This is a genomic window from Actinoplanes sp. NPDC051343, from assembly GCF_044455125.1.
Lineage (GTDB): Bacteria > Actinomycetota > Actinomycetes > Mycobacteriales > Micromonosporaceae > Actinoplanes.
In genome coordinates, this window is sequence record NZ_JBITEL010000001.1 from 1308481 (window position 1) to 1488820 (window position 180340).

At 71.4% G+C, this 180340-nt stretch carries 147 protein-coding genes, 6 pseudogenes and 1 riboswitch (1 of these 154 cut by a window edge); of the genes and pseudogenes, 77 read left to right on the forward strand and 76 right to left on the reverse strand.

Annotated elements, in window-relative coordinates; translation table 11 throughout:
- Window positions 1-217 carry the 3' portion of a DUF397 domain-containing protein gene (locus tag ACIA5C_RS05870; protein ID WP_396051658.1) on the forward strand. It extends 29 nt beyond the left edge of the window, so 217 of the gene's 246 nt are visible here — the last part of the coding sequence; its start codon lies off the left edge, out of view; the stop codon is at window positions 215-217.
- On the opposite strand, the pseudogene ACIA5C_RS05875 reads toward ACIA5C_RS05870, so the two are convergent.
- Together ACIA5C_RS05875 and ACIA5C_RS05880 are read right to left on the reverse strand one after the other, a co-directional pair.
- Window positions 214-1184, reverse strand: a pseudogene (locus tag ACIA5C_RS05875) (IS481 family transposase). The gene ACIA5C_RS05870 and the pseudogene ACIA5C_RS05875 overlap by 4 nt on opposite strands.
- Window positions 1185-1289: 105 nt before the next feature.
- Window positions 1290-3566 (reverse strand): HelD family protein, encoded by a 2277-nt coding sequence (locus tag ACIA5C_RS05880; RefSeq protein ID WP_396051659.1) that lies wholly within the window; start codon window positions 3564-3566, stop codon window positions 1290-1292.
- A gap of 265 nt (window positions 3567-3831) precedes the next feature.
- On the opposite strand from ACIA5C_RS05880, the gene ACIA5C_RS05885 reads away from it, so the two are divergent.
- Complete coding sequence (locus ACIA5C_RS05885) at window positions 3832-4350, forward strand: hypothetical protein (protein ID WP_396051661.1); 519 nt, start codon at window positions 3832-3834, stop codon at window positions 4348-4350.
- Between the two features lie 44 nt (window positions 4351-4394).
- On the opposite strand, the gene ACIA5C_RS05890 is transcribed toward ACIA5C_RS05885, so the two are convergent.
- On the reverse strand, window positions 4395-5258 hold the full coding sequence (locus ACIA5C_RS05890; RefSeq protein WP_396051662.1) for a sigma-70 family RNA polymerase sigma factor: 864 nt from the start codon (window positions 5256-5258) through the stop codon (window positions 4395-4397).
- Window positions 5259-5425: 167 nt separating this feature from the next.
- Here ACIA5C_RS05890 and ACIA5C_RS05895 point away from each other — a divergent pair.
- The 6 genes and pseudogenes from ACIA5C_RS05895 to ACIA5C_RS05920 all read left to right on the forward strand — a co-directional run.
- Window positions 5426-6587, forward strand: a pseudogene (locus tag ACIA5C_RS05895) (DEAD/DEAH box helicase); the annotation flags it as partial.
- Window positions 6588-7145: 558 nt separating this feature from the next.
- On the forward strand, window positions 7146-8999 hold the full coding sequence (locus tag ACIA5C_RS05900) for a hypothetical protein (protein WP_396051664.1): 1854 nt from the start codon (window positions 7146-7148) through the stop codon (window positions 8997-8999).
- On the forward strand, window positions 8992-10518 hold the full coding sequence (locus ACIA5C_RS05905) for an ABC transporter substrate-binding protein (protein ID WP_396051667.1): 1527 nt from the start codon (window positions 8992-8994) through the stop codon (window positions 10516-10518). Before ACIA5C_RS05900 ends, ACIA5C_RS05905 begins: the two co-directional genes overlap by 8 nt.
- A 144-nt stretch (window positions 10519-10662) precedes the next feature.
- Window positions 10663-11205, forward strand: a complete 543-nt coding sequence (locus ACIA5C_RS05910) for a MauE/DoxX family redox-associated membrane protein (RefSeq protein ID WP_396051669.1) — start codon at window positions 10663-10665, stop codon at window positions 11203-11205.
- Window positions 11205-12989 carry an ABC transporter ATP-binding protein gene (locus tag ACIA5C_RS05915; protein ID WP_396051670.1) on the forward strand — a complete coding sequence of 595 codons (1785 nt, stop codon included), beginning with the start codon at window positions 11205-11207 and terminating at the stop codon, window positions 12987-12989. Before ACIA5C_RS05910 ends, ACIA5C_RS05915 begins: the two co-directional genes overlap by 1 nt.
- Window positions 12986-13888 carry a BTAD domain-containing putative transcriptional regulator gene (locus tag ACIA5C_RS05920; RefSeq protein WP_396051672.1) on the forward strand — a complete coding sequence of 301 codons (903 nt, stop codon included), beginning with the start codon at window positions 12986-12988 and terminating at the stop codon, window positions 13886-13888. The genes ACIA5C_RS05915 and ACIA5C_RS05920 overlap by 4 nt, the downstream gene beginning before the upstream one ends.
- Here ACIA5C_RS05920 and ACIA5C_RS05925 read toward each other — a convergent pair.
- Window positions 13837-14244, reverse strand: a complete 408-nt coding sequence (locus ACIA5C_RS05925; protein WP_396051674.1) for a S26 family signal peptidase — start codon at window positions 14242-14244, stop codon at window positions 13837-13839. The genes ACIA5C_RS05920 and ACIA5C_RS05925 overlap by 52 nt on opposite strands.
- Window positions 14245-14390: 146 nt before the next feature.
- Between ACIA5C_RS05925 and ACIA5C_RS05930 the strand changes: the two genes are divergently transcribed.
- Together ACIA5C_RS05930 and ACIA5C_RS05935 are read left to right on the forward strand one after the other, a co-directional pair.
- Entirely contained in the window at window positions 14391-14579 is a 189-nt protein-coding gene (locus ACIA5C_RS05930; protein ID WP_396051676.1) for a hypothetical protein, read from the forward strand.
- A 60-nt stretch (window positions 14580-14639) separates the two neighbouring features.
- Entirely contained in the window at window positions 14640-15179 is a 540-nt protein-coding gene (locus tag ACIA5C_RS05935; RefSeq protein WP_396051678.1) for a hypothetical protein, read from the forward strand.
- On the opposite strand, the gene ACIA5C_RS05940 is transcribed toward ACIA5C_RS05935, so the two are convergent.
- Entirely contained in the window at window positions 15176-15802 is a 627-nt protein-coding gene (locus tag ACIA5C_RS05940) for a hypothetical protein (protein WP_396052042.1), read from the reverse strand. The genes ACIA5C_RS05935 and ACIA5C_RS05940 overlap by 4 nt on opposite strands.
- A 17-nt stretch (window positions 15803-15819) precedes the next feature.
- Between ACIA5C_RS05940 and ACIA5C_RS05945 the strand changes: the two genes are divergently transcribed.
- Window positions 15820-15996: a hypothetical protein gene (locus ACIA5C_RS05945; protein ID WP_396051679.1), complete on the forward strand. Its 177-nt coding sequence runs from the start codon at window positions 15820-15822 to the stop codon at window positions 15994-15996.
- Here the strand turns inward: ACIA5C_RS05945 and ACIA5C_RS05950 are convergent.
- The 3 genes from ACIA5C_RS05950 to ACIA5C_RS05960 all read right to left on the reverse strand — a co-directional run bounded on the left by ACIA5C_RS05950 (window position 15970) and on the right by ACIA5C_RS05960 (window position 18708).
- Complete coding sequence (locus ACIA5C_RS05950) at window positions 15970-17004, reverse strand: App1 family protein (protein WP_396051682.1); 1035 nt, start codon at window positions 17002-17004, stop codon at window positions 15970-15972. The two genes, ACIA5C_RS05945 and ACIA5C_RS05950, sit on opposite strands and share 27 nt — an antisense overlap.
- A 117-nt stretch (window positions 17005-17121) precedes the next feature.
- Complete coding sequence (locus ACIA5C_RS05955) at window positions 17122-17739, reverse strand: hypothetical protein (protein ID WP_396051685.1); 618 nt, start codon at window positions 17737-17739, stop codon at window positions 17122-17124.
- A gap of 702 nt (window positions 17740-18441) precedes the next feature.
- Window positions 18442-18708: a hypothetical protein gene (locus ACIA5C_RS05960; protein ID WP_396051688.1), complete on the reverse strand. Its 267-nt coding sequence runs from the start codon at window positions 18706-18708 to the stop codon at window positions 18442-18444.
- Window positions 18709-18881: 173 nt separating this feature from the next.
- On the opposite strand from ACIA5C_RS05960, the gene ACIA5C_RS05965 reads away from it, so the two are divergent.
- From ACIA5C_RS05965 to ACIA5C_RS06000, 8 genes are all read left to right on the forward strand, one after another.
- On the forward strand, window positions 18882-19730 hold the full coding sequence (locus ACIA5C_RS05965) for an NAD-dependent protein deacetylase (protein WP_396052044.1): 849 nt from the start codon (window positions 18882-18884) through the stop codon (window positions 19728-19730).
- A gap of 166 nt (window positions 19731-19896) precedes the next feature.
- Complete coding sequence (locus ACIA5C_RS05970) at window positions 19897-20925, forward strand: LacI family DNA-binding transcriptional regulator (protein ID WP_396051691.1); 1029 nt, start codon at window positions 19897-19899, stop codon at window positions 20923-20925.
- Window positions 20926-21052: 127 nt separating this feature from the next.
- Entirely contained in the window at window positions 21053-22741 is a 1689-nt protein-coding gene (locus ACIA5C_RS05975; RefSeq protein ID WP_396051692.1) for an ABC transporter substrate-binding protein, read from the forward strand.
- A gap of 97 nt (window positions 22742-22838) precedes the next feature.
- Complete coding sequence (locus tag ACIA5C_RS05980; RefSeq protein WP_396051695.1) at window positions 22839-23930, forward strand: ABC transporter ATP-binding protein; 1092 nt, start codon at window positions 22839-22841, stop codon at window positions 23928-23930.
- Window positions 23927-24907, forward strand: a complete 981-nt coding sequence (locus tag ACIA5C_RS05985; protein ID WP_396051696.1) for an ABC transporter permease — start codon at window positions 23927-23929, stop codon at window positions 24905-24907. The genes ACIA5C_RS05980 and ACIA5C_RS05985 overlap by 4 nt, the downstream gene beginning before the upstream one ends.
- A gap of 3 nt (window positions 24908-24910) precedes the next feature.
- Window positions 24911-25966, forward strand: coding sequence for an ABC transporter permease (locus tag ACIA5C_RS05990; RefSeq protein ID WP_396051698.1), 1056 nt, complete (start codon window positions 24911-24913; stop codon window positions 25964-25966).
- Window positions 25959-26966 (forward strand): ABC transporter ATP-binding protein, encoded by a 1008-nt coding sequence (locus tag ACIA5C_RS05995; RefSeq protein ID WP_396051700.1) that lies wholly within the window; start codon window positions 25959-25961, stop codon window positions 26964-26966. Before ACIA5C_RS05990 ends, ACIA5C_RS05995 begins: the two co-directional genes overlap by 8 nt.
- A 67-nt stretch (window positions 26967-27033) precedes the next feature.
- Complete coding sequence (locus ACIA5C_RS06000) at window positions 27034-28428, forward strand: GH1 family beta-glucosidase (RefSeq protein ID WP_396051702.1); 1395 nt, start codon at window positions 27034-27036, stop codon at window positions 28426-28428.
- Between the two features lie 2 nt (window positions 28429-28430).
- On the opposite strand, the gene ACIA5C_RS06005 is transcribed toward ACIA5C_RS06000, so the two are convergent.
- Complete coding sequence (locus ACIA5C_RS06005) at window positions 28431-29642, reverse strand: ROK family protein (RefSeq protein ID WP_396051705.1); 1212 nt, start codon at window positions 29640-29642, stop codon at window positions 28431-28433.
- Between the two features lie 99 nt (window positions 29643-29741).
- Between ACIA5C_RS06005 and ACIA5C_RS06010 the strand changes: the two genes are divergently transcribed.
- Both ACIA5C_RS06010 and ACIA5C_RS06015 read left to right on the forward strand, forming a co-directional pair.
- Entirely contained in the window at window positions 29742-30569 is an 828-nt protein-coding gene (locus tag ACIA5C_RS06010; protein ID WP_396051708.1) for a class I SAM-dependent methyltransferase, read from the forward strand.
- Window positions 30570-30625: 56 nt separating this feature from the next.
- Window positions 30626-30835, forward strand: coding sequence for a hypothetical protein (locus ACIA5C_RS06015; protein WP_396051711.1), 210 nt, complete (start codon window positions 30626-30628; stop codon window positions 30833-30835).
- 122 nt (window positions 30836-30957) lie between these two features.
- On the opposite strand, the gene ACIA5C_RS06020 is transcribed toward ACIA5C_RS06015, so the two are convergent.
- Window positions 30958-31824: a PRC and DUF2382 domain-containing protein gene (locus tag ACIA5C_RS06020; protein WP_396051714.1), complete on the reverse strand. Its 867-nt coding sequence runs from the start codon at window positions 31822-31824 to the stop codon at window positions 30958-30960.
- 166 nt (window positions 31825-31990) lie between these two features.
- A complete protein-coding gene (locus ACIA5C_RS06025; protein ID WP_396051716.1) occupies window positions 31991-32866 on the reverse strand; it encodes an aminoglycoside phosphotransferase family protein in 876 nt (291 codons plus the stop codon).
- A gap of 29 nt (window positions 32867-32895) precedes the next feature.
- Between ACIA5C_RS06025 and ACIA5C_RS06030 the strand changes: the two genes are divergently transcribed.
- Together ACIA5C_RS06030 and ACIA5C_RS06035 are read left to right on the forward strand one after the other, a co-directional pair.
- Entirely contained in the window at window positions 32896-33678 is a 783-nt protein-coding gene (locus ACIA5C_RS06030) for a metallophosphoesterase family protein (protein WP_396051719.1), read from the forward strand.
- A gap of 59 nt (window positions 33679-33737) precedes the next feature.
- A complete protein-coding gene (locus tag ACIA5C_RS06035; RefSeq protein WP_396051720.1) occupies window positions 33738-34964 on the forward strand; it encodes an FAD-binding oxidoreductase in 1227 nt (408 codons plus the stop codon).
- Here ACIA5C_RS06035 and ACIA5C_RS06040 read toward each other — a convergent pair.
- The 7 genes and pseudogenes from ACIA5C_RS06040 to ACIA5C_RS06070 form a co-directional block, all read right to left on the reverse strand.
- Entirely contained in the window at window positions 34940-35932 is a 993-nt protein-coding gene (locus ACIA5C_RS06040; protein WP_396051722.1) for a molybdopterin-dependent oxidoreductase, read from the reverse strand. The two genes, ACIA5C_RS06035 and ACIA5C_RS06040, sit on opposite strands and share 25 nt — an antisense overlap.
- 763 nt (window positions 35933-36695) lie before the next feature.
- Complete coding sequence (locus tag ACIA5C_RS06045; RefSeq protein WP_396052045.1) at window positions 36696-39410, reverse strand: DNA topoisomerase (ATP-hydrolyzing); 2715 nt, start codon at window positions 39408-39410, stop codon at window positions 36696-36698.
- An 18-nt stretch (window positions 39411-39428) separates the two neighbouring features.
- A pseudogene (locus tag ACIA5C_RS06050) lies at window positions 39429-40244 on the reverse strand (LAGLIDADG family homing endonuclease); the annotation flags it as partial.
- Between the two features lie 6 nt (window positions 40245-40250).
- Window positions 40251-40511 (reverse strand): annotated as a pseudogene (locus ACIA5C_RS06055) (DNA gyrase subunit A); the annotation flags it as partial.
- A 15-nt stretch (window positions 40512-40526) separates the two neighbouring features.
- A complete protein-coding gene (locus tag ACIA5C_RS06060) occupies window positions 40527-42578 on the reverse strand; it encodes a type IIA DNA topoisomerase subunit B (RefSeq protein WP_396051724.1) in 2052 nt (683 codons plus the stop codon).
- A gap of 123 nt (window positions 42579-42701) precedes the next feature.
- Window positions 42702-47864 (reverse strand): diguanylate cyclase, encoded by a 5163-nt coding sequence (locus ACIA5C_RS06065; RefSeq protein ID WP_396051725.1) that lies wholly within the window; start codon window positions 47862-47864, stop codon window positions 42702-42704.
- Between the two features lie 6 nt (window positions 47865-47870).
- Window positions 47871-48503: an adenylate/guanylate cyclase domain-containing protein gene (locus tag ACIA5C_RS06070; protein WP_396051727.1), complete on the reverse strand. Its 633-nt coding sequence runs from the start codon at window positions 48501-48503 to the stop codon at window positions 47871-47873.
- Window positions 48504-48679: 176 nt separating this feature from the next.
- On the opposite strand from ACIA5C_RS06070, the gene ACIA5C_RS06075 reads away from it, so the two are divergent.
- Window positions 48680-51517 (forward strand): AAA family ATPase, encoded by a 2838-nt coding sequence (locus ACIA5C_RS06075; protein ID WP_396051729.1) that lies wholly within the window; start codon window positions 48680-48682, stop codon window positions 51515-51517.
- Window positions 51518-51681: 164 nt separating this feature from the next.
- Window positions 51682-52452, forward strand: coding sequence for a DUF5995 family protein (locus ACIA5C_RS06080; RefSeq protein ID WP_396051731.1), 771 nt, complete (start codon window positions 51682-51684; stop codon window positions 52450-52452).
- Window positions 52453-52528: 76 nt separating this feature from the next.
- Here the strand turns inward: ACIA5C_RS06080 and ACIA5C_RS06085 are convergent, their stop codons facing one another.
- From ACIA5C_RS06085 to ACIA5C_RS06115, 7 genes are all read right to left on the reverse strand, one after another.
- Entirely contained in the window at window positions 52529-53092 is a 564-nt protein-coding gene (locus ACIA5C_RS06085; RefSeq protein ID WP_396051733.1) for a hypothetical protein, read from the reverse strand.
- Window positions 53093-53126: 34 nt separating this feature from the next.
- A complete protein-coding gene (locus tag ACIA5C_RS06090; RefSeq protein ID WP_396051734.1) occupies window positions 53127-54482 on the reverse strand; it encodes a sensor histidine kinase in 1356 nt (451 codons plus the stop codon).
- Window positions 54475-55161, reverse strand: a complete 687-nt coding sequence (locus ACIA5C_RS06095; protein WP_396051736.1) for a response regulator transcription factor — start codon at window positions 55159-55161, stop codon at window positions 54475-54477. The genes ACIA5C_RS06090 and ACIA5C_RS06095 overlap by 8 nt, the downstream gene beginning before the upstream one ends.
- 29 nt (window positions 55162-55190) lie before the next feature.
- Window positions 55191-56396: an RNA polymerase sigma factor gene (locus ACIA5C_RS06100; RefSeq protein WP_396051738.1), complete on the reverse strand. Its 1206-nt coding sequence runs from the start codon at window positions 56394-56396 to the stop codon at window positions 55191-55193.
- The gene (locus ACIA5C_RS06105; protein ID WP_396051740.1) at window positions 56396-56755 is read right to left on the reverse strand and encodes a YciI family protein; all 360 of its coding nucleotides are present in this window, start codon (window positions 56753-56755) and stop codon (window positions 56396-56398) included. Before ACIA5C_RS06105 ends, ACIA5C_RS06100 begins: the two co-directional genes overlap by 1 nt.
- An 82-nt stretch (window positions 56756-56837) precedes the next feature.
- A complete protein-coding gene (locus ACIA5C_RS06110) occupies window positions 56838-57020 on the reverse strand; it encodes a hypothetical protein (RefSeq protein ID WP_396051742.1) in 183 nt (60 codons plus the stop codon).
- A 288-nt stretch (window positions 57021-57308) separates the two neighbouring features.
- Window positions 57309-58688 (reverse strand): GH1 family beta-glucosidase, encoded by a 1380-nt coding sequence (locus ACIA5C_RS06115; protein ID WP_396051745.1) that lies wholly within the window; start codon window positions 58686-58688, stop codon window positions 57309-57311.
- Window positions 58689-58960: 272 nt separating this feature from the next.
- Here ACIA5C_RS06115 and ACIA5C_RS06120 point away from each other — a divergent pair, with 272 nt between their 5' ends.
- The 3 genes from ACIA5C_RS06120 (at window position 58961) to ACIA5C_RS06130 (ending at window position 63687) form a co-directional block, all read left to right on the forward strand.
- Window positions 58961-62404, forward strand: coding sequence for a discoidin domain-containing protein (locus ACIA5C_RS06120; protein WP_396051747.1), 3444 nt, complete (start codon window positions 58961-58963; stop codon window positions 62402-62404).
- Between the two features lie 113 nt (window positions 62405-62517).
- Entirely contained in the window at window positions 62518-62871 is a 354-nt protein-coding gene (locus ACIA5C_RS06125; protein ID WP_396051750.1) for a VOC family protein, read from the forward strand.
- A gap of 24 nt (window positions 62872-62895) precedes the next feature.
- Complete coding sequence (locus ACIA5C_RS06130) at window positions 62896-63687, forward strand: endonuclease/exonuclease/phosphatase family protein (protein WP_396051751.1); 792 nt, start codon at window positions 62896-62898, stop codon at window positions 63685-63687.
- Here ACIA5C_RS06130 and ACIA5C_RS06135 read toward each other — a convergent pair whose 3' ends face one another.
- Window positions 63688-64338 carry a TetR/AcrR family transcriptional regulator gene (locus ACIA5C_RS06135; protein WP_396051754.1) on the reverse strand — a complete coding sequence of 217 codons (651 nt, stop codon included), beginning with the start codon at window positions 64336-64338 and terminating at the stop codon, window positions 63688-63690.
- 78 nt (window positions 64339-64416) lie between these two features.
- Here ACIA5C_RS06135 and ACIA5C_RS06140 point away from each other — a divergent pair, with 78 nt between their 5' ends.
- From ACIA5C_RS06140 to ACIA5C_RS06150, 3 genes are all read left to right on the forward strand, one after another.
- Window positions 64417-65391, forward strand: coding sequence for an SDR family oxidoreductase (locus ACIA5C_RS06140; RefSeq protein ID WP_396051756.1), 975 nt, complete (start codon window positions 64417-64419; stop codon window positions 65389-65391).
- Between the two features lie 487 nt (window positions 65392-65878).
- On the forward strand, window positions 65879-66190 hold the full coding sequence (locus ACIA5C_RS06145) for a hypothetical protein (RefSeq protein WP_396051757.1): 312 nt from the start codon (window positions 65879-65881) through the stop codon (window positions 66188-66190).
- A gap of 148 nt (window positions 66191-66338) precedes the next feature.
- Window positions 66339-66920 carry a DUF305 domain-containing protein gene (locus ACIA5C_RS06150; protein WP_396051759.1) on the forward strand — a complete coding sequence of 194 codons (582 nt, stop codon included), beginning with the start codon at window positions 66339-66341 and terminating at the stop codon, window positions 66918-66920.
- 36 nt (window positions 66921-66956) lie between these two features.
- Here ACIA5C_RS06150 and ACIA5C_RS06155 read toward each other — a convergent pair whose 3' ends face one another.
- Window positions 66957-68360, reverse strand: coding sequence for a DUF1996 domain-containing protein (locus ACIA5C_RS06155; RefSeq protein ID WP_396051761.1), 1404 nt, complete (start codon window positions 68358-68360; stop codon window positions 66957-66959).
- 186 nt (window positions 68361-68546) lie between these two features.
- On the opposite strand from ACIA5C_RS06155, the gene ACIA5C_RS06160 reads away from it, so the two are divergent.
- A complete protein-coding gene (locus ACIA5C_RS06160) occupies window positions 68547-69581 on the forward strand; it encodes a LacI family DNA-binding transcriptional regulator (protein ID WP_396051763.1) in 1035 nt (344 codons plus the stop codon).
- A gap of 102 nt (window positions 69582-69683) precedes the next feature.
- On the opposite strand, the gene ACIA5C_RS06165 is transcribed toward ACIA5C_RS06160, so the two are convergent.
- On the reverse strand, window positions 69684-70445 hold the full coding sequence (locus ACIA5C_RS06165) for a hypothetical protein (RefSeq protein WP_396051764.1): 762 nt from the start codon (window positions 70443-70445) through the stop codon (window positions 69684-69686).
- Between the two features lie 87 nt (window positions 70446-70532).
- On the opposite strand from ACIA5C_RS06165, the gene ACIA5C_RS06170 reads away from it, so the two are divergent.
- A complete protein-coding gene (locus ACIA5C_RS06170) occupies window positions 70533-71537 on the forward strand; it encodes a glutathione S-transferase family protein (protein WP_396051767.1) in 1005 nt (334 codons plus the stop codon).
- Between the two features lie 155 nt (window positions 71538-71692).
- Here ACIA5C_RS06170 and ACIA5C_RS06175 read toward each other — a convergent pair whose 3' ends face one another.
- Complete coding sequence (locus tag ACIA5C_RS06175; RefSeq protein ID WP_396051769.1) at window positions 71693-72271, reverse strand: MarR family winged helix-turn-helix transcriptional regulator; 579 nt, start codon at window positions 72269-72271, stop codon at window positions 71693-71695.
- 106 nt (window positions 72272-72377) lie between these two features.
- Between ACIA5C_RS06175 and ACIA5C_RS06180 the strand changes: the two are divergent.
- Window positions 72378-73187 (forward strand): annotated as a pseudogene (locus tag ACIA5C_RS06180) (EamA family transporter); the annotation flags it as partial.
- Between the two features lie 27 nt (window positions 73188-73214).
- Here the strand turns inward: ACIA5C_RS06180 and ACIA5C_RS06185 are convergent.
- Complete coding sequence (locus tag ACIA5C_RS06185) at window positions 73215-73859, reverse strand: NAD-dependent epimerase/dehydratase family protein (protein ID WP_396052047.1); 645 nt, start codon at window positions 73857-73859, stop codon at window positions 73215-73217.
- A 343-nt stretch (window positions 73860-74202) separates the two neighbouring features.
- Here ACIA5C_RS06185 and ACIA5C_RS06190 point away from each other — a divergent pair, with 343 nt between their 5' ends.
- The 7 genes from ACIA5C_RS06190 to ACIA5C_RS06220 all read left to right on the forward strand — a co-directional run bounded on the left by ACIA5C_RS06190 (window position 74203) and on the right by ACIA5C_RS06220 (window position 84543).
- Window positions 74203-76995, forward strand: a complete 2793-nt coding sequence (locus ACIA5C_RS06190) for a DUF5691 domain-containing protein (protein ID WP_396051771.1) — start codon at window positions 74203-74205, stop codon at window positions 76993-76995.
- A gap of 148 nt (window positions 76996-77143) precedes the next feature.
- A complete protein-coding gene (locus ACIA5C_RS06195; protein ID WP_396051773.1) occupies window positions 77144-78205 on the forward strand; it encodes an AAA family ATPase in 1062 nt (353 codons plus the stop codon).
- Window positions 78198-80675 carry a DUF5682 family protein gene (locus tag ACIA5C_RS06200; protein ID WP_396051774.1) on the forward strand — a complete coding sequence of 826 codons (2478 nt, stop codon included), beginning with the start codon at window positions 78198-78200 and terminating at the stop codon, window positions 80673-80675. The genes ACIA5C_RS06195 and ACIA5C_RS06200 overlap by 8 nt, the downstream gene beginning before the upstream one ends.
- Entirely contained in the window at window positions 80672-81886 is a 1215-nt protein-coding gene (locus ACIA5C_RS06205) for a VWA domain-containing protein (RefSeq protein ID WP_396051777.1), read from the forward strand. The genes ACIA5C_RS06200 and ACIA5C_RS06205 overlap by 4 nt, the downstream gene beginning before the upstream one ends.
- 33 nt (window positions 81887-81919) lie before the next feature.
- Complete coding sequence (locus ACIA5C_RS06210) at window positions 81920-82717, forward strand: class I SAM-dependent methyltransferase (protein ID WP_396051780.1); 798 nt, start codon at window positions 81920-81922, stop codon at window positions 82715-82717.
- Between the two features lie 63 nt (window positions 82718-82780).
- The gene (locus ACIA5C_RS06215) at window positions 82781-83221 is read left to right on the forward strand and encodes a nitroreductase family deazaflavin-dependent oxidoreductase (protein ID WP_396051783.1); all 441 of its coding nucleotides are present in this window, start codon (window positions 82781-82783) and stop codon (window positions 83219-83221) included.
- Window positions 83222-83391: 170 nt separating this feature from the next.
- Window positions 83392-84543, forward strand: coding sequence for a DUF5925 domain-containing protein (locus ACIA5C_RS06220; RefSeq protein WP_396051785.1), 1152 nt, complete (start codon window positions 83392-83394; stop codon window positions 84541-84543).
- 2 nt (window positions 84544-84545) lie between these two features.
- Here ACIA5C_RS06220 and ACIA5C_RS06225 read toward each other — a convergent pair whose 3' ends face one another.
- The 3 genes from ACIA5C_RS06225 to ACIA5C_RS06235 all read right to left on the reverse strand — a co-directional run bounded on the left by ACIA5C_RS06225 (window position 84546) and on the right by ACIA5C_RS06235 (window position 86874).
- Complete coding sequence (locus ACIA5C_RS06225; protein ID WP_396051787.1) at window positions 84546-85949, reverse strand: multicopper oxidase family protein; 1404 nt, start codon at window positions 85947-85949, stop codon at window positions 84546-84548.
- 2 nt (window positions 85950-85951) lie between these two features.
- Window positions 85952-86374 carry a hypothetical protein gene (locus ACIA5C_RS06230; protein ID WP_396051790.1) on the reverse strand — a complete coding sequence of 141 codons (423 nt, stop codon included), beginning with the start codon at window positions 86372-86374 and terminating at the stop codon, window positions 85952-85954.
- A gap of 209 nt (window positions 86375-86583) precedes the next feature.
- Complete coding sequence (locus ACIA5C_RS06235; protein ID WP_396051791.1) at window positions 86584-86874, reverse strand: DUF1540 domain-containing protein; 291 nt, start codon at window positions 86872-86874, stop codon at window positions 86584-86586.
- 179 nt (window positions 86875-87053) lie between these two features.
- On the opposite strand from ACIA5C_RS06235, the gene ACIA5C_RS06240 reads away from it, so the two are divergent.
- Window positions 87054-87677: an NAD(P)-dependent oxidoreductase gene (locus ACIA5C_RS06240; RefSeq protein WP_396051794.1), complete on the forward strand. Its 624-nt coding sequence runs from the start codon at window positions 87054-87056 to the stop codon at window positions 87675-87677.
- Window positions 87678-87926: 249 nt separating this feature from the next.
- Here ACIA5C_RS06240 and ACIA5C_RS06245 read toward each other — a convergent pair whose 3' ends face one another.
- From ACIA5C_RS06245 to ACIA5C_RS06260, 4 genes are read right to left on the reverse strand one after another with little or no spacing between them, the layout of a single operon-like run.
- Window positions 87927-89132, reverse strand: a complete 1206-nt coding sequence (locus tag ACIA5C_RS06245; protein WP_396051797.1) for an adenylosuccinate synthetase — start codon at window positions 89130-89132, stop codon at window positions 87927-87929.
- The gene (locus tag ACIA5C_RS06250; RefSeq protein ID WP_396051800.1) at window positions 89129-90085 is read right to left on the reverse strand and encodes a hypothetical protein; all 957 of its coding nucleotides are present in this window, start codon (window positions 90083-90085) and stop codon (window positions 89129-89131) included. Before ACIA5C_RS06250 ends, ACIA5C_RS06245 begins: the two co-directional genes overlap by 4 nt.
- A gap of 1 nt (window position 90086) precedes the next feature.
- Complete coding sequence (locus tag ACIA5C_RS06255) at window positions 90087-91025, reverse strand: molecular chaperone DnaJ (RefSeq protein WP_396051802.1); 939 nt, start codon at window positions 91023-91025, stop codon at window positions 90087-90089.
- Window positions 91022-91774 (reverse strand): NUDIX hydrolase, encoded by a 753-nt coding sequence (locus ACIA5C_RS06260; protein ID WP_396051803.1) that lies wholly within the window; start codon window positions 91772-91774, stop codon window positions 91022-91024. The genes ACIA5C_RS06255 and ACIA5C_RS06260 overlap by 4 nt, the downstream gene beginning before the upstream one ends.
- 95 nt (window positions 91775-91869) lie before the next feature.
- Between ACIA5C_RS06260 and ACIA5C_RS06265 the strand changes: the two genes are divergently transcribed.
- The 3 genes from ACIA5C_RS06265 to ACIA5C_RS06275 all read left to right on the forward strand — a co-directional run bounded on the left by ACIA5C_RS06265 (window position 91870) and on the right by ACIA5C_RS06275 (window position 97673).
- A complete protein-coding gene (locus tag ACIA5C_RS06265) occupies window positions 91870-92913 on the forward strand; it encodes a glycoside hydrolase family 26 protein (RefSeq protein ID WP_396051806.1) in 1044 nt (347 codons plus the stop codon).
- Between the two features lie 152 nt (window positions 92914-93065).
- Window positions 93066-95648, forward strand: a complete 2583-nt coding sequence (locus tag ACIA5C_RS06270; protein WP_396051809.1) for a beta strand repeat-containing protein — start codon at window positions 93066-93068, stop codon at window positions 95646-95648.
- 222 nt (window positions 95649-95870) lie between these two features.
- Window positions 95871-97673 carry an IPT/TIG domain-containing protein gene (locus ACIA5C_RS06275; protein WP_396051811.1) on the forward strand — a complete coding sequence of 601 codons (1803 nt, stop codon included), beginning with the start codon at window positions 95871-95873 and terminating at the stop codon, window positions 97671-97673.
- A gap of 69 nt (window positions 97674-97742) precedes the next feature.
- Here ACIA5C_RS06275 and ACIA5C_RS06280 read toward each other — a convergent pair whose 3' ends face one another.
- Both ACIA5C_RS06280 and ACIA5C_RS06285 read right to left on the reverse strand, forming a co-directional pair.
- Window positions 97743-98384: a hypothetical protein gene (locus ACIA5C_RS06280; RefSeq protein ID WP_396051813.1), complete on the reverse strand. Its 642-nt coding sequence runs from the start codon at window positions 98382-98384 to the stop codon at window positions 97743-97745.
- A 149-nt stretch (window positions 98385-98533) separates the two neighbouring features.
- Complete coding sequence (locus tag ACIA5C_RS06285; protein ID WP_396051816.1) at window positions 98534-99262, reverse strand: hypothetical protein; 729 nt, start codon at window positions 99260-99262, stop codon at window positions 98534-98536.
- A gap of 218 nt (window positions 99263-99480) precedes the next feature.
- On the opposite strand from ACIA5C_RS06285, the gene ACIA5C_RS06290 reads away from it, so the two are divergent.
- Both ACIA5C_RS06290 and ACIA5C_RS06295 read left to right on the forward strand, forming a co-directional pair.
- Window positions 99481-101106, forward strand: a complete 1626-nt coding sequence (locus ACIA5C_RS06290) for a S8 family serine peptidase (protein ID WP_396051819.1) — start codon at window positions 99481-99483, stop codon at window positions 101104-101106.
- 86 nt (window positions 101107-101192) lie between these two features.
- Entirely contained in the window at window positions 101193-103088 is a 1896-nt protein-coding gene (locus ACIA5C_RS06295; RefSeq protein WP_396051822.1) for a S8 family peptidase, read from the forward strand.
- 185 nt (window positions 103089-103273) lie between these two features.
- Here the strand turns inward: ACIA5C_RS06295 and ACIA5C_RS06300 are convergent, their stop codons facing one another.
- Window positions 103274-104038 (reverse strand): hypothetical protein, encoded by a 765-nt coding sequence (locus tag ACIA5C_RS06300; protein ID WP_396051825.1) that lies wholly within the window; start codon window positions 104036-104038, stop codon window positions 103274-103276.
- A gap of 129 nt (window positions 104039-104167) precedes the next feature.
- Between ACIA5C_RS06300 and ACIA5C_RS06305 the strand changes: the two genes are divergently transcribed.
- From ACIA5C_RS06305 to ACIA5C_RS06325, 5 genes are read left to right on the forward strand one after another with little or no spacing between them, the layout of a single operon-like run.
- Window positions 104168-106105, forward strand: coding sequence for a S8 family serine peptidase (locus ACIA5C_RS06305; RefSeq protein ID WP_396051828.1), 1938 nt, complete (start codon window positions 104168-104170; stop codon window positions 106103-106105).
- 34 nt (window positions 106106-106139) lie between these two features.
- The gene (locus tag ACIA5C_RS06310) at window positions 106140-106976 is read left to right on the forward strand and encodes a patatin-like phospholipase family protein (RefSeq protein ID WP_396051830.1); all 837 of its coding nucleotides are present in this window, start codon (window positions 106140-106142) and stop codon (window positions 106974-106976) included.
- 25 nt (window positions 106977-107001) lie between these two features.
- On the forward strand, window positions 107002-107601 hold the full coding sequence (locus ACIA5C_RS06315) for a sulfite oxidase-like oxidoreductase (protein ID WP_396051831.1): 600 nt from the start codon (window positions 107002-107004) through the stop codon (window positions 107599-107601).
- Complete coding sequence (locus ACIA5C_RS06320) at window positions 107571-108341, forward strand: ferredoxin reductase (RefSeq protein WP_396051833.1); 771 nt, start codon at window positions 107571-107573, stop codon at window positions 108339-108341. The genes ACIA5C_RS06315 and ACIA5C_RS06320 overlap by 31 nt, the downstream gene beginning before the upstream one ends.
- On the forward strand, window positions 108338-108604 hold the full coding sequence (locus ACIA5C_RS06325; protein WP_396051836.1) for a DUF6510 family protein: 267 nt from the start codon (window positions 108338-108340) through the stop codon (window positions 108602-108604). The genes ACIA5C_RS06320 and ACIA5C_RS06325 overlap by 4 nt, the downstream gene beginning before the upstream one ends.
- Here the strand turns inward: ACIA5C_RS06325 and ACIA5C_RS06330 are convergent.
- Window positions 108594-108968, reverse strand: a complete 375-nt coding sequence (locus tag ACIA5C_RS06330; protein WP_396051839.1) for a hypothetical protein — start codon at window positions 108966-108968, stop codon at window positions 108594-108596. The two genes, ACIA5C_RS06325 and ACIA5C_RS06330, sit on opposite strands and share 11 nt — an antisense overlap.
- A gap of 241 nt (window positions 108969-109209) precedes the next feature.
- On the opposite strand from ACIA5C_RS06330, the gene ACIA5C_RS06335 reads away from it, so the two are divergent.
- Window positions 109210-109953, forward strand: coding sequence for an SGNH/GDSL hydrolase family protein (locus ACIA5C_RS06335; RefSeq protein ID WP_396051841.1), 744 nt, complete (start codon window positions 109210-109212; stop codon window positions 109951-109953).
- Here the strand turns inward: ACIA5C_RS06335 and ACIA5C_RS06340 are convergent.
- Together ACIA5C_RS06340 and ACIA5C_RS06345 are read right to left on the reverse strand one after the other, a co-directional pair.
- Window positions 109950-110612 (reverse strand): response regulator, encoded by a 663-nt coding sequence (locus ACIA5C_RS06340; RefSeq protein WP_396051844.1) that lies wholly within the window; start codon window positions 110610-110612, stop codon window positions 109950-109952. The genes ACIA5C_RS06335 and ACIA5C_RS06340 overlap by 4 nt on opposite strands.
- The gene (locus ACIA5C_RS06345; RefSeq protein ID WP_396051847.1) at window positions 110609-112198 is read right to left on the reverse strand and encodes an ATP-binding protein; all 1590 of its coding nucleotides are present in this window, start codon (window positions 112196-112198) and stop codon (window positions 110609-110611) included. The genes ACIA5C_RS06340 and ACIA5C_RS06345 overlap by 4 nt, the downstream gene beginning before the upstream one ends.
- 166 nt (window positions 112199-112364) lie before the next feature.
- On the opposite strand from ACIA5C_RS06345, the gene ACIA5C_RS06350 reads away from it, so the two are divergent.
- The 5 genes from ACIA5C_RS06350 to ACIA5C_RS06370 all read left to right on the forward strand — a co-directional run bounded on the left by ACIA5C_RS06350 (window position 112365) and on the right by ACIA5C_RS06370 (window position 117589).
- Window positions 112365-113162: an ABC transporter ATP-binding protein gene (locus ACIA5C_RS06350; RefSeq protein WP_396051849.1), complete on the forward strand. Its 798-nt coding sequence runs from the start codon at window positions 112365-112367 to the stop codon at window positions 113160-113162.
- Window positions 113152-113946, forward strand: coding sequence for an ABC transporter permease (locus ACIA5C_RS06355; protein WP_396051851.1), 795 nt, complete (start codon window positions 113152-113154; stop codon window positions 113944-113946). The genes ACIA5C_RS06350 and ACIA5C_RS06355 overlap by 11 nt, the downstream gene beginning before the upstream one ends.
- Window positions 113939-114964: an ABC transporter substrate-binding protein gene (locus ACIA5C_RS06360; RefSeq protein WP_396051853.1), complete on the forward strand. Its 1026-nt coding sequence runs from the start codon at window positions 113939-113941 to the stop codon at window positions 114962-114964. The genes ACIA5C_RS06355 and ACIA5C_RS06360 overlap by 8 nt, the downstream gene beginning before the upstream one ends.
- A gap of 54 nt (window positions 114965-115018) precedes the next feature.
- Window positions 115019-115291 carry a PLDc N-terminal domain-containing protein gene (locus tag ACIA5C_RS06365; protein WP_396051854.1) on the forward strand — a complete coding sequence of 91 codons (273 nt, stop codon included), beginning with the start codon at window positions 115019-115021 and terminating at the stop codon, window positions 115289-115291.
- A gap of 84 nt (window positions 115292-115375) precedes the next feature.
- Window positions 115376-117589 carry a carbohydrate-binding protein gene (locus tag ACIA5C_RS06370; protein ID WP_396051856.1) on the forward strand — a complete coding sequence of 738 codons (2214 nt, stop codon included), beginning with the start codon at window positions 115376-115378 and terminating at the stop codon, window positions 117587-117589.
- A gap of 37 nt (window positions 117590-117626) precedes the next feature.
- Here ACIA5C_RS06370 and ACIA5C_RS06375 read toward each other — a convergent pair whose 3' ends face one another.
- The gene (locus ACIA5C_RS06375) at window positions 117627-118445 is read right to left on the reverse strand and encodes an alpha/beta fold hydrolase (RefSeq protein ID WP_396051858.1); all 819 of its coding nucleotides are present in this window, start codon (window positions 118443-118445) and stop codon (window positions 117627-117629) included.
- A 33-nt stretch (window positions 118446-118478) separates the two neighbouring features.
- Here ACIA5C_RS06375 and ACIA5C_RS06380 point away from each other — a divergent pair, with 33 nt between their 5' ends.
- The 10 genes from ACIA5C_RS06380 (at window position 118479) to aroA (ending at window position 127642) form a co-directional block, all read left to right on the forward strand.
- Window positions 118479-119195 carry a TetR/AcrR family transcriptional regulator gene (locus ACIA5C_RS06380; RefSeq protein ID WP_396051859.1) on the forward strand — a complete coding sequence of 239 codons (717 nt, stop codon included), beginning with the start codon at window positions 118479-118481 and terminating at the stop codon, window positions 119193-119195.
- A gap of 149 nt (window positions 119196-119344) precedes the next feature.
- Window positions 119345-120634 (forward strand): YcaO-like family protein, encoded by a 1290-nt coding sequence (locus tag ACIA5C_RS06385; RefSeq protein ID WP_396051861.1) that lies wholly within the window; start codon window positions 119345-119347, stop codon window positions 120632-120634.
- Between the two features lie 29 nt (window positions 120635-120663).
- Window positions 120664-121293: a TOMM precursor leader peptide-binding protein gene (locus ACIA5C_RS06390; protein WP_396051862.1), complete on the forward strand. Its 630-nt coding sequence runs from the start codon at window positions 120664-120666 to the stop codon at window positions 121291-121293.
- Window positions 121290-122933, forward strand: coding sequence for a nitroreductase family protein (locus ACIA5C_RS06395; protein ID WP_396051864.1), 1644 nt, complete (start codon window positions 121290-121292; stop codon window positions 122931-122933). Before ACIA5C_RS06390 ends, ACIA5C_RS06395 begins: the two co-directional genes overlap by 4 nt.
- A complete protein-coding gene (locus tag ACIA5C_RS06400; RefSeq protein ID WP_396051866.1) occupies window positions 122930-123643 on the forward strand; it encodes a nitroreductase family protein in 714 nt (237 codons plus the stop codon). Before ACIA5C_RS06395 ends, ACIA5C_RS06400 begins: the two co-directional genes overlap by 4 nt.
- A gap of 80 nt (window positions 123644-123723) precedes the next feature.
- A complete protein-coding gene (locus ACIA5C_RS06405; protein WP_396051868.1) occupies window positions 123724-124104 on the forward strand; it encodes a hypothetical protein in 381 nt (126 codons plus the stop codon).
- A gap of 76 nt (window positions 124105-124180) precedes the next feature.
- Window positions 124181-125299 (forward strand): hypothetical protein, encoded by a 1119-nt coding sequence (locus ACIA5C_RS06410; protein WP_396051870.1) that lies wholly within the window; start codon window positions 124181-124183, stop codon window positions 125297-125299.
- Window positions 125300-125643: 344 nt separating this feature from the next.
- On the forward strand, window positions 125644-125928 hold the full coding sequence (locus ACIA5C_RS06415) for a type II toxin-antitoxin system Phd/YefM family antitoxin (RefSeq protein ID WP_396051872.1): 285 nt from the start codon (window positions 125644-125646) through the stop codon (window positions 125926-125928).
- 3 nt (window positions 125929-125931) lie between these two features.
- Window positions 125932-126315 (forward strand): PIN domain-containing protein, encoded by a 384-nt coding sequence (locus tag ACIA5C_RS06420; protein ID WP_396052048.1) that lies wholly within the window; start codon window positions 125932-125934, stop codon window positions 126313-126315.
- 100 nt (window positions 126316-126415) lie between these two features.
- On the forward strand, window positions 126416-127642 hold the full coding sequence (gene aroA / locus ACIA5C_RS06425) for a 3-phosphoshikimate 1-carboxyvinyltransferase (RefSeq protein WP_396052050.1): 1227 nt from the start codon (window positions 126416-126418) through the stop codon (window positions 127640-127642).
- Here the strand turns inward: aroA and ACIA5C_RS06430 are convergent.
- From ACIA5C_RS06430 to ACIA5C_RS06445, 4 genes are all read right to left on the reverse strand, one after another.
- Window positions 127639-129090 carry a gamma-glutamyltransferase family protein gene (locus ACIA5C_RS06430; RefSeq protein WP_396051874.1) on the reverse strand — a complete coding sequence of 484 codons (1452 nt, stop codon included), beginning with the start codon at window positions 129088-129090 and terminating at the stop codon, window positions 127639-127641. The genes aroA and ACIA5C_RS06430 overlap by 4 nt on opposite strands.
- 186 nt (window positions 129091-129276) lie before the next feature.
- On the reverse strand, window positions 129277-130365 hold the full coding sequence (locus ACIA5C_RS06435) for a glycoside hydrolase family 11 protein (RefSeq protein ID WP_396051876.1): 1089 nt from the start codon (window positions 130363-130365) through the stop codon (window positions 129277-129279).
- A gap of 130 nt (window positions 130366-130495) precedes the next feature.
- Entirely contained in the window at window positions 130496-131686 is a 1191-nt protein-coding gene (gene tuf / locus ACIA5C_RS06440; protein ID WP_396051878.1) for an elongation factor Tu, read from the reverse strand.
- A 242-nt stretch (window positions 131687-131928) separates the two neighbouring features.
- On the reverse strand, window positions 131929-132678 hold the full coding sequence (locus ACIA5C_RS06445) for a L,D-transpeptidase family protein (RefSeq protein WP_396051880.1): 750 nt from the start codon (window positions 132676-132678) through the stop codon (window positions 131929-131931).
- 50 nt (window positions 132679-132728) lie between these two features.
- Here ACIA5C_RS06445 and ACIA5C_RS06450 point away from each other — a divergent pair, with 50 nt between their 5' ends.
- A complete protein-coding gene (locus ACIA5C_RS06450; protein WP_396051882.1) occupies window positions 132729-133898 on the forward strand; it encodes an MFS transporter in 1170 nt (389 codons plus the stop codon).
- On the opposite strand, the gene ACIA5C_RS06455 is transcribed toward ACIA5C_RS06450, so the two are convergent.
- Window positions 133888-135600, reverse strand: a complete 1713-nt coding sequence (locus tag ACIA5C_RS06455) for a protein kinase (protein ID WP_396051884.1) — start codon at window positions 135598-135600, stop codon at window positions 133888-133890. The genes ACIA5C_RS06450 and ACIA5C_RS06455 overlap by 11 nt on opposite strands.
- Window positions 135601-135844: 244 nt before the next feature.
- On the opposite strand from ACIA5C_RS06455, the gene ACIA5C_RS06460 reads away from it, so the two are divergent.
- Window positions 135845-137860 (forward strand): response regulator, encoded by a 2016-nt coding sequence (locus ACIA5C_RS06460; protein ID WP_396051886.1) that lies wholly within the window; start codon window positions 135845-135847, stop codon window positions 137858-137860.
- A 50-nt stretch (window positions 137861-137910) separates the two neighbouring features.
- Here ACIA5C_RS06460 and ACIA5C_RS06465 read toward each other — a convergent pair whose 3' ends face one another.
- Window positions 137911-138723 (reverse strand): C40 family peptidase, encoded by an 813-nt coding sequence (locus ACIA5C_RS06465; protein WP_396051888.1) that lies wholly within the window; start codon window positions 138721-138723, stop codon window positions 137911-137913.
- A gap of 6 nt (window positions 138724-138729) precedes the next feature.
- Window positions 138730-138867: riboswitch (cyclic di-AMP (ydaO/yuaA leader) on the reverse strand.
- A 457-nt stretch (window positions 138868-139324) separates the two neighbouring features.
- Here ACIA5C_RS06465 and ACIA5C_RS06470 point away from each other — a divergent pair.
- The 4 genes from ACIA5C_RS06470 (at window position 139325) to ACIA5C_RS06485 (ending at window position 143330) form a co-directional block, all read left to right on the forward strand.
- A complete protein-coding gene (locus ACIA5C_RS06470) occupies window positions 139325-140545 on the forward strand; it encodes a MurT ligase domain-containing protein (protein ID WP_396052052.1) in 1221 nt (406 codons plus the stop codon).
- The gene (locus ACIA5C_RS06475; protein WP_396051890.1) at window positions 140535-141245 is read left to right on the forward strand and encodes a type 1 glutamine amidotransferase; all 711 of its coding nucleotides are present in this window, start codon (window positions 140535-140537) and stop codon (window positions 141243-141245) included. Before ACIA5C_RS06470 ends, ACIA5C_RS06475 begins: the two co-directional genes overlap by 11 nt.
- 45 nt (window positions 141246-141290) lie before the next feature.
- On the forward strand, window positions 141291-142010 hold the full coding sequence (locus ACIA5C_RS06480; RefSeq protein WP_396051892.1) for a TVP38/TMEM64 family protein: 720 nt from the start codon (window positions 141291-141293) through the stop codon (window positions 142008-142010).
- A gap of 267 nt (window positions 142011-142277) precedes the next feature.
- Window positions 142278-143330, forward strand: a complete 1053-nt coding sequence (locus ACIA5C_RS06485) for an adenosine deaminase (protein ID WP_396051894.1) — start codon at window positions 142278-142280, stop codon at window positions 143328-143330.
- Between the two features lie 95 nt (window positions 143331-143425).
- On the opposite strand, the gene ACIA5C_RS06490 is transcribed toward ACIA5C_RS06485, so the two are convergent.
- The 3 genes from ACIA5C_RS06490 to ACIA5C_RS06500 form a co-directional block, all read right to left on the reverse strand.
- Window positions 143426-144079, reverse strand: a complete 654-nt coding sequence (locus tag ACIA5C_RS06490) for a DUF6882 domain-containing protein (RefSeq protein ID WP_396051896.1) — start codon at window positions 144077-144079, stop codon at window positions 143426-143428.
- A gap of 33 nt (window positions 144080-144112) precedes the next feature.
- Entirely contained in the window at window positions 144113-146923 is a 2811-nt protein-coding gene (gene leuS, locus ACIA5C_RS06495) for a leucine--tRNA ligase (RefSeq protein ID WP_396051898.1), read from the reverse strand.
- A gap of 172 nt (window positions 146924-147095) precedes the next feature.
- Window positions 147096-149879, reverse strand: a complete 2784-nt coding sequence (locus ACIA5C_RS06500) for a M36 family metallopeptidase (RefSeq protein ID WP_396051900.1) — start codon at window positions 149877-149879, stop codon at window positions 147096-147098.
- Between the two features lie 276 nt (window positions 149880-150155).
- Between ACIA5C_RS06500 and ACIA5C_RS06505 the strand changes: the two genes are divergently transcribed.
- Genes ACIA5C_RS06505 through ACIA5C_RS06515 form a run of 3 tightly spaced genes read left to right on the forward strand, consistent with a single transcriptional unit; the run spans window position 150156 to window position 154940 of the window.
- Entirely contained in the window at window positions 150156-151199 is a 1044-nt protein-coding gene (locus ACIA5C_RS06505) for an AAA family ATPase (RefSeq protein ID WP_396051901.1), read from the forward strand.
- 1 nt (window position 151200) lies between these two features.
- Window positions 151201-152499, forward strand: a complete 1299-nt coding sequence (locus ACIA5C_RS06510; protein WP_396051903.1) for a DUF58 domain-containing protein — start codon at window positions 151201-151203, stop codon at window positions 152497-152499.
- Window positions 152496-154940 carry a DUF3488 and DUF4129 domain-containing transglutaminase family protein gene (locus ACIA5C_RS06515; protein ID WP_396051905.1) on the forward strand — a complete coding sequence of 815 codons (2445 nt, stop codon included), beginning with the start codon at window positions 152496-152498 and terminating at the stop codon, window positions 154938-154940. The genes ACIA5C_RS06510 and ACIA5C_RS06515 overlap by 4 nt, the downstream gene beginning before the upstream one ends.
- On the opposite strand, the gene ACIA5C_RS06520 is transcribed toward ACIA5C_RS06515, so the two are convergent.
- The 23 genes and pseudogenes from ACIA5C_RS06520 to ACIA5C_RS06630 all read right to left on the reverse strand — a co-directional run bounded on the left by ACIA5C_RS06520 (window position 154937) and on the right by ACIA5C_RS06630 (window position 179972).
- Window positions 154937-155773, reverse strand: a complete 837-nt coding sequence (locus ACIA5C_RS06520) for a DUF402 domain-containing protein (protein WP_396051907.1) — start codon at window positions 155771-155773, stop codon at window positions 154937-154939. The genes ACIA5C_RS06515 and ACIA5C_RS06520 overlap by 4 nt on opposite strands.
- Window positions 155774-156287: 514 nt before the next feature.
- Complete coding sequence (locus ACIA5C_RS06525) at window positions 156288-156659, reverse strand: hypothetical protein (RefSeq protein ID WP_396051909.1); 372 nt, start codon at window positions 156657-156659, stop codon at window positions 156288-156290.
- Window positions 156660-157264: 605 nt separating this feature from the next.
- A complete protein-coding gene (locus ACIA5C_RS06530) occupies window positions 157265-157651 on the reverse strand; it encodes a DUF3040 domain-containing protein (protein WP_396051911.1) in 387 nt (128 codons plus the stop codon).
- A 104-nt stretch (window positions 157652-157755) separates the two neighbouring features.
- Window positions 157756-159051 (reverse strand): DNA polymerase IV, encoded by a 1296-nt coding sequence (gene dinB, locus ACIA5C_RS06535; protein WP_396051913.1) that lies wholly within the window; start codon window positions 159049-159051, stop codon window positions 157756-157758.
- Between the two features lie 9 nt (window positions 159052-159060).
- Entirely contained in the window at window positions 159061-159651 is a 591-nt protein-coding gene (locus ACIA5C_RS06540; protein ID WP_396051915.1) for a dihydrofolate reductase family protein, read from the reverse strand.
- Window positions 159652-159688: 37 nt separating this feature from the next.
- Complete coding sequence (locus tag ACIA5C_RS06545) at window positions 159689-160864, reverse strand: alkaline phosphatase family protein (RefSeq protein WP_396051917.1); 1176 nt, start codon at window positions 160862-160864, stop codon at window positions 159689-159691.
- Window positions 160861-161598: a methyltransferase domain-containing protein gene (locus ACIA5C_RS06550; RefSeq protein WP_396051919.1), complete on the reverse strand. Its 738-nt coding sequence runs from the start codon at window positions 161596-161598 to the stop codon at window positions 160861-160863. Before ACIA5C_RS06550 ends, ACIA5C_RS06545 begins: the two co-directional genes overlap by 4 nt.
- A 31-nt stretch (window positions 161599-161629) precedes the next feature.
- On the reverse strand, window positions 161630-161965 hold the full coding sequence (locus ACIA5C_RS06555; RefSeq protein ID WP_396051921.1) for an SSI family serine proteinase inhibitor: 336 nt from the start codon (window positions 161963-161965) through the stop codon (window positions 161630-161632).
- Window positions 161966-162001: 36 nt separating this feature from the next.
- A complete protein-coding gene (locus ACIA5C_RS06560; protein ID WP_396051923.1) occupies window positions 162002-165397 on the reverse strand; it encodes an error-prone DNA polymerase in 3396 nt (1131 codons plus the stop codon).
- A 14-nt stretch (window positions 165398-165411) separates the two neighbouring features.
- A complete protein-coding gene (locus tag ACIA5C_RS06565) occupies window positions 165412-167223 on the reverse strand; it encodes a DNA polymerase Y family protein (RefSeq protein WP_396051924.1) in 1812 nt (603 codons plus the stop codon).
- Window positions 167224-167408: 185 nt separating this feature from the next.
- Window positions 167409-168173 (reverse strand): annotated as a pseudogene (locus ACIA5C_RS06570) (hypothetical protein); the annotation flags it as partial.
- Window positions 168174-168623: 450 nt separating this feature from the next.
- Window positions 168624-169124, reverse strand: a complete 501-nt coding sequence (locus ACIA5C_RS06575) for an SAV_6107 family HEPN domain-containing protein (RefSeq protein WP_396051925.1) — start codon at window positions 169122-169124, stop codon at window positions 168624-168626.
- 391 nt (window positions 169125-169515) lie between these two features.
- Window positions 169516-170421, reverse strand: coding sequence for a MarR family winged helix-turn-helix transcriptional regulator (locus ACIA5C_RS06580; protein WP_396051927.1), 906 nt, complete (start codon window positions 170419-170421; stop codon window positions 169516-169518).
- A 28-nt stretch (window positions 170422-170449) separates the two neighbouring features.
- Window positions 170450-170842 (reverse strand): response regulator, encoded by a 393-nt coding sequence (locus tag ACIA5C_RS06585; RefSeq protein ID WP_396051929.1) that lies wholly within the window; start codon window positions 170840-170842, stop codon window positions 170450-170452.
- 53 nt (window positions 170843-170895) lie between these two features.
- Window positions 170896-172494 carry a phytoene desaturase family protein gene (locus ACIA5C_RS06590; protein WP_396051931.1) on the reverse strand — a complete coding sequence of 533 codons (1599 nt, stop codon included), beginning with the start codon at window positions 172492-172494 and terminating at the stop codon, window positions 170896-170898.
- Window positions 172491-173570 (reverse strand): glycosyltransferase, encoded by a 1080-nt coding sequence (locus tag ACIA5C_RS06595; RefSeq protein WP_396051933.1) that lies wholly within the window; start codon window positions 173568-173570, stop codon window positions 172491-172493. Before ACIA5C_RS06595 ends, ACIA5C_RS06590 begins: the two co-directional genes overlap by 4 nt.
- A complete protein-coding gene (locus tag ACIA5C_RS06600) occupies window positions 173567-174304 on the reverse strand; it encodes a carotenoid biosynthesis protein (protein WP_396051935.1) in 738 nt (245 codons plus the stop codon). Before ACIA5C_RS06600 ends, ACIA5C_RS06595 begins: the two co-directional genes overlap by 4 nt.
- The gene (locus ACIA5C_RS06605; protein ID WP_396051937.1) at window positions 174304-174882 is read right to left on the reverse strand and encodes a GNAT family N-acetyltransferase; all 579 of its coding nucleotides are present in this window, start codon (window positions 174880-174882) and stop codon (window positions 174304-174306) included. Before ACIA5C_RS06605 ends, ACIA5C_RS06600 begins: the two co-directional genes overlap by 1 nt.
- Window positions 174879-175553 (reverse strand): monooxygenase, encoded by a 675-nt coding sequence (locus ACIA5C_RS06610; protein ID WP_396051939.1) that lies wholly within the window; start codon window positions 175551-175553, stop codon window positions 174879-174881. Before ACIA5C_RS06610 ends, ACIA5C_RS06605 begins: the two co-directional genes overlap by 4 nt.
- 64 nt (window positions 175554-175617) lie before the next feature.
- Complete coding sequence (locus ACIA5C_RS06615) at window positions 175618-176634, reverse strand: aldo/keto reductase (protein WP_396051941.1); 1017 nt, start codon at window positions 176632-176634, stop codon at window positions 175618-175620.
- Window positions 176631-177449, reverse strand: a complete 819-nt coding sequence (locus tag ACIA5C_RS06620) for an SDR family NAD(P)-dependent oxidoreductase (RefSeq protein WP_396051942.1) — start codon at window positions 177447-177449, stop codon at window positions 176631-176633. Before ACIA5C_RS06620 ends, ACIA5C_RS06615 begins: the two co-directional genes overlap by 4 nt.
- 18 nt (window positions 177450-177467) lie before the next feature.
- Window positions 177468-179156, reverse strand: coding sequence for a hypothetical protein (locus ACIA5C_RS06625; RefSeq protein ID WP_396051944.1), 1689 nt, complete (start codon window positions 179154-179156; stop codon window positions 177468-177470).
- Between the two features lie 147 nt (window positions 179157-179303).
- Window positions 179304-179972: a class I SAM-dependent methyltransferase gene (locus ACIA5C_RS06630; RefSeq protein ID WP_396052054.1), complete on the reverse strand. Its 669-nt coding sequence runs from the start codon at window positions 179970-179972 to the stop codon at window positions 179304-179306.
- Between the last annotated feature and the right edge of the window lie 368 nt (window positions 179973-180340).

Consider the following 180340-nt stretch of genomic DNA (forward strand, 5'->3'; position numbering starts at 1 on the left):
GACCACCGGACGCTCCTCCGGCACCGGCCAGTGCGTCGAAGTAGCGATCGAACTGCCGGCCATGCCCGGCCACGTCGCCGTGCGCGACTCCAAGGACCGCGACCGCGCGGCCCTGGTCTTCACCGACGCCGAGTGGGCGGCCCACCTGGCCAGCGTCCGCGACGGGCTCTACGACAAACAGCCGCAGCGCCCGTCGCCGACCCTGTCGACCAGCTAGGTGTAGTGAGCAGGACCGTTGTTGACACGGCTGATGGGTGGCTGGTCTCCGAGCGCGGTGTGGGTTCGATGGTGATTGTATTCGTGGAGCCAGCCGGGGAGGGCGTCGGCGCGGTCCTGGCTGTTGGTGAAGGGTCGGGAGTAGATCCATTCGTCGGACATGGTGCGGTTGAAGCGTTCGGCTTTGCCGTTGGTCTGAGGCCGGTAGGAGCGGGTGAATCGGGCTTGGGCGCCGAGTGCGGTCAGGGCTTGTTTCCAGGCCCGGCCGCGGCGGTAGGCCATCGCGTTGTCGGTCATCACGCGTTCGATGGCGGGGATGCCCAGGGCCGCGAAGTGTTCGGCGGCGCGGTGCAGGAACCCGGCGCAGGTATCGGCTTTCTCGTCGGGGTGAATCTCGGCGTAGGCGAGCCTGGAGTGGTGTCGATGGCGGCGTGGACGTATTCGTAGCCGACTCTGGTGCCGGCGCGGGCGGCGAGGTTCTGGATGCTGCCGCGGCCGTGGACGCGCCAGCCGCCGCCTTCGCGTAGCCGGCCGATTTTCTTGACGTCGACGTGGATCAGTTCGCCGGGCCGGTCGCGTTCGTAACGGCGGATCAGCTGGCCGGTAGGACGGTCGAGCCAGGCGAGACGGTGCAGTCCATGGCGGGTCAGTACGGCGTGGATCGTGGAGGCGGGCAGGCCGAGCAGTGGTGCCAGACGGCGCGGGCCGCGTTTGGTTCTGGTTCGTAGTTCGCAGACGAGGGCTTCGAGTTCAGGGCTGGTCTTGCCGGGCAGCCGATGAGCTGTGCTGGGCCGGTCGGTCAGCCCGGCGTCGCCTTCGGCGCGCCAGCGGGTCAGCCACTTGTAGCCGGTCGCGCGGGACACGCCTAGTTCTTCGACGACGTGGGCTACCGGTCGGCCGTCGCCGACGACACGCTGGATGAGCAGCCGTCGGCCGTGCAGGGTCAGCCGGGCATTACGGTGGGCCATAGAGACCTCCGGTCAGGGTGAAAGCGTCGCAACTTCCACCTCGCCGGAGGTCTTCTCATTGATCAAGCCGCCACGCCGTGTCAACAACGCTCATGGTCACTACAGCTAGGCGGCCAGGGCGGACAGCACCTTGGGCAGATCTGCCGTGTGCAGCACGCCCAGACGCTGGGTGGCCCGGGTGACCGCCACGTACAGGTCGGACAGTCCGCGCGGGCTCTCGGCGATGATCTGGTCGGGTTCGACCACCACGACGGAGTCGAACTCGAGGCCCTTGGCCTGCCGGACGGTCATCAGGACGATCTGGTTGAGCAGGTCGGGCTGTTCCCCCACGGCCGCACCGGGAACCGCCTCGACCAGGGCCCGGCCCAGTTCGGCCTCGCGCGCCTCGGGCACGAGGACCCCGACACGGCCCTCGCCCGCTTCGGCGGCCTCCAGGCGTACGGCCGCAATTATCTCCGCGGGAAGCGCGACCGGCGGCACCCGCAGCGACCACGGCGCGACGCCGGCCGAACGGACCGACCGCGGCGGCTGGAGGGCCGGGTCGACCGCGGCCAGCACGTCCGCCGCGACCGCCATGACCTCGGCCGGTGTGCGGTAGTTGACCGTCAGCTCGACCAGGCGCCAGCGCTGACCGACGTACGGCTCGAAGACCGCGTCCCAGGTGGTCGTGCCGGAGAGCTCCGACGTCTGCGCGACGTCGCCGACCGCCGTCATCGAGCGGCTCGGGCAGCGGCGCATGAGCAGGCGCCAGGCGAGCGGGGAGAGTTCCTGCGCCTCGTCGACGATGACGTGGCCGAAGACCCAGGTGCGGTCGGTGGCGGCGCGTTCCGCGGCGGTGCGGGTGTCGATCACCTCGTGGCGTTCGACGAAGGCGCTGGCGTCGACCACGTCGGTCGCCGAGAGGATCTCCTCTTCCTGGTCCTCGAAGTCGAGCGAGCGGGAGCCCTCGACGATCTCGAGGACGCCCTCGGCGTATTCGATGGCCTCGCGGCGTTCCCGCGCGACCTCGCGGGCCCGGATGGTGTCGTCGACGCCCAGGAGTTCGGCCAGTTCGTCGAGCAGGGGTACGTCGGCCGGGGTCCAGCGGGCGTCGTGCGGGCGCAGCAGGAGGTCCCGATCCTCGTCGCTCAGGAGGCCGGCGGTGGCGCTTTCCAGGCGTTCACGGTGACCGAACAGGTCGCGCAGCACCTGCCGCGGCGTCAGCACCGGCCAGAAGTCGAAGAGCGCCATCTGGACGTCGATGTCCTCGCGCAGCTCGCGCCGGGTCTCGGCCAGGTCGGCCTCGGAGAGCAGGTTTTCGCCGCCGAGCGGGTCGGCGCCGATGCGCTCGGCGATCTCCAGCGACAGGGCGTGGATGGCCTCGGTGACGAAGATCGAGCGGGCCACGTTGTGCGGCCGGCCGGACCGCCGGGCCACCGCCCGGGCGTCCTCGAGCACTGCGCGCTCGATGCGCAGCGGGTAGCCGTCGTGGTCCACCTCGGCGAACGTCTCCGGCACGGTCTGACGGTCGGCGACCGCCTTGGCCAGCACGTCGAGCATGACGGTGCCGCCTTTGAGGGCGGCGGCGGCGCCGGATTCGGCGGCCCGTGCCCGTACGCCGGGGAACATGTCGCCCAGCGTGGCCAGCAACACACCGGTCTCGGCGAGCGACGGCAGCACCTGTGAGATGTAGCGCAGGAACGTCGGGTTGGGCCCGAGGATCAGCACGCCCTGCTTGGTGAGCTGCTGGCGGTAGGTGTAGAGCAGGTAGGCCGCCCGGTGCAGCGCGACCGCGGTCTTGCCGGTGCCCGGGCCGCCCTGCACGACCATCACCCCGGGCAGGCCGGCCCGGATCACCTCGTCCTGCTCGGCCTGGATGGTTTCGACGATGTCGCGCATCCGGCCGGTGCGGTTGGCGGTGAGCGCGGAGAGCAGCGCGGCCTCGCCGGTGACGTCTTCCCGGTGTCCGTTCTGCGGGGTCGAGAGATCGAGCACCTCGTCGTCGATGCCTGTGAGTTTCCGGCCGCGCGTGCGCAGGTGCCGGCGGCGGGTGACGCCGTCCGGTGAGACCGCGGTGGCCAGATAGAACGCCCGTGCGGCGGGCGCCCGCCAGTCGACCAGAAGTGGATCGCGATCGGCGTCCTCGGCGAACAGGCCGATGCGGCCGATGTAACGCGGATTGTCGGCCTGGAAGTCGAGGCGGCCGAAACAGAGCGCGTTTTCCACCGCATTCATCTGGGCGAGTTGCTCGGCATAGTGATGGCGGGTGGCCTCGCGCTGGGTGCGGCCCTGCGGGGTGCCGCCGCTCTCCAGCAGAATCGCGCGCAGGCGGTCATCGGCCTGCGCCCGCAACTGATCGAGACGCTCGTAGAGGGTGGTCAGGTACGCCTGTTCGGAACGCATGTCGGCATCCCGCGTCTCCGTGGCGGAGCTTGACAAAGCCACTCCCCTTTGTGTTAAACTCCCGCTGATTTAGGCAGCCCAGTTGGCGTCGACAGCCAATCTTGGCTGTCTTTTTTATTTCCCGGGCAATCAGCCAGATTAGCGCATCGACCGGCGTACCCAAACCCGTGCCGGTCAGGTTACGGCTCACCGGTTTTCTGTCCGCAATCCGTCAACTTCCCCGGCGAGCCGTTACGCGCGACGGCCCATCGACATTAGTCCGGACATGACCCACATCCACCCGTTCCGACGTATCGCCGCGGCGGCCCTCATCGCCGTCGCCGCCCTGGGCGTGACCTCCGCCTGCACCAAGGACGACGCCCCGGCCGGGAACGCCGCGGCCGCCGCGGGCACCGGCCCCGAGCCGAAGACCATCGACGGCGCCAAGGCCGCCGCGCAGACCGTCTTCGATCGCTTCTCCGGAGGCGACTTCGCCGGCGCGTGGGACATGTACACCACGGCCGGCAAGGCGGCGATCAGCCAGGCCGACTACGTCAAGCTGAACCAGGCCTGCTCCCGCAAGGGGCTGGCGATCCAGCTGAGCAGCGCCCGCATGGACGGCACGGACAAGGCGATCGTGATCGCCAAGCAGCTGGTCGCGACCCAGTCCTACACGATGGTCTACGAGAACAACGCCTGGAAACTGCAGCCGGCTCCGGAGGGCCTCGCCCTCTACAAGCTCGGTGCGGTCAAGGCGATCGCGGCCCAGAAGAAGGCCGGCACCTGCGCCGGTTCCGGCGCCTGAGGACGTACGCGTGTGCCCGCCGCGGTGCTGCGGCGGGCCTTCCCTCAAGCCGCTACGGGCAGTCCGTCCGGGCCGGTCATCGCGAGGCGGGTCCGCAGCGAGCCGCGCTCCCCGATCTGCTCGTAGTAGGCCGCACGCCGCCGGGCGACGCAGCCCTCCTTGACCGGGCTCTGGGCGGCCAGCGCCGGGTCGAGATGGGCGTTCAGGCCGTCCTTGAGCAGACCCAGCGCCTCGGCCCGCAACTGTGATACTCGCGACTCGGTGACACCGAGGTCGGCCGCGATCCGGGCCATCGGCCGCTCGTCGAAGAAGTAGCCCTGCACCACCACGCGCAGCCGCTCCGGCAGCGCGTCGATCGCGTGCCGCAGGTAGCCCAGCCGCTCCCGCCGGATGAGCATCTCCTCCGGGCCGGCACTCGGCTCGGTCACGACGTCCTCGGCCCCGGCGGTGGCGAACCCCTGAAGACTGAACACGACCGCCCGCTGCACGTCGTCGTCGGCCGACTCGATGTCCTCGGTGCTGCAGCCCAGCCGGTCGGCGACCTCCTGCAGGGTCGGGGTGCGGCCGAGCTCGGCGGTCAGCTCCTGGCGGGCCGCGTCGGTACGCCGGGCCCGCTGCCGCACCGAGCGGCTGGCCCAGTCGAGGCCGCGCAACTCGTCGAGCAGGGCACCGCGGACCCGGGCGGCGGCGAACCGGGCGAACGGCACGCCCCGCTCGTCGTCGAAGCCGCGGGCCGCGCCGACCAGGGCGGCGTATCCGGCCGACATCAGGTCGTCGCGGTTGACGTGCGCCGGGACCCGGGCCAGCATCTCGCGGACCAGATGCCCGACCAGCGGCATATGCTTCTGGACGACGTCCTCGCGACGGCGGTTGGCGTCAAGCGGATTGGCGTCAAGTGCACCGCTCATGTGGGGGTTCTCCTCGGCTACCGGCCGGCAGGGGGATACCAGCGCTGAGAAGAACGGTCAATCACGCTGAGTGCTATTCGGGTCGCTGTCGGGTGCGAAACGGTTGCTTTCGCCGAACCCACGTACAATCGATCGTTCGTGCAAGAAATCTTGGGAGTCCCCACTACATGAGCACCTTCTCCGAGCTCGGCGTGCCCGAGGCCCTCACCACGGCACTCACGGAGCTCGGCATCACCACCCCGTTCCCGATCCAGGCGGCCACGCTGCCCGACTCGCTGGCCGGACGCGACGTGCTGGGCCGCGGTCGCACCGGTTCCGGCAAGACGTACGCCTTCGTGCTGCCCCTCCTCGCGCGGCTCGCCGCCGCCGGCCGGCCGCGCAAGCCGGGCCGGCCGCGGGCGCTGATCCTGGCGCCGACCCGCGAGCTGGCCACCCAGATCGACGCCACCATGGCGCCGCTGGCCGCCAAGCTCGGGTTGCGCACGCTCACCGTCTTCGGCGGCGTCGGGCCGACCCCGCAGATCCGTGGCCTCCGGGCCGGGGTCGATGTCCTCGTCGCGTGCCCGGGCCGGCTCGACGACCACCTCCGCAACGGCCACGCGTCCCTCGACGCGGTCGAGATCACCGTGCTCGACGAGGCCGACCACATGGCCGACCTCGGCTTCCTGCCGGTCGTCCGCCGCCTGATGGACCAGACGCCGTCCAACGGCCAGCGCATGCTGTTCTCGGCGACCCTCGACAACGGTGTCGACGTGCTGGTCAAGCGCTTCATGCACAAGCCGGTCACGCATTCGGTCGACTCGGCCACCGAGGCACCGGTCGAGATGTCGCACCACGTGCTGCACGTGCGCGCCGACGACCGCTTCCCGGTGCTGGTCGACCTGCTGGCCGCACCCGGCCGTTCGGTCGTCTTCACCCGCACCAAGCGGCGGGCCAAGGTGCTGACCCGCCAGCTCATCCAGGCCGGCGTCCCGGCGGTCGAACTGCACGGCAACCTCGCGCAGAACGCCCGCAACCGCAACATGGCCGCCTTCTCCGACGGCACGGCGGGCACGCTGGTCGCCACCGACATCGCGGCCCGCGGCATCCACGTCGACGACGTGGCCCTGGTCATCCACGCCGACCCGCCGGTCGAGCACAAGGCGTACCTGCACCGCTCGGGCCGCACGGCCCGGGCCGGCGCGGCCGGCACGGTGGTCACCCTGATGACTGACGATCAGCAGGCGGAGGTACGCGACCTGACCCGGCGCGCCGGCGTACGCCCGACGACCCGCCGCACCCGCCCCGGCGACCCGCTGCTGGCCGAACTGGCCCCGGGTGAGCGCACGTTCGTGGCCCCGTCGGCCGCGTCGAGCTCCACCGGCCGTGACTCCGACGGTGCCGGCGGTTCGTCGACCGGCCGTTCCGGTGGTGGGCGCTCCCGGTCCGGTGGCTCCACGCCGGCCGGCGTGTCCTCGGACCACGCCGGCGACGCGTCGGCCGGACGGTCGGGTCGTGGCCGTGGTCGTGGCGGCCGCCCGGCGGCCGCCGGCGGCGAGCAGCACGCGCCCGGTGGCCGCTCCGCCCGGACGCGGTCCGATCAGCGCGGCACCGGTCGCGCCGAGCCGTCCGGCGCGAGTCGCGGCGGCACCGCCCAGGGCGCCGGCCAGTCGCGCGGACGCCGCAGCGGGTCGACCCCGGTGCACACCAGCGAGACGCGGTCGGGGTCCGGTTCCAACGGCGCCCGCCCGTCGTCGTCCGGTGGTGCCGCCGCGTTCTCGGCCGGCACCCGCGCCGGCCGCCGCGGCAACCGCTGACCGGCGGGGCAGGCGCCCCAACGGGTGAGCGGTCCGAAGGACGGACTTGTTGGGCGACGGATAGGGAACACGGGGCCGACATCATGGCCCCGTGTCCTCCACAGGCGACCGTGACGAGATCACCGCCCGGATCCTCCGGGCGGTCCGGTGGCCGCCCGCGCAACCGGCGTTTCCCGTCTTTCTGGTCGGCGGGCCGGTCGGCAGCGGCCGGACCACCCTGCTGCGGGACCTCAACCGCCTGACCGGAAAGGTGCACAGCGCCTTCGTGTCGAGCGCCGACCCGCAGGTCGGCTCGCCCACCGAGATCATGTCGGTCCTGGTGTGGCAGCTCATGAAACGCCAGACCGGCGTCGGTGACCTGCGCTTCGCCCGGTTCCTGCTGGGGCGTTTCGCCATCGCGCACCTGGCCGGCATCGACGATCGGGCGCAAGCCGGCGCCCGGATGAGCGTCCTGCTGCGTGAGCTGCGCCGCGGCCGGCTGCCGGACAACGTGACGGCCTTCGCCCGGCGTTCCATCGACCTCGCCGTCAAGGCCGCCGCACCGGCCGCACCGGAGGGCCTCGGCGAACAACTGCTGTCGCTGGTGCACGCCGGCTTCGGCCGCCTGCGGCTGCGCGCCGAGCCCTGGTGGCGTACCGACGGCAACTCGGCCTCGGCGTGCGACGCGCTGGTCGGGCTCAGCGGCGAGGCCCACTCCAAGGACCCGGGCGAGCGGCGCGGAGCGGACGTACGGCTTCTGAAGGCCCTTCTCGCCGACCTCGCCGACGACTACCGGCCGCTGCGCCGGGACGTGATCCGGGGCGGTCCGCGGCAGGCCGGGGTCGCCTGCGTCGCGCTGATCGACGACGCCGACCGGGGCGGCGGGGCGGCGTTCCTCGAGCTCCTGATCTCGGCGCGGAGGGCACCGGGGCACGTGCGCGACCCACTCCTCGTCGTCGCGTCGACCGGCCGCCCGCTGCTCGGCGCCACCTTCCGGAAGACCGGTCAGCCCCCGCGCAGCGGATGGCACCTGCCGATCGAGCCGCTACGCCTGAACGGCCTCCCGTTCACCCGCCCGCACGCGCTGCCCGCGCGGGTGAGCGCCGGGCACGCCGGCGGATTCGACCTGCTGAACCGGGACCCCGGCGCGGTACGCCGGCTGCTCGGCGCCGGCCAGGCCCTGCGGGACGAGTTGCTCGACGCCATCCCCGCCGACATCCGCGAGCCGCTCATCACCTGCTCGGCGGCGCACGAACTCACGCCCACCACGGAGGCCGCCGCGCTCGGTGCCGGCGCGGACCGGCAGCCCGGCCCGGTCATCGCCGCGGTCCTCGACTCACTCTGGGCGGTCCCCGACATCGCGCCGGTACGGCTGCACCCGTGGCTGCGTACGCTCCTGCTGCTCTCGCTGCGGCACCGGCCCGAGTCGCATCCCGACAGCTGGGCCCGGGTACACCAGCGCCTGTCCGGCCACTTCCGGCTGGCCCGGGACCACGACGGTGTCTTCTACCACCATCTCGCCCTGGCCGGTTGCGAGAAGCGGCTCGGCCTTCCGGACCACCGGCACCTGCTCTTCGTCAGCCGCCACCTGCGGCGGGCCGCCGAACGCCGGCCCGATCCCGCCGAACGACAGCCCGGTCCCGCCGAGACCGCCCGGCGCTGGCTCGACTGCCTCGACGCCGTGTGCCGGGCGCCGAACGCCGTCGCGGCGGACACCGCACCGGCGGAGAAGGACGTCCTGGACGGTTTCCCGGAGGAGCCCGTGACCGGCGACATCGCCCGGCTCGTCGTCGGCGAGTGGCTGCGATCGGATCCGCTGGGCGGCGATCCGGCGTGGCGGCTGCGCTACTCGGGGCGGCGGTACGGGGAGCTCGCGGTGGCCCTCCACGCGTCCCGCCCGGCCCTCGCCGACGCGCTCTACTCCCGCGCCGACGAACTGCAGAAGAAGGCGGACGGACTTGACTGACGGCCACGTGCTTTCCCCGATCGAGCCGGTCGGCCCCAGCCGCATCCCCCGGATCGCGCTCTGCGTGGTGCTGGCGCTCGCCGTGCTGACCGGCGTAGCCGTCTGGGTCATCCACGAGATCGGGCAGCCGGACTCCTGCGGCGCCGGTGTCGTCAAGGTCGGCGGCTCGGACGAGTGTGTCGGCGTCTCGGACGGAAGTTACCGTTTCGTCCTCGGCGACGCCACGATCGACGGAGACCTCGGACGCCTGGAGGATCTGATCGCCAAGCAGAACGCCTCGATCGGCAAAGCACGACACGTCACGATCGCGTACGCGTTGCCGATGCCCTGGAACGACCTCGGAACGCTGACCAGGATCAGCGTGCTGCACCAGCTGGCCGGCGCCTGGGCCGCGCAGTCCGCCGCCAACGCGGGCCCGGCCCCGCTCAAGGTCCGCCTCTTGATCGCTAACTTCGGCCACGACGGCGTCGGCTGGCAGCAGGTGCTCACCGGCCTGACCACGGCCGGCGACCCGGCCGACGTGGTGGTCGGACTGGGGCAGAGCATCCGGAACACGTACCAGCTCGCCGGCGGGCTCGCGAACGCCGGGCGGCCCATGGTCGGCGCGATGATCACCGCCGACGACCTCAACGGGCACACCTTCCCGAACCTCTATCGCGTCGGCCCGACGAACACCCAGCAGATCGCGGCCGCCATCGCCTACCTCCAGGGCGCCTTCGACGAATCCGCCCTCGACCGGGTCAACGGCGTCTACGTGATCGCGTCCGGCACGCCCCAGGACAACTACGTCGTCAACCTCACCAAGGCGTTCAAGCAATCCGTGCCGCACGCGGTGACGCTGACCTACGACGGGCAGGCACCGGGCTGGAGCCAGGCCCTGGACACGTTCGCCGCCTCGATGTGCGGCGCGCATCCGAGCGCCGTCTATGTCGCCGCGCGGGCCGCGCAGCTGCAGTACTTCGTCGAGCAGGTCGGCGCACACTGCGACTCGCGTATGCCGCTGACCGTCCTCAGCGGCGACGACGCCGCGGCGCTGGTCAACAGCGCGGACGTCGCGTTCACCAGGCCGTTGCGCGAGAGCGCGCTAACGATGGTCTACACCGCCATCGGATATCCCGGGGCATCGACCGGCAGCCGGCCGCCACGGTTGACCGAGCTCAGGGGCCGGCTCGACCCGGTCAACATCGCCACCGACCTCACCGACGGCAGCGCGATGTCCGCCTTCGACGCCGTCGAGCTGGCGGTCGGCGCCGCCACCTTCGTCATCAGCGCACTTCCGCCCGGGACGTCGGGTGGCAACCTGTTCAACGGGTTCGCCCAATTCAACCGGGCCAACCCGTTCTGCGGCGCCACCGGCCCGGTCGCGCTGGTGACCGACGACAGCCCGCGGCGCGGGGACGCCTTCGAGAAACCGATCCCGGTTCTGCGCCTCCTGCCCGGCAGGGCGACCTCACTGAAGCTGCTCTACACCCCTACCGACGACCCGCCGCCCGTCTGCCGCGGCGGCCCGGCTTCTTGATCTTCGGTCCACGATCGATCGACGTTTGTCGATCGCCGTTCCGGTACCGCACACGGGTTGACATGGCCCTTCCGATGAACGAATCATCGGGAAGCGTTCTCGCTGACTGCACGGAACGGGGGCTTGTGCAGTGCTTGCTTTGCCATGTCCACAGCAAAGTTCCGGCTCATGATCCGGGCCTATCTCGGCACCGTCGCCGCTCTCGTGATCGCCGGAGTCTTTCTCGTCTCGGCCGCCGGCAAAATCCGTAACCCGGGGGCCTACCGCGGCTTCCGCACCTCGGTGACCGACCTCACCGGCCTGCCGCCCGGCCCGGCCCGGCTGACCGCCCCGGCGGTCATCGGCGCCGAACTGCTCGTCGTCGCGCTGGTCGCGATCCGCAGCGTCACCGCGCCGATCCTGGCGCTGCTGCTGCTGACCGCCTTCACCGTCGTGCTCGGCCGCGCCCGGACCCGCGCCACCGACCGGCCGTGCAACTGCTTCTTCGCCTCGACCAGCCCGGTCGGCACCCGGCACGTGGTGCGCAACATCGTCCTCATGCTGGTCGGCGCGGCCGCCCTGGCGCTACGCACGATGCCGCTCGCGCCCGGCGGCTGGGCGATGGCCGCCCTGGCCGCCGGGCCGCTGGTCGCGGTCGTCGTCTACTGGGACACCCTGGCCGATCTCTTCACCCCGATGGCCGCCTGATGGCGGTCGCCCGAGCGGTCGCCGACTATGTGCGGGCCGCACCCGGAATCGCCACGCTCCGACTGGGCACGGCGCTGGTCGCGGGGATCGCCCCGGCCGCGGTCGCCTGGCTCACCAAGGTCGTGCTCGACCGGCTCACCGCGGACGACGGGCGGCCGATCGCCGTACCGCTGGTGGCGCTCGCCCTGCTGGGCGCCGCGATCGCCATCGCCGGGCACGCCGTGCACTACGCCACCGGCGAGATGGGCCGGAGGGTGAGCGCCCGGAGCCTGGTGCGGCTCTTCGGCGCGGTGTGCGCGCCGGTCGGCATCGCCGAACTCGAGGACCCGGCCTTCCACGACCGGCTGCGGCTGGCCCAGCAGGCGGCCGGGGGCGGGATCGCCCAGCTCGCCGAGTCGGTGGTCGACGCCGGACAGTCGGTGGTCGCGCTGGCCGGGTTCCTGATCGCCCTGCAGACCATCTCGCCGCTGACGACGCTGCTGGTGGTGGGCTCGGCCGTACCGATCCTGGCCGCCCAATGGCGGCTGGCCCGGCAGCAGACCGAGAACCAGGCCGAGATGAGCCCGATGCTGCGGCGGCAGGTCTTCTACACGACGCTGATGCTCAACCCCCGGGCGGCAGGCGAGATCCGGCTCTTCGGGCTGGGTGATCTGTTCCGCGGGCGGATGCTGTCCGAGCTGCGGGCGGCCCAGCGCGGGCAGCACCGGGTCGACCGGACCACGCTGCGGGTCGACGCCGCGCTCTCGATCCTGACCGCGGCGGTCTCCGGGGCCGCCCTGCTGGTGCTCGCCGCCCGGATCCGGGCCGGGCAGGCCGGGGTGGGCGACCTCGCGGTGCTGATCGCGGCGCTGGCCGGCGTGCAGGGCGCGCTCGCCACGACGGTCGGCCGGCTCACCGGGCTGGGACCGCTGCGCGCCCTCTACGACGACTACACGGCGGTGGCCGGCGGCCCGCCCGCCCCGGCCGGCCAGGAACCGGCACTCGCCCCGCTGCGCCACGGGATCGAGTTCCACGACGTGTGGTTCCGCTACCACCCCGACCACGACTGGGTGCTGCGCGGCGTCGACCTGCGCATCCCGGCCGGTGAGTCGGTGGCGCTGGTCGGGCTCAACGGGGCCGGGAAGTCCACTCTGGTCAAGCTGCTGTGCCGCCTCTACGAGCCCGATCGCGGCCGCATCACCTTCGACGGCGTCGACCTGCGCGACCTCGGACCGCAGGCCTACCGCCGCCGGATCGGCGTGCTGTTCCAGGACTTCATGACGTACGAGCTGACAGTCACCGAGAACATCGGCGTCGGCGACGTGGCGGCGCTCGAATCCAGCGCGAAGATCACGGAGGCCGCCGAGCTGGCCGGCATCCACGAGCGGATCGCCGCCCTGCCGGCCGGCTACGACACGATGCTCAGCCGGATGTTCGCCGGCCACGACGGAGCGGGCGCGCAGCTCTCGGGCGGCCAATGGCAGCGCCTCGCGCTGGCCCGGGCGCTGCTGCGCCGCGACGCCGACCTGCTCATCCTCGACGAGCCGTCGTCCGGCTTGGACGCGGCCGCCGAACGCGAGATCCACGCCCGGCTGACCGAGATGCGGCACGGCAGCGCAAGCCTGCTGATCTCGCATCGCCTCTCGGCCGTCCGCGACGCCAACCAGATCGTGGTGCTGCGCGACGGCGTCGTGGCGGAACGCGGCGACCACGACACGCTGATGGGCCGGGGCGGCGACTACGCCCGGCTGTTCCGCTCGCAGGCCGACGGATACCAACTGACAGGTGGCGGTGACGACCGATGAGCGACTCGATCACGTTCGGGCTCAACGTGCTCGGCCCGATGGAGGTGAGCGTCGGCGGGCGGCCGGTGGTCATCGGCGCGCAGCAGACCCGTACGGTGCTGGCCGTGCTGACGATCGGGGCCGGCTCCGTCGTGCCGGTCAGCCGCCTCGTCGACGCCCTGTGGCCGGAACGGCCGCCCCGCACGGCGGTGCTCAAGGTACAGGGCCACATCTCGGCGCTGCGCAAGCTGTTCCGGCTCGCCGCGGGCGAGCCCGCGGCCGCCGCGCTGATCACCCGGCAGCCGGGCTATCAGCTCGACGGCGCGACCGTACGCAGCGACGTGCACGACTTCACCGAGCTGGTCGACCGGGCGTCCGCGGCCGACAACCCGCACGACGCGGCCGGGCTGCTCGGCCGGGCGCTGCGCCGCTGGCGGGGCCCCGCCTTCGCCGACATCCCGGCCGGCGAGGTACGCCGCCACGCCGAGCGGCTCGACCAGCTGCGGATGCTGGTCGCCGAGGACAAGGCGGCACTCGAGCTGCGCCGCGGCCGCCCGCTGGCCGTCCTCGAGGACCTCGGCCCGGTGGTCGACGCAGACCCGCTTCGCGAGCGGGCCCGGGAGCTGCTGATCCGGGCCTACCTGGGACTCGGCCAGCGGCACGCGGCGCTCGCCTGCTACGAGGCGGGCCGGGTGCAGCTGCGCAAGGAGCTGGGCATCAACCCGTGCTCGGCCCTGCAGCGACTGGCCGCCGGCATCCGCGACGGCGACCCGGCCCAGCCCGGCCATCCCGCTCGGCCTGGCCATCCCGCTCAGCCCGCTCAGCCCGGCCCGGCGAGCACCCGTCCGGCGAAGCCGGGCGATCCGGCTCAGCCCAGCTTGCGCAGCACCCGGCCGGTCAGCCGGGCCGCCGGGAGGTAGCCCCACTCCCTCGAGTCCACGCTGGTCACCCCGTCACCGAGCACGACCAGGCGCCCGGGCGGCACCACCTGGCCGGTCCGTGCGCCGACCGCGCCCAGCACCGAAACCGGCACGAGGTCGCCGGGCACCGCCGCCACCCGCTTGACCACCTGACCGGCATGGCCTCGGCGACCGCCGGTGAACACCACCACGTCACCGGCCGACACGGAAGCGGCCCCGCGTGCCACCAGCAGCCGGTCCCCCGGGCGGTAGGCCGGCACCATGCTGTCGCCGACCACCGTGACCACCATGAGGCGCCGCCGCAACGCGACCAGCGCGGTCGCGACGAGCCCGGCAACAACCGCGACCAGAGTCATGGCTGCATCATGGCCCCGCGGGGCCGGGCCCTCAACGGCGCCGGGAGCGCCGCGGTAGCGGGCGGGTAAGGCGACGGCAACCCGGCCCGGCACTCTGTCGCCGCAGGCCGGGGGACGGTCCCGGCCCCGTTGGTGAGGAGTACCAAATGAAGGCGATCCTTTCGCTGGGCGACCGCATGCTGTCGGCCCTGCTGCCGAAGTCGTCCGCCGACGCGCTGTCCTGCAGCCAGTGCTCGGTCAGCACCTACCTGCTCGGGGAGCCGGGCTGCCAGTGGTACTGCACCCGGACCTGTCCCAAGGGTTCCGGCTGCGCCAGCAAGAGCTACTGCTGCTGACCCCGTCAAAGGTGCCCGCGCGCGAGCGCGGGCACCGAACCCGAGCGAAAAGAGCGGAACATGTCGTACCTCGCAGCGACCGTCGTCATCCTGGCCGTGATCTGCGTCCTCAACCTGATTCTGACCGTCGCCGTGATCCGGCGGCTGCGCGAGCACACCACGATCCTCGAGCAGGCCCGGCGGCCGGCCGACCTGCTGACCGTCGGCACCAGCGTGGCCGGCGTCGAGGCCACCGCGATCGACGGCGCCGCGGTCGACGACGAGTGGCTGCGCGAGGGCCGCAAGCTGATCGCGCTGATGTCCTCCACCTGCTCGCACTGCCTCGACGAGCTGGGCAACGCGGCCGACTTCGCCCGCGCGATGCCGGGCGGGCCGGCCAGCGTGCTCGCCGTCGTGTCGGGCCTCGACGGGCACGGCACCGAGCTGGTCGACGGGCTGCGCGGCGTCGCCACCGTGGTACACGAGCCGGAGGACGGCCCGGCCACGACCGCGTTCAGCGCCTCGGCCTTCCCCGCCTTCTATCTGGTCGTGGACGGCCAGATCAGGAACGCCGGACACCGGGTGGCCGACCTGCGGGCACCGGCCGGAGCGGCCGCTTAAACCGAGACGTCGACCGCGATCTCGTCGCTGAGCGTGAAACCGGCGCACAGGTCGAGTTCGTCGCCGCTCCAGAAGCGCCCGGGGTCGTACCAGTTGGGCTTGCGGCCCCGCGGCAGCAGGCCCATCTCCTCGTACGTCAGCGCCACGACCTCGGCGCAGTAGGCGGTTTCCAGCGCGATGGACGAACGCCGCAGCGACGGGAACCGGCCGCGCACCCAGCGCGAGGCGAGCTGGGCCGAGGACGGGAACGGGGTGCCGTCGAGGCGGGCCACTGTCCTCAGCGCCTTGTCCTCCATGGCCTTGGTGGCGCCGGGGTCGAGCTGGCGCAACCAGCCCCGCTGGCCGTAGCGGTGACCCCAGACCGCGACCGCGTCCCGCAGGTCGTGCAGCTGGACGCCGCGCTGGAAGGTGCCGGACCAGAGGTCGGGCAGCGACTTGCCGAGCTCGGCGTGCCACATCAGGGGCGGCATGTCCTCGATGACCAGCGACATGCCGACGTGGTTGACCGGGCTGTTGGTCAGGGTCTGGATGGCCCGGTCGGGCCCGGACCGGCCGCGGAAGATCCAGATGTCACCCGTGCGCGTCAGGTCGATGGCCTGATCGAGGCTGATGGCGGTCACGATGTGTCTATCCTCAAGCGATGCGTTGGTGGAAGGTTGTGGGACTGGCCGGGTTGGCAGGCGTCGCGGCGACCGGGGTGGTGGTCGCGCGGGCCGAGCGCAAGCGGCGAGCGTATACGTCCGACGAGGTGCGGGAACGACTGCACCAGCGGCTGTCGGAGAGCACGGGCTCAGACGACATCGGAGTCACGGAGTAGGGACCAGAGGCCGGCACCGTCGGGCGCCGAGAACCAGGTCTTGCCGCCCGAGCCGACCGCCTCGGGGTTGCCGGCCGGGCCGGGGATGGCACCGGCCAGCACGGCCTGGGTCGGCGAGAGCCGGCGGATCGCCACGGCGGCCACATTTTCCGGGTGCGCGTGCGCGAACTCGGAGTAGATCTCCTGGTCGTGCTGTCCGTCGTCGCCGATCAGCAGCCAGCGGACGTGCGGGAACTCGCCGGCCAGCCGGCGCAGCGTGGTGCGCTTGTGCTCCTGGCCGCTGCGGAACCAGCGGTCCGGGGTGGGACCCCAGTCGGTCAGCAGCAGCGGGCCGGCCGGGTAGAGGTGCCGGGAGAGGAACCGGCTGAGCGTGGGCGCCACGTTCCACGCGCCGGTCGACAGGTAGAACACCGGGGCGCCGGAGTTGGCGGTGACGAGGCGCTCGTAGAGCACGGCCATGCCGGGGACGGCCATGCGGGCGTGCTCGTCGAGCACGAACGTGTTCCAGGCGGCGAGCAGCGGCCGGGGCAGCGCGGTCACCATCACCGTGTCGTCGATGTCGGAGATGACGCCGAAGCGGCAGGCCGGGTCGATCACCCGGATCGGGGCCTCGACCGGAGCCGCGCCGTCGGCGGTCAGCCGCACACTCCCCCAGCCCGGCTCGAGGTCGCCCTTGACCACGCAGTCGACGTAACCACTGCGGTCGGTGCGGGTCTCGGTGAGCTGGTCGCCCATCTGGATGCGGACGACCTCGTCGTGCACGGGTGAGCTGGTGAAGCTGCGCCAGCCGCGCACCTTGTCCAGGCTTCGGCCGAAGGTGGCCGGCCGGGTGAGCACGACCCGGGCCATGACCCGGGCCCAGCCGGGAGACCCGTAGCCGGTGTAGGCGGTGATGACCGGCTGCCAGCCGCGGTTGCGCAACCGGCGCACGACGATCTCGTGGACGGCATCCTCGATGCGCGCGGCCCGGTGCAACCGGGCCGCGGGCGATTGTGAAGCACGCGCCACGCGGTCTTCCTGCCCTTCTGCTCGTTACCCGGTTACGGTACCTGCCCGGTACGACAGCCGCGCGCGAACGCACGATCGACCAGGTGGGCGGCCCTGCCCGAAATCCACTGTGGAATGTCAGGCGGCCACCGGCAGCTCCCCGGTCGTCCACGGCTCGGCCCACCAGAATTCGCTCGCCACCGGTTGCTCGGCGGTGGTGCGCCCGAACGCGGCCGCCGCCTCGGCCCGCAGCGCGCGCAGGGCCTCGGCCGCGGTCTCGGCCTCCTGCCAGGCGGCCCGCTCCCGCCGCTGCGCCTTCTGGTAGTTGGCGAACGCATTTTCCCGGATCGCGTTGCGCAGCAGGGATTCCTGCACCGCCGGGTGCAGACGCGGGTTCCAGCCGCGATGCGCGTAGACGTCGTTGAGCTGGGCGATCGAGAGCTCCCGCTGCCGGCAGGCGACGGTCGCGGTGTGATGGAGGTAGCGCTCACGGTCGGCGTTGTCGCCCAGCTTGCGGCGCCGGCTCATCAGCGGGAACGCGGTGGCGGCCCAGGTGCGGCGGGCGGCCGCGTCGGCCTCCTGGTAGGCCGCCCAGGCGGCGTCGAGTTCGCGCTCGGCGGCCTCCCAGCCGGCCCGGCCACGGGCCGCGGTGGCCGCCGCACGCTCGGCGGCCACGGCGACCTCACCGGCGAAGCGCAGGTCATCCGCGACCGAGCGGACAGCCAGACCACCATCGACACGGCGGACGCCCCGCACCCGGCCACCGCCGGACCGGCCACCGCCGGACCGCCCAACGCCGGACCGCCCAACGCCGGACCGCCCAACGCCAGACCGCCCGACGCCAGACCGCCCGACGCCAGACCGCCCGACGCCAGACCGCCCGACGCCAGACCGCCCGACGCCAGACCGCCCGACGCCAGGCCCGGCCGCGTCCGACCCGGCGGCGTCTGACCCGGCGGCGTCTGACCCGGCTGCGCCAGACCCGGCTGCGCCAGATCCGGCGACAGCAGACTCGGCGCCAGCAGACCGGCCAGCAGCAAACAGCCGGTCGGCAAGGAACCGGCCAGCAGCAGACCGGGCGGCAGCAGACCGGGCGGCAGCAGACCGGGCGGCAGCAGACCGGGCGGCAGCAGACCGGGCGGCGGTGGGCCCGTCGGCAGTGGGCTGGTCGGCGGTCGGGGCCGCGGTGGCGCGGGGCCTGGCCATCAGTGCGACGGCGAGGGCCACGGCGAGCAGCATCAGGGCCCAGAGGCTGATGGCGATCGGGATGGAGATGAGGAAGCTGTGCATGCTGGTTCCCACGGGACGACACCTCACTGACAGACGCGATCTTGGAGGGTGATTGCGCTGGTCGTGCGGCTTACGCACGGCGTGGCGGAGGCTTTTCCCGTACGGGGTGAGCCCTCACCGCCACACGGCGGCTCCTCGCGCGCGAGGCCGCCGGCACCGGGCTGGACGTCAGGCGAGGGGTGGGGCGCGCTCCGCGCGTACGCGAAGGGCGAAGCCCGCGATCAGCAGCAAGGTGGCCGCCGCGCTGATGAGCAGCGGGGTTTCGACCGGCGGAAGAGCCGGAAGCACGGGGGCCGACTGGGCTGCCGGCTGGGCTGCCGGCTGAGCCGCTGTGTGGGCGGGCGCCGCCGGAGAGGTCGCCACGGCGGCCGCGGGCGCCGCCGGGAGGGCGGGCGCGGGCGGCGTGACGTGGACCGTGAAAGCGAGCGTAAGCATCGCCAAACCGGTCAGGAAGCGCAGAAGACGCCGGCCGTCCCAAAACCGGGGAAGCACACGCGTCACTGCCGTCACATGGACCAACCTACCGTTTCGGGCGGAAACCCGCACGTCCGCCGCGGGATTACGACCCCCTCGTTCGGGCGAGGGACGATGGAAGCGTGGACCTTCAGATGGTGGGGCAGGTGGCCGAGCTCGGCGGGTGGATCGCCGAGGGCGGCGTGGTGGTGCTGAGCGGCGCGGGGTTGTCCACGGATTCCGGCATTCCCGACTATCGCGGGCCGTCGGGTTCGGCGCGGCGCGGCACTCCGATGACCTACCAGACGTTCACCGGCGACGACGTGGCCCGGCAGCGCTACTGGGCGCGCAGCCACCTCGGCTGGCGCAACATCGGCGACGCCCGGCCCAACGACGGTCATCGCGCGGTCGCCGATCTGCAGCGGCTCGGCCTGGTCGACGGCATCATCACGCAGAACGTCGACGGCCTGCACCAGGCGGCGGGCGCGCACGGCGTGGTCGAGCTGCACGGCAACCTGGCCCGCATCGCCTGCCTGCACTGCGGTGAGCTGACCGGGCGCACCGAGATGGCGGCCCGGCTGGACGCCGCCAACCCGGCCTTCGCGGGCGTCGCGACCGCCATCAACCCGGACGGCGACGCCGAGCTCGACGACGCCGGGCTGGACGGCTTCCGGGTGGTCGACTGCCTGGGGTGCGGCGGTCTCCTCAAGCCGGACGTCGTCTACTTCGGAGAGACGGTTCCGATCGACCGGGTCGAGCGCAGTTTCGCCCTGGTCGGGAGCGCGCGCACGTTGCTGGTGCTGGGTTCCTCGCTGACCGTCATGTCGGGGCGGCGGTTCGTGCTGCGGGCCGCCAAGCTCGGCATCCGGGTCGCGATCGTCAATCGTGGAGTGACACGCGGCGAGCCGTACGCGGGGATCGTCGTCGATGCCCCATTGGGCATTGTGCTGCCTCATCTGGCCCGCGAGGCGACTTCGGGTTCACCCGAGAAAATCCGTATTTAAGAGGCGGCCCGGCCGCGCGGTTACCGTCCTGAAACCTAAATGAAGACTCCTACACATTGACGTGACCCGCTTCACTGTCGTTAACTGCCGGAACCGCTTCCGAAACCGGTTCCGAAATCCCGGCGAAACGAGTCGGTGACACCAGGCAGGCAACCCAGGAGGACACGTGCCAATCACCATCGCCGATGTGGCGGCCCGGGCCAAGGTCAGCAAGACGACCGTGTCCCGCGTCCTCAACGGCAAGGGTGAGCTGGACCAATCCACCGCGGCCCGGGTGCGGGCGGTCATCGATGAACTCGGCTACGTGCCCAGTTCCCGGGCCGTCGGCCTCGCCCGCGGGCGCACCCGGGTGGTCGGCATGCTGGTGCCCTCGCTCACCTGGCCGTGGATGGCCGAACTGTTGCAGGGCGCGGTCGACGTCCTCGAAACCGAGCGCTACGGCCTCCTCCTGTTCACCTGCAACCGGGGTGAGGAGTCGATGCGCCAGTTCGGCGCCCAGGTCTCGGCCAAGTCGTTCGACGGCCTGCTGGTGATCGAGCCGGAGGGCACCCTCGACTACATCACCACCCTGCACGCCCGCGGGCTGCCGGTGGTGCTCATCGACGACCGCGACCAGATCTCGGATCAGATCCAGATCCCGAGCGTCGGCACCACCAACCACACCGGAGCCGGCGCCGCGGCCACCCACCTGCTCGAGATCGGCCGCACCAGGCCGCTCGTGATCGCCGGGCCGGAGCGCTTCGGCTGCACCGTCCAGCGGCTGGACGGTTTCGCGGCCGCGTTCGCCGCCGCCGGCCACCCGATCCCGTCCGAGCGCCTGTGCACCGGTGACTTCACCGTCGAGTGCGGCGTGGCCGGCGTACAGGAAGCGCTGGACGCCGGGATCGAGTTCGACGCGGTCTTCGCCCACAACGACCTCTCCGCGATCGGCGCCATGCAGGGCCTGCTCGACCGGGGCAAGCGCATCCCGCAGGACGTCGCGGTCGTCGGCTTCGACGACATACCCACGGCGGCACACACCCAGCCGTCACTGTCGACTGTCCACCAACCGGCAAGAGAGATGGGTGAGGCGGCGGCCCGCACCCTGCTCGCACATTTCGAGGGCACACCCCTGCCCAACCGCCCGACCGTCATTCCGGCGAGCTTCGTCGTCCGGGGATCCACGGTCGCGGGTCCGCACAGCACCACCTCCTGAATCCGACCGACACCCACGCAACACGGCGAAATCCCGGAACCGGCCACCCCGCCGGCGCCGCGATGACGCACGCCCTTCTCGGGCACCCCTCTCACCCGATTCCGCTACATTCGAGGAGAAAATTCCGATGCAACGCAGGAAACTGTTCGCGGTCGCCGCCGCGGGCATGCTCGTCGCGGGCGGCCTGGCCGCGTGCGGCGACTCCCCTAACGCACAGAACGCCAAGTCGAGCTCCGGCGGCCGGGATTACCTCACCATCGGCATGCCGAACGGCAACCAGACGGAGAACAACAACCCGTTCGCCACCACCTCCTCAGCCGGCGCGATGGCGTACCAGTGGCTGATCTACGAGCCGCTGCAGCAGTTCAACCCGGTCAAGCCGGCCGACCCGATGACGCCGTGGCTGGCCACCTCGGTGAAGTGGGCGTCCGACTACAAGTCGGTCGACATCACGGTGCGCGACAACGCGAAGTGGCAGGACGGCCAGGCGCTGACCGGCGACGACGTGGCATACACATTCAACCTGCTCAAGAGCAAGCCCGACCTGAACCAGAACGTGATCCCGTTCGACCAGGTCACGGCGACCGGCAACAACGTGCACGCGACCTTCACGTCGTCGCAGTTCGTCAACCAGAACAAGATCATCGCGCAGATCCCGATTGTGCCCAAGCACATCTGGTCGACCATCGCCGACCCGGTCAAGGACACCAACGCCAAGCCGGTCGGCAGCGGCCCGTACGTCCTGAAGTCGTTCACCCAGGCCGGTGCCACGCTCGACCTGCGTACCGACGGCGGCTACTGGCAGAACCTGCCCAAGGTCAAGGAGGTCCGGGCGGTCTCCTACTCCGGTAACGACACCCAGGGCACCGCGCTGGCCAACGACGAGTCGGAGTGGAGCTTCGTCTTCATCCCGAACGTGCAGCAGGTCTTCGAGGCCAAGGACCCGGCCCACCACAAGGTCTGGGCCCCCGGCGTCCTCGGCATCCACGGCCTCTGGCTCAACACCACCAAGAAGCCGTTCGACGACCCGAAGCTGCGCCAGGCCATGAACATGGTCATCAACCGGGCGGACATCTTCAACCAGGCCGAGTCCGGCTACTTCCACCCGCAGATCGACAGCGTGACCGGCCTGCCGAACGGCGCCGGCGACGCGTACATCGCGCCTGAGTACAAGGGTAAGAAGCTGACCGTCGACGTGGCGGGCGCCAAGACCCTGCTGCAGGGCGCCGGCTACAAGCTCAACGGCAACAAGCTGACCGACCCGTCGGGCAAGCCGGTCACGATCAAGCTGACCGACCCGGCCCCGTGGTCCGACTACCAGACCACGCTCGAGCTGATCAAGGACAACCTGTCGCAGATCGGCATCGCGGCCACCGTCGAGAAGCCCAACCAGGACGCGTGGGACGCCGACACCCAGAAGGGTGACTTCGACGCGATGATGCACTGGACGAACAGCGGCGCGACGCCGTACGACATCTACCAGACCATCATGGACGGTGCCCTGCTCAAGCCGGTCGGCACCGCGTCGAAGAACGGCAACTACGGCCGCTTCAACAGCCCCGAGGCGACCGCCGCGCTCAAGGCGTACCAGAACGCGGCCAGCGACGCCGACCGCACCACGGCGCTGAACACCCTCGAGAAGATCTTCGTCGAGCAGGTCCCGATCCTCCCGGTCGGCTCCGACAACGTCGGCATGGCCTTCAACGACAAGTACTGGACCGGATGGCCGTCGGACTCCGACCCGTACTCGGGTGGCCAGCCGACCCAGCCGTACGAGCTGCAGATCGTTCTCAAGCTCCAGCCCGCCAAGTCCTGACCGCCTGACCGGGCCGGTCCCCGCGCGGCGTGCCGTGCGGGGACCGGTCAACAGCGGTATCCGGATGCCCCTCGTTTTCCACAAAGGAACACCGATCATGACGTCGACCCAGGACGCGAAGGCACCGGCCGGCGAGGTTGTGCTCGAGGCGATCGGCCTGACCAAGCACTTCCCCGTCCGCCGGACGCTGCGCGGACTCTTCTCCCAACAGCAGAACGCGGTGCACGCCGTCGATGATGTGCACCTGACCCTGCGGCGCGGCCAGGTGGTCGCCCTGGTCGGCGAGTCCGGCTCGGGCAAGTCCACCATGGCCCGGCTGCTCGCCCAGCTTTATCCCCGCACGGGCGGCGACATCCGCCTGCACGGGAAGACCACCCACGTCCGGCCGGGGCGTCAGTTTCGCACGTACGCGGCCCGGGTGCAGATGATTTTCCAGGATCCGTTCGCGTCCCTGAACCCGGTGCACACCATCCGGTACCACCTCACCCGCGCGCTGAAGATCCACCACCACGCGGGCAGCACCGCCGAGGACCTCGAGAGCGCGCTGCACGACCTGCTCGGCCGGGTCAGTCTCACGCCGCCCGAACGCTACCTGGACAAGTTCCCGCACGAGCTCTCCGGCGGTCAGCGGCAGCGCGTCGCGATTGCCCGGTCGCTGGCCGCGGAACCCGAGGCCCTGCTGGCCGACGAGCCGGTGTCCATGCTGGACGTCTCGATCCGGCTCGGCGTGCTCAACCTGCTGCGCGACCTCAAGGAGCGCCTCAACCTGGCAATCCTGTACATCACCCACGACATCGCGTCGGCCCGCTACTTCGCCGACGAGACGATGGTGATGTACGCCGGCCGCATGGTCGAGGGCGGCGACAGCGAGACCGTCACGCAGTCGCCCGCACACCCGTACACCCGGCTGCTGATCGACTCGGCGCCCGACCCGGACCGCCTGACCGGCGTGGGCGGCTCGGTCGAGGACCAGGGCACCGGCGAGCCGCCGAGCCTGATCCACCCGCCGGCCGGCTGCCGGTTCCATCCGCGCTGCCCGATGGCGATGGCGCGCTGCACCACCGATCTGCCGGAGAAGATCGAGATCGGCGACGCACCCGGCCACTGGGCCGCGTGCTGGCTCTTCGACGAGGCCACCGTCGCCGCCGAAACCCCCGGTTCGGCCGCGGTCAAGGGGGCGTCGGTATGAAGTACTTCCTCCAGCGCATCGCGTTCTACCTGTTCACGCTGTGGGCCGCGATCACCCTGAACTTCTTCATTCCGCGCCTGGCGCCCGGCGATCCGGTGGACGCCCTGATCGCCAAGCGGCAGGGGCAGATCAGCACCCAGGCAATCCAGTCGTTGTACGCCCTGTTCGGCCTCGACAAGCACGAGAGCCTGTGGACCCAGTACATCCACTACTGGCAGCAGCTGTTCCACGGCGACCTCGGGCTGTCGTTCACCTTCTTCCCGGCACCGGTCTCGCAGATCATCGGCCAGGCGCTGCCCTGGACGGTGATGCTGGTCGGCATCACCACGGTGATCAGCTTCCTGCTCGGCACCGGGCTGGGCGTGCTGGTCGGCTGGCGGCGCGGCTCGTGGGCCGACGGCCTGCTGCCGGTCACCACGTTCTTCTCGTCGGTGCCCTACTTCTGGCTCGGGATCATCGCGATCTACCTGCTGGCCGGTCCGGGCAGCTTCTTCCCCTCGTCCGGCGGCTTCGACTCCAACCTGGTGCCCGCCTGGGACGGCTACTTCATCCCGAGCGCGATCCGGCACAGCCTGCTGCCCGCGCTCACCATCCTGATCTCCTCGGTCAGCGGCTGGATCCTCAGCATGCGCAACATGATGATCACGGTCTCCTCGGAGGACTACATCACCGTCGCGCACGCCAAGGGCCTGTCCGGCCGGCGGGTGGCGATGAGCTACGCGGCGCGCAACGCGCTGCTGCCCAGCGTCTCCGGCTTCGCGCTGTCGCTCGGCTTCATCGTCGGCGGCACCCTGCTGGTGGAGATCGTCTTCTCGTACCCCGGTCTCGGGTTCACCCTGCTGGAAGGCCTGCAGTCCAAGGACTATCCGCTGATGCAGGGCATCTTCCTGGTGATCACGCTGGCCGTGCTGGTGGCCAACCTGCTGGCCGACATCGCGTACCTGCTCCTCGACCCGCGTACCCGTAAGGAGGGCTGAGCGATGACGATTCCCACCTCGAGCATCGAGCAGGTCATCCCCAGCCAGGGCTCGATGGCCCAGCCGGAGGCGGCCAAACCGGCCAAGCGGCGCCGGTTCAGCTTCCTGCGCAACCCGAAGGCCGCGACCGGCCTGGTCCTGCTCGGCATCTACGTGCTGTTCTCGATCATCGGGCCGTGGGTGGCGCCGTACGACCCGGACGCGCGCGGCAACGAGCTGGTGAAGGGCCCGTCCGCGCACCATCTGCTCGGCACCACCCACCTCGGCCAGGACGTCTTCAGCCAGCTGCTGGTCGGCACCCGCAGCGTCGTCTACGTCGGCTTCCTGGCCGGCATCGTGGCGACCGTGCTGTCGGTGCTGATCGGCGTGACCTCCGGCTACATCGGCGGCAAGACCGACGACGGCCTGTCCGCGCTGAGCAACGTCTTCCTGGTCATCCCGGCCATCCCGCTGATGATCATCATCACCTCGATCCTCAGCAACGTCAGCGACACCCTGATCGCGTTGATCATCGGCCTCACCTCGTGGTCGTGGAACGCCCGGGTGCTGCGGGCGCAGACGCTCTCGCTGCGCCGGCGCGACTACGTCGAGGCGGCCCGGGCGACCGGCGAGAAGACCTGGCGCATCATCATCTTCGAGCTGCTGCCCAACCTGACCGCAGTGATCGCGGCCGGCTTCGTCGGCACGGTGCTGTTCGCCGTCCTCTCCGAGATCACGCTCGCCTTCATCGGCGTCGTCAACAACGGCTGGAACTGGGGCACCATCCTCTTCTGGGCCCAGGGCCAGCAGGCTCTCGGCCAGAAGGCGTGGTGGTGGTTCGTCCCCGCCGGCCTGGCGATCGCGTTCCTCGGCACCTCGCTGTCGCTGATCAACTTCGGCATCGACGAGTTCGTCAGCCCCCGCCTGCGCAGCGCCGGCAAGACCAAGGTCAAGACGGTCTCGGGCCGGACGGTGCGGATGCGGATCGGCTTCACGCCGGTGCTGTCGTCCACCCCGACACCCAAGATCAACCCGGACGGCGCCACGCCGGTGGCACGGGAGGTCCCCAACAATGCCTGAACCCGTACTCGAGATCCGCAAGCTCAACGTCGACTACGGTCTCGGCGACCGGGCCGTCCGCGCGGTCCGCGACGTCAGCCTGACCCTGCACCGCGGCGAGGTGCTCGGCCTGGCCGGCGAGAGCGGCTCGGGCAAGTCGACCCTCGCCTACGGCCTGACCCGGCTGCTCGCTCCTCCGGGTGTGATCACCGGTGGCGAGGTCATCTACCACCCCGACAAGGGCTCGCCCTACGACGTGCTCGGGCTCTCCGACCGGGCACTGCGGCAGTTCCGGTGGGCCGAGACGGCGATCGTGTTCCAGGGCGCGATGAACTCGCTCAACCCGGTCCACAAGATCTCCACCCAGCTGACCGACGTGCTGAAGGCCCACGAGCCGGAGATGAGTGCGCACAGCCGCGACGCCCGGGCCCGCGAGATGCTGAAGCTGGTCGGCATCTCGGCCGACCGGATGGACGCCTACCCGCACCAGTTGTCGGGCGGCATGCGGCAGCGCGTCATGATCGGCATGGCGCTGATCCTGCAGCCCCAGGTGGTCATCATGGACGAGCCGACGACCGCGCTCGACGTGGTGATGCAGCGGCAGATCCTGGGCCAGCTGATCGAACTGCGGGAACGGCTCGGCTTCTCGGTCGTCTTCATCACCCACGACCTGTCGCTGCTGGTCGAGTTCTCCAACCGGATCGCGATCATGTACGGCGGCCGGATCGTCGAGGAGGCCCCGGCGTCCACTCTCTACCGGGATGCGCTGCACCCGTACTCGAAGGGTCTGCTCAACTCGTTCCCGGCGCTGCGCGGCCATCGCCGCGAGCTGGCCGGCATCCCGGGCTCCCCGCCCGACCTCGCCGGCATGCCGAGCGGCTGCTCGTTCCACCCCCGCTGCCCGAAGGCCTTCGAGCCGTGCGACGACCGGATCCCGGTGCTCGGCCGCCCGGACACCCCGGACGGCGCGACCCGGTCGGTGGCCTGCTGGCTGCACCCGGCGCAGCAGCCCGTCGGTTGACGTCCCCCGGGGCCGGCTCCCTCAAGAAGGGCCGGCCCCGCCCCCAATCCCCGCTCACTGGAGAGTCATGAACCCCACCGCCCGCTTTGCCCCATCTGTCGCCGAGGTCGACTTCCCTCCGGCCTTCACCTGGGGCGTCGCGACGTCCTCCTACCAGATCGAAGGCGCGGTCGCCGAGGACGGGCGCACGCCGTCCATCTGGGACACCTTCTGCCGGGTGCCCGGAGCCGTCGCGAACGGCGACCACGGCGACGTCGCCTGCGACCACTACCACCGGATGCCGCAGGACGTGGCGCTGATCAAGAGTCTGGGCGTGGACGCGTACCGGTTCTCGGTGGCCTGGCCCCGGGTGCAGCCCGGCGGCCGCGGCCCGGCCAACCCGGCCGGCCTGGCCTTCTACGACCGGCTGGTCGACGAACTACTGGCCGCCGACGTCGACCCGTGGGTCACGCTGTACCACTGGGACCTGCCGCAGGAACTGGAGGACGCGGGCGGCTGGCCGGCCCGCGACACGGCGTACCGGTTCGCCGACTACGCGATGCTGGTCTTCGACAAGCTGCAGGACCGGGTCGACACGTTCAGCACGCTCAACGAGCCGTGGTGCTCGGCGTGGCTCGGCTACCAGGTCGGCGTGCACGCACCCGGGCGGCGCGACCACGACGCGGCGATCAACGCCGTGCACCACCTGCTGCTCGGGCACGGCCTGGCCACGCAGGCGATGCGGGCGGCGGAGACGCGCCCGCACACGTACGGGATCACGCTGAACATGGGCACCGCCGACCCCGCCTCGGACAGCGCGGCCGACCGGGACGCCGCCCGCCGGGCCGACGGCATGGGCACCCGCATCTACCTCGACCCGCTGCGCTACGGCCGCTACCCGGCCGACATCGTGGCCGACCTGGCCGAGCGCGGATCGGCGTTCCCGGTCCAGGAGGGCGACCTCGACATCATCTCGACGCCCTTCGAGTGGCTGGGCGTAAACTTCTACTTCGGGCAGAACTTCGCCGGCACCGACGAGCAGGGACGCACCCACGACGACAACGGCGAGCCGGTGGTGCGCTCGGTCCTGCCGGACACCCCGCGCACGGCGATGGACTGGCCGATCACCCCGGAACGGTTCACCCAGCTGCTGGTCCGGCTGCACCGCGACTACCCCGGCCTGCCGCTGGTGATCACCGAGAACGGTGCCGCGTTCGCCGACGAGGTGGCGGCCGACGGCACCGTACGCGACGACGACCGCACCGAATATCTCGCCACCCACCTGGCGGCGGTCGCCGACGCGCGGGCGCAGGGCGCGGACGTGCGGGGCTACTTCGCGTGGTCGCTGCTCGACAACTTCGAGTGGGCGTACGGCTATGCCAAGCGCTTCGGGATCGTGCACGTCGACTACGACACGCAGACGCGGACGCCGAAGCAGAGCGCCCTCTGGCTGCGCGACACGATCGCCCGCATCCGGGCCTAGTCTTATCGCCTTGCCGCGGGCGGCTTGCGGATCAGCAGGATCTCTTCCTCCTGCGGGGCCGGCAGGCCGCCCTCGGCGAGCAGCCGGGCGATCGGCAGGGTCGCGGCGCCCATCGCCACGGCCTCCGGGCCGAGCAGGCACGCTTCGATGGTGGTCTGGGCGTACGGGCGGCGCAGCGCGTGCGCGGCCGCCGCGGCCCGGATCTCGGGCAGGAACCGCTCGGCCAGGGGCAGCCCGGCCCCGCCGCCGATCGCGATGCGCTCGGGGCTGAACAGGTTGATCAGGTCGGCGATGCCGGCGCCCAGGTAGCCGCAGGTCTGCGCGAAGACCTCGGCCACTTTCTCGCTGTGAGGCTTGTCCGCGAGCGCCGTCTGGAGGTCATATTCCTCCCCGGCGACGCCGGCCAGTCGCCTGTTGATCGAGTCGGCGCCGACGTACGCCTCGAGACAACCCCGCGCCCCGCACCGGCACAGATCGCCGTCGTAGACGAGCGTGGTGTGGCCCCACTCGCCGGCGTTGCTGTTCGCCCCGCGATAGCTGTGACCGTCCATGACGACGGCCGCGCCCACGCCCGTACCGATGAGAATGATGACCGCATGGCGCGCGCCGCGCCCGGCGCCGAACCACATCTCCGCCTGGCCGACGGTCTTGGCACCGTTCTCGACGAAGACCGGCACCGAGGTGCCACCGGCCAGCACGTCGCCGAGCGGAACCGCGTCCCAGCCGGTGACCTGCGAATAGACCACGCCCTGATCGACCACGCCGGGCACGCCGACGCCGTAGCCGAGGACGTTCTCGGGCGCGACCCCGGCCTCCTCGATCACCGCCGAGAGGCCGGTCAGCAGCTGGCGGGCGACCTGGTCGGGATCGTCGTCGTGCTGGTATTTGGCGGCGGCCAGGCGGTTCATGGCCAGGTCGTAGAGCTCGACCACGATGCGGGTCTCGCCGACGTCGGCGCCCACCACGTACCGGAAATCGGGCCGCACCTGCAGGAGCACCCGCGGGCGCCCGCCGTCGGAACCGACCAGGCCCGCCTCCTCGACCAGCCCCTCGTCGATCATCTCGCCGATCAGGTTGCTGACGCTGGCCTGGCTGAGCGCGGTGGTGGCGCCGAGTTGCTGACGGCTCTGGCGGCCGCCGTGGAAGAGGTCGGTGAGCAGGCTGGACCGGTTGGCCCGGCGCACGTCCCGCACCGTTGTCCGCCTGGTCTCCAAGCCACTGCACCCCGTCTCCGCTCGACTGCTGTCCCATCTAACGCCATCGGTCGGAAAATCCGTAGGCGGGCGCGTACGCGCGGGCGATATCGTGCCCGCGTGACCGACTATCTGGACGTCAACCGCACCAACTGGGACGAGCGGGCGGCCGTGCATGCGGTCTCCCCGGAGTACGGGCTGTCGCGCTTCGCCGGCGACCCGGCGTTCCTGAGCGATACGGTGCGCTTCGACCGGCCGCGCCTCGGGTCGCTCGACGGGCAGCGGGTGGTCCACCTGCAGTGCCATCTCGGTCACGACACGCTGTCGCTGGCCCGGCTGGGTGCGTCGGCCGTCGTCGGCCTCGATTTTTCGGCACCGGTCCTCGACCAGGCGCGGCGGTTCGTCGCCTCCGCCTCATCCGGGGAGAAGGTCCGATTTGTCGAGTCAGATGTCTATCGCGCCCGGGAGGTGCTCGACGGCGACTTCGACGTGGTCTACACCGGCGTCGGCGCCCTCAACTGGCTCCCCGACATCAAACGCTGGGCGCGGACCGTCCGCTCACTGCTCCGGCCGGGCGGCCGCCTGCACCTCCGCGAGGGCCACCCGGTGCTGTGGTCCCTCGACTACGACCGCGAGGACGACCTGCTCGCGCTGGACACGGCCTACTTCGAGCAGAAGGATGCGCTCGTCATCGACGAGCCCTACACCTATGTGACCACCGACCACCAGTTCCAGGCGACTGTCACCCACGAGTGGAACCACGGCATCGGCGAGATCGTCACCGCGCTCCTCGAGGCCGGCCTGACCGTCACCACGCTGATCGAGCACCGGTCCGTCCCGTGGAACGCCCTCCCCGGCCACATGCGCGAACTCGAGGGCGGCGAGTGGCAACTCGTCGACCGCCCCGAACGCCTGCCCCACAGCTACACCTTGCAGGCCGTCGTTTAGAGATCGACGCCATCGGGGTATTCGCGGGCACATTCCTCACGACCTAGGAGAACCCGATGCGCGGCACTTCGATCGGCGGCCTGATCATTCTCCTGTGGCTGATCATCGGCGGCGTAGCCGCCTATGAACGCGGCTACTTCAAGGACAACGGCGACGCCAGCTGCGCCAAGGCCGGCACGGTCGTGGTCACGGTCATCGCCGGCCCGCTCAACTGGCTCGGCGTCAACCCCAAGATCAAGTGCGCGGTCCCCGCGCCGAGCAAATAACACACTCGTTTCTCGTACGCTCGTGACCGGCCCCGCGGACCGGCCGGCAACGCGGCGCGGGCGAAGGGTGCCGTGCCTCATTCCGGGAGGCACGGCATCCTTCTCGTACCCCTGACCTTCGCTCAGTCCAGCGCGCGACGGCCGTCCTCGTCCGGCAGGTCGGCCTCGACCCGCTCCTTGCGCACCTCGCCACCGACCGTCTGCTGATCGGTCACGGTTTCCTTGCCCAGACGGACCCGCTCGACCGGTACGGCCTCGGTCTCGACCACGGGCCGCTCCGCGTGCAGGGTCACCTCGTGCTCGGACTCGGTGATGGCCGGCCCGTCGTAGGCCGCGCCACGGTTGGCGTCGGTGATCGGCTCGCGCTCGAGGCGGACCTCTTCGCGCTGGACCGGCACGTCGACCTGCTGCTGCTCGGTCACGACGTACTTCCGCAGGCGGGCCCGGCCGACCTGCTCACGCTGCTTGTCGACGTTGAGCCGCTCCTCGGAACGGGTCATTCCGTCGCTCGCGCCGGCCGTGGTGTCCCGGTCGTAGCCGTTCTCCTGCCCGGTGTTGCCGGCGTAACCGGCCTCCGTGCCGGTGGAGCCGGCGTATCCCGCCTCCGTGCCGGTCGCGCCGGCGTATCCGGTGTCACTCGTCGTGCCGGCGTCGTAATCACGGGAGCTGTCCGCGGAGTTCAGGCCGTAGTGCTGGTACAGCCGGTCGACGCCGTCGGTGTCCAGCGGCTCGTCGTCGGAGGCGTCGACGTTCGGCGCGTCCTTGACCTTGGCCTTGTCGTAGGGCACGACCACGTGGTCGTCCCGCAGCTCGGCGTCGTTCAGCGGCACCAGGGACTCGTTCATGCCGAACAGTCCGGTGCGGACACTGGCCCAGCCGGGGCGGCCGGCGCCGTCGTCCCAGATCTGACCCACGGTCCCGATCTTGTTGCCGTCACGGTCGTGCAGTTCCCGCCCGGACAGCCGGTGGATGTGCTCGGTACCGATCATGAGGGGTGCTCCTTTCGTTCGGTACGCCGCCCACTACCCGCCCCGGTCGCCGCTATGCCGACAAGGACCGTGAGTTCACATGAATGAGCGTCACGGGTTACCGGTGAGCCGGAATGGGTGATCGTCCAAACGGGGAACCACAATTTCTTGGAAACGCCCGGCTCGGTCAGGCGAAGACGCGGGTCAGTCGCTCGCAGCGCACCGGATCCTCGGTCAGCCCGTGCGACAGGCACCAGAGCCAGTAGTCGATCGCCCGGAACACCACCCAGTCCCGCGCCCGGGCCGCGTCCAGCCGGGCCGCGGAGACCGCGATGTCGAAGCCGGCGCGGATGTCCGGCAGCTCGTCGAGCCGGGTCCACAGCATCCGGCCCAGGTCGTAGGCGATATCCCCGCGCAGCAGCACCGGATCGACCGTCAGCCACTCCTCGCGCGTGCCCCGCAGCACCTGACCCGAATGCAGGTCACCGTCGACCGCCAGGTGGCCGTCCGACTCGGCCAGGCGGGCGGCCGCGTCGAGCGCGAGCGACAGGAACGCCTTGTCGAACGGCCGCCCGAGCCGCTCCCAGTCCGACGGCAGGGCGGCCGCCCGCGTCGCGACGATCTCGGCCGTACTCGGCACCGAGGAAGGCGCGGGCACCGCCAGGCGGCGCATCATCGCGCCGAGCACGGCCAACGCCTCCCCGATCGGCAGCGCCCGCAGCGAACCGTCCATCGCGAGGCGTTCCAGCAACATCGCTCCGGCCGCCGGGTCGGCGGCCTCCAGGCGTACGGTGCCCCGGCCGTCCCAGAACCGCAGCGCCGCAACCTGATCGGTGACCTCCTGCCCCGGCGGCGTCAGCCGCAGGGCGAGGCACTGGTCGCCGCGCCGGACCGGAAACACCAGAGCGTTCGAGCCGTGCTGCGGCTCGCCGTCGAGCCGCAGGTCCCAGCGCCGGCAGATCGCCGCCGCGGTGTCCGGGAGTGCGGCCAGCCAATCGGCACCCTCGTGCCACCAGCGCGGCATGTCGAGGAACGCCTGCGGGACGACGATGCGCGGCTCCATGCCCCCAACTCTGGCCTACTGTGCATGGGATGGACACGGTCGCCGTCATCGCCGACGTGCACGGGGTGCTGCCCGTGCTCGAACAAGTTCTCGCCCAGCCCGAGGTCAAGCGGGCCGACCGCATCGTCGTCTGCGGCGACCACGCGTCGGGGCCGCAGCCGGCGCCGGTGCTCGACCTGCTGACCAGCCTCGACAACGTCGTGCTGGTGCGCGGCAACGCCGACCGTGAACTGGTCGCGATCCGCCGGGGCGAGCCGTCGCCCTACGAGATCGACGTCTGGGCGGCCGCCCAGCTGACCGCGGACCATCTGCGGCTGCTCGAGGGCCTGCCGCATCCGGTGTTCCTGGAGGTCGACGGCTTCGGGCCGGTGGTGTTCTGCCACGGCACCCCGCGCGACGACGAGGAGGTGGTCCTGGTCGACACGCGGCTCGCCAAGTGGGCCGAGGTCTTCGCCGACCTGGCCGACGAGGTGCGGACGGTGGTCTGCGGGCACACCCACATGCCGTTCGTGCGGCTCGTCGACCGCCGGACGGTCGTCAACCCGGGCAGCATCGGCATGCCGTACGGCGGCGCGGGCGGCCACTGGGCCCTGCTGCGGGCCGGCGAGGTCTCGCTGCGCCGGGTCGACATCGACGTCGACGCCGCGGTGGCGAGCGTGGTTGCCGGCTCGGCCTACCCGGACGTGCAGGCGTGGGCCGACGAGTACGTGCGGTCGCAGGGCAGCGACGCCGAGGCGCTGGCCGCCTTCGGCCCCCGCGACGGACGGGACGCGGTGGACGACGGCGGAAAGATGTCGGACCCGGCTGCTTGAATGGGGCCCACTCAACCGAGGGTGGGAGGCGCGCTGTGGTTCTGTCACGCTTTGCGGCGGTGCGGCCATTTGCCGTACGCCGGTGTGCCGCAACCGACGACATAGCCGAAGCGCTTTCCGCGGCGCGAGCCGCCGCCCAGCCGGTGGCCGTACGCAGTGGAGGCCACTGCTTCGCCGGACGCTCCACCACCACCGGCGTAGTGATCGACGTGAGCCCGATGTCGGGCGTCGAGGTCGACGGCGACCGGGCGGTGATCGGTGCGGGAACCCGGCTGGCCGAGGTCTACGCCCGGCTGGCGGCGCACGGCCGCACGATCGCGGCCGGGTGCGGCCCGACCGTCGGCATCTCGGGGCTGACGCTCGGCGGCGGGCTCGGCATTCTCGGCCGGCGATACGGGCTGACGTGCGACCAACTGCTGGCCGCGACCATGGTCCGGGCCGACGGCCGCGCCGTCGAGGCCGACGACGACCTGCTGTGGATGCTGCGCGGCGGCGGCGCTCCGGGGGTGGTGACGTCGCTGACCTTCCGGACGGTTCCGGCGCCCGACTCGACGGCGTTCCGGCTGACCTTCCCCGCCACGTCCGCCGCCGACGTCCTCGACGCCTGGCAGGCCTGCCTGCCCGACCTGGACGACGCGGTGGCCCCGAGCCTCGTCACCACCGCCCCGGCCGCCTCCGGCCCGGGCGTCCCCGATCTGATCGTGACCGTCTTCGGTGCCGCACCCGGGGGCGCTGCCGTCGACGACCTGATCCGCCGGCTCGGCGTCCGGCCGGTGTCCGACGATCGGCGCCGCGGCACCCACCTGGCGACCAAGCAGTGGCTCTCCGGGGGCGACGACACCCCCGACCCGCGCTGGGCCTACCTCCACTCCGAATACTTCCGCGAGCCTCTTCCCGCCTGGCCCCTGATCGAACGCCTGCTCGCGGACCGCCTACCGGGTGAGGAACGCGAGCTGGACTTCTCCCCGTGGGGCGGCGGCTACAACCGGATCGCCGCCGACGCCACGGCGTTCCCGCACCGCGATGCCCGGTTCCTCCTCAAGCAGACCGCCACCGTTGCGCCCGCCGACCGGCCCGGGCCCTGGCTCGACGAGTCCTACGCGCTGACCCACCCGTACGGCACGGGCGGCGCCTACCCCAACTTCCCCGACCCGGCCCTGCCGCCCGACGAGCCGTACTACCTGACCAACACCCCGCGCCGGGCCCGCATCCGGGCGCACTACGACCCCGCGGGGCTCGTCGCTCAAGTAACGCCGGCATCTCAGCTCAGCGGGAAGAACGACTGAGCCCAGGGCGGCCGGTCGGACGGCTGGATCGAGGTGACCCACTTGACCCACCAGAAGCCGCGGCGGCCCGGGGCGACGATGCGGGCCGGGAAGCCGTGGCCGTACGACAGCGGGAACCCACCCACGTGGGTGACCAGCCAGACATCGTCGAGGGTGTCGGCGCCGAACCACCGCGCGTACCCGGTCCTCGACCTGACCTCGACGCTCCGACCCGGGGTGACCCCGACGGAGGCGAGCACCGCACTCAGCCGGACGCCGTGCCATTGCTGACGGCTGTACCAGCCGCTGGTGCAATCGAGGACCGCCTCGAACGTCTCGCGCGGCAGGGCAAGGACGGCGTCGAGGTCAAGCTCCGCTTTCCCCACCCCCAGGCGGTACGCGGTGGGATCGACCTCCTGAATGCCATCGTTGAACCACGACGTGACCTCGAGTTCCGCCTTCGGCACCGACCCGGTGAAGCGCCGGTTGGTGGCCGCCCAGGTGTCCCAGGCCGCGGTCGCCACCGCCGCGCCCCCGCCGAGCACGGCCAGCCGGAGAAGGGCCCGGCGGTCGGCGTCCCCGCGGCGAGGCCGGACCGCATGGAACAGGAAGTGGGCGACCAGCACGACCACGGCCCCGACAGCCGAGCCGACGTGGATCTGCATGAGGGTGAGCGGCCCGACGAACTCGGCCCGCCCGGTCGAGTGCAGCAGCCCGCTGCCGACGGCGACCAGCACGAAGAACGCGAGGCCCAGCGACAGCCCCTTGACCGGCCAGGGGCGTCGCTTCTTACCGAGCCCCCGCCGCGCGACGACGAACTTCCACGGGGTGAGCAGCAGAATCGCCAGCGCCGCGGCGGCATAGATCTGGATCAGGTCGAGCGGCCAGCCGACCCCGACAGTGTTAGCCGCGATGCCGGTAAGCACCCCGGCAAGCAGCAGCAGCCCGAGCACCAGGTCAACCCGCCGCCCACCCTGCCGCAACCGCATGGCCGAAACGCTAGCGCGGCGCGCTCAAGTGCCGGGGGCCACCGAGGTCGGCGAGGTCGGCGAGGTCGGCGGCGCGGAACACGGCGCCCTTTCTCCGGGGTCGTCGCGGGCGGCGGCGGATTTCTTCGAGAGTTTCCATGCCGCCTCGGCCGACCGGGTCTGCCGCGCGCTGACGGTCGCTCTCGGCGACTCTCACCCGACGAGCCGATGGTCCGGGCTTTCATCCGGTCGCATCAGGTGGCAACGGTCGACAATCCCGGCGGCTGGGTTCCGGGTCGGGCTCAACTGGGCCACCTCATGGCGGCGCAAGCTGCGACGGGGCGCAGCCTGCCGGGAACCGGGCGCCGCCTGCCGGGAACCGGGCGCCGCCTGCCGGCCGTGCCCCCGCCGAACCCGACGGCACCCAGGCGGTCGCCGCGCTGACCCGGCCAGGTGATTGCCTGCGGCCCGAGTTCGCGGCACCAGATGCGGGATGCGAGCGACCGCGACCCGGATCAGCTGGCCGGCGACGGGCGGCGAGACCTGCTCGGCCAATGTCGAAGATGCGGGCGAGGACGTCCCGACGCCGGACCTGCCCGCCGATACCGATCGGAGCGCGCTGGTCAGCGGCCTCGACTGGCCGGGCGACGAGACCGCCCGCTACGCCTGCGGCGACCCGGCCGGCCCAGCGCGGCTGCTGCCCCGCGTCCGGCTGGAGGAACGGGCGGGCCGCTCGTGGAACAAGCGCGGCCCGCCCGGCGGGAACAGGTGCGGCCTCAAGTGGTCAGCCGCGTTCGATCAGGTGGCCGATGATCTGGGGGGCCATCATGACCGCGGTGCCGGAGCCGTCCCGGCGGGTGTCGGGCTCGGGGAGCTCGACCGGGTCGCCGGTGGTGGTGGCGCCGACCGGGCGGGGTCCGACCCAGGCCAGCGTCAGCTGGGTCTCGCCCTTCAGGAAGCGCTGCACCCGCACGCCGCCGGTGGCGCGGCCCTTCGCCGGGTAGGACGCGAACGGGGTCAGCTTGACCTGGGTGCCGGTCGAGGTGACGACCATGGGCTCGCCGTGGGTGTCGTCGGCCGTGTTGACCACGTTGAACGTGAGGACCTCCGCGTCGGGGGTCAGGTTGATGCCGGCCATGCCGCCGCCCTTCAGGCCCTGCGGACGCACCAGCTTGGCCGGGAAGCGGAGCAGCGACGCGTCGGACGTGACGAAGGCCAGCGCCTCGGTGCCGGCCGCGGTCAGCCACGTCGCCTGGAGGACCTCGTCACCGTCCTTCAGCGTGATGACCTCGAACTCGTCGGAGCGGACCGGCCACTCGGGCGCGCACACCTTGACCACACCGTGGCGGGTGCCCATCGCGAGGCCGGGCGAGTCGCCGGGCGTGAGCGGGGCCAGGCCGACCACCTTCTCCCCCGGTTCGAGCGGCACCAGTTCGGACGCCGACATGCCGCCGCGGACCGACACCGTGCCGATCTGCTCGGGCAGGACGGGCAGGGGCAGCACGTCGGTCTTGAACGCGCGGCCGCGGCTGGTGACGAGCAGGATGCGCCCGCGAGCCGTGGAGTGGATCGTCGCGCGTACGGCGTCGTGCTTGACCCGCCCGGAGCGTCGCCGCGCCTCGGTGGCCTCCTCGCTCTCGGCCGCGGTGCGGGCGATGAGCCCGGTGGCCGAGAGAATGACCTGGCAGGGGTCATCGGCCACCTCGAGCGGGCCGGCCGGCGCGGACGCGGCCAGCACCTCCTTGAGGTCGCCGTCGATCAGCGTGGTGCGCCGCGCGCCGTCGAAATCGGCGGTGACCGACGCCAGCTCGTCCGAGACGACCTGCTCCAGGACGTCTCGGTTGTCGAGGATGCGGCTGAGCGCGGCGATCTCGTCCCGGAGGCGGGACTGCTCCTCCTCCAGCTCGATGCGGTCGAAGCGGGTCAGCCGGCGCAGCGGGGTGTCGAGGATGTAGTTGGCCTGGATCTCGGACAGCGAGAACTCGGCCATCAACGCCGTCCGGGCCGCCGCCGCGTCGTCGCTGCCCCGGATGATCGCGACCACCCGGTCGATGTCGATCAGGGCGATGAGCAGGCCGTCGACCAGGTGCAACCGGTCCTGCCGCTTCGACCGCCGGTATTCGGTACGCCGCGTGACCACGTCGTAGCGGTGCTGGACGAACACCTCGAGCAGCGCCTTGAGCCCGAGCGTCTGCGGCTGCCCGTCGACCAGCACCAGGTTGTTGATGCCGAACGAGGTCTCGAGCGGGGTCAGGCGGTAGAGGTCGGCGAGCAGCGCCTGCGGGTTGACGCCGACCTTGCACTCGATGACCAGGCGGGTGCCGTGCTCGCGGTCGGTCAGGTCCTTGACGTCGGCGATGCCCACGAGGCGGGCCGCCTGCCGCTGGCCACGCTTCGGCCCGGTTGTGATCATCTTACCCTTCACCTCGTCGGTGATGGCCTCGATGATCTTCTCGGTGCCGACGCCGTACGGAAGCTCGGTGACCGTGATCGCCTGGCGTCCCCGGCCGCCCTCCAGCAGGCCGGTCTGCGCGCGGGCCCGCATGCGCACCACGCCCCGGCCGGTCTCGTAGGCCCGCCGCACCTCGTCGAGCCCGAGCAGCTGACCGCCGGTCGGCAGGTCGGGCCCGGGCACGAAGCGCATCAGCTCGTCGAGGTCGGCCTCGGGGTTGGTGATCAGGTGCCGCGCGGCCGCGACCACCTCGCCCAGGTTGTGCGGGATCATGTTGGTCGCCATGCCGACCGCGATGCCCGACGTGCCGTTGACCAGCAGGTTGGGGAACGCCGCCGGCAGCACCTTGGGCTCGAGGTCGGAGCCGTCGTAGGTCGGCTTGAAGTCGACCGTGCCCTCGCCCAGCTCGCCGACCAGCAGCATCGCCTCGTTCGACATGCGGGCTTCGGTGTAACGGCTGGCGGCCGGTCCATCGTCTGGGCTACCAAAATTTCCATGCCCGTCGATGAGTGGAGCGTTCAACGAGAAGTCCTGTGCCAGCCGCACCATGGCGTCGTAAATGGCCACGTCGCCGTGCGGATGGTATTTACCCATGCAGTTGTGCACGACGCTGCCCTCGGCGACGAAGGCATGCTCGTCGGTGCCGACCTGAATGTCGAAGGTGGTGTCGTCCGGAAGCTCCTCCACCGATTCGACCCCGAGGAACGAGAACCCGGAGAGGGCCGCAAGACGAGGGCCGAGCGGCGAACCGATCCGGTCGAGCTTCTCGATCCAGCCCTCACGCTCGGCCATCGTCAGCGGGAAGCCTCGTTCGGCGAGCGACACGCCATGGCGATCCTTGCCGTAGCGAACGTCGACGGCCGACCGGAAGGTCCTTCCATCAGCACCACGGAACCAGCCGCCGCCGAGGTGCGCCTCGCTGAACGCCTCGAAGAGAGCCTTTCCCGGAAGCCGGTCGCTGCCCTGTTTCTTTCCGTACTGGTACTTGATGTCGAGGATGGCGCGCAGACCGTCCTGCTTGAGGCCGATCTTGACGAACGGCAGCATGGCCGAGGCCAGCGCGCGGGCGTCCTCGCCGGAGAACGACAGCCCGAACAACGGCTTGTGACCCGAGGTCCGGCCGCTGGTCCAGTAGTGCCCCGTGATCCCGAGGTCGGCGAGAATCGCGTAGAGCTGGCCGAGCAGCTTCCGGCTGGTGCTGACCAGAACGACTTCGCGGCGCGTCTTCCGGACGTATCCGTCGCCGTCGAAGAAGCCGGCCAGGAAGGGCAGCCACGCCCGGCGGTCGGCCAGCACGTCGGCGGGCACGCTCTTCTGATCACTGAGAGGTGATCCGGCCTCGAGAAGCCCCTCATGCCGCGCGAAGGTCAGAATGTGCTGATCTCGGTGGGTCGGCTTGGCCCGCTCCCGCTTGCCGCGCGAGACGTTCAACCCGGCCTCGATGGCCCACCCGTGCGCGAAGTCCAGCGGCTCGACGTCACACATGTGAATGCGGACTCGTCCATCCGCGGCACGCGCGCGGTCGACGGCGAACCCTTCCGCCACGATCAATCCGCGTACGTAGGCATAGGGATTACCCTCGCCCGGTTCTACGGTGACCGGGCGGCCCGGACTTGCCGTGACGACCAACCGACCCGGCAGGTCCTTGGCGTCGACCCACTCGGTGCGGTAGTCGTCGGTGACGACCCGGAACCTCTGGCCCGGTGTCACGGTCATCGTGTGCCCATTGGTCCAGGTGACCTTGATGAGTGACGAGACGGGGTTCTCATACACGGCCGTCACCGGCACGACGTGGCCGTCCGGATCGTGGACCAGGTCGCCGACGTCGAAGCCCTCGACCGGTCGGAGCCCCTCGGGTGTCGAGACGAGAGTTCCCCGCACGAAGCAGTCGCCGACGACGCGGGCCGACTTGACGTACGGGCGGTCGGGGCGGTGGCCCTGCTCGTACATCGACCAGAGGATGCGCCGGTGGACGGGCTTGAGGCCGTCGCGGGCGTCGGGCAGGGCGCGGGAGTGGATGACCGAGTAGGCGTACTCCAGGTAGGAGTCTTCCACCTCGGTGGACAGCGGGTTGTCGATGACCCGGGCGCCGGCCTGGTCGAAGGCGGACAGGTCGACGCGCTGGGATTCGTTCTTGCGGCGTGCCATGGAAAACAGGACCTCTCAGGCGTCGATCGTCTCTTGGTCGATGCGGCCGGACGACTCGATCAACCAGTTCTTACGCGGTTCGACCCGCTCGCCCATCAGCAGTTCGAGCGTCGCCTCGGCGCGCTCGGCGTCGTCCAGCGTGATGCGCCGGACGGTGCGGGTGGCCGGGTTCATCGTGGTGTCCCACAACTCGTCGGCGTCCATCTCGCCGAGGCCCTTGAACCGGGGCACCGGCCGCTGCACGCTCTTGCCGCCGCGCTCGATGCGCGCGACCGTCGACTCCATCTCCTGCTGGGTGTAGGTGAAGACGGTGTCGCCGTTGCGGCCCTTGGTGACCACTTTGTGCAGGGGCGGCATCGCGGCGAAGAGCCGGCCGTCCTCGATCACCGGGCGCATGTACTTCGCGAACAGGGTGATCAGCAGGGTGCGGATGTGGGAGCCGTCGACGTCGGCGTCCGCCATGATCATGACGCGGCCGTAGCGCATCGACGCCATGTCGAACGTGCGGCCCGAGCCGGCCCCCAGCACCTGCACGATCGCCGAGCACTCGGCGTTGTCGAGCACCTGCTGGAGCGACGCCTTCTGGACGTTGAGGATCTTGCCGCGGATCGGCAGCAGCGCCTGGTATTCCGAGCTGCGGGCCATCCGGGCGGTGCCGAGCGCGCTGTCACCCTCGACGATGTAGAGCTCGCTGCGGGCGATGCCGGTGGCCCGGCAGTCGACCAGTTTGGGCGGCATCGACGCGCCCTCGAGCGCGGTCTTGCGGCGGGCCGCGTCCTTCTGCTGCTTCTGCGTGAGGCGCACGCGGGCGGCGTCGACGATCTTCTGCAGGACGGTGCGCGCCTCGGCCTTGGTCTTGCGGCCGTCCACGAACTCCTTGAGGTGGGCCTCGACCAGGTTCTGCACCACCCGGGTGACGCCGGCCGTGGAGAGTTCGTCCTTGGTCTGCGAGGTGAACTGCGGCTCGGGCACCCGCACGTGGATGACCGCGGTCATGCCCTCGAGGAAGTCGTCGAGGACCGGCACGTCCTCCTTGGGTTTGAGCAGGCCGCGCGTGTTGCGGACGGCGTCGGCCAGGGCGCGTACGAGCGCGCGCTCGAAGCCCTTGCGGTGGGTGCCGCCGTGCACGTTGCGGATCGTGTTGGTGAAGCATTCGACGGTGCGCTCGTAGCCGGTGCCCCAGCGGAACGCGACCTCGATCTCGGCCCGGCGCTCGACGTTGGACTGCATCACGCCGTTGGCGTCGGCGGCGTTCTCCTTGTAGGTGCCCTCGCCGGTGACCAGCAGGATGCCCGAGACCGGCTTGTCACCCGACGGGGTGAGGAACTCGACCATGTCGCTGAGACCGTGCGGGAAGTGGAACGTCTCGGTGACCGGTTCCTCGGCTGTCTCGTCGCGCAGCGTGTAGGCCACGCCCGGCACCAGGAACGCCGTGTTGCGGAGCTTGGCCCGCACGATGTCGACGTCGAGCCGGGCGCCCGTCTCGAAGTAGCGCGCGTCGTACCAGTACCGGATCGAGGTGCCGGTGGACTCGCCGCGCTTCATCTTGCGGACGACCTGAAGGCCGGACTCGGGCGTGAACGAGGCACCGGGCCCGTCGCCGGCGAAGACGCCCGGCACGCCGCGCTGGAAGGAAAGTGAGTGAACCTTGCCGGCGCGGCGGACGGTCACGTCGAACCGCAGCGACAGAGCGTTGACCGCCGAGGCGCCGACACCGTGCAGACCACCCGACGTCTTGTAGCCCGAACCACCGAACTTGCCGCCGGCGTGCAGCCGGGTCAGCACCAGTTCGACGCCGTTGAGCCCGGACTTCGAGTTGACGTCGGTCGGGATGCCCCGGCCGTCGTCGTCGATCTGCACCGACCCGTCCGCATGGAGGATCACCGAGACCGCCGTCGCGTGCCCGCCGACTCCCTCATCGGTCGAGTTGTCGATGATCTCGTTGGCCAGGTGGTTGACGCCTCGGCTGTCGGTCGAACCGATGTACATGCCGGGGCGCTTGCGGACGGCGTCCAGCCCTTCCAGGTGCGTGAGGTCGTCAGCCCCGTACAGGATTTCCGCGGTCACAGGGTTGCACTCCCGAATCAGCCATGGTGGTCAAGACGCGGCGAGCCTACCGGCCCGGTCCGACACTTCCGGTGAGCCGAGCCGTGCGCGGCCGCCGGAGCCGTCGGACAAACCCCGCAAAAGTTACGGCTGGTGAGCCACGACACGGTTCCGGCCGCCCTGCTTGGCGGCGTAAAGACCGGCATCGGCCCGCCCCAGAAGAGTATCCGGAGTCTCCTCGGAACCTCGGCGCACGGCGACCCCGACGCTGATGGTCACGGTCACCGGGCCGCTCCGGGTGGGGATCGGCTCGTCGGCCACGGCCGCCCGCAAGGCCTCGCCTGCGGCATCGGCCGAGGTGGAGACCCCGGGCAACAGCAGGGCGAATTCCTCACCGCCGTACCGGCCCACGATCCCGGACGTACGCGATACCAGCCGCTCCACCACACCGCGGATCACGTCGTCGCCCACCTGGTGGCCGTACGAGTCGTTGATCTTCTTGAAGTAGTCGATGTCGATCATCAACGCGGCGAGCGGCTCGGACGACGAGAACGCCGAGCGGGCGAGCTCGAAGAACCGCCGCCGGTTGGCCACCCCGGTCAGGCTGTCGGTCGTCGCCATCTCGTTGACCTGCGTGAACAGCCGCGCGTTCTCGTAGGCGACCATCGCCTGCGACCCCAGGGCCGCCACCACGCCGAGGTCGGCGTCGGTCCACGCGCCGGCCGTGTCCGCCGCCAGCACCAGCACCCCGGCCGGCCCGTCGCGGGTCTCCAGCGGCATGACCAGCCAGCTCCCGGCATCGCCGGGGTGCAGCAGGCGGGTCCACGACCCACCGCCGAGCCGTGGCGAGTGGATGCCGAGCAGCGAGCCGAGGGCGGGCGTCATCGGAAGGGTCAGTCCGTCCACCACGGAAACCGACGAATCCCCCACCGCACCGAGCAGCACCCACCCATGATCGCCGCCGGGCGAGGAGAGCGAGAACGACAGGAGCTCCCGCAGCACGGTCGACGGGTCGAGGACCTTGCTGAACCGGGCCATCGCCGCCCGCAAGGTCTCGGCCAGGTCGCGCTGCCGGTTGGCGGTCGCCACCGCCACCTCGAGCTGGGCCGCCCGCGCGGTCTCCAGCGCCACCGCGATGTGGTGGGTCACCGCGGCCAGCAGGTCCACGTCGTCGACCGTGAACACGCCCGCGGCCACCCGGCTGTCCAGATAGACCACGCCGAGCAGGCGCTCGTCGAGCAGCAGCGGCGCGGCCAGGATGCTGCGCAGGCCGAACGTGACCACGCTGCGGGCACCCATCGCCTCGCCCTCGTCGGTGCCGGTCACGACCAGCGGCTCGCGCGAGGCGCGCACCCGGTGCACGACGGTCGCGCTGTAGCCGGCCAGCTCACCCAGATCGGAGCCGCTCGCGTCGCGTCCCGCGTACGGGGCGAGCGTCTCGGTGGCCGGGTCGACCAGGAACAGCACCCCCCGCTCGGCGCCGAGCAGCCGGATCGTCTCGTCGAGCGCGATCCGGGTCAGCTTGACCGGGTCGAGGATCCGCGACGCGGCCAGGGTGACCTGTTCGAGGGCGGCCGAGCGCCGGTCCCGGCCACGGCCGGCGGCACCCGGCTGGGCCATCGCACCGGCGTTGTCCAGGCCGAACTCGGCCGCCACCCGGCGCGCGCGGGGAAGCCAGCCGTGTTCCTGGGCGATGGTCAGGGCGAGCCGGGCCTGCCGGCCCGCCTCGCCAGTCACCCCCAGATCGGTCAGGCAGCGGGCGGTGAGCAGCGCCTTCTCGTACGCGGGAGCCGGCGCGTCGAGCCGGCGCAGCACCTTCTCGGCCGCGGCCAGTTTCTCCAGGGCCTTCTCGGGTGCCCCCTCGACGTACGCCAGGAAAGCGGAAGCGATCGCCGCATGCCCTTGCACAACGGTCCGCCGCGCGAGCTTGCGAAGCGTGGCGATGGCCCGCCGGGCCGCCGCGATCTCGGAGGCCCGTTCCTCGCCGGTGACCCGGCGCCCCCGCTCGAGGCGACCGTACGCGAGCCAGACGAAGTAGGCACCCTGGGTCGGGAGCAGGTCGAACCAGCGCAGCCCGAGCTCGTCGTAGCTCGCCGTCAGCTGTTCGAACGTGGCGCCGAGGTCGTCCCGCTCGTATGCGCCCTGCATGCGCGCCACCAGCAGGTCCATCCGCTCGTGCACGGCCGGCGTCGCGCCGTCGCCGAACCGCTCGACCAGCGACGCCGCCTCCCCGGCCCGGCCTTGAAGGGCCAGCAGGAACGCGTCGACCGCCACCACCGAGCTGCGGTTGTCGTGCCCGCCCCGCTGAAGGAAGTGGCGCCGGCGCCCGGCCAGCCGCTCGGCCGCCCCGGTGTCGCCGCGCAGCACCTGGTCCCACATCACCGTCGCGTACGCGTCGAGCGCCAGCCCGGTGTCGATCAGGTCCCGCCGCTCGGCCAGGAGCTCGGCCAGCTGCTCGCCGTCGTCGCTGCCCGCGGCGTGCTTGCCAACCCCGTCCATCCATTCGATCCAGGTCAGCGCCGCCTGGTCGCCTAGCGCGGTCGCTTCCCCGGCCGCGTTGCGCACCATCCGGTCGGCCAGGCCGTGCAGCCCGACCACCCGCAGCGGCACGGCGACCGAGGCCAGGCTGCGCACCCGCTGCGGGTGCGGCCCGAGCCGGTTGACCGGCCACGCCTGCAGCACCGCGAACAGCAGCGAATAGACCGGCCGCAGGGCTCGGACCGCACCCGAGCCGGCGTAGTAGTACAGCGCGCTCTGCGTCTGCAGGACGTCGCGGGTGTGGCCCTCGGCGGTGCCGCGGCCCAGCCCGGTGGCCCGCACGGCGAGGCCGGCGGCGCCGATCGCCATCGTCTTGGCCAGCCGGCGGGCCCGCCCGGACGGCAGCGGCCGGCCGAGCGCGGCCAGCCCCTGTACGGCGGTGTCGTAGAGCTCGGCGCCCAGGCCGGCGCTCTCCAGCACCTCGGCGATGAGTCGATAGACGTACGCCCGCGGGTAGCGGCCGACGGTCCGCTCGAGGGCCCGGTGCAGCGCGTCGAGCGCCTCGCCGAAGCGGCCGCTGCGGTGGTAGGCGACGCCGAGCAGCCGGTCGAAGCCGGGGTCGAGCGGGATGCCGTACCCGGCGGCCACGTCGCGCGCCTTCTCGAGGTAGGCGACCGCGGTCTGCGGGGCGTACTCGGCGACCGCCCGTTCGCCGGCCGCCCGCGCCGCCCGCACGAGCCGGGCCGGGTCGTGCCCCGGCTCGCCGGCCAGGCAGTGCTCGACCAGGGCATATTCGTCGACCGGCTCGGTGCAGCCGGTCATCAGCCCGGCGATCAGGTCGTGCACCCGCCGCAGTTCGGCGGCGGGCAGGGTGGCCAGGAACGACTCGCGCATGCTGTCGTGGCGGAAGACGTAGCGGTCGTCGCCGGCCGCCTCGACCAGCCCGATCCGGGCCGCCTCGGCCAGCACGTCGAGCACCCGGCGCTCGGGCGTGCCCGCGGCGCGGGCGATCAGCCGGGCCGGGAACTTCGCGCCGGCGATCGCGGCGGTCCGCAGTACGTGCTGGGCCTGAAGGTCGAGCCGGCCGGCCCGGCGCAGCATCAGCTGGGCGGCGTCCTCGGGCAGGGCCAGCTCGCGCAGCCCGGCCTCGTCCGGACGCCAGGCGCCCCAGAACGGCCGGAGCAGCCCGTTGTCGAACATCGCCCAGGCGTACTCGATCACGGTGAACGGGTTGCCGCCGCTGAGCATGGCGACCCGGGCCGCGGTGGTCGTGTCGAACCGCAGGCCCGGTGCGAACGCGTGCAGCAGGTCGTCGACCGCGGTCGGGGGCAGCGGGCTGAGCGCGATGTCGGTGCCGAGGCCGTCGACCGGGCCCGGGACGGCGTCCGGCGCCGTGATCACGACCAGCAGCGGGACCCCGGTCAGACCGGCGGCCAGCCGTGACAGCACCCGCCCGGTGGTCTCGTCGAAGAACTGGGCGTCGTCCAGGTGCAGCAGGACGGGACCCGTCCTGGCCAGGCCGGTCAGCAACCCGGCGACCGCGGCGGCGAACTGCTCCCGGCTGACCGCGTCGGCCGCCTGCGGCGAGCCCTGCCCTCCGGCGATGGCCGGGGAAAGCTGCTGCAGGAGTGCGGCTCCGGTTCCGGCCGCTTCCCGTACGCGGGTGACCGCCGGCTCGCCGCTACGCAGGTATTCCTCGATCGCGGCCCGGATGCCGGCCAGCGGCCGGTGGTCGCCCGCGATCGCGGCGCCGCGCAGCACGGCACCGCCGGCCGCCTCGGCGTGGCCGGCCAGCTCGACCGCGAGCCGGGTCTTGCCGCTGCCGCTGCCGCCGCGCAGCACGACGAGGCCGCCGTCGCCGCGGGCGGCCGAGTCCCAGCGGGCCCGCAGCCGGGCCAGCTCGTCGTCCCGGCCGGTCAACGGGATCTCGGCGACGGCGGCCGGGCGGTCGTCGGCGCCCAGGGCGAAGCCTCCGGTGCCGGCCGCCAGCCGGTGCAGGTCGGCGAGCAGGCCGGGTGCGCTCTGGTAGCGGTCGTCGGGGTCCTTGGCCAGCAGTTTGCGGACGATGGCGGCGAAGGTCGCGCTCAGCTCGGGGGCGGCCTCGCGCGGGTCCGGCACCGGCGCCACCGCGTGCTGGCGGAGCAGCTCGCCGACGTCGGCCGCGGCGTAGGGCGGCCGCCCGGTCACGCACTCGAAGAGCACGACGCCCAGGGCGTACAGGTCGGAGCGGGCGTCGACCGGGCGGTTGAGCATGCCGGACTGCTCCGGCGGGCTGTAGATCAGGGTGCCGGCGATGCCCCGGTCAGCCGCGGCCGGATCGGACCCACCGGACCCGCCACCGATCAGCCGGGTGGCCAGCCCGAAGTCGACCAGCCGGCCCCCGCCCGACGGCGTGACCAGGATGTTCTCCGGCTTGACGTCCCGGTGCACGAGGTTGACCCGGTGCGCGGCGCCGAGCGCCGAGGCCAGGTCGGAGGCGAGCCGGCCCGCCGCCGCCTCGGCGAACCGGCCCGCGGCGATCCGGCTGTCGAGCCGATCGCCCGGGATGAAGTCCATGACCATGTACGGGTTGCCGTCGACGGTCGTGCCCGACGCGTACACCCGGGGCAGGCCCGGGTCGTCGGCGCGGGCCAGGAGCGCGGCCTGGCGGTGGAAGTCGCGGACCGCGTCGGCGTGGCGGCCGCCGCCTGCGCGCATCACTTTCACCGCGTAGTCGGCTCCGCCCCGGCGGGCGTGGTAGACGACCGCCTGGTCACCCCGGCCGAGCTCGCCCAGCACTTCGAGCCCGGCGTCTTCGCCGAGTTCGAGGGTGCTGGGGGGTGCGACCACGCAGCACTATTCGGCCCCCGCCCCGCAAAGTTGAAGCTTCATGCCGACCCTTTCCCGGAGCGGCTCCAGCGCCCGGAAGAGGTCCAGCGGATAGGGCTTGCCGGCCACCCGCACCGGTGGCATCTCCTGGTAGGCGATCAGGTGGTGGGTGACCTCGCGGGTCGCCGGGCACACCACCACCGTGTCGTGCGGCGCGTACGCCTGGAGCCGCGACGCCGTGGCGACCACGCTCCCGCAGACCATGCCGTAGCCGTAGTCGCGGGTGGCGGCCAGGTCGACGATCACGTCGCCGGTCGCCAGGCCGACCCGGGTGCGGACAGCGAACCTGCCGGCCAGGAGTTGCCCCCTCAACGCCTCCTGAACCGACAGGCCCACCCGTACCGCCGAGGCGGCCGCTTCCGGCCCGAAGCCGTCATCCGAGGTTCCGAAGACCGCCATGACCGCGTCACCCACGTACTTCTCGACGACACCCCCGCCGTCGCGAATCACCCGCGAGACGATCGCGAAGTAGTCACGCTGCAACGCGCGGACCTCCCCGCAGTCGAGGTCGTCGACCAGCGAGGTGAAGCCCACGATGTCGACGAAGAGGACGGTCACCGTCTGCCGCCGCTCCTGCTCGGCCAAGGCCATTGCGGTCATCCTGCACGCTCCCCCAGATCACGGCTTTGCCAAGGGAAGACGGTGCCAGGCGCGTTCCAGAGACGGATCTGCAGAACGACGTATCTCTGACAGGGCGGACGCCGGTCAATTTTGTGACGAAGAAAGGTCCGAACCGACGAGAACGTGGTAGGTCGATTCGGTTTAGGCTGCCCTTCATGGTCCGCGTGGGGGATGACGGGCCGCTTGTCGGACGCACCGGCACGCTGGCCGCAGTCCAGTCCGACCTTCGCAACGTCGGTCCGGGTGGAACCGCCGCGGTGTTCGTCACCGGGGAAAGCGGCGTCGGCAAGAGCCGGCTGCTGCGGGAAACCGCCGACGCGTTGCGAGGGACGGGCTTCGCCGTGCTGTCCGGAACCTGCCTGGACATCGGCGACGCCTCCCCGCTCCATCCGGTTCTCCAGGCGCTACGCCAGTTCCAATCGGGGCAAGCCGGCCACAGTGGTCCCGCCGTGGCCGCCGCGGACCCGGGCGCCCTGCTCGAGCGGGTCTCCCAGGACCTCCGCGACGCGGCCGGCGACCGGCGCCTGCTGCTCGTCCTCGACGACCTGCAGTGGGCCGACCGCTCCACCCGCCAGCTGCTGCTCTACCTGCTGGCCGGCCTCGGCGACGTGAAGCTGTCGGTGCTGGCCGCGGTCCGGGCCGAGGCCCTGCACGGCGCCCACCCGCTGCGCCGCGTCCTCGCCGAGCTGCGGCGCCTGCGGTCGGTACGCGTCGTCGAGCTGGCGCCGCTCGACCGCGAGCAGACGGTCGAGCTGGTCACCGCGATCGCCGGCGAGCAGGCCGAGCCGGAGGACGCCGATCGGGTCTACAAGCGTTCCGGCGGCAACCCGTTCGTGGCCGAGGAGCTGGCCCGCGACCTGCGCGACGGTCGCGTCGAGCTCTCCGACACGCTGCGCGAGATCTTCCTGGCTCGCGTCGACGAGCTCTCCCCGACCGCCCACGCGGTCGTGCACGCGCTGGCCGCCGGCGTCGAACCGGTCGACCACGCGGTGCTGGCCGGGGTGGTCCGGGTGCCCGAGCCCGACCTGCTCGAGGCGGTCCGGGCCGCGGTCGCCCTGCGCTGGGTGGCCAGCGACCGCGACGGCTACCGCCTGCGCCACCGGCTGGTCTCCGAGATCCTCGAGGCCGAGGTGCTGCCGGCCGAGCATTCCGCCCTGCACCGGCGGTACGCCGAGGCCCTGGAAGCCCTGGAAGCGGCCGGTGCCGGCACCGACCACGCCCGGCTGGCCCACCACTGGCAGAAGGCCGGCGAACCCGCCCGCGCGCTGCCCTCGGTCGTCGCCGCCGCGCGTGGCGCCGAGCAGCTCTACGGCTTCACCGAGGCCCACCGCTACTGGACGCTCGCGCTCGATCTGACCACCGAGGACGCTCCGGAACGGACGGAGCTGCTGGCCCACGCCGCCGAGTCGGCCCACCAGTGCGGCGAGCACCTGCGCGCGCTGTCCCGGCTCGAGGAACTGGCCGGCCGCCCGGACGCCCCCGGCCAGTGCGACCTGCACCTGCGCCGGGCCCGCTACCTGGCGGCGGCCGGCCGTTCGGCGACCGCCGAGGTCGAATACGAGCGCGCCCTCTCGGCCCCCGACTGCACGCCCCGCCAGCGCGCCTCGGCGGCCGCCTACCTGGCCGAACTACTGCTCCACCTGGGCCGGTACGCCGACGCCGGCGCCCGGGCCCGCGAGGCGCTCGACCTGGCCGAGGCCGGCGGCTCGACCAGCGACCTCGTGCGCGCGAGCGCCGCGCTCGGTTTCAGCTCGGCGTTCCGCGAGGACACCGACGCCGGCCTCTCGGTGGTCCGGCACGCGGTCGAGATCGCCGAGCGCTCCGGCCGGCCCGACGACCTCGGCGTGGCCTACCTGCACCTGGCCGAGCTGCTCACCGGCCCGCTCAACAACATCGAGGAGGGCGTGCTGGTCGCCCGCCGCGGCGCCGAGCGGCTGGCCAAGCTGGGCGTCGGCCGCAGCTATCAGACGCGCCTGCTGGCGATCGCCGGCAACGGCCTGTTCCGGGTCGGCCAGTGGACCGAGGCCGAGGCGGTGATCGAGACCGGGATGGGGCACCGCCCGTCCGGCGCCGACGCGGTCGAACTGCTGCTCGCCCGCTGCCGTCTCCTGGTCGGCTTCGGCGACCTCGACGCCGCCCAGAACGACCTCGACGCGGTCGCGACCGTGCTGGCCGGCGGCGGCGCCCGGCACGTGCTGCCGATGCTGACCCTGCGCTCCGGCCTGGCCATGTGGCAGGGCCGGCACGCCGACGCCCGGGCCGCCGCCCAGCGCGGCCTCACCGAGACCCGCTCCGACGACCTGGTGCTGCTCGGCGTGCTGGCCTGGCACGGGCTGCGCGCCGAGGCCGAGGCGCACGTGGCCGGCGCGCCGACCGACCCGGCCGCGATCCGGCGCCTGTCCATGGTCGTCGAGCGCATCAAGGCCGGCTTCGCGGACGCCGGGCCGAAGGTCCGCTCGATCCTCGACGGCTACCTCAACCTGTGTGCGGCCGAGCTCAACCGCATCGGCGACCGCCACGATCCCGAGCCGTGGGCCCGGGCGGCGCAGGTCTGGGACCGCATGCAGCAGCCCTACCCGCTGGCGTACGCCCGGTTGCGGCAGGGCGAGGCGGCCCTGCAGCGCCGGGTGAAGCGGCCCGCCGCGGTGACCGCGCTGCGCGAGGCCTACGGCATCGCGACCACCATGGGCGCCCGCCCGTTCACGGCCGAGATCGTCAGCATCGCCCGCAAGTTCCGGGTCACCCTGGCCGACGACGCCGACACCGTGCAGATGCCGGCGCCGGGCCCCGAACCCGACGATGAGCTGGGCGTTCTCACCCAGCGCGAGCGCGAGGTGCTGGCCGCGGTGGCCGAGGGCCTGACCAACCGTGAGATCGGCGAGCGGCTGTTCATCAGCGAGCGCACGGTCGGCGTCCACGTCGGTCACATATTCGACAAGCTCCAGGTGCGCACCCGCGTGCAGGCGAGCCGGGTCTACCTCACTGCGGCGTGACCTTTTCGTTACCTACGTAGCGCGTATACGTAGTTCTACCGATCCCCCGTACGTAAGACAGTGCCAGGCTTGCCTGCACGGGGGAGCACCGCCCGGTGGCGACACTGGTCGCCGGGCGGTGCTGGGGGCCCTCCGCGACGAGAAGTAAGCCCGTGGAGGATCCGATGAATCAGTCGGTCTGGGGCCCGGTGCAGCAGGACATGCATCACCTGCTCACCCGACACCCCGACGACGTACCCGCCGTGGTGGAGCAGCTCACCGAGCTGCAACGCATTCTTGACCGCGTGCCACCGCTGCTGCACGACAACCCACTGTCCGACTTCAACCGGCTCTACCTTCAGATCACCGAGGGCGTCCTGGAACGGCTCTACGCCGGCCGGTTCGCCGACCCGGCGTTCCTCTCCCGGTTGGACGTCGAGTTCGCGGCGCGCTACTTCGACGCGCTGCGCGCCTGGAGCGACGCGAGCCCGCGCTGCCCGCAGGTGTGGGCCGGGCTGTTCCGCCGGATCCCCGACCCGGGGCACCACCCGCTGCCGGCCGCCGGCGCCGGCATCAACGCACACGTCAACTTCGACCTGCCGTTCGCGCTGGTGACCACGTTCGACCATCTGGGCACCGACCCGATCGACGACGGCGATCAGCACCACGACTACCTGCAGATCAACGCGATCTTCGCGGCGGCGGTGCCGGGCCTGAGCACCGGCTACCTCGACCGGTGGCAGGTGCTGATCGACACGATGAGCGGCACGCTCGACGACTGGTGGCAGGGCGACGCCGAGACATACACGCGCAACGTTGCCTGGCGCAACGCGCAGAAACTGTGGTCGATGCGGCACGACATGGCGGCCACCGACCGGGAGCGCGCCCACCTCGACCGCATCTCGGCCGACCTGGGCCGGTTGCTCCTCTCCCCCTTGGGAGCGTTCCTGCAGTAGTGACTTTGCCGGGGGCAAAACGGTGGCCCGCATCGGGGGAGGGAGATGCGGGCCACCGTTTCTACTGCTGGTTCTGCTACTTGATGGCGATCAGCCGGGCGTTGTCCGCCGAGCCGTCCTTGGTGCCCGCCACCCCGACCTGCTCGCCGGTCTTCAGGGCCGAGGTCCCGGCCTTCTTCTTGTCCTGCACGACGGTCGCCTTGGCGGCCAGCGTCCAGGTCAGCGTGTAGCCGTCGGTCGACTTGACGGTGAGGCCGGTGCCGCTCACCGCGGTGATCGAGCCGCGCTGCACGACGATCGTCTTCGCACCGTCCTTGCCCTGCACCGTGACCTCGCCGTGCAGGGTGTTCTTGCGCAGATATTTGCGGATCACCTTGCGCCGCAGCTCGCGCTTGCCCGCCTGCGACTTCCCATCGGCCGAGGCCGAGGCCGAGGCCGAGGGCGAGGCCGTCGGGTCGGGGGTGTCCGACAGCCCGGTGTCGAAGCCGACCTGGGCCAGCGCGACCGCCTCGTCGGCCAGGTCGTTGCCGGCTCCGGCGAGGCCGCTCGGCGAGCCGGCCCCGGCACCGCAGCCGGCCAGGCCCAGCACACCGGCCAGGCCGAGGGTGGGAAGGATCAGCGCCATCCGAGTACGAGTCATGCGGCAATCCTGCGGCCGTTCCGCCAACCTGCGGTCAGCGCGACGTTCGGGTTGTGTAAGGAAGCTCGACCGTGAACATCGCCCCGCCCTCCGGGGCGTGCCCGGCGGTGATCCGGCCACCGAGCCGGGTGACCAGCCGGGCCGCCAGGGCCAGGCCGAGCCCGCTGCCCACCTTGCGGATGCCCCGGTAGCGCCGGTTGAGCGCACCCCGCTCGAACGCCACCGCGAGATCGTCGTCGGTGAAGCCGGGACCGCCGTCGCGCACCTCGATGATCCCCGCGTACTCCCCCGCCCGCGCCGCCAGCACCAGCGGTGCCCCGGCCGGGACGACCCGCAGCGCGTTCTCGCACAGCCCGTCGATCACCTGGCGGATCCGGCCCGGGTCGGTGCCGACCAGGATCGGATGGCCGGGCACCTCCACCCGCAGCACCGGCCCGTCCGGGCCGCAACGCGCCGCCCACGCCTCGCCCGCCGCCCGGATAAGCTCGGCCAGATCGACACCGACCACGTCGAGCGGCAGGTCGGCCGCCTCGAGCCGGGACAGCACCAGCAGGTCGGAGATCAGCCGGTCCAGGCGTTCCGCCTCGGCCAGCATCGTCGCGCCCGCCTTCCCGGCCCCGTCCGCCCCGACCACACCGTCGGCCAGCGCCTCGGCGTAGCCGCGGATGGTCGACAGCGGGGTGCGCAACTCGTGCGAGACCGACAGCAGGAAGTCGCGCTCGCGGCCCTCGCTGATCTGCAGGGCGGCCGCCAGCTGGTTGAACGCGTCGGCCAGATCAGCCGATTCGGCCGAACCGCGGCGCGAGATGCGTACGGAACGATCGCCGGCGGCCAGCCGGCCCGCCGCACCCGCCGCGAGTTTGATCGGCCGCGCGATGAAGCGGGCCAGCACCGCCCCGGCCAGCACCCCGCCGAGCAGACCGGCCAGCAGCGCGATCCAGACGCTGCTCAGCACCTTGGCCGCGGTGCCGTCGCCGACCGCCCGGGTCAGCACGACGCCGTTGTTTATTCCCGACAGCGGGCGCCCGACGATGAACGACGGCCGCCCGGCGACCGGCGCCCGCGTGTTGACCAGCGTGCCGCTCGCGACCCGCTGGACGATCGCCGGCGGCAACCCGGGGCGGTCGACCTTGCCGCGCCGGATCAGATAGATCTCGATCTTGTCCTGGCGGAGCGACTTGGCGATCTGCTCGCGGGCCGGCTGCTTCTCGTCGGCCAGCAGCTCGACCGCCAGCGCGCTCTTCTCGACCAGCTCGGCCCGGCCCTGCATGTTGGCCGCCCGGACCGCGACCGGCACCGCGACCAGCGCCGTGATGATCACCGAGACGACCGCGGTGGCCGCCGTGACCAGCACCACCCGGCCGGTCAGGGTGCGGAAGAAGTTACGCATCGGCGGTGTAGCCGACCCCGCGCACGGTGCGGATCAGCGACGCGGCGCCACCCAGCTTGGCCCGCACCTGGGCCACGTGGACATCGACCGTACGCGTCCCGGCGTGCGACGCGTACCCCCAGACGCCGGCCAGCAGCTCCTCCCGGGTGAAGACCCGCCCCGGCCGGCCCAGCAGGTGGCCGAGCAGGTCGAACTCGGTCGGGGTGAGCGCGAGCAGCCGGCCGTCCACGGTGACCTGCCGGCGGCCCGGGTCGAGGGTGACCGGCCCGAGCGTGCGCACCCGGCCCTCCTGCGGACCGGCGGCCCGGCGCAGCAGCGCCTTGACCCGGGTGACCAGCTCGCGCGGGCTGAACGGCTTGGTGACGTAGTCGTCAGCGCCCATCTCCAGCCCGATGATGCGGTCGACCTCGTCGTCCCGGGCGGTCAGGAAGATCACCGGCGTCCAGTCGCCGTCCTCGCGCATCCGGCGGACGATCTCGGTGCCCTCCATGCCGGGCAGCGCGATGTCGAGGATGCACGCGACCGGGCGTACGCGCCGGGCCGCGGCCAGTCCGGCCGTGCCGTCGTGTTCGACGTGCACGCCGAAACCGTCCCGGCTCAGGTACATCCGGACCAGATCGGCGATCGGGCGCTCGTCCTCGACCACGAGGACCAGGCCCTTGCTGGGTGCCTCGGTCACGGCTCCATCATGCCCGGCCGGGCGCCCGATCAGTGTTCGGGCAACGTAAGGGCCTTGTGCTGCAGGTAGCGCTGTTCGGGGACGCTGGTGGTCAGCCGGGCCGCCTTCCGGTACGCCGCGTTCGCCTCGGCGTGGAAGCCGGCCTGCTCCAGGAGGTGGGCCCGGACCGCCTCGACCCGGTGGTTGCCGGCCATCCGCTCGTCGCCCTCCAGCTCGCCGAGCACCGCCAGCCCGGCGAGCGGGCCGCTGGTGCGGGCGACCGCGACCGCCTTGTTGAGCGTGAGCACCGGGCTGGGCGAGATCTTCTCCAGCACCTGGTAGAGCGCGAGGATCTGCGGCCAGTCGGTCTCGGCGTCGGACGCCGCCTCGTCGTGCAGGGCCGCGATCGCCGCCTGCAACTGGTAGGTCCCGATCGGCCCCCGCCCGAGGCTGGTCGAGACCAGCTGAAGCCCTTCGGCGATGTACGCCTTGTTCCACCGGTTCCGGTCCTGCCGGTCGAGCGGCACAAGATCACCCTCGCTGTCCGTGCGCGCCGCCCGCCGCGCATCGGTGAGCAGCATCAACGCGAGCAGGCCCCCGCACTCGGTGTCCTTCGGCGCGGCGGCCCGCAGCATCCGGGCCAGCCGGATCGCCTCGCCGGTCAGCTCGGCCCGCTGCAGCTGGGTACCGCCGCTCGCGGTGTAGCCCTCGTTGAAGATCAGGTAGAGCACCTGCCGGACGACCCTGAGCCGCTCGGCCCGCTCCCCGGCCGGCGGCGGCTCGAACCCCAGCCCGGACCTGCGGATCGTCTGCTTGGCCCGGCTGATCCGCTGCGCCATCGTCGCCTCGGGAACCAGGAACGCGGCCGCGATCTCGGCCGTGGTGAGACCGCCGACCGCCCGCAGCGTGAGCGCGAGCTGAGACGGCGGCGACAGCGACGGGTGCGCACAGAGGAAGAGCAGAGTCAGGGTGTCGTCGGTGTCCGGCACCTCGGCCGGCTGTTCCTGCCCGGCGTCGGCCTCCCGGCGCCGCCGCGCGCTGTCACTGCGGAACTCGTCGATCAGCCGGCGGTTGGCCACGCTCGCCAGCCATCCGCGCGGGTTGTCCGGAACGCCGTCGTGCGGCCACTGGGTCGCGGCCGCCAGCAGCGCCTCCTGAACGGCGTCCTCGGCCGCGTCGAACTGGCCCCACCGCCTGACGAGCCCCGCGAGGACCTGCGGCGCGAGCTCCCGCAGCAGGCCCTCGACCCGGACCATCACACCTCCGGCGGCCCGGCCGGCACCTGCCGCAGCTCGACCCGCCGCGCCCAGACCACGACCTTGCCCGCCAGCTCGACCGCCCGCGCCTCATCGGCCACGTCGAAGATCCAGAACCCGGCCAGCGACTCCTTGGCCTCCGCGAACGGCCCGTCGGTGACCACCACCTGATCGCCGACGAGGCTGACGGTCTTGGCCTTGGACGGGAAGTCGAGCCCCTCGGCGCTCACCATCTCGCCGTTCTTGACGAGTTCCGCGTTGAAGCTGTCCATGAAGGCGATCATGTCGCGCACCCACTCCTTGGGCTGCTCCTCCAGCATCGTGCCCGCGTCGCCGAACATCATCAGCATGTACTTCATATGAACCCCTCCGTCGGTAGCTTTCTACCCCAAGTCGGAGCGGCCCGGCTCCCCTCGACATCCCCGACGGAAAATTTCGGCGTTACTTTGCTTGGCCGAGGATTCGCCAGCCGGCGGTGCCGGCGTGGACGAGAACGGTGGCCCTGGTGGTGTCGGCGAGGGTGACGGCGCACTTGTAGTTGCCCGCGCCGGTCGGGCCGACCACCCAGCCGATGCTCAGGGTGACGCAGAAGGCCATCCAGTACCTGCCCGGGCTGTCGCCCACCGCCTCCGCCCGCTGGCCCGCCGGCTGGCCGAGATCAGGCCGAAGACACCGAAGAGCAGGGTGAAGATGACCACCGGAGCGGCGGCGGGACCCCGGCCCGAGAATCCGCCCGGCGGCGGGTAGGGCTTGAGGTAGCCGGGAAGCTTGTCCGGCCACAACGACAGGCTCGGGTCCGGGTAGGCGGCCTGCGGCGCCGGTTCGTGGTTCAGCGGTCATCAGGCGTGGCCCGTCGTCGTCCGTATCTGACCGGCGTTTCATCGGCAGCGGCGGGCCGCCCTGAAGCAAACCTCAGAAACCGCCCGCGGCGATCACGTCGCGGTACCAGAAGGCGCTGTCCTTCGGCGTACGTTCCTGGCTCTCGTAGTCGACCCGGATCAGGCCGAACCGTTTGCCGTAGCCGAAGGCCCATTCGAAGTTGTCGAGCAGCGACCAGACGAAATAGCCGCGCAGGTCGACCCCGTCGGCCAGCGCCCGGTGGGCCGCCTCGAAGTGGGCCTTCAAGTACTCGATGCGGGCCGGATCGTGCACCCGCCCCGAGGTGACCGAGTCGTCGAAGGCCGCCCCGTTCTCGGTCACATAGAGCGGAATCGAACCGTAATCGCGCGTGATCCGCACCAGCATCTCGTGCAGTCCGGACGGGTCGACCGCCCAGCCCATTCCGGTGACCGGCCCTTCGAGCGGCGTCCAGGAAACCCGGCCCCGCGTCGGATAGGGCAGCGAAGGACCGGGGCCGGCCGCCACCAGGTCGGGCTGGTAGTAGTTGACGCCGATCGCGTCCAGCGGCTGGCTGATCTCGGCCAGATCCCCGTCCCGGACGAACGACCAGTCGCTCACCCAGGCGGTGTCGTCGATGACGTCCGCCGGGTAGGCGCCGCGCAGCAGCGGGTCGAAGAAGATGCGGTTCAGCATTCCGTCGATCATGCGGGCGGCGTCCTGGTCGGCCGCCGAACCGGAGGCCGGGCGGACGGTTCCGGCATTGAGCGCTATCGACACCTGAGCGGACGGGCAATGCGCGCGCAGGATCTCCGCCGTCCGCCCGTGCGCCAGCAGAAGATGGTGGGTGGCCGCGAGGGCGTCGGCATAGGACGTGCGGCCGGGCGCGTGCACGCCGGCGCCATATCCGAGGAAGGCCGAGCACCACGGCTCGTTCAGCGTGTTCCACATCGCGACCCGGTCACCGAGACGATTCGCGACGGTCACGGCGTACTCGGAAAAGCGGGACGCGGTCTCCCGGACCGCCCACCCGCCGCGGTCCTCGATCGCCTGCGGCAGATCCCAGTGATAGAGCGTTGCCGTGGGCCGGATGCCGGCCGCCAGCAATTCGTCGACCAGACGGTCGTAGAAGTCGAGGCCGCGCTGGTCGGGCCGGCCGTCCGGGTCCGGCAGGACGCGGGGCCAGGCGACCGAGAAACGGTACGCGGTGAGCCCGAGTTCGGCCATCAGGCGTACGTCGTCGGAATAGCGCAGGTAATGGTCGCAGGCCGTCCGGCCGGTGTCGCCGTTCTCGATCCGGCCGGGAACGGCGGCGAACGTGTCCCAGATCGAGGGCGCGCGGCCATCGGCGTCGACCGATCCTTCGATCTGATAGGCGGCGGTCGAGGCGCCCCACCAGAAATCGGCCGGGAATCGGAGCCGGGCGCCGTTCTGCGGAACTGCGAGCGTGCTCATCAGGCCTCCGGGAGATTAGGGCCAGGGCGTGGCCGGCGAGCCCCCTAGGCATCGCCGGCCACTGCTTGGAGAGCGCTCTCCAAGGTTCGCCCACCGTGCGCCATTTACGACCCGTCTGTCAAGACGCTCGCGGCTTTGATCCGCTTTTGACCGGCGGCGAAGGGCAAGGGGTATTGACACACCGGAAAACCCGGCGTAACACTTCGCCCACTGACGGAGAGCGCTTTCCCCGGCGCTCAGGCCCGAGATCACTCCTATCCCCTGGAGTCCCCGTGATACCGGCAACCTCCCCGCCACGCGCGTGGCGGCGTCTCATCCCGATCGCCGTGCTGGCCCTCGTGGCCGCCTACGTCGTCGTCGTGTCGCTCGGCGCGCACGCGGCCGACACCCTGCTCTCGCAGGGCAAACCCACCACCGCCTCGTCCAGCGAGGGCGCCGACACGGCCGCCGCCAACGCGACCGACGGCAACACCGGCACCCGCTGGTCGTCCACGTTCTCGGACCCGCAGTGGATCCAGGTCGACCTCGGACAGACCGCGACGATCACCTCGATCGTCCTCAACTGGGAATCCGCGTACGGCAAGGCGTACCAGATCCAGACCTCGCCCGACGGCGCCAACTGGACGTCGGTCTACTCGACCACCACCGGCGCCGGCGGCACCGAGACACTCACGGTGAGCGGCTCCGGGCGCTACGTGCGGATGTACGGCACCGCACGCCCGGGCGGCTACGGCTACTCGCTCTGGGAGTTCCAGGTCTTCGGCGCGTCCGGCACCTCGACCAGCGCCTGCGGGCCCACCAACGCGGCCCAGGGCAAGACCGCGACCGCGTCCTCGCAGGAGGGCGCCGACGTCGCGGCCTCGATGGCGGTCGACGGCAACGCCGGCACCCGCTGGTCGTCCACGTTCTCCGACCCGCAGTGGATCCAGGTCGACCTGGGCAGCACCCAGTCGATCTGCCAGGTCGTGCTGCAGTGGGAGGCCGCGTACGGCAAGGCGTACCAGATCCAGACCTCGCCCGACGGCAGCAACTGGACGTCGATCTACTCGACCACGACCGGCGCCGGCGGGAGCGAGACGCTCACGGTGAGCGGTTCCGGACGGTACGTGCGGATGTACGGCACGGCGCGCCCCGGCGGCTACGGCTATTCGCTGTACGAGTTCAAGGTCTTCACCGGCGGCGGCGGAACGACCACCACTCCCCCGACCACCGCTCCACCGACCACCACGCCCCCGGGGAACTTCACCACCGTGTGGTCGGACGACTTCAGCGGCGCCGCCAACACGTCACCCTCGAGCGCCAACTGGCTGACGCGCACCGGCACTTCCTACCCCGGCGGCGCGGCCAACTGGGGCACTGGTGAGGTGGAGACCGCCTCGGCGTCGACCGCCAACGTCTCCCTCGACGGCAGCGGCCACCTCAACATCAAGGCGATCCGGGACGGTGCCGGCAACTGGACCTCGGGACGCCTGGAGACCCAGCGCACCGACTTCGAGCCGAAGGCCGGCCAGCAGACCAGGTTCACCGCGGTCATCCAGCAGCCCAACGTCGCCAACGCACTGGGTTACTGGCCCGGCTTCCGGGCCACCGGGGCGGCGTACCGGGGCAACTACAACAACTTCCCGTCGGTCGGCGAGACCGACATCATGACCGACGTCAACGGGCGCAGCCAGCTCTCCCAGACGCTGCACTGCGGCACCGCGCCCGACGGCCCGTGCGCCGAGTACAACGGCCGCCAGAGCGGCTTCGCGAGCTGCCCCGGCTGCCAGACCGGCTACCACGAGTACTCCGAGGTCGTCGACCGCACCAAGACCGACGAGGAGATCCGGTTCTACCTCGACGGTCACCAGAGCCACCTGGTCCGCGAGTCCCAGGTCGGCGTCACCGCCTGGAACGCGGCCGTGCACCACGGCTTCTTCCTCCGGCTCGACCTCGGCATCGGCGGCTCGCTGCCGAACGCGATCGCCGGCGTCACCACGCCGACCGCCGACACCACGTCCGGCGGCGTGCTGAGCGTCGACTCGGTGAGCGTGGCCACCGCGAGCGGCACCACGCCGGCCGCGATGACCGACCCGGCAATCCCGGCCGGGCCCAGCGTGGTCAAGGTGACCGGCTCGCAGGGCAACTGGACGCTGACCGTCAACGGCGCGCCGTGGCAGGTCAAGGGCATCACGTACGGCCCGCCGGCCCAGGCCGCGGACGGCTACGTGCGCGACCTGAAGAACATGGGCGTCAACACGATCCGGGTGTGGGGCGTCGACCAGACCAACACGCCGATCCTGATCGACACCGCGGCCCGCTACGGGATCAAGGTGATCGTCGGTGAGTGGCTCAACCAGGGCGCCGACTACGTCGGCGACACCGCGTACATGAACTCGGTGAAGACCTCGATCGTCAACGACGTCAACCTGCTCAAGGGTCACCAGGGCGTGCTGATGTGGGACGTCGGCAACGAGGTCATCCTGACCATGCAGGACCACGGGCTCTCCGCAGCCGACGTCGAGGCGCGGCGGGTCGGGTACGCCAAGTTCGTCAACCAGGTGGCCGACGCGATCCACGGCGCCGACCCCAACCATCCGGTGACATCCACCGACGCGTACACCGGTGCCTGGCCGTACTACAAGCAGTACTCGCCGTCGCTCGACCTGATGGCGGTCAACTCGTACGGCGCGATCGGCAACGTCTACAACGACTGGGTGTCCGGCGGCTACACCAAGCCGTACGTCGTCACCGAGGGCGGCCCGGCCGGCGAGTGGGAGGTTCCCAACGACGTCAACGGTGTGCCGACCGAGCCGACCGACCTGCAGAAGCGGGACGGCTACACGGCGAGCTGGAACGCGGTCAACGCCCACCCTTCGGTTGACCTGGGCATTACGGAATTCCACTACGGCATCGAGAACGACTTCGGCGGCGTCTGGCTCAACACGTTCACCGGCGGCTGGAAGCGGCTCGGCTACGCCGCACTGCAGAAGGCGTACACCGGCCAGGCTCCCGCCAACACCGCTCCCGAGATCAACTCGATGACGGTGTCCAACCAGACCGCGGTGCCGGCCGGTGGCACGTTCACCGTCAACGCCGGCGTCACGGATCCGAACGGCGACTACCTCCGCTACAACCTGATGTACTCCAACAAGTACGTCAGCGGCGGCGGCACCGGCCTGCTCAACGTCAGCTTCACCGACAACGGCAACGGGTCGTTCACGGTCAAGGCGCCGGAGCAGCTCGGGGTCTGGAAGGTCTACGTCTACGCGTACGACGGTCAGGGCAACGTCGGCATCGAGACGAGGTCGTTCAAGGTGGTGCCGCCGACCATCCCCGGTACCAACCTGGCCAAGGGCAGGACCGCGACCGCGTCGTCCTACCAGCCGACCGGCACCAACGGCCCGCAGCTGCCGTCCTATGCGGTGGACGGCGACTACAACACCCGGTGGGCCAGCGAGTGGCTCGACACCGCGTGGATGCAGGTCGACCTCGGCTCGGCCCAGTCGTTCAACCACGTGCAGCTGGCCTGGGAGAACGCGTACGCCAAGGGCTACCAGATCCAGACCTCGAACGACGGCACGAACTGGACCACCATCTATTCGACGACCACCGGCAACGGCGGATTCGACGATCTGAACATCAGCGGCAACGGCCGCTATGTGCGGATGAACGGCCAGACCCGGGCCACCGCCTACGGCTATTCCCTGTGGGAGTTCGGCGTCTACCGGAGCTGACCCCTCGTACCTCCCCCGGTGGACGTCTGGCGGTGGCCACCGGGGGAACCCACTTCCGCCTTTACGGACGCCTCCGGTGGTAGGACGCTGTCGGGGACGCTTGGGAGGCAGCCATGGACAAGGTCGTCCACTTCGAGGTCCCGTTCGACGACGGAGAGCGGGCCACGGCGTTCTACCGCGAGGCATTCGGGTGGCAGCTCAACTCGATGCCCCAGATGCAATACACGATGGTCACCACGACCGATTCCGAGTCCGCCGGCATCAACGGCGGGATGCTCCACCGGCAGGGGCCGATCACGTCGCCGGTCATCACGATCGGGGTCGACGACATCGACGAGTCGCTGGCCCGCATCGAAAAGCTGGGCGGCAAGGTCGCCATCGGCCGGCAGCCGGTGGGCGACATGGGCTTCAGCGCCTACGTCCACGACACCGAGGGCAATCTGATCGGCCTCTGGCAGAACGCCTAGCCTTTTCTTCTGTATGTTGCATCGATGAGAGTGATGGTCTGGAACGTCTGGTGGCGGTTCGGCGACGACTGGCGGGCGCGCGAGAAGGGCATCCTGGCCACGCTCGAGACCTATCGGCCGGACGTTTTGGGCCTGGTGGAGAGCTGGTCGGGCGACGGCACCGACCAGCCGCACCGGCTCGCCTCCCAGGCCGGCGGGATGCACTCGGCCTGGATCCCGGCGGCCGACGCCGCCTTCTGCGATCCGGACCATCCCGGCGTCGACGCCGGGCTCGGCCTGGTCAGCCGCTGGCCGATCCTCTCGCTGGAAACCCCGGGGCTGCCGCATGACCAGCGCGGCGGCGCGCATCCCGTGGCGCTGGTCGCCACCCTCGACCATCCGCGCGGGCCGCTGCACGTGATCGTCGCCGGCACCGAATGGGAAACGCAGTTCGCCGCCGATCACCTGGCCCAGACCCGGTTCCTGGCCGCGCTCGCGACCGACAAACGCTTCGACGGGCCGCTGCCGGTGCTGCTGCTCGCCGACCTCAACGCGTCGGTCGACCAGCCCGAACTGGCGCCGCTGGTCGACGCCATGGTCGACACCTGGGAGGCAGCGGGCGGCGACCCGGCCGCGGTGACCCTCGACGGGCGGCTGGCGATCGCCCCACGCGACGCGGTCAAACAACTGGACCGCCGGATCGACCACGTCTTCGCCCGGGTCGGGCGCCCCGGCCTGCCGCTGGCGGTGCACGGCGCCTTCGTGGCCGGCGACCGCCCGATCGGTGGGGTCTACCCGTCCGACCACTACGCGGTGGGCGTCGATCTGGAGCCGTGATCAGCCCTGCGTGGTGACCTCGCTCAACCGGGCGAGATCGTCGCGCATCATCTGCCGCAGGCTCACGCCCGGGCCGGCCTCACCGCGGGACGCGCCCCGGCGGCCTCCGTCGCCGGGCGCGACCCCGTTGTCGGGGCCCGCTTGATCGGTGTGGTCGTCGGGGGCGACCCAGCGGGAGAACGCGACGCGGAACACCACCACGCCCGCCTCGGCGGCCAGGCTTGCGTCCGGCTCGGGAACGCCGCGCCGGCGGAGGCCCTCGGCGAGCGCGTCGGCCAGCCGCGCCATCTTGATCAGCTCGCGCTCGAGCAGGTCGGCGTGGGAGTTGATGATGGCCTGCCGCTGGCGGGAGTGCTCCCGGTTCTGGCCCAGGAACTCGGCGGCGGCGTCGAGGGCGGCCGCGACCGCCTGCATCGGAGTGGCCTCGGGCGGCGCTCCCTTCAGGGCCGCGACCAGGGCGTCCTGCAACTCGGCCGAGCCGGCGAAGAGGACCTCACGCTTGTCGGCGAAGTGCCGGAAGAACGTACGCGCGGTGACGCCCGCCTTCGCCGCGATGTCGGCCACCGTCGTGTCTTCGAAGCCGCGTTCGACGTACAGCTGCATGGCGGCTGCCCGCAGCCGTCCGTTCGCGTCCTCCGCCCATCGCCCCACGCTGTGAGTGTAGTCATGTCACTTGATGACATGACTCCTGCTATGGTCATGTCATCAAGTGACATCAGGAGGTTTCTCATGCGTATCTTCGTCACCGGGGCGTCCGGCTGGATCGCTTCCGCCGTCGTCCCCGAACTGCTCGCCGCCGGCCACCAGGTGCTCGGACTGGCGCGCTCCGACGCCGCCGCGGCCAAGGTCGCCGCACTCGGCGCCGACGTTCAGCGCGGCGACCTGAACGACCTCGAAGGGCTACGGGCCGCCGCCGCGACGAGCGACGGCGTGGTCCACCTCGGCTACAACCACGACTTCTCGCAGATGGGCGCCGCCGCCGGCACCGACCGCGCGGCGATCGACGCCTTCGGCGAGGTGCTGGCCGGCAGCGACCGGCCGCTGCTCATCGCGTCGGGCGTACTCGGCCTGACCAACGACCGCCCGGCCACCGAGGACGACCGGCCCGGCGCGGCGGCACACCCCCGGATCGCCAACGCGGCCGCCACCCTCGCCCTGGCCGACCGCGGCGTACGGCCGATCGTGGTCCGCTTCGCCCCGACCGTGCACGGCGAGGGCGACTACGGGTTCACCAAGGTGCTCGCCGGCATCGCCCGGGACAAGGGCGTCTCGGCGTACGTCGGAGACGGCACCAACGTCTGGCCGGCCGTCCACCGCCTCGATGCGGGGGCCCTGGTCGCCAAGGCCATCGACGGCGGCCCGGCCGGCACGACCGCGCACCCCATCGCCGAGCAGGGCGCCCTGGCCGGCACGACCACGCACCCCGTCGCCGAGCAGGGCGGCTTGGCCGGCACGATCGTGCACGCCATTGCCGAGCAGGGCGTGTCGTCGCGCGAGATCGCCGAGGCGATCGGGCGCGGCCTCGACCTGCCGGTGAAGTCGATCCCGGCCGACCAGGCAGCCGACCACTTCGGATGGATCGGCCCGATCTTCGCCGCCGACTGCCCGACCTCCAGCGAGAAGACCCAGCGACTCCTCGACTGGCACCCCAGCCACAACACCCTGATCGAGGACCTGGACGCGGGGTACTACTTCGGCGCTTGAGTTCCGATACGGTCTACTTCCACGCACCGAACGTGGCCGCCGATTCGGCGATCCCGGACGGCGTCGAACTGAAGCAGATCGACCCTCCGGTGGTCCTGGGACAGCTGGTGGCGTTCGCGACCGACCAGCCCTGGAGCGCCTCCCTGGCCGGCGACCAGCTGGTCCGGCCGGACGACCCGTTCGCCGAAGAGGTCCCTGGGTGGTGGTCCTCGACGACCAGACGCGGGACACGCCGGCCGGCCTGGCCGCACGCTGGCCGGCATCGAGGAGTTCCACAGCGACGTCGACCCGGCCCGGCTCCGGACGGTCGCCGAAGCGTTGATCGGGCTCGCCGGCTGCGCCCGCGCCGCCGGCGAGCCGCTCTTCTGCCACATGAGCCTCTACCGACCGGGTTTTCTCAGCGGATTCCAAGGAGGTTGTCCACAGGACCGGGCACCGGCGGCCGATGGGGTGCGGCGAACGAGATCCTCACCCCCCAGGAGACGTGATGTCCGTCAGCGCTATCGGCTCGATTTCCGGAACGAGCAGCGTCAACGACGCGTACACCCAGTTGCAGAAGGCCCAGCAGAGGCTCGCCGCCGACCTCGCGGCGAAGGCAGATGCCGCGAAGGTGCTGGCCGAGGACCGGGACGCGGTGGCCCGGGCGCAACAGGCGGCGCAGCAGGCGCAGGCCGCCCAAGCGGCGCAGCGGGCGGCCGAGCAGCAGGTGCTGCCGGTGGCACAGACGCCGCAGCAGCAGAGTAAGCCGATCACGGCCAGCGCGAGCGCGCTGGGCGGATCCTTCGACGTCACGGTGTAGCAGTTATCCACAGGCGCCCCCCAGGATCTTCACTTTCACGCGATAATCGAATCGGGGGAGGGCCCCGGCGGGATTGGTTGTTTTCCCTGCGACCCAGGTCAATGCCTAATGGTTGACATCCAGGCGCCTCGAAGACGAGACTTCTTGCGTGCCACACCCCCGAATCCCTCGCCGTGCCGCCATTCCGGCCGCTGGGCTGATAGCGATTGCTACGGCCCTGACCGGGGTGGCCGGCTGCGGCAGAAGCGACAACAGCAGCAAGGGAACCAGCCAACCGCCGGCGGTTGCTTCGACTGCAAACTTCGGCGGCACCGACCTCGCCTGGATCGAAATTACGATCGCGATGGACGAGCAGGCAGAACCGTTGCTCGCCCTCGCGCCGCGGCAGAGCAAAGATGCGAAGACGCAGGCTCTGGTTCAGCAGGTGCAAGCATTTACCGGCGCCGAGTTGACCAAGCTGCGGGCGCTGCACGACGAGGCCGGGCTCCCGGCTCAAAACCCGCACGAGGGCATGCCCATGCCGGGGCTGGTCACGGCCGACACGGTTCAGAAGGCGTCGGCGCTTTCCGGGCCGGCATTCGACAAGCTACTCCGCGAGCAGATCGGCGCCCATTTGAAACAGGGGCAAAACCTGGCCGCGAGTGAGGAAAAGGCGGGCACCGATGAACGGACTCGCGAGCTGGCGTCGGACGTCATTCACACGCGTACGGAAGCTTTGAAGTCTTTGTGAAACGGGCGCCGCCGCTTTCGACGGCGCCCGTTTGCATTACGGCAGTTCGTAGTTTTCGTTAAGGGCGGCGCCGCGGTCCGGCTTGTACTGGTCGAAACCGCGCGGGTCGCACTGGAGGCCACCGTTGATGCAATGGGTGGTCAGGGCAGCCAGGGTCGGGACGTCCCAGGCATTGAAGACGTCGTAGTGGAATGAATAGCCGCGTCCGCTGGCGAAGTGGACCTGCGACATGTCGCCGCTGACCGGCCACGCCATCTTGAACTCGATCATCGGCACGGCGACCGGGTGGTCGTTCGGGCAGACGCCGAGCACCGGGTAGGCCATGTGCGACTTGTGATCCGGCGTGTCCAGGTGCAGGCCGTCCCAGCAACTCGGAGCCTGGAGGCGCGCGTTGAGCTGGGTGCCGGCCGGGCAGTTGGCCGGGATGTCCCAGTTGAACGAGCTGTCACCGCACTCGAAGCCCTCGACCGCACCCGGGTTGTTCTTGAAATCGTCCATCGTGGCGCTCGGGCTGCCGACGACGTAGCGCAGGCCCGGCGGGAACGGGCGCACGCTGGTGTAGTCGATGACGCCGCTCTTGTAGTAGATGACCTGCCGGCCGACCGGCTGCACCGCAGTCGTGCCGTTGAGCAGGGTCGGCATCCAGTAGCCGGTCTTGTCGCCGGGCGTGATGCAGGCCGTGCCTCCGGACTGCAGCGACGCCAGGGTGGTGGCCGCGTTCGTGGTGGTGTTGCCCATGAACGTGTGCGAGTGCGAGGCGCCCGGCATGTTGGGGAACACGATCGGGTCGTCCGGCAGGTTGCTACGGCTCACCGAGCAGTTGGCCTGGAACTCGTGGTGCGTGGTGGCCGGGTTGGTGGGCGGCGGCACGTAGGTCGACGGCACCACGCCGGTCACCGGCGGGTTGGCCATGATGTAACCGGGACCGTCCGAGGCCGGCGGGTTCGCGAGCGATCCGTACACCTTGAACTCGAACAGCGAGTAGCCGTAGGTGGTGCCCCGCTGCGTCCCGTACATGCGGACGTAGCGACCGGAACCGTTGACGCTGAGCGTCTGGTTACCGCCCGCGCCGCTGGTCGTGTTGTAGATCGAGGTCCAGGTGTTGCCGTCGGGCGACGTCTGGATCTGGAAGGCCTTCGCGTACGCGGTCTCCCACTGCAGCTGGACCGACGTGATCGTGGCCGTGCTACCGAGGTCGACGCGCAGCCACTGCGGGTCGCTCCAGGCACTGCCCCAGCGGGTGGAGGTGTTGCCGTCGACGGCCGCGGCGGCGGGTGCTCCGCCGTTCTCGGCCGACGACGCGATGGCGGGACGGCCCTGCGAGAGCAGGGTGTCGGCGGCGTGAGCCGACTGCACGCCGGCGATCACGAGACCGCCGCCGAGCACGGCCACGCCGATCGGGGCGACGAGGCGTCTGAGCCGCCGTTTCAGAACTGTCATGTTGGTCTCCAGGGGATCGGGGACTCGGAGATGACGACGCGGGGACGCCGCCACCCACTTGGAGAGCGCTTTCCGAAGTGTTACGCCACGGTGTCGCGGACGTCAATGCCCCGGCGGTTTTCCCTCGGTTTCCGGCTTTCACGGACCAAGAGGGAGAGCGCTCTCCACGTGTGCTATAAAGACCGCATGCCAAGCGGACGCGCCCCGACCCTCGAGGACGTCGCCCGCCTGGCGGGAGTCTCCCGGGCCACGGTCTCCCGGGTCATCAACGGCATCCGCAACGTCGACCCGCAGATCCACGAAGTGGTGTGGGACGCGGTCGGCCAAACCGGCTACGTGCCCAACCGGCTCGCCCGCTCCCTGGTCACCCGGCGCACCGGCACGGTCGCGCTCGTCGTCTCCGACTCCGAGTCCCACGACGACGACCCGTTCATGAGCCGCTTCTTCGCCGATCCCTACTTCGGTCGCGTCGTCGGGGGCCTGATGAGCGTGCTGCGCACCTCGGGCGTCCAGCTGGCGCTGCAGATCGTCGGCACCGAGGACGCCCGGAAACGCCTGATCGGCGACCTGCGCAACGGACAGGCCGACGGCGCCGTGGTGCTCTCCCTCCCGGCGATCGACCCGCTCCCCCGCATGCTGACCGACGGCGGCGTCCCGGCCGTCCTCATCGGCCGGCCCGCCGAACCGGTCCCCATCAACTACGTCGACCTGGCCAACGAGACCGGCGCGACACTCGCCGCCGAACACCTGCTGGCCCGCGGCTGCAAACAGATCGGCATGATCCCGGGGCCGGCCGAGGTGCCGGCCAGCAGCGACCGCATCTCCGGCTTCCGCCGGACCATGGCAAAACATGGGCATGCGTGGGTGCCTACGGTCACCGGCAACTTCACGCAGGAGAGCGGCGAGGCTGCCATGCGTACGCTGCTGTCCTCGAACCCGGACCTCGACGGCGTCTTCGTGGCCAACGACCTGATGGCGCTGGGTGCGCTGCTGGCCCTCCGGGACGCGGACCGTCGCGTACCCGAAGACGTGGCGATGGTCGGCTTCGACGACAGCAGCGCGGCGGTGGCCGCCCGGCCGGCGTTGACGACGGTGCGGCAGCCGCTGGAAGACATGGCGGCCGAGGCGGCGAGGCTGCTGCTGACCCACATCGACGACCCGAGCGGCCGCGTCTCCTCCGTGATCTACGAGCCGAAGCTGGTCGTACGCCAGTCGGCTTAGCCTTTCCCGAGCTCGCGGGCGGGACGTCGACCACGGGGTGGCGTCCCGCCCGCGCTTGTCCTGTGTCCGTTGGGCTCGCGCTCTTCCTGCTCCCGCTCCGGCTCAGCGGAGGTGGAGGCGCTCCAGGGTGTCGGTGGCGATCTCGAGGGCCAGCTGGTCGGCGACGGTGGCCCCGACGAAGTCGCCGGCCGCTCGCATCCGGTCCGCGATCTGCTCGCCGCACGCCTGGGCCTCGGTCAGCCTGATGCTGCCGCCCAGTCCGCGCAGCCATTGAACAACCTTGCCGAGGTCGGGCGGGATGTCCCCGTACCCCGGAACCGGCAGCGCCTTGATCGCCGCCGCGAGCCGGGCGAGCGGCGCGTCATGGCCGTCGAGGAGCAGGCCGAAGACGTCGGCCGCGCCGATTTCGCCGTCGGCGGAGACCAGCACCGGCGGCAACGTGTGGCCGGCAACCGTCGGCAGCGGGACGGTGCGGTCGCTGACGTCGAAGCCGATGTGCACCCGCGACGCGAATCCAGGATCGTCGACACAGACGACGACCCGCTGCGGCCCGGCCTCCGCAAGGTCCATGACCAGCACGCTGGTCTGCTCGAGGTCGCCGATCGTCAGCTCGCCCTCGGTCAGGTCGAACTCATCGTCGAAGACGATCTGCCCGACCAGCGGCATGGCGCTCTCCCACACCGTCGCGCGTACCAGCCCGGACCGGCCGATGCTGCGCACGATGATGTGCCCCGGCCCGGTGAAGACCGCAGCGTCGGCATCGTCACCGTCGCCCTCCGGATCGTCCAGAAACTCTTGCGGCACGTCGCTGCCGATCAGCAGGTACGGCTTGTCGGCAAAGATGTCCACGGCCCCGACCATCATGGTCAGCAGCGTATCCAGCAACCTCGCACCGCTTTTAGGTGGGCCCGATCCAGCGTCGGAGGCCGCCCGACGGGGCAGTATGAGGTCATGGCTGACGCGAATCCCACCGGTGAGTTCACGCGCGACCAGCGCTACATCTCGACGCGGATCACCGAGGACGGCCGGGACGGCTACCCGGTCGAGCCGGGCCGCTACCGCCTGGTCGTGAGCCGGGCCTGCCCGTGGGCCAACCGGGCGATCATCGTGCGCCGCCTGCTCGGTCTCGAGGATGTGCTTTCGATGGGCGTCACCGGCCCCACCCACGACGCCCGCAGCTGGACCTTCGACCTCGACCCGGACGGCCGGGACCCGGTGCTCGGCATCGAGCGCATCCAGGACGCCTATTTCGCGCGCTTCCCCGGCTACGAGAAGGGCATCACGGTCCCGGCGATCGTGGACGTGCCGACCGGGCAGGTGGTCACCAACGACTTCGCCCAGATCACGATCGACCTGTCCTTGGAGTGGCGGAAGTACCACCGGTCCGGCGCGCCGGAGCTCTACCCCGAGCACCTCCGCGAACAGATCGACAAAATCAACACCTCCGTCTTCTCGGACGTGAACAACGGCGTCTACCGGGCCGGCTTCGCGACCGGCCAGGAGGCGTACGAGAAGGCCTACCACCGCCTCTTCGACCGCCTGGACAAGCTCAGCGAGCTGCTGGCCGGCCAGCGCTACCTCGTCGGCGACACGATCACCGAGGCCGACGTGCGGCTGTTCACCACGCTGGTGCGCTTCGACGCCGTCTATCACGGCCACTTCAAGTGCAACCGGACCAAGCTCTCCGAGATGCCGGTGCTCTGGTCCTACGCCCGCGACCTGTTCCAGACCCCAGGCTTCGGCGACACGATCGACTTCGTCGACATCAAGCGGCACTACTACATCGTTCACGCAAACATCAACCCCACCGGCATCGTCCCGGCCGGCCCCGACCTGACCAACTGGCTCACCCCCCACGACCGCGACCGCCTGGGCGGCCGCCCCTTCGGCGACGGCACTCCCCCACCGCCGCCGAAACCCTCCGAGCTCGTCCCGCCCGGCCACGGCGCCGCCTAGCGACCCCGGCCTTCCACCTCCCCGGCCCTCATCCGTCGACGCGCCATCGCGAGGTCGGCGGCGAACGTACGGCCGGACACTCGAAGCCCCGACGGCTCGGCATTCGCCGCCCGTCCCGCCCGGCGGCACCGCGCCCGGGTCGGTGCCGGCGTCGTTCAGTCGAGCCAGCGGAGGTCGCCGCGGACTGGGTCGGCGGGCTGGTGCAGCGCCTCGCGGAGCAGGTCGTCGAGCTGGCGGCGCCTCTCGGCCGGGAGATGTGCCAGCAACCGCTCCTGCTCGGCCAGGCCCGCACTGACCGCCTGGTCGATCACGTCGAACCCGTGCGACGTGAGCCGCACCAACACTCCGCGCCGGTCACTCGGTGACGGCGACCGCTCGACCATCCCCGCCTTTTCGAGGCGGTCGAGGCGCGCGGTCGTGCCGCCGGTGCTGAGCATCATGGAGGCGGCCAGGGCTCCGGGCGACAACTGATAGGGCTCGCCCGCGCGGCGCAGGGTGGCGAGCACGTCGAACTCCGGCCGGCCGATGCCGTAGGCGGCATAGGCCTTCTCCACTCGATCGCCCGCGAGCCGGGCCAGCCGGAAGATGCGGCCGAAGACCGCCATCGCGCCGGTGTCGAGGTCGGGACGCTCGTGCGCCCATTGCTCGATGATCCGGTCCACCCCGTCGGCTCCGCGGTCGGCTGTGCCGTCGGCCGTGCGTTCTGCCTTGCCTGCCTCGCTCGCATGCGTCACGTCTCTCATTGTCTCGATGTCGAGCTTCTTGACAACAAGGAGCCTAACGGCGTTTTATCTTCATGTCGAGATACTTTCCGTCGAGGGATATTAAAGGGAGCCCCCAATGCGCACTCCGGTCCTGGTCATCACGGCCCTCACCCCGGCCGTCTGGGGCACGACCTACGCGGTGACCACCGAGTTCCTTCCACCTGGGCGTCCCCTGCTGGCCGGCGTCCTGAGGGCCGTCCCGGCCGGCCTGCTGCTCATCGCGCTGACCCGGCACCTACCGCGCGGTGCCTGGTGGTGGCGCTCGGCTGTGCTCGGCGCTCTCAACATCGGGCTGTTCTTCGCCATGCTGTTCGTCAGCGCCTACCGGCTGCCCGGCGGCATGGCGGCCGTGCTGGGCGCCGCTCAGCCTCTGATCGTGGCCGCTCTCACCGGCCTTCTTCTGACCGAGCGGGTCGCTCTGCGCACCGTGCTGGCCGCCCTGGTCGGCGCCTCCGGTGTGACCCTGACCGTGCTCACCGCGGCCGCCCGGCTCGACCCGCTCGGTCTGCTCGCCGGTCTCGTCGGCACCTCGTCGATGGCGTTGGGCCTGGTCCTGACCAAGCGCTGGGGCCGCCCCGGCGTCTCCCTGCTGACCTCGACCGGCTGGCAGCTGGCCGCTGGCGGTCTGTTGCTGGCCCCGGTCGCGCTCGTCGTAGAGGGCCGTCCCCCGGCACTCACCGCGACCAACGTCGCGGGCTATGCCTATCTGTCACTCGTCGGCACCGCGATGGCCTATTCGATCTGGTTCTGGGGTCTGGAGCGGCTGCCGGCTGCCCGCGTCTCGCTACTCGGGCTGCTGTCGCCGTTGGTGGCGACCGTGGTCGGCTGGGCCGCGCTGGGCCAGGGCCTCACGCCGGCGCAGGTGGGCGGCATGGTGCTGGCATTCGGCGCCGTGGTGTGGGGTCAGCGCAGCTCAGCGCAGGTCCGCGTTCTCGACCACCCGGTTGGGGAAGCCGGTGCGGGCGGCCTGCAGCATCGCGCGACCGAGCCGGTCCGAGCTGGTGACATATTTCGGGGCCACCCGCTCGAGCACCGCGAGCAGGGGCGCCGTGGCGGTATAGACCGAGTTGATGAACCGGGTCTTGGAACGCGCGCCATGGGTCGGGCGGATGATCCCGGGGCGGAAGGCATAGGCGTTGGGCAGCAGCGCGATGATGTCCCGCTCGGCACCGCCCTTGACCCGCGACCACATCCGCCGGCTGTCGGGATCGGTGCCCGCCCCCGAGACGTAGACGAAGGCGACCTGCGGGCTGACCTCGGCGAAGACGCGGGCCGCCGCCATCGGATAGTCGTAGGAGATGATGCTGTACTCGGCCTCGTCGAGCCCGACCGACGACACGCCCAGGCAATAGAAGCAGGCGTCGGCGCCGGCCAGGTCGTCCCTGATCGGCGTCAGGTCGGCAAAATCAGTGAGCGTGACCTCGCGCAGCTTGGGATGCCGCACTCCGGTCGGCGTCCGGATGACGGCGACGACCTCCTCGACGTCGGGGGCGAGGAGGCTCTCGCGCAGCACACCCTGGCCGACCATGCCGGTCGCACCGAAGACGACGACCTTCATCGTTGCTCCCCTCGCGCCCAGCCCTCTTCAGGCCAGCCCTCTTCCACCGCGGTCAGCTCTCCGGACGCCCGCTGCTCCCTGATCATTGGCCATCCCCCGGTGTGACACACCCAGGATGCTCGATCCGGTGATCAGCGCATCGGTTGGGCGTACGGAAATCGGTCGCTGCGCGACCGTCATTCCGTGCCTTGCCGATCCGGCGATCCTGTCACGGTCCGCGGTGGGCCCGCTTTCGGGTACGCCCTGACGACCTGCCCCTGCACGCCACGACGCTTGGCCTGCCCATCAGAACCGCGTCGAATCAAGCCCCGAAAACGTCGTACCCGTCTCCTAAGGTTTGCCCGTGCCCGTTGAACGATGGTCCGTCATCCACGTCGAGTCACTCGCTCCCGACGCCCCGTCGGTGCGGGCCGCGCGCGCTCTTTCCGGTTCCGCTTCCTGGTCGTCGGCCGGGCGCCTCGACGACATCGTCTGGGGCGTCTGCCGCAGCTATCAGGTCTGTGTCGACCTCGCCGGCCCGGCCTTCAAGTGCTCCTGCCCAAGCCGCAAGATCCCCTGCAAGCACGCGCTCGGCCTGCTCATGTTCTGGGCCGAGTCCGATGTGTCCGGCGCGGCGGCACCCGCGTTCGCCGTCGAGTGGCAGGCCGCGCGGGCGGCCAGAGCCGAGGCCAGACCGCGGGCCGCCGCCACCCCCGATCCGGTCGCCGCCGCCCGCCGGGTCGAGCAGCGCGCCGAGCGCGTGGCCGGCGGCATGGCCGAGCTGCACCGCTGGCTCGACGACCAGGTCCAGCAGGGTCTGGCGGGCGCCCAGCGCGGCGGTCATCAGCCGTTCGAGACGATGGCCGCGCGGCTCGTCGACGCGCAGGCCCCGGGCGCCGCCGGCGCGGTGCGGCGCCTCGGCTCGATCGCCGGCATCGGCCCGCACTGGGCCGACCGCCTGCTCGGCGAGCTGGCGTTGCTGCGCCTGCTGGTGTCCGGCCACGAGCGGCTCTCCGAGCTGACGCCCGAGCTGGCCGCGACGGTCCGCAGCCGCGTCGGCTTCCCGGTCGCCACCGAGGACGTGCTGGCCGGGCCCCGGCTGAGCGACCGCTGGCAGGTCCTCGGCCAGGTCGACACCGACGACGGCACGCTCACCACGCGGCGCACCTGGCTGCACGGCGCCACCCACGAGCGGTTCGCCCTGGTGCTCTCGTTCGCCGCGGCCGGGCAGACCCTCGCCGCCGACCTCGTTCCCGGGACGGAATTCCGCGGAGACCTCACTTTCTACCCGGGCTCGGCCCCGCTGCGGGCCCTGGTCGCCTCGCGGGACAGCGCGGCCGAGCCGTTCCGGTCGCCCGACGGCGCCACCGACCCCGGCACCGCACTGGCCGGCTGGGCCTCGACGATCGCCGCCGAGCCCTGGCGCTACGACGCCCCGGTGCTGCTGGCCGGGGTCACGCCGACCGACGACGGCTGGCTGGCCGACGAGACCGGCGCCGCACTGCCGCTGGCGGCCGGTCATCGCGAGCCGTGGTGGCTGCTCGCCGCGTCCGGGGCCGCCCCGGCGACGGTCGCCGCCGAGTGGTCCCCGTCCGGTTTGCGGCCGCTGGCCGCCTGGGTCGACGGCGGATACGTTCCGGCCGCGCCGCCCCTGCCCGACCCGGGCACCACGCGCAGCCCCGAGCTCCCGTCCGAGATGCTGGCCGCCGCCCTGGTGGGCACCGGCCGCCGCCCATGGACCGGCGTGTCGTCGCTGCTCGACGCCGCCGCCGTTGCCCTCGCGGCGCGACGCGCCGCCGTGATGCCGGCGACCGGGCGTTCCGGAGTGCCCGCGGCTCCGCCCGAGACCTCACCCGCCCTGCCTTACGCGGCCGGGCGGCGCCTGGCCCGCATCCTCGCCGACGGCGTTCCGGGCGGCAGCCAGCTCGCTCAGGAGCTGCTGTCCCAGTGGCTGGCCGCGGCCGCCGAGCGGGGCGGACACGTGCCGCCGTCGACCCTTCCCACGCTGCTCGAGGCCGGCCGCCGCAACTCGATCCTCCGCCCGGCCATTGCACAAGTCGCGGCTCGTCGTGGCCGGTGGCTGGCCGGCATGCGCGCGGATTGGCGCTGGCTGCGTGACGAAGCCGCCACGTCGGCCGAGGCCCCCGAGCCGTCGGCCACGTCCGACGACGTCTGGCAGACCGGCTCCCTCGGCGAGCGGCTCGGTCACCTGGCCGCGCTCCGGCGCACCGAGCCCGGCCGGGCTCGGGAGCTCGTCGAGAGCACGTGGGCCACGGAGTCCTCCGACGACCGGGCGCGCTTCGTCGGTGCGTTACGTACGGGGCTCTCGCTCGACGACGACGCGTTCCTCGATCGGGCGCTCGACGACCGTCGCAGGGAGGTCCGCGAGGCAGCGCTGGAGCTGCTCCGCGGTCTTCCGGGGTCCTCGCTCGGGGCGCGCATGGCCGAGCGGGCCCGCGCCGCGGTCCAGGTCGAGCACCGGCGGATCGGCGCCGACCGGCTGATCGTGACGCCACCCGAGGAGCTCACTGCCGAGCTTCGCCGAGACGGCGTGGGTGCCACGCCCGCGCGGGGCACCGGCGTGAGCGCGTGGCTGCTCGAGGAGGTGGTCGCCGGGGCGCCACTGGCCGTCTGGGGCGACCCGGCCACGATGCTCAAGCTGGCCCGCGGCACCGACTGGGAGCTGCCGCTGCTGCACGGGTGGGCCAAGGCGGCCACGGCGCAGAGCGACACCACGTGGGCGACGGCGTTGCTCGGCCAGGCATCGGCCGGCCTGCGTGAGTCCGTCCGGTGGGACCTGCATCTGGTGCTGCCATCCGACGAGCTGGGCCGGCTCGCTGCCGAGGCGCTGCGACGCGAGGACGGCATGGCCAACCGGTTGCTCGCCCTCCACTCCGGGGGCTGGCCCGACGAGCTGTCGGTGGCCGTCATCGAGACGATCGCCCATCGCGCCCGCACCGACCGCCACACCTGGCAGCTGGGCGAGCTGTGCCGGGCCGCTGCGGTGTCGATGCCGCCGAGCTATGCCGACCCGGTCGGCCGGCTCGCGTTGCAGCTCGACCAGGAACCGGCCGACCAGTCCCGGGTGCGCCCGGTCGCCGACCTGGCGCGCGCTTTGATCTTCCGGCGCGAGATGTTCGAGGAGTTGCAGCACTGACCACCTGACAACCGCTCCACTCAGCCTGCACCGACCATTGTGGACAGCTTTCCTCACGGCCGATTTTGTCGTAGGTGGGCGATAGCCTTCGACCTGGACGAAGCGCCGATCGGCACCCGTCCGGGCCATGACCGACAAGGAGCTCCGAGTGACCGCACTGCGCCCGCACGCCGAGGACCAGTTCGCCGACGAGCTGGTCCAGCTCGCCGCGGCCGACGACCGGCCGAGGCCGCCGGGCTGGCGGCTCTCCCCGCAGGCCGTGGTGACCTACCTGCTCGGCGACGGCGCCAAGATCACCCCGAAATATGTCGGGCCCCGCCGGCTCGTGGAGGTGGCCGTCTCCACGCTGGTCACCGACCGGGCGCTGCTGCTGCTCGGCGTGCCCGGCACGGCCAAGACCTGGGTCTCCGAGCACCTCGCGGCCGCCATCTCGGGCGACTCGACCCTGCTGGTCCAGGGCACCGCGGGCACGGCCGAGGAGGCCATTCGGTACGGGTGGAATTACGCCCGCCTGCTCGCCGAGGGCCCGACCGAGGCGGCTATGGTGCCGAGCCCGATCATGCGGGCCATGCAGGGCGGCACGATCGCCCGGCTCGAGGAGCTGACGCGCGTCCCGTCCGACGTGCAGGACGCGCTGATCACGATCCTGTCCGAGAAGACCCTGCCGGTCCCCGAGCTCAACACCGAGGTGCAGGCGCAGCGCGGGTTCAACCTGATCGCCACCGCCAACGACCGCGACCGCGGGGTCAACGAGCTGTCCAGCGCCCTGCGCCGCCGGTTCAACACGGTCGTGCTCCCGATGCCCGCCTCGGCCGACGACGAAGTCGAGATCGTCGCCCGCCGCGTGTCGCAGCTCGGCAAGTCACTCGACCTGCCCGAGGTGCCGACCGCGCTGGAGGAGATCCGGCGCGTGGTCACGGTCTTCCGCGAGCTGCGCTCCGGCCTCACCGAAGACGGCCGCACGAAACTGAAGTCGCCCACCGGCACTCTGTCGACCGCCGAGGCGATCTCGGTCATCACCAGCGGCATGGCCCTGGCCGCGCACTTCGGCGACGGCACCCTCCACCCGGGCGACGTAGCCGCCGGCATCGTCGGTGCCGTCGTGAAGGACCCGGTGTCCGACGGCGTCGTCTGGCGGGAATACCTCGAGACCGTGGTCCGCGAGCGGGCCGACTGGCGCGACTTCTACCGGTCCGCCCGCGATGCCTGAGCGCATCTACGGCATCCGGCATCACGGCCCGGGCTCGGCCCGGGCGGTGGTGCAGGAGCTCGAGGCCCATCCACCCGACGTGCTGCTGGTCGAGGGCCCGCCCGAGGCGGACGACCTGGTGCGCTGGGTGGCCGACGCGGGCCTGGAGCCACCGGTCGCCCTCCTGGGCTACGCGGCCGACGACCCTCGCCGGGCCGCGTTCTGGCCGTTCGCGGTCTTCTCCCCGGAGTGGCAGGCGATTCGGTGGGCCGTCGAGCACGACGTCCCGGTCCGCTTCTTCGACCTCCCCTTCGCCTTCCGCCTCACCGACGACAAGCCGCCGCTCAGAAGCCCTTCTAGCAACGACGCTCCGGGGGCCGACGAGAGCGAAGCGTCGGCGAGCAGTCGCACGACCCGAGCTGGGACGGCCCAGAGCACTTTCGCGATGAGGGCCGGCGGCGCCCTCGTGAGCGCGGCGAGCGGCGGGGCGGCCGACGCCGGCGCCGCGGCGGGCGACAGCGGGGCCGAGAGCGGCGCGGACGAGCTGGTGGCGGTCGGGCCTGATGCCGGGCTGACGCCGACCGGGCCGGAGTCCGGGCCCGGGCACGAAGGCGACAGCGAGCCACGGAGGCCGGTGGATCCGATCGGTGAGCTGGCCGCGGCGGCCGGCTACGACGATCCCGAGCGCTGGTGGGAGGACGTCGTCGAGCATCGGGGGATGCCGGCGTTCGAGGCGATCGCGGAGGCGATGACGGCGATCCGCGACTCCTCGCCCGAGGACCCGGACGACCTGCTCCGCGAGGCCTACATGCGGACCGTGCTGCGCGAGGCGCGGAAATCCTACGACGACATCGCCGTCGTCTGCGGGGCCTGGCACGTGCCGGCGTTGAACCGCAAGGTCACGATCAAGGAAGATGCCGCCCTGCTCAAGGGCCGCAAGAAGGCCAAGGTGGCGTTCACCTGGGTGCCGTGGACGTACGGGCGGCTCGCGTCCTGGTCCGGCTACGGCGCGGGTGTGCGGTCACCGGGGTGGTATCACCACCTGTTCACCTCGCGCAGCGAGGTGGTCCCGCGGTGGCTGGTCGAGGCGGCCGGTGTGCTGCGGGCCGAAGGGGTACCGACGTCGTCCGCCCACGTCATCGAGGCGACCCGGCTGGCCGAGGCGCTGGCCACCTTGCGGGGGCGGCCGCTGGCCGGGCTGGCCGAGGTCACCGAGGCGGCCGAGGCCGTGATGTGCGACGGCGAGCAGCTGCGGGTCGAGCTGATCCGCAACCGGCTGGTCGTCGGCGAGCGGCTCGGCGGCGTGCCCGACGACATGCCGGCGGTTCCGCTGGCCAAGGATCTCGCGGCCCAGCAGCGCTCGCTCAAGCTCAAGCCGGAGGCGCTGGAGCGGGCACTCGACCTCGACCTGCGCAAGGAGAACGACCTGAAGCGCAGCCGGCTGCTGCACCGCCTGCGCACGATCGACGTGCCGTGGGGCGAGCCGGCGACGACCCGGCGCAGCACGGGCACCTTCCGCGAACAGTGGCGGCTGCGATGGCAGCCGGAGTTCGCCGTACGCCTCGTCGAGGGCAGCATGTTCGGCACGACGGTGGCCGCGGCCGCCACCGCCAAAGTGACCCGGGCCGCTCGGAAGGCCGCCACGTTGGGCGAGGTCACGGCGCTGGTCGAGACGTGCCTGCTGGCTGACCTCGGCGAAGCGTACGAACCGGTGCTCGCCGCCCTTGACACCCGGGCCGCGCTCGACGCTGACATCAACCACCTCATGGCGGCCATTCCGGCGCTCGCCCGCACGCTGCGGTACGGCGACGTGCGGCGTACGGATCTCGGTGGCCTCGCCACGGTGACCGCAAGCCTTCTCGGGCGCGTCTGCGCCGGTCTGCCGGCTGCGGCGGGATCGCTGTCGGACGACGCCGCCAAGGAACTGCGCACCAACATCGACGGCGTGCACGCCGCGGTCGGCCTGCTCGACGACCAGGAGCTGCGCGAACGCTGGCTGTCCACGCTCGAGTCGGTCGCCGGGCGCGCCGACCTGCACGGCCTTCTCGCCGGGCGGCTCACCCGGCTGCTGCTCGACGCGGGCCGGGTCGGCGATGCCGAGGCACGCCGACGGCTGCGATTGCCGCTGACCGTCGGCACGCCGCCGGCGCACGCCGCCGCCTGGGTCGAGGGCTTCCTCGGCGGTGGCGGGCTGCTGCTGGTGCACGACGATGCCCTGCTGCAGCTGCTCGACGACTGGCTCAGTGACATCCCGGACGGCGCGTTCGACGACGTGCTGCCGTTGCTGCGGCGCACTTTCGGGGCGTTCGACATGGGCGAGCGACGGGCGATCGGTGAGCGCGTGGCTGGTCCGCGCGGGGCGGGCACGGAGAGCGCGGACGGGCTCGGCTTCGACCCGGAGCGCGCGGCGCTGGTCGTACCCACATTGAGCGCTCTGCTCGGCCGTGACGTCTCGACCGACGCGATCTTCAGCACGAGGGAGGCCCGATGACCACGCACGCGCCCGACGACGATGCCGCGCGGGAACGGCTGCGGCGGTGGCGGATGGTGCTCGGCGGGCCTTCCGAGCAGGCGCTGGGCAAGGCCGAGGGCCGGGACGGGGCGATGGATGCCGCGCTGGCCGCGCTCTACGACGCCGATGGCGAGGACGGCGACCGGCGCGGGGCGAAACGGTCGGCCGGGCTCGGCGGGTCGGCACCCAAGGTGGCTCGGTGGCTCGGTGACATCCGGGAATACTTCCCGAGCACGGTTGTGCAGGTCATGCAGGCCGACGCGATCGAGCGACTCGATCTGACCCGCCTGCTGCTCGAGCCGGAGATGCTGGCCGCCGTCGAGCCGGACGTGCACCTGGTCGGCACCCTGCTCTCGCTCAACCGGGTCATGCCCGACCAGACCAAGGACGCGGCCCGCCACGTCGTCCGCAAGGTCGTCGACGAGCTCGAGAAGCGGGTCGCCCAGCAGACCCGGGCGGCGGTGAACGGCGCGCTCAACCGGGCCGCCCGGATCAACCGGCCCCGGCACGCCGACATCGACTGGGACAAGACGATCCGCGCCAACCTCAAGCACTACCAGGCCGAGCACCGTACGGTCATTCCGGAGCGGCTGGTCGGGTACGGGCGGCGCACCACCGCCGTGCAGCGCGACGTCGTGCTCTGCGTCGACCAGTCCGGCTCGATGGCCGCGTCGGTCGTGTTCTCGGGCGTCTTCGCGGCCGTGCTCGCCTCGATGCGGTCGCTCCGCACGTCGCTGGTCGTCTTCGACACCTCGGTCGTCGACCTGACCGAGCAGCTGAACGACCCGGTCGAGGTGCTCTTCGGCACCCAGTTGGGCGGCGGCACTGACATCAACCGGGCGATCGCCTACAGCCAGCAGCTGATCACCCGGCCGCGGGACAGCATTTTCGTGCTGATCAGCGACCTCTACGAGGGCGGCGTCCGCGAGCAGATGCTGGGCCGGGTCGCCGAGATGACCGCAGCCGGCGTGCAGGTCGTGGTGCTGCTCGCGCTGTCCGACGAGGGCGCGCCGGCCTACGACCACGAGAACGCGGCCGCGCTCGCGGCGCTCGGTGTGCCGGCTTTCGCGTGTACGCCGGACGCGTTTCCCGACCTCATGGCGGCCGCTATCGAGCGGCGCGACCTCAAGGCGTTCGCCGAACGTCTCGCCGATCGGGCGAGTGGCATATCGGCAGCTCCGGCGGGGTAGAAACGGCCGCCCGAGGTAACTACTGTGGACGCTATGACTGATTACAAGGCAGCTGCGGACGCGCCTCGGTCAGGCGCTCGGTCGATCGACGCGCGGGCATGGCAGGAGAGCTGGGACCGGCAGCAGGAAGCGTTCATGCCCGACCGGGAGCAGCGCTTCGCGGCGATGCTCGACGCCGTCGCGGCCACGACCGGCGGGCGACCGCCCCGACTGCTCGATCTCGCCGGCGGCACCGGCACGATCTCGCTGCGCGCGCTGGCCCGGTTCGCCGGTGCCGACGTCACCGTGCTCGATCAGGACCCGGTGCTCCTGGCGATCGCCGGCGCCTCCCTGCGCGACCGCGGCACGATCGTCGACGCCGACCTCGGCGATCCGGGCTGGCGCGCGAAGCTCCCGCAGGAGGGCTTCGACGCGGTGCTCACCGCGACCGCTCTGCACTGGCTGCCGGCCGAGCGGGTGGCGGCGCTCTACCGCGAGGTGCGCGAGGTCCTGCGCCCGGGCGGCATCTTCGCGAACGCCGACCACATGCCCGAGGAGGGCCTGCCCACGCTGTCGGTCAAACTGCGCGACCACGCGCGCGCAGTGCGGGAGGCCCGCTACGCGACCGGCGCCGCCACGTCGTGGCCGGACTGGTGGAAGCTCGCGGCGGCCGACGAGTTCCTCGGCCCGAAGGCGATCGAGCGGGAGCGCATCTACCCGTCGGTCCGCCACAACCACGAGTGGACCCCGCCCGCGGCTTGGCATGTCGAGACGCTCCGAGCGGCTGGCTACACCGAGGCCGGCATCCTGTGGCGCGGCGGCACCGACGCAGTGGTGGTGGGCCTGCGCTGACCCGGGCGCACAACGCGCGCCGACCGAGGGCCATCCCAGATCGTGGGTGCCTAGACTCGGATAATGCCACTCAGCGGTGAATACGCTCCCAGCACTTCGGATTGGGCTCGCAAGCAGGCCGAGCAGTACGAGCAGTCCGGCGGCACCATTGCCGGCGATCTGCGGGGTCTGCCGGTCGTCGTCCTCACGTCCGTCGGCGCCAAGACCGGCAAGCTGCGCAAGACGGCCCTGATGCGGGTCGAGCACGACGGCGAGTACCTCGTGGTCGCCTCGAGGGGTGGCGCCCCCGAAAACCCGGTCTGGGTCTACAACCTGCGGAAGAACCCGCGGGTCGAGCTGCAGGACGGCGCTGAGAAGCACGACTATGAGGCGCGCGAACTCGACGGCGACGAGCGCGACCGGTGGTGGGACCGGGCGGTCGAGACGTTCCCCAACTACGCCGAATACCAGCTCAAGACCAACCGGCTGATCCCGATCTTCAAGCTGACGCGAGCGGAGAGCTGACGCGAGCAAAAAGCCGACGCGAGCAAAAAGCTGACGCCACCAGAAGCCGACGCGAACAGCGAGCTGACAAAGAACAGAGACCTGACGCGAGCAGACGGCTGACAAGAACAGAAGACTGACAAGACCGTAAATCGGGTGCCGCCCGGGCATCGATGACCGATCATGGGAGCATGCGTACGCCCCACCAGTCCGTCGACCGGCATGGCGGCCGCCCGGGAGAGACCGCGGCCCCGGCCGCGGTGTCGCTGCCCGGTGCGCTGCCGCTGTCCGCGTCGGTCGACGACGGCGACCGGCTGGTGGACATCGTCGATCTGCTTGCGCTGGACGGCTTCACGACCGGGCGGGAACCGTTCGGCCGCACCCGTTACCTGGAAAATGTGCGGGCCGACGCCGCCCTCACCAGCGACGACGCGCGCCTGGTGCGCGACGCGGTCGAGGAGGATTCGCACGGGCGGCTCAGTGTCGGCGACGGCTGGACGCTGCACGTCACCCGCTGGCTGCAGAGCCGCCGGGCCCGGGTAACGGTCACCGCGGTCAGCGCCGAGCTGGCCGAGTCGGTGCTCGAGGCGGCCACTCTGAACGCGACCGAGGAGCCCGAGCCGGCTTCCGACAGCGTACCCATAGGGTTTTGGCATTTCGGTCCGCACGGACCGCGACGTGTGCAGCGAGAGATCGACGCGGCGCCCTGGCCGAAGATCAGCGACAACTATTCGGGGGCGGTCGCGTCCACGCTCGAGCGGCTGATGGAGCTCGACGGTTCGGTGGTCAACGGCCGGCTGCTGCTTCTGCACGGGGAGCCGGGCACCGGCAAGACGACGGCGCTGCGGGCGCTCGCCCAGCAGTGGCGCGGCTGGTGCCAGGTCGACTGCGTGCTCGACCCGGAACGCCTGTTCAGCGACCCGGCCTACCTGATGAGTGTGGCGCTGGGCAGCGGTGACGACGACGAGCCGCGCTGGCGCCTGCTGATGCTGGAGGACTGCGACGAGCTGATCAACGGGGAGGCCAAGGCGAGCGCCGGCCAGTCGCTGTCGCGCCTGCTCAACCTCACCGACGGGCTGCTCGGGCAGGGCCGCAACGCGCTCATCGCGATCACGACCAACGAAGACCTGGCGACCCTGCACCCCGCGGTGGTCCGGCCGGGCCGCTGCCTGGCCAGCATCGAGGTGGGCCGGCTCGCCTACGCCGAGGCGGTCGCCTGGCTGGGCACGTCACGCGGCGTCGGCCCTGAGGGGGCCACGCTCGCCCAGCTGTACGCGCTGAGGACCGGCGCCGAGCCGGTGACCGTCCCGAAGCCCGCGCCCCCCACCGGCATGTACCTTTAGCCCTATTCGGGCCGGTTATGCGAGGAACCGCCGACCCGATAGGGCGTCGTCACGTCGGTGTAGGCCAGGTGCGCGATCAACCCGTCGGAAGCATGCTTCAGGTTGTGGCAGTGGTCGACCCAGATCCCCGGGTTGTCGGCGACGAACGCGACCACATAGCTGTCGCCGTCGGCAACGTCGAGCGAGTCGAACCACCACGGACTTCCCGTCGCCGCGACCCCGTTGCGGCTGAGTACGACCGCGTGGTGCCCGTGCAGGTGCATCGGGTGCACTTCACCGCTCGAGTTGGAGATCGTCATCTTGACGATGTCGCCGGTGCTGACCATGAACATCGGTACGTCCGGGAACTGGTGCCCGTTGATCGTCCACCACATACCGGGTTTGCCGTCGAGGAACCCGATGCGCCGCCCGATCCGATAGGAGAAGTTGCGGTTGGCGCGCTCCGGGTCGAATCCGAGCGGCGCCGACGTCCCGTAGCTCAGCAGGTCGAGTGTGGCCGACGGCGAAGGCGCAGCCGGCACACCAGGCGACGAGCAAGCGGCCCCGGCCCCCACGTCGACGCGGCCCGGCGCGGCGAACAGCAGGTCGACGCGACCACCCGCCGTGACGACCACCGCCTTCCCGGAGATGTCGGACGGCCCGACGACGGGCCGCCCGTCGACCGCCACCACCCGATACGACGAAGAGGCCCAGACCCGCAACGGCCCCGAATCAGTGTTGATCACCCGAGCCCGCACCATCTGTCCCGGAGCCGCGTCCGAGGATGACAGACCGGAAACCCCGTTGAGCGTGCGCCGCCCGTCGTACGTGTGCACCGCCAGCACCTGATCGACATCGGAGGTCACGGCATCGCCGCTCACGACCAGAGCCCCGAACAACCCGCCCCGCACCTGCGCGTCCGACACCTGATGCGAGTGGTACCAGTACGTGCCGGCGGAGGAAACCACGAACCGGTACACGAAGCTGCGCCCCGGCTTGACCGCGTCCTGCGTGACCCCGGCGACGCCGTCCTCCGCGTCGGGCACGTCGACGCCGTGCCAGCGCAGGGTCACACCGTCCGGCACGTTCGCGTTGGCCAGCGTGACCTGCACCAACTGACCGCGCACGGCGTGGATCACCGGGCCCGGCGTCTGCCCGTTCAGCGTGTATCGGCTGCCCTCCCGGCGAGCGGTCAGCGTCACGGTCACGCCCGGCGTCCCGGTGGAGGGTCCGGTGAGCGCGGCCACGCTCGTACCCCCGGAAGCGTGATGATGACCGCCGGCCGGACCACCGCCGAAGTCGGCGTAGCCCATCTCCGCCATGTCATAGCGGGACGGCACCAGGCTGGCGCGCCAGAACCACCCGATCGGGCCCAGCACGGCGAGGGTCGCGACCGAGGCGATCGCGACCTTGAGCGAGCGGCGCACGGTCAGGCGGCGACCGCGGGCGCCGGCGATTCGGCCAGGCGCGCCTTGCGCATCGCGATCGAGGCGACCGCGGCCAGGGCGAACGCGTTGATCCCGTGGAGCACGCCGATCGCCGGCAGCGCGTCACCCGCGTAGGCGAGCACGACCTGCAGCACCAGCACCCCGAACGTGATCGCCGCCCACTTGACCCCGCCCGGGATCGCCGCGAAGAACGAGACGATCAGCAGAAGCAGCGCGATGACCGGGATGACCATCTGACCGAGCACGCTGTGCAGCACGACGCCGCCATTGTGCGAGTCTTTCGAGTAGATCTGCCCGTCGTCGGTCTTCTTCTCGATGTCGAAAAGCGCGAAGGCGATCGCCGCCGCCTGCACCACCACGCCGGCGGCGATCAGCATGGCGAGAATCCGGTAAACAAGGCGCACGGTGGCCCTCCTCGATCGGTCCGATCCGCCGAGCCTAGCGAGACCCCGTTTGCCACTCGCGCCCCACCGGGGGTTGCGCTTTCCAGACGTACGCGGCGAGCCGGTCCCCAACCGCAAATCCGATCGCGGCCCGCCTTTGCAAAACCTATTTTCTCAAACGACAACGCCCGCCACCGCTGGAAGCGGCGACGGGCGTGCAAGAGTGGCTTCTACTGGTGCTCGTAGGTCAGGCAGTCGGCGGTGTCACCGGACAGTCCGACAACGATGCCCGGCGCCCGGCACTCGAGGTCGGCGTTATGCTTGCAGTCCGCCTTCTTACAGGCGCCGACCTGCGCAATCGCCTGCCCCATCCCGCCTTTCTTGGCGCTGTCGACGAACGTGTCACACTCCGAGCTCGACTTGCCGATCGTGATCGCGAACGCGGTGCAGCCATCATCGTTGTAGCCGCAACCAGTGACGGTGCAGGTCTGCACACGCGGCATTTCCATCATCTGCGTCATGGCGATACTCCTCTGGATCCCCCGCTTAGGTTTCCCGTCGACGATAACCATTTCCCGACCGATCAGAAATAACAACACGAATAACAATAAATAGGTTAGGCATCCCTAATGCCGTCGCCCGTCGATTCCCATTCCCCACCCCGGCGCCCGGCCGCGGCGGCACAGTAGGCTCCCCGCCCATGCGGATCACATTCTTCGGCGCGACCGGCGGCACCGGCCGCCAACTCGTCCAGCAGGCGGTCGACGCCGGCCACACGGTCACCGCGGTGGTCCGCGACCCGGCGCGCCTGCCGATCGAGGCCGCCGGCCTCGCGGTCGTGACCGCCGACGTCTTCGACCCGGCCGCCCTCGAACCCACCGTCGCCGGCGCCGACCGCGTAATTTCGGCCTTGGGCGCCAAGCCCAACGCCAAGACCCCGGTCCGGGCCCGCGGCGCCGAGGCGATCGTCGCCGCGATGCAGTCGACCGGCACCCGCCGCCTGCTCGTAGTGACCTCGGCCGGCCACATCCCCGACGCCGCCGACAGCTTCGCCACCAGAGCCCTGGTCAAACCGCTGATCCGCACCTTCATGCGAACCCAGCTCGACGACTACGCCCGCACCGACGCCGCGGTCATGGCCAGCACCCTCGACTGGACGATCGTCCGCCCCGGCTGGCTCAACAACGGAGCCCACCGCGACTACCGCACCTCCCTCGACCACGGCACCCCCGGCGCCAACGCCATCTCCCGCCGCGACCTGGCCCATTTCCTGCTCACAACCGACGCCGCAACCATCGGCCACGCCGTCTTCATCGGCTACTGACACCCAGCGCGCCGACTGCCCTCGCGCCGGCCTGACCGGCACTGAGCACAGACCTCCCGGAGCACAGGACCGCAGGGCACGGAACGCGGGCACAGAACCCGGGGCCTCAGGCGTGCAGCGTGATCGTGCCCGCGTCCACCAAGGCTGATCACTCGGCCGCCGGCTTCGTCGCGGGCTGGGTACCCCATCAAAGGCCGAGGACCCGGCCGCCCAGCCTCATTGCCGGGCTGAGGACGCAGGTGCCTGGGCTTATCGCAGGCTGCGGAAACGCTTGTCGGAAGAGCGCGGTCCGAACGACTCCATCATCACCGGCGCCCCGAGGAGTCCACCGATCTCCCCCGCCCAATCGCCGGGCCGCCGCATCGATCCCATCCGCGCGCGCAGCAGCGCCGCCGTCGTCCGCTGCTGATAGTCCAGATCCCGCCACGGCCCCGGCACGATCCGTTCCCAGTTCTCGCCGTCCACTTCATATGAGGTGCACACCTTCAGCTCCGGGCACCGCCCCGGCGCGTCCAGGTGGGTCACCGCGAGACCGTCCACCCCGCCGGCGACCTCGACCGCGTAGCGATGCGCGACCGCGTCGAAGTGCCCGACCCGGAATGCACCCTGCCATTCTCCGGACCCGTTGTGTGCCTCGGGCAGGTCCAGTCCCGGCTCTTCGGTCACGAACGGCCCCGCGCCGTGCCGGGTGGTGTAGGTCCGTACGACGCCCAGCTTCATAACGGACGGGCAGAGCGCCGACACATTGCCGAACGTCGTCGTCGACCATGTCGTGTGCGGGTGCCATCCGCGCCATTCGTCGAGCAGCACGCCCTGGGCGCCCTCGAATATGCACGGCCCTTCGCTCAGCACGCGGTCGGTGTAGGACGCATCGACGATGCGAACTGTCTGTCCGAACGCGGCGAAGGTGTCCACCACGTCGTCGAGCGGCACTCCGCACGGGCCCAGGTCGGCCGCCACGGCGGCCAGCTTCCGGTGCAACACCGGCCGGGTGAGAACGTCGCGGGCCCGTGGGGCGTCCGGGTGGGAGAGCGCGTACGCCGTGGTCTCGCCGACGCCCATGCCGCACGAGCCGTGCCTTTCCCGGCGCTCCCGCCGGTGGTTCGCCGCGCGGTGCCACGGAGTGGTGAGCAGGGCGTCCCCATCCACCGTCAGTAACGGGAAGGGGTTACCCAGCGCTGCCGCCTCGGCCGAGAGGGCTACCGGGTCGACGACCACGAACCGGGTCAGGTGGGTGGGCACGCCGCGCAGCGTGCCCGACCCGAACTGGGCGAAGGTGTGGTGCCGCCCGTCGGGCAGGACCACGTTGTGCGCCGCCTGCGCTCCCCCGTTGAAGCGCAGCACCGCCCGCACCGTGCCGTCCGCGCACAGCGCGTCGACGACTGTTCCTTTGCCCGCGTCGCCGTACCCGAGGTCGACGACCGCGCAGTGTTCACCGGACCAGGGCTCGTTCACAGCCGCTCGGCGCCTTGGCCGCCGCTCACCGGCAGGCCGCTGCCGCGGACCACCGTGCCGCGCTGCAACGGGGCCAGCGCCCTGCCGACCGTCGTGCCGTGAGCCGAGCCCACCTCGACCAGATCGGCCAGGCCCTCGTCGAGGTCGATGGTGTCCTCGCCGAGACCGACCGTGACCGCGATCGTCTCGCAGACCGCGTCCAGGTCGTCGAGTTCGAGAACGTTCTGTCCGAGCAGTTCACGCCAGCGCGTGAGGATCTCGGCGTCACCGCCCCAGCCGGCCGCGGCCGGCATCAGGTAGTAGACGTCGAAGCTGCGCTGCAGCTCGGCGATGATCGCCTCGGTGCTGATCGGCTCGTTCAGTTTGTCGCCGAGGAATTGCCGGACCTCCTTCGGATTGACGCGCCGGTACGGCATCTCGTCGCCGATCAGGAACAGATATCCGCGCCGGCCGCGCTTGGCGAGCGAGTCGAGTGCGGTGTGCCGGGCCATGAAGTACATCGCCAGTTCGTACGATTCGTGCTTCTGGCCGCCGCCTCCGCCTTCGAGCACGATCCGGGCCAGGTCGTCGTCCATCCGGTTGTCCGACTCGAACTGCCCGACCTGCAACGGCACCCGGTCGCAGGTGGCGTCGCCGACCGCGCCGAACAGAATGTGCGGATCGGTCGCGTATCCCTTCCGCGTCAGCAGTCCGAGCAGTTGTGGCAGCTTCGTCTGCAGCGTCCGGGGGACGCCGCCCATCGATCCGGTGACGTCGAACAGCACCGCGATCGGTGTGCTGAGCGGGTGCTCGTCGCTGTCCCGGCTCTCCCGCTTGCCGACACCTTTCGGGTCGAGTGCCGCGTGCGCTTTCCGGGCTCCGCTGTCGCTGTACGCAAAAGCCGAGGTCCCACTTGCCGTACGGTAGTTGGCCGCCGCCGAGTACACGTCGGTCGACCAGCGTCCACTTCCCATGTCAGTTCCCTTCGTCGATGCGGAAGGGCCGGAAAGTCCGCGGCCCGTAGAGTTTGCCGAGCAGTTCGTCGAGCTCCTCGAGCAGCGTCCAGGCGTCCTGGGGCCGCATGCGCGGAGCGTCGAGCAGGCACCCGTCGGCGAACCGTTTCATCGCCTTCGGCAGGCGGTTGCCGATCAGCCGGGTCATCAGAGCGGTGGCCATGTAGATGTCGGTGGCCGGCGAGGCCTCTTTGTCCCGCCGCACTTCCGGTGGGTAAGTCGCGCCGGGAACGACTGCGACCGGCCGCGGCCCCGAATAGCACCAGTCGACGAGCGCGACCGCGTGCTTCTGAGGATGAATGAGCACGTGTTCCTCGACGACCGCCCCGTGTACGACGCCGGCCCGGTGCGCCCACCCGAGCCCGATCAGCAGCCGCCGCCACATCCAGGCCGCGTCCCGCGCGTCGACCGCCCTTCTGATGCGGCTCACCGGCACGAATCCGTTGAGCCGCTCCAGCACGTTCACCCGCCGCCGGACGCGGGCCGCGTCCTCGTGCAGAAAGCTTTCGAGCAGCCGCGGCGCGTACGGTCCTCCGTCCCGCCACAGCCTTCGCAGCGCCTCGGCCTCGTTCGCCATGAGGTCGTTGTCGCCCGGGCTCCGCGGCACTTTCAGCAGCGCCCGATTGCCGTCCACCGCCGACAGATCCGCCAGGTCTCCGGAAGCAACGAGCGCGCCGACCCGGTACACGGCTTGCGGCGTACGCAATTCGGTGCCGCCGCGTTCCGCGAAAAGCCGAGCCAACCGTGCGAATGCCGCCGTGGCGGCTTCGCCCTGCCGCCCACCGACCGCGTCCGGATGCACCAGCTTGGCCCATTCCCGATAGGCCCGATCGGCTCCCAGATCCTCGAAGCTGACCGCGTTCTCGATTCGGCGGACCGCTTCCTCGAACGTCAGCTTCATCGCACCGAGTCCTCACGAGCGGGCCGCAGCAGGGCCGGATGCAACAGCTGCGCGTCGCCGGCCCGGTAAAGGCGAGCCCGGGGTCCGCCCCGCTCATTCCCGCGCGGCTGCGTCGTTCCGGTGCTCTCCACGAAACCGGGCACCGACAGGATTTTGCGGTGGAAGTTGCCGGCGTGCAGTTCCTCGCCCCAGACGGAGGCGTAGACCTGCCGGAGTTCGGCGATCGTGAACTCGGGGCCGACGAACGCGGTCGCCAGCGGCGTGTACTCGAGCTTGGATCGCGCCCGCTCCAGCCCGTCGGCGAGGATCGTGTCGTGGTCGAACGCCAGCCCGGCCGCCTCCTCGACCGGCGCCCAGGCCGCGCCGGCTGCGTCGGAACCCGAACGGGGTTCGGGCAGCTGCGGGGCGAACGCCAGGTAGGCGACCGAGATGACGCGCATGCGCGGGTCGCGGCCGGGGTCGCCGTACGTCTGGAGCTGCTCGAGATGCACCCGCCGCAGGTCACCCTCGCCGGGCCGGAGGCCCGTCTCCTCGGCGAGCTCGCGGAGGGCGGCGTCGGCGAGGGTTTCGGTGCGGACGAAGCCGCCGGGCAGTGCCCGGCGGCCCGCGTACGGGTGGGCGCCGCGCTCCACCAGCAGCACGCAGAGGCGCCCGTCGCGGATGGTCAGCGCCACCACGTCGACGGTGACGGCGACCGACGGGTACGCCGCCGGGTCGTACTCGTTCAGGAATTCGCGCTCGCTCCGCATGAGTTGTTCTCCATATGAGTAATACTCGATCTGAGAGCAACTTAGCCCGGAAAGAGGCACCCGTCAAGCCGTGCAAAACGCCCTAAAATGGGGTTGTGATCAAGCGTCTGGTGGCCGTGGCGCTGCTCGTGACGGCTGCGGCGTGCTCCTCCCCCGAACCGTCGCCGACGCCCTCGGTTTCCCCCGCGAGCACGGCCCCTACGACGCGTGCGCTGATCAACCGGGCGCGTACCGCCGGCGCCTGGCCGGGCCCGAACGGCCTCTCCGGGGTCAACGGCGACCCGGTCCTCGACGCCGCCCACGCCGAGGCGTTCTGCACCGCCCGCGGCCGCCCGTGCGGCATCGCCCACACCTACACGGACCGCAGTTCCTATCCCGAGATGACCTCCGGAACCGCGTGGACCTTCGACAATTTCGCCTCGTTCCCCGGCCCACTCGTGGTGTCGCAGGGCCTCGTCCCGAACGGCGGCGAGAACGACATGGCAGGCTGCGCGACCGGCCAGTTCGACAGCCAGTGGCGCAATTTCGGCACCCTGATGAACAGCACCGGCCGCTCCGACTCGATCGTGCGGCTGGGCTGGGAATTCAACGAGTCCACGATGCCCTGGCGCGGAACAGACCCGTCGGTCTACATCGGCTGCTTCCGCCACGCGGCGACGGCCATCCGGGCGACCGATCCGAAGGTGCTCATCGACTGGACCATCAACGGCCACCACACCCCGCACGGCCTGTGCGGCGGCGTGAGCACGAACTGCTATCCGGGCGACGCGTACGTCGACATCATCGGCATCGACAACTACGACCACTATCCCTGGTCACCGACGAAGGCCGCCTTCGACCGTACGGCCGGTCGCGCCGAGGGGCTGAACTGGCTGCTCGCCTTCGCGAAGGCCCACCACAAGCCGTTCTCGGTCGGCGAGTGGGGCGTGGTCCCGACCGGCGACGCGAAGCGCGACAACCCGGACTTCATCACGTGGATGCATTCCTGGTTCGCCGCGCACGCTCCGGACCTTGCCTACGAGGCCTACTTCACCAACTGCGACGCGGGCGGTGTCCAGTCCAGTCTGTTCGACACGAGCACCGATTGCCGACGCAACCCGGAATCGGCGGCAAGGTACCGCGCCGTCTACCGCCGGTAACCGCCCGACATTTAGCGATATTTGTGACTCTTTGCTGTCGGGCAACCACAAATCGTTACGCTTCCGGCGAGACGGCCCGCGACGGTTCACCGGACAGCCGGGCCCTACCAATCCAGCTAAGCGGTCCTGAAGGACCGTAGGAGGACCCTCGCATGCGCATGTCCAGATCCAGCAACACCCGAGCCCGGCTGATCAGCGCCGGGCTCCTGAGCGGGGCGGTCGGCGCGGCCGCCGTCCTCTTCACGCCGATGGCAGCCTTCGCCGCAGCGCCCACGCTCAGTCCCACCAGCGGCGTCCCGGGCACGACGGTCACGCTCACAGCCGCTTCGGGCACACCGTTCGCGACCACCGCGAACCCCTACGTCACGCTGCAGACGACCAGCGGCAGCTGCGCCACCAACCCCGCCGCCGCAAACGGGACGACGGTCTTCGCCGCCGGCAGCGTCACCGAAACCGGCGACGCGACGGCCACGTTCACCATTCCGACGACGGCCGCGCTGGGGATCGCCCCGGGTACGACCAAGCAGCTCTATGCCTGCGTCTATGCCGGAACCGCCACCGGCTCCGCCACCGTGATCGACGCGGGCACCCCGTCGCTCGTGGTGAACCCGACGCTGTCGGCCCCGGGCGGACCGGCCGGCACCGTGCTGACCCTGAAGCAGCCGGGTACGCCGTTCTCGAGCACGACGCCCGGCATCATCATGACCACCAACGCCAGTTGCCCCACGAACTACACCACCACCATCACGGGGCAGACGACGGGCGTCGGCGCGAACGTGACCAAGGTGGACGACAGCACGGTGACCTTCACCGTGCCGACGACCCTCACGCTCAGCAGCGGCCTGGCGCGGACGTACCAGACGTGCTTCTACACCGGCAGCACCGCGACGAGCACCGCTCTGACCGACGCCCCGCAGCCGTTCATCCTGACCCCGGGCATCACGCCCAGCTCGTCGAGCGGCGGCCCCGGCGGCGGTAACTCGCTGACCTTCACCGCCCCGACCGGCAGCACGCCGTTCAGCACCGCGCCGGGCATCCTGTTCACGACCACCGCCTGCCCGACGACCTACGGCACCCCGGGAACCCGGGCCGTGACCAACGTGACCAAGACCTCGAGCAGCGTCGTCACGGGCACCGTGGGCGCGGGCGTGCTGGCCACCGGCACGACCACGCCGTACAACGTCTGCTTCTACGCCGGCACCACCTCGACCGACGCCCTGACCGGCGCCAGCCTGTCGCCGTACAACGTCACCCTGCCGTCGATCTCGCTGAGCAGCAGCGTCGGATCGAGTACCGGTAGCGCGCCGGGTGCCATCACCGTCTCGTCGACCGGCGACTTCCTGCTGGGCGTCACGGCTCCGGGCATCGCCTTCACCACGGCGACGGCCTGCCCGACCCTGTACCCGGCCACCGCGACCTATGCCGCGGGAACCACCGCCGGCGTCATCCAGGCCTCGGCCGGGGACATCCGGGTGCTGGGCAACAGGAACCTCGCGGTCGTGGTGCCGGCGCTCCCGCTGAGCCTCGGCACGCCGTCCACCTACCAGGTCTGCGTCTACAACGGCAGCGACACCAGCACGAGCACGCTGGTCGCCGCGAGCACCTACAACTCGACCACGGTGCACACGCTGGTCGCCGTGACGCCGGCGGCGGGCTCGTCGCTCGGCGGCGACCAGATCGTCGTGACCGGCACCGGCTTCCCGACCTCGGCCGGCTCGATCACGGCCACGCTGGGCGGTTCCCCGGTCGACGTCACGCCCATCAGCGCGACCACCTTCACCGCGATCACGCCGATGCACTCACCGGGAACCGGTCTCCCGCTGGTCGTGACGACCAGCGCCGGCACGCGGACGCTGTCCAACGCCTACTCGTTCCTCAACGCGGTCAAGGTCACGCCCAACTCGGCGCCGAACACCCGCAAGGGCGACGTCGCCGTGCAGGGCACCGGCTTCGCGGCGGCCAACTTCGGCAACAACGCCGGCGACGCGCACATCTACCTGGTGCGGGGCGAGTACAACTCGCGTGCCGTCGTGTCCGGCGGCAACAAGCTCAACGGCGCCGTTCAGGAGTGCAAGTCCGTCCTGGTGATCGACGACAACAACCTGGTCTGCACGCTCGACCTGACCCGGCGCCTGGACCCGACCGGCACCGCGGTGCCGCAGGTCGAGTCCCGCGTCATTGTCAGCGGTGCCGCCGCGGTGGGCGACCGTGTCGTCACGTCGACCGTGACCGACGGCTTCACCTACGCCGACGTCGGCCGGACGATCTCCGGCACCAATATCGCGGACGGCACGGTCATCACCGATGTGACGATGGGTGCGAACGCCTCGGCTCGCATCTCGCGCGCCGCCCTCGGCACCGTCTCGGGTGTCACCGTCGGTGCGCCGTCGCGCACGGTACCGCTTGTCACGTCCAGCGGCTCCAGCTCGCCCAACGTCACCGCGCCTCCCGGGTCCTTCACCCAGGCGGACGTCGGCCGACCCATCACCGGCTCGAACATCGCCGCTTCGACGACGATTTCATCGGTCGGGCCGACCGGCGGCACCGCGGTACTCAGCAACAACGCAACCGGCGCGGCAACCGCGACGGCGTCCGTCTTCGGAGCGCCCGTGCCCAACGGTGCCTACAACCTGACCTTCGTCAGCAACGGCGCCGTGGACGCGGTCACCGCCGATACGAACTACACCCAGAGCGCCCTGTCCAGCGGCTCGGTCTTCACGGTCGCGCCGTTCTAGTCAGCACCGCCCAGTTCTGAGAAACACGGTGGCCCGGAGCTTTCGCTCCGGGCCACCTTCTCGCCATAAGCTACCTAAATATATCGAGGTAGGCAAATTAGGTAGTACTGGCATTTGCTCTGAAATACCGCGTTACGCTCCGGAGCGAGACGGCCCGCCGTTCGGACGCGCGGGCCCACCTAATCCACATCGCGGTTGCAAGAAACCGTAGGAGGACCTCGCATGCGCACGTCCCAACCCACCAGCGGCTTCCGGCCGCTTCGAGCTGGTTTCGCGGTGGCCGTGACCACCGCCGCGGTTCTCACCGGCCTGACGGCGCCGGCCTTCGCCGCCAACACCGCTGTGACCCTGAGCCCGAACACGGGCCCGGTCGGCGGCGGCACCACGGTGACCCTCAACGGCACCGGAGCCTTCCCGGCCGCCAGCGCCAGCGTGCTCGCGGCGCGGACCGTCGCCAGCACCGTCGCCTGCCCGACGACCTACGGCACGTCGGGCACGACCGCGGTCGCCACACGCACCGACGACGACAACGCCGCCGTCGTCCTCCCCGTGCTCGCCGCGGGCACCTACAAGATCTGCGTCTACGGTGTCGCGGCCGGCGGCACCGTCGGGTCGACCACCGCGCTGACCGCCACGTCGGACGTTCTCACGATCAGCGTGGCCAACACCAAGCCGGTGCTCAGCGCCACCTCGGGACCGGTGGCCGGCGGGAACACCGTCACCGCGACGGGCGCCGGCACCTACCTCAGCGCCGTCAGCGCCACCACTCTGGGCACCGTCTTCACCACCGCGACGTGCCCGGCGACCTACACCACGACCACCGGGAACTTCGTCGCCACCACGGCGAAGACCAGCACGAGCGTCGCAACCATCACCGTGCCGGACTCGCTGACCGCGGGCACCTCGTACAACGTCTGCCTCTACGCCGGCACCGCCGCGAACTCGGCGCTTGTCGGTTCCGGCAGCAGCCAGTACACGGCACTGCCCGCCGCCACGATCACCCCGAAGGCCGGCAGCTCCGGCGCGGCGAGCACGATCACCGTCTCCGCGCCCACCACGACGACCTTCGCGGCCAGCCCCAGCCCGCTGCCCGGCGTGACGTTCACGACCGGCCAGTGCCCGAGCACGTACACCACCTCGGCGACGCGCTACGTCGGCCCGTACGCGGGCACCGTCATCCGGATCAACGGCGGAAAGATCGCCGTGACCCTGCCCGCGAGCAGCATCGAGACGGCCGTCGCCGCCTCCACCACCGCGTGGAACGTCTGCACCTACGCCAACGCCACCAACGGCGCGCTCATCCTCGCGCCGGCCACCTACACCGTGGCGCCGGCCCTGGCGGTCGGCGCCGCCAGCGTCAGCCCGACCGGGGGCCCCGCGCAGGGCGGGACGACGGTGACCATCACCGGCACCGGCTTCCCCTACCCGCTCGGCCCCAACGACGTGCTGTCGGCGACTGTCGGCGGCGTTGCTCTTACCAACGTCACCTCCACCTCCGCCACGACCCTCACCGGTAAGACGGGCCCTCACGGGGCGGGCGCGGTAGATGTCTCCGTGACCACGGCGGCGGGCACGGCCTACTCCAGCGACCAGCCGTTCGCCTACTCCTACGGCATCAACGTCACGCCGAACACCGCGGCGCCGTCGTCAACGGTGACGCTCGACATTCAGGGTGCGGGTTTCTCGGGTCTGAGCTTCGCGGACTACACCGCGGGCGCGCCCGACAACACCAAGGCCCACGTCCTGATGGTGGACAACACGTGGTTCGCCACCAACGCGGGTAACGCGTACAGCCACGACGGCGTGTTCGGTGAGTGCGCCGGCGTCATCAAGATCGGCGACAACGAGCTGATCTGCAACCTCGACCTCACCATCGACATCGACACGTCCGGTCAGGTCGTGACCTCGACGCCGGCCGATCCTGGTTCGTACCAGATCGTCGTGGTGAACGCCAGCACCGGCCTGACGTCCACCACCCACTCCAACGTCTCCAGCGCTTCCACCTTCACGGTCGCAACGTACTGACCCGACCGGAACAGAAGTCAGGCGGCCCGGAGCGAAAGCTCCGGGCCGCTTCTTCGTGTACGCCAGGGATCAGCCCAGCTTCGCCCACTCCCGGTCGATCGTCCTGCGGCTCACACCGGCCGACGGGTGGCCCCCGAAGTCGACCAGCACCGTCGCGACGCTCTTCGCGGCCGACGTCCGCCAGCACACCAGCATGTTCGGCCGTACGGTCGGCTTGTCGTTGGTGGCGAAGTGGAACTTCTGCGTGCACGTGACGTCCCCGTGCTTGCGGCCCTTGTCGGCCGGCCAGAGCAGTTCGCGCTGGCCGGTGAGGTCGCCCCGGGCGGTGACGATGCGCAGCGAGCCGTTGGCCCGTTTCTGGTCGCGTTCCCGGATGTCGGGCGCGAGCTGGATGCCCGGCGGCGGGGTGAGCGCCCGCAGCACCGGGTGCGGATGCTTGGCCGCCTCCGCGCGTACCGCCGCGGCGCGTTGTTCGGCCGTCAGGCTTTCCGACGGGACCGGGGTCGCGGCCTGCTGGTCGACATATTTGGCCGCCGACTGTTCCGTCGGCGTCGACGTCGACGCCGCGCCGGTCCGCTCGATGGCGGTGGTGTTGCCGCGCTCGTGGGCCTGTGTGGTGACGGCGTACGCGCCGGCACCCAGCACGGCCGCCAATCCGGCGCCGGCCACGATCCGCTTGCGTGTCCAGGTGCGGCTGCCTTGATCGCTCATGTTGAGCCCCCCATGGTTCTCGGCATCGGCCCGGCACTGCGGGCCTCGATTCCCATCGTGGCAAAGCACCGGAGGAACCACTCCGAAACGGCCGACCGGGTGGCTGGCAGTGTGCTGGGAGATCAACGACTGGAACACAGGCGGGGCGGTCAGCCGAGCTTGGCCCACTCCCGGTCGATGATGCCGACGCTCTCGGCCGCCGACGGCTTGCCGCTGCGGTCGACCAGGGCGGTCACCACGCTCTTCGTGGCCGACGTACGCCAGCACAGCAGCAGGTTCCGCTTGGTGGACGCCTTGGCCTCGTTGGAGAAGCGGAACGTCTGGGTGCATTCGGCGTCGCCGACCGGTTTGCCGCCGTTCGCGGGCCAGAGCAGTTCCCGCTGGCCGCGGAGGTCGAACTTGGCGGTCACGATCCGCAGGACGCCGTTCTTCCGCGGTTGGGTCCGTTCGCTGACCGGGCCCGATGGGACGTCCGGTGCGGCGGTGCGCGCCCGCATCAGCGGGACGCCGTCCTTCGCTGCCTTCGCCCGGGCTTCCTTGATCTCCTGGCTGACCGCCGCGCTCGACCGGGGCGCCGGGCCGGCCGCGGCCCTGGCCGGGGCGCTCGTCGCGGCCGTACCGGGTGTCGAGGCGCCGGCCGAGGGCGACCCCGTGGAGGAGGCCGATGGCGTGGCGGACGCCGAGGCCGGGGAGATCATGGGCGCGAGCGCACCGGTGTCCGTTGTTGCGGTGCTGCCGCGGTGGTCCACGACCTCCGAGGTGATCAGGTAGGCGCCACCACCGAGCACCGCGGCGAGTCCGACCGCACCGAGGGCCAGACGCCGCCGACGCGCGCTGGTACGGCCTTCGCCGGGCCGATCGTCATCGTGAAGAGTCATCTCGAATTTCCCTGAGGGTTCGGCTTCGGCCCGCCGGAGGCGAGCCCCAGTTCCCCATGGTTGCATCGGGTGGGGCAAAAGTGACCGAAACTCCCAAAGCTGGCATTTGCCGAACACGTCGGTGCCGCCACCCGCACCGCAGCTGCTCCTGGCGAAGTCCCTGGATGGCCCACCCGTCAACCGACTCTTCCTCGTGACCCCGACCGGGAGGAAAGAGGATGACCAACCGCCTGCGCCGCCGCCTCGGCATCGGCCTGCTCGCCACCACCGCCCTATCCACGACTGCCCTCTCCACCACCGCCCTCGCCGCCGGCCACGACCGGACCGGCCGCCCGATGAGCACCGTCCAGCCGGGCCCGCTCGACGCGAGGATCACGGCGGCCGGCATCCCCGGCGGATCCGACCCCTACCGCCCGCGCCAGTGGGACCTCGCCCGCCTCCACGGCACCACCGCCTGGCAGAAGTCGACAGGCGCCGGCGTCACCGTCGCCGTCCTCGACACCGGGGTCGACGCCGGCCAGCCCGACCTGTCCGGTCAGGTGCTGCCCGGCTACGACGCGATCGCGCACGGCGGCACCGCCGACACCGACCCCGACGGCCAGGGCACGCACGTGGCCGGCGTCATCGCGGCCCTGACCGGCAACCGCACCGGCATCGCCTCGATCGCGCCCGACGCCAGGATCCTGCCGATCCGGGTACTGGACGCCGGCGGCAACGGCACCATGTCGGCCGCCGCCGACGGCATCTTCTACGCCACCGACCACGGCGCCCAGGTCATCAACATGTCGTTCGCGACCGGCACCGACGTCGGCGCGGTCACCAGCGCTGTTGCGTACGCCCGCAGCAAGGGTGTCGTCGTGGTCGCCGCCGCCGGGAACGACCGCAAGGCCGGCAACCCGGTCAGCTACCCGGCGGCCATCGACGGCGTGATCGCGGTCGCCGCGACGAACCAGAAGGATCAGGTCGCCGACTTCTCCACCGCCGGCAGCTACGTCGACGTGGCCGCACCCGGCGCCGACATCCTCAGCACCTGGCCCGGCGGCGGGATCCAGCCGATGAGCGGCACCTCGATGGCCGCCGCGCACGTCTCGGCGATTGCCGCTCTGATCCTGGCGAAGTATCCGACGCTCACGCCGGACGTGGTCGAGAAGGTCATGGAGCGTTCCGCGCAGGACCTGGGCGCGAACGGCCGGGACGACGACTACGGCTACGGCCGGGTCGACGCCGCCGCCTCGCTGGTCCTGGCCGCCGCGATCCCCAACCGGCCCAAGGCGCCGGGGACGACCCCCACGACACCGGCGCCCGCGAAGACGGCCAAGGCCCGGCCGACCATCAAGGTCCGGAGCCTGCGGCAGCTCGTCGGCGCGGGCAACACCGCGACCACCGCGTTCACGATCACCGCGTTCGGCAAGCCGTGGGCCGGGCAGCCGGTGCAGGTCTGCCTGGCCCCGGCGGGCTCGGTCTTCGCCTGCACCGACGATCAAACCACCGCCGGGGGCACGGTCACCGTCTCGCCGACGGCTTGGAGGACGTACGCGGTAAAGGTCGTCACCACCGCGACCGACAGTTCCGACCCGGTGGTGTCGCCCGTGGTGACCGTGACCGTCGCATCCCGGGTGACCCTCGCCGTGCCCGCGCCCGGCACCCTGGCCGTGACCCTGACCGGCGTCGCCGGCCAGACCGTGCAGGTGCAGCGCCGGTCCGGCACCCGGTGGACGCTCGCGTCGGCCTATCCGGCCGAGGCCGACCACCTCGTCACCGGCCTGCCGGACGGCACCTACCGGATCGTCGTCCCGACCACCCCCGCCATGATCGGCTCGACCAGCGTGATCGTGCAGGTCTGACGCTGCACCGTAGCTGCAACCACGGAATCACTGATCGACTCTCAGTCGCGGCCGACTTTCTTCCCGACGCCAACGGGAGGAACCCCATGAAGAACCCGATCCGCCGGTACACCATCGGCGCCCTCGCCCTCGGCGCGGTCGCCGGTGGCACCGCGTTCGGCCTGCACGCGACCGCCCCGTCCTGGCAGCCGGTCACCTACGGCCTCCACGAGACGCCCGCCCAGCTCCTGCCGGCGACCGTCTCCTCGGCGAACCCGGTGCGGGTGGTCAGCACGAAGCTCGACCAGGCGGGCCGGCCGGTCGTCTCGGTGCACACCGCGACCGACCGGACCACCGCGTCGAAGCTGATCAAGCAGGGTCAGTCGGCGTCGAACGCGGTCGGGGTCGAGCTGGACGCGGTCGTGTCGGCGGCGGCCGTGCCGAGCGGCAGCGACCCCTACCGCACCCAGCAGTGGGACCTCGCGAAGGTCGGCGCCGGCGACGCCTGGCAGAAGTCGACGGGCATCGGCGTCACGGTCGCGGTCATCGACTCCGGGGTCGACGCCTCCCACCCCGACCTGGCCTCGCACGTGCTCCCCGGCTACGACGTGATCGCCGGGAAGGCCGGCACCAGCACCGACACCTTCGGGCACGGTACCCACGTGGCCGGCACGATCGCCGCGCTGACCGGCAACGGGGTCGGGGTCGCCTCGATCGCCCCGGACGCCAAGATCCTGCCGGTCAAGGTGCTGGGCGCGGACGGCCGGGGGTACATGTCGGACACCGCCACCGGCATCATCTGGGCCGCCGACCACGGCGCGAACGTCATCAACATGTCGCTCGGGGCGACCGCGCAGGTCGCGGCGGTCACCAACGCCATCGCGTACGCCCGCAGCAAGGGTGTCGTGGTCGTCGCCTCGGCCGGCAACTCCCGCGCCGACGGCAGCCCGACCTCGTGGCCGGCCGCCGACCCGGGCGTGATCGGGGTCGCCGCGACCGACTCGAACGACAAGGTGGCGACGTTCTCGAACGCGGGCAGCTACGTCGACGTGGCGGCGCCCGGCGTCAGCATCGCCAGCACCTACCCGGTCTCGCTCGGCAGCTACGTGTACATGTCCGGCACGTCGATGGCCAGCCCGCACGTGGCGGCGCTCGCCGCGCTGATCGACGCCTACCGGCCGGGCCTGAACCCGGAGCAGGTGGAGAAGGCGATCGAGGGCAGCGCGCTCGACCTGGGCACGACGGGCCGCGACAACGACTACGGTTACGGCCGCATGAACGCCCCGGCCGCCCTGGCCGCGGCCGCCGCGATGACCCCGGCGCCCACGACGTCGTCCGCGACCCCGAGCCCGGCCGTCACGACCAAGGCGCCGACCACCGCGCCCACGACCGCACCCACCACAGTTCCCACCAAGGCCCCGACGACGGCTCCCACCAAGGCGCCGACGACCGCGCCAGCCAAGCCGGTCGTCAAGGTCCGTCCGGTCGTGAAGCTGACCCCCGCCTCGCAGACCGTCCTCGCCGGCGCGACCGCGACCATGACCTTCACCGTCACGGCCGGCGGCAAGCCGTGGGTCCAGATGCCGGTCAAGCTCTGCACGACCGCCTACGGCACCGCCGCCGTCTGCACGACCGCCGCCACCGACGCCAAGGGCCAGGTGCTGGTCTCCTTCCCGGCGACGGGCCGGACCACGGTCCAGCTGACCGTCACCGAGACCGACACCTCGGTGGCCGTGACGTCAGCGGTCGCGACGGTCTCGGTGCGCTCCACGGCCGCCCTGGCCCGTACGGCCCCGGGCACCCTGACCGCCACCGTCGCCGCGGGCGCCGGCCAGGTCGTGCAGCTCCAGCGCCTGGACGGCAGCCGCTGGCTGCTGGTGACGAGCTACCCGGCCGAGGCCACCCACGCGCTGCCCGGCCTGCTGGCCGGCAAGACCTACCGCCTGGTGGTACCGGCCACCGGCGCCGTCTCCGGCGCGACCAGCTCCAACGTGGTCGCCTGACCGACGGCCCGCCGACATCCCCCGGGGCTGGGGTGAAGCCCCGGGGGATCACGCATGTGGACAGTCCCCGAAAAGCGTCAGACCCGCCTGCTTAACTCAACCCCTCCCAGGACAGGGGTGGGGCGGGGCACGGGCGGGAAACGGGCGGGAAACGGGCGGGAAACGGGGACACCGCCCGGAAAATCTCAGCCCATCGCCGTCCAACTGCGATCGAGCACGTCGACGCTGGCGCCGGCCAGCGGCCGGGAGCGGGGCCGGATCGCCACGGTGACCACGCTCTTGAGCGGGCTCATCCGCCAGCACATCAACATCGTCGGGCGCTCCGAGGCCGGCCCGCCCGGCAGCGCCGCCAGCTTCGCCGTGCAGCGCGCGTCGCCGACGGCGTGGCCCTGGTCGCCCGGCGACAGCGGGGACCACCGGCCGGTCAGGTCGTAGCGGGCGGCGACGACGCGGATGGAGCTGCCGTCCGTACCGGTCTCGGTGGACACCGTGACCGGACCGCTCGCGATCCCCATCCCCGATCGCGCCGGCTGCGGCGCAGCCGCCAGCAGGCCGCCGACCTGCGCCGCCGCCACCTGATCGTCGGGGATCGACGGGGTCGGCGAGGGCCGCGCCGACTGCGGGACCCCGTTCCTCGTGCCGATCTGCGGGCCGGGCGACGGACCTTCCGGAGGGGTCCGGGACGGCGAGGCCGACACCGAAGCCGACGGTGAGGGCGCCGGCGCGACCGGCGCCAGCGCGTCCGGGCCGCCCGAGACGTAGCCGGGCGGGTTGCCGCTGAGCAGCGTGGTCGCGAAGTAGGCGCCGCCGCCGACCGCGCCGAGGCCGACCACCGCGACCGCCGCCTTCTTGAGCCGGCGGCTGACCGAGCGCCGGGTGTCCTTGCGGGCCGAGATGCGGGAGCCGGAGTACGCGGAGCCCGAGTAGTAGACGCCGTCGCCTTCCCCCATGACCCCATCGTGGCACTGAACAGGGACATACAGCAGGAAAAACGGCAACCCGCCCGCACCCGACTGCCAACCGGCCCGGTGACCGGCGCTTCCGAATGGTCCGACCGACACGTTCTGGGGAGGCCGGTCATGGGGAAGCACCTACGTAACTACATTTTGGGCGCGCTCGCGGTAAGCACCGTCGCGGGCGGCGTGGCCCTCGCTCAGCCGGGCGGCCATCCGTCCTGGCAGCCGTCGACCTTCGGTCTCCGGCAGACCCCGGCATCGTTGCTGCCGGCCACGGTCTCACGGTCCCATCCCGTACGCGTCGTCAGCACGGTCCTCGACCATGGACGCCCGGTCGCGACCGCCCGCACCGCCACCGACCCGACCGCCGCCGCGGCGCTGGTCGAGCGGGCGCAGCGGGCGAGGAACGCGCTCGGTGTGCAAGTCGACCAGCCGATCCACGCGTTCGAGGCGCCGGGCGGCAGTGACCCGCTGCGGTTCCGCCAGTGGGACCTCACCCGCATCGACGGCACCGACGCCTGGAACCGCTCGACGGGTGCGGGCGCGGTCGTGGCGATCCTCGACACCGGCGTGGACGCCTCGCACCCGGACCTGGCCGGCCAGGTGCTCGCCGGCTACGACGAGATCGGCCGGAGCGCGGGCGCCCAGACCGACCCGAACGGGCACGGCACCCACGTGGCCGGCACCATCGCGGCGGTGACCGGCAACGGGGTCGGGATCAGCTCGATCGCGCCGGACGTCAAGATCATGCCGGTGCGGGTGCTCCGGGGCGACGGTGCCGGCTACACCTCGGACGCGGCCAACGGCGTCGTGTACGCGGCCGACAACGGCGCCGACGTGATCAACATGTCGCTCGGCGCGGACCAGGACGACCCGACGCTGAGCAGCGCGATCGCGTACGCCCGCAGCCGCGGTGTCGTGGTCGTGGCCGCCGCCGGCAACGAGCGGCAGAAGGGCAACCCGGTCAGCTACCCGGCGGCCGACCCGGGGGTGATCGCGGTCGCCGCGACCGACGCGAACGACGCCGTCGCCGAATACTCCGAGTCGGGCGGTTACGTCGACATCTCGGCGCCCGGCAGCTCGATCGTGAGCACCTTTCCGGTCGCGCTCAACGGCACCGGCTACGCCATGATGTCCGGCACCTCGATGGCCAGCCCGCACGTGGCCGCGGTGGCCGCGCTGCTCCGCTCGGCCGACCCGTCGCTTACCCCCGATCAGGTGGAGAGCGCGCTGGAGTCCTCGGCGACCGACCTCGGCCCGGCGGGCCGGGACGACGACTACGGCTACGGCCGGGCCGACGCGGCCGCCGCTCTGGCGCTGGTCGCCCCGCCCATCACGGCCCCGGCGACCGACCCGACGACGCCGGCCGCCGACCCGACCACCGATCCCACGACCGGCCCGGCCACCGACCCGGCTCCGGCCACGGACTCGACCAGCGACCCGGCTCCGGCCACGGACCCGGCCAGCGACCCGGCTCCGGCGACCGACCCGGCTCCCGCCACCGATCCGGCTCCGGAGCCGGCGATCGATCCGCTCACTCCGGTGATCAGGCTCAACGGGACGTCCCGCCTGGTCCGCTACGGCTCCACACCGGCCGTGACCTTCGCCGTCACCGCCGACGGCGCTCCGATGGCCGGCGCCGAGGCCGAGGTCTGCGTGTCGGCCAACGGCCACGCCACCGGATGCACATCCGTCACCGCGGGCGACCGCGGCGTGGTCAGCTGGGCCCACCGCGTCACCGGCCCGTTCTCGGTCTTCCTGACCGTGGGGCCGACCAGCACGACCGCAGGTGTCACCTCGGTGACCGCCCGCTACAAGGTGCAGGCGGCCGTGAACCTGACCACGGCGAGCCGCACATCGCTGTCGGTCGCGATCGGCGGCGTCGACCGGCAGACCGTCTCCGTGCAGCGCCTCGACGGCACCCGCTGGGTGACCGCGAAGACGTTCAAGGCCAGCGCCCGCACCGCGGTGACCGGTCTGACCGCAGGCAAGCGCTACCGCGTCGTGGTGCCGGACTCGGCCACCTTCACCGGCACGACCAGCGCTCCGGTTCAGCTGTAGCGCAGATCGCCGCGACCGTGTTTGGATCGCCGGCATGGCTGCATTCGGCAAGGCCCTCGTGCTCGGCGGGGGCGGCGTGACCGGAATCGCCTGGGAGACCGGTCTTCTGCTCGGCCTCGCCGAACGGAGCGTCGACCTGCTCGGCGCCGGTCTGCTGGTCGGCACCTCGGCCGGCTCGGTGGTGGCGGCGCAGGTGCTCAGCGGCGTACCGCTGGCCGAACTCTTCGCCGCCCAGCTGGCGCCGCCGACCTCGGAGATCCCGGCCCGGCTCGGACCGGCCGGGATCGCCCGGTTTGCGATGGCCGGCCTCTGGCCGGGCGACCGGGCCCGCGGCCGGGCCTGGCTGGGCCGTCAGGCATTGAGGGCGCCCACGGTGCCCGAGGCGGATCGACGGGCGGTGATCGCGCACCGGATCGGCCGGGACGAGTGGCCGGAGACCCCGCTGCGCATCGTCGCGGTCGAGGCCGAGAGCGGCGCGGTCGAGGTGTTCACCGCCGACAGCGGGGTTTCGCTGATCGACGCGGTGGGCGCCAGCTGCGCGGTGCCGATGGTCTGGCCACCGGTGACGATCGGCGGTCGCCGCTATGTCGACGGCGGGGCGCGCTCGACGGCCAACGCCGACCTGGCCGAGGGCGCGGAGCGGATCGTGGTGATCGCACCGATCGGTGCCGGCGTCCGGCGGGCCGACCGACCGGCCGCCCAGCTGAAGCGGCTCGGCGTGCCCGGCGTCGTGATCACCCCGAGCCCTCAGGCGCGCGCGGCAATCGGCCGTAACGTGCTCGATCCGGCATTTCGGGCACCGGCGGCCGAGGCCGGACGGGCGCAAGCCGCGGCTGAGGCCGAAAAGGTCCGCGCGGTCTGGGACGCGTAACAGTCGTGGGGTTTACTGTCCTGCCATGGCCATCATTTCCCGTGGGTTCGGGGGCCGGCGCCGCGAGTCGGTGCCCGGCCTGCCGCCCGGGCAATACCTGACGCACGATTTTCCGGTGCTCAGCGCGGGACCCACGCCACGGATCCCGCTCGACCGCTGGCACTTCACGATCACGACCGAGACCGGCGAGCAGAAGTCGTGGAACTGGCAGGAGTTCCAGGCGCTGCCGTCCGAGGACGTCACGACCGACATCCACTGCGTCACCAAGTGGTCGAAGCTGGGCACCACCTGGCACGGTGTCTCCCTCGACACCCTGCTGGCCGACGTCGAGACCTCGGCCGACTACACGATGGTGCACAGCTTCGGCGGTTACACCACCAACGTGCCGCTCGAGGACCTCCTCGACGGCAAGGCCTGGATCACCTACAGGTTCGACGGCGACGACCTCGCCCCCGAGCACGGCGGCCCGGCCCGCATGATCGTCCCGCACCTCTACTTCTGGAAGTCGGCGAAGTGGGTCAACGGGATGCAGATGATGAACAGCGACGAGCCGGGCTTCTGGGAAGCCGCCGGCTACCACATGTACGGAGACCCATGGCTCGAGCAGCGATACCAGGGCGACTGACCTGGCGGGCGGCGACGCTGACCGCGGCGCGCTGGGAGACGCCGACCGCCCGCACCCTGGTCCTCGACGTGCCCGGCTGGCCCGGCCACGCCGCCGGTCAGCACATCGACGTCCGGCTGACCGCCGACGACGGCTACCGCGCCCAGCGCAGCTACTCGATCGCATCGGCCTGGCCGTCGGGCACCGAGGCTCCGGCCGGTGGCCAGGTCGAGCTGACCATCCAGCGACTGGACGACGGCGAGGTCTCGCCCTACCTGACCGACGGGCTCCAGGTCGGCGACCAGCTCGAGCTGCGCGGTCCGGTCGGCGGCTGGTTCGTGTGGCGCGAGAAGCAGACCGCGCCGGTGCTGCTGCTGGCCGGCGGATCGGGCGTGGTGCCGCTCATGGCGATGATCCGCGCCCGGGGCGCGGCGCACGGCCGGCAGCCGTTCCGGCTGATCTATTCGGTGCGCACGCCGGACGATGCCTGTTACGCCCCGGAGCTCGCCCGACGCGTACGCGAGGAGCACGGTCTCGACGTCCGCTACGTCTACACGCGGAAGGCGCCGGACGGCTGGCCCGACCCGCCCAAGCGCATCGACGTGCCGACGATCAACACGTACGGCTGGCCGCCCGACTTCCAGCCGGACTGTTATGTCTGCGGCCCGACCTCGTTCGTCGAGACCGCGGCCGACATCCTGGTGGCGCTCGGACACGACCCCAAGCGCGTCCGCACAGAACGGTTCGGAGGAACCTCATGAACGAGGTCGACGGCAACGCGATGGCCGGCAACCTTCGGGAGATCTTCGCGGTCGACGTGACCGCGGCCCGCTTCACCTGCGCGGGTTGCGGTCACGCCGACGTGATCGCGGCGCTGCGGTTGTGGGGACCGGCCCCGGGCCAGGTCGGCCGCTGCCCGCACTGCGAGGACGTGGTGCTGCGCCTGGTCTCGGCGCCGGGCCGGGTCTTTCTCGACCTGCGCGGCACGGTGCGCCTCGAGGTGCCGGTGCCGCTCAACCCCTGAACGTGCTCTTCAGACGCTGGGCCAGCGTCGCGGGCGGGCGACTGGCCGCGGCGCGCGGGGTGGCGGGCCGTGACCGGCCGACCGGCCGGTCGTAGTCGGCGGTGGCGATCGCCTCGACGATCTGGCCGTCGCCGAAGTTTTCCGACTCGGGGATCGAGTCGACATAGCCGACCAGGATGCCGTTGCGCATGATCTGCGCTTCCAGCCCGGCGGTGCCGTCGTTGTCCCAGATCGCCTCGCGACCGTCGGGCAGCACCACGCGGATGCCGTACTGAGTGATGCCGGCCTGCGGCAGCTTCACATGGGCGAAGACGTTGCGCCCGCGCAGCGTCTCGACGACTCGACGTGCCCGTTCCTCTTCCATGGGAGGCAAAACTAGTCGCGTGACCTGTGGGGACGCTGAAGGTGGCCTGTGGCACCCGTGAGAGTCGGCAACGGAATGTTACTCCTCCGTAACAGGAATGTCAGGACGTATCTTCTCCCGTCGCGCTGAGTTAGCTTCCGATGACCGGAGCGCTTCGGCTTCTCGTCCCCACCTGGACCGGAGGCCACCACCGATGAACGGACGCGACCTCGTCCTCGGCTGTCTCACCACTACCTCCCTGATGACGCTTCTGGCCGTCGCCCCCGCGTCGGCCGCCTCAACCGTCGACTACGTCGCGCTCGGCGACTCGTACTCGTCGGGCGTCGGCGCGCCCGGCCAGACCGGTTCGTGCCTGCGCAGCCCGAACGGTTACCCCGGCCAGTGGGCGGCCGCGAACTCCCCCAGGTCGTTCACCAACCTGGCCTGCAGCGGCGCCACCACCGGCGACGTCCTGTCGACCCAGGTGCCCGCGCTGTCCAGCGGGGCCGACCTGATCAGCATCACGATCGGCGGCAACGACGCCGGCTTCGCACCCACCGTTCTGTCCTGCGAGGTGTCGAGCGACGCGGCGTGCGCGGCGATCGTCGCCGCGGCCGAGATCGACATCAACCAGACCCTGCCCGCCAAGCTCGACGCCACGTACGCCGCGATCCGGAGCAAGGCACCGGCCGCCGAGGTCGTCGTGCTCGACTACCCGCAGCTGTTCGACACGGCCAGGTCGTCGTGCGGCATCGGCGGGATGAGCCTGGCCAAGCGCAAGGCGCTCAACGCGGGCGCGGTGGCCCTCGACAGCGTCGTCAAGAGCCGCGCCCGGGCGGCCGGCTTCACCTTCGCCGAGGTGCAGGGGACGTTCGCCGGGCACGGGATCTGCTCGTCGGCGCCGTACCTCAACAACCTCACGATCCTGCCGCCGACCAACTCCTTCCATCCCAACCAGACCGGCTACCGGTACGGCTACCTGCCCGCGCTGACCGGCGCGGTCTAGAAAGCGGCGAGCCAGCGGTAGCGGTGCTCGGGCCGGCCCGTGGTCCCGTAGCGCAGCCGCATCTCGGCCGCTCCCTCGCGGGCCAGCGCGGCCAGGTAACGCTGGGCGGTGGCCCGCGAGATGCCGAGTTCGTCGGCGATCTCGGCGGCCGTCCGCGGGCCGCCCGAGCGCCGCAGGGCCTCGCTGACCAGCCGCACGGTGACGGCCGACTGCCCCTTCGGGGCGGCCGGCCGATCGCCGTCGTGCAGCAGCCGCCACCCCCGGTCGATCTCGTCCTGGGCGAGCGGCCGGTCGGCGGCCAGCGCCCCCCGGTAGCGGCGGTAGGCGGCCAGCCGGGCCGCCAGCTGCTCGGCCGTGAACGGCTTGACCAGGTAGTTGAGCGCGCCCCGGGCGTACGCGGCCCGCACCGAGGCGGCGTCCGAGGCCGCGGTCAGCATGATCGCGTCGACCGTCAGGTCGCGCAGCAGGTCGAGGCCCGGCTCGTCGGGCAGGTAACTGTCCAGCAGCACCAGGTCGACCGCCTGGCGGGCCAGGAACACGCGGCAGTCGGCGGCGGTGCGCGCGGTGCCGACCACGGTGAACCCCTCGACCCGGCGGGCGAAGTCGACGTGCACCTGGGCGACCCGGAAGTCGTCCTCGACGACCAGCACCCGGATCACAGCGCGACCGGAGCCAGCGCGTGGGGCAGGGAGGCCTCGAAGACAGCGCCGTGCCCGTCGCCCCGGCCGGCGGTCACCCGCACGTCGCCGCCGAGCTTGCGGGCGGCCTGCCGGGCCAGCGCGAGGCCGAGGCCCCGTCCGGGCTCGTCCCGCGTGCTCACCCCGGCGGTGAAGATCTCCTCGCGGACGCCGTCGCCGACCCCGTCGCCCGAGTCGGCCACCGAGACGTGCAGCGCGTCGGCGTCGGACAGCAGCGCCAGCTCGACCCAGGCCGGCCGCCGGGCGCCCTGCCGGGCCGCCTCGAGGGCGTTGTCGACCAGGATGCCGAGCACCGTGGTGACCTCGACCGGCGCGCTGACCCGGGTGCCGACCCAGCTGGTGTCGGCGAGCGTGAGCCGCACGTCCCTCTCGGCCGCCTCGGCGGTCTTGGCGGCCACGAACGCCTGCAGGTACGGATCGTCGAGCTGCTCGGCCGCACCGGCCGCAGCCACCTGCCCGCCGGCCACCGCGTGCAGATATTCGAGGGCCTCGTCGCGGTGGTCGTTCTGGAGCAGGCCGGAGAGCACGTGCAACCGGTTGGCGAACTCGTGCCGGGACGCCCGCAGCGCGTTGCTGAGCGTGCGCACCGACTCCAGCTCGCGGGTGATGTTCTCCAGGTCGGTGCGGTCGCGCAGGGTCAGCACGCCGCCGAGGTCGCGCCCGTCGCGGCGTACCGCCCGGTAGTTGACCACCAGCACCCGCTCGCCGGCCACCGTGATCACGTTGTGGGCCTCGCCGCGTTCGAGGATCGAGTGGAGCCCGGGCGGCAGGCCCAGCTCGCTCACCGGCGTGCCCGGGGGCGGGTCGGCGCCGAGCAGCCGGGCCGCCTCGGAGTTGCAGACCGACACCAGGCCGGCCGCGTCGACCGCGAGCACGCCCTCGCTGATGCCGCGCAGCACCGCCTCGCGCTCCTGCACCAGTTCACCCAGCTCGCGCGGTTCGAGCCCGAGGGTGAGCCGCTTCAACCGGCGGCTGAGCAGCGCCGAGCCGGCGATCCCGAGCAGCAGCGCGCAGCCGGCGACCAGCGCGGCCAGACCCAGCTGCTGCCAGACGTACGCCCGGATGTCGCTCACCTTGTAACCCACCGAGACCTCGCCGACGATCGCACCGTTCGCATCGCGCAGCGGGGTCTTGCCGCGGGCCGACAGGCCCAGCGTGCCGCGTTCGACGTTGATCGTGTCGTGTCCGTTGAGGACGGCGGTCGGGTCGGTGCTGACGGTTTCGTGCAGCAGCTCCCGGGTCGGGTGGGCGAGGCGCAGGCCGTGCCGATCGGTGATCACGACGAACAGCGCGCCGCTGGCCACCTGCACCTTCTCGGCCCGCGCGGGCAGGATGCCGTGCGGGTCTTCGGCCGCGGCGGCCGCGGCGACCGCCGGATCGGTGGCGAGGGTGTGCGCGACCGCCAGCGCGCGTACGCCGTACTGCTCGGTCAGTTTCTGGTCGAAGAGCCAGCCGATCAGCCCGCAGCCGAGGCCGAACACCACCACGAGCAGGCCCACCTGCAGGCCCAGGACCTGCCAGGCGAACGGGATCGGCCGGCGCGACATGACCGCAGCGTAATGCCGGAGCGAGCCATCGAGCCCGGTGAGCAGAACGCGCAATACGCACTCAACGCGGCCTGCGGCCACAACGCCGGAATGGATTCCGCCCGCCGCCCCGCCTCCCTACGGTCGCCACCAGCGTATCCACGAATCGCGATGGGAGGCCGCGGCGATGCCGGTGATCGCCTTACGCAACGCCACCAAACGCTTCCCGGGCAGCGGCGGCCGGCCGCACACCGCCGTACGGGATCTCACCTTCACCGTCGACGCCGGCCAGTTCGTCGCCGTGGTCGGCCCGACCGGCTGCGGCAAGTCGACCACCCTCTCCCTGGTCTCCGGCCTCGAGCCGGCGTCGTCCGGCGAGGTCGAGGTAGACGGCGAGCCGGTGCGCGGCATACCGCCCGGCGTCGGCTACATGTTCCAGACCGACGCGATCCTGCCCTGGCGCTCGGTGGCCGGCAACGTGGCGGCCGGGCCGCGCTGGCGCGGGGCGTCCCGGGCCGCGGCCCGGGAACAGGCGATGGCCTGGGTCGAGAAGGTCGGCCTGGCCGCGTTCGCCGACTACTACCCGCACCAGCTCTCGGGCGGCATGCGCAAGCGCGTCTCGCTCGCGCAGACCCTCGTCAACGAGCCCCGGATCCTGCTGATGGACGAGCCGTTCAGCGCGCTCGACGTGCAGACCCGGGCGCTCATGCAGGACGAGTTGCTGCGGTTGTGGGCGGGCACCGGCGCCGCGGTGGTGTTCGTGACCCACGACCTCGAGGAGGCGATCGCGCTGGCCGACCGGGTCGTCGTGATGACCGCTTCACCGGCCACGGTCAAGGCGGTGTTCGACGTGCCGCTGCCCCGGCCGCGCGACGTCGAGGAGATCCGGATGACGCCGGCGTTCGTCGCCGCGTACCGGGAGGTGTGGCAGACCCTCCGCGAGGAGGTCGCCGTGGCCCGGCAGGAGGCCGCTCGTGCCGGCTAAAGCCAGGCTCTGGTCGGTGCGCCTGGTGCTGGTCGTGATCTGGTTGGTGAGCTGGGAGATCACGGCGACCCACTGGATCGACCCGTTCTTCTACTCCAAGCCATCGGCGATCTGGCACCGGCTCGTCGGCTGGTTCACCGAGGGCACCGCGTTCGGGTCGATCTGGACCCAGCTGGCGGTCACGCTCGAGGAGGCCGTGCTCGGCTTCCTGGTCGGCTCGCTGGCCGGCGTCGTGCTGGGCATCCTGCTCGGGCGGGCCCGGTTCGTGGCCGAGGTGGCGGCGCCGTTCATCAAGGCGGCCAACGCGGTGCCCCGGATCGTGCTCGCGTCGCTGTTCATCATCTGGTTCGGGCTCGGGCTGACCTCGAAGGTCGCGACCGCGGTCGTGCTGGTCTTCTTCGCGGTCTTCTTCAACGCGTTCCAGGGCGCCCGGGAGGTCGACCGCAGCCTGGTCGACAACGCGCGGGTGCTGGGCGCATCCCGCGTACAGGTGCTGACCTCGATCATCGTGCCCAGCGCGACGTCGTGGATCTTCGCGTCGCTGCACGCGGCGTTCGGGTTCGCGCTGATCGGCGCGGTGGTCGGCGAGTACGCGGGCGCCGACAAGGGCCTCGGCCTGCTGATCTCCAACGCCCAGGGCACGTTCGACGCGGCCGGGATCTACGCCGCGATGCTCGTCGTCACGGTCGTCGCGCTGCTGGCCGAGTGGCTGATCACCCTGTTCGAGAACCGTCTGCTCCGCTGGCGTCCGCCGGTGCGAAACGAAGGGACCACCAATGCGTAAAGGTTTAGTGGCGGGCGTCCTGCTGGTCGCGCTCGCGGGCTGCCGTGGCACCAGCCCCGATTCCTCTGCCGCCGGCTCGGACGAGACCGTCAAGATCATGGTCGGCGGGATCGACAAGGTGATCTACCTGCCGGCCAAGCTGACCGAGCAGCTGGGCGGGTTCAAGGCCGAGGGCCTGAACGTGCAGCTGCTGACCGAGCCGTCCGGCGCGACCGCCGAGAACGTGCTGATCTCCGGCGACGTGCAGGGTGTGGTCGGCTTCTACGACCACACCATCGACCTGCAGACCAAGGGCAAGTGCATCACCAGCGTGGTGCAGCTGGCCGATGTGCCGGGTGAGGTGGAGATGGTCGCCGCCTCCAAGGCGGCCACGATCAAGGGCCCGGCCGACTTCAAGGGCCGGAAGATGGGCGTGACAAGTCCCGGCTCGTCCACCGACTTCCTCACCCAATATCTCGCCACCAAGGGCGGGCTGACCAAGGCCGACTACACCACGGTCAAGGCCGGGGCCGGTGCGACGTTCATCGCCGAGATCGACAACGGCGGGATCGACGCCGGGATGACCACGGACCCGACCGCCGCCCAGCTGGTCAGCACCGGCAAGGGCAAGGTGCTGCTCGACATGCGGACCGAGGGGGGCACCAAGGCGGCGCTCGGCGGGCTCTACCCGGCCAGCTCGCTCTACATGGACTGCGCCTGGGTGCAGGCCCACCCCGCGCAGGTGCAGAAGCTGGCGAACGCCTTCGTCAAGACGCTGCGCTGGATCAAGGCGCACAGCGCGGACGAGGTCGCGGCCAAGATGCCGTCCGACTACAACGGCGGCAACCCCCAGCTGTACGCCAAGGCGGTGCACGACACGATCGGCATGTTCAACGGCGACGGCCGGATGAAGCCCGAGGGCGCGCAGAACGTGCTGCAGGTGCTCAGCCAGTTCTCCCCCAACGTCAAGGGCAAGAAGGACCAGATCGACCTGTCGAAGACCTACACCACCGCGTACGTGGAGAAGGTCGCACCGTAACCGCACCCCACCGGGACCAGCGCGGGCTGCTCGAGGGCGGCAGCATTCTTTCCCATGGCGCGCTTCCTGACGATCGTCCTGCTCCTGCACGTCTCGCTGATGGTCGTCGCGCTTGTCGACTGCCTCTCGGCCGAGGAGACGGGGATCCGCGCGCTGCCGCGGGCCGGCTGGATCTTCCTGATCCTGCTGGCCTCGCCGGTCGGCGCCGTCGCCTGGCTCCTGATCGGCAAGCCGCTGCCGGCCCCCGACGTCCGCCGCGGCCCCGAGGACGACCCCGCTTTCATCGCGAGCCTGGCCGCGACGATCCGTCCGATCGAGCGCGACTGAGTTTCCAGGCCATTGCCTAATAGTTAAAGTCGTGAATAAACTCCGGCGCGATAGGGCCTGATCTATCTCGTTGGAGGGCAGCTCGTGAAGCGATCCACGACCGCCGTACTCGCCGCCGCCTCGGCGACGGCACTGGTACTCGCGGCGGCACAACCGGCCTCGGCCGGCGGATACGGGCACGACCATCGGCATGGCGCCAAGGTCACCGGCACCTATTCGACCGGCGCCGCCGCGGCCTGGGTGCCGCTGCCGGCCACCCACGTCGGTGACGACAGTGGAAAGCCGACCGCCTCGACCGTCGTCGTCGACCCGTCCCAGCTGCGCCAGCAGTACAACGGCATGGGCTTCTCGATCGACGAGACCGCGGTCTCCAACTACTGGAAGCTCACCCCCGCCGAGCGCGAGAAGGCGGTGAAGCTGCTGGTCGACCCCCGGACGGGCGCCGGCTTCGACCGCTTCCGGCTCACCATCGGCAGCCCCGACCTGATCGAGCACCTGCCGTTCTGGTCGGAGGACGACCTGCCGCCCGGCGTCACGTCGGACCCGAGCCTCAAGTACTTCTCCATCCAGCGCGACATCGACCTGCACATCGTCGACATGGTCAAGCTGATCCAGAAGTACAACCCGCACGCGATGTTCTTCGCGTCGGCGTGGAGCGCTCCCGCCTGGATGAAGACCAACAACCAGTTCACCGGCCAGGTCGCCCTGCAACCGGGCAGCACCACCTCCTACTACCAGGTCGGCAAGCTGCGCGACGACGCGATCGACGTGTTCGCCCGCTACTACGCGAAGTACGTCCAGGCGTACGCGAGGCACGGGGTCAAGGTCGACGCGATCACGCTGCTCAACGAGCCCGGCATCGACGTCGTCTACCCGGCCATGGACATCAGCGTCGACCAGCAGCAGAAGCTCGCGATCGCGATCAAGAAGGCGTTCCACGCGGCCGGGCTGAAGACCCAGCTGTGGGTGCACGACTTCAACTTCTACGACTGGAAGAACCCGGACTCCACCGAGACGAAGGAGTACTGGCGGATCATGCAGAACCCGGCGACCGCGAAGGCCGCCGACTCGATCGCCTTCCACCCGTACTGGGGTGACCCCTCGGTGATGCGGGACGCGTACGAGCAGTACCACAAGCCGGTGCAGATGACCGAGACGAGCGACCTGTCGCCGTCCACGGTGATGCAGTACTTCCGGCTCGACGCCAGCTCCTATGTGCTCTGGGCGCAGAACACCGACCAGAACGGGGGCACCCTGCACTGGACCGGCGACCGCGACAACGACATCGACTGGGACGCCGTCGCGGCCAACGACCACTGGACCGACCGGCTGGTCACCACGCACACCGACACCAAGACCTTCTCGGTGCGCGACGAGCTGTACACGCTCGGCCAGTTCGGCAAGTACCTCACTCCGGCCGACACGCGCGTCGAGTCGAGCGCGGCGTCCGGTGGTGTCAGCAACGTCGTCTACCGCGACGGTGACGACTTCACCGCCATTCTGGGCAACGGCAACAACACCCCGGCTTCCGTACGCATCGTGCTCGGTGACGCGTCTTTCGTGGTTGACGTGCCGGCCGGCGCGTACGCGACGTACCGCTGGAAGGCCGACGTCCCGAGCACCCACCGCAACCACGCACCGGTTCTGGCGCCTCTGGCGCCGGTGACGGCCGACCAGTACGTGACCACGACGTTCCAGCTCAAGGCCACCGACCCTGATCGGGACCGGCTCGCCTTCTACGCGACAGACCTTCCCGCGGGCGTGACCGTCGACGCCCGCACCGGCGTGGTGACGGTGAACCCGGCCAAGGCCGGCGACCAGGCGCTGACCTTCTACGCCACCGACGGCGCCGCCCGCGCCTCGACCACCGTGCACCTGACGGTCGCCCCGCACGGCGCCCCGATCGGCACCCGCATCGAGGCCGAGGCGTACGTCGGCGAGAACGGCTGGACCGACGGCGGCGCCAACTTCGTCGAGTCGAGCGGCGCCTCGGGCGGCGCGGACGTCGGCTGGACCGCCGCCGGCAACTGGCTGCAGTACCGCGCCGACGTCGCCGCCGCCGGCACCTACGACCTCGAGCTGCGGGTCGCCAACGGCTCCGGGGCGGCCGCACCCGGCGCGATCTCGTTCCGCGACGCGGCCGGCACCACGCTGGCCACCGCCTCGGTGCCGGACACCGGCGACTGGTCCAAGTACGTTTCGGTGCATGTGCCGGTCGTGCTGGCGGCCGGCGACCAGGTGGTGACCGTCTACTGCGAGACCGGCGGGTTCAACCTGGACTATCTCCAGCTTTCCTGAGTTCTCACCCGGTAGGTCGCTGGGGGGTCGTCGCGGTTCAGCGGCGGCCCCGCAGCCATTCCCGGACGACCGTCGCGTGCATCGCGCTCATGTGGTCCGCTTCGTCGATGACGTGGACGATCCATCCCTTCCGCTCCAGCTCCTCCCGGTGGGACGCCAGAGCCGGACCGATGTCGACCCGGGCGTGGTCCCACTTCGCGCCGTAGACGATCACGTCGTCGGCCCCGGCGAAGGCGAGCCGCGGAATCGCCAGCTCCACCGTCGTCTCGTCGAAGCCCTGGAGCGACTCGTAGAGAGTCACGTACTGACCGGTCTGCTCCGGGGCCACGGTCACTTCGGACGATTCCCAGTCACCGGGTTCGACCGGTTCCGTCCGCGGCGGGTTCGCCCGGTTCTCCAGGGCCTGCCGATGGGCCGCTCGCGTGACGGTCAGCATCGCCTCGTACGGCCCGCCGAGCGGCGGAAAGCCGCCCATCGCCAGCCCGGTCAGCCGGTCGGTGCGGATCGCCAGCTGCAGCCCGGCCAGCGCGAGCCACGAATAGCCGTAGTAGTCGAACCGCTCGGCCCCGGCCGCGTCGGCGATCGCGAGCAGGTCGTGCGCGACCGCGTCGGCGGTCAGCGTCTTCTGCGCCGGGCAGGCCGCCCGGTGCCCCTCGTAGTCGGCGGTGATCACCCGCCGTCCGGTCAGGCCGGCCGCGAGGTTGCGCCCGGCGTCCGGATCGACGCCCCAGGCCCGCATCTGCTCGGCCGCCTCGCCCTCCACCAGCGCCGTGCTGACCGGCAGCAGGACCGCCAGGCCGTCACCCTCCACCTTCACCTCGATCACCGAACCGTCGTGCAGACGTGCCGTGGTCATCGCTCCCCCTTAACCATATACGCTGTAAGCACTATGGCACATGATGAGGTTGAGGCACACGTCCGGCGACTCTGGCGGCACCGCGGCACGACCGTGCCCGGCCCGCGCCGCGGTCCTCGCGGCGAACTGGATCTCGACGAGATCCTGGCGGTGGCGATCGCCCTGGCCGACGCCGAAGGACTGGACGCCGTTTCCACCCGCGCGGTCGCCGCCCACTTCGGCAAGAGCCCGATGGCGCTGTACTCCTACGTGGGCTCCAAGGAGCAGTTGCTGGCGCTCATGCAGGACCACGCCTCCGCCATGCCGGCCTGGCACGACCCCCTCACCAGCTTCGAGGACGACCTCCGCGCGTGGGCCTTCCTCTTCTTCGACCTGCATCTGGCCCACCCGTGGCTGCTGCGGCGCGGCTGGGCCCAGCACACCCAGGGCCCCAACGAGCAGGACTGGATGGAGCGCCTTCTCACGATCCTGGCCTGGTGGTCGGCTCCCACCGCGGCGGTGACGATGCTCTACGCCACGGTCCGCGCGACCGCCGAGACCGCCGCCGCCTATCGCGACCTCTCCCCGGCGGACGCCGCCGCGTGGCGCGCCCGGGCGGCGGCGACCCGGCGCCTGATCCCCGACTTCGCCGATCGCTACCCTCGGTCGACCGCCCGGCCGGCGGACGCCTCGACCGACTGGACCGACACCCCGCGAGGCGGGCTGGGCGCGGTCGTCCGGCTGATCGCCACCGCCGTGTCCCCCAAATAGGGCCGAAGTTCTCTACCCGTCTGTAATTTCCCTAACCCCCGGCGAACCGGTCAATCAGCCGCCAAAGTAATGGTCGCGCCGCTTCCCCACCGGCGCCGCCGGACAGCCTTTCGTCCGCGAGATCAACGGGCTAGACGAAAGAGCGCGGAATGCTGCAAGACCTTGTGTCCCCCCTGGGCGGTCTCGTCAACGACGTCTCCCGGTTGCCGGTCGACCCCTCGAACCCCCAGCTGGCGGTGTTCTCGGCCGCCCTCGGCGACCTGTCGGCCGTGCTGGTCGACCAGTGCGGCCCCGAATGCCTCGGCTCCCTCGACGGCGCCGGCACCGGCCTGGACGCGGAACGGGCCGAGATCGTCGCGGTCGCCGAGTCGCTGGAACGCTACGCCAACTGCGTGTACGACCAGCGCCAGTTCCGCTGGGCGACGGCCGAGGAGCTCGAGGCACTCGGCGAGGACGCGGTCGACCTGGACAGCCTGCCCCGCTGCTCGCCGACCGAACTGGCCGATCCCGAGTGCCCGGTCGTGCGGCCCGACCGGACGGCACGCATCCGCTGGATCCGGGGCCTGAACATGCGTACCGGGAAGCCGGCCTGGGTGCCGGCGGCGCTGGTCTACATCCACTTCCCGTCCGAGGACGCGGAACGCATCACCAACCCGATCTCCACCGGATCGGCGGCGCACCCCGACCCGGCCGTGGCGGTGTGCGGGGCGCTGTGCGAGGTGATCGAGCGGGACGCGATCAGCCTCACCTGGCTGCAACAACTGGCGCTGCCGCAGATCGAGATCGACGTGGCCGGCCCGCACCTGCGGCGATTCCTCGACGCGGTCGCCGACCGCGAGATGACCGTCCGGCTCTTCGACGCGACCACCGACGTGGGCATCCCGACCGTGTACGGCGTGTCGATCGCGCCCGACCACCCCCGCCTGCACACCGTGGTCTCCTGTGCGACCGCCCTCGACCCGCAGGCCGCGGCCGCGAAGGCGATCTGCGAGCTGGTGTCGGTACGCATCGCGCTGCAGGACGACGAGCCCTCGGCCGAAGACGTCGAGTCGTTCACCGGGGTGTCCGACGGCGCGACCTACATGTGCGTCCCCGAGCGGGCGTCGGCGTTCGACTTCCTCCTCGACTCCCCGGCCCGCCGCCGGCTGTCCGAGATGCCGGCACTGTCCACCGGCGACTCCACCGCCGACCTGCGCCTGGTGTGCTCGCGGCTGGCCGGGAGCGGGATGGACGCGTACATCGTCGACCTCACCACCGACGAGGCCCTGCGGGTCGGCATGACCGTGGTCCGGGCCGTCGTTCCCGGGCTGCAGCCGCTGACCTTCCACTACCGCGCCCGTTTCCTCGGGCACCCGCGGCTCTACGAGGCACCGGCCCGGATGGGTTACCCGGTCCGGGGCGAGGCCGAACTCAACGCCTGGCCCCAGCCGTTCGCCTGAGCCGTTCCCCCCGACCTCTGGAGTCGACCATGCATCATCTGATCGTCACGCCCGTCGGGCCGTTCGGGCTCGCGGTCGCCGACCGCCTCCGCGACCTCTGCCCCGACGTCGAGATCGCCGGCTCCGGCGCCGGCGTCGTCCGGCCGAGGGTGCCCGAACCACGACTGAACCTGCTCATAGCCTGGCGGCGGGTGCCGCGGATGGAGCGGGAGTTCGACGAGGAAGCGTTCCGCACCGGCCAGCCCTGGCTGCCGGTCACCCTCGACCATCCGGTGCTCGAGATCGGCCCGGTCGTGGTGCCGGGCGTCGGCCCGTGCCACGACTGCTACCGCGGCCGGATGGCCCAGCACGACCCCGGCCGCGACTTCCGCGCGGTGGTCGACGCCTACTACGACGACAACCCGGCGGACGGGCCGGCCGGTTATCTGCCGTCGACCGCCCTGTTCGCCGCCACCGCGATCGCCGGCATCGCCGCCCGGCTGCGGACCGCGCCGGAGCAGGAGGCGGGCCGCGTACGCCAGCTCGACGTGCCGACGCAGGGACTGTGGTCCGGCCACGTGGTCGGCGTGCACGGCTGCGCACGCTGCGGCCTCGGCCGCGACGAGACCACCCGGTCGTACGACCGTCTGCCCGCCCTACTGAAGGGAGTGTGGGAATGATCGGGACCGATGAGGCCACCGGCCACGAGGGACAGCTGTCCGCCGCGCACATGGCGTACGCCGTCGCCACCGACCCGCAGTTCCGGGTGCCGGTCCGGCCCTGCCTGGTGCCGGGCCTGGTGCACGTCCCGCTGCCGGACGGGCTGGCGTTCCTGGGCACCGGCAACCGCCTCTCCGCCCTGCGCGGCCGCACCGCCATCTCGCTGATCCCGCGGCTGCTCCCGTCGCTCGACGGCACCCGCACCGTGACAGAGCTGGCCGGGATGCACGCCGACGTCGCCGAGAGCACGATCAGCGCCTGCGTCTGTCTGCTCTACGTCAGCGGCCTGCTGCAGGACGGCCCGGCCGGCACGAACGTCGAGCTGATCCCGGCCGAGGTCGCCGGCTACCTGGGCCGCAACCTCGACACCACCCGGGTCAACCGCAACCTCGACGAGGCGTGCCAGCGCCTGGCCCAGACCCGGGTGCTGATCGCCGGCCCGGAGCAGCTCGCCGTGCTGCTCGGCGCCGAACTGGCCGTGGCCGGGGTCGACACCCACGGATGGGACGGCGCCGGCCTGGTGGCCGGCGACTTCGTGGTCGCCGTCGACAACGGCGACACGGAAGCGATGGCCGAGCTCGACGAGGCCTGCCGCCGGGCCGGGATCGCCTGGCTGCGCACCGCGTCCGGCGAGAACACGGTCGAGATCGGGCCGATGTTCGACGCCCGGCACACCTGCTGCTACCGGTGCTTCGCCGGGGGACGTCCGGCACCCGCGGGCGAGCCGTCGCCGGCCTGGGCGGCGCTGACCGCGACCGAGGTCGTACACCTGCTGTCCCGGGCCGGGCAGACGCCCTCGACGGCCGGGTGCCTCGTGTTCGACCTCGAGCGGTGGACGCAGACGTCGGACGGGGCGTACGCCCGGCCCGGCTGCCCGCGGTGCGTGCCCGGCGATCAGGCCGACGGGCCGGTCCTGGCCCACATGTACGAGCAGTCGGTGACGTTCCCGCCGCGCGAATGGCTCAACCCCAAGGACCACCAGTCGCACTACCGGCCGGCCAACGCGGCTCTCATGCTGCACAACAAGCAGTACCCGGGCGCACCGCGGATCGAGCTGCACGACGACAACCCGTCCCCGGACGCTCTCAGCCGGGCCGGCCTGGCGGCCCTGCTGCTGCGGACGGCCGGGTTGCGCGACGAGGACTACGGCCAGGTCAAGCGGTGGGCTCCGACGGGCGGCAACCTCGGTTCGCCGCAGGCGTACGTGCTGGCGCTGGACGTGGACGGGCTGGCCCCGGGCTGGTACTGCTACCAGCGCGGCGACCACAGCCTGGCCCGGGTCCGCGCCCTGCCCGCACTCCACGGCGAGGTCCAGCGGGTCTGGCCCGCGTTCGGTTCCGGACGCCCGGACGCCCTGATCGTGCTCACCGGCGCGCTCGACGTGGTGGCCGCCAAGTACCACGACTTCGCCTACCGGGTGATCACCCTGGACGCCGGCGTGGCCCTCGCCCAGCTGACCGCGCTCGCCGACGAGGCCGGCCTGACCTCGCGATTCGCCGACCGCTGGGACGACACGGCGGTCGGCACGGCTCTGAACCTGAACGCCGACACCGAACCGGTGACCGCGGTGGTCGCCCTCACCCGCGAGGAACGCCGATGAGTATTCTCCCGCAGCTCATGGCCGACACGCGGCTCGACGCCCGGGCGGCCGCCCGTCCGCCGGCCCCGGTCGCGGCGAGCCTCCGCCGGGCCCCTCACGACGGGGCTCCGACCACACTGCCGGCGCCCGCCGCCCCGCGCGCCGCCCTGCACGACGTGCTGCCGGAACGCACCGCGATCCGCGACTACGCCCGCACCCCGCTGTCCGGGGCCGACCTGTCCGCGCTGTTCGCCGCCGCCGACCGGATGGACACCCGCGGGTGGGCCGCCGACCGGGCGGCCGGCGTCGACCTCGAGCTCTACTGCGCGGCCTGGCGTGTCACCGGAGTGGACACCGGCCTCTACCGCTACCGGCCCGGACGGTCCGAGCTGTGCCGGGTGGCCGACCTGCCCGACGGCCGCGAGGCCGAGGAACTGGTCATGCAGCGCGAGTTCGCCGAGGCGCCGGCCCTGCTCGTCATCACCGGCAACCTGGCCGCGGCGGTCGCCCGGCACGGCAGCCACGGCCACCGGCTGCTGCTGACACGGGCCGGGGCGGCCGGGCACGCGGCGTGGCTGGCCGCCCTGCGTCTCGGCCTGGCCGGCACCGTGTTCGCCGGGCTTCTCCCGAGTGCCCTGCGCGAACGCGCGGGCGCCGACGGGTACCACCGCGCCGCGCTGTTCGCGTTCGCGGCCGGGCACCCCATCCCCGATCTGGGCCCCCGCTCCTAGCGCGACGGGCCCTGGCCGGCCGGCACGTCAGCCGACCGGCGGTTTCCGCATGAACACGACACATCGAGGGAGCAGTACCTGTGAACATCGACATCACCGGGCGCGAAGAATTCGACGAGCTGGACCTCTGGCTGGAGGACGACCTGACCGCCGAGCAGCTGCCGACCGTCGTCAGCGCGTCGCTGATGGCCTGCATCGGCACCAAGTCGACGGGCGCCACGAAGGCGTCCGCGGCCACCAAGGCGACCCGCGGCACCGGCTCCTGCGCGGGCACGAAGGCGACCCGCGGCACCGGCTCCTGCGTCGGCACCAAGGCGACCCGCGGCACCGGCTCCTGCGTCGGCACCCGGGCCACCCGCGGCACCGGCTCCTGCGTCGGCACCCGGGCCACCCGCGGCACCGGCTCCTGCATCGGCACCCGGGCCACCCGGGCCTCGGTCGGCACTCGCGCCTGCATCTAGTGATCCCCGCCGGGGGCGTGTTCACCAGCACGCCCCCGGCCTCCGCACCACGCATTCGACAAGACGGAGGCCCCCCGTGCCGACTGAGACGACCGAGGCCGTACCCGGCTGGCTCGAGGAACCCGTGGAGCTGGCCCCGCTGGTCAGCCTCGTCGAGGGCGCCGACGGCCATCCCCTGCTGTTCAACGCCGCGAACGGTGTCTACGTACGGTTGAGCCGCACCGGCGCCCACGTGGTGCCGTTACTCGACGGATCCCGTACCGGGACAGCGCTGCTGGCCGCGGCCAGCCGGTCCCGAGGCCCGGACGGCGTACGTGACCGCTCCCCCGACCTGCTCTGTTTCCTCAACGACCTCCAGTCAGCGGGCGTCCTGTCGGCACCGCCCGAGCCCTACCGGGGCATCAAGCTGCTGGTGTCGCACCTGATGCGCCTCAGCCCCGAGTTCCGCATCCCGGCCCGGCTCCTGAACCGGCTGCTCGAACCACCGGCCCGGATCGTCACCCGCTTCTCCCGCACGGTCGCCACCCTCGCGGTGCTGCTCGCGGCGGCCGCGGTGACCGCCATCGCCCGGGCGTTGACCGCGCCGGACCCGTTCGGTTTCGGTGGTCCGCCCTGGCTGGTGATCGGCGCCGCATTCCTGGTGCAGGCCGCGGTGCACGAGAGCGCGCACGCCCTGGTGTGCCAGGCGCTCGGCGTGCCCGTCCGCGAGGCCGGCATCAAGCTGGCCATGATGCTCGTCCCGCTCACCTTCGTCGACCGCACGGACGCCTACCGGGTGCGGTCACGCGCGGCCCGCGCCGCCCTGGCCCTGGCCGGCCCGGTCGTCGACGTGACCGCCGCGGGCCTGACCAGCCTGCTGATCGTGACGGACCCGGCCCGGTTCGGCGACCTGCACTGGCTCCTCGGCCTGCAGCTGCTCCTGGCCTGCAACAACCTCAACCCGCTGCTGCCGGTGACCGACGGGCACCACGCGCTCGAGGCCGCCCTCGGAGAGATCAACCTGCGGCACCGCGCCTTCACCTACCTGGGCCACCTGCTGTTCCGCATCCCGCTGTCGTCCGCCCACCGCACGTTCTCGGCGAGCCGCCGCGGCATGTACGTGGCCTACGGCGTCATCAGCGCCGTCTACGTCGTCCTGGTCCTCACCCTGATCGCCTCGAACTACTTCGCCCTGATCGGCGCCGCTACCGGCTGAAGGTTTCGGTCAGGCCACTCGTAAGGTCAACGGGCCTCGGGACACGACGGCCCAGGTTCTCCGCCCGGATAGCGGCACGCTCATCGGCGGCTTCCTCGCCGGCCAGCCAGGGCTCCTCGTAGAGGCGCTCGGCCAGGGGGACATTCTCCCGGTACCAGCGGTTCTACGTCGCCCTGGTACGAACCTTGATCGCCTCGAACTACTTCGCCCCGATCGGCGCCGCCACCGATTGACGGGGGTTGTCGTGCGCCTATAGTCGTCAGGTCAATCCGCTCGACCCGGGCACTTCGCAAGGCGCTGTCGATCGGGCTGGCCGGCACCTACGACCGTCGAGGAGGCAACCGATGAGCTCGGTTTCCGTCCGACAGTTCTGCTACCACCCGCGCGCGATGTTCAGACGCGTCGAGCAGGGGGAGACGATCGAGGTCACCCCCCACGGCAAGGTGATCGCCGTGCTGATGCCCGGTGCGAGCGGCCGGGGCCGTTACTCTCCGCTGGCCGCCAAGGGTCAGATCCGGCTCAGGGCGGCCACGACAGCCGATCTCGATCAGCTGCCGTCGTACGACGTGCCGGCCGGCGCTTCACCGCTCGACCTGCTGCTCGAAGCCCGCGCCGAGGCCGACTGCTGATCTATCCGGGCGTCCGCGCTCGTCACGCTCCTCGCGGGGCGCGCCTACGCCAAGGAATGGCGAGCGTTGCTCCAGGATCGGCCGGTGATGCCGATGGCCACGAGCAGCCTCGGTTTCGTCGAGACCGTTCGCACCATGGATCGCATCGGCGACTTCCCCGGCCTCATGCGCGATCTCGTCATCGGCTTCACCGAGATCCTGCTGACCGAGGAGGTCCGCGACGCGGCAGGCCACCTTCCCGGCGATCTCCGGACGCTCGACGCCATCCACGTGGCCAGCGCCCAGGTTCTGGGTGATTCGCTGGACACACTGATCACCTACGACCGGCGGATGCTGGACGTCGCACGAGCAGAGGGATTGCCGGCCGAAGCTCCGGGTCTCGCCTGAGCACCTCCGGCCTCCGCAAGGCAATCTCACGGGGCGGACCCGGACGTGGCGGCCCGGTCGGCGGTCAACCGCGGCGGATAGGGTTGCGGTCGTGGTTGACATGCTGATCCCGGGTTCAAAATCGATCACTGCGCGGGCGTTGTTCCTGGCCGCGGCCGCTGAAGGCGAGACTCGCCTGGTGCAGCCGCTGCGGTCGGACGACACCGAGGCGTTTGCCGAGGGGCTGCGCCGGCTGGGTTATGCGGTCGACAGCTCGCGCGACGACGAGTGGGTGATCGGCGGGCGGGCCGGCGGGCCGCCGCGCGCCGAGGCCGAGGTGTCCTGCCGGGACGGGGCGACCACGGCGCGGTTCCTGCCCGCGCTGGCGGCGACCGGCCGCGGGTCCTACCGTTTCGACGCGTCGGAGCAGATGCGGCGGCGGCCGATGGCGCCGCTGACCGACGCGCTGACCGCGCTCGGTGTCAAGATCGATTTTCTCGGTGAGGCCGACCACCACCCGTTCGCGCTGTCCGCGAACGGGGTCGAGGGCGGGGCGCTGACGCTCGACGCGAGCATCTCGTCGCAGTTCCTGACCGCGCTGCTGCTGCTCGCGCCGCTCACCCGCAAGGGTCTGCGGATCGACGTGTCCGACCTGGTCTCGGTGCCCTACGTCGGCATCACCGTGGCCATGATGCGCTCGTTCGGCATCGAGGTCGACGTCGCGGGCTCGACCTATGACGTGCGCCCCCAGGCGTACCGCCCCCAGGCGTACCGGATCGAACCCGACGCCTCGTCGGCCAGCTATTTCTTCGCCGCCGCCGCCCTCGCCGGGGGCGAGGTGACGGTGCCCGGCCTGGGCAGCGGAGCCCTGCAGGGCGACCTCGCGTTCGTCGAGGTGCTCGAGGAGATGGGCGCCCACGTGTCGATCACGCCGGAGGGCACCACGGTGCGCGGCGGGGCGCTGCGCGGCGGCACCTACAACATGCGCGACATCTCCGACACGATGCCGACGCTGGCCGCGATCGCGCCGTTCGCCGAGGCGCCGACGAAGATCGTCGACGTCTACAACACCCGGCTCAAGGAGTGTGACCGGCTCGAGGCGTGTGCCGGCAACCTGCGGCGGATGGGCATCACGGTCGACACCGGCCGCGACTGGATCGAGATCCACCCGGGCACGCCGCGCACCGCCGAGGTCGAGACGTTCCGCGACCACCGCATCGCGATGGCGTTCAGCGTGGCCGCGCTGCGGGTCGACGGCGGCCTCACCTTCGACGACCCGGGCTGCGTGAAGAAGACGTTCCCGGACTTCCACCGGGCGTTCGCCGACTTCGCCGCGAAGCTGGGTTAGAAGCCGGCCGCGAAGCCGTCCTTCCGCGGGTCGGAGCCGCCCAAAATCCGGCCCGCGCGGATGTCGATGGCCTGACCGCCGCCGAACAGCATCCGGTCCGGTTCGACGTGGACCGGCCACCCGGCCGCCTCCAGCGAGGCCGCGGAGGACGCCAGACCCTCCTCGAGCCGCACCCGGCCCGCGTCGATCCGGAAGCGCGCCCGGTCGAGGGCGGCCTGCGGGTCGAGACCGTCGTCGAGCACCGACGCCAGGTATTGCACGTGGGCCTGCGCCTGGATGAATCCGCCCATCACCCCGAACGGCCCCCGCAACCGCCCGTTCTCGACAAGCATGCCGGGCATCAGCGTGTGGTAGGGCCGGCGGCCGGGCTCGACCGATCCGCTCACGCCGAAGCCTTCGGCCCGGTTGTTCAGCACGACGCCGGTGCCGGGGGCGACGACCCCGGAGCCGAAGCTCTCGTAGAGGCTCTGGATGAACGACACCGCCATGCCGTCCCCGTCGAGCGCGCACAGGTAGACGGTGCCGCCGGCCGGCTCGCGCAGCAGCCGCGGCCGGTCCTGCCCGCGGGCCGAAAGGTGCGAGGGCGTGAGGAGCCCGCTGACGTCGGCACCGTCGCGGACCTGCGCATAGGCGTCCTCGAGGGCGAGCGCCACGGCCCGCATGCGGTCACCGAGCGCCGGGCGTTCCACGGCGGAAAGCAGACCCAGGGCTTCAAGGGCGGCGACGCCCTGCGTCGGCGGCGGCATTTCCAGTACGTCGACCCCGCGGTACGCATAGCGCAGAGGCTCGACCCAGCCCGCGGAATACGCGGCCAGATCGTCCTCGGTCAGCCATGTCGAGGCGGCCATCGCCGCAGCGACCGGGCCCCGGTAGAAGGCCTGCGGGCCGCCGCCGGCGATCAGCCGCAGCGTGCGGCCCAGGTCGGGCAGGCGAAAGACCTGGCCGGTCTCCGGGGCCGGTCCGAACTCGGCCGGGGCGTGCGCGGTGTGCCGCCACATCCAGGAGCAGTGGTAGCCGGCGGCGACCCCGCGCTCGGCCAGGTCGATGGCCGGCGCCAGGCAGGTGTCGAGGCCGAGCTTGCCGTAGCGCTCGCTCAGTGCGGCCCAGCCGGCCACGGCTCCGGGCACGTCGACCGAGCGCGGGCCGCCCGCGGCCGGCACCTCGTGCGGCTGGGCATTTCGCGGCGCCGGGCCGGCCGCGTCGAGCCCGGTGGCCGCGCCCCCGTCCCAGACGATCGCGAACGCGTCGCCGCCGATCCCGGTCGACATCGGTTCGGCCACGCAGCACACCGCGGCGGCCGCGATGGCCGCGTCGGCCGCCGACCCGCCCCGGCGCAGCATGTCGAGGCCGGCCAGGGTGGCCGGCGCCTGACTGGTGGCCACCATCGCCTCGGCCGCCACGGCCGGACCGCGGCCCGGCGCGTCACGAAATCCCGGTACGTCGATCATGCCTACAGTGTCGCCCGCCCGGTCACGCCTGCCCAGTGTCGCCCGCCCACTCCCGCCCACTCCCGCCCGGCGATCCCCTCGACCCCCTCGACCCCTCGGCCGTCGACCCCCTCGACCCCACCCGTGCTGGGTGGGGTCGAGTCGATCAGCCGGGTCCGACAAGGTCGGGCCGTTATCCACAGCAGATCACGAGCAGGCGGCCCCGTTGAGGCTGAAGCCGCTCGGGGCGGCGTTGTTGCCGTTGTGGTCGGCCTGGAAACCGATCGTCGTCGACGCGCCGGGTGCCAGCGCACCGTTGTAGCCGGCGTTGGTCGCCGTCACCTGGCCGCTGTTCGGCGAGTACGTCGCGTTCCAGCCGCTGGTGATGGTCTGCCCGGACGCCAGGTTGAACTTCAGCGACCAGCCGTTGATCGCGGACGAGCCGGTATTGGTGATCGTGATGTTGTCGGTCAGCCCGGTGTTCCAGGCGCTGACCGAGTTGGTCACCTTGCAGGCTCCCCCGCTGCCCCCGGTTGGTGGCGGCGTGGTCGGCCCAGTGGTCGGCCCGGTGGTCGGCCCAGTGGTCGGCGGGGTGGTCGGCGGAGTCGTGGGCGGGGTGGTCGAACCACCCGAGCCCTCGCTGACCGTGATGTTGGAGCTGCCGCTGCTCTGGTAGCCCTCGGTCGCCAGGATCTGGTAGTCGAAGCTGCCGAGGTTGAGCCCGAGCGACTTCCACGCGTTGAAGTGGTTGGCGACCGTGATCGTGCCGCTGCTGCGGTGCGACTGGCGGACGCTCCAGTACTGGTAGAACGTCGCGGTGCCGATGATCGACGGCTGGTTGACCCGCTGGGTGCGGTAGATGTCGTAGGTGCTGCCGTCGGTGGTGACGGAGCCCAGATGCTGCGCTCCCGAGCTCGGGTTGTAACTGCCGAAGTTCTCGACGATGTAGTACTCGATGAGCGGGTTGGTGGTCCAGCCGTACAGGGAGAGATAGCCGTTGCCGTTCGGGCTGAACGTGCCCGAATAGTTCACGGTGTGGGCCGAGCCGGGCTTCCACCCCTTACCGACGACCATGTTATTCATGTTGCTCCACTGAACGCTGTAGTTGCCGCCCGCGCCCAGCGTCATGCTGACGTTCCCGCTGTCCTTCCAGTACGAGTAGAAGAACCCGTTGTGGGTGCCGGTCCCGTTGGACGTGATGGTCTGGTTGGCGTCGGCGTGGGCCACGCCGGCCAGGGTGACGGCCAGGACAGCGGCGGTGAACCCGCTGACCACGAGCCTGATTCGATTTCTCACGTGCGTGCATCCTTTCGCGTCACGAAAACAGCCCGAGGACGAGGCTGATGACGGATGTCGATGGATGCAGTATCGAAAGGGCCTCCGAAACTTGTCAACGTGTGTCGAAAGTTTCGGAGGCCCAGCCGTACTAGTTGATCACGGAAAGAACGGTCCCCGCCGCGACCGTGCGGTTCCCCTCCCGTACGGCGAAACCGAGGCCCTCCTCGAGGGCGACCGGCTTGCCCAGGGTGACCGTCACCGAGTCGAGGGTGTCGCCCGGCATGACCAGGTCGACGCCCCCGAGGTCGAGGCCGCCCGGCACGTCGGTGGTGTGGAAGTAGAACTGCGGCCGGTAGTTCTCCTCGAACGGCGTGTGCCGGCCACCCTCCTCCTTCGTCAGCGCGTACATCCGGGCGCGGAACCGCGTGTGCGGCCGCACGCTGCCCGGCAGCGCCACCACCTGGCCGCGCTCCACCTGCTCGCGCTTGATCCCCCGGAGCAGGATCGCGGCGTTGTCGCCCGCCTCGGCCCGCTCGAGCGACTTGCCGAACGTCTCCAGCCCGGTCGCCACCGACGTCAGCGTCGGGCCGAGACCCACGACCTCGACCGCGTCGCCGACCCGCAGCGTGCCGCGCTCGATCTTCCCGGTCACGACGGTGCCGCGCCCACTGATCGAGAGGACGTTCTCGATCGGCATCAGGAACGGCTGGTCGAGAGACCGGTCAGGAACCGGCACGTACGCGTCGACCGCGTCCAGCAGGTCCACGATGGATTGCACCCAGATCGGGTCGCCCTCGAGAGCCTTGAGCGCGCTGACCCGAACCACGGGCACCTGGTCGCCGGGAAACCCAAACGAAGACAGCAGCTCCCGGACCTCGAGCTCGACCAGGTCGAGCAGCTCCGGGTCGTCGACCGCGTCGCTCTTGTTGAGCGCGACCACCAGGTGCGGCACACCGACCCGCTGGGCGAGCAGCACGTGCTCGCGGGTCTGCGGCATCGAGCCGTCCTGGGCGCTCACGACGAGAATTGCCCCGTCGACCTGCGCCGCGCCCGTGATCATGTTCTTCACGTAGTCGGCGTGCCCGGGCATGTCGACGTGGGCGTAGTGGCGCTGCGGGGTCTCGTACTCGACGTGCGCGATCGTGATGGTGATGCCGCGGGCGGCCTCCTCCGGCGCCCGGTCGATGCCCTCGAACGCGACGTACCGGTTGGTTGCCGGGTCGCGGTCGGCGAGGACCTTCGTGATGGCGGCGGTGAGGGTGGTCTTGCCGTGGTCGACGTGCCCCATCGTGCCGATGTTGACATGCGGCTTGGTGCGGATGAACTGGCTCTTCGCCATGAAAATCGTTCCTTACTGGATGTAAGGCAGAGACTGTGGTGCGCGAGCCGCTTGCCGGGCGGACCGCGCCAGAACCGCGCATGGAGCAGCCACCCCTCCCCCGGGTTCTGCTGCTCGTGGGGAAGGGTCAGCTTCGCGTATCGAATCGCGCGCACACGGGAGCCACCACGAGGTGCAGCTGCAGACCGGGCGCGAACATGACCAGCACGTTAGCGATCAACGCCGGGGCCGTCGACTTGATTTCAGGCTCGATCGACGTCGGCGAGCGGCGCCATCACGATGCGCGGGTGCCCCGCCGGATCGAGCCAGTGCAGGATCCCGATCAGATGGCCTCGGGTGACCGACACGCAGCCGGCCGTCGACCCACGGCCGTTGACGTGCAGGAAGATCGCCGACCCGCGCCCGGCAACGGACGGCCGGGAGGTCACGAATTCGGAGTGCCGCGGGTCCCAGACGACGGTCGGCGGTGCCGGCCGGTTGAAGTCGATCACCACCGCGTACGCGTATTGAACCGGGAAGGAAGAGAGGCGTTCCGATTGCCCCGTGCGCCAGGTGCGGCCGGTCCCGGCCGCCGGTTCCCAGAGGTTGTACGTACGGCGGTCGCGCCGATCACCGACCCAGTAGTCGTTGCGGCCCACTCGGCGGTAGGGCAGTTGCGCCCCCGGATCGGCCGCCAGCCCGAACGCCTCGGTGAGCGTGAACGTCCCGGCCGGCGTGGTCCCGGTGTCCTGCACCCGGCGGTCGGCCCACGCCCACCCGCCGTACCCGATCCGGGCCGCCATCGGCGGCACCACCTCGCGCCACCCGGGTTCTTCCCGCTGATAGGCGTGCAGCGTCGCGTAGGTCCCGCCGGTCCCCACGACGACCAGCAACTGCTGAGCGTTCCCGACGTGCGTGAGGCGGGTGGGAAACCAGGAGGGCACCGAGGCTTCGGCCGGCGCGGCGATACCGAGCGCCACCAGCAGACCGAGCAGGACGACGAGACGTCGCACACACTCAAGCTAGATCGCCACCGGCCCACGCGTCGGCGATAGTGATCACCATGACCATCGCCCGTCGGCGGGCGGCCCTGTTGCTGCTGTTCTTCGTGCCCGGGCTCGAACTCGCCTCCTGGGTGAGCCGCACCCCCGCCGTCCGTGACCTGCTGAGCGCGTCGACCGCCGAGATGGGACTCGTGCTGTTCGGGCTCTCGGCCGGATCGATGACCGGCGTGCTGAGTTCCGGGGCGCTGATCGCCCGCTTCGGCACCCGCCGGGTGATCACCGCCGGTGCCGGTGCGGTGGTGGCCGGCCTGCCGCTGGTCGGGCTCGGGGCCTGGCTCGCGCAGAGCGTGCTCGTCGCGGCCGGGCTGCTGCTGCTCGGGCTCGGCGTGGGCGGCAGCGAGGTGGCGATCAACATCGAGGGTGCCGACATCGAGCGGCTCACCGGCCGGGCGGTGCTGCCGACGCTGCACGGCTTCTACAGTCTCGGCACGGTGCTCGGCGCCGCGGTGGGGCTGCTGCTCGCGGCCACCGGATTCCCGGTGGTGTGGCACATGGTCGTGGTCGCCGCGGTCAGCGTTCCGGCGGTGGTCGTGGCCGTCCGCTGGATGGGTCCCGGCATCGACCAGGAGCCCTCGCACGCCCACGGCACCGCGAACGCCCGCCGGGTCTGGCGCGACTACCGGCTGCTGCTCATCGGCGTGGTGATCCTGGCCCTGGCCTTGGCCGAGGGATCGGCCAACGACTGGCTGCCCCTGATCATGGTCGACGGGCACGGCCTCGACCCGGCGCTCGGCTCGGCGATCTACCTGGTGTTCGTCGCCGCGATGGCGGCCGGGCGGTTCGCCGGCGGCTGGTTCCTCGCCCGGTTGGGCCGGGCCGCGATCCTCGGCGGCAGCGCGGTCATCGGCGGTGCCGGGCTCGCCGTCGTCGTCATCGCCGACAACGACGTGGTCGCCGGGGCGGCCGTCGTGCTGTGGGGCCTCGGCGCCGCGCTCGGGTTCCCGGTCGCCCTCTCGGCGGCCGCCGACTCGGGGCCCGGCCCGACCGCCCGGGTCTCGGTCGTCGCCTCGATCGGGTACGTCGCCTTCCTCGCCGGGCCGCCCGCCCTCGGGCTGCTCGGCAACCACTACGGCCTGCGCGGCGCGATGACCCTGGTGCTGGTGTTCCTCGCCGTCGCGGCGGCCGTCACACCCGCCCTTTCGGTCCGCCGGCTCTCGCCTACCACGTGAAAGGGCGGCCGCGGGCGGTGCTCATGACGGTGCGGCCCTCCCGGACGTAGCGGTAGGCCATCACCACGGCGTACTGGTGGCCGCGCGGTGGTGAGGCCAAACCCGGGCCGCATTTCGCCGTGTCGGCCTCGCCGTCGAAGGAGAGGCCGTTGCAGGTCTTCGGGCCGGCCACCGTGTGACCCGAGCCGGCGTCCTGCAGGGAGATCGAGATGCTGCCGGTCGCGCCGCCGGGAGCGATCAGCGAGGCCTGGTAGCGGATGTCACGGCCGACCATCTGGCACGGCACCGGGCCGAGCGGCGTCCGGCTGCTCAGGTCGAACGCGAAACCCCGGCTGCACTGCAACGGCCCGTACGCCCGGGCCTCCGGCTGCGGCAGCCGGGCGGCACCGTGGCGGGCGGCGGTGGCCGGGTGCTTCGCGCGTACGGACGAAGAGGGTGACGTCTGCGCCTGCAGCGACCCCGCCGTGCCCGCGGCGTGCGTGCGCGAGGCGGACGGGAGCGGGCTCGACGCCAACCGCGGCGTCGCGCGATGCGAGACCCGGGCCGCCGGGGCGGCGTGCGCCGGTCCGGCGGCGGCCGGGCCCCGGCTCGCGTCGCCGTGGCCGTAGTTCCAGGCCGTGGTCGCGACCGCCGAGGCCAGCATCGCCAGCGCGATCACCGTCATCGTGGCGCCGGGCCGGGCCCAGCGCCAGCCGGGGGCCTGGTTGCGGGCCTGCCCGGGCTTCTCGCCCGGGTCCGGGACGACCGAGACCGCCGGTTTCGGCGGCGACCCGGGGATGGGCGGGTACGACTCGGCGACCGGCGGATTGGGCTCGATCCGCGGGCCGCCCGGTGCGGGCAGCGCCGGCCAGTCGCCGGCCTCCTGGGAGAGGTCGGAGAGGTCGGCGACCAGTTCGGCGGCACTCGGCCGCAGGCGCGGTTTGAGCGCCATGCACGCCTTGATCGCCTCCCAGTAGCCCTCGGGGATGCCGGCAGGGCGGTCCGGTTTGCCCTCCATGTGCCGGCGCATGAGGTCGGGGATCGAGTCGCTGTCGTACGGCGGGCGCCCGGTGACCATCTCGTAGAGCAGCACGCCGAGCGCGTACACGTCGGTGGCGGGCGAGGTCGACGGGCTGTGGAAGGCCTCCGGCGACATGTAGTGCGGGGTGCCGACGACCGCGTTGGGCGTGGTCATGCTGGGCGTGTTGAGGATGCGGGCGACGCCGAAGTCGGTCAGCCGGGTTTCCAGGCGCCCCTCCTCGGCCTGCAGCAGGATGTTGTCCGGTTTGAGGTCGCGGTGCACCACCCCCAGCTCGTGGGCCTCGGTCAGCGCGGCCGCCACCTGGGCGGCCAGCCGGGCCGCCTCACCGGCCGGCACGGTGTGGTGGCGGCGCAGGTGGTCGCGCAGGCTGCCGCCGCTGACCAGGTCCATCACCAGGCCGAGGGTCTCGCCGACGCTGAACAGGTCGCGGACCCGCACCACGTTGCGGTGGCGCAGCATCAGCAGGATCGTGCGCTCCTGCACGAAGCGGGTCACCAGCTTGGGCTGCCGGAGCAGGCTCTCGTGGAGCAGTTTGATCGCGACCGGGTGGCCGGTGGAAAGATCGGTACCTCGCCAGACCGTACCGGTGGCTCCCTGGCCGATCGGTCGTTGAAGGATGTACGAGCTGCCGACGTGCCGACCGCTGAGGTCCAGGGTCGATGCGCCGCGATCCTTGGTCACTCGAAATTACCTCCAGTGTCGGCGGTGCACCGGAATACTGCTGTTTGTCCGGATAGCCTGGCAAGCCCTGGCGCCCGAGTTCGCACCTTCGGTACGAGTACCGGAATTCGCGTCACCTCAGCGGGCCCGGCCTCGTTCCGCGCTTCGACGTGTCCCGGGTGCATCACCTTCAACGCTGGTTGCATTCCTGGCGAACCGGCCCCGCGCCCCCCACCGGGCACGGAATAGTGACGACATGGGTGTCATGGCTTACCCCCTCCGGTACGCGCTCGCCGACCTGGCCCTGGCTCTCAGCCGGGCCGCCGAGGACCCCGCGGAGGTGCGCGCAACCGCGGCCAAGGTGGCCGCCGACATGATCGGCGACGGCGCGGGCGTGCAACTGCTGCGCGACGACGGCCGATACGACGAGATCACCTATCGCCACGTCGACGACGAACGGTCGCGCGCGCTCGGGCACGTGCTCGACCACGTCGGCCGGCTGCCCGACGACGACTTCTCGACCACGCTGGCCACCAGCCGCCGCCCGGTCGTGCTGGCCGGCGACGGAGCCTCACCGTTGGGTGACGTCGAGCATCCCGTGCACGCCGCCGTGCTGTGCCCGGTGATCGTCGACAACACCTACGCCGGCTACATGGTGCTGACCCGGGAGACGCCCGGCGCGCTCTACTCCACCGCCGAGGTCGAACTCGCCCGCGACATCGCCGGCGAGCTCGCCCTCGCGGTCTCCAGCGCGCGGGCGATGGAACGCCTGCGGGCGAGCGAGGAGCGCTACCGCCGGGTGCTCGAGACGATCCCCGAGGGGGTGCTGCAGCTCGATCCGGAGGGCGTCGCGACGTACGCCAACGAGCCGATGGGCGTCGTCCTCGGCCTGCCCCGCGCCCAGCTGGTCGGGGTGTCGCTGCGCGGCTTCCTCGACGACCAGGGCCAGCGGGAACTGGCCCGCCGGATCGACGAGTGCATGGCCGGCCGCTCGACGGTCGGCGCGACCCGGCTCATGCGGGCCGACGGGTCCCGGCGCAGCGTGCGGATGAGCATGATGCCGCTGATCGACGACCACGGCCGGTTCAACGGCGTGGTCTGCATGGTCACCGACACCACCGACCACATCGACGCCCGCGGCCTCAAGCGGCAGCTCGACCACCTGCGCCGGCTCGACAGCCTGGGCCAGCTGATCGGCGGCATCTCGCACGACTTCAACAACCTGCTCACCGTCGTGGCCGGCTCGGCCGACATGATCCTCTCGACCACCCCCGAGGACGAGCAGCACCACCAGCTGGCGAAGGACATCATGGAGGCCGTCTCGACCGGACGGACCCTCACCCATCAGCTGCTGGCCTTCGGCCGCAGCGACGGCAACCGGCCGGAGATCATCCCGATTCCCGACCTGCTCACCGACGTGCAATCGCTCTTTTCCCGTACGCTCGGCGAGCACATCGGCCTCGACCTGGCGTTCGGAGCCGACGTCTGGCCGGTGCGCGCCGAGCGCGGGCCGCTGGAGCAGGCGCTGGTCAACGTGGCGGCGAACGCGCGCGACGCCATGCTGCACGGCGGCATGGTGCGGGTGGCGGCGACCAACGAGGTGCACGAGTCCGGCGCACCGCCCGAGGGGGCACCGACCGGCCGCGTCGTCCACCTGGTCATCACCGACACCGGCAGCGGCATGACCGACGAGGTGCGGTCGCGGGCGCTCGAGCCGTTCTTCACCACCCGTCCGACCGCGGCCGGGCTAGGCCTGGCGACCACGGCCGGCATCGTGCAGGGCATCGGCGGGCACATCGAGCTCGAGTCGAAGCCGCGCATCGGCACGACCGTGCACCTTTATCTCCCGGCGGCCGAGGAACGCCCGGCGTCAGCCGGCGAGCGGCAGGGCGCGCCCTCGGTGATCGGCCGGGTGCTTATCGTCGAGGACCAGCCCGAGGTGGCCCAGCTGGTGCAGCGGCTGATCGAGCCGGCCGGCTACGCGATCACGGTGGCAACCGACGCGCTGACGGCGGTCACCCAGGTGGCGGCCGGGGCGCATCCCGACCTGCTGATCACCGACGTGGTGATGCCGACGATGACCGGGCCGGAGCTGGCGTCGGCGCTACGTACGCACCACCCGGATCTGCCGGTGCTCTACATGTCGGGGTACACGGCGGCGTCGCTCGGGCCGCAGCTGACCCTCGACGAGAACAGCATGCTGATCGAGAAGCCGTTCACCCGGTCGACGCTGCTCGGGGCGATCCGTACGCTCTGCGGGCCGCAGCCACCGCGGCCCTAGATGTAGAAGAGGCGTGGGCGAACCGCCCACGCCTCTTTCGCTTACGATCGTCAGACCATGCGCCGTACGACGTAGTTGCTGCCGTAGATCTTGTGCTTGCCGACGCGGGCTCCCGTGTGCGGGGAGTCGTACATGTAGCCGTTGCCGGCGTAGATCGCGGCGTGGTAGCCGTACGAGCCCGAGCGGAAGACGATCAGGTCACCGACCTTCTTGCTGCCCTTGCTCACTGCCTTGCCGTAGTGCTGCTGCGAGTTCGCCTTGTGCGGCAGCGACTTGCCCGCGGCCTTCTTGTAGACGTACTTGGTGAACCCGGAGCAGTCGAACCGCTTCGGACCCGCCGCGGCGAACTTGTAGAGCGCGCCGGTGTGCGCCTTCGCCTCGGACAGGATCTGCGCCCCGCTGTGCTTGACCTTCACGTACAACCGGCTCGCCGTGGCGGACGTGTAGCCGCTGCTGGCGATGTAGGTGGTCCGGAAGTAGCCGTTGACGAGGGGCTTGGCGTAGATGGTCGCGGTGCCGTTCTTGCCGACGGCGGCCGACGACCAGTTCTGCCACTTGCCGTTGCGGTACGCCTGGAGGCGCACCCGCCCGTACGTGATCACCTTGCCGTTCTTCGGGTTGATCAGCTTGGTGGTCACCCGCACCTTCGATCCCCAGGCAACGCTGGAGGTGTTGACCGAATCGCGGATTGTGGGCTTGACCTTGGCGACCGTCGCGGTCTGCTGCGTCACGACCGGGGTGGCGGCACTCGCCGCCTGCGTCGAGATCAGCTGGCCTGCGCAAAGGCACAGACCCAGGGACAGCGCGGCGGTACCGGTGCCGACGGACAGCCGACGGCGCCGGCTCGAGGTGTGCTCGTGCACGGTAAGGGATTCCCTCCGGCACGCCTGCGAGGTTAGCTGTCGGGTTCGGGCGGGAAGGTGTGCCCGGCCGCGTCGCCGCGGCTTCACCCCGAGGTTGCCCCGTTGCCCGCCACCGGAGCGGGTGGCGCGGAGCGGACCGGAAATGGGTCCCCCGTCCCTGCCCCCGTATGCCTTTGTGGTCGTACTTACATGACGGTCGCGTCTTCCGGCCCGGGGCAGGGCTCGGCGTGAGCCTGGAAGCAGCGACCGGCGAGCGGATGCCCACCGGCGGAAACCTTCCTATCCGAATTTTTTGATGATCGTCGGGCGCCAAATCGTGACGCTCGGTAATTGTCGATCGAGGCCCTGTCCCATTTGCCATTGACCGAGAACATTTGCCGCGACGGGTAGTGGGCACACGATTACGCATTGACGAGAATCCGGCGTGAACCAGAACACACAATTGCTCCATACAGGATTGTCTATTCCCGTCCGAAAACCCTCTACCGGCGGAAACGTCGTCACCCGTTCGATGTAGGCCGGTTCAGCGCCTCGCCCTCCCCACCGACAACTCGACGTAACCTCCGATTCCGGTACCCTCGCTGGCGTGACGGACCAGAAATTGCCCCTGCGGGCCAAGGTCGCGACCTCGGTGTCGAAGACAGCGGCCGCGCTCTCCCGGGCCGCCGGCCGCGGCGACGGCTCGGTCATCGGCGGCTGGATCGGTCTCAAGATCGATCCGGAGCTGTTGACGCACCTGGCCGCCGGGCGGTCGATCGCACTGGTGTCCGGCACCAACGGCAAGACCACGACGACCCGGCTGACCGCCGCCGCAATGGAGGTGCTCGGCCCGGTCGCGACCAACTCGTTCGGCGCCAACATGCCGACCGGGCACACGTCGGCGCTGGCCAAGGCCGGCGCGACACCCTTCGCGGTGCTCGAGGTCGACGAGCACTACCTGGCCCGGGTGATCGAGGAGACGCACCCGCGGGTGGTGGCTCTGCTCAACCTCTCCCGCGACCAGCTCGACCGGGCCAAGGAGGTGGCGATGATGGCGCAGATGTGGAAGACCGCGCTCGCCGCCCACCAGGACGTCAAGGTGGTCGCCAACGCCGACGACCCGATGGTGGTCTGGGCCGCCGGCGGCAGTCCCTACGTCGTGTGGTTCAGTGCCGGCCAGCGCTGGCTCGACGACTCCTTCGTCTGCCCGCAGAGCGGCCACCCGATCGAGCGGCACCAGGGCGACTGGTGGTGCACCGGCTGCCCGCTGCGCCGGCCCCGCGCCCACTGGCAGGTCGAGGAGGAGGGTGTCGTCGACCCGCGCGGCGACTGGCACCTGGTCAAGCTCCAGCTGCCCGGCACGGTCAACATCGGCAACGCGGCGACCGCGCTGGCCGTCGTGGCCGAGTTCGGCGTCCACCCGCTCAAGGCTCTGCCCTACCTGGCCACCGTCACCTCGATCGCCGGGCGGTACGCCCAGGTCGACCGCGACGGGCGCAACATCCGGTTGCTCCTGGCGAAGAACCCGGCCAGCTGGCTCGAGGCGTTCGACATGGCCGAGATCGCGCCCACCCTGCTCTCGATCAACGCCCGCGACCCCGACGGGCTCGACACGTCCTGGCTCTACGACGTCGACTTCTCGCCGCTGCGCAACCGCCCGGTGCTGATCACCGGCGACCGGGCGTACGACCTGGCGGTGCGGCTCGAAGTGAACGGTGTGCCGTTCCGGCACGTGACCAGTTTCGACGAGGCGCTCCAGGCGGTCCCGCCCGGTCGTCTCGAGGTGATCGCCAACTACACGGCGTTCCAGGACATCCGAGCGGAGTTGGACCGTGTCAACTGAGTCCCTGCGGATCGTGTGGATCTACCCCGATCTGCTGTCGACCTACGGCGACCGGGGCAACATGCTCATCCTCGCCCGGCGGGCCCAGATGCGGGGCATCCCGGTCGAGGCGTACGAGGTGCGTTCCGACCAGCCGATGCCGTCCAGCGCCGACATCTACCTGATCGGCGGCGGCGAGGACGGCCCGCAGGCGCTCGCCGCCCAGCGGCTGATCGCCGACGGCGGCGTGCACCGGGCGGTCAGCCAGGGCGCGGCGGTGCTCGCGATCTGCGCCGGCTACCAGCTGTTCGGGCACTCGTTCTTCGCCAAGGGCGCCAAATGCCCCGGCCTCGGCCTGCTCGACCTCTACTCCGACCGGGGCGAGACCCGGGCGGTCGGCGAGCTGCGGGGCGACATCGACCCGCGACTCGGGCTGCCCCCGCTGACCGGCTTCGAGAACCACGGCGGCCGCACCCACCTTGGGCCCGGGGTCTCCCCGCTGGCCCGGGTCACGGCCGGCATCGGCAACGACAGCCAGACCGAGGGCGCATGGCACGGCAAGATCCTGGGCACCTACTCCCATGGGCCGGCGCTCGCCCGCAACCCAGCTATAGCCGATCTGCTACTGCGCTGGGCGATCGGTGCGGATAGCCTTTCACCCGTTGACGACACATGGGCCGAACGGCTCCGCAGGGAACGGCTCGCCGCGGCGAGCGCCTGACAGCAGAGACCCTGAACCGACAATGAGTTAGGGCGGTAAGCCTGCATGACGGACACGATGATCGCGCCTGCACCGGTTGTTTCCGCCTCCCCGTCCCCCTCCTCGCTGGGGTGGAAGAGGCGGCTGATCCGGTTCGCTGTGCTCGGTGTCGTGGTCGGTGGCCTCGCGTTCGCGGCGGCGGTGCTCCCGCTCCGCGAGATCGGTGACGCGGTGATGATGCTGGGCCGCACCGGTGCCGCGGTGGCCATCGCGGTGGTCGGCGGCCTGCTCCTGTCGGTCATGGTCCCCCGCACCGCCATCACGATCGCCTGCGGCGCCCTGCTCGGCGCGGCGACCGGCGCGGCCGCCGCGCTCGCCGCCGCGGTGATCGCCGCGATCGCCACCTACTACGCCGGCCGCTGGGCCGGACGTGGCGCGCTCAAGGCCAAGTCGGGCAGCAAGCTCGCCCGCCTCGACGGCTGGCTCGACAAGCGCGGCCTCTCCGCGGTGCTGCTGGTGCGCCTGCTGCCCTTGGCGCCCTACGGTCTGGTCGGCTACGCGTACGGGACGACCAGCGTCTGCCGCAAGCGCTACCTGCTGGGCACCACGCTCGCCGCGATCCCGAGCGCCATCTCGTACGCGGTGATCGGCGCCGCGGTCACCAAGCCGCACTCGATGAGCCCGCTGACCCTGGCCCCGGCCCTCGTCGGCTTCGCCCTGACCACGGCGATCGTCTGGCGCTGGAAGCGCTCCGCCCGCCGCCCCACGGCGCCGGTAGCAGCCTGACCCCTCGCCGCTCCGCTCGCCGCCTGACCCTCGCTGCTCCGGTCCCCGCCTGATCCTCGCTGCTCCGGTCGCCGGCCTGAGGCGTAGCCTCGCGACGTTTGTCGGCGGTGGCGGGGCTTGTTAGCGTGCCGGTGCGGGCCGAGAGGCGCTGCGACGGATGCACATCCGCCACGCTCGACCCGCGCCTGTCGTAAGGGCGCCTCCCGCCGGAGGCCGCTCGTTGCGCGGACGCCCCCGGTGGATGAGACGCACCGTGAGGGACAAACCATGGCAAAGGATCTGACCGCCTTCATCGCCCGCCTGCCCAAGGTCGAGCTGCACGTTCACCACGTCGGTTCGGCAACGCCGCAAACCGTGGCCCGCCTGGCCGAGCGGCACGCCGGGCACACCCCGGTGCCGGCCGACCCGGCATTGCTGGCCGAGTACTTCACGTTTACCGGCTTCGCGCACTTCATCGAGGTCTACGTGTCGGTGGTCGACCTCATCCGCGACGCCGAGGACGTGGCCACGCTCACCTACGACATCGGCGCCGGGCTCGCCGCCCAGACGGTGCGCTACGCCGAGGTGATCCTCAGCCCCTACTCGTCGATCACGCGCGGCATCCCGGCCGAGGCGTACTGCGAGGCGATCGAGGACGCCCGCCGGCGGGCCGCGCGCGACCACGGCATCGAGTTTCGCTGGTGCTTCGACATTCCGGGGCCGCCCTGGATGCCGGCGGCCGACGCGACACTCGACGTGGCGCTGAAGCAGCGCCCGGACGGGCTGGTCAGCTTCGGGCTGGGCGGCCCGGAGGCCGGGGTGTCACGAGCCCAGTTCGCCCGGCACTTCGCCGCCGCGCGGGCCGCCGGTCTGCGGAGCGTGCCGCACGCCGGCGAGTCGACCGGCCCGCAGCCGATCTGGGACGCGGTGCACCACCTCGGGGCGGAACGCATCGGCCACGGCATCGCCGCCGTCCGCGATCCCCAACTGATGGCTCACCTGCGCGAGCACGACATCGCGCTCGAGGTGTGCCCGACCTCCAACGTCTGCACTCGATCCGTACCGTCCCTGGCCGAGCATCCGCTGCCGGCGCTCGTCGCGGCCGGCGTGCCGGTGACCGTCAACTCCGACGACCCGCCCATGTTCTCCACCACCCTCAACCGGGAGTATCAGGTGGCCGCGGACCTGCTCGGCCTGGACGAACAGGGCGTGGCCGAGCTGGCCCGGCAGGCGGTGCGGTACTCGTTCCTCGCCCCGGCTGCCAAGTCGGCCGTCCGGGCGGAGATCGACGCCTACGCGTCCCTGGCCGACGCCGAGGGCGCGCCGCAGGCCGGGCGATGAACAACCCCGGCGCCCGGCCGCGCGGTAACAGCCGGCCCCCGACCGCCGGCGCCGGCGCGGCCAGCAGCGCCGTCTCCGACACCAGGTCGCCGGAGTCAGCGTCCCTGGATCTGGCCGCCGAACTGGGCGATCCGGCCCAGCTCGTCGAAGGTGATCTCGATGGTCGAACCGTCGGGGTGCCGGGCCGACAACCGCTCGCCGCGGTCCTCGACCGCCCAGCCCTGCTGGGTCAGGAAGGCCAGCGCCACCTGGCGGTGCGGCAGCGGCCAGGCCTGGATCACCTGGCTGAGGACGGTGATCACCCGCTCCGGGGCGACCGGGCCGTCGGGCACGCCCTCGAGATGGAAGAACAGGGCGCCGCCCTCGTAGGGCCCGCGGTAGTAGGGCCGGCCGGTCAGCCCGGACGCGACCAGGGCCAGCTTCGCCCCGTCGGCGCGTTCGAGCGGGAAGCTCGGGTCGGTCAGCTCGGCCGTCCCGGATTGGGCGCCGTAATCCCGCAGCCAGCCGCACAGGTGCAGCAGGGCCGGCGGCAGGCCGCTCTCCGTGTTGGCCCACGCCCACAGCCAGGTGCCGTCGACGTGGCTCTCGGTGCCGAGCAGCTGGATCGGGAAGCGTAGATCATCGCCGAACGTGGCGGATCCGGCGGACAGGTCGACCGACCAGTTGCGCTCGCCGATCAGATCGGCGAGCGCAACCTGGCGGGCCATGGCAGTGCCTACGTGCTGGGCGAACAGATCATCGAACGACACCCGCCGAGTCTGTCACGGTTGATCGAACCCCGGTCATGCGACGACGCTGACCAGCCGGCCCGCGACGACGATGACCTTCTTGGGCTCGCGGCCGGCCAGGACGTCGGCGACCGCGGCCAGCGCGGCCTCCCGCACCTCGGCCTCGGACGCCTCCGGGGCCACCTCGATGCGCTCGCGCACCTTGCCGTTGACCTGCACCGGGTAGGTGATCGAGTCGGCCTTCAGCTGGGCCGGATCGGCCACCGGGAAGTCGGCGTAGGCCAGCGTGTCGCCGTGGCCCAGCTTGCTCCACAGCTCCTCGGCCAGGTGCGGGGCGAACGGCGCCACCATCAGCACCAGCGGCTCGATCGCCTCGCGGGAGGCGACCGGCAGCGGGGTCAGCGTGTTGGTCAGCTCGATCAGCTTGGCGATCGCGGTGTTGAACCGCAGCTCGTCCAGGTCGTCGCGGACGCCGGCGATGGTGCGGTGCAGGTGCTTGCGGACGGCCGGTTCCAGGGGCTGGTCGGCGGCCCGGACGGCACCGGTCTCCTCGTCGACGACCAGGCGCCAGACCCGCTGCAGGAAGCGCTGCGAGCCGATGACCGCGCGGGTCTCCCACGGTCGGGAGACGTCCAGCGGGCCCATCGCCATCTCGTAGACCCGGAACGTATCGGCGCCGTACTGATCGCACATCTCGTCGGGCGTGACGACGTTCTTCAGCGATTTGCCCATCTTGCCGTATTCACGGAAGACCGGGGCGCCCTCGTAGAAGTACTTACCGTCGCGCTCGACGACCTCCTCGGCCGGCACCACGACCCCGCGGGCGTCCCGGTACGCGTACGCCTGGATGTAGCCCTGGTTGAACAGCTTGCGGAACGGCTCGAACGACGAGACGTGGCCCAGGTCGTAGAGCACCTTGTGCCAGAAGCGGGCGTACAGCAGGTGCAGCACGGCGTGCTCGACGCCGCCGACGTACAGGTCGACGCCGCCGCAGTCGCCGTCGCGCTGCGGGCCCATCCAGTAGGCCTCGTTGTCCTCGTCGACCAGCCGTTTGTCGTTCTGCGGGTCGAGGTAGCGCAGCTCGTACCAGCAGGAGCCGGCCCACTGCGGCATGGTGTTGGTCTCCCGGGTGTACGTCTTCCGGCCGTCACCCAGGTCCAGTTCGACGTTGACCCAGTCCTTCTTGCGGGACAGCGGCGTCTCCGGCTCGCTGTCGGCGTCGTCCGGGTCGAACGTGCGCGGCGAGAAGTCGTCGACGTCGGGCAGCACGACCGGCAGCATCGACTCGGGCAGCGCGACCGGCATTCCGGTCTCGTCGTAGACGATCGGGAACGGCTCGCCCCAGTAGCGCTGGCGGCTGAACAGCCAGTCGCGCAGCCGGAACGTGGTGGCTCCGGTGCCGTGCCCGTGCAGCTCCAGCCAGGTGATCATGGCGGTCTTGGCCTCGACGACGCCCTTGCCGTCCAGCCAGTCGCTGTTGATCGCCGGTCCGTCGCCGGTGTACGGACCCTCGAAGTCGTCCGACGACGGCCGCACCGTACGGATGATCGGCAGCTCGAACGCCTCGGCGAACGCCCAGTCGCGCTCGTCCTGGGCCGGCACCGCCATGATCGCGCCGGTGCCGTAGCCGGCCAGCACGTAGTCGGCGATGAAGATCGGAATCTGGGCGTCGTTGACCGGGTTGGTCGCGTACGCGCCGATGAAGACGCCGGTCTTCTGCTTGGCGTCGGTGCGCTCTTCCTCGGTCTTCGCGGCGGCTTCCGCACGGTAGGCGGCGACGGCGGCCGCCGGGGTGGAATGCCCGCCGGTCCAGGCCGGTTTCGTCCCGGCCGGCCACTCGCCGGCAGTCAGCGAGGAGACCAGGGAGTGCTCCGGCGCCAGCACCATGTAGGTCGCGCCGAACAGGGTGTCGGGCCGGGTGGTGAAGACGCGGATCGAGGACGAGCCGGCGGCGAAGTCGACGTGTGCGCCCCGCGAACGGCCGATCCAGTTGCGCTGCATCAGCTTGACCGGCTCCGGCCAGTCGAGCGTGTCCAGGTCGTCGACCAGGCGGTCACCGTACGCGGTGATCCGCATCTTCCACTGCTTCAGGTTGCGCTGGAAGACCGGGTAGTTGCCGCGCTCGCTGCGCCCGTCCGGCGTGACCTCCTCGTTGGCCAGCACCGTGCCCAGGCCGGGGCACCAGTTGACCGGGGCCTCGCTGACGTAGGCCAGCCGGTGGTCGTCGATCAGCTTGCGGCGCTCGACCGAGCTCAGCGAAGCCCACGGCGCGCCCGGGGTCTCGCGGTCACCGGACTCGAACTCGGCAATCAGCGCGGCGATCGGGCGGGCCTTGCGGATCTTCGGGTCGAACCACGAGTTGAAGACCTGCAGGAAGATCCACTGCGTCCACCGGTAGTAGTCGGGATCGGTGGTCGCGAAGCTGCGCCGGTCGTCGTACGCCAGGCCCAGCCGCCGCAGCTGACCGCGGTAGCGCTCGATGTTGGCCTCGGTCGTGGTGCGCGGGTGCGTGCCGGTCTGCACCGCGTACTGCTCGGCGGGCAGGCCGAACGCGTCGAAGCCCATCGGATGCAGCACGTTGAAGCCCGCCATCCGCTTGTAGCGGGTGTAGCTGTCGGTGCCGATGTATCCGAGCGGGTGACCGACGTGCAGGCCCGCACCCGACGGGTACGGGAACATGTCCTGCACGTGCAGCTTGGGCGCGCCCGCGCGCGGGTGGTCAGGGTCGGCCAGGGCGCCTTCGGGGTTGGGCGCGTAGAACGTGCCGTTCGCCGCCCAGTACTCCTGCCAGCGCAGCTCGATCTCACCGGCCAGGGCGGCGGTGTAGCGGAACTGCGGAGTCTCTGACTCGCTCATCGTCGGCATCTCGCGATCAAAAGTCGATGGGCACAAAAAAGCCCCTCACAGGGAGGGGTCGCCGTGCTGTGCCCGTCTCAGCGGCGGAAGATCAGCACGGCCGGCTAAGAAGAAGGAACTGCCGGGCCACCTTTGCATGATACCGGTCGCCGCCGTACGGCGGCGACCGGTATGCAGGCCCCTACGAGGCCGAGCCGTAGACCGAAAGCTCGGTGTTGTCGAGGAAGGCGCAGCCGCTGGCCGTCGAGTTGGGGTCGGCGCAGAGGCCGGCGTCCTGGCCCTGACTGGTCAGCGCGGTGTACCGGATGTACGCGACGCCGGTCGCGCCGCCGGTCAGGGTGACCGGGGTGGCCGTGGCCGTGCCGTTCGGGAACGAACCGCCGGCCGCGACCGTCCACGCCTTGCCGTCCGGCGACGTCTCCACCCGGTAGCCACCGGTCGAGGCGGTCTTGTCGTCACCGCAGGTCGCGGACGGGTTGATGACCAGCTGGCCGATGTCGACCGTGGCCGACAGCTTGAGCACGATCTGCTGCCCGTTCGCCGCGACGTCCGAGCCCCAGCCGCCGACCTGGGACTGATCGATCAGCTTGGCCGGGCCGCAGTCCGGGGTGTAGTCCGGGCCGGTGAAGCTGACCACCGAGCCGCCGCCGCTGGACGCCGCCCAGTCCTTGCGGACCGACCAGTTCTCGGTCACCGCGTGGGACGGGATCGAGAGCGTCTTGACGACCGTGTCGTACCCGGAGCCGCGCGCGAAGACCTTCGCGTACGTCCCGGGAAGGATGCCGGAGATGGTGTAGCTGCCGTCGCCCGCCGTGACCGTCTGGTAGCTGCCGGCGAAGCCGGAAGCGTGCCCGCCGAAGCCGACCGAGAGGCCGGCCACCGCGGCGCCGGTGTCCTGGTCGGTGACCTTGCCGGTGAGCGAGCCGCGCGGCGTGTTCGGGGCCGGCGGCATCGAGAAGTCCTCGACCGGCTGGGAGTCGTCGCCGTCGACCGCGGCCGCGAAGTAGCCCATGCCGCGCTTGGCGAAGACCGACCAGATCGTCTTCTGCAGCTTGCCGCCGTCGGCGACCATGTCGGCGGCGAGGATCGAGTTGCGCTCGTCGAGCATCGACGGGTTGGCCGGTGAAAGCTCCATGGCCCGGGTGACCAGCTGCTCGGCCTTCTTGCTGCCGATCAGTTTGCGCAGGTCCCACAGGGTCTGGCCCCAGATCTCGCCGTCCGCGTGCACCTCGGCGCCGCGGGCCGAGATGCGGCCGTAGTCGCCGTACGTGTAGCCGCCGGGACCGGCGAGCGGGGTGCCCGGGCAGGCGGCCGCGGTGGTGCCGACCGGGCAGTCGAGCGGTTCGGTACGGATGGTGGCGCCGCCGGTGACGTACTTGCCGACCCGGATGTCGCCGACCGTGGCGGTGTCCTTCTGCAGGCCCTGGTCGTCGAGGTAGTCCATGGCGTACCAGTCGCTCCAGGCCTCACCCATGGCACCGGCCTGGATGTCGCCCAGAGTGGACAGACCGTCGGCGTCCACGACCAGCCGGTTGGACAGGCCGTGGGTGTATTCGTGGTAGACCACGTCGGACTCGTCGCCCGAGTTGCCGGCCAGGAAGCGGGTGCTGGGCACGAACAGGTACATCTGCATGCGCGGTGGGGTGCCGTCGGGCGGGGTGTTCATGTTGGCGTTGTTGATGTGCGCCGCGTTGGGCAGGCCGTTGGCGGTGTTCGCGCCGTCGTCCGACTGTGCCTGCACGGCGTCACCGTCGACCGCCTCGAAGTTGCCCGCCTGCCGGGTGAAGCCGATCGGCGCCGCCCTCAGGTGGTCGTGCCAGTTGCCGAGGAAGAAGTACATCTGTGCGGCGTTCTGCGACCGGTTGACCTGCCACGAGTTGGGGGTCGCCGGGTCCCACGAGCACTGGGTCGCGTCCGAGCAGAGCCCACCGACGTCGAACCGGGTGAACGGGAACTCGAAGCTACGCCGGCCGGACGGGGCGACGTCCTCGCCCGGGTTGTCCACGTCGTCGTCGTTGATGTCGGAGTAGACGTGGGCGACGTTGCCGGCCAGCCGCGGCGAGTTCTTCGGCAGCCACTTGCTGAGGTCGACCTTCTGCTGCTTGCCGCCGCGCGGGGCACCCGGGTAGTTGGTCCAGGTGTCGGCGGTGTCGGCGTCGACCGTGCTCTGCCGGAACAGCACGTCGCCGCTGGTCGTGTCCACGACGTGCACGTAGCCCGAGTCGAGGGCCACGGTTTCCCAGGCCAGGCGTGGGCCGGACGCGGTCTGGAACCAGACCAGCTTCGCGTTGCCGCCGTCGCTGAACGTCGCCGAGGTCGCCGAGGACGCGGTGACCGTGGCTCCCGGCGTACCGGAAACGTCCTTGACCGCCGCGGCGCGGGCCGCCGCGGCCGACAGCTTGGCCGCGCCGGCCGTGGCCGGCAGTGCGCGGAGCGGAGATCCGTCGACCTGGACGAGACGGCCGTCGGAGGTCACGTGCGCCTTGAGGCCGTTGCCGAAGACGGGTACGCCGCCGGCGACCTGCTGGAAGCTGAGGTGGTGGGTGCCGTCGACGTCGACGTAGTCCTGCCGCAGGGTCAGGCCGGACAGGCTGCCGAACTCCTCGGCGTGGGCGCGGACGTACGCGAGGGCGATGTCGGCCGGCTTCTTGCGGCTCGGCCCGGTGAGGAAGCCGTCGAGCTTGGCGACCCGGCGTGGGGTGCCCGTCGATCGGTCGATGTCGACAATGCCCTGGACGCCCAGTTGTTCGGCCAGGGTGTTCGCGGTGGTGGTCGGCGCTTTCAGTGCGGCGACGGCCGGAGCGGCGGTGATGCCCCGGCGGCTGTCGTAGTCACCGGTTGCTTTCTTGACTGCGGACGCCGGCGCCTTGACTGCGGCATGCGCCTGAGCGGGAAGAAGGCCTGCCAGGAGGAAGGCTCCGGCAGCAGCCGCCCCCATCCGCCGGGTCACGGTCGGAACGGACAACGGTCTCAATTCAGCCCCTTTCGGCACGGGCTCGGTGGTGAAACCCGTCGATGGCTGATCGTTCTTGTGTTCGGTAGGAAGAATCTAGACTGGTGTCTATTTCTTTACGTATCCGATACTCGTGTCCGGTTGACGGGCGTCAAAACCGTCCACCCGCCCGAGTCGGCGAGTTGGTGTGATCGGGCTAACCTGTTGGTACGGGCGGCGAGCGCCGGAGGCCCACGGACCGCCGGCCGCCCGCACAACCCTCAGCGTGAAAGTACTTGGAGGAGGCCCGTGACAACCCCGACCTGGGACGAGCCCGGTGGACCAATGGCCGGCGACGACTTCCGAGCCGCGACTCAGGCCATCATGGCGAACATCGAGCAGGTCATCGAGGGCAAGAGCGCCACCGTGCGGCTCGCGCTCGCGGTGATGCTGGCCGAGGGCCACCTGCTGATCGAGGACGTGCCCGGCGTGGGCAAGACCAAGCTCGCCAAAGCGCTGGCCCGCTCGATCGACTGCTCGGTGCGACGCATCCAGTTCACCCCCGACCTGCTGCCCAGCGACGTCACCGGAGTCTCGGTCTACAACCAGGAGACCCGCGACTTCGAGTTCAAGCCGGGCGCGGTGTTCGCCAACCTGGTCGTCGGCGACGAGATCAACCGGGCGTCACCCAAGACCCAGTCCGCGCTGCTCGAGTGCATGGAGGAGCGGCAGGTCACGGTCGACGGCACGACGTACGAGCTGCAGGCGCCGTTCATGGTCATCGCGACGCAGAACCCGATCGAGATGGAGGGGACCTACCCCCTTCCCGAGGCGCAGCGCGACCGGTTCACCGCCCGCATCGCCATGGGCTACCCCGACCCGCGGGCCGAACTGGCCATGCTGAACGGGCACGGCAACCACGACCCGCTGAACGACCTGCGCGCGGTCACCGACGCCGCGATGGTCCGCCGGCTGATCGCCACGGCCCGTGACGTGCACGCCGCGGAGGCCGTCCAGCAGTACGCGATCGCGCTGGTCACCGCCACCCGCGAGGCCCCCGAGCTGCGGCTCGGCGCGTCCCCGCGGTCGAGCCTCCAGCTCGTGCGCACCGCCAAGGCGGTCGCCGCGCTCGAGGGCCGCGACTACGTCCTCCCCGACGACCTGCAGGCGCTGGCCGTACCGGTCCTCGCGCACCGCGTCATCCCGACCGCCGACGCGCAGCTCAACCGGCGGACGACCGACGCCATCGTGTCCGAGATCGTGCACCGGCTGCCGCTGCCGCACGACCGCAACCGCTCGCCGTACGACACCCGAAACACCGGCGGCTCACAGTACGAGTCCCGGGGGCGCTGACATGCGGGAGGCCTTGCGGGGACTCACGACGCGCGGCCGATCCTTCCTGGCCGGGGCGGGCGCCGCCACGGTGTCCGCCTTCATCCTCGGCGAACGCGACCTGCTGCGGGTGGCCGTGCTGCTCGCGGCGCTACCTCTGCTCGCCGCCATGTACGTCGGTCGCAGCCGTTACAAGCTCGCCTGCAGCCGGTCGCTCGAACCCGGCCGGGCGCCGGTCGGGTCGAGCGCCCGGGTCATCCTGCGCCTGCAGAACATGTCCCGGCTGCCCACCGGCACCCTGCTCCTGGAAGACCGTCTGCCGTACGCGCTGGGCAGCCGTCCCCGGGTCGTGCTGGAACGGCTCGGGGCGCACCAGGCGAGTTCGGTGGCTTACACGGTGCGGGCCGACGTCCGCGGCCGCTACCCGATCGGCCCGCTGGTGATCCGGCTGACCGACCCGTTCGGCCTCTGCGAGCTGACCCGCTCGTTCCCCAGCATCGACCGGCTCACGGTCATCCCCCAGGTGGTCGCGCTCCCGACGGTGCGTCTCGCCGGGGAGTACGCCGGTACGGGCGACAGCCGGGCCCGGGCGATCGCTGTGCACGGCGAGGACGATGCCGCGACCCGCGAATACCGCCGCGGCGACGACCTGCGCCGCGTCCACTGGCGCTCGACCGCCCGCACCGGCGAACTCATGGTGCGGCGCGAGGAACAGCCCTGGGAGAGCCGGGCCACGGTCGTGCTCGACACCCGGGTCTTCGCCCACCGCGGCGAGGGCCCGACCGCCAGCTTCGAATGGGCCGTCTCGGCCACCGCCAGCGTCGCCGTGCACCTGCGGCAGGCCGGCTACAAGGTGCGCATGGTGACCGGCGGCGGGATCGACATCGACGCCACCGAGATCAGCGGCGAAGGTCTGCTGCTCGACACCCTGGCCGACGTGAAGCCGGCCCAGAACGGCGACATCTCGATCCTGGTCGAGCAGGTGCGCCGGCGTTCCGACGGCGGCCTGATCGTCGGCCTGTTCGGCTCGCTCACCACCGCCGAGGCCGAACTCCTGGCCGGCATGCGAGGCACCGGCGCGACCTGCATCGGCTTCGCCATCGACAGCTCGACCTGGGTGACGATGGGAACCGGGGAACGGCAGGAGGCCGACCGCGAGCACGCCGCGGCCGCGCTGGCCCTGGTGCACAGCGGCTGGCGTTCGGTACCCGTACGCCACGGCGACCAGCTGCCCACGCTGTGGCCGGCCGCCGCCCGCGGCTCGAGCGGGTTCGCCTGGCGGGCCGCGATGGCCGAGACGGTCGGCGGGGTGATCCGATGACCGGGCGACGCCGGCTCGGCCTGGTGGCGGGCGCGGCCACGCTGCTCTCGGCAGCGCCGATCTCGACCATCTTCAACGCCTGGACCTGGCTCCTGGAGTGCATCCTCGCGGTCGCGATGATCAGCGGCGCGGCGTTCCTCACCCGCACGTTCCGGTTCCCGATCTGGGCCCAGATCGTGAGCGAGTTCGTCGCGCTGCTGGTGGCGCTCAGCTGGATCTTCCCGGCGCCGGGCGGGTTCGTCATCCCGACCCCGGCCAGCATCAACCACTTCGGCGAGCTGTTCACGCAGGCCGGCGAGGACACCCGCAACTACGCGGTGCCGGTGCCCGACCGGCCCGGCCTGCTCTTCGTCGCGGTGCTCGGCATCGGGCTCGTCGCGATCGTGATCGACCTGCTCACGGTGGTGCTGCGCCGGCCGGCCCTGGCGGGCCTCCCGATGCTGGCGATCTACTCGGTGCCGGTCGCGGTCTACGTCGACAGCGTCCCGGTGACACCGTTCATCGTCGGCTCCATCGGATATCTCTGGCTGCTGGTCAGCGACAACATCGATCGCGTACGCCGGTTCGGCCGCCGATTCACCGGCGACGGCCGTGACGTCGACGTGTGGGAACCGTCGCCGCTCGCCGCCGCGGGCCGGCGCCTCGGCCTGGTCGGCCTGGTCGCGGCCGTCCTGGTGCCCCTGCTCGTGCCGACGATCACCGGTGGCCTGCTGTCACAGCTCACGCAGAACGGCAGCGGCATCGGTCAGGGCGGTCTCGGCAACGGCACCGGCGGCAAGATCAGCCTGTTCGCCTCGCTCGCCGGCAACCTGACCCAGGGCGACACGGTCAACCTGATCAAGCTCACGACCAACGAACAAAGCCCCTATTACCTGCGCTTCGCAGTCGCCGACCAGCTCACCAACGAGGGCTTCGGATCGCGTACGCCGTCCGGGCCGTCGCTGTCCCGCGGGCTGCCCGACCCCCGCTCGTCCAACAACGCGGCCCAGTCCGACTACAAGCAGTACCACGCCACGGTCGAGGTCACCGACAAGCTGACCCAGGCGATGGCGCCGATCTATACCAACACGATCCAGATGGGCAGCCTCGACGGCAGCTGGAACTTCGACCGCGGCCAGCAGGTGCTCTACTCCACCCGCACCACCACCAGGGACCAGAAGTACTCGTTCGACTATGTCCGGGCCAACTACACCCAGGACGAACTGCGGTCGGCCCCATCGCTGCCCAAGGACAACCCGTTCGTCCTGCAGTACACCAACACCCCGGCCGACGCGACCGTCAACACCCAGGTACGCAAGCTCGTGGCGGGCAAGACCACCGACTACGACAAGGTCCTGGCGCTGTACGACTTCTTCTCCAAGAAGAACAACTTCACCTACAGCCTCACCACCGAGCCGGCCGGCAACGCATCGCAGATCGCGGCCTTCCTGCGCAACCGGGCGGGTTACTGCCAGCAGTACGCGGCGGCACTCGCGTGGATGGTACGGGCGGCCGGCATCCCGGCCCGGGTCGCGTTCGGCTTCACCCGGGGCACGACCGGCGACAACGTCACGTACACCATCACCAACCGCAACGCGCACGCCTGGACCGAGGTCTACTTCGACGGCTTCGGCTGGATCCCGTTCGACGCCACCCCGTCGGTCGGCGTGGCCGGCTCGGCGCACTCGGCGTGGGCGCCCGACAACGACTCGCCGACCCCGACCGCCTCGTCGTCCAACGCGGCCGGTCAGCCGAACGCCAACTCCTCGGGCGGCATCTCCAAGCAGGAGCGGCCCGACCGCAACTTCGACAACTCGACCAACTCCGGCGGGACCGGCGTGGGCGCCTCCAACCTGTCGCCCACCGGCCTGACCGTCATGATCGCGGTGGCCCTGCTGATCGTCCTGCTGCTGATCCCGTCGCTGCGCCGGGCGCTGCTGCGAAGGCGGCGGCACGCGGCGACGGTCCCCCGGGAAGTGGCAGTAGCGCAGGCCTCGGGCGCTCTCGACATCGTGGTGACGACCGAGGCGGTGCGGGCGCGCGAGGACGCCCACGCGGCCTGGGACGAACTCGTCGACACGATGATCGACTACCGCGTACCGGTCGACCCGACGGAGACCCCGCGGGTCACCGCCCGGCGGCTGATCACCGACGCGGTGCTCCTGGAGGACGCGGCGACGGCGGCGACTCTCCTCGGCACGGCCGAGGAGCGGGCCCGGTACGCGCGGCGCCCGATGACCGGTGCCGAACTGCTCCCCGCCCTGCGGCAGATCCGCAAGGGGCTGGCCCGCTCGGCCACCCGGCGCACCCGCCTCGCCGCGGCGATCATGCCGCCGTCGGTGCTGCTGCGCTGGCGCCTCGGCCTGGCTGACCTGTCGGCCCGCACGGTCGGCGCATCCGGCCGCATGCGCGACTCCCTGTCCCGCTTCAGCCCGCGGCGCTTCCTGGCCCGCTCCCGCTAGGGTCTGGCCCGGTCGGCGGCGCTCTCCTCGCGGGGAGCGCCGCCGCTGAGTTTCCGCAGCCAGTCGCGGCCCACCTCGCCGAAGGGCTCCTCGTGGGCTCCGACCCGGGCGACCAGGTCGTCGGCGGTGGCCCGCGCCCGCGCGATCAGATCGGCCGGATAGCCCAGGAGCACCTGATGCTCCTCGAACTCGTCCTCGTCGACCAGCAGGACCCGCCCGTCCCGCTGGCGGATCACGTCAAGGTCAAGGTCGACGGCCTCGATCAGGTTGCCATTCCGGACCGGACGAGTGGTGACATCCACGTATATCTCGGTCTCGCCGACCGCATCCCAGGTGGCAATCCACTCCCCGTCAGCGGGCACCAGCATGACGTAGTCATGCGGTCGCGGAATGGGCGTCTCGTCGCCGCGCTGAAAGAAGGTGCCCTCGCGCCCACCCAGCCACCACCCGTGCCGATCGGTGCCCAGCCGCACGACCGGGTAGTGCCAGTGCAACTTCCCGCCCCACTTCGTGAACCGCATCTCCAGCGCCATTCCCGCCCGCCTCTCAACTCTGCTCGCCTCAAAACAGGGAAACTCGCCGAACCGCTCCCGAACCTCCCGCAGCCACAGCGCGGAGCGCCCGGCCAGGCCGTCCAGGAAGATCCGACCGTCCGGCCGGAAGAGCTCACGCGCCGGCGGCGACGGCCGATCGTCCCGCCAGACCTGCTCGGGCACCGCATCGGTCCGCAACTCACCCGGCGACGCCAGCCAGTTCCAGCAGTACCACGAGAGGACGGCGCTCCTGGTGCCCGGTTCCTCCCATGCCAGGCCGGTCTGCGGATGCTCCGGCACCGGCAAGATCTCGGAATTCCCCTCACCGCCGGCGGCCGTGTCAGGCCCGGCCAGGCGGAGAGTGAGCGGCTCACCCTCGCCGGGCTGAGTAGGGTCTCGAGTGGCCGCCGGAAAAAATCGGCGAGGACTCCGTCCGGCACCCGGATCGGCCGTCCTTCCGAGGCGATGACGAGGCGGGCGAGCGCGATCCCGATCGCCGCCTCCCAGCGCGGAACCCACCAGCCACGCATATCCACCGGCGGGATGCCGGGCCACCCGGTCCGAAGTGACGGCCAATCGAGGACGGGCGCCTCCGCACCCTCGACGCGCCGGACCGCCCGCCCCTCCACCCAGATCACCTGCCACAGCGAGCAGTCATCGACCCGCGACGCCACCGGTCGCCCGCAGTTCGCGCAGGCCAGGTTGGGCCCGTCACGCCCGTCGATCCCACAGCAGTACCCGCCGCCGCACCGGTCCAGCAGATAGCTCACCCCACGAACGTCGCCCGGCGCAGTGGCGAAGCGTCCCTCCCCGGTCAGAGCGCGCGGCCCGACGAACTCAGACCCAGCGGACTCAGACTCAGCAGACTCAGACCTGACGGGCTCCGGCCCGGCGAGGTCGGGCCCAGCGAACTCAGGCCCGACGGGCTCAGACCCGGCGGGGCCAGGGTCGGCGGCCCCAGGCCCGGCGGGGCCTGGGTCGGCCAGGCCAGCGTCGGCCCGGCCAGCGTCGGCCCGGCCAGCGTCGGCCCGGCCAGCGTCGGCCCGGCCAGCGTCGGCCCGGCCAGCGTTGGCCGGGCCAGCGTCGGCCCGGCCAGGGTCAGCCGGGCCAGGGTCGGCGGCGTAGGTGCCTGCGTCCATGAGAACGCCCAGCTGGAACTGCCCGTGCCCGTAGACCTGACGCGCATGCGCGGGCATCGCCACCCCCGAGACCGCCACCGTCAGCGCAGCCCCGCACCCCGCACAGATGAAGACCGCCACCCAGTCCCCCTTGAACCCCCAAGAACCGGACCCCTCGACGAGGCGATCGACATGTCCTCGTTCATGTCAGTCGCCGAGACCGGCTGCTCAGAGCGGTCACTCCAAGCGGCCACCCAGAGCGGTCACCCCCGAGCGATTCCCCAGAGCGGCCACTGCGAGCGATCCCCCAGAGCGGTCCCCCGAGCGGCCGCCCAGAGCAGCCCGCGAGCGAACCCCCAGAGCGCCCGCCCAGAGGGGCCATCCCCGAGCGATCCCCCGAAGCGGCCACCGCGAGCGGCCGCCGAGAGCAGGCACCGCCGCCGACCGGCGCGGGTGCGGCTCAGGACTGTCCGGTCTCGACGGACGCCGCGCGGCGACTATTACATGCCGTCCGACCGGGCGCAGCCGATTTTTCGGCATCTATGGGGAGTGAGACCAAAAAGGCCCGGCCGAAAAGGCCGGGCGCGAAACGGCGATGGCGGCCCATCGGGCCGCCATTAACCGGAGGGCCGGCTCAGTGGGGGTGAGGCCGGCGTTGGGTGGGGGGTCGGAGTCAGCGGTGACCTTCGGGACGCTGGCGCCAGCGGTCCTCCAGGCGGTCGATGAAACCGGCCTTGCGGGTCTGGCGGGTGCGGCGGCTGGCAGTGCCACCCACCGCGTGCAGGTCGGGTGCGTGGCCCTTGCGGCGGGACTGCAGCGCGAACGCCGCGGAGCCGAGCATGACCACGAAACCGGCTACGCCGAGCAGGGTGTTGCTGCTCACCGTGCCGTAGACGACCAGGGCCAGACCAAGGATGATCACGAAGGCGGCGACCAGCAGCCGGCGCCGTGCATGGAAACGCGGGTCGTTGGCCCGCACGGCCGAGGCAAACTTGGGATCCTCGGCCAGCGACCGTTCGATTTGATCGAACAGCCGCTGCTCGTGCTCCGAGAGCGGCACGGCATTCCTCCCCGGGCGCGTGTCCGGTCCCTCTGATCGGGGGTCCGGCGGTGAAACTTAGCTAAGTGGCGCGGGACAGCCGTCGGCTGCCTTACCGAGCAAGTCTACGAGGGGGTTGGCGGGTCGGAAAGCGGGACGACCGTCGAGTAGGGGTGATTTTCGGTCCGGCGGAGATCGCTTCGTCCCAAAAGACTGGCCGGACCGACGCTTGCGCGGCCGAACCGGGCGGCTATGGCGTCGGCCGCCGCCTCAGCTTCGCGCCAGCCGCGCTCGGGTTCGCCCAGCGTGAGCTGCCGGGACGTGGTGGCGGCCGCGGTGAGACCCTCGACGCGGACGCCGATGAGCCGGATCTGCTCGGTCGGCCCGAGTGCCCGGAACAGCGCCCACGACGTCTCGAAAATCTCCCGGGCCACGTCGGTGCTGGTTGCGATAGTGCGCGAGCGGTTGACCGTGCGGAAGTCGGCCAGCCGCACCTTGATCGAGACGGTGCGGCCGACGTTGCCGGAGGCGCGCAGGCGGGCGCCGACCTTTTCCGAGAGCGCGAGCATGCTGCGGCGGAGCAGGGCGGGATCGGACACGTCGGTGTCGAATGTCATTTCGGCGCCGATCGACTTCTCCACCTGCTCGGGCTCGACCTTGCGTGGGTCACGGCCCCAGGAGAGCTCGTGCAGATGGGCCGCCGACGCCTCACCGACCGCCCGGCGCAGCATGCCCCACGGAGCGTTGGCCAGCTCACCGATCGTGTTGAGGCCGAGGCGGTGCAGCGTCTCGGCGGCCTTCTCCCCCACGCCCCAGAGCGCGGCGACCGGCAGCGGGTGCAGGAAGTCGAGGACCAGGCCGGCCGGCACCACGACCATGCCGTCGGGCTTGGCCCGGGTCGAGCCGAGCTTGGCCACGAACTTGGTCGGCGCCACCCCGACCGAGCAGGTCAGGCCCTGCTCGGCGACCATGCGCCCGCGGATGCGGACGGCGATCTCGGCGGGACGCCCGAGCAGCCGCTGAGCGCCGGCCACGTCGAGGAACGCCTCGTCGACCGAGAGCGGCTCGACCAGCGGGGTCACGTCGCGGAAGATCTGCATCGCGGCGTGCGACGCCTCGGCGACCTTGGCCCCGTCGACCGGCAGGAAGACGCCGCGCGGGCAGAGCGCGCGGGCCCGGGCCATCGGCATCGCACTGCCCACGCCGTAGCGCCGGGCCTCGTAGCTGGCCGCGCTGACCACGCCCCGCGGGCCGAGGCCGCCGACGATCACCGGCTTGCCGCGCAGCTCGGGGCGGGCGCGGATCTCCACCGAGGCGAAGAAGGCGTCCATGTCGACGTGCAGGATCGTGCAACCCGCGTCGTCGGCATCGGGGCCGAAACGCGGGTCACGCCCCCTCGGAACCACCTGGCTTCGACCCACCACCGCAGGCTAGCGGGACCCCCTGACAAAAACGGGGTGGTAGACGAGTTCCTGGATGTGGCCGTCGAGGGTCCGGCTCTCGAGCAGCTCGAGATCGAAGTCGCCCGCGCCCGCGAGGATCGGGCTGGTGCCGCTCCGCCCGGAGATCACCGGGAAGATCGTCACCTGCAGGCGGTCGACCAGGCCGGCGGCCATCAGGGCCCGGTTCAGCGACAGGCTGGCCTGCGACCGCAGCGGCACGTCGGACTCCTCCTTGAGCCGGGTGACGATGTCGACGGCGTCGCCGCTCACGATCGTCGCGTCCGGCCAGCCGAGGGTGTCCCGCAGGGTGGAGGAGATCACCGTCGCCGGCATGCGCATCGTCCGGACGTTCCACTCGTCGAGCGAGTGGGGATCGATGCCGGAGGTCATGATCTCCGCGTTCTCGCGGAAGGTTGTGGCGCCGAAGACCATCCGCTGTTCGGTGGCGAACAGGGCGGCGCGGTGTTCGAGCAGCTCGGGGCCCTGCTTGCCCCAGTAGCCGCCCCAGTCGCCGGGCTCGGCGTACGAGCCGTAGCCGTCGAGGGTGGAGAAGACGTCCCAGGTGTATTCAGCAGTCATGCCCTCTCCACGAACGGCGTGCGCCCGATCGGACAGCTCAGCGGGCGATCAGCAGAGGAATTTGCATCTCGGCGGCGGTCAGCGCGCCGTGGTAGGCGACCAGCGTGTTGACGCTCGGCGGTTCCCAGCCGGTGGCCAGGGAGACGGTGCGGCCCCGGCAGATCACGACGACGTCGCCGATCCGCCCGGTGTGCTCGGCCGGCACCGGGCCGTAGAGACCCTCGTCGATCGCCTGCTCGCGGCTCAGCACCGACGCCTGATCGCCGAAGACGGCCTGCCAGGCGGCGATCACGTCGTCGAGGGCGCCGGAGGACACGTACAGGTAGCGGACCCGCGGCTCACCGGCCACACCGATCACTCCGGCCGACAATTCCGGCATCAAGCCCATGTCGACACGGGAAGACGCCGGGACGTTCAGCTGGCCGTGGTCGGCGATCACGAGCAGGGCGGACCGGGGCGGCAGCGAATGGACGACCTGGTCGAGGAGGGCACCGACGCCGGCGGCTGCCGCGCGCCACTCCGGCGAGTCGACCCCGTGGCCGTGGCCGGCGCTGTCGAGGTCGGGGTGGTAGGCGTACACGAGGGCCGGGCCGGACCCGGCCGCAAGGGTCTCGACCAGGCCCTTCGCCACCTGGTCGCCGGTCGAGGCGGGGACGATCGGCGCCCCGCGGTTCATCGCGACCGTCAGCCCGGTGCCCTCGAACTCGGGACGGGTCACCGCCGCGGTGCGGACACCGGCCGCCGCCGCCTGCTCGAACCGGGTCGGCAACGGCTGCCACTCGTGCGGATCCGGATCTTTGCCCCAGTGGATGTGCACGACGTTGCGGCCGTCCGGCCGGCGGGCGGTGAAACCGAGGATGCCGTGCGCGCCGGGCGGCGCACCGGTGCCCAGCGTGGCCAGGCTGACCGGCGTCGTCGAGGGGAAACTCGCGGTGAGAGGTCCGGCGTCGGCCGACATGTCGGCCAGGGTCGGTGCGTACGCCGCGGCGACCGGCAGTTGGTAATGGCCGAGCCCGTCGACCAGCAGCACACCCACCCGCTCGACGCCGTCGAGCCGCGACCGGAGGCCGAGGACGTCGGTCGTACCGGGCACGCCGAGCAGGGCGCACACGCTGGGCAGCACGTCGGCGAGGCTGCCGGTGCCGTAGGCCGGGCGCACCGGCAGCAGCGCCTCGGCGGGAAGGTGATCGTCGGGAACGACTGGGAGGCTCATTTGCGGGCGAAGAGGTGCAGCTGGGAGGCGATGTCGCGGAACGGGGGCCGCGCGGCGAGCGCGAGTTCGAGGTCGAGCACCGCTTGAGGATCCTCCTCGAGGACGGCGGCGGGGAGGAGATCGGCCAGGACGCGTACGCCGTGGGTCTCCACCACCTCGAGCCCCGCCGACCGCAGGAGGTCGGCGGCGGTTTGGGCGTCGTATCGACGCCGCAGGGTGTCCCGCGCCCCGGCGCGGCCGTCCGGATCGGTGACCACCGCGGAGGCCGACCGCAGGTGGCCGTTGATCGCGCGGCCGAGGATGGCCGCGGCCCGGCTCGCCACCAGAAGGCTGACCGCACCGCCCGGGCGCAGCGCGGCGGCGATCGCGGCGACCACCCCGGCCGGCTCGTCGACGACCTCGAGCACCGCGTGGCAGAGCACCAGGTCGGCGGTGCCCGGCTCGACCAGGGAGGCGAGCGCGTCGCCGTCGCCCTGGACCGCACGCACGCGGTCGGCGACGCCCGCGTCGGCGGCCCGCCGGGTCAGCGCGGCGAGCGCGTCGGGGCTGGCGTCGACGACGGTGACCTGGTGGCCGGCCTCGGCCAGCGGCACGGCGAAGCCGCCGGTGCCACCGCCGACGTCGAGCACGGTCAGCGACTCGCCCGGGTGCCGGTCGAGCTCGCGGCGCAGCACCGCCCAGACGGCGGCGGTGCGGGCGGTGAGCTTCGGCCGGACCGTTCTCGCGGTTTCCACGCTGGCAGCGTAGCGGGACAGACCTGCCTCGTCAGAACTTGAACAGAACGCCCGTGGCGCGGGTCATCTCGCAGCCGTTGCCGTACTGGTGGGACCACTTGACCCGCTGGCCCCGCCAGGTCCCGGCGATCCGGGCGGTGACCGGCTGGTACAGCATCATGCACATGACCTGGGCCGGCTTGATCCTGGCCGGGTCCGCGCCGGTGCTGCGCAGGATCGCGCAGGCCTGGGCCGCCTCCGGATGGCCGCCGCCGGTCGGGTTGCAGGCCAGCCTGACCGTCTGGGCCCCGTAGGCGAGCGTCAGGTGCGACTGGGCCGGCGCGGGCGTGACGAGCAGCGCCGCCGCCGCGATGAGTGTCCGGATCATACTGTTCCTCCCGAAAACCCGCATAATAGCCGCGAATCACCGAAAGTCTCGGGAAGCCGGCGTCACCGGCGGGGTGACCGCCTCGAGCCGGTCGGCGACGAGGTTGAGCACCCCCTCCGCCTTCTCCAGTCGGCCACGCACCAGCAACGCTGAACTGCTCCGGGCCACCCGGCGATATTTCTGCCACAGCCCGGGCGAACAGGTCACGTTGAGCATCCCGGTCTCGTCCTCGAGGTTCACGAACGTCACCCCGCCCGCGGTCGCCGGCCGCTGCCGATGGGTGACGATTCCCCCGACCCGGATCCGGGTGCCCGCCTTCACCCCCGGTAGCCGCTCGATCGGCAGCGCACCCGCCCGCTCCAACTGCTTGCGGATGAACTGGGCCGGATGCCGATCCGGCGACAACCCGGTCGCCCACACGTCCGCGACCAGCCGGTCCACCTCGCTCATCCCGGGCAGCATCGGCGCGTCGGTCCCGGTCACCGTTCCCGGCAAGCGGTCCGGTTTGTCCTGCGCGGCCGCCCCGGCCGCCCAGAGCGCCTCACGGCGCGAAAGACCGAACCCGGCGAAAGCGTCGGCCGTCGCCAACGCTTCCAGATGTACGGCGGTGCATCCCGTACGCCGCGCGAGGTCCGCCATGCCCCGGTACACCCCGTTGGCCCGGCGCTCGTCCTCGATCCGCTGCGCCAGATCGTCGCCGATCGTGCGGATGCGGGACAGCCCCTGGCGTACGGCCGGGCCGCCGAGCCCCCAGGCTTGCGGCCTCTCCTTCTCCCCCGCCTTCTTCCGGGTTTCCGGGGTGACCTCCAGCGTCGCCGCGGCGTCGCTGAGGTTGATGTCCGGCCGGCGCACCTCGACCCCGTGCCGCCGCGCGTCGTCGACCAGCGACTGCGGCGAATAGAAACCCATCGGCTGCGCGTTGAGCAGCGCCGCACAGAACGCCGCCGGGTGGTAGCGCTTCAGCCAGGCGCTGACATAGACCAGGTACGCGAAGCTGATCGCGTGGCTCTCCGGGAAGCCGTAGCTGGCGAACGCGCACAGCTTCACGTAGAGGTCATCGGCCAGTTCGCCGGTGATGCCGTTGGCGGCCATCCCCTCGTAGAGCCGGTCCCGCATCTCCTGCATCTTCTCGATCGAGCGCTTCGAACCCATCGCCCGCCGCAGCTTGTCGGCCTCCATCGGGGTGAACCCGGCCGAATCCATCGCCAGTTGCATGAGTTGCTCCTGGAAGAGAGGTACGCCGAGGGTCTTCGCCAGCGCCCGCTCCATCGTCGGATGAGGGATCTCCCACTGCTCGAGCCCGTTCTTGCGGCGGATGTACGGATGCACCGAGCCGCCCTGGATCGGACCCGGCCGGATCAGCGCCACCTCGACGACCAGGTCGTAGAACTCGACCGGCTTCAACCGGGGCAGCGTCGCCATCTGGGCCCGGCTCTCCACCTGGAACACCCCGACCGAGTCGGCCGCCTGCAACATCTTGTAGACCTCGGGGTCGTTCGGCCGGATGTTCGTGAAGTCCAGCCGGTCGTGGATCATGTCGAACGCGTAGTGCAGCGCCGACAGCATGCCCAGGCCGAGCAGGTCGAACTTGACCAGGTTGACCGCGGCGCAGTCGTCCTTGTCCCACTGCAGCACGGTGCGGCCGGGCATCCGGCCCCACTCGACCGGGCACACCTCGGACACCGGCCGGTCGCAGATCACCATGCCGCCGGAGTGGATGCCCAGATGCCGCGGGAAATCCTGTACGGCGTTGGCGAACTCGACGACCTGCTCCGGGATGTCCTCCACGTCGACCGTCGCGACGCTGCCCCACCGGTCGATCTGCTTGCTCCAGGCGTCCTGCTGCCCGGGCGAGAACCCGAACGCCTTGGCCATGTCCCGCACCGCCGACCGCGGCCGGTACGAGATCACGTTCGCGACCTGGGCGGTGTGCCGGCGGCCGTGCTTCTCGTAGACGTACTGGATGACCTCCTCGCGCCGGTCCGACTCGATGTCGACGTCGATGTCCGGCGGGCCGTCCCGCTCCGGGGCCAGGAACCGCTCGAAGACCAGGTCGTACTCGAACGCGTCCACATTGGTGATCCAGAGCGCGTAGCAGACCGCCGAGTTCGCCGCCGAGCCCCGCCCCTGGCAGTAGATGTCCTTCTCCCGGCAGAACCGGACGATGTCGTAGACGACCAGGAAATAGCCCGGGAAGTCGAGGGTCTCGATCATGTTCAGCTCGTACTCGAGCTTCTCGTAGACCTCCGGCACCTCCTCGGGCAGGCCGTAACGGGTGCGGGCACCCTGCATGGTCAGCTCGCGCAGCCAGCTCATCTCGGTATATCCGGGCTTGTCCGGGATGTACGGCGGCAGTTGCGGGGCGATCAGCTGCAGGTCGAAGGCGAGCTCGGAGCCCAGGTCGTACGCGTTGGCGACAACACCCGGACAGCCGGCGAACCGGCGTGCCATCTCGGCCCCGCTGCGCAGATGGGCGGTGCCGGCCGCGGGCAGCCAGCCGTCGATCTCGTCCAGGCTGCGCCGGGCCCGCACGGCGGCGAGCGCGGTGGCCAGCCGCCGCCGGGACGGGTTCGCGTAGTGCACGTTGTTGGTGGCGACCGCCCGCAGGCCGCGGCGACCAGCGAGCGCGAAAAGGGCATCGTTGCGGTCCTCGTCGTACGGGTTGCCGTGATCGGTCAGCTCGACCACCACCCGCTCCGCACCGAACAGATCCACCAGCCGGTCGAGCTCCCACATCGCGGGGCCGAGCCCGCCGGCGGCCAGCGCCTGCGGGACGGTCCCCTTGCGGCAGCCGGTCAGGACGGTCCCCCGGCCGCCCAGCTCACGGGCGATCTCCTCCAGGCCGGTGTAGTCCGGCTTACCCTTCTCGGCGCCGGCCAGCTGACCGTTGGCGATCGTGCGCCCCAGGGCCGCGTACCCCTCGGGGCCGTTCGCCAGGACCAGCAGATGTTGCCCCTCGGGGTCCGGTTCGCCGTTCTGCGGCCTGGTCAGGCCGAGCGAAAGCTCGGCGCCGAAAACCGTCGGCAGGTGCAGTTCCCCGGCCGCCTCCGAGAAACGCACCACGCCGTAGAAACCGTCGTGGTCGGTGACCGCAAGCCCGGTCAGACCCAGACGCACCGCCTCCTCGGCCAGCTCACCCGGATGGCTGGCGCCGTCGAGAAAACTGAAGTTGGTGTGACAGTGCAGCTCGGCGTAGGGAACGACGGGCTCCTCCGGGCGGACCAGCGCGGGCGCCTCGTAAGGCTTGCGCTTCCGGCTCCAGACCGGCGAATCCCCGCCGTCACCGTCGACGGCGAGCGGATCCACGCTGTACGGCGCGGTGTCCGGCTTGCCGATCCGGTGGGCGTCGTCGCCCGGTGGCGGCGCGGGCTTCCGGCCGGAAAGCATGTTCTCCAGATCGGACCAGGGCATCTTCGGGTTATTGAAGCCCACTGCGGCCGCTCCCCTCAGTCATAGACGGCCTCCACCGCCCAGTGGCCGCCGGCCAGGGAGACCAGCAGGGCCCTCCCGTCGGCCAGCGTCATCTGGAAACGGGCGCGGCGGCGCGACTCGCCGGGCGCCCACCAGCGCTCGTCGACCGGCCACGGCCCGGTCCAGCCGACGATTCCGACCGGCCGGCCGCGCTCGACCACGAGGGCGGCGGGCGCGGCAGTGAGCTCGAGCCGGGCGCTGACCCCGACCGGGGAACCCGCGTCGTCGAGCACCACCGCACCGAGCGGGCGGGGCAGCACGACCGCCGGCTGCGGCCGGGGCAGGCGCCCCGGCCAGGGCGGCCAAGCCTGCGCCCGCCTCGCCGGCTTACCCTTCCCGGCGACCGGCTCCTCAGCGAGCGGCGGCGGCGGGGTGCGCCGGGAACTCAGGAACGTCAACCGCCCCGGCGCGTCGGCCGGGTATTCGGCAGGTGCCGATGCGTCCGGGTCACGGCGGGAATGCAGCTGGATCACCGGGGCCAGGCGGCTCTCCGGGGTGAGTGCCTGCACCGGCGTGAGAACGAAGTCGGGGATCGGGTCGGTGTGCGGGGCGGACGGCCGGTCGGGGACGCGTTCGTCGCCCCACGGCACCAGGCGCACCTGATCGTCGGCCGAACGCCCGCCGCCCGCCGCCGGCGTGACGACCGCCTCCGGGCCGAGCAGTCCCTGCACCCGGCTGAGGGCGCGGTGGGCCCGCTCGCGTTCGGCTCCGGCGTCACCCCAGAGGCCCGGCTGCAGTCCCAGGTGGACCAGTACGCCGTCCGGGATCAGCCGCAACCGCACCAGGCCGGCGGTGGGCCGGGCCGGGGCGCCGCGGCGGGCGCCGGTGAGCCAGCCGTCGAGCTGCCAGCGGACCCGCTCGGCGATGGCGGCCGCGGTGAGAGTGCCGTCGTGGCGCCAGACCCGGTGCAGTTCCTGGCCGTCGGCGGTGACCGCCTCGATGCCGAGCCGGGTGCAGGCCAGGCCGTGGGCGGCAAGCTTCTCGTGCAACCGTTCGGCGAGCACCCGCCCGGCGAACGCGGCCACGTCCACCCGCTCCAGCGGCTCGTCGTAGGTTTCGGAGACGTCCAGGTCGGGAGGCGGACGGCGTACGGAAAGAGGCCGATCGTCAAGGCCGGCGGCAAGCCGGTGAGCGAGAGCACCGTCGAAGCCGAACCGGGTGATGACGTCCGCGGCCGGCAGGGCCGCGAAGTCACCCAGCGTCCGGACGCCGAGCCGGGTGAGCAGGTCGGCCAGCTCGGGCCGCTCCAGCGCCTCGATCGTCACCCCGGCCAGGAACCGCGGCGTCTCCCCCGGACCGACCACCAGCCCGTCCCGCGCCGCCAGCCCGGCCGCGAACACCCCGTCGGCGATCCCGACCTGACTCTCCACGGCACACGCCTCGGCGATCCGCTCGACGATCCGCTCGGCCGCGGCCTCCTCCCCGCCGAAATACCGGGACGGCCCGCGAGCGGCCAGCGCACAGGTACCCGGCCGGACCACCTCCACCCCGACGGCGACCTCCTCGACGGCCGCGACGACCGGCTCGAAAGCCCGCGCATCCCGAGCGGGATCATGCTCGACCACCACCAGCTGCGGACACCGGCTCTGCGCCTCACGGCGCCGCAACCCACGCCGTACGCCGTCCAGCCGCGCCGCCTCCGAACAGGCCACCACCCGGTTGCCGTGCAACACCACAACCGGCCCGGACGCCTCGACCCCGTCCACAATCTCGGCCGCGACAACCGGCCAGTCCGGACACCACACCAGAATCGTCCGCCCGGCCGCACCCTCCCGATCCCCGCTCACCCGGCCACCGCCCGGCCCCCGTCCGACCCGGCCACCCGGTCGGCGATCGCACCTTCCACCCCGGGACCACGACCCGCCCACGCCGAAGGCGGAAGCGAACGCCCGGCCTGATGCGCGGACCGCACCAGCGAGAGAAGCCGCCGGATCGGGAAAACGGGGGCCGGGCGCTCGGGGTGGGCGGAAGCGGACGGGACTGCGCGGAGGCCCGGGGTGGGCGCCTCGGCGGCGGGTGGGCGGAACGAGTCGGCTGTTGGGGAAGGGGCGGGGCCGGTGGTCGGGGTAGGCAGGGACGGCGGGGGCTGGGTCAGGCCCGGCATCCAGAGGGTGATCTCCTTGGGGCGGGCGGCGGCGCCGCGGCCCCGGGCGAGGATCGTGACCTCGCGACGGCGGAGGCGGCCCCGGCCCAGGGAGAGTCCCTCCCAGCGGGAGGCGGTGACCTGCAGGGTGACGTCGGCGCCGGGCCACTGCCCGAAGGGCATCAGCACGCTGCCCCGCTGGCGGGCCCGGGCGACCAGGCGGTCGGCGATGGTGGGGGCGATCTGGCCGGGTACGGCGGTGACGACCACGTCGACCCCGTCGATCAGGGCGGCTATGACGGTGGGCCAGTCGGGGCCGGCGTCGGGCACCAGTGCAAGCCGGCCGAGGTCGATGCCGCTCTCCTGGGCGGCCAGCGCGCCCAGCGACGGGATCCCGACGACCGCGCACCACGAGCCCGACCGCGAGGCCTCGGCCAGCAGCGCCAGCAGCAGCGAGGTCGACCCGCCGGCCGGCGCGGCCCGGCCGGCCGCGACCGCCACGGTGCTCCCCCGGCGCAGGCCACGACCGGGCAGCAGGCCGCTCAGCTCAGGCACGACCGGCAGCACCCGATGCACGCCCGGCGCATCGTGCTCACCGGCCGTCCGGACCAGCTCGGCCAGGGCGGCCGCACCGCTGATCATGCGTCCCGCCATCGTTCCCCGCTCGTGTAGCCGTGTCACCGCGCCGCCCTGCCACGCCAAGGTCCGGCCGCACTCCTCAGCGGCCTGCAAATCAGGTCGTCCGTGACCGGGAGTGGTGCCGCTGCCCGGCGCGCGCCGCAGCCCGAAGCACGCACAACACCCGTCCGCCTTCCGGCCGGGCGGCGTGGTGTCGAGAGCAATCTCCAGCCGATGCCACAGGCCCTCCCATCGAACGATGCGATGCCCTGACGTAGCCGGCTGGCGCCACCCTGCCCCTCACCGCGACCGATCCCGACGATCAGGTGGCCGGCTTGTGGTCGGCTTGTGGTCGGCTTGTGGTCGGGTTGTGGTCGGGTTGTGCGGTCGCGAAGACGGTTCGATCACAAGGGCGGCTCGGATATGAAGACGATGCGAGGCGGCGCGCACGAAGGCGATACGAGGCGGCGCGGGTGGGCGCGGCGGTCAGGCGGCCAGCGGAGGCTGGTAGGTGAGGCCCAGGGAGGACTCGACGATCGCCACGAACTGTTCGGCTGCTCGGAGGAGGTCGTCGGCCTCGCGAGGGCTCACCACGCGTGGGATGCCGGCCTCGGCCGCGGCGCGCTTGGTGGCGCCCAGGGCGAAATAGTTGGCCCAGTCGCTGAACTCGGGCGCGACCAGGACGAGCAGCGACCAGACGCTGGTCGCCTTGCTGCGCCGGGTCGGGGCGGCCGGGCGGGCCCGGGCCGCGAGCACGGCGGCGGCGGCGCGCAGGGCGGCCATGTGGGCCGCGGCGTAGCGCAGGCCGTCGGGGCGCGTGCGTGCCGCCTCGGACAGGCCCTGCCGGGCTATGCCCAGCAGCTGGGCCGGAGTGCGGTGCGGCAGCATGTGTGCCGGAACCGTGGGTGCCGCCACCTGGGCGGCCGCGGTCGGCGCATGCGCCAAGCCGGGGGCCGGCAGCAGGCCTGGCGCCGTGGAGCTCGCCATGGTCGTCTCTCCTCGCGTATGTCGCATCCGACTTTGCTGGGCCGAACGAGATGAACTGCGAAGGGACCGCGGGGGAAGGGCGCTGAGTCCCCGTACTTTCCAAAGCCGAGCCGGCCGGGTGTGAAGCTTCCCCACACCACACCCGGCCGGACCTCGCCGGCGGGTCCGTCGTCCGCCACCCGGGGGTCGGGGGCAGCGGACGACGGTCCTGCCTTGTCTGAAGGCTCGAACCCGCGAATGCTCGAGCCTCACTGTGCGATGCTTCGCGGGCATCGCACCCGGAAGCCGCGCCGCGAAACACCGCTCCCGGAGCTAGAACTGATGTGCGAGTCTTTCGAACATCCGTTCTAACTAGGGAGAAGACTAGCACTCGGGTACGACAAAAAAGCAACTACAACGTCTTGGCGAAGGCGAGCCGGTCGTAGGGTGACGAGCCGTAGGGCGGGATCTCCCGATAACCGCTGCTCAGATATAGCGCGATGGCCTCGGCCAGCGCCGGATGCGTGCCCAGCCGCACCTCACCGAGCCCGTCGGCGGCGATCGATGCCTCCACCGCGGAGAGCAGCCGGCGCCCCAGCCCGAGCCCCCGCGCTTCAGGTGACACCCAGAGGTGCCGCACCTCCCCGAAGCCAGAGCCGAAGCCGAAGCCAGAGCCGGAGCCGGAGCTAGAGCCGGAGCTAGAGCCGGAGAGATGACACCAGGCCACGCAGCCCACGGGCCGGTCCTCCTCGCGAGCTACCAGGAAAGACGACGTGGAACCGGGGGTGATCAGAGTCGTCTCGTCATAGCCCTCGGGGAAGCGGACCGCCAGCTCGGCCGCATAAGCCCGCAGGCAATCTCGCGCCTCCGGCGAGTCGTCCGGGATCGCGGAAATTGTCACGGTCGCCTTTCGCAGCAGATGGCGTACCCGTGACTGCGCCTCGACCAACTCGCCGCGCTCGGCCTCGCACAGGGCGCCGAGCAGGGCTTCCACGCTGTGGCGCGATCGAGTGTCGAGCTCGGCCCTCTCCCGTACGCCCAAAGCGGTAAGCCTCGCGAAGCGTAGGCGGCCGTCGCCCGCGTGAGCACCCACCGTGACCAGGCCGTCTTTCTGCAGGACCTGCAGCAGGCGGCTCAGGTAACCCGAGTCGAGACCCAGCCGGGCCCGCAGTTCGCGCAGGTCGGCGCCGTCGCCGATCTCGAACAGCAGGCGGGCCTCGCGGAGTGGGCGGCCCTGGCCCAGGTAGTGGTCGTCGAGAGCACCGATGCGCTGAGAGTAGTAACGGTTGAAGTCACGGACGGCCTCGATCTGGTCCACGGCCGTCACGCTACCGAACATCTCTGACTTAGGTCAGAGATTTTCCGGCTCGCTGGGACGGGTGCGCCAGGACCTCGGTGAGCTGGTGCAGGAGTACGCCGGCGGCGACCGGCTTGGGGATGACCGCGGTGACGCCGGCCTCCAGGACGTGGGTGTCCTCGCAATCGAGCGAGCCGCTGACCACGACCACCGGGATGTGCCTCAACTCCGGATCCCGGCGAATCTCGCGGCACATCTGCAATCCGGTCATGTAGGGCATGTCGATATCGGTGATCACGGCGTCCGGGCGGTGCTTGCGGACCGCGGCCAGGCCCTCCCGGCCATTGGCCACCGCGATCACCTGGTGGCCGGCCTTGCGGAGCGACCGGGCGACCAGCATCCGGATGTCCTCGTCGTCCTCCGCCGTCACGAGTACGGCCATGCGGCCCACCGCCCCTTCGCGATTCAGTCGGATTCATTATCCGTCATAAACCGCTACAAAGAGGGCAAATGCCCTATCTGGTCGGCAACGATCTCCGCCGACAGGGTGACCATCGGCAGGCCGCCACCCGGGTGCACCGAGCCGCCGACCAGGAAAAGCCCGGGCACCGGACCGCGATTGGCCGGGCGCATCAGACCGCCCGCGGTCCCGTAGATCGCTCCGCCGGGCGCGGCCGTCGCGTCCGCCAGATCTGCCGGAGTTCGCGTTTCGCAAAAAACCAGACGGTTGCGGACATCGAGACCGCGCCGGGCCAGCACGGCGAGGACATGCTTTCCGTACGCGTCGGCCAGCCCCGGCCTGCGCCAGTCCACGGCCGACCACTCGTACCCGTGGCGCGGGGCGTTGACCAGCACGAACCACGCCTCGTGCCCCGCCGGACGGACGGCCGGGTCGACCGCGCGGGTGACGAACACGGTCGGATCGGAAGCCGGCCGGGCGCGCCGCGCCGCCGAGCCGAAGATCGCGTCGAACTCGGCGTCGTAGTAGTCCGGGAAGAAGACCGTGTGGCGCGCCAACTCCGGCGTTTCGCCCCGAACCCCGAGCAGCAGGACAAAACCGGCCAGGCTGCGGTCGGAGAGCCGGGCCAGCCGGGACGGGTCGGGCAGAAGATCGCGGTAGACGTCGAGGGCGTCGGCATCGGAGACGACGATGTCGGCCGGGACGTACCCGCCCGAGGCGAGCCGCACCCCGCGCACCCGGCCGCAGCCGGCCGTGATGCCGCCCTTACCGCCGCCGCCCGACCCGGCACCGCTCGACCCGGCGCCGCCGCTCGACCCAGCGCCGGCGCCCGACTCAACTCCGCTGCCCGACCCGGCGCTGCCGCCCGACTCAACTCCGCCGCCCGACCCGGCGCCGCTGCTTGTCTCGATTCGGGCGACCGGTGAGTTGAGGACGATCTCGACGCCGAGGGCTGCGCACCGGGCGGTCATTGCGGCGCCGAGGGTGCCCAGGCCGCCGGGCAGGTACCAGCCGCCGAAGGCGAGTTCGGCGTACGGGACGGCGGCGAGCGCAGCCGGTGCCCGCCTCGGGTCGGCGCCGGTGTAGGTGGCGTAGCGGTCGAGAAGCATCCGCAGGCGGGGGTCGCTCAGGTAGTGCCGGCCCAGGCTGCGCAGGGAACGGCCGGGCGCGATCGCCCGTAGGTCGCCGAGCCGCCAGGAGAGGGCGGCCAGGGTGGCCGGGGTGACCGGGCGGCGCAGCACGGAACGCCACGAGGCGTCCCAGATCCGTTCGGCCCGCCGCCAGAAGTTGGCCCAGTCGTCGGCGGCGGCCGGGCCGAGTGCGGTCGCGATCCGATCGAGGAAGACCTCGTGGTCGGCAGACGAGTCGAGCCGGGTGCCGTCGGGAAAGACGTGCCGGACGACCGGGTCGAGCGGGGTCGGCTGCAGGTCGAGGCCGAGGCCGTCGAAGACCTGGGGCAGGGTGAGCAGGCTCGGCCCGGTGTCGAAGCGGAAGCCGTCGCGCTCGTACACGCCGAGCTTGCCGCCGGTCGTGCCGGAGCGTTCGTGGATGACCACGTGGTGGCCGGCCTGGGCGAGCCGGATCGCGACCGCCAGGCCACCCACCCCGGCGCCGATCACGACAATCCTGCTCATACGGGGCGGCCTCTCCAGGTCAGGGTGCCTCGGCGGTGGCGGTGGAAGGAGCGGGCCACCAGCCACGCGAAGACCGCGATCGAGGCTGGGTGCAGCAGGGCGTCCGGCCAGGGCCGGCCGCCGGTGGCGTACGCGGTGACCGTCCGCCCGGTCACGCCCAGCGCATAGGCCGCCAGGGTCACCAGCGACCAGTGGACGTGCCCGGTCGCGAGGAACGCTGCGGTTGCGAGGGGCGGCGTCGCGTACAGGAAAAGCAGCAGGACCACGACGATGCCGGCGGCGGACCGCGTGCCGAAGGATGCCCAAAGCGACTTGGCGTAGCCATCGGTGAGTTCTCGCCACGATCGGTACATCTCGCAGGTGGCGAAGCGTGAGCCGTCGGCCAGGGCGATGCGGCCGCCGGAGCGTTTGACCGCCCGGGCCAGGCCGATGTCCTCCAGGATGTCGTCGCGGACGGCGGCGTGACCGCCCGCTTTCCGGTAACCGTTGCGGTCGATGACCAGCCATTGGCCGCCGGCGGCGGCCAGCGAGGGGCGCGGGGAGCGTTCCATCGCGCGCAGCGGGAGGAAGGTGAGCCAGGACCACTGCAGCAGTGGCTGGACCAGCCGGCCGGCGCCGGCTATGCGGGGGTACGGCGAAAGCAGGGTGACCTCCGCGCGCCGCATCAGGGCCACGGCGGAGGCCACGGCGGCGTCCTCGAGCACCACGTCGGCGTCGACGAAGACCAGGACGTCGGCGTCGGGTGCCAGGTCGGCCAGCTGCTGGCAGGCGTGGGGTTTGCCGAGCCAGCCGGGTGGCAGCGGGGCGCCGGTGTGCAGGTGGACACGGTCGCCGCCGATCTTGCGGACCAGTCCGGCGGTGTCGTCGGTCGAGCCGTCGTCGAGTACGTGGATCTGGCCGGTCTGCCGCAGCAGCGAGGTCAGGCACGGTTCGACCCGGTCGGCTTCGTTGCGGAGCGGCAGCAGGATGGCGATGTCCTCGTCCGACTTGTCGATTTTTGGGCGCCGAAGAAGGGACGCGTTGACAACGGTGTGTGCGGTCAGGGCGACCCACGGCAGCAGCAGGAACCAGATCACCGGACGAGCCTCGGCACCAGCGGGATCACGACGAGCCCCATGATCACGCCACCCCAGGCCGCGGACGCCGGGAGGTCCAGGAAGACGGCGTGGGCGAGCACGGACGAAGCGTACGTCCACAGCCAGAGCGCGAGAATCGGCGCGTCACCCGATCGCGGGGTGCGGATCCGGTCGCCGCCGGCCCGGGCGAGCGCGGTCATCAGGAGGATCGCGAAGCCGAGCCAGCCCAGGTAGTTGCCGATCGGCACGCCGCTGACGCCGGGCAGGGCGGGGGCCGGCGATCGCCAGGTCCAGTAGCCCTCGGCGACCATCTGCGGGTCGAGGAAGAGGTCCCAGGCCGCGAGACCGACCGCTGCGATGGCGATCTGCCCGACCCGGGACGACGTGATGCGCAGCGCCGCCAGCCACGCCGCCCACGCCATCCAGGTCCACGCCAGCGGGATGATCAGCGGAACACCGAGAATCTTCGGGCCCAATTGTCCGGAATAGTCGTAGTGGCCGAACGGAAAGCCGGTAGCGACGCCTATCGCTTCGACCGCGAAGCCGCCCACGGTGGCCGTCGCGAGCAGTGGAATGCCGGATTTGCGGGAGAAGGCATGACTGACCGAAAGCACGTAACCGATGACCACGGTCGCCACGGTCAACCCGGCCCTCGCACGACCACCGGTCAGCGGATAGGCGATCTGCACCAGCACCAGGACGACGAGCAAGGCCCATGGGAGCCGTCGAACCATCAAATGCCGACGATGCCCGGCGCGTCCTCGACCGGCCGCTCCACCACCGGCAGCTCCCGTCCGAGGATCGCGAACGCCCGCTCGTCACCCGGGAAGTGGAAGTGGCGCAGCACGTCGACGAAGTCGAAGCGGCGGTAGAGCCGCCACGCCCGCGACTTCTGCTCGTCGGCCTCGGGGGTGGACAGCAGCACGGTCTTGCCGTCGGCCATCGCCAGCAGCGCCCGCAACTGGCGGGCACCGACCCCGTGCCCTTGTGCGGCCGGCCGCACGTGCAGCTCGACCACCTCGAAGCAGTCGGTCAGCCACTGCCCCCGCGCGTCGTCGGTGAGCGCCGAACGCACCTGGTCGTGCCACCACTGCCCGGGACCCGAGGTGTAGCCGTAGCCGAAGCCGGCCAGGCGTCCGTCGGTGGTCAGCGTCGCGACCGCCCGGAAGCCGGCGCGCCGCACGTGGGCGGCGATGTAGCCGCGGCGGGTCTGCAGCAGCTCCCGCCGGTAGCCCATCGCTTCGCCGTAGACCGCGACCACGTCGTCGAGCCGCCGCAGCAGGTCGTCCGGCTGCCACGCAACGAGCCTCATCGCTTCGCCTGTGCCCCTTCGTCTTCATCTGCGAGCCAGCCCAGCACGGTCCGGTCGCCTTCGATATTCACGACGGCGAACCGGGCGAAGAGCTCTTCCGCGTACCACCGGGCGACCGGGGTACGTGCGATCACCGCGCGGTGCTCCGGCTGACGGTACGCGAAGCGGGTCAGGTCCGCCGAGTCCCGCCAGAGGCTGACCGTGCCCTGCCAGCCGATCGGGGCCTCCCCGATGCCGAATCGCGCCAAAAGCCCGGGTGCACCGGCCAGTTCCGCCGCCACCGACGGGATGGCTCGCCAGAACGTCAGCGCCTTCGACGGCCGCAAGCGCGCCCGCGTCAGCGCCAGCACCATCCCCTCGCCTTTTTTCGTGACGTGACCGAACGGCTCGACGCCCGACCAGCGCCCACGGCTGCTCAATGGCTCCAAATCGACGCGCGCCGCCGAGACCGCCGCACGGTCCCACGCGGGAAATCGGATATCTCCCTCGGAGACCGTCACCGCGGCATAACGGGTCAGGTCGGCGTCGCCGAGACCGAACGAGGTCCCGGTGCCGGTTCCGAGGAGCTTCGCGAAGCGGGCATCGGGACAGCGCCGGCGAAGCCCCAGCCGGAGGAAGGCCCCCGGAATTCCGTGCGGCGCGACCCGCCACACGTGCAGAGTGACCCGCATAGACGCTCAGGCCGCCCCGGCGTACGTGATCGCGCCGGCATCCGGTACGTGGTTTTCCATAGGCCTATTCTGCGCGCGGCCCGAGATAGCCGGCGCCGAACACCCAGGGTGCGATGTCGTTGATGAAGTCGTGCGGGAAGCCGAGGCTGAACTCGGTGGCCTTTTCCAGGTCGACCATCTGCCCGGGGGTCAGCTTCACGTCGATCGCACCCAGGTTGTCGATGATCTGCTCGACGTTGCGCGCCCCCAGGATCGGGATGATCGCCTCCGAGCGGTGCCGGGTCCACGCGATCGCGACCTGCGACGGGGTCGCGCCCACCTCGTCGGCCACCGCCTGAACGGCCCGGGCCGCCGCGTGCGACTTCGCGTCCAGAGTGGACGGATCGAGGCGGCTGTCACCGGAAGCAGAATCGGCCCGCGTGTACTTGCCGGACAGCACCCCGCCGGCGAGCGGGCTCCACGCCGTCACGCCGAGCCCGAGCGCGGTCGCCATCGGCAGCAACTCCCGCTCGATGTCGCGCATCAGCAGGCTGTACGGCACCTGCAGTCCGATGAACGGGCTCCACCCGTGCCACTCGGCGAGCGTGTTGGCCTTCGACACGATCCAGGCCGGTGCGTCCGAGATGCCGACGTAGAGGACCTTGCCGGCGCGTACGGCGTCGTCGAGCGCACGCATCGTCTCCTCGATCGGGGTCGCCGCGTCCCAGACGTGAACCCAGTAGACGTCGAGGTAGTCCGTACCGAGGCGGCGCAGGCTCGTCTCGAGCGAGGCCCGCAGGTTTTTCCGCGCGTTGCCGCCCGCGTTGGGGTCGTCCTTGTCTCGCGTCGTCGTGTATTTGCTGGCCAGCACGAACTGCTCGCGCCGCCCGGCCAGCAACTGGCCGAGGATCTCCTCGCTCAGCCCGTTGCGGTAGTTGATGGCGGTGTCGATCGCGTTGCCGCCCGCTTCGGCGTAGACGTCGAGGATCCGCCGGCACTCCTCGATCGGGGCGCCGACACCGCCCTGCTCGCCGAAGGTCATCGCGCCGAGGATTACCTCGGCGACTCGGAGGCCGCTGTTGCCCAGGGTCCGATATCTCATTCCACAATGCCTACCGCGGCTTCGCTGCTCTTCCACAGTTCGGCGGCGAGATCTGCGTCGCTTGCGCGACCTTTCGGCTGTACGGCGTGGTGGCCGACGTAATAGGCGCCGCTGACCAGATCGGCGGCCGGCGTGGTGAGCAGCCAGGCCAGCAACGCGGCCGCCTTCTCGGGCGCGACCAGGAAAGGCGCGTATTTGTACAGGAAGCGCAGCACGCCGCGGTCGCCGAAGTTGGTGCGCACCACGCCCGGGTGGAAGCACACGCTGAGGATGTCGGGCCAGCGGCGGGCCGCCTCGGCGGTGAAGAGGATGTTGGCCGACTTGGCGGCGCCGTAGGCCGGCCAGCCCCGGTAGCTCTTGAGGTCGCCGGTGAAATCGTGCGGGTCGGGCACGGCGCGCCGGTGCGCGTCCGAGGAGGTGTTGACCACGCGGGCGCCGCTCAGCCGGTCGCGCAGCAGGTGGGTCAGGAGGAACGGCGCGAGATGGTTGCTCTCGATCGTCGACTCCAGGCCGTCGGGCGTACGGCGGTAGTCCATCACGATGCCGCCCGCGTTGTTGGCGAGGGCGTCGATGGACGGATAGGTCGTGAGGAGGTGCTCGGCCAACGCGCGTACATCCGCAAGCCGATCGAAATCGGCCCGGAACCGGCCCGGTTCCCGGCCCTGACCCGCCGCCCGGACCCGGGCGACCGCCGCCTCCAGGCGGCCCGGGTCGCGCCCGACCAGGACGATGTCGTCGCCGGCCGCCGCCAGTTGCTCGGCCGCCGCGAGCCCGATCCCGGAACTGCCGCCGGTGATCACGATGGTGCGCGTCATCTCTTACTGCCTTACTGCCTATTGCTGCAGGTGGGCCGCGAGGAAGGCCTGGGCCATCGCGGAGGCCAGGTCGGCCGGGTTGATCGCGGAGATCGCCTGGCCGCCGGTGGCCCCGGCCATCGCGCCGAGCGCCTTCATGTCGGCGGTCGGACCGTACCCGACCCCGATGATCGGCACCGGGCGCTGCGGGTCGCGCTGGGCGGCCAGCTTCTTCAGGAAGGTGGCCTGCGACATCGAGTACTTCGACTCGCCGTCGTCACCGTCGGTCAGCACGATGACCAGGGTGACGGTGCCCGGCTTGGCCTCCTTCTGCATGGCCGCCTCGCCGTCCAGCACGCTCTGATAGAGCGGCGTGCCCGCGTTGTCGACCGCCCGGTACTGCCCCATCGCGGCGGCCAGCGCGTCCCGCCGGGTCTTGCCGTTGTCGCCGAGCGGGCTGGCGAGCGGCCCGAGCGGGATGACCTCCTGGTGGGCCGGGCTGTTGGCGGCCGGCGTGCCGAACAGCCACAGGCCAAGGCTGGTGTCCTCGCCGAACAGCTGGGCCGCGGTCGCACCGGACTGCCGCAGCAGGGCGGCCTTGGTCGTGGTGTGCCCGGTCTTGTCCTTGATCGGCAGGTTCATCGAGCCGGAGGTGTCGATCAGCAGCAGCGTCTGGAAGTTGAGCGTGCGGTACTGCACCCACTGCTTGGCCGGGCCGAGCAGGTCGTCGACCTCGTCGGGCAGGGGCAGCGCGCCCTCGACCGGCTCGGCGCGGAAGCCGGCCTTGGTGATCGCCGCTTCGGTGATCGCCGCTCGCAACCGGCTGATCGTCCTGGTCTCGGCTTTCTTGGTGCCCTTGGCGATCGCGAACGGATAGTCGGCCTGTACCGGGGCGTCGACCGGAGGTGCGCCGGTGAGCGAGACCGTGTGCTTGACATGCTGGTAGGTGCCCAGCTGCTGTTCGGTGATCGGGAAGATGCCGGCCTGGTAGGCGGCGTCCGACACGCTGGTCTCGGCGGACAGCTGGGTTAGCTTCCGGGCCGGGTCGGCCGCCGAATCCTCGAGACGGCTGCGCAGGGTGAGCGCCTGGAGCTGGGCGATGCCGGCGTCCGGGGTGGTGCGGCCCATCGCCACGTGCTCGGCGTAGACCGAGAGCAGGCCGACCGTGTTCTGCTGCGGGTCGGCCATGCTCACCGGCAGCTGATGCGAGGCGGCGCCGGCGGTCAGCGCGGCCCACGAGGTCTTGCCGTTCTTGATGAACTGGCCGGCGATCGGGCTGGGGCCGGCGATCACGATCGGCGAGTAGGCGAGCGGGTCGCCCTTGGCGGTGTACGCCTTGCCGACCATCTTCAGCCAGGCCGAGCTGGACGGGATCCACACGTCGGGACGCTTCGCGGCGGCCACCACCGCGGCCGGCTCCTGCGCGGTGACCGCAACCGGGCCGCAGACCGAACCGGCCGGGGCCAGCTTACGGGCGGCCTCCTCGATCACCGGGGCGATCTCGGGTGCGGCGGCGACGTGCACATCCGCCTCGGGACAGGCCGGTGCGCTCGCGCTCGGCTTGGCGGTCGGCGCCGCGAGCGGCGAGCTGGACCGCTGGAGAAGAACAGCACCGACGCCGGCCGCCCCGAGCAGGATCAGCACGATCACCACGGCGAGCATCCACCGCCAGAACTGGCTGCGCGGCCGATGCTGCCCGGTCCACGCGTCTTGCGCGGTGTCGGCCATGCCGCTCACCCCCGTTACTCAAGGTCAACCCATGATCACGCATGGTCGAACAATGTCAGCGAATGTTACGCGTATATGCATACGGGGCAATGAGGATCATCGGATTGGCAGAGTGCCAATATGTGACCTGATTCAAGGTCATCACTCTCAGCGCACGTCCGGTCGCACCACGGCAACCACAATCAGCTCACCGTCCTCGCTGAGCCCGACCGGCTCCCGCGACCAGCCGCCGTAGACCCGGTCCACATCGAACCCGGCCGCCTCAAGCCCCGACCGGATCTCCCGCTCGCTGCGGAACCGCATGGTCGACTCGCTGGTGAGTTCCTCCCCGCCCGGGAAAAGGTAGTGCCCGGTGAAGGTGACCACCCGATCGGTCACATCGGTAACCTCGACCCAGACGTCGACCGCCTCGCCGCCGGGCAGCACGACCGTACGGCGAGACTCGGCCGGGTTCCACCTGGTCCACCGCTCGTCATCCGGATCCCGGCTGTCGAAGATCAGCCGCCCGCCCCGGTCCAGCGACCGGCGCAACGCCCCCAGCGCGGCCCGCCACTCCCCGTCATCAACCATGAACTGCGCAACGTGGCTGGTCATCAGCGCGGCGTCAAAGGCCCGGACCGGCAGGCTGCCGACCGACCCCTCAACCCACCGCACCCGCTCGGCCCCCGGTTTGCGGCGCGCCGCATCGAGAGAGGCCCGGGCCGGCTCAATCCCGGTAACTTCGTGACCGGCCGCAGCCATCGCAATGGCAAGCCGCCCGGTCCCGCACCCAAAATCCACGACACGCGTGGCCGACCGCTCAGCCAGCACCGACATGAAAAGATCGTCCTCCCACCCCCACACAAACTCAGCGTCATAGACCTCAACCAGCCGCGGATCCTCAAACTCACCGTTACGCACAGCGAGGATCGTAAATCCGCCCACCCCCTCCCACCGCCTCTTGTGGACAACCGGCCGGAAATGTCGCCCCGGGCTGCTCAAGTTGGTCCCGGAAGGGGGCGGCCCCCGGCCGCGCGCGGACCGGGCAACGCGTACCAGCGCCCCCAGCCGACGCGACCCGAGCAACGCGCCCCGGACGACGCGACCCAGACGACGCGACCCAGACGACGCGACCCAGACGACGCGACCCAGACGACGCGACCCAGACGACGCGACCCAGACGACGCGACCCAGACGACGCGACC

What these genes read in the sequence shown, in the direction of transcription:
- ACIA5C_RS06270 (WP_396051809.1), top strand. Translation starts at nt 93,066, where the DNA reads ATGCGCATGTCCAGATCCAGCAACACCCGAGCCCGGCTGATCAGCGCC.
- ACIA5C_RS06080 (WP_396051731.1), top strand. Translation starts at nt 51,682, where the DNA reads ATGAATCAGTCGGTCTGGGGCCCGGTGCAGCAGGACATGCATCACCTG.
- ACIA5C_RS06075 (WP_396051729.1), top strand. Translation starts at nt 48,680, where the DNA reads ATGGTCCGCGTGGGGGATGACGGGCCGCTTGTCGGACGCACCGGCACG.
- ACIA5C_RS05995 (WP_396051700.1), top strand. Translation starts at nt 25,959, where the DNA reads ATGCCTGAACCCGTACTCGAGATCCGCAAGCTCAACGTCGACTACGGT.
- ACIA5C_RS06485 (WP_396051894.1), top strand. Translation starts at nt 142,278, where the DNA reads ATGGCAAAGGATCTGACCGCCTTCATCGCCCGCCTGCCCAAGGTCGAG.
- ACIA5C_RS05885 (WP_396051661.1), top strand. Translation starts at nt 3,832, where the DNA reads ATGACCCACATCCACCCGTTCCGACGTATCGCCGCGGCGGCCCTCATC.
- ACIA5C_RS06205 (WP_396051777.1), top strand. Translation starts at nt 80,672, where the DNA reads ATGACCACGCACGCGCCCGACGACGATGCCGCGCGGGAACGGCTGCGG.
- ACIA5C_RS06330 (WP_396051839.1), bottom strand. Translation starts at nt 108,968, where the DNA reads ATGGAAGAGGAACGGGCACGTCGAGTCGTCGAGACGCTGCGCGGGCGC.
- ACIA5C_RS05980 (WP_396051695.1), top strand. Translation starts at nt 22,839, where the DNA reads ATGACGTCGACCCAGGACGCGAAGGCACCGGCCGGCGAGGTTGTGCTC.
- ACIA5C_RS06615 (WP_396051941.1), bottom strand. Translation starts at nt 176,634, where the DNA reads ATGAGATATCGGACCCTGGGCAACAGCGGCCTCCGAGTCGCCGAGGTA.
- ACIA5C_RS06415 (WP_396051872.1), top strand. Translation starts at nt 125,644, where the DNA reads ATGAGCTCGGTTTCCGTCCGACAGTTCTGCTACCACCCGCGCGCGATG.
- ACIA5C_RS06155 (WP_396051761.1), bottom strand. Translation starts at nt 68,360, where the DNA reads ATGACAGTTCTGAAACGGCGGCTCAGACGCCTCGTCGCCCCGATCGGC.
- leuS (WP_396051898.1), bottom strand. Translation starts at nt 146,923, where the DNA reads ATGCCGACGATGAGCGAGTCAGAGACTCCGCAGTTCCGCTACACCGCC.
- ACIA5C_RS06605 (WP_396051937.1), bottom strand. Translation starts at nt 174,882, where the DNA reads ATGAGGCTCGTTGCGTGGCAGCCGGACGACCTGCTGCGGCGGCTCGAC.
- ACIA5C_RS06185 (WP_396052047.1), bottom strand. Translation starts at nt 73,859, where the DNA reads ATGAAGGTCGTCGTCTTCGGTGCGACCGGCATGGTCGGCCAGGGTGTG.
- ACIA5C_RS06575 (WP_396051925.1), bottom strand. Translation starts at nt 169,124, where the DNA reads ATGGCGAGCTCCACGGCGCCAGGCCTGCTGCCGGCCCCCGGCTTGGCG.
- ACIA5C_RS06165 (WP_396051764.1), bottom strand. Translation starts at nt 70,445, where the DNA reads ATGATGGTCGGGGCCGTGGACATCTTTGCCGACAAGCCGTACCTGCTG.
- ACIA5C_RS05915 (WP_396051670.1), top strand. Translation starts at nt 11,205, where the DNA reads ATGGCGGTCGCCCGAGCGGTCGCCGACTATGTGCGGGCCGCACCCGGA.
- ACIA5C_RS06105 (WP_396051740.1), bottom strand. Translation starts at nt 56,755, where the DNA reads ATGAAGTACATGCTGATGATGTTCGGCGACGCGGGCACGATGCTGGAG.
- ACIA5C_RS06255 (WP_396051802.1), bottom strand. Translation starts at nt 91,025, where the DNA reads ATGAAGCTGACGTTCGAGGAAGCGGTCCGCCGAATCGAGAACGCGGTC.
- ACIA5C_RS06290 (WP_396051819.1), top strand. Translation starts at nt 99,481, where the DNA reads ATGACCAACCGCCTGCGCCGCCGCCTCGGCATCGGCCTGCTCGCCACC.
- ACIA5C_RS06380 (WP_396051859.1), top strand. Translation starts at nt 118,479, where the DNA reads ATGGCACATGATGAGGTTGAGGCACACGTCCGGCGACTCTGGCGGCAC.
- ACIA5C_RS06510 (WP_396051903.1), top strand. Translation starts at nt 151,201, where the DNA reads ATGCGGGAGGCCTTGCGGGGACTCACGACGCGCGGCCGATCCTTCCTG.
- ACIA5C_RS06310 (WP_396051830.1), top strand. Translation starts at nt 106,140, where the DNA reads ATGGCTGCATTCGGCAAGGCCCTCGTGCTCGGCGGGGGCGGCGTGACC.
- ACIA5C_RS06360 (WP_396051853.1), top strand. Translation starts at nt 113,939, where the DNA reads ATGCGTAAAGGTTTAGTGGCGGGCGTCCTGCTGGTCGCGCTCGCGGGC.
- ACIA5C_RS06315 (WP_396051831.1), top strand. Translation starts at nt 107,002, where the DNA reads ATGGCCATCATTTCCCGTGGGTTCGGGGGCCGGCGCCGCGAGTCGGTG.
- ACIA5C_RS06630 (WP_396052054.1), bottom strand. Translation starts at nt 179,972, where the DNA reads ATGTCGGTGCTGGCTGAGCGGTCGGCCACGCGTGTCGTGGATTTTGGG.
- ACIA5C_RS05965 (WP_396052044.1), top strand. Translation starts at nt 18,882, where the DNA reads ATGGTGGGGCAGGTGGCCGAGCTCGGCGGGTGGATCGCCGAGGGCGGC.
- ACIA5C_RS06365 (WP_396051854.1), top strand. Translation starts at nt 115,019, where the DNA reads ATGGCGCGCTTCCTGACGATCGTCCTGCTCCTGCACGTCTCGCTGATG.
- ACIA5C_RS06070 (WP_396051727.1), bottom strand. Translation starts at nt 48,503, where the DNA reads ATGACCGCAATGGCCTTGGCCGAGCAGGAGCGGCGGCAGACGGTGACC.
- ACIA5C_RS06260 (WP_396051803.1), bottom strand. Translation starts at nt 91,774, where the DNA reads ATGCGGAGCGAGCGCGAATTCCTGAACGAGTACGACCCGGCGGCGTAC.
- ACIA5C_RS06045 (WP_396052045.1), bottom strand. Translation starts at nt 39,410, where the DNA reads ATGCTGCCGTTCGTCAAGATCGGCCTCAAGCAGGACGGTCTGCGCGCC.
- ACIA5C_RS06025 (WP_396051716.1), bottom strand. Translation starts at nt 32,866, where the DNA reads ATGGAGCCGCGCATCGTCGTCCCGCAGGCGTTCCTCGACATGCCGCGC.
- tuf (WP_396051878.1), bottom strand. Translation starts at nt 131,686, where the DNA reads ATGGCGAAGAGCCAGTTCATCCGCACCAAGCCGCATGTCAACATCGGC.
- ACIA5C_RS06585 (WP_396051929.1), bottom strand. Translation starts at nt 170,842, where the DNA reads ATGGCCGTACTCGTGACGGCGGAGGACGACGAGGACATCCGGATGCTG.
- ACIA5C_RS06115 (WP_396051745.1), bottom strand. Translation starts at nt 58,688, where the DNA reads ATGAGCACGCTCGCAGTTCCGCAGAACGGCGCCCGGCTCCGATTCCCG.
- ACIA5C_RS06020 (WP_396051714.1), bottom strand. Translation starts at nt 31,824, where the DNA reads ATGATCGGTACCGAGCACATCCACCGGCTGTCCGGGCGGGAACTGCAC.
- ACIA5C_RS05925 (WP_396051674.1), bottom strand. Translation starts at nt 14,244, where the DNA reads ATGACTCTGGTCGCGGTTGTTGCCGGGCTCGTCGCGACCGCGCTGGTC.
- ACIA5C_RS06085 (WP_396051733.1), bottom strand. Translation starts at nt 53,092, where the DNA reads ATGACTCGTACTCGGATGGCGCTGATCCTTCCCACCCTCGGCCTGGCC.
- ACIA5C_RS06015 (WP_396051711.1), top strand. Translation starts at nt 30,626, where the DNA reads ATGCGCGGCACTTCGATCGGCGGCCTGATCATTCTCCTGTGGCTGATC.
- ACIA5C_RS06480 (WP_396051892.1), top strand. Translation starts at nt 141,291, where the DNA reads ATGACGGACACGATGATCGCGCCTGCACCGGTTGTTTCCGCCTCCCCG.
- aroA (WP_396052050.1), top strand. Translation starts at nt 126,416, where the DNA reads ATGCTGATCCCGGGTTCAAAATCGATCACTGCGCGGGCGTTGTTCCTG.
- ACIA5C_RS05945 (WP_396051679.1), top strand. Translation starts at nt 15,820, where the DNA reads ATGCGTTGGTGGAAGGTTGTGGGACTGGCCGGGTTGGCAGGCGTCGCG.
- ACIA5C_RS06125 (WP_396051750.1), top strand. Translation starts at nt 62,518, where the DNA reads ATGGACAAGGTCGTCCACTTCGAGGTCCCGTTCGACGACGGAGAGCGG.
- ACIA5C_RS06240 (WP_396051794.1), top strand. Translation starts at nt 87,054, where the DNA reads ATGCGGATCACATTCTTCGGCGCGACCGGCGGCACCGGCCGCCAACTC.
- ACIA5C_RS06200 (WP_396051774.1), top strand. Translation starts at nt 78,198, where the DNA reads ATGCCTGAGCGCATCTACGGCATCCGGCATCACGGCCCGGGCTCGGCC.
- ACIA5C_RS06625 (WP_396051944.1), bottom strand. Translation starts at nt 179,156, where the DNA reads ATGGCCGACACCGCGCAAGACGCGTGGACCGGGCAGCATCGGCCGCGC.
- ACIA5C_RS06430 (WP_396051874.1), bottom strand. Translation starts at nt 129,090, where the DNA reads ATGATCGACGTACCGGGATTTCGTGACGCGCCGGGCCGCGGTCCGGCC.
- ACIA5C_RS05890 (WP_396051662.1), bottom strand. Translation starts at nt 5,258, where the DNA reads ATGAGCGGTGCACTTGACGCCAATCCGCTTGACGCCAACCGCCGTCGC.
- ACIA5C_RS06600 (WP_396051935.1), bottom strand. Translation starts at nt 174,304, where the DNA reads ATGGTTCGACGGCTCCCATGGGCCTTGCTCGTCGTCCTGGTGCTGGTG.
- ACIA5C_RS06235 (WP_396051791.1), bottom strand. Translation starts at nt 86,874, where the DNA reads ATGACGCAGATGATGGAAATGCCGCGTGTGCAGACCTGCACCGTCACT.
- ACIA5C_RS06540 (WP_396051915.1), bottom strand. Translation starts at nt 159,651, where the DNA reads ATGACTGCTGAATACACCTGGGACGTCTTCTCCACCCTCGACGGCTAC.
- ACIA5C_RS06525 (WP_396051909.1), bottom strand. Translation starts at nt 156,659, where the DNA reads ATGCGCGTCAGGTCTACGGGCACGGGCAGTTCCAGCTGGGCGTTCTCA.
- ACIA5C_RS05920 (WP_396051672.1), top strand. Translation starts at nt 12,986, where the DNA reads ATGAGCGACTCGATCACGTTCGGGCTCAACGTGCTCGGCCCGATGGAG.
- ACIA5C_RS06160 (WP_396051763.1), top strand. Translation starts at nt 68,547, where the DNA reads ATGCCAAGCGGACGCGCCCCGACCCTCGAGGACGTCGCCCGCCTGGCG.
- ACIA5C_RS06090 (WP_396051734.1), bottom strand. Translation starts at nt 54,482, where the DNA reads ATGCGTAACTTCTTCCGCACCCTGACCGGCCGGGTGGTGCTGGTCACG.
- ACIA5C_RS06335 (WP_396051841.1), top strand. Translation starts at nt 109,210, where the DNA reads ATGACGCTTCTGGCCGTCGCCCCCGCGTCGGCCGCCTCAACCGTCGAC.
- ACIA5C_RS06170 (WP_396051767.1), top strand. Translation starts at nt 70,533, where the DNA reads ATGGCTGACGCGAATCCCACCGGTGAGTTCACGCGCGACCAGCGCTAC.
- ACIA5C_RS05990 (WP_396051698.1), top strand. Translation starts at nt 24,911, where the DNA reads ATGACGATTCCCACCTCGAGCATCGAGCAGGTCATCCCCAGCCAGGGC.
- ACIA5C_RS06590 (WP_396051931.1), bottom strand. Translation starts at nt 172,494, where the DNA reads ATGAGCAGGATTGTCGTGATCGGCGCCGGGGTGGGTGGCCTGGCGGTC.
- ACIA5C_RS06275 (WP_396051811.1), top strand. Translation starts at nt 95,871, where the DNA reads ATGCGCACGTCCCAACCCACCAGCGGCTTCCGGCCGCTTCGAGCTGGT.
- ACIA5C_RS05910 (WP_396051669.1), top strand. Translation starts at nt 10,663, where the DNA reads ATGTCCACAGCAAAGTTCCGGCTCATGATCCGGGCCTATCTCGGCACC.
- ACIA5C_RS06295 (WP_396051822.1), top strand. Translation starts at nt 101,193, where the DNA reads ATGAAGAACCCGATCCGCCGGTACACCATCGGCGCCCTCGCCCTCGGC.
- ACIA5C_RS06395 (WP_396051864.1), top strand. Translation starts at nt 121,290, where the DNA reads ATGATCGGGACCGATGAGGCCACCGGCCACGAGGGACAGCTGTCCGCC.
- ACIA5C_RS05960 (WP_396051688.1), bottom strand. Translation starts at nt 18,708, where the DNA reads ATGCTTACGCTCGCTTTCACGGTCCACGTCACGCCGCCCGCGCCCGCC.
- ACIA5C_RS05880 (WP_396051659.1), bottom strand. Translation starts at nt 3,566, where the DNA reads ATGCGTTCCGAACAGGCGTACCTGACCACCCTCTACGAGCGTCTCGAT.
- ACIA5C_RS06460 (WP_396051886.1), top strand. Translation starts at nt 135,845, where the DNA reads ATGGCTTACCCCCTCCGGTACGCGCTCGCCGACCTGGCCCTGGCTCTC.
- ACIA5C_RS06375 (WP_396051858.1), bottom strand. Translation starts at nt 118,445, where the DNA reads ATGACCACGGCACGTCTGCACGACGGTTCGGTGATCGAGGTGAAGGTG.
- ACIA5C_RS06140 (WP_396051756.1), top strand. Translation starts at nt 64,417, where the DNA reads ATGCGTATCTTCGTCACCGGGGCGTCCGGCTGGATCGCTTCCGCCGTC.
- ACIA5C_RS06345 (WP_396051847.1), bottom strand. Translation starts at nt 112,198, where the DNA reads ATGTCGCGCCGGCCGATCCCGTTCGCCTGGCAGGTCCTGGGCCTGCAG.
- ACIA5C_RS06620 (WP_396051942.1), bottom strand. Translation starts at nt 177,449, where the DNA reads ATGACGCGCACCATCGTGATCACCGGCGGCAGTTCCGGGATCGGGCTC.
- ACIA5C_RS05930 (WP_396051676.1), top strand. Translation starts at nt 14,391, where the DNA reads ATGAAGGCGATCCTTTCGCTGGGCGACCGCATGCTGTCGGCCCTGCTG.
- ACIA5C_RS06555 (WP_396051921.1), bottom strand. Translation starts at nt 161,965, where the DNA reads ATGATCCGGACACTCATCGCGGCGGCGGCGCTGCTCGTCACGCCCGCG.
- ACIA5C_RS06325 (WP_396051836.1), top strand. Translation starts at nt 108,338, where the DNA reads ATGAACGAGGTCGACGGCAACGCGATGGCCGGCAACCTTCGGGAGATC.
- ACIA5C_RS06400 (WP_396051866.1), top strand. Translation starts at nt 122,930, where the DNA reads ATGAGTATTCTCCCGCAGCTCATGGCCGACACGCGGCTCGACGCCCGG.
- ACIA5C_RS06145 (WP_396051757.1), top strand. Translation starts at nt 65,879, where the DNA reads ATGTCCGTCAGCGCTATCGGCTCGATTTCCGGAACGAGCAGCGTCAAC.
- ACIA5C_RS05975 (WP_396051692.1), top strand. Translation starts at nt 21,053, where the DNA reads ATGCAACGCAGGAAACTGTTCGCGGTCGCCGCCGCGGGCATGCTCGTC.
- ACIA5C_RS06385 (WP_396051861.1), top strand. Translation starts at nt 119,345, where the DNA reads ATGCTGCAAGACCTTGTGTCCCCCCTGGGCGGTCTCGTCAACGACGTC.
- ACIA5C_RS05935 (WP_396051678.1), top strand. Translation starts at nt 14,640, where the DNA reads ATGTCGTACCTCGCAGCGACCGTCGTCATCCTGGCCGTGATCTGCGTC.
- ACIA5C_RS06350 (WP_396051849.1), top strand. Translation starts at nt 112,365, where the DNA reads ATGCCGGTGATCGCCTTACGCAACGCCACCAAACGCTTCCCGGGCAGC.
- ACIA5C_RS06300 (WP_396051825.1), bottom strand. Translation starts at nt 104,038, where the DNA reads ATGGGGGAAGGCGACGGCGTCTACTACTCGGGCTCCGCGTACTCCGGC.
- ACIA5C_RS06030 (WP_396051719.1), top strand. Translation starts at nt 32,896, where the DNA reads ATGGACACGGTCGCCGTCATCGCCGACGTGCACGGGGTGCTGCCCGTG.
- ACIA5C_RS06210 (WP_396051780.1), top strand. Translation starts at nt 81,920, where the DNA reads ATGACTGATTACAAGGCAGCTGCGGACGCGCCTCGGTCAGGCGCTCGG.
- ACIA5C_RS06285 (WP_396051816.1), bottom strand. Translation starts at nt 99,262, where the DNA reads ATGACTCTTCACGATGACGATCGGCCCGGCGAAGGCCGTACCAGCGCG.
- ACIA5C_RS06515 (WP_396051905.1), top strand. Translation starts at nt 152,496, where the DNA reads ATGACCGGGCGACGCCGGCTCGGCCTGGTGGCGGGCGCGGCCACGCTG.
- ACIA5C_RS06250 (WP_396051800.1), bottom strand. Translation starts at nt 90,085, where the DNA reads ATGGGAAGTGGACGCTGGTCGACCGACGTGTACTCGGCGGCGGCCAAC.
- ACIA5C_RS05985 (WP_396051696.1), top strand. Translation starts at nt 23,927, where the DNA reads ATGAAGTACTTCCTCCAGCGCATCGCGTTCTACCTGTTCACGCTGTGG.
- ACIA5C_RS06305 (WP_396051828.1), top strand. Translation starts at nt 104,168, where the DNA reads ATGGGGAAGCACCTACGTAACTACATTTTGGGCGCGCTCGCGGTAAGC.
- ACIA5C_RS06100 (WP_396051738.1), bottom strand. Translation starts at nt 56,396, where the DNA reads ATGGTCCGGGTCGAGGGCCTGCTGCGGGAGCTCGCGCCGCAGGTCCTC.
- ACIA5C_RS06040 (WP_396051722.1), bottom strand. Translation starts at nt 35,932, where the DNA reads ATGCGGTTGCGGCAGGGTGGGCGGCGGGTTGACCTGGTGCTCGGGCTG.
- ACIA5C_RS06390 (WP_396051862.1), top strand. Translation starts at nt 120,664, where the DNA reads ATGCATCATCTGATCGTCACGCCCGTCGGGCCGTTCGGGCTCGCGGTC.
- ACIA5C_RS06450 (WP_396051882.1), top strand. Translation starts at nt 132,729, where the DNA reads ATGACCATCGCCCGTCGGCGGGCGGCCCTGTTGCTGCTGTTCTTCGTG.
- ACIA5C_RS06320 (WP_396051833.1), top strand. Translation starts at nt 107,571, where the DNA reads ATGGCTCGAGCAGCGATACCAGGGCGACTGACCTGGCGGGCGGCGACG.
- ACIA5C_RS06610 (WP_396051939.1), bottom strand. Translation starts at nt 175,553, where the DNA reads ATGCGGGTCACTCTGCACGTGTGGCGGGTCGCGCCGCACGGAATTCCG.
- ACIA5C_RS06280 (WP_396051813.1), bottom strand. Translation starts at nt 98,384, where the DNA reads ATGAGCGATCAAGGCAGCCGCACCTGGACACGCAAGCGGATCGTGGCC.
- ACIA5C_RS06220 (WP_396051785.1), top strand. Translation starts at nt 83,392, where the DNA reads ATGCGTACGCCCCACCAGTCCGTCGACCGGCATGGCGGCCGCCCGGGA.
- ACIA5C_RS06000 (WP_396051702.1), top strand. Translation starts at nt 27,034, where the DNA reads ATGAACCCCACCGCCCGCTTTGCCCCATCTGTCGCCGAGGTCGACTTC.
- ACIA5C_RS06130 (WP_396051751.1), top strand. Translation starts at nt 62,896, where the DNA reads ATGAGAGTGATGGTCTGGAACGTCTGGTGGCGGTTCGGCGACGACTGG.
- ACIA5C_RS06215 (WP_396051783.1), top strand. Translation starts at nt 82,781, where the DNA reads ATGCCACTCAGCGGTGAATACGCTCCCAGCACTTCGGATTGGGCTCGC.
- ACIA5C_RS06545 (WP_396051917.1), bottom strand. Translation starts at nt 160,864, where the DNA reads ATGAGCCTCCCAGTCGTTCCCGACGATCACCTTCCCGCCGAGGCGCTG.